The organism is Actinokineospora enzanensis DSM 44649 (assembly GCF_000374445.1).
GTDB lineage: Bacteria > Actinomycetota > Actinomycetes > Mycobacteriales > Pseudonocardiaceae > Actinokineospora > Actinokineospora enzanensis.
The window spans coordinates 57,672-288,357 of the sequence record NZ_KB894404.1 but is presented as its reverse complement, the minus strand read 5'-3'; the positions used below and the strand labels follow the sequence as shown (position 1 = coordinate 288,357).

The following is a 230,686-nucleotide window of genomic DNA, read 5'->3' as shown; positions in this document are numbered from 1 at the left end:
CGGCGAGGGAGGTGCGGAAGCGGTCGGTACCGCCGGTGTCGCGGCGGAGGGTGCCGACGACCAGGGCCGGTTCGCCCGCGTCCTCGGCGGTGTCGGTGATGCCCATGGTCAGCACGGGATGGGCGCTGACCTCCACGAACACCCGGTGTCCCTGACCCAGCAGGGCCCGGATCGCCGGGTCGAAGCCGACGGTCCGGCGGAGGTTGCGGTACCAGTAGCCCGCGTCCAACTCGGCGGACCAGTCGCCGGTCACGGTGGAGAACATGGGGATCCGCGCGGGCATCGGCCGGACGAGCGCGAGCACCGCCGCCAAGTCGTCGCGAAGGCGTTCGACGTGGGCGGAGTGCGACGCGTAGTCCACGGCGACCCGGCGAGTGCGAACCTCCTCGGCGGTGAGGTCGCGCACCAGCGCGTCGAGACCGTCCGGGTCGCCGGAGACGACGACGGACTTCGGACCGTTGACGGCCGCCACTGACAGACCGTCGCCCAGGCGCGGTGTGATCTCGTCGGCGGACATGGCCACCGACAGCATCCCGCCCGCGCCCGCCAGCTTCGCGGCGATCGCCTGGCTGCGCAGCGCCACCACCCGCGCACCGTCCTCAAGCGACAGCGCACCCGCGACAACGGCGGCCGCGATCTCGCCCTGGGAGTGCCCGACCACCGCGTCCGGCCGCACCCCGTGCGCCTCCCACAGCGCGGCCAGGGCGACCATCATCACGAACGACACCGGCTGCACCACGTCGACCCGGTCCAGCGGCGGCGCGCCCTCCGCCTGCCGCAACACATCCAGCGGCGACCAGTCCACAAAGGCCGACAGCGCCGCCGCGCACTCCCCCACTCGCTCCGCGAACACCGGCGACTCCGACAACAGCCGGGCACCCATGCCCGCCCACTGCGAGCCCTGCCCCGGGAAGACGAACACGATCTTGCCGTCGACCTCGGCCACACCTGTGACCACATTCGACGCGGACACACCGTCCGACACCGCGGCCAGCCCGGCCGTCCGGTCCCCGCCGACCACCACCGCGCGATGCTCGAACACCGACCGCGACGAGACCAGGGAGTGCCCGACATCCACCGGGTTCAGCCCGACGTGACCCAGCAGGTTCCCGGCCTGGGCCCGCAACGCCCCCGAAGTCCGCGCGGACAACACCCACGGGACCACTCCATCGGCGACCGGCTCGGCCGAACCACTCACCGGTTCCGGTGCCTCTTCGAGGATCGCGTGCGCGTTCGTGCCGCTGATCCCGAACGACGACACCGCGCACCGGCGCAGACGCTCACCACTCGCCCACGGCACCTGGTCCGCCAACACCGACACCGTCCCAGCGGACCAGTCGACGTGCGCGGACGGCTCCTCGGCGTGCAGGCTGCGCGGCAGCACGCCGTGCCGCAACGCCAGCACCATCTTGATCACACCGGCCACACCGGCCGCCGACTGCGTGTGCCCGATGTTCGACTTCACCGACCCCAGCAGCAACGGCCGCGCCGGATCCCGATCCCGGCCATACGTCGCCTGCAACGCCTGGACCTCGATCGGGTCGCCCAGCGCCGTCCCCGTGCCATGCGCCTCGACCGCGTCGATGTCGTCCGTCGACAGCCCCGCGCCCGCCAACGCGTGCCGGATGACCCGCTGCTGCGACGGCCCGTTCGGCGCGGTGAGCCCGTTGGACGCGCCATCCTGGTTGACCGCCGAACCACGCACCACGGCCAGCACCGGATGCCCGTTGCGCACCGCGTCGGACAACCGTTCCAGCACGAGCACCCCGATGCCCTCGGACAGGGTCATCCCGTCCGCCGAGTCGGAGAAAGCCTTGCAGCGGCCGTCGAACGCAAGCGCCCGCTGCCTGCTGAACGCGATGAACGGCGCCGGGTTGGCCATCACCGTCGCACCGCCCGCGAGCGCCAACGAACTCTCGCCGTTGCGCAGCGACTGGCACGCCAGGTGCAGGGCCACCAGGGACGACGAACACGCCGTGTCCACGGTGACCGCCGGACCCTCCAACCCGAACAGGTACGCCAGTCGTCCGGAAAGGACACTCGGGCTGGTCCCGGTCACGGCGTACCCGGCGGAGGCGTCGTCCAGGCTGACCCCGTACTCCTGGTAGGTCGACCCGATGAACGTGCCGGTCGCGCTGCCGTGCACCGACGCCGGGTCGATCCCGGCCCGCTCGAACGCCTCCCAGGTGGTCTCCAGCAACAGCCGCTGCTGCGGGTCCATCGCCAGCGCCTCACGCGGCGAGATCCCGAAGAACCCCGGATCGAACTCGCCCGCGTCGTGCAGGAACCCGCCCTGGGTCGAGTAGGTCTTGCCCGGCTTGTCCGGATCCGGGTCGTACAGGCCCGCCGCGTCCCAGCCGCGACCGGACGGGAAGTCCGAAATGGCGTCCACGCCGTGGCTCACCAGATCCCAGAACTGCTCGGGCGTGCGCACCCCGCCGGGGAACCGGCAGCCCATCCCCACGATGGCGATCGGCTCGTCGGCCGCCGCCCGCACGGTGTGGGTGGGCGAGTCGTCCGTCCCGAGGATCTCCGCGCGCAGGTAGCGGGCGAGCGCGACGGGGTTCGGGTAGTCGAAGGCGAGCGTGCCCGGCAGGTCGAGACCGGTCGCCGCGACCAGCCGGGTGCGCAGCTCCACCGCGGTCAACGAGTCGAAGCCCGCGTCCCGGAAGGCGCGCCGCGCGGGCACGCCCTCGGCGGACGCGTGCCCCAGCACCACGGCGGCCGTCTCCCGGACCAGGTCGACCAGCACCCGCTCCTGCTCGGCCTCGGCGAGCCCGCGGATCCGGGCGGCGAACCCGGAGGCGGCGCGGTCGTCGGTCCCGGCCGCGGCGAGCTCCCGCACCTCGGGCAGCTCGTCGAACAGCGTGGACGGCCGGGCCGCGGTGAAGATCGGGTGGTACCGGTCCCAGTCCACCTCCACGACGGTCACCGCCACGTCCCGCGCGACCACGGCCCGGCGCAGCTCGGTGATGGCGGTCTCCGGGGCGAGCAGCCGCAGGCCGCGGCGGAGCAGGTTGTCGGACACGGCCTCGTGCGTGCCCATCCCGGCCTCCGCCCACGGACCCCACGCCACCGAGGTGGCGGCGAGGCCGCGGGTGGCGCGGTGCTCGGCGAGCGCGTCCAGGTAGGCGTTCGCGGCGGCGTAGGCACCTTGGCCCGCACCGCCCCAGACACCCGCGATCGAGGAGAACAGGACGAAGAAGTCCAGGTCACGGTCGCCGAGCAGGGCGTCCAGGTGCGCGGCCCCGAGCAGCTTGGCGGCCGCGGTCTTCGTGAACGCGTCCAGCGGCGTCTCCGCGATCGAGGTCAGCTGTCCGACACCGGCCGCGTGCACGACGCCGGTCAGCGGGAACGCGGCCGGGATGTCGGCCAGCACCTCGGCCAGCCGGTCCCGGTCGGCGGCATCGCACGCGACGATCGAGACCCGGGCACCCAGCTCGGCCAGCTCGTCCCGCAGCTCCTCGGCGCCGGGGGCCGCCATTCCGCGCCTGCTGGTCAACACCAGGTGCTGGGCCCCGCTGTGCGCAAGCCAGCGTGCTACTTCGGCGCCGAGCGCTCCGGTACCGCCGGTGACGAGCACGGTGCCCGTCGCGGTGAACGCTTCCGGCGGCGGGAGTTCGTTGACCGAGTAGTGAACGAGCCGCCTGCCGAACGTCCCCGCGGCGCGAACCGCGATCTGATCCTCGCCGCCGGGCGCGGCCAGAACGCTGACCATGCTCCGCAGCGCGGCCGAGTCGGGTTCGGCGGGCAGGTCGATCAACCCACGCCACGGCCGGGGCTGCTCCAACGCCGCGACCCGACCCAGGCCCCACACGGCCGCCTGCATGGGATCGGCGAGCGGGTCAGCCGGTCCCGTGGAGACAGCACCATGGGTCAGAGTCCATAGTGGAGCGTCAACTCGGGCATCCCCCAGCGCCTGTGTCAACACGACACTCAACGCCAGTCCCGTCGGCAGTTCCGCCCCGATCGGGGAGTCCGCCAACGGCAGCAGCGACAAGACGCCTGCGGGGTTGTCGACAGCGGCGAGGCGGGCGGCCAGTTCGGCGCGGTCACCGTCCACGACCACCCGGTGAACCTGCGCGCCATGCTCGCCCAGGGCGGCCAGGACGTCCCCGTCCGCGACCCCCTCGGCCGTGACGACCGCCCAGGTGCCCGCCAACGTCTGTTCGGCGGCCCGGAACGACCGCCAGGTGACCCGGTAGCGGGCCGCGTCCAGCAGCGCCTTCTCGCTCCGCTGCCTGCGCCACGCCGACAAGGCGGGCAGCAAGGCGTAGAGGGCGGCGTGCTGTTCATCCCGCAGCCCGAGCAGCTGCCCCAACTCGCCCGTGTCACCACGGTGGATCGCGCCCCACAGCTCGGCATCCGCCGGATCCGCCGCCACGGTGGGCGTGGTCTCCGGCCAGTACAGCTCGTGCTGGAAGGCATAGGTGGGCAGATCGACCCGGCCGACGACGTCCGGGAAGAACGGCGACCAGTCCACGACAATGCCGCGCACGTGCAGTCGCGCCAACGCCGTCGAGATCGCCCGCTCTTCACCGCGATCGGCCCGCAAGGTCGGCACAGCATCCATATCGGACTCGCCACCGAGCGTGTCCTGGACCGGCGCGCACAACACGCTGTCCGGCCCCAGTTCCAGGAACGTCCCGACACCCCGACCACTCGCGGCGCGCACGCCATCGGCGAACCGGACCGTGCCCCGGACATGCTCCACCCAGTAGTCGGGGGAACAGAGCTGTTCCTCGGTCGCGATCTCCCCGGTCAGGTTGGACACGATCGGCATGGTCGGCGCCGCGAACGTCACGTCCGCCGCGACCCGGCGGAAGTCGTCGAGCATCCCCGCCATCCGGGGCGAGTGGAACGCGTGACTCACCCGCAGCCGCTTGGTCTTGCGCCCCGCCGACGCGAAGTGCCCGGCGATCGCCAGCACCGCGTCCTCGTCACCGGCGACCACCACGGCCTCGGGCCCGTTCACCGCAGCGATGGAGACCTCGGCCTCGCGTCCGACCAGCAGCAGCGCGACCTCGTCCTCGGCCGCCTGCACGGACACCATCGCGCCACCGGCGGGCAGCTCCTGCATCAGCCGGGCCCGCGCGGCCACCAACCTGGCCGCGTCCGACAGCGACAGCACCCCGGCGACGTACGCGGCGGCGATCTCGCCGATCGAATGCCCGATCAGGTAGTCCGGACGCACCCCGCACGACCACACGAACCGGAACAGCGCCACCTCGAACGCGAACAACGCAGGCTGCGCCCAGCCGGTCTGGTCGAGCAACTCCGCGTCACCCTCGAACATGACCTCGCGCAGCGGCCGGTCCAACAGCGGGTCAAGCTCCCGAGCGACCTCGTCCAACGCCTCGGCGAACACGGGGAACCGCGCGTACAGCTCACGCCCCATCCCCGGCCGCTGGCTCCCCTGACCGGAGAACAGGAACGCGAGCCTGCCCGCGCCCCCGACCTCGCCCTCGATCACCCCGACATCCGGCCGATCGGCCGCCAGCGCGGCCAGTGCCCGGGTCAGCTCGTCCCGGTCACCCACCAGCACGGCCCGCTGCTCGAAGCTCGACCGCGTCGCCGCCAGCGCCGCCCCGATGTCCGCCGTGGACGGTCCAGGAGACTCCACAAAGGACAACAACCGAGCGGCCTGGTCCCGCAGGGCCGACCGGGTCCGGCCGGAGATCGGCCACGGGACAAGCCGGTCCGCGCCCGCGGCGGCGGTCCCCGCCTCGGCGACCTCCTCGATGATCACGTGGGCGTTCGTGCCGCTGATGCCGAACGACGACACACCCGCGCGGCGCGGCCGATCGGCGGCAGGCCACTCGGCTCGCTCGGTGAGCAGCGCGACGGCCCCGTCCGCCCAGTCCACATGGGAGGACGGCTGGTCGACGTGCAAGGTGCGCGGCAGCTCGCCATGCCGCATGGCCATGATCATCTTGAGCACGCCCGCGACCCCCGCCGCCGCCTGGGTGTGCCCGATGTTCGACTTGACCGACCCCAACCACAACGGCCGCTCGCGGTCCTGTCCGTAGGTGGCAAGCAGCGCCTGGGCCTCGATCGGGTCGCCCAGCGTGGTGCCGGTGCCGTGCCCCTCTACCGCGTCGACGTCCACAGGGGACAGTCCGGCCGAAGCCAGGGCCTGGCGGATCACCCGCTGCTGGGAAGGCCCGTTCGGCGCGGTCAACCCGTTGGAGGCGCCATCGGAGTTCACCGCCGAGCCACGCACCACCGCCAGCACGGGATGGCCGTTGCGGCGGGCGTCGGAGAGGCGTTCGAGCACCAGCACACCGACGCCCTCGGACCAGCCGACCCCGTCCGCGGCGTCGGCGAACGCCTTGCACCGGCCGTCCGGGGACAGGCCGCGCTGACGGGAGAACTCGATGAGCGAGGTCGGGGTCGACATCACGGTGACGCCGCCCGCCAGCGCCAGCGAGCACTCCCCCGCGCGCAGGGCCTGCATCGCCCAGTGCATCGCGACCAGCGAGGACGAGCACGCGGTGTCGACGGTGACCGCGGGCCCCTCCAGGCCGAGCGTGTAGGCGACCCGGCCGGAGGCGATGCTCGGCGAGGTGCCGCTGCCCTGGAAGCCCTCGAACCGGGCGTCCGCCAGGGTCGCGGCGTAGTCGTTGTACATGACGCCCGCGAACACGCCGGTCCGGCTGCCGCGCAGCGACACCGGGTCGATGCCCGCGCGCTCGATCGCCTCCCAGGACGTCTCCAGCAGGAGTCGCTGCTGGGCGTCGGTGGCCAGGGCCTCACGGGGGCTCATGCCGAAGAACGCCGGGTCGAACTCGCCCGCGTCGTGCAGGAAGCCGCCGTGGCGGGTGTAGGCGGTGCCCAGGTGGTCCGGGTCCGGGTGGTACAGCTCGTCCAGGTTCCAGCCGCGGTTGACCGGGAAGCCGGAGATCGCGTCGGTCTCCTCGCTGACCAGCCGCCACAGGTCTTCCGGCGACCGGACACCGCCCGGGTACCGGCAGCTCATGCCGACGATCACGATCGGGTCGTCGGTGCGCACCCGCGTCGTGGTCACCGCGGCGGCCGCCGGTGAGCCCATCAGCTCGTCGAGCACGTGCCGGGCGAGGGCGGTGACGGTCGGGTAGTCGAAGACGACGGTGGCGGAGATCCGCAGGCCGGTGGTCGTGGTCAGCCGGTGCCGCAGCTCGACGGCCGTGAGCGAGTCGAAGCCGAGCTCCTGGAAGGGCCGGACCGGGTCGACCTCGGCCGGGTCGGTGTGACCGAGCACGGCGGCGACCTGGGCGCGGACCAGATCCAACGCGGCCTCGGCGCGGGCGCGCTCGTCCAGCGCGGTGAGTCGGCGCACCAGGCTCTCCGCGCCCGCACCTGCCGACCGGCGGGTACGGATGAGGTTGCGCAGCACCGGCGGCACGTCACCGCGAGCACGCAGCACCGGCAGGTCGAGCCGGGTGGGCACGAGCACCGGCCGTTCACCGGTGATTGCGGCGTCGAACAGCGCCAAGCCCTGCCGGGCGGACAGCACCGGGGTGCCCAGGCGGGCCAGGCGAGCCAAGTCCTGTTCGGACAGACCGCCGGTCATGCCGTCGGTCGGCTCCCAGGGGCCCCACGCCAGTGAGACGGCGGGCAGGCCCGCGTTGCGGCGTGCGTGGGCCAGCGCGTCGAGGAAGGCGTTCGCGGCGGCGTAGCCGCCCTGGCCCGCCGCGCCCATGGTGCCCGCGAGGGAGGAGAAGAGGACGAACGCGGCGAGGTCAAGGTGCCGGGTGGCCTCGTGCAGGTTCCACACCGCGTCGACCTTGGGCCGCAGCACGGCCGCGACCCGCTCCGGCGTCAGCGACTCGACGACCCCGTCGTCGAGCACCCCGGCCGCGTGCACCACGGCCGTGATCGACCGACCGGCCACCAGTCGCTCGACGGCCGCCCGGTCCGCGAGATCACACGCCTCGACGCCCACCTGGACGCCGAGACCGCGCAGCTCGTCCGCGAGCTCCTCGGCCCCCTCGGCAGCGGCACCGCGACGGCTCACCAGCAACAGGCTCCGCGCGCCCCGGTCGACCAAGTGCCGGGCGAAGACCCGCCCCAGTCCACCGGTGCCGCCGGTGATCAGGACCGTGCCGTCGGGATCCCAGTCGGTCGCCTCGGCGGGACGCGCACGGACCAGCCGTCCGCCGAGCACCTCGCCTGCACGGATGATCACCTGCGGCTCGTCGGCGCCCAGCGCCCTCGGCAGGATCTCCGCACCGGGCTGCCCGGGGTCGAGATCCACCAGCCCGAACCGGCCCGGGTGCTCGGCCTGCGCGCACCGCACCAGACCCCAGACGGCGGCTCCGGCCGGATCCAAATCGTGCGACCCGTGTGCGACGGCCCCCCTGGTCACGAACACCAGCCGGGAGTCGGCGCGCGAGTCGTCCGCGAGCCAGCCCTGGATCACCTCGACCGCCCGCGCCGTCACCGCGTGGGTGGAGCCGACCGCATCCGCACCGGCCCCCGCGACAGCCACCAGCACCACGCCGGGCACCGCATCCGGCCCGGCCGAGCTGGGCGAGCCTGGTTCGGGCCGCGTCGGAAGGGGTGTCGCGGTGGGCAACGGACCGAGGGCGAACGGGTCGTCGCCGAGTATGGCGATCGGCGCGGATGTGTCCGTGCCGTCCCGCAGTGGGGTCCAGTCCAGGGCGAACAAGGAGTCGCGGGCGGCCGTCGAGTGGCTGTCCGGCCGGGCTGCACGCAGCACGAGGGAACCGATGGACGCGACCGGGGCGCCGGTGGTGTCGGTGAGCGCGATGGCCAGCGTGTCGTCGGAGACCGTCGTCAGGCGGACGCGGACGGTGGACGCGCCGGTGGCGTGCAGGGCGACGTCCTGCCAGGAGAACGGCAGGCCGCCCCTGGCCTGGTCGCCGAGATCGGTGAACGCGGCGGCGTGCAGGGTGGCGTCGAGCAGGGCGGGATGGATGCCGAAGCCGCCGCCGTCGGGGACGGCGACCTCCGCGAAGACCTCGCCCGGCCGCCGCCAGGCCGCGCGCAGGCCCTGGAACAGCGGGCCGTAGGCGAACCCGATGTCGGTCAGTCGGTCGTAGAGGCCTGCCAGCTCCACCGGCTCGGCGTCGGTCGGCGGCCAGACCTGGGTGTCGAAGCCCGGCTCGTCCCGGCCGGTGGCCAGGATGCCGCCTGCGTGCTGGATCCACGGCAGCTCCTCGGGCCCGTCCGGGCGGGAGTAGATCGCCAGCGTCCGGCGGTCGGACTCGGCGGCGCCGACCCACACCTGCACCTGGACGCCGCCGCGCTCGGGCAGGACCAACGGGGTGGTCAGCGACAGGTCCTCGACCCGGTCGCAGCCCACCTCGTCGCCCGCGTGGATGGCCAGCTCCAGGAAGGCGGTACCGGGCAGCAGCACCTCGCCCCGCACCACGTGCTCGGCCAGCCAGGGATGCGATCCCACGGACAGATGGCCGGTCAGCAGCAGACCGTCGGAGTTCGCCAGTGAGACAGCGGCGGCCAGCAGCGGATGGCGGGTGGCACCGAGACCGGTCGTGCGAACGCCGCCCTTGGGCCAGAACCGGCGGTGCTGGAACGCGTACGTCGGCAGGTCCACATACCGCGCGCCGGTTCCCGCGAAGTACCCGTCCCAGCGCACCGGAATGCCTCGCACATGCAGACCGGCGACCGCCATAGTGGCGGTCTCGACCTCCGGGCGACCGGGGCGCAGCAACGGCGACACCGCAGCCTCGTCCAGGCAGCCCCGCGTGAGGGCGGACAGGACCCCGTCCGGCCCGAGTTCCAGGAAGGTGCCGACGCCGTGCGCGCCCAGCCACTCGATCCCGTCGGCGAACCGGACGGTCTCGCGGACGTGGTCCACCCAGTAGTCGGCCGAGGTCAGCTGCGCGACCGTGGCCGGTTCGCCGGTCAGGCCGGAGACGATCGGGATCAGCGGCGCCTGGGGCGACAGCCCGGACACCACGACCCGGAACTCGTCCAGCATCGGTTCCATGAGCGGCGAGTGGAACGCGTGCGAGACCTTGAGCCGCTTGACCTTGCGCCCCAACGCCACGAAGTGCTCCGCGACCGCCGTGACCTCGTCGTCCGCGCCCGCGACGACGACCGCGTCCGGGCCGTTGACCGCCGCGATCGAGACCCGTCCCGACAGCACCGGCCGGACCTCGGCCTCGGTGGCCTGGACCGACACCATCCCGCCACCAGCCGGGAGTGCCTGCATCAACCGCCCGCGCGCGACCACCAGCGCCGCCGCGTCGGCCAGCGAGAACACCCCGGCCACGTGCGCGGCCGCGATCTCGCCGATGGAGTGCCCGATCAGGAAGTCGGGCTGCACACCCCACGACTCGACCAACCGGAACAGCGCCACCTCAAGGGCGAACAACGCAGGCTGCGCGTACCCGGTCCGGTCCGACTCCGCGTCCGCGGCGGACAACGCCTGCCGCAGCGACGGGTCGAACTGCGCCAACACCTCGTCATACGCCGAAGCGAACACCGGGAACCTGGCACGCAGACCAAGTCCCATCCCCAGCCGCTGCGAACCCTGGCCCGCGAACAGGAACGCCAGCCTGGTCCGGTCCCGGCTCGTGCCCTGCGACTCGGCGCCGTCCACCAACGCCGCCACCGCGTCGATCCCGCCGGTCACCGCGGCCCGGTGTTCGAACCCGGACCGCGCCGTCGCCAACGAGAACGCCACATCCACCGGCCGCAACCCGGGATCGGCCGCCACGAACGACACCAGCCGGGCCGCCTGCGCCTGCCGAGCCTCCGGCGTCCGCCCGGACACCAGCCACGGCAACACATCCGCGGCGACCGGCTCCGCCGAAGACTCGTCCGGCTCCGGCGCCTGCTCGATGATCACGTGCGCGTTCGTGCCGCTGAGGCCGAACGACGACACCCCGGCGCGCCGGGGCTCCGCCCGTTCCGGCCAGGGCACGTTCTCCGTCGCCAGCCGCACCGCGCCGGTCGACCAGTCCACATGGGACGATGGCAGGTCCACGTGCAGGGTCTTCGGCACGACACCGTGCCGCATGGCCAGCACGACCTTGATGACGCCCGCGAGCCCCGCCGCCGCCTGGGTGTGCCCGATGTTCGACTTGACCGACCCGAGCAGCAGCGGCCGTTCCCGGCCCTGCCCGTAGGTGGCCAGCAGCGCCTGCGCCTCCACCGGGTCGCCCAGCGTGGTGCCGGTCCCGTGCGCCTCGACCACGTCGATCTGTCCCGCCGACAGCCGCGCGCTCAGCAACGCCTGCTCGATGACCCGCTGCTGCGACGGCCCGTTCGGCGCGGTCAACCCGTTGGACGCGCCATCGGAGTTCACGGCGGTGCCGCGCACCACGGCCAGGATCCGGTGCCCGTTGCGCTGCGCGTCCGACAACCGCTCCAGCACGACCACGCCGACGCCTTCGGACCAGCCGGTGCCGTTGGCGGAGTCGGCGAACGACCGGCACCGGCCATCCGCCGCGAGACCGCCCTGGCGGCTGAACTCCACGAACGTCGTCGGACTCGACAACACCGTCACACCGGCGGCCAACGCCAGCGAACACTCCCCCGCGCGCAGGGCGTGCGCGGCCAGGTGCACGGCCACCAGCGACGACGAGCACGCCGTGTCGACGGTGACCGAGGGGCCGACCGTGCCGAAGAAGTAGGCCAACCGTCCGGAAAGGACACTGGTGGCGTTGCCGGTCAGCACGAAGCCCGGCGCGTCGTCCTCCGGCCCGACCTGGTACTCCTGCGGCATACCGCCGACGAACACGCCCGTCCGGGTGCCGCGGACCGCCGCCGGGTCGATCCCGGCGCGCTCGAACGCCTCCCAGGACGCCTCCAGCAGGACCCGCTGCTGGGGGTCGGTCGCCAGCGCCTCGCGCGGGGAGATGCCGAAGAACTCGGCGTCGAACCCGGCCGCGTCGGCCAGGAAGCCGCCGGACATGCCTGCCAGGTCGACGTCGGTGCCGCGCTGCCAGCCGCGGTCCTCGGGCAGCGGGCCGATGCCCTCGCCGCCCGCCGCGAGCAGGTCCCAGAGGTCTTCCGGGCTGCCGACCCCGCCCGGGTACCGGCAGCTCATCCCGACGATCGCGATCGGCTCGCGGGCCGCGGCCTCCAGCTCGTCCACCCGCCTGCGCGAGCGCGCCAGGTCGGCGCTCGCCCGCTTGAGGTAGTCCCGGAGCTGCTGTTCCCTGTCCATTTCGAGTCAACCCATCTGCGAGACTGACGGACACCGACCCCGTGCGATGCGCGCGCCGCCCGCCCCGCGACCGGTCGTCCGGGGTGGACGGATCACCTCGGTGCTCCCGATGGCCGCCTACGGGCCCGTCCGCGCGTGACCCAGTCCGCACACCATGGTGGGAGTCTCGGGCGGAACCGCCCAGGTGATTCCCTAGTGGTTCCCCGGCGGGCACGGGCGGCGATCACTGGGGATTTCCGGGCGGCGGCGGGCGCATGATCACCGCGACCGAGCACGACCGCAGGCCCCGGGAGGGCTTCCCGTGACCATCATGTCGAACGACCGCACGGCCGATCCCACGATCGACGCCACGATCCATCCCCTGTCCGCACCGGTGGGGACCGACGACCACCCCGAGTTGGACGAGCTCGACGAGCGCATCATCGCGCTGGTGCTGCACCGCGCACACCGCGCCCGGCACCACCACCAGGCCCGGCGTGCCGCGGGCCTGCCCGCCGTACGGCACTCGGCGGAGTACGACATGGTGCGGCGGTACTCGGCCCGGCTCGGGCCGCAGGGCGCCCGGATCGCCGCCGCCCTGCTCGCGCTGGCCAGGCCGACCGAACCCGGCTGAGCCCGGTGCCCGACCGGGTCCGGCCGGGTCCCGCCGGGCCCGGTCGCGGGCGAGCCGTCACCAGCCGACGGCGACCTGCAGGTCCTCGTACTCGCGTTCCCTGGACACCTGGCGGATGTCGGCGTCGACCATCATCCGCATCAGCCCGGCGAAGTCCACCGTCGGCGTCCAGCCCAGCTCGGCCTCGGCGCGCCGGGCGTCCGCGCAGAGCGTCTCCACCTCGGCGGGCCGCACCAGGTCGGGGTCCACCACGACGTGGTCGCGCCAGTCCAGGTCCACGTGCTCGAAGGCGATGCGGGCGGCGTCCCGGACCGAGTTCATCCGGCCGGTGCCCACCACGTAGTCGGTGGGGCCGTCCTGTTGCAGCATCAGGTGCATCGCGCGCACGTAGTCGCCCGCGAAGCCCCAGTCCCGCACGGCGTCGAGGTTGCCCAGCGCCAGCTTGTCCTGGTAGCCCAGCTTGATGTTGGCGACCGCCCGGGAGATCTTCCTGGTGACGAACTCCGCGCCGCGGCGCGGGGACTCGTGGTTGAACAGGATGCCGGAGACCGCGTACATGCCGAAGGACTCGCGGTAGTTGCGGGTGATGAAGTGCCCGTAAGCCTTCGCCACACCATACGGACTGCGCGGGTGGAAGATGGTCTTCTCACACTGCGGGCTCTCCGTGACCATGCCGAACATCTCGGAGGAGGAGGCCTGGTAGAAGCGGATCTGGCTGCCGCCGTTGCGCGAGCCGTTGAGGCCGCTGACGATCCGGATGGCCTCCAGCACCCGCAGCACGCCCATCCCGTTGACCTCGGTGACCAGCTCGGGCTGCTGCCAGGACATCGGCACGAACGAGATGGCGCCCAGGTTGTAGACCTCGTCCGGCTGCACCCGGTCGACGGCGGCGACCAGGCTGCCCTGGTCCATCAGGTCGCCGTCCACGAAGTACAGGTCGGACATCAGCCTGCTGATCCGCGACCGCCGCGGGTTCGCCTGCCCCCGCACCAGCCCCCATACCTGGTAGCCCTGCGAGAGCAGCAGTTCGGCCAGGTAGGAGCCGTCCTGCCCGGTGATGCCGGTGATCAAGGCGCGCTTGGACATGTGCTTCCCTTCTCCGCCGGGACCGGGGCCGGTCCGCGGGCACGTACCGCGTGGGTGATCGCGCGGCCGCGGCGGGAACGGCCGGGTCGGTGGCGCGGGCGCGGTCGTCCGGTCGCGCGTCGGTCCGCCATCGTCCGGCCGGGGTACGGACGAACGGTCGCAGCAGGCTCGCGCACTGTCAAAGGGAGCAAACGAAATCTAGGGGATGTCCGAGAACCGGCGACGCGGACGGGTGGGAACTCTAGTGATTCCCGAGTGCCGGGCGCCGTGGACTGGACCCGACGACTCGGGCGAAATGAGGCGACGGTGGTCTGTGCCGACCAAGGGCGTGCCGGGTGTTGATCCGGCTGCTGCGCGTCCACCTGCGGTCACGCCGCAGAACCGTCGCGTTCCTGCTGCTGTTGCAGGTCACGCAGACGGTCGCGGGACTGCTGCAGCCTGCGATCACGGCGGCGATCGTGGACGAGGGCGTGGTCGCGGGCGACACCGGGTTCACCCTGCGCGCGGGCGCCCTCATGCTGGCGGTGTCGGTGGTGCAGATCGGCTGTCACCTCGGCGCGGTGCGCCTGGGCACCCGGACCGCCGCGGCGCTCGGCCGGGACCTGCGCTCGGCGGTGTTCCGGCGGGTGCGGTCGTTCTCCGGGCGTGAGGTCGCGCGGTTCGGCACGCCGTCGTTGCTCACCCGGACGGTGAACGACCCGCAGCACGTCCAGGCGTTCGCCGTGGTGCTGTTGACCGTGGCGGCCGCGGTGCCGATCACCTGCCTGGCCGGGATCGCCCTGGCGCTGCGGCAGGACGTGCCGCTGTCCGGGTTGGTCGTCGGGATCGTCCCGGTCGTCGGCGTGGTGATCGGCCTGATCCTGGCGCGCATGTACCCGCGCTACGACCGGATGCAGAACTGCCTCGACCGGGTCGGCCGGGTGCTGCGCGAGCAGATCACCGGTGTTCGGGTGATCCGCGCGTTCGTGCGCGACGCCCACGAACGGGAGCGGCTGCGCGCGGCCAACACCGAGCTGCTCGGCCTCTCGCTCGCCGTGGGCAGGCTCAACGCCACCATCTACCCGGCCGTGCTGCTGGTGATGAACGTGTTCAGCGTGGCGGTGATCTGGTTCGGCGGCCTGCGGCTGGAAGCCGGGGCGATGCGGTTCGGCGCGGTGATCGCCTTTCTCGGCTACCTCGCGCTGATGCTCATGTCGATCGTGCTGGCGACGTTCGTGCTCCTGGAGGCGCCCCGGGCGGCGGTCTCCGCGCGGCGCATCCGGGAGGTCCTGGACACCGAACCGGGTGTCCCGCCACCGGCGGTCCCCGTCGTCCCCGCTTCCCGCGCGGGCCGCGTCGAGCTGCGCGGCGTGGAGTTCCGCTATCCGGGAGCGGACGAGCCCGTACTGCACGGGATCGATCTCGTCGCCGCGCCGGGCGAGACCGTGGCGGTGATCGGCAGCACCGGCAGCGGCAAGACCACGCTGCTCGACCTCGTCCTCCGGCTTTCCGACGCCACCGCCGGTTCCGTGCTGGTCGACGGTGTCGACGTGCGCGACCACGAACCCGCCGACCTGCGCCGGACCGTCGGTCTCGTGCCGCAGCGGGCGCACCTGTTCTCCGGTACGGTCGCGAGCAACCTGCGCTTCGGCGAGCCCGACGCCACCGACGCCCGGCTGTGGCGGGCGCTGGAGGCCGCCCAGGCGCGCGAGTTCGTCGAGCGGCTGCCCGGCGGGCTGGCCGCCCCGGTCGCCCAGGGCGGCGCCAACCTGTCCGGCGGGCAGCGGCAGCGCCTGTCCATCGCCCGGACCCTGCTGCGCCGACCCGGGATCTACCTGTTCGACGACTGTTTCTCGGCGCTCGACCACGCCACCGACGCCGCGCTGCGACGAGCGCTCGAACCGGAACTGGTCGACGCCACGGTCATCCTGGTGGCCCAACGCGTCGACGCCATTCGGGACGCCGACCGGATCGTGGTGCTCGACAAAGGAAGCATCGTCGGTATCGGCACGCACGACGAGCTGCTGCGGGACAGCGAAACCTACCGGGAGATCGTCCACTCCCAACTCACGCCGCGGGAGGCCGCCGATGTCGGGTGACCGGCACCAGGGACCCGGTCCCGATACCCCGTCCGACGAGACCGCGCCCCCGAGGTCCACTGCGGACACACCCGTGCGGCGCCTGGTGCGGATGTTGGGCCCGTACCGGCACCTGGTCGCCTGCATGGTGGCCATGGGCACGGTGGGCGCGGGGCTGAACCTGCTTGGCCCGTTGTTGCTCGGGCGGGCGACGGACGTGATCTTCGCCGGGGTGGTCGGCCAGGGGCTGCCCGCGGGCGCGTCCCAGGCCGAGGTCGTCACCCGGTTACGTGCCGAGGGCCACGACACGCTCGCCAACGTGGTCACCACGGTGGACCTCGTGCCCGGACAGGGCATCGACTTCGGCCGACTGGGTGGCGTGCTGGCGATCGCGCTCGGGTTGTTCGTGGTGGCCTCGCTGTTCGTGCTCGGCCAGGAGCGGCTGGCGGCGACGATCGTCCGCCGGGTCGTGTTCGATCTGCGCGAGCGGGTGGCCGCGAAGCTCGCCCGGCTGCCGCTGGGCTTCTTCGACCGGCACCCGACCGGCGACCTGCTCAGCCGGGTCACCAACGACGTGGACAACCTCCAGCAGGTGCTCCAGCAGACCCTGAGCCAGCTGCTGACCTCGGTGCTGTCGATCGTCGGCGTGCTCGTGCTGATGTTCGCCATCTCGCCGCTGCTGGCGGTGGTCGTGCTGGTGGGCGTGCCGGTGGCGGGAGCCGTCGCGGCGCGGACCACCCGCCGCGCCCAGCCCGCGTTCGCCCGGCGGTGGGACGCGACGGGCGCGTTGACCGCGCACGTCGACGAGGTCTACACCGGACACTCGCTGGTCCGCGGGTTCGACCGGGGCGAGCAGGTCGAGCGGGCCTTCGACGAGCACAACGCCGAGGTGTTCGCCGCGGGGTCGCGAGCGGAGTACCTGGCCGGGACGATGGAACCCTCGATGGTGTTCGTGGCCGGTCTCAACTACATCGCCGTGGTCGTGGTCGGCGCGCTGCGGGTGGCGAGCGGGTCCATGTCGATCGGCGACGTGCAGGCGTTCATCCAGTACTCCGCCCAGTTCGGCCGCCCGGTCGCGCTGGTGGCCGAGATCGCGGGTCTGTTGCAGTCGGGTCTGGCCTCCGCGCGGCGTGTCTTCGAGGTGCTGGACGCGCCCGAGCAGGAACCGGACCCGGTACGCCCGGCCCGTCCGGCCCGGGTGCGCGGCCGGGTCGAGTTCGACCACGTGTCCTTCCGCTACGACGCCGACACCCCGGTGCTCCAGGACATCCGTCTCACCGTGGAACCCGGCCGGACGGTGGCGATCGTCGGCCCGACCGGCGCGGGCAAGACCACCCTCGGCAACCTCCTGATGCGCTTCCACGAGGTCGACGATGGTCGGATCCTGGTGGACGGCACGGACATCGCCACCATGACCCGCGACGAGCTGCGCGCCGGGATCGGCCCGGTGCCGCAGGACGCCTGGCTGTTCCACGGCACCATCGCCGAGAACATCGCCTACGGTCGGGCGGGCGCGACCCGGGACGAGATCGTCGCCGCCGCGCGCGCCACCCAGGTCGACCACTTCGTGCGCACCCTCCCCGACGGCTACGACACCGTGCTCGACGACCGGGAAACCGGTCTCAGCGCCGGGGAACGCCAGCTGGTCACCGTGGCGCGGGCGTTCCTGGCCGATCCGGCGATCCTCGTGCTGGACGAGGCCACCAGCTCGGTCGACACCCGCACCGAGGCGCTGGTGCGGCGCGCGATGAACTCCCTGCGGGCGGGCCGGACCAGCCTGGTGATCGCGCACCGGCTGAGCACCGTGCGGGACGCGGATCTCATCGTGCACCTGGAGAACGGGCGGATCACCGAGGCGGGCACGCACACCGCGCTGCTCGCCGCGGGCGGCGCGTACGCGCGGCTGCACGGGGCCCGGTTCGGCGCCGACACCACCGATCCGGCCGATACCGATCCGACCGACAGCGCCGACCCCGACCGGGTCCCCGGCCTGGTCACCTGACGAACTCGGGGTCCACCCGGGGCGGCCAGGCGCCCGCGGTCAGCACGCCCATGGTGTAGGCGCGGGAGACCAGCGCCGCACGGTTGGACACCTTGAGCTTCTTCAGCATCGTGCCGACGTGGTACTCCACGCCCTGCCTGCTCAGGTGCAGCTTGATCGCCAGGTTGACCGTGGACATGCCACTGGCCACGCCCTCCAGGATGCGGGCGTTGAGCGGGGTCAGCACCTTGCGCCGGGACGACCGGCCCGCCGCCCCGCCGGGGAACGCCTCCCACTGCAGCATCACCACGATCGCGGTGACCACCACCTGTTCGCGCACCGCGACCGCGGTCAGCTGGGCGGGCAGCAGGCCGTCGTCGGCGTGCACGCCGAGCACCCGCTCCACGACCCGGTCGGAGCGGCCCTCCACGAGCCGGACGAACTGGTGGTGCAGGTGGCCGTGCGCGCCCTGGTGCACGAAGTCGAGCAGCTCGCGCCCCACCGGCGCGTCGCCGCCCGCGCCGAGGTCGCGGCGGAACTGCTCGTTGGCGTCCAGCACGCGGAGTCCCATGTCGACAGTGGCCATGCAGATGCCGGACCGCGCGAAGAGCGACTGGTAGGCATCCGCGTGCTTGCTCACCGCCACCGGGGCCACGTAATCGACCAGCTCCGGCACCGGAGGCGTCAACCAGGGGCGAGACATGCGAACCCGTCCTTCCAGGGGAAGTCTGCCGAGAATTCGTCACATGACAAGATTGAACGTGGCGGCCGGACCCGTGGTCGCCGCACACTTCGTCCCTCGCTGGTGACACTATGAATCCGCGCGGACACTGTCAATCACCGGTCATCCGACCCTAACCAACCTTACGGTTCCCCCGCGCCCGAGGTTCGGTCGAATTACCACGGTTCGGTGACGTGGTTCGGTGACGTGGTTCGGTGCGAAACCCACCGAACGGAGGACTATCCGCTGGTTGACGCCATCGCCGCAGGGCAGGAGGGTGTCCGGGGCACCCCGCACCGAACCCGACGGGGGTCGCCGGAGCGCACCGGGGGTTCGGTCCGAGAACGCACGGGACGGCCATATGGGCGGCAGGCGACAACGCGGCGAATTAATCCGCACATCTGCCGAATACCACGGTAAACGATCGTAGGCCAATTCGGTGGTGTCCGGATCCACCCGAGTCCGGCGAATCGCGGCGGAACGGTCAGTTGTTCCCCGGCTCGGCCGCCGCGGGCACGGTGTGGAACGCCGCCTTCAGTTCCGACCGGCCCGCCAACTTCAGTTTGCGATAACAACTGGTGAGATGTTTTTCCACGGCCCGGCAGCTGATGCCCAGCTTGTCCGCCACGGCCTGGTTGGTCCGGCCGCCGACCACCAGCTGCACCACCCGGAACTCCGCGCGGGTCAGCTCGGACGCGTACGGCACGTCCACCCGCACCCGGCCTGCGCCCTGACGCTCCAGCAGCCACCCCGCGCCGCACGCCTGCGCCAGCCCACGCCCCCGCCGCAGATGCGCCTCCGCGTCCCGGTCACCGCTGCCCGACAGCCGACGCCCCAACGCCATGTGCGCGCGCGACTTCTCCAGCACGTTCTCCGAACCGTCCAGCACGTCCACGGCCTCGCGCAGGAACCGCAGCCCCACCGCGCCCGGGGTCAGCGCCCCGCGCAGCCGCAGCGCCCGACCCACCGCCGCGGGCGCGCCCCAGGTGATCGCCAGGGCGCACTCCTCCTCGGCCAGCTCCCGCGCCGCCGCGATGTTGCCGAGCCGGTGCCGCAGCGACGCGACCGCGGCCCGCCACGGGAACACCGCCGGGTTGACCCACCCCGCGCGTTCCAGTTGCCTGCCGCAGTCGAGGAAGTGCTCCAGCGCCGTGCCCAGATCGTCCCGCCGGGCCGCGCGGATGCCGCGCGCGACCTGGTTCACCGCCATCAGCGGCGGGTAGTCGGTGCGCCCGTCGCACATCGCGCCGACCTGACCGACGAGATCCTCGGCGCAGTTGTCCAGCGGCCCGGTCTCCAGCGCCACCCCGGACACCGACACCGCGTGCAGCCACTGCCCCGCCTCCGGCACGGCCGCCGAGCCGCCTGCGGCGATCGCCTTGCCGACGTGTCCACTCGCGAGCAACGCCATCCCCTGCGCCGCGTGGACGACCGCGGCCGCGACCGGGTCGCTGCCCCGCACCGCCTGTTCCAGCGCGTAGTCCAGCCAGCCCGCCGCGGCCGACGGGCGGTCGGCGAGGGCGAGCGCGCCGACGACCGGCAGCGTGGCGTGCAGGCGTTCCGGGGACGGCCACTCCAGGTCGAGGATCGCGGTGCCGAGCCTGGCCACCTCCGCGCTCGCCCACGTCCCGGTCAGCGCGGCCGCGCGCACCAGCACGGCGAGCAGCTCCCGCCCGCCCGGACTGGCCAGGCAGCGCGTGGTGTCCACGGCGCCCAGCCTGCGCACGGCGTCGGCCAGCCACCGGGAGTCGCCGTCGTCCACGTGCCGGGTCCGCGCCTCCAGCCGCAACGCCAGTTCCCGCTCCACACCGCCGAGACCGTCCGGCTCCCCCAGCTCGGCGGCCACCCGGTGCAGCACCTCGCGCACCGCGAACGGCGGGCTGCCCAACGCCGTGGGCGGCAGCTGGACGATCGCGGCGGCCTGGTCGCGCGGCGCGGCCAGCTGGGACGCCGCCTCCAGCACGTGCCGGACCGACGCGGACGAGTCGGTGGCGCGCTCGATGGCGGCGAGTTCGAGCAGCAGGGCGGCCCGGCTCTCACTGGTGGGCGGGGTGTCCAGCAGGGCACGGCGCAGGTATCGGGCGGCGAGGGCGTGCGCGCCGCGGTCGGCCGCCGCGTCCGCCGCACAGCGCAAGGCGTCCACGGCCCAGGGCTCCTGCTGCGCCGGGACCGCCAGCAGGTGCTCGGCGACCGTCTCGGCCGGGTGCCCGGTGCCGTGCAGCAGCCGCGCGGCGGCCGCGTGCAGCCGCTCCACCTCGTCCGCGGTGATCAGCTCGTCGATCGCCTCGCGCAGCACCGGGTGCGCCAACGCGGGCCGCGGCTCGGGGACCACCAGGCCCTGCCGGGTCAGCGACGACAGCACCTCGACGCGGCCGATCTCGTCCAGCCCGGCGAGCTGCTCGACCAGCCCCGCCTCGGCGGCGTCGCCAAGGAACCCGATCGCGGCCAGGCAGGCGATCGCCTGCGCGGGTTGGCCGCGCAGGCCGCGCACGAGCCGGTCGCGCAGCGCGGGCGGGCGGCAGTCGTGCACCGCGTCGATCCCGTCGTCGGTCGGGCGGTGGCCCTGAGCGGCGAGTTCGGCGAGGACGAACCGCAGCAGCATGGGGTTGCCGCGGGTCACCGCGTGACAGGTGGCCACGAAGGCGTCCGTGCCGGGCTCGCCGAACTGTTCGCGCACGAGCACCGCGACACTCGCGGCCGAGAGCGGTCCCGGGCGCAGCACGTGCGTGGCCAGGCCGGTGAGGTGCCGCACCAGCGCGGTGTCCGCGTCGGCCTCGCCGTCGTGCACGGTGACGACCATCAGCACACCGATCCCCGCCAGCCGGTTGGCCAGGTAGGCCAGGCAGCGCAGGGACTCGTCGTCCACCCATTGCAGACCGTCCAGCACCAGCACCAGCGGCCGCCGCCTGCCGATCACCGTGAACAGGTGCCGCAGCCCGTGCAGCAGCTCCTGCCCGACCGGCGCGGGCGAGTCGGTGTTCGGCGGCCACACCTCGGCGGCGAACAGCGGCCGCACGTGGTCGGCGGCGCCCGCCAGTACCTGGGCGCGCTCGTCCGCGGTCAGGCCCGCGACCACCGCCTCCCACACCTGGCTGACCACCCCGAGCGCGTAGTGCCGCTCCGAGGCGGACACCGCCACGCGCAGCACCCGCGCGCCCGCGCGGACACCCAGGTCGGCCACCGCGGAGGCCAGCGTGGTCTTGCCGATCCCCACCGGACCGCTGATCACGGCCAGCGCGCCGACCCGTGCGGTGATCGCGCGCACCGCGTCCTCGGCGCGCGCCAGTTCCTTCTCGCGATCGAACAACACGGTCTCGGCACTACCTGTCGGTTCCGACGAGCACGCGGACGAGCTCGGCGCGCCCGGACACCCCGAGCTTGCGGTACGCACTGCTGAGGTGAAGCTCGACCGTGCGCCGGGTGACCGACAGCGCGGTCGCGATCTCGGGGTTGGTGAAGCCCGTGGCGGCGAGCTCCACGATCCGCGACTCGGCCACCGACAACCCGGTCGTCGGCCGCGGCGTCGAGCCGGGGAAGCCTACCGAACCCACCCGTGCCGTGGTGCCCACCGGTCCGCGCCGGGCGGGGGAGGCGGCGGTCGCGCGGCGCAGCATCGCCTCGGCGCGTCCCGCCAGCGTCACCGCGCCCATCGAGCGGGCCGCCCGCAACGCACGGTCCAGCAGGCGCACCGCGTCCCCGCTTCCGCTGCCGACACCTCCGCGGGCGCCGTGGCCGAGTTCGACCTTGGCGAGGGCGAGCAGGGACCGGGCGTGCAGCAGGCGGGCGGGCGCGTCGCGCAGCGTCTGCTCGGCGCGGCGCAGCTCGGTGCCGGTGCACTCGCCGAGATCACCGAGCACGGTCCCGGTGGCCAGCAGCGCGGCACCGACCGCGCTGTGCGTCCCCCACTCCTCGGCACGACAGCGGTCCTCGGCGAGCAGCGCCCGCGCCGCCCCGACGTCGCCGACCGCGCCCGAGGCCTCGGCGGCCAACTGCCGCCAGCGCAGCAGTACCGGGTTCGTCCAGCCGCCGCTCACCAGTCTGCGGCCGCATTCCAGCAGCGCGCGCCGCGCCGGATCGGGCTTGCCCAGCGCGAGGAACAGCGCGCCCCGCGCGTAGAGCAGGTGCGACCAGCCGAGCCCGGACTCCGCGGCGGCGGGCAGCGCGGTGGCCAACCGACCCTCGGCCACGTCGACCCGGCCCAGCTCCAGGTCCACCAGCGCCTGGCAGGCCAGCGGGAACGGCATGACGCGCGGATCCCACGAGCCGGGCGGCAGTTCCTCGACCGCGGCGGCCAGGTGGCTGGCGGCGGTGTCCAGCAGCCCTCGGCGCAGCGCGAGCGAGCCGAGCCGCAGCAGGCAGGTGGCCACCACCGCGCGCAGCCCCCGGCGCCGGGCGTCGACCAGCACCGCGTCCACCCCCCGTTCGGCCACCTCGACATCGTCGGTGAGCATCAACGCCGTGCACGCGGCCAGGCGCGGCATGGCCAGCGGCTGCCGGGTCACGGACGGGGCCAGCGCGATGTTCGCCAGCAGCCGGGCGCGTCCCGGGTTCGTCCCGCGCGCGGCCAGCCGCCAGGCCGCCACCCCCGCCGCCACCGGGTCGACCGGTTCGTCGGTGGCCACCGCGGGTTCGATGTGGACGAACTCGCCGGTCGACATCTCCGGCAGGTCCTGCGCTATCTCCGAGACGAGTGCCCGCAGCGCGGTCAACGCGGCGTGCTCGGTCCTGGTGTCCGCGTCGTCGAGACGGCCGCCCAGCGCGGACAGGCGCCCGGCGATCGCCCGCTCGGCCGCCCCGCACGCGCCCCGCGCCAGCAGCAGGTCCGCGGCGCGCAGGCGATGGATCAGCTCGCCGTCGCCGTTGCCCGAGACCACGTGCGCCAGCACCCGGTCGCTGGCCACCGGCCGCTCGCGCACCTCGGCCGCCGCCAGGTCCACCAGCAGTCGCGCGCGGTCGGCCGACGGCACGGGCTCGCCGAGCGCGGAGCCCAGCAGCGCGGCCGCGTCCCGGTCGTTGCCCACGAGCAGCGCACGGCTCGCGGCGCGGTGCAGCACCCGCGGCGCCCAGGGGGACTCGGTCGAGCGGCTGCCCAGCAGGATCCGCCCGAGGATGTCGTCCGGGGCGCCCGCCCGGAAGGCCAGCTCGGCCACCTCCGCGTGCAGGGCGCGCCGCTCGGCCGCGGTCATCCTGGCCAGCACCTGGTGCTCGGTGACGGCGTCCACCAGCCGCAGCCGGTCGCCATCGCCGCGCACGAGCCCGCTCTCCCGCAACCGGTAGACGACGTCGGCGCGGCCGTGGCCGGTGCCGAACAGGGACGTGACCAGCCACCGGTCCAGGTCGCCCCGGCTGATCGCGAGGAACCGCAACACCTCGGCGGCGGTCGGGGACAGGCTGTCCAGCACGGCGTTCACCTGCGCGGCCCGGCAACCCGCGGCCAGCGCGCCGAACTCCGCCGCGTGGTCCTCGCACGGCCGCCCGCCGTCGCGCGCGAACTGGCCGAGCGCGGGCACGAGCACGCCCGGGTTGCCGCCGGTGACGGCCGTGGCGTGGCGGGCGAACTCGGGATCCGCCGCCTGCGCGAACAGTTGCAGGCACAGCTCGCGTACCGCGTCCTCGGACAGCGGACCCGGCCGCATCGTCTCCCCGTCCACGGTCGGCGGCACCTCGTCGACCAGGGCGGGCCGCGACCGGGTGGTGGTGAGCAGCATCAGCACCGGCACGTGGTGCAGGCGCCGCACCAGCATCCGCAGGATCTGCTCCGACTGCGGGTCCAGCCACTGCGCGTCGTCCACCGCGAGCACCAGCGGCGCGCGCCGGGCGGCGGCGACCAACCCCGCGCACAGCCGGACGAAGTCGGCGCGCCGGGCGTACTGGTCGACGTCCACGGGCAGCGCGCCGGACAGCTGGTCGATCACCGCGAACCGCAGCCCGGTCTCCAGCGGCGTCGCGCACGCGCGGGCCACGGCGGCCCCGGCCCGCGCCGCCTCGGCGACCGCCCAGCCGAGCAGCGCGCTGCGCCCCGCGCCGGGCTCGCCGCGCACGGCCACCACGCGGGACCCACCGGCGACCAGCGACCGCACGGCCGACCGCAGCGCGGCGCACTCGCGGTCCCGCCCGACCAACACGGCGGCGCGCCGCGCGTCCCGTGCCACACCACCGCGTCGAGCACCCGACATGCGCGCCACCCCAACCGATCCGGCCCACCGGGACCATCCATCTCGGACCACCTCGAACCTGTCAGATGTCCGGCCGGACATCCGCGTCGGCCACTCGGGACGGCGGCTCGCGCAGCACCGCGGCCAGCTCGCCCCGATCGGCGATGCCGAGTTTCCGGTACGCGTTGGTCAGGTGCACCTCCACCGTCCGCGGCGTCACGAACAGCGCCTTGGCGATCTCCCGGTTGCTGGCCCCGGTCGCGGCCATGGCGGCCACCCGCCGCTCGCCACCGGTCAGCGTGTCCACCCGGGCACCCGTGATCGGCCGCATCCGGCCGCCTGCGGCCAGCAACAGGTCCCGTGCCGCCAGCGCGGCCGGGCGCGCGCCGCACCGGTTCGCCAGGTCCACGGCCGTGCGCAGGTGTTCCCGTGCCTGCCGCACGTCCCCCTTGCGCAGCAAGGCGCCCGCCAGCAGGTGCTCCGCGCGTTGATGGTCGAACCGGGCGCCGGAGTCGCGCAGCACGCGCACGGCTTCCTCCAGCAGCTCCACCGCTTTCGTGTCGGCACTGACCACCGATCGGGCGATCAAGGCGAGCCCGCCTGCGCGTGGCACCGGCCAGCGACCGGCCAGGTGTTCACCGCGTTCGGCCAGCTCACCCGCCTGCGCGGCGCGGTCCGTCGCGGCGAGGATCAACGCGGCCTCCAGCCACCACGGGGTGAACACCGGGTTGGCGATGCCCGCCTCGTCCAGGCTGCGACCACAGCGGTAGAGGTGGTCGAGCGCCTCGTCCGGGCGGTCGAGGTGCTGCGCGGTGGCGGCGCGGGCCATGAGGAAGTGGTGGTACTCCACGGCGAAGCACTCCATGCGCGGCCGCACCAGGCCGTCGAGCAGCTCCTCGGCGCGGCCCGCCTCGCCGCGCCGGGCCAGCGCGGCCGCCAGCGCCACCGTGGGCTGCACCGCGTTCGGGTGCCAGGCCTCCTGCCCGGCGATCTCCAGCGACAGCTGGCTCTCCGCCGCGGCCTCGGCGAACTCGCCCAGGCCGTGCAGGATCAGCGCCCGGGTGCTCAGGGCCAGCACGTTGGTCCACACCGCGGCGCGCCTGCGGCTGTGGTCGAGCAGCCGGTCCAGGGCGGCCAGGGCCGCGGGCGCCGCACCGGCGTGGTCGAGCACGAACGCGGAGGCCAGGATGGTCCAGCCGCCGTGCGCGGCCTCGTCCACCGGCAGCGCCCGGTTCACCCGGCCGACCGCGACCTCCGGCGCCTCGCCGCGCATCACGTCGCCGATCGCCATCATGGCCAGCAGCTGGCGCTCGGCAGGCGTGTCCCCGGCGGGCTCGCGCATGCCGCGGATGCGTTCCTGCACCTGTGGAACGGTGGACTTCTCGTCGAATCCGGTGATCACCAGCGCGGACTCGACCAGCGTGCGCAGCTCCCGGTCGGCGGGGCCGGGGTCCGCGCCGATCTCCGCGGCGAGGGCGTCGAGCGTGTCCGCCAGCAGGGTCACCGCGTGCGGCGAGCGTTGGACGGCGAGGGCGGTCATGCCGAACCGCACGGCCAACGGCGCGCGGGCGCGCGGGTCGGCGGTGCCGTCGAGCGCGGTCCGCAGGTGGACCATGGCCTGCACCGGGTCGGTCTGCGCGAGCTGCTCGGCGAGGCGGGCGTGCAGGGCCGGGTCGTCCGGGGTCTCGGGGAGCAGGGCACGCAGGTAGCGGGCGGCGGCGTCGGGCGCGCCGCGGCCGTTGGCGTCGTGGGCCGCGTCGGACAGCACGGCGCGCATCCAGGGCTCGGCGAGCCGGGGCAGTGGCAGCAGTTGGCGGGCGATCTCCTCCGCCGGGCACCCGGCGTCGCTGAGCAGCCGGGCGGCGGTGGCGCGCAGGCGGGCGAGGTCGTCGTCGGGGAGTTCGCCCAGCAGCGCGACCCGGACCAGCTCGTGCGCGAAGCCGTCCCGGTCGGCCGCCAGGATGTCATTGTCCCGTAACGACTCCAGGGTTGCGCGTACCGTGCGGACGGCCACCCCGGACAGCGCGGCGACCAGGTCGGCGCGGGTGTCGTCGAGCACGCCGACCGCGCGGGCGACCCGGCCCACGTGCGCGGGCTGGGTCCCGACCCAGGACAGCGCGGAGGAGGCGACGACGTCCGAGCCCACCTCGTCGAGCACGGCCAGCGCCCCGTCGTCCGGCCCGAGCCCCTGCCTGCGGACGGTGCCGAGCAGTCGGCTCAGCCGCAACGGGTTGCCGCCGGACAGTTCCACACAGGCCGCGTGGAACCGCTCGGTCGGCTCGCCGTGCAGTGTCGCGGCGATGACCTCGCGGATCTCGGCCCGGCCCAGCGGTTCGAGCCGGATCAGCCTCGCCCAGTCGGCGGCGAGGCTGTCGGCGAGTTCGGGACGCGCGGGCGGACGGGTGGTGGCGACGACGCACAACGGCATGCCCTCGGTGCGGCGCAGCAGGTAACCCAACCAGCGCAGGGAAGGCTCATCGCACCACTGCACGTCATCGACGACGAGCACCAGCGGCGCCTCGGCCATCAGGTTGGCCGCCAACCAGTACAGGCCGTGCACCACCGAGTAGGTGCGCGCCGGGTCCGCGGCCGCGGGCTCGACGACCGGCGCGAACGCGGGCACCGCCCACCGCGCACCACCGGACAGCAGCGGCGATCCGTCCACGTCGGCCGCGGAAAGGCCCAAGGGGACGAACAGCTGCCGCACCACCCCAAATGGACCATCGGCGGCCAGCTCATGACACCGGGCGCGCAAGACGGTGCCAGCAGAACCCGCGTAATTGTCGAAGCAATGGTCCAACAGGGTGGATTTGCCGATACCGGCGACCCCTTCGACCACTACCAACCGACGCGATCCGGTACCCGAATGCGCGATTTCCGCACGCAGCGCGGACAGATCTCCGGTACGCCCGATTATGGGCAGGATGGCGGCTTCCGGCCGCTCGACCAGGGTCACCTGCTCCATCCAGAAGGGCATCTGACCTGGCAGGATATCGTCATGGTGCTAGTCATGGTGCGAACTGGGGGCAGTACGTCGAATGGCGATCGGAACCGCGCGGACGACCGGATCAGCATAACCGACATCATTCTCCGGACGCGCATCGGCAGGCAAGGAGACGCTCCGAGAATTCACGCCCGATTGATGTGTGACGCATCGAACATCAAACTCCTGTATCTGACGTCCGAAGCAGACACTCGCCTTCCCACAGTCCAGGAACACGGTCGTCGAACCAGCCCGGGAACTGGCATTCCGCCAGAACACCGCGGCCGCGCTCGCCGAAATCCGACCGAACCGGCCCGACCCGGAACCACGCCGGACAGCCCGACACCATCACCTGCCTGTCCCACGACGATCGTCGTATCGGGCGGCGACGGGTTTACGTCCCCACCCGGAGACCCGCACCACAGCGCCGCTTGGATCGGTCGCGTAGATCAGTACCGTGTTCGGCGCGCGGCCAACAGATCGTCAAGGACCATCCCCGCGTCCGCCAACGTCAGAGCGAGCTCCGGAACGGCTCGCCTGCCACGTCCATCAGGGTGCTCCCGGCCCGGCCCGCGCAGAGCCAGCCGAGCTCCAGCCGCCACCGCACCTCGCGGTCGGTGGTGACGACCTTCACCTCGAACACCTCGGGCTGGTGCGGCGTCACGGTGTAGGGGAAGTCCGGCACGCCGTGGTTCGGGCGGGCCAGCGGCTCCTCGGCATCGAGATCCACCACGAACGGCCGGACCGACACCGGACCAAGGTGCCCGAGATAGCCGGTGACGCTCCGACGCCTGGACACCACCCTGGCCCGTAGCCCGGTGAGCACGACGGCCCGGTCCGGCACGGCCTCCACGGTGATCCGCATGAAGTGCCCGTGCGCCCGGAAGACCGTCGGGTCCGCGGACACGTACCGCTCCGACTCGGCGAACACCTCGAAGATCCCGGTGATCGGCTTCTCCCCCGACGACTCCGCGCGCTCGGCGTGGTAGTGCACCCCGCCGTGGATGGTCTCCGCCTGCACGATCCCCCGCGCGTCGACCTGTCCGCTCACGTCATTCCGATTCCGGCGAAAGCGCTTCAGCACGATCCTTCCCTCGGCCCCGGGGCAGGCAACGTATCCGCCCGCGCCAGGCATCACCCGATCGGCGGATCGCCGACGCCCCGGCGCGGCGCCTCGCCCACGTTCGACCGACGCCCCTATTCGTCCGTCCAATCGGGACCCCACCCCATACACCACCGCTCCCGCCCCGCCTATAGCCAGCGCGTCGCAATGCGTTGACAATTGAATGGCGACCCCCAATTGGGAACGTGACTGCATTCGGAGCACCCCGCGCTGGTCCACACCGGACCCAGCGGGCCCGCGTCACCCGTTCGGCGGTTTGCCCAGGTAACGGGGACGTCGCTAGCGTGCACGGACAACAAACGGAAATGGTGGTTTTCGGTCGGGGGCGGCAATGGAGGTCGATTTATCCGGGCTCGTCCATGCCCGCGCCAATGGCGTGGCGGCGACCTACAAAGGTGTCGACATCTCCTATCGCGGCCTGCGCGCGCTCATCGACCAGGCCCGGCGGGTGGTGGCCGCCGGAACCGGGGCGGTCGATCTGGTGGTCGGCAAGTCGCCGGAGGCGATCGCGCTGGTGGCGGCGTGTTGGGTCGAGGGCAGGCCATTCCTGTTGCCGCCGTCCGATCTCGGTGCCGAGGCCAGATCGGCCCTGCGCGCCCAGGCAGGCTGCCGACAGGTCGTGCACGCGGACCTCACCATCAAGGACATCCAGACCGGCAAGGACATCCCTCCTGTCAAGGACGTCCAGGATGCGGTCGGGACGCCCGAGCTCGATGGTGTCGGGCCGATGCTCACCACCTCCGGTTCCACCGGCCTGCCCAAGGTCGTCCCCCTGCCCCGGGCGGCGGTCGACCGGTTCACCGAGTGGGCCGCGGCCGCGTTCGGCATCGGCGCAGGCTCGGTCGTCTTCAACCACGCGCCGCTCAACTTCGATCTCTGCCTGCTGGACGTCTGGACCACGCTGCGAGCCGGTGGTCACGTCGTGCTCGCCGAGCCGGACCGGGCGCTCGACGGGCGCGCCCTCGCGCGGGCGTTCACCAGTGCGGACGTCGAGGTCGTGCAGGCCGTGCCGCTCTTCTTCCGGCAGCTCCTGGACGCCACCGATGCCGTCTTCCCGGCTGTCCGCGAACTCGTGCACACCGGTGACGCCATGCCGCCGGGGCTGCTCGCCCGGCTGCCGGAACGGTTCCCCCATGCCCGGATCCGCAACATCTACGGCTGCACCGAGACCAACGACAGCTTCGTCCACGACACCGACCCCACGGCAGGCACCCCCGTCCCCATCGGCCGACCGATCGACGGCGTCCATGCCCGGCTCGACGGCGCCGAACTGCTGGTCAGCACGCCGTTCCAGGCCGAGCGCTACCTCGACGCCGCGCGCGCGGACCGGTGGGTCGAGCAGGACGGGCGGGTCTGGTTCCGCACCGGCGACCTGGTGCGGCAGACCCCCGACGGCGTGTTCCACCTGGACGGTCGGGCCGACTTCCAGGTCAAGGTGCGCGGTGTCCGGACCAACGTGCGGCAGGTCGAGGAAGCGCTGCTGAACCACCCCGACGTGACCGAGGCGATCGTGCTCGCGTTGCCCGACGACGAGGCCGGGTACCGGTTGCACGCGCTGGTGCGCCCGGTGGGCGAGGCCCGGCCCAACAGCCTCACGCTGCGTTCGCACTGCGCCCGGCTGTTGCCGCGCACGGCGGTGCCGAGCGCGGTGGAACTGATCGGCGCGGAGTTCCCGCGCACCTCGACCGGCAAGGTCGATCGGAAGAAGCTCCTGGCGGAAAGGGTCTGACGCGGATGGATGCCGACCGGATCACCGAGATCACCCGGTACGTCGTCGCGGAGTTCGCCCCGGATGTGCGGCCGGACGAACTGGACCCGGACTTCGACCTGCTGGACAGCGGCGTGGTGGACAGCCTCGGCCTGCTGCGCCTGATCGCCTGGCTCGGCGAGCGGCACGACCTGCCGGTCGACGAGCTGGACCTGGACCCCGCCGAGTTCCGGTCGGTCCGGGCCATCGACGCGTTCGTCGAGTCCGCACTCCTGAAAGGGGCCACCCCATGATCGTCCGCAGCCGTGCCGAGGTCGCCTGCGTCGACTGGGGCAACGGCCTCAGCTACCGGTTCCTGCTCCGCCAGGACAACATGGGGTTCACCGTCGCGCACACCACCGTGCGCGCGAACACCAAGTCCCGCCTGCAGTACCGCAGCCACCTGGAGGCCTGCTACTGCATCGCCGGGGTGGGCGAGGTGCAGACCGTGGACGGTAGGGGTTTCCCCTTATCCCCCGGTGTGCTCTACGCGCTCGACGAGCACGACGCGCATTTCCTCATCGCGGGCCCGGACCATGACCTGGAGCTGATCAGCGTGTTCTCCCCGGCGCTGCGCGGCGACGAACGGCACAACCTGGACGCGGACGGCTTCTCGCAGTACGAGTGCGCCCCGTGATCACCTGGACCGACGAGCAACGGGCCCTGCGCGCCGCCGCCGTCGACCTGGGCGCGGCGGCGGGCAAGGACCACCTCGACCGGGACGCCGCCGCCGAGTTCGCCACCGAGGGCTGGGCGTTGATCCGCGAGTCCGGCCTGCTTGGCCTGCCGTTCCCGGCGGAGCACGGCGGGCTGGACGCCGACCTGCTCACCACCATGTACGTCCTGGAAGGACTGGGCGAGAGCTGCCGGGACGGCGGGTTCGCGTTCTCCGTGTCCACGCACATGGTCAGCACCGGGATCCCGTTGCGCCGCTTCGGTTCCGCCGAGCTCAAGCAGCGCTACCTGCCCGGCGTGTGCTCCGGCGGCGCGATCGGCGCGCACGCGATCAGCGAGCCGGACGCGGGTTCGGACATGATGGCCATGCGCACCACGGCCGAGCCGGACGGCGACCACTGGGTGCTCACCGGCTCGAAGTCGTTCGTCAGCAACGGTCCCATCGCCGACACGTTCGTCGTGTACGCGCGCACCGGCAAGCCGGGCAGCCCGTCCGCGATCTCCACGTTCCTGGTCGACCGCGACTCCCCCGGCCTGCGCGTCGGCACGCCGATCGCCAAGATGGGCCTGCGCACGTCCCCGCTTGGCGAGCTGTTCCTGGACGGCGTCCGGGTGCCGAAGGCCAACGTGATCGGCTCGGTCGGCGCCGGGTTCCTGATCCTGGACCACGTCATGAAATGGGAGATCCTGCTCTCCTTCGTGATCAACCTGGGCGAGATGGAGCACCGGCTGCGGCGGTGCCTGGAGTACGCGCGCACGCGCAAGCAGTTCGGGCAGGCGATCGGGTCGTTCCAGGCGGTGTCGACCAAGCTCGTGGACATGCGTGTCGGTGTGGAGACCTCCCGCAAGTGGCTCTACGACACGGCGGAGAAGCTGACCGCGCGGCGGAACGTCACCACCGACATCGCGATCACCAAGCTGGTGGTGAGCGAGGCGAACCTGGCCTCCGCACTGGCCGCGGTGCAGGTGTTCGGCGGCTACGGCTACATGACCGAGTACGGGATCGAGAAGGACGTGCGCAACGCCGTCGCCGGGCCCATCTACTCCGGAACGTCCGAGATCCAACGGCAGCGCGTCGCCGCGATGATGGGACTGTAGATGACAGATCTTGTTGATCTGACAGAGGAAACCGAGTTCCTGGACTACAACTCGCACACCGTCCGCGAGTTCATCGACCGGGCCATGCCCGATGACGCGGAAACCGATATCGACAAGGCGGTGGCGCTGTATTACGCGGTGCGCGACGGTATCCACTACGAGGTCTACGGCAGCCGGATGACCCGCGCCGAGTTCACCGCGAGCGCGATCATCAACCGCGGTCGGGGTTTCTGTGTGCACAAGTCCATCGTGTACGCGGCGGTCGTGCGCGCGGTCGGCATCCCGAGCCGCATCGTCTACGGCGACGTCCGCAACCACCTGGCCTCCGAACGCCTGCGGGAGCTGGTCGGCGGCGACGTGTTCTGCTTCCACAGCCTCACCTCCGTCCACCTGGACGGCCGGTGGGTCAAGGCGACCCCGGTGTTCACCAAGCTGCTCTGCAAGCTCTACAAGATCGCCCCGCTGGACTTCGACGGGCGGTCCGACAGCCTCTACCACCCCTACGACGAGCAGGGCCGCAGGCACATGGAGTTCCTGCGGATGCGCGGCGAGTTCGCCGACTTCCCCTACGACACCGTGGTGTCCGGCATCCGGGCCGCGCACCCCAAGCTGTTCCGCACCGACGACCGGCTGGCCGAGGGTTCGCTGACCACCGAGGCCCGCTAGGAGCACCCGATGGACAAGATCAAGTACGAGCTGACCGAGGCGGACATCCCGCACACCTGGCTGAACCCGGCCGCGGACGTCGGCAACACCGCCCCGATCCTGGACCCGGTCACCCGCGAGCCGGTGAGCGCGGACGCGCTGGCCCGCTCGATGCCGCCCGCGCTGGTCGAGCAGGAGCTGAGCCAGGCGCCGGAGTTCGAGATCCCGGAGCCGGTACGGCAGCTGTACGCGCAGTGGCGGGCCACCCCGCTGTTCAGAGCCCGGCGGCTGGAGAAGGCGCTCGACACGCCCGCGCGCATCTACTACAAGTTCGAGGGCGTGGCACCGACCGGCAGCTTCAAGCCGAACACCGCGATCCCGCAGGCCTACTACAACAAGCTGGCGGGCAAGACGGGCCTGGTCGGCGAGACGGGCGCGGGCCAGTGGGGCAGCGCGGTCGCGCTGGCGGCGTCGCTGTTCGACATGGCCGCCAAGGTGTTCATGGTGCGCGTCAGCTTCGAGCAGAAGCCTTACCGCCGCACGCTCATGGAGACTTATGGCGCAGTGTGCACGGCGAGCCCGAGCACGGAGACAGCGTCCGGGCGCTCGGTCCTGGCCGAGAAACCGGACCACCCGGGCAGCCTGGGCGTGGCGAAGTCGGAGGCGTTGCAGTTCGCGTACGCCCATCCGGAGTACGGCTACACCCGGGGCAGCGGCCTGAACTACGTGTGCGCGCACCAGAGCGTCATCGGCCAGGAGGCGATCAAGCAGCTCGAACTGGCCGACGACCACCCGGACATCGTGGTGGGCGCGGCAGGCGGCGGCAGCAACCTGGCCGGGCTGGCGTTCCCGTTCCTGCGCCGTCACCTCGCGGGCGGCCCACCGGTCCGGCTGATCGCGGTGGAGCCCGCGGCCTGCCCGACGCTGACCCGCGGCCGGATCGCCTACGACCACGCCGACTCGGCGGGCTTGACGCCGCTGTTCCGGATGCACACGCTGGGCCACAAGTTCATCCCGCCCGCCGTGCACGCGGGCGGCCTGCGCGCGCACAACATCGCGCCGGTGATCAGCCGAGCGGTGGAGGACGGGCTGATGGAGGCGGTGGCGGTGCGGCAGAACGACTGTTTCGCGGCCGGGGTGCTGTTCGCCCGCGCCGAGGGCATCGTGCCCGCCCCGGAGTCGACGCACGCCATCCGCGGCGCGATCGACGAGGCCCTGCGCTGCCGGGAGGAGGGCGTCGGCAAAGCGATCCTCCTCGGCCTGTCCGGCCACGGCGACTTCGACCTGGTCGCCTACGAGCGCTACCTCGCCGGGTCGCTGCCCGACGACGCGCTGACCGACCAGGCCCTGCAGGACGGCCTGGCCAGCATCCCCGCACCCGCCCTCGTCTAGGAACCGCCCTCATGAGCCGTGTGAACGTCATCCTGTTCGTCCTGCTGTCCCTGATCTGGGGCAGCAGCTACACCTTCATCAAAGTCGCCGTCGACGGACTCACCCCGGCGCAGCTGGTGCTCGCCCGGGTGTTCCTCGGCGCCGTCGTGCTGCTCACCGTGCTGCGCGTGACCAGGGGCTCGCTCCCCCGCAGCGCGGCCGTCTGGGGGCACACCGCGATCACCGCGATCCTCGGCATGATCGCCCCGTTCCTGCTGCTGGCCTGGGGCGAGCAGCGCACCAGCGCGGCCATGGCCGGGGTGCTGATCGCGGCCACCCCGCTGTTCACCCTGGCCGCGGTGACCGCCGCGCTGCCCGCCGAACGGGCCACCTGGCGCAAGGGCATCGGGTTCCTGGTCGGCTTCATCGGCGTCGTGCTGGTGATCGGCCCGTGGTCGACCTCCGGCGGCTCGCTGGGCGGCCAACTCGCGGTGCTCGGCGCGGCGGCCTGCTACGCGGCGCAGACGGTCTACGTGCGCAAGATGCTGGCGCAGAAGGGCATCCCGCCGCTGGTGTCGGCAACGTCGCAGGTGCTGATGGCCACCCTGCTGCAGCTGATCGTGACCCCCTTCTTCCCCTGGAAGACACCCCATCCGACCTGGGGCATCGGCCTGAGCGTGCTGCTGCTGGGCGTGGTCGGCACGGGGTTGGCGTACCTGGTGTACTTCCGCCTGATCGGCGACATGGGCGCGGCGAACGCGTCGGCGGTGAACTACCTGGTGCCGGTGACGGCGGTGCTGATCAGCCTGGTCACCCTGCAGGAGTCGATCACCTGGAACATGATCGTGGGCACCGTGGTCGTACTCGCGGCCCTGGCGTTCGCCGAGAACCGGGTCAGGCTCGGCAAACCCACGGAGCAGGCCCGTGCCCGGTGACCGCTGGGGATGGCGCGCCGCGCTGGGCGTGCTGGTGATCGACAAGGACCCGGTGGCGGAGTCCGAGTTCTGGACGATGGCGCCACCGGGGGTGTCGATCTGCGCGGCCCGCTTCGAGAGCCCGCGCAAGCCGGGGACCTCGGACTATGGCGAGGATCCTGCCCGGGTGGTGGCGGAGTCGCCGGATGTGGCGCGTGGCCTGGAGTTCCTGGGCGGCATGCGGCTGGACGTGATCTGCGTGTGTTTCACGACCAGCAGCCTGTTCGGGGGCGCGCGGTTCGACGCCCAGTTCGCGGCACAGGCCAGTGCGCGGGCAGGCGGGATACCGGTGGTGACTGCCGCGCAGGCGAGCACGGCGGCGTTGGCGGCTGTGGGGGTTTCGCGGCCGTATGTGGTGGTGCCGCCTTGGTTCAAGGACGAGATCGTGGCTGCCGGGCGGGAGTTCTTCACCTCGGCAGGCCACGAGCCGGTGGACATTCGGCGGTTCGAGTTGGGGCGGGGGTGGCGGGAGATGCGGCCTTGGGAGGTGTGGGACGCGGGGGCGCAGTGGGAGGTTCGGCCCGAGGATGTCTATCGGCAGGTTCGGGGTGGCTTTCCCGAGGACGCCGATGGGGTTCTGTTGGCCGGGAACGGGTTTCGGTGCGCGGAGGCCGTGTCGGCGTTGGAGGCGGATCTCGGGGTGCCGGTCGTGACGTCGAACCAGGCCTGTCTGTGGCATTGCCTGCGTACTGCCGGAACGTCCACTCGGGACGTCGTGGGGCATGGGAGGTTGTTTCTCAGCTGAGGGTGCGCGCGTAGTGGCGGGCGAACTCCGCCGGGGTGTAGGGGCGGCGGCCGACGTATTTCCGGACCGTGTCGGCCACGGGGATGGTGAAGCTGCCGTCCGCCACCTTGGCGAGGGCGTCGGCCAGGAAGGCGCCGTAGTCGTGGGTGAACCCTCGGGCCATCAGCAGTTCGATGAACTCCGCTGATTCCACCGGGATATAGCGGAATGGCGTACCCAGGGCGTCGTGGAAGGCTTGCGCCACGGCGTGGTGGTCGACCGATTCCGGGCCGGTGACCGGAAGCGGGCCGGAGGGGCCGTCGGGGGCCATGGCGGCTACTGCCACCGCGGCTATGTCTCGGGTGTCGACGAAAGGGAACCTGGCTTCGGCTGCCGGGAGGCGGAGTTCGCCGGAATCCAGCATGCCGCGAAAGGAGCCGATGGTGAAGTTGTCCAGGAACCAGGTCGGGCGGATCTTGGCTGCGGTGGGTGGGAGGGCTTGTTCGGCTCGTTTGGTGGGGTCGTCATCCGGGGCGTGGTCGACGTCGATGGTGGAGAGTAGAGCGATCTTGGGGACGTCGGATGCGGCCGCGATGACGTCCGGGGCTCGCTCGGGGGCGCCCGGGTGGTTGAAGGGGATGACCAGGTAGGCGGCGTCGGCGCCGTCGAAGGCTGGTTTCCAGGTGGTCGGGTCGTCCCAGTCGAAGGGGGTGTATTCGCCTGCCGGGGCTGGTCGGCGTCCGGCCGCGCGGACGTGCCAGCCGCGTTCCAGGGACTGGGTGACGACGTGGCGGCCGGTTTTGCCGGTGGCGCCCAGGACTGTGACGGTGTGATCGACCACGTGCGGACGCTAGCAGGGGGTCCAGGATGTGGGCTGGGGGTTGAGGACTGCTCGCCTGCGGCATCGCCCCGGGTCGAGGCCCTACTGTGGACGCATGACGAACTGGGCCGATCCGGAGGATATCCGGTGGATGCTGGCCGATTGTGCGACCTGGGCGATCGTCGGGTTGGCCGACAATCCGGCGCGGGCGGCTCATGGGGTGGCCCGGTTCCTGCAGCGGCACGGCAAACGGATCGTGCCCGTGCATCCGCGTGCGGAGACCGTGTGGGGTGAACCGGGGTATCGAACTCTCGCCGACATTCCCTTCCCAGTGGACTGCGTCGACGTCTTCCGACGTTCCGAGGACGCTGGTCCCGTTGCCGACGAGGCTCTCGCGATCGGCGCGAAGGCCGTGTGGTTCCAACTCGGGGTGCTCGACCCGGCCGCGGGTGAGCGGGTGCGGGCGGCTGGGGTGCGGTTCGTGATGGACCGCTGTCCGGTGATCGAGTGGCCCGCGCACGGGCCGGGGCCTAGGTCCTAGGCCGCTATCGGGAGGTCGATCAGGTCGGCGCCCGCCGCCGAGACACGGACGACGGCGTCGTGCACGCCAAGGGCGGACTCGATGACGATGTAGCCGCGGCGGACCAGGCGGGCCAGGGCCTCGCACTCCCACTGGGGAACGTAACCCGCGGGGGCGCCGTCGGCGGCCCAACGGAAGCCCTCGGGGCCGCCGAGCCAGCCGCGGTGGAACAGGACGGCGTCGTCGGCGACGTCACGCAGGGCGGTCATCTCGTTCTCGGTCATCTCTGGCTCCTCTTCGCTACGTGTGCTCCCCGACGCATACGAGCATCGCCGGTCCGGCGGGCGGATGGGGGGTTTGAACCCGAGGGACCCCTACCCCGCACTCGAAAAGCAACCGAACCCGCAGGCAGGAGGGCCGTCAGCGGAAGATCACCAGTGGGTCGACCACGAGTTCCCGCAGGTCGTCGTCCCACAGCACGACCTTGCCGACGCACTGGGCGGAGGTCACCCTCAGCTCCTTGACCCGCAGGCCGCCCAGCACGCACCGGACCCGCATGCGCGGCCCGTCCCCCGGCTTGCCCTGGCCGTAGGGGGCCAGGAAGACCACGCCGTCGCCGTTGTCCTCGGCGCGGTGCAGCACCGCCGAGATCGACACGTACACGCCGACCATGTCCGACAGCCGCATGTCGCCGCCCCTGGGGCCGCGGGCGAGCAGCTGTTCGCGGGCGGTGTGCCAGGGCACCTGCTGGTTGCGCAGGTCGACGTGGACGATGTTGTGCGCGCGGTCGAGGATGTCCACGACCAGCTTGACCACGGTGATCGGCTCGGCCTCCTGCACGAACTTGGTGACCACCTCCTGCGAGGCCGACGCCTCGCCCTTGGCGTCCACCCCGGGGACCACCACGCCGAGGACGACGCCCTTGCTGCTGGTGATCCGCCGTTCGACCTCGCTGCGCAGTGCCGAGTTGTTGCCCCGGTACATGTCCATGACCGCGTCGTTGTCCAGGTACCAGACCTGGCCGTGCTCGTGGCCGCGGCTCAGCGCGCCCTGGTCGGCGAGCTGGGCGCGGTGGGTGCGCACCAGCACCAGGAGGACCACGACGGCGGCCGCCACCAGGAGTACGACCGCGCCCCACAGCACGAGCCAGGGCCACCACACCGCCCACCACAGTCCGCTGTCACTCACAGCCTCGTATCTCCTTGAACGCGGTGGGCAGGGACGTCGCGGTCGCGTCCACCATGTGGCCGCCGGTGGCGGTGGCGACGCGGTCGAGCTCGGCGGCGCCTGCCGTGCCGAACCGGATGGCATACGTGCGGACGCCGTGGGCCGGGAAGTCCGGGTAGCGGTGCAGGAAGTCGTCGGCGGTCGGGCCCGCGTTGTTGAGGCCGTCGGTCATCAGCACGATCGAGACCACCCGGTCCGGGTTCTCGCGCAGGTGGTCGGCGGCCACCTGGTAGCCGCGCTCCAGCGCCCCCCACACCGCGGTGCCCTCGCCGAAGTCCTCCACCGCGACGAACCGCCGCAGCTCGTCCAGGTCCTCCGGCCTGGTCACCTTGACCGTCTGCTCGCCCGCGACCTGCTGGGCGAACCGCACCACGGTCACCTGCTCGCCGGTGGCGAACCGGGCGAACTTGCCGCTGTCGGTGTCGTCCGCGCCGCTGAGCCCGTCGAACGCCGCCCGCAGCGCCGCGATCGAGGCGCCGCGCATGGAGCCGGAGTAGTCCAGCACGAAGATCACGTCGCGGGGCCGGGACTCGGTCTCGTAGTAGGTCAGCAGCCGGTCGACGACGTCCTGGCGGTCCGGGAAGTACAGGGCGGTGCCGATGGGCACGCGCAGCTGCTCGACCGGGTCGACGTCGGCGGTGACCGGCCTGCGGAACGTGTGTTCCATGATCTTCCGCTGGTTGTCCGGCCGCAGCAGCCACTCCACGACGGCGTCGTAGGCGCGCCGTTTCGCCGGGTCGAGCAGCAGCATCGGGTACTCCGACAGCACCGCCCCGTCCTTCGGGCGGATGATCTCCAGCGGGGTGCGCAGGCCGCCGCGCGCGTTCAGGGACAGCAGCGTGGACTCGTAGTTGACCACCCCGTCGAGCCCGTCCTCATCGTGCCGGTAGGTCTCCAGCACGTCCTGCGCCGTGTCGGCGGCGGCGTGGCCCGCGAACAGGCCGTGCAGCCGGTCACAGGTGACGTCCTCGGGTCGCAGCGGCTTGCCGGTGCCCGCGGCGGCGGTGGCGATGCCGATCAACGCGGTGAGCCCGCTGCCGCTGTGTCGAGGGTCGGCCATGGCGAACCGCAGCTTCCCGGCTGCCGCCAGCTCGGCGACGTCCGCCCAGGACACCTGCCCGTCGGCGGCGCTCGACCGCAGGGTCTGCGCGACGGCCGGTTTCACGCCGATGGCCACCGAGGACACCATCGTGTGCTTGGCCAGCGGCGGCTCGCCGGTGAAACCGGACTTCGCCAGCCTGAGCTGGAAATAGCTGTCGGTGGACAACCAGGCCGCCTGGTGGCGGTCACGACCGAGCGGCACCAGCGCGTTGCTGGCGTCGACCGTGCCCTGGAAGTCCATCCGCAGCCGGACACCGGTGTCCTTGTGCAGGTCGTCCAGCAGCGGGCCCATGTCGGCGAGCTCGGAGCTGGCCAGCACGGACAGCTCCTCCTCCGGCGGGTCCGCCCCGCACCCGGCCAGCACGCTCGCCACCAGCAGGCCGACGACGCCGAGCACCCTCAGCTTCGGCACGGGGACACCGCCTTGATCATGGCCTCCAGCTCGTCCAGGCCGGGCGCGCCCACGGTGGAGTTGATCTGCGGCGGGATCGGGATGTGCTTGTCGTCGAGCAGCCGGTTGAGCGATTCCGCGTCGCCCTGCACGGTGTTGAGCTGGTAGCCCAGTTCGACAGCACGAGTGCGCAGGACCTCGTCGCCTGCGAGCAGGCTGCCGAGTGCCTCGCCCCGGTCGCTCAGCGGGATGAACTCGGGCTCGGCGATCAGCTGGATGTCGGGGTAGAGCAGGACGCGGTCGCGGTCCAGACCCGCGGGGGTGGCGCTGCGCCGGATCTGGTGCTCAAGGTACTGGTGCTCGTAGATCACCACGATCGGCTTCGTCCTGGCCACGTTGGCGTCGGCGAGGTAGGTGCCCGCCAGCGCGTCGTCGGTGCGGCCCTGCCCGTCGAGCAGGTTCTTGATCTCGCCGCCGAGCCGCTCGGCGGCCGGGACGTCGGTGGGCACCCGCTGGGCGCCGCGGGCGTAGGCGACCAGGGTGAGGTAGCTCGACGCGGAGTTCGCCGAACAGAAGTCCGACGTCTGGGCCACGATCACGTTGTCGATCCGGCGACCGCCGTTGTGGTCCTGCACGCTCAGCGTCGACCAGCGCTTCCCCTCGTCGACCAGGTCGAGGAAAGCCGCCATGTCCAGCTTGTAGTACAACGACCCCGGCCCCGCGTCCTGCGGCGTGGCGACCCCGGCGGCCTGCAGTGTCTCGGCGAACTCGCGGAAGGTCGCGAGCACCAGCGGACTGGTGAACACCCGCACCGGGTCGCGCGCCGCCCCGGCCGCCTTCTGTTTGATCTGCTGCGCGGCGGGCGCGCCGGACGGGAACGCGAAGTCCACGCCTGCGAAGTCGCGGGCGAGGATGCTGCGGGAGCCGACATCGGTCACGTGCACCTTGATGTGGTGGCGCAACAGTTCCCGCTTCACGGTGTCGTCGTTGAAGAACGCGCCCTTCGAGCCGGTTATCCCCTCGACCGGCTCGTTTCCCTCGAACGGCACGAGGACGGTGCCGCTGAACAACAGCAGTAATATTCCACCGAGCGCGAATGTCGAGATCGGCAGGAAAACCCACCGGAACAGCCGCCGTTTTCGCACCGGGAGCGGGCCGGGCACCAATCGCAGAAGTGGCTCGGTCGTCACCACGGATAACCCCCATCGGCACAACTCCGACATAGGCGGACCACCGGAAACGCACACGTTAGATCGTCCCGCGCGGAGATGGCGTTACGATGAACGGTCGGTCGCAAAACAACGGATGAACCGTCCCGGTCTCGCGGGGAATTCGTCCACCTATTCGTCCCCCACCCGGCCCACGACGACCGACGGTGTCGTTCGACCGCCCATGTCCCGCCGACTGTCGGTGCCGGGCGTTATGGTGCGCGAGCCCGCCCCCGACCCGAAGCGGAGTGTCATCGTGCGCCACATCGGTACCGCCGCACGGCGGGCACGGCTCGGCCACCGCCATCGGCTGGCGGCCGAGACCAGGGCGGCCGACCCGGTGACGGCGGCGGACGCCGTGGTGGCCCTGCACGGGACGGACCCGACCTCGGTCCACCTCTCCGCCCTGGCCCGCATGACAGGCGGTGACATCTCCGCCATCGGCGACGCCCTCTACACCGACCGCGCGCTCATCCGCCTGCTCGGCATGCGCCGGACCGTGTTCGTCGCGTCCCACTCGAACGCCTCGCTCATCCAGGCCGGGTGTTCACTCGGCGTGGCGGCCCGGGAGCGGCGCAAGCTGGAGAAGATGCTGGACGGCGTCGTCCCCGACCCGCCGACCTGGCTGGCCGAGACGGGCGAGGTGGCCCTGGCCGCACTCCGCGCCCGCGGCGAGACGACCGCCGCCGACCTGGCCACCGACCACCCCCGACTGTCCACCCAGGTCGTCCTGTCCCAGGGCAAGGACTACGAGGGCAGACAGAACATCGCGAGCAGACTGCTGTTCCTGCTCGCCGCCGAGGGACACGTGGTGCGCGCCCGGCCGCGGGGCTCCTGGACGTCCCACCAGTACCGATGGTCGCCCCTGCGGTCGTGGCTCCCGGACGGGCTGGAGGACTGGGACCAGCCGAAGGCCGAGGCCGAACTGGCCCGCCGCTGGCTGCACGCCTTCGGCCCCGCACTGCCGGACGACCTGCAATGGTGGACGGGGTGGACCAAGACCCAGACCCGGCGCGCGCTGTCCGCTGTGGACATCGCGGAGGTCGAACTGGACGAGGGCGTCGGTGTGCTGCTGACCGCCGACGAGGACGAGCCACCAGCCCTGGAACCGTGGGCCGCGCTCCTCCCCGCCCTGGACCCGACCACGATGGGCTGGCAACGCCGCGACTGGTACCTCGGGGCACACGCGACCCGATTGTTCGACAAGTTCGGAAACGCGGGCCCGACACTGTGGTGGAACGGCCAGGTCGTCGGCGGATGGGCCCAGCGAGCCGACGGCGAGATCGTCTGGCGATTCCTGGAGGACGTCGACTCGGCCGCCGAGGCAGCGGTGGCACAGGCAGCCGAGCGGTGGGTATCCGTCCTGGGCGACGTCCGGTTGTCGGCCCGCGCCCGGGGACGGACCGCACTCGAACAAGAACTGATCGCCTGACGACAGCGACATGCCACAAACCGATAAAGCGTTGATATCCGCTCTATCCTGCTCACGTTTCATTCAATACCGGACTTCGTTCGGATGTCCCTTGTCGCGTTCCGCAACCAGCCCGTAGATTGCCGAGCTGTGCCGGTAGAATCAGTGCCACTCGTCCACCGAAACCATGAGTCGTTCCTCCTGGCCAGACTCCCGCCAAGCTCCTGACATGCCTGACTTTCGACCTCAAGGGAGGACGGGCGCACCGCATGGCGGGACGTTCGAAGACGTCCTGACGTAAGACAAAGACGTCCCTACACGTCCGAAGGAGTGGATGTGCACAACGAACGCCTCCGGGACTCGCTGCTCCGCAACGGCCTCGACCTGGACAGGGTCTCCAAGGCCACCGGCGTGGACCCCAAGACTGTCGAGCGGTGGATCACCAAGGGACGTCTCCCCTACCCCAGGCACCGGCACACCATCGCCGCCCTGGTCCGGGAAACGGAGAACTACCTATGGCCGGACGCGGTGGCACCCGAGCGCAAGGCCGAGATCGCCTGCTCCGAGGTGGTCAAGGTCTACCCACACCGCAACACCGTGCCCGTCGAACTGTGGGACCGGGTCATCGGCGACGCGATCGAACACGTAGACCTGCTGATGCACGCGGCATTGTTCCTGGTGGAACGCCCCGAATTCGTCAAGCAGTTGGCCGCCAAGGCCGCGAGCGGCACCCGGGTCCGGCTGCTGTTCGGCGACCCGGCAGGCCCTGAGGTGGCGAGCCGGGGCGAGGAGGAACAACTGGGCGACGGCACCCTCGCGGCCCGCATCCGGAACGCCCTGGCGTTCTACCGACCGCTGATCGGGGTATCCGGGGTGGAGATGCGTTTCCACCGTACGACCCTTTACAACAGCATCTTCCGCTTCGACGACGAGATGATCGTCAACACCCACGTCTACGGCTTCCAGGGCGCGCACGCCCCCAGCCTCCACCTGCGTCGTCTCACCGCTGGCGACCTCTTCGAGACCTACTCCGAGAGCTTCGAGGCCGTCTGGAACCTCTCGACCACCGCCGAGTTCTAGGGAGACCTCTTGGCCCGCACGGACTACCTCAACGACCCGAACGCCCCCCACCCGAACAGCATCGCCATCGCGTGCAGCGCCTACGTCGAAGACGACCAGGAACGCGTCCTCATGATCCGTCGCACCGACAACAACCTGTACTCCATCCCGGGCGGCACCCACGAACTCGGCGAGACCATGACCGAGACGACCGTGCGCGAGGTCAAGGAGGAAACCGGCATCGACATCGAGGTCACCGGCCTGATCGGCATCTACAGCAACCCCCACCACGTCGTCGCCTACACCGACGGCGAGGTCCGCCAGGAGTTCTCGATCTGCTTCCGCGCCACCGCGATCGGCGGGGAGCTCCGCACCAGCAGCGAGAGCAAAGAAGCCCGCTGGCTGACCAAGACCGAGCTCAACGACCTCGACGACGCGATCCACCCCTCGATCCGGCTCCGCCTCGACCACGCGAAAACCCCCTCGGCACCGCCTTTCTTCACCTGAGCGCTTGCCGGGGAAGGCAAGTCTCCCCCCGGCAAGCGCCAAGCGGGTCAGCCTGCGGACATGCCGCCCACGCCCGCGGGTGAGGTGACCGGGAGGACCAGGTCGTCGGGAGCCGAGCGGTCCCCCTGCCCCACCTCCTGCGCCAGATACCCCTCCCCCGGCGCGCTCTCGTCCTGCACGTCGTCGAGGGCGTTGTGCACGGCGTCCTCGTCGATGGACGTCAGCGACACCGAGTGGAAGCCGAACCCGGTCGGCGCGTGTTCCGCCAGTTCCCCGGCGACCTCCACCGAGGAACCCGTGTCGAGTTCGCTGAACGGTTCGATCCCGGTCGGTGTGATGTCGAAGTCGACCAGTCGCAGACCGTTCGCGCTCCAGTCCTGCCATTTCGACAGGAAACTCGTCCAGGCCGTGTTGACCCACAGCCCATAGCCACCCGAACCCGCACGAAACACCCCGGAATAACGGAGCTGACCGCCGACATCGGTGATGTCGAGATCGACCAACCGCAACCCGGACGCGCTCCATTCCTTCCACTTCGTCACAAAGCTGTTCCAGTCGGCCAACGCCCACAGGCCATAGCCACCACTGCCCGCGTTGAACACACCCGAGTAACGGAGCTGGCCGTTGACATTGGTGATGGTGAGGTCGTCGAGGCGCAAGCCCTGGCTGCTCCAGTCCTGCCACTTCGCGACGAAGCTGGACCAGTCGGCGTTCACCCACAGGCCGTAGCCGCCGCTGCCCGCGCGATACACACCCGAGTAGCGGAGTTGGCCGTCGACCTCGGTGATGTCGAGGTCGACCAGCCGCAGGCCCGCGGCGCTCCATTCCTGCCACTTGGCCACGAAGCTGTTCCAGTCGACCAGCGCCCACAGGCCGTAACCGCCGGTCCCGGCGCTGAACACGCCCGAGTAGCGGAACTGGCCGCCCGGTCGGCTGATCTCCAGCTCGTCCAGGCGCAGCCCGCCCGCACTCCAGTCGCGCCACTTCGCCACGAAGTGCGACCAGTCGGCGCCGACCCACAGGCCGTGGCCGCCGGTGCCCGCGGTGAACACGCCGGAGTAGCGCTGGCCCTGCGGGAAGCCCAGATGGTAGGGGGTCTGCGGGCACATCGCCCAGGTGTTCGCCTTCATCAGGCACGGCTCGCCGCCGCCGGTCGCGCAGTTCTCGCAGTTGGTGTTGGGCTTGCCGAAGTAGCCCCAGGAGCCACCGCAGTCGCAGCCGCTGGACGCGTACTCGTCGGGGGCGCCGAAGATGTGGCCGGTCTCGTGGGCGAACACGCGGTCGATGTTGTCCGGGCCCCAGCCGTCGTTGGCGTACTGGATCACCAGGCGCGGGCCGCCGATCGAGGCGTAGCCGAAGTGCCGGACCGGGTACTTGGTGAAGAACGCGACGTAGGCCCAGTCGGTGTTCAGGTCCTGGCGCAGCTTCCCGGCGTAGGCCGCCGCGCCGGACAGGCCCGCGCCGAACCCGAGGGCGGCCAGCGCCGGGTCGCGCCAGACCCCCTCCAGGGCGTCGACCCCGGTGTTCGGGTCGGGCTGGACGGTCAGCGTCACGGTGTGGATGTCGTAGGCCCAGGTGATCCCGTCCGGCGAACTCTGCGCGCCCAACCAGCTCAGGCCGTTCTGCACCTCGGCCACGACCTTGGTGCGCTCGTCCGCGCTGAACGCCAGGTCCCCGGGCCCGGCCACGATCACCACGCCGACCGCGACCCGGCCGGTGAGCCGGGCGGACAACGCGGCCGCGTCGACGTCCGCGGTGCGGACCTCCGCCTCAGGGGCGTCCGGCGGCTCACCATCGCCCCAGTTCACCCCGTCCAACGGCCGGGCCGCCTTCGCCGCCGCGTACTCCTCGGACTCGCGTAACCGGAACGCGGCCAGACCCAGCGCGCCGACCTCGTCCAGCTCCGCGCCGTCCACATCGAAAGCGTCCACCCCGGCGGCGTCCACTTGGTCCGCCGCGACCTCCGCGACCACCACCCGGGGCCCGTACTCGTGCGCGACGCCCTGCCCGGAGTGCGCCGCTCTCGTCATCGCCTGTTCGTTGAGGTTGACATCGCCTGCCATGTGCTCGTCTCCTCGTGCTCCCCGCGCCGCTCGCCCGCAGCACGCAGGACACGATCACCTGACGAGCCCCGCGCCGTCTTGCCCATGTGGACGGCGTCAGGGGCCGAGATTCACCCGATCCCGGTCTAATGCACAGCCGCGAGCACCGGCGCGCGCTCGGCGTCGCGGGCGCGGGCCAGCTGGGTGACCCCGAAGGCGGCGGTGGCCGCGCAGGCGAGCGCGAGTACGACCTGAAGCTGGGTGGCGGCCAGGCTCTCGCCCAGGAACAGCACGCCGATGGCGGTGGCGCTGGCGGGGTTGACCAGGTTGGTCACGGCCAGCGGCGCGCCAAGGCCGTCGCGGTAGGAGCGTTGGGTGACGACGGTGGCGGTGATCGCCAGCGCGACGATGGCCACCATGGCCACGATCGTGTCCGGGCGGAGCAGCACGCCCGCGCCCTCCTGGTCGACGTGCAGGACCACGGTCTGGCACAGCGCCGAGCACACCGAGTAGGCGAGCCCGCCCGCGGTCGCCTCCCACAGCGCGGAGGCCCCTGGCCGGTGCCCGCGCACGATCAGCGCGACCAGCACCGCGCCGCCCGCGACCAGCAGCCAGGTCAACTCGTCGCTGGTCAGGGTGTCCGCGTGGCCCGCGGTGGCGATGATCATCGTGAGCCCGGCCAGCCCGACCACGGTGGCCCCCATGCCGACCAGCTCCTGCGCGGTGACCCGCCGCCGGGCGCTCGCCGCGGCCAGCGGCACCGCGATGACCAGCGTGAGCACCCCGAGCGGCTGGATCAGCGACAGCGGCCCGAACCCGAGCGACCACACGTGCAGCGCGGCCCCCGCCGCGTTGAGGACCTGCGCGACCCACCACACCGGCATCCGCGTCAGCTCGCGCACGGTCCGGTGCCCGTGCCGGGACTGGATGAGGGCGGCGAACGCGTAGATGACCGCGACCGCGACGCACAGCACAATCGAGATGACCAAATCGCTCATGGCGGCGCCCGCGACATCCTCTCGGCGTATCCGACCGACAAGACACCCCCGGCGTCGGCGTGCATCCGACCTTAACCGGTCGCCCAGAGTGATCGGCTCGCTCCTGTCATTCGGCGACGGCGGATCACAGCTGAGCCCCGTCCCCCGTTCAGGCGACCGACCGGCTGTCCTCGACCATGGGTGCCACCGGCCGCCTGCCGCGGGTCACGAGAGCGGTGAGCACACCTGCGAGCAGCCCCCAGAAGGCCGACCCGATCCCCAGCAGCGTCACCCCGGACGCGGTCGCCAGGAACGCGACCACCGCCGACTCCCGCCAGCGCTCCTCCGCGAGCGCCGAGGTGAGCGAGTTGATGACGGTGCCGAGCAGGCCAAGGCCGCCGATCCCGGCGATCAGCGACATCGGCAGCGCCGCGAGCAGGTCGCTCACCGTGCCGCCGAACGCGCCGAGCAACAGAAAGAACACCCCGGACCACACCGCCGCGATGTAGCGCCGGTCCGGGTCCTCATGCGCCTGGCTGCCGGTGCAGATGGCCGCGGTGATGGCCGCGAGGTTGATCCCGTAACAGCCGAACGGCGCGAGCACGAAGTTGGCGGCACCGGTCCACCCGATCAACGGCGACACCGGGACCCGGTACCCGTCGTTGCGCAGCACCGCCACCCCGGCGAGGTTCTGCGACGCCATGGTCACCGCGAACAACGGCAGCCCGGCACCGAGGATCACCTGCCAGGAGAACTCGGGCATGGTGAACACCGGCACCGCGAACGCCAGATCCACCTCGTGCGGCTGGATCGCCCCGGTCACCGCGGCCGCGACGATCCCCACGACCAGGGCCGCGAGGACGGCGTAGCGGGGGAACCACCGGCGGCCCGGCAGGTAGATCGCGAACATGGGGAACACCACGGCGAAACTGCCGTGCATCGCGCTGAACAACCCCATGCCGAACTGCACGAGGATCCCGGCGAGCAGCCCGGCCGCCAACGGCATCGGGATCCGGTCCATGACCCGCGCGAACCAGCCGGTGACCCCACTCAGCGTGATCAACGCCGCGGACACCAGGAACGCCCCGACGGCCTGCGCCATCGTCGCCCCGACCAACCCGGTGACCAACACCGCCGCCCCCGGCGTCGACCAGGCCACCACCACCGGCGTCCGATACCGCAGCGACAACCCGATACACGTCACCCCGATACCCAGCCCCAGCGCGAGCATCCACGACGCCAGCTCGGCGGACGTCGCCCCCGCCGCCTTGGCCGCGGCGAACACGATCGCCACCGAACTGGTCGTACCCGCCAACACCGAGATCAGCCCGGCGACGAACGCCGAGGGCGTCAGCGCCTGCCGCGCGAACTGGACCAGCGACTTCATAGTCCGGGGACTGTACCCACGGGCCCGCCGACCTCGATCATGGATTTCGGCTCGGTCCAGGGTGGGACCGCTGGCCGGAGACCTCCGGGGCTCGGCCGATCACCGTGGTCAGCACGCGGATACCGTGAGTCGAACGAGGGTCGACACCGGTCAGTTCCCGGACCTTGCGGAGCCGATAGTCCAGTGTGCGCGGATGGATGTGCAGGGCCCCGGCGGCGCGAGCACGGTCCAGATCAGCCTGGTAGAAGGCATCCAGTGTGGACAGCAGGTCCGCGCCCCCGACCAGCCTGCCCGCGATGCCGTCCAGCCACCCCGTCAGCTCCGGCAGGTCCGCCACGGCGAGTTCCAACAGCACGTCACCGACCGTCGACAGGTGACCGGGCGTCCGCGCCACCCGGCAGATCCCCCGGGCCAGCGCATACGTCTCCGGCAGGTTCTCCACCGCACCGACAGCCGTCCCCATGGGCACCCGCCCGAGGGTCTCCGTCAGGCCCCGCGTCTCCTGCTCGGCGGGCAACAGCACGACCACCTCACCCGACGCGGCCCGGGTCACCGGCACCCGGTGCTGGTTCCAGACCACCTCCAGCGAGACCGACGAGACCGATGCCACCACGATCACCCGTTGCGCCCCCGCCAACGGGAATCCGAGATCTGCCGCCGGTTCCCCCGCGAGCGCCTGGTCCGCGAACTGCCGGGCCCGCCCTGCCTCGGACAGGAATCGCTGCTGTCCCTGCAGAAAGCCCGAGGTGTACGCGCGTTGGGCGATGGTCGATTGTGTACTCAGCCACCCCAGCAACTGGATGGTCTCGGTGAGGTCACCACCACCAGCGGCCGTCTCGATCTCCCGAAAAGTCGCCGCCGCGTGCACCGCCAACACCCGGGGCAAGACCGAGTGCGGCATGCCCCGGTCACCTCTTTCCCGGCCGATCTCGGTCACCACGGCGAGATCTGCGGCGGTCAACGGCTCGTCGACCTGCGCGAGGTCGGCTGTCCGGCGGCGGATGAACACCGCGAACTCCAGCATCCGCTCCTGGTCCCGGTCCCGCGCGATCGTGGCCGCGTATTCCGGCAGCTCGGCCGAACACGTATCCACCACCAGCCGCCCGTTGGCCGCGGCCGCACGGCGGAATCTGTCGAACAAATCGGTCATGTCCACGCACCGGATAAGGATCTGGCCGCCGCAGTGCTGAGGATGCGCACACCGCGCACCGAAGTCGGCTCCAGGTCGGTGAGTTCGTGGACGCGGCGCAGCCGATAGTCCAACGTGCGCGGGTGCACACCCAACACGGCGGCGGTGCGCAACCGGGACATGTCGTTGCGGTAGAAGGTGTCCACTGTGACCACGAGGTCCGGCCCCGCCGCGAGCCGGGCCGCCACCTCACGCAGCCAGGCATCCACCGGGGCGACCCGCGCGGCCGCGACCTCGGCGAACAGGTCCGCCCGGAAGTGCGCCACCGGCGGTCGGGCGAGGACCGGCGCGGCCCGGCACACCTCACGGGCCTCGGCCACCGCGGCCGTCAACGCGCCGACCTCACCGCGAGCGGCCCCGGCCGCGCACGGCAGGTCGAGCCGGTCGCCGAGGTCGTGCGCCACCTGCATCGCCCGTTCCTCGTCCGCGACCACCGCGACGACCTCGTCCGGAGCGGTCCACGCGACCGGAACCCAGTGCGCCCCCAGCAGATCCGCGATCATCTCCGCGCGCGGCGAGTCCCCGGCCCGCGGCACCCGGACCGCCACGACCACGCACCGCACCGACGGGCGCATGGCCAGCGCGTCGGCCATGTCCACGGCCATCGGGTCGTCCGCGAGCAGTGCCCGCACCAGCATGCCCACCCGGTCCACCGCGGGCAGCGCGTCGGCCAGGCCGTGCAGGTAGCCGGTGGTGTAGGCGACGTGCGAGCGGGCGCCGAGCCGTGGCAGCCAGCGCAGCGCGCTCATCACCGGGTCCACATCGGCGGGTCGCGCGATCTCGTGCACCTCGCGCATCACCAGCGCCGTGTGCAGTTGCAGCACTTGGCGTTGCGCGGCCAACGAGACCGCCTTGCTTCCCCGCTCCCACCCGACCCCGGCGAGGAAATCCAGGTCCGCGCCGGTGAACGGGCGTTCCTCGGGTACCAGCGCGATCGTGCGCTGTCGCAGGTACCGCGCGATGTCCAGCATGCCCGCGCGGACTCCCGGATTGGTCGCCACCCGCCGGAAATCCGGTATCTCGCGTTCGTAGGCCGCGACCGCGAGCGTGCTGTTGACGTCGATTCTCCGGTGCCATTCGGTGAAGAAATCCACCATCTCATCCCCCGTGTCCGTGCTCCCTCCGCCGGGATGGTGGTATGCCGACCATCGTTCGGGTACCGCTGGGCGGACTAGTCCGAACCGCCGAAAGTCCTGTTCGGGTCACCGATTGTGTGTCACAAAAGAAAGCCGAGGCCGGAATTCCCGCTCGCGCGCGGTCATGGGATGACCCGGTCAACTCTGCGCACTCGCCGCGATGGCGGGAATCCCCTACCGGCCGCACGGCGTAGCCGCTTGGCCGTAGCATGATCATGTCCGCGCCGGCAGGCTGTGACCGGCGGGGCGGGAAGGGTGAGAGCGATGGGGCTCACGGGGTCCGGCGGGCTGTCGCCGTCCGGCGTCCTGGCCATCGTGCTGGTCACCGCCCCACTGCTGCTCACCGCGTGCGCCGCCGCCCCGGACGCGGACGCGGACGCGGACCGCGACCTGGTCGCCTGCCTGTCCCCCGCCCAGCTCGGCGACCTGGCCCGGTCGGCCGTCACCCTGCGCGTCGCCCAACCCGATCCGGGGAACCCCACCCATGTGCTCGACAACGGCGCCTCGGTCGACATGTCCACCTGGCGCGAGCGCCACCCCGACGACTTCGACCGCGCCTGCGCCGCGATCCGCCCCACCGACACCTCCCCCGACGACTGGACCACCACGCTCCTGGCCGCGCTGAACGTGCTGGTAGGCGCGGTGATCGGCTACGGCTCGGCCGCGCTGCGCGAGTACGCGGTCCGCGCCCGCAGGCAGGGCCAGGTCCTTCGCACGGCGACGACCCAGTTCGCCGTCGCCGCCCGGCTCTTCGTCGGCGACTCCGGCCGCGGCAACCGGTACCCGTCGGACGCGGCGGTACTGCAACGGCACGCGGAACTGTCCACCGAGCTGCGCCTGGTCGCCCGCCTGCACCCGCACTCCACGGCGAACGACCTGCTCACCCGGCTCGCGGGCCCGTTGGGGCCGCGGGTGTTCACCGACTGGACCCGCGCCGAGACCGACCGCGTCGGCACGGCCCTGGTCGAGCTGGAACGGGATGTGGCCGCGCTCGCCGCCGCCGTGGAACGCCCGTGGGCCCGGCGTGGCGAATTGCGCGCGAACACGGCCGAGGTCGCGTCGTGACCGGTCTCATGCCTCCGGTGCGGAACCCCTACGTGCTGCCCGGACGCGAATTCGATCCCGCGCGCCCGCCCCGGCCGTGGGATCCGGCGGAACGGGACCTCGGCCCCTACCCGTACAGCGATTTCGGCGGCCACGCCGACGGTTTCGACCGGTTCAAGGCCGCGCTGGCAAATGCGGAGAGCCGGTGCGCGGCCGGGTTGGTGGTCGTGGTCGACGGACCGGAGCGGTGCGGGAAATCCACCCTGCTGCATCGATGTGCCGGTTGGTTGCGGGAAAAGCTCGGCGGCGACGAGCGCGTGCACGTGTTCGACTTCTCCGAGAACCCGTACCTTGGCCCGTCCGACGGCTCCGCGCCGCCGACCGTGGACAACCGCCTCGCGCACCTCGCGCAGCTGATCACCGTGCGGCTGCACGAGTTCCAGATGGAGGGCTGGACGCGGGACCTGTCCGACCCCGGCACCGACCTCACCGCCGCCTACGGCCGGTTGGGCACATTGCACCGCACGGACAAGAACCGCCCCTACTTCCTGATCATCCCGCCCGCGCTGCAACCGGATCTGCCGATGCCGGAACTGGAGCGCGTCCGTGCCCAAACCAGCCCCGGGGTGGTCACCTTCCTGGAATACTCGTCGGCCGGACACGGCCCACCGCCACCGGACGGGCGACCGAGACCTCCCGTCCGGGTGAGTTTGCGCTACCTGGAAGCCGATGAGACCGACAAGGTGGTGCACGCTTGGCCGGGGGCGGACGCCGCCAGGCCCGACATCGCCGAGGGTGCCATGACGCAGTTGCAGAGCTCGCCGCTCGTCCGCCAGCTGAGCATGGGCATGTTCCTGGGCACGTTGCAACAGGTCTACGCGAGCCGTACCGACCCGGCCAACCGGTTCCGGGATCGCGACTCCGTCGACTACGTCGAGCTGTTCGAGGCAATGTTCGAGGTGCTGCGCCGACAGAGCGCCACCGGCAGGAGGTGGTGACGATGGTCGCCGGAGCGCAGCCGCCGCCCAACCCGTTCTCGCCCACCGCGATCGCCACCGTGGTGGAGGGCGCCGACCTGGTCACGGTCGAGACCGCCGCGACCGAGACGATCAAGGCCCTGCTGTCCGGTTACCTGGAGTCGGTGCGCGGGCGGTCGTCCGAGTCCGTCGCCCCTGGCCGGGCCCCCGGCCGGGTGGTCGCGGTCGTCGGGGACTACGGCGCGGGAAAGACGCACCTGCTCGCCTACCTGGCGAACCTGGCCTGGGCGCGGCGGGACGCCGACCCGGACAGCGTCACCTGCGTGGAGGTGGACGCGGGCACCACGATCCGCGACCTCTACTCGCGGCTGGTCCAGGCCCTGGGCGCGGACGAGCTGCTGCGCCGCGTCCGCTCGGTGCTGACCGCCCTGGTGGTGGGTCAGCTGGACGGCGCGGGCAAGCTCGGCGAGGACGTGCGCGTGCTGCTGGACAACCCCGACCTCGACCCGCTCGCGGTCGCGGGCGGGCTCGGGTTCGCCGAGGTCGGGCTGCTGGCCGAGATGCAGGACCGGCTGTTCCAGGCGACCAGGCACGCCGAGGTCGCGCACGTGCTGACCCTGCTGCTGCGCCCGGCCTTCCACGACCGGGCCTGGAACTGGCTGCTCGGCGGAGCCCCCGACCCGGCACTGCGCGAGCGCGGCATCACCGGCGAGATCGACGACGAGGACGCGGCCACCCGCGCGTTCGGCACGCTCACCGCCCTCTACGGCCACGCCGGGCAACCGCTGGTGATCGCCGTGGACGAGGCCGACCGCCTGTTCGCCCGGCTCCACCGCGACATCAAGCCCGACCACATCGAACCCGCCGACACCACCCGACCCGACCCGACCGACCCGACCGATCCGCCCCCCGTACCCGCCGCCCGGACTCCCCGGCGGTCGGCGGGCCGCGCGTCCGCAGGCCGCCTGCAGTCGCTGTTGGAGACCGCGGCCAGGTCCGGCGCGCTGCTGGTGCTGGCGGGCGTGGACGAGGCGTTCGACCAGCTCGGCCCGATCCGGCCGCGGATAGCCGAGACCGTGCGGGTGCCGCTGTTCGGGCTGGCCGAGACGGTGCGGTTCGCGCTGCGCTGCCACGAGCGGGTCGGCCGCGCCGGGCTGGCACCGTTCACCGAGGAAGCCCTGGACACCGTGGTGGGCGTGACCGACGGCAACCCGCGCCGGGTCGGCCTGTACTGCAGGCGGCTGTTCGCGCGGGCCACCCAGGACGGCGTCGAGCACGAGATCACCCCCGCCGAGGTGCGCGCGACCGCGCACGAGGTGTTCGGCGTGGACAAGCGCGGCCAGGTCGCGCGGGCGATCCGGCGGGTGCTCAACGACCAGGACTGGCACCACAGCGCCGACTACCACCTCAGCGCCACCCGGGAGACCAGGGTCGACTTCTGGCTGGACGCGGCCCCCGAGGCGGGCTGCGGGCTGGTGCTCACCGAGGCCGTCACCGACAACGACGACGTCGAGCGGCTGGTCGCGCGCGCCGAGGCGATCCGCGCGGCGGCCGCGCGCGAGCGGGTCGAGGTGGAGCTGCTGCTGGTGGTCGGCGAGGCCATCGCGCGCAGCGCCCCGGCGGCCCTGCTCAGCCAGGCGTTCGGCCGCGAACCGCTGACCTACCACCCGTACACCTTCGACGAGGACCTGTTCGGCGTGGTCAAGGCCATGCGGCTGCGGCTGGAACGGCGCCAGGGCGGCGACGTGCTGGCCGAGCTGCGCGAGCAGGTCCGCGCCCTGGGCAGCCTGCCGGAGGCGGTGCGCGACGCCCAGCAGGGCGCGATCTCGTGGATGCAGGACCAGCAGTCACGGATCGAGAACGTGCTGCACCGCCTGCAGACCGGCTTGGACGAGGTCCGCCGGGCGTCGATCCGCGCGGGCCACACCGCCCCCGCGGGCACGGCGCTGCCCGGCGCGGTGCAGCGGCTGTTCGAGGACACGCTGGGCGCGCTGGCCACGTTCGGCGGGGCGCCGCAGGTGGTGGAGCGGGTGTTCGACGACCCGCACACGGTGTCCGAGCCGGAGCGGTTCGGCCCGCTGTGGGCGCTGACCGGCCGGGGCGCGGCCGCGTTGTCCGGTCTGGGCGTGGCGGGGGTGCTGGACAACCTGGTCCGGCAGTTCCGCCAGGCCGTGGACGACTGGTTCCGCCGCCGCTCCCGGGAGCCCGGCAAGCGGCTGCCCGCCGCGGACCGGCACGACCTGGAAGCCCTGTGCGTGCAATACGACCAGGCCTTCGACCGCATCCCGGCGAACGCCCTGGACAGCGTGGTCGACGTCGCGGTGGCCCTGCCGCATGACGAGACCACGCCCGCGGACCGGGACACCTGGGCGGACCGCATGCTCGACCTGCGTCAGAAAGCCGAGTCCCTGGGCGAGAACGTCCGTTATGAGGTACTACGCGCATTCCGCTAGCGCGGGGCCGGACCATGTGCGTGTTCCCATCTGGCCAGATGGGCGTGGTTGCGCGTGTCGGCCTCGGCGCGTGCTGTCGCGGAGACAGGAATATCGGCCAACTCGGCGGCCTCGTCCGCCATGCCGGTCAGCAGTAGTGAACCCGCCTCGGTCGGTTCTGCCGCGCTGGTCAACGCGTCGAGGGCCAGGCTCGCCGCGGAGCGCCAGCGGGCCAGTTCGATCTCGGCGATCGCCGGATCGGCGCCGACGGCCAGCCGGCGGGCCCAGAACCGGGCGACGCCCAGATGCGCGTGGATGCCGTGCAGGACACCGAAAGCCGGACGTGGATCACTCCGCCATGGCGCGTAGAACACGGCCTCTCCCCCGTCCTTGAACAGCGGGAACAGGTCGGCCACGGCCGTGATCGCCACATGCCGCGACTCGTGCGCGAGCGTCAGCGCGAACGCGACACCGCTCGTGGGCCGCACCAGGGCGATCGCGCCGAACGCGGTGGTCAGCGCCGCGCTGACCGGGCCGGATGTGCTGTGCGGCAACGGAACCAGCGTGCGCACCAACGCGGCCACCGTGTCCGCCACCCCCGGGTGATCGTCGAGCACCCACCAACCCGCCCGCAGCACCGACTCCCAGGACTCCGCGGGCAGCACCCCGCCGAGACCATGATCCGGTCCGGACACATCCGACATATCGTCCAACGCCACGGACCACACCGGATCATCCAGCCCGATCCTGGTCACCGGCCGCCAATCGGCACCCGCGACACCGGCCACACCCGCCCTGACCACGATCGTCGTCTGCCCGGGGGACGGCAGCACGAACCGGCCGAGTCCGGGCAACCGCACCTCCGGATCCGCCCGCACCGACACCTCGACGTCCGTCCCGCCCGACACCGCGGCCACAGCGGGCAACACGGCCAGCCGATCCACCCGCGCGGTCACCCAGTCGGGTCCCATCAGCCGACGCACAGTGGCCGACGCCCACGACGACACCTCCGGATACCGCAACACCTCCGTCGCCGACAGCCCCCGCAAGGCCGCCAAGGCATCGGCGGCGGCAGCAGCCCCCGGGTGTGAACGTTCCTCGGCGAGTACCACGATCGCCTTGAGCAGCAACCATGTCCGGCTCACCCGACCGCGCGCGGCGGCCAGCAGGGTCGGCACGTCGGCGGCGCCGCGCCCGATGGCGAGCAGCGCCGACGCGGGCAACCGGTGCGGGCTCACCCGGCAGGCGGCGCGGTGAGCGCGGCGTGCAGCGTCCGTCCACAGTGGTCGATCAGCTGCCGCAGGTCCGGGCAGTACACCGACGGGTTGACGAACCCGTGGCCCGCGCGGTAACGGTGCGGCAGGAAACCTCCGCCGCACTGGCGCAGCACCCCGCACGACAGGCACGTCTCGGCAAGCTCCCGCCCGTAGGCGAACTCCGGCAGCGTCAACACCTCGGTGAAGCTGTGCCGGGACACCGACAGCCCCGTCCGTGCCGCGCCCTGGTAGGTGACGCTGAGCATGTCGGAGCGCTCGATCGCGCCGTCGGTCTGGATCACCACCACGCCGCTGGGCGCCATCCCCAGGCCCTCGATCCGCGACTCGCCGCCCAGCAGCACCCGCAGGACCTGCTCGAACACCCGCACCCGGGTCTCCGGCACCGGCGCAGCGCGCCACCGTTCGTATACCGCGATCAGCCAGTCCGCGTACGGGGTCTCCGCCGCGCCCGGCGCGCGGCCGGGCGGCGGTGCGCTCCAGGTGCCGTGCGGCAGCAGGAAATCCACCGCGGGCGGGCGGTGGGACAGCAGCGCCTCGTAGGTCTCGACCGGGTCGTTGGCCAGGTCGATCGTGCACAGCAGACCGCCGAACAGGTGCCGGTACTCGTCGGCGAGCAGCCCGAGCGCGCGGGCGGTGGCGGCGTGGCTGCCCGTGCCGTCGGCGTGCCTGCGGTGCCGGTCGTGCGCGGCGGCCGTGCCGTCGAGGCTCACGCCGACCCGCACGCCGTGCCTGTCGAACACCTCCAGCATCGAACGGTCGAGCAACGTCCCGTTGGTCTGCACGCGTAACCGCAGCCGGGCGACCGGTTCCACCCGCGCGCGCAGCAGCCGGGCGCAGCGGCCGATCCGCTCGGCGCCGACCAGCAGCGGCTCGCCGCCGTGCAGCACGACCTCGACCTCCGGCAGCCGGTGCTGCCGGGCGTGCTCGGCGATCCGCCCGGCCGCCTGCTCGAACGTCTCGCGGGTCATCACCCGCGGCCGGTCGCGCCAACTCTGGTCGTTCTTGGTGTAGACGTAGCAATAGCGGCAGGCCAGATCGCATCGGCTGTGCAGCTTGAGCACGAATTGCGTGAACGCGACCGTGCGTCCGGCCATTGGCCGACACCGCCTCCCGTTGGACGAACACCGTTTCGCCGGTTCTCGAAGTCCGCCCCAGAAGTCCGAGCCACCGCGCAGCACAACTCTCGCGAGTCCGCGGGCGTTTGTCGAGGACACGTCCCCCGCACGGATTATGTGTTGGGCCAACAGGGTGAGCGTCGCGCGGTCGTCGGTCGCCGCGCGGATACCGCGTCCCCGCCCTGCCCGGGGCCGCTACGATGGCGATCACCGACAGAAGGGTGAGCAGTGTCGATGACCGGACACCCGGGGACCCCGGATCCGTCGCGACCGGAGATCGCCGTGCTGTGCTCGGATCTGCCGGAGATCGCCGCGCTGGCGGATCTGGACCGGCTGCCGAACTCGGCGTTGCTGGACACGGTCAGACAGATCCTTGACGAAGAGGACAGAAAGCCGACACCGAACCAAGAGTACCAATCCGTTATCTAGAATCGAGTGGCCGACGGTCCCGGTACCGCATTTCCGACCGCCTGCCGGATAGGGCGACAAACGTGGCTGCAGGATTCGGTCCGCCCGGGGCGGACGGCGGCGCGGTGCTGGTGGCCTTCCTGGCCCCGACCCGGGGCACCGGCCGCACCCGCCTGGTCGCCAACACGGCCTGCCTGCTCGCCGCCGCGGGTCGCGCGCCGCTGGTGGTCGACCTCGGTTCGGAACCCCCGCCCGCGCACCACTACCTCCGGCGTTTCCGCACCGCGGCCGCGGTGCCGGTGCCCGAGGCCGTCGAGGACGCGCTCCAGGGCGCGGCGAGCCGCCCGACCGCCCGCGACGCCCGCCCGTGGACCGCGCGGATGTCCCGCTACCGGGTACCGTCCGCGGCCGGGGTGGTGGACGTCGTCGGCGACGAGGACTTCGGTCCCGCGGACACCGCGGTCGACCTCGAACACCTCGCCGCGCTCGGGCAGGCGGCCGCCGCCGCGGGCTACGACCACGTGCTGCTCGACCTCCCGCTCGCGGCCGGGCTCGACCTCGCGGCCGTGGCCGACCTGTGCGACGTGGCCGTGCTCAGCTTCCTCACCGACGGCATCGGCCCGGCCGACGAGATCGCCCGCGCGCTCACCGCCGCCCCCGCGCCACCCGCCCTGGTGCTGGTGCCCGCCGGACTGGGCGGTCCGGCGGGCACGGGCGCCGAACCGCTGGTGCGCCGCGCGTTCAGCGACCTGTTCGACGGCGCCGCCCCGGTACAGATCGTCGAGACCCCGTACCGGCCGGAGCAGGGCCGCTTCGGCGCGCTGGCGCTGTTGCTGGACGACTCCGGCCACGACAACGACCTCGTCCGCGCCTACGAGCAGATCTGCACCGCGATGACCGGCGGCGCGATCACCGAGTTCCCGCCGCTGCCGCGGATCGTGCGCGAGCGCTACCTGGTGGCGCTGAAGCTGGCCGAGCCGACCGACACGATCTGGCTCGCCTACGCCCCCGCCGACCGCCTGCGCGCGGACTGGATCGCCGAACAGCTCCGCACCGCCGGGTGCGTGGCGCGCCGGTTGACCGACGTGGGCGTGGATCCCGGCGACCGCACGGTGATCGCCGTGCTCACCCCGGCGCTGGCGGGATCCCCGGCCGACGCGGCGCTGCGTGCGCTGCCCACACACGTGCGGATCGTCGGCGTGCGGTCCGGCGAGGAGCACACGCACCCGGCCGTCACCACCGCGGTCACCCTGCCGATCCAGCCGCCCGGCGCGGGCACCGACGCCCGCCGCGCGCTGTTCGAGGCCGCCTGGGTCTTCGACGGCGACCCGGCCCAGGACACCACCGGGCTGGGCGCGGCTGCCGCGTTCGACAGCGAGCCGCGCGCGGTGGACGCCGGCGACCGACCGCGGCCGAGCAGCCGCTTCGTCGGCCGCGACGACCTGCTGGAACGCGTCCGCGACCTGCTCAGCCCGCTGACCGCCGCGCCGGACCCGGCGGGCCGCACGGTGGTCCTGGTCGGCGCGCCCGGGGTCGGCAAGAGCGAGGCGGTCCGCGCCTACTGCGAACGCTTCGAGTCCGCCTACGACCTGATCTGGTGGATCCCGGCGGGCGACCGGCCTGCGGTGCGCGCCCGGCTGGCCGCGCTGGCCGCGACCCTGCACCTGACCAGCGCCGAGCCCGCCGAGGCGGTGCTCACCCACCTGGCCAGGCGGTCCGCGGGCGCGCCGGACCGCTGGCTGCTGATCTACGACGACGCCACCGAGGAGTCGGTGCGCGACCTGCTGCCCGCGCGCGGCGCGGGCGACGTGATCATCACCGCGGGCGCCTGGCCGGGCCCCGGCGGACCCACCACACCGGACACACCCCCCGGCGACCGGCCAACGACCGAGCGCACAGTGGGAGATCGGGCCACAGGAGACCGGGCAACGGGAAACCGGACACCGGGCGACCGGGCCGCGGTGCGCACCGTGCTGTCGATGGGCCCACTGGCCGAGGACGACGCGGCCGACCTGCTCGGCCACCCGGTCGCGGGCGTGCGCGACCTGGGCGCCGAGGAGGCCCGCGACATCGCCGCCGAGCTGGGCCACCTGCCGGTCGCGCTGACCCTGGCCGCGGCCTGGCTGCGCGCCGCCTGGCGGGGCAACCAGCGCAGCCTGGCACCCGCCGAGTCGGTGCAGCGCGCCGCGAAGGACCTGCGCGCCGGGCTGGCCGCGCCGGAGCTGCGCGGCCGCGACCCGCTGGAGCGGATGGTCCGGCTGACGATCACCACGCTGAGCGGCAGGCACTGGCTGCCCGGCGCGCACGGCGAGTTCGGCGCGCACGTCGGGCGGCTGACCGTGGCGCTCGCCCGGATGTGCGTGTTCCTGGCGCCGGACGGGATCAGCCTGCGGCTGGTGCGCAGCCAGGGTTTCCTGGACGAGCTGGCCGCGTTCGCGGGCCCGGCGGGCGGACCGCTGGCGGCCGACGAGGCCGAGATCGAGCGCGTGCTGTGGGCGGGCGTGCGGTTCGGGCTGTTCGAGATCGACCGGGACGGCGCTGCGGTGCTGCGCGTGCACCGGGTCACCCAACGGGCGCTGCGCGCGGCCACCGAGCCGGAGGAGTTGGCCCGCGCGCGGGCGCACGTGCTGTACGCGCTGGCCCGCTTCGCCGTCACCCGGGTGAGCGACCTGGACGTGCTCACCCCGGAGTCCACCGAGCTGGCGAGGCACCTGGTGCCGTGCGAGGTGGCGGCGGTCGACCTCGGCCACGACGTCGGCCTTGGCGACCCGACCGCACCGAGCTCCCGCGCGTGGGCGGTGCGCCGGTGGCTGGTCGACCAGGTCACGCACCTGTACCTGACGCACAGCCTGGAGATCGCCGCCGAGGCGCTGGCGTTCGCCGACCCGGTGGCCGCCGCGTGGACCCGCGCGTTCGGCGCGCACGACCCGTTGCTGTGCAGGCTCAACGGCGTGCGCGCCGACCTGTGCCGGGAGCTGTCGCGCCGGTTCGAGGCGCTGGAGATCGACCAGGTGCTGCTCGCGCACCACCGGCGCGCGCTGGGCAACACCCACCCGCGCACGCTGAGCACGGCCCGCCGCTTCGGCGGCGACCTGCGCTCGGTCGGCCGCTACGACGAGGCGCTGGCCGAGGACGAGGCCACCTGGCGCGGCTACCGCACCACCTTCGGCCACGACCACCCGGAGACGCTGAAGGTCGCGTTCAACCTGGGCATGTCCCGCTGGCTGGTGGGCCGCACCCAGGAGGCGCTCGACCTGGAGCTGGCGAGCTACCCACGCCGGGTCCGGGTGCTGGGCGAGGCACACAACTTCACCCTGCAGTCCCGCCGGGTGCTCGCGGGCAGGCTCAGCGAGCTGGGCAGGCACCGGGAGGCGCTACGGCACCTCGACGGCGTGCTGCGCACCCTCAGCGAGCACCCGGACGCCCAGGAGGCGCTGCTGGCGCGCCGGTTCAAGCTGTCGGTGGAGCGCCGGATGGGCGCCCGCCGCCCGGAGGCGATCGTGGCCGCGGGCGCGGACCTGCTGCGCCGGGTGCACCGGCACTTCGTCGCCGACAGCGGCCCGGTGTTCGTCGGCCGGATCGCGCACTCGGTCGACCTGTTCGCCGCCGACCTGGCCCCGGAGGCGGTGACGCTGGGCGAGGTCGCCCTGCGCGCGCACACCGAGCTGCCGCAGTTCGGCGACACGCACCCGTTCACCGCGATCACCCGGGTGAACCTGGCGGTGTTCCAGCACGCGGTCGGGCTGCGCGACGAGGCCGTCCACATCGGACAGCTCGGCCACCGGCAGCTGTGCGACGGCCTGGACGAGCTGCACCCGTGGGCGCTGGCCGCGGCGGTGAACCTGGCCGCGCTGCGCACCGGCACCACCGCCGAGGACGGCGCCGCCGCGCGCGCCGCCCGAGACCTCGCGCTGGAGTTCCTCGGCGCGAGCCACCCGACCGCCGCGGCGGCCGAGCACAACGTCCGGCAGTTCGACCGGCCCGTCGGGGAGCGGTGCTGGTCCTGGGTCTGCGTCGAGCTGGGATAAGGAGTCTGCGGTGAGCACTGGAGCGACCTGGACCGGGGATGAGCCGCGGCAGGCCCCGGACCCGGCTGCGGAGGCGGAACCGCCGGAGTGGGAGCTGTGCGGCGAGCTGGTGGCCGCGCGCCTGGTCCAGGTGATCACGCTGATCAGCGGCGGCGTGGCGGACTACCACGCGGACGACTTCGACACCGCGCTGCCGGACGTCCCGGCCGCCGCCGAGGGCCTGGACCGGCTGCGCGCCAACTGCGCGAGCGCCGCCCGGCTGGTGTCGATCTTCGCCGACACCCAGGAGGCCCGGCTGGCCGAGATGGGCACCGGCAGGCTCATCCGGGTGGTGCTGCACGCCGAGCACGGCGCGATCTTCTGCTACCAGATCGTGCCCGGCCAGTACGTGGTCGCCTTCGCCTTCCTCGACGACGCCGCCGCGCACACCGACCCGCTCACCGAGCACGCGGCGGTGAACCGGGTCGACCGCGAGATCACCACCCTGGTGCGCGGTCTGCGCGACCGGCTCGGGCTGCCGGACCAGAATCCGGGCGGCTGGGCCGCGCCGCCCAGCCTGCCGCCCCAGTCCGGCCTGGCCGAGTCGGTCCGGCACGGCGACCTGCACCTGGTCGCCAGGGTCCGGCAGGGCCGGGACACCGAGGGCCACGACTGCTTCGACCTGCCGACCATGCGGCAGTACCTGAAGGTCATCGACGCGGGCAGGCGCCGGGCCTTCTACGCCGAGTTCGCCGAGGCCATGTTCGCCACCGTGGGCCAGGTCGGCCGCCTGGTCCGGGCCACCGTCGCGGGCCACCTGCGCCGCGTCGTGCTCGACGTCGAACAGGGCGCGGTCTACTACTACCGGCTCGGCGTCGGCGACTACCTGACCGGCGTCACGCTCAACCAGAGCGAGGTGTCGGCGGCCGACGCACGACTCGCCCGGCTCGCCGACGAACTACCTTCATGAGTGCTGTCTTCCCGGCCCGACCGGGAATACCCCGTGTCCCGGAGGCAACAGTCGTGAAACCCCCGGCGATATCCTGTACGGAACCGCACCGACTCGGGGAGCCACGGTGGGCACGAGCCGACTACCGCTGATCGCGCTCGCGGTCACCCTGGTGGCCTGGGCGGTCGCGGCGCTGGCGGGCTGGCAGGCACACACCGCGCCCGCCTACCACCTGGCGATCACCGCCCTGCTGGCCGTCGGCCTCTACGGCAGCACGCGCGGCATCGAGCTGTCCGAGCTGCGGGAGAACCTGCGGACGGTGGTGCTGGCCATCACCGTCGGCGTGCTCGCCAAGACGGCGCTGATCTCGGCGGTCATGTACCTGATCCACCCGCGGCCGATCAGCCTGGTGCTGGGCGTCGCGGTCGCCCAGATCGACCCGCTGTCCGTCGGAGCGACGCTGAGCAGGCGGATGTCGGACTCGGCGCGGGCCATCCTGTCCGCCTGGGCCGCCTTCGACGACCCGGTCACGGTGCTGCTGACCGTGTATCTCTCGGCGTTCGCGTTGGGCGGCGAGGCCTCCGACGGCATCGCCGACTTCTGGCAGGGCCTGGCCTTCAACGGCGCGTTCGTCCTGGTTGCAGCCGGGCTGTGGTGGCTCGCCCGCCTCCTGTCGAAGCACATCACCGGCGTGGTCCGGGTGGTGGGCGCGGTGGTGGCGGTGCTGCTGGTGGCCGGGTTCGCGGTCGTGTCGGTGCGATACGGCCTGATGCTGGGCGTGGCGGCGTGCGGCCTGTTCTTCCGTCCATTCCGCACACTGGACTGGGTGGTGGACCGGACCCTGGCCGCCGCCCTGCTCTTGGCGGGCGCGGCGCTGGGTGTGGTCCTGGGTGGCACGGTCACCACCCATTCGTGGCCCGATCTGCTGCGGGGCCTCGCGCTGGGCGGGGCCGCGTTCGCCGCCCAGATGGTCATGGGGGTGGCGCTGTCGCGTCATCTCCCCCGCTACGACCGCTGGTGCCTGGCCCTGGGACAGCAGAACGGCCTGACCGCGATCGTGCTGGCACTGCTGCTGGAACCGGACTTCCCCGGCGCGGTGGCGGTGATCGCGCCCGCGGTCCTGGTGACGAACCTGCTGTTCGCGCTGGGCCGCCGAGTCCTGGACCGCGTTCCCGGCGGCAGCTCGGGCGAGGTGGCCGCAGTGGCCGCGCACATGACGGCCACGATCGCGGTCCCGATCCCCGAGCCCACCGCCGACCCGACCGCCGAACCCGAGCCGCCGCGGCAGACCGGTGCCGTCCACAAACCCTGGTCGGCCGCGCCCGGCTCCGGCTGACCCGTCCGAACGGGACGCCCCACCCCGGCGCGCCGCGTGCCCATCGGGAATGCTGAACCCGTTCGTCTACGACGGGAGGCACACACCGTGGGCTCACTCATCACGATCACCGGCGCGTCCGGGACCATCGGCAGCCGGGTCGCCCGCCTGCTCTCGGCGCAGGGCGTGGCCCAACGCCTCCTCTCGCGCGATCCCTCGACCCTGCCCGACCTGCCCAACGCCAACACCGCGCACGGCGCCGAGTACTCCGACGCGGACGGCATGCGGGCCGCGCTCGCGGGCACCGACACACTCCTCCTGATCTCCGCGCGCGAGTCCGCCGACCGCGTCAACGAACACACCACGGCCATCGACGCCGCCGTCGCGGTCGGCGTGCGCCGGATCGTGTACCTGTCGTTCCTGGGCGCGTCCCCCGACTGCACTTTCACCTTCGGCCGCGACCACTGGCACACCGAGCAGCACCTCAAGCACAGCGACGTCCCGTTCGTGGCCCTGCGCGACAGCATGTACCAGTCGGGCCTGCCCTCCATGGCGGGCACCGAGGGCGTGCTGCGCGGCCCGGCGGGCGACGGCAAGGTCAGCGCCGTGTCGGTGGACGACGTCGCCGCCGTCGCGGCCGCGGTGCTCCGGGACGAGGCGCACGACGGTCAGGTGCTGGACGTGACCGGCCCGGCGGCGATCAGCTTCGCCGAGGCGGCCGAGGAGCTGGCCAGGGTCAGCGGCCGCCCGATCAGCTACCAGGCGGAGACCGAGGCCGAGGCGTACGCGTCCCGCGCGCACTACGGCGCCCCGGAGTTCGAGGTGGCGGGCTGGGTCACCTCGTACCTGGCCATCGCCACCGGCGAGCTGTCGACGGTGTCCGACACCGTGCCCCGGCTGACCGGCCGCCCCGCGCAGAGCTTCGCCGAGTTCCTGGCGGCGAACCCGGACAGCTACGCGGGCCTGCGGGCCTGAGCGATGTCGCTGTTCATCCCGCGCTTCGACAAGTCGGTGGTGGTCCGCGCCGCGGACCTGGAGGAGATCGACAACGGCTCGATCACCATGCGGCTGCTGACCGACAGCAACGCCACCGGCGGCGCCCTGTCCACCCTGCGCGTCACCCTGGACGAGGGCGCCGACGGCGCTAAACCGCACCACCACGCCAACTCGGCGGAGATGTTCTACGTCCTCGACGGCGCCGCCCAACTGCTCTCCGGCGAGGACGTCCTCACCGCCGAACGCGGCGACCTCGTGGTGGTCCCGCCGGGCGCGACGCACGCGTTCGCAGCCGTGCCTGGCTCGACCGCCGACCTCCTGGTGGTGATCACGCCCGGGGTGGAGCGGTTCGAGTACTTCCGCCACCTGCACCGGATCGTGCAGGGCGAGGTACCGCCGGAAAGCCTGCTGGAAGTGCAGGAACGCTACGACACCTACTTCCACCCCAGCCCGTCATGGGAGGCCGCCCGCGCCTGAACCGCGTTTCGATCTCCGCCGGAACGGGCACCTATCCGAACAGGAATGGCCCCGGACCCCGTCGGGAGAAACCATGGCATGGGTACGACGACATCACCGCAGAGCACCGGGCAGCTGGTTCCGAACGACGACCGTGCGCAGCCACTACCGCACCCCGGTCGGCCGCGTTCCGTTGGTGGCCATCGTCATCGGCGTGCTCCTGCTCCTGGTGATCATCGCCTCGCTCTGAGCGGACAGGTTCGTGGCCCGGCGGAATCCCGCCGGGCCACGACCTTTTCCAGGCCACACGCATCGACCTCGCCCGGATCCGTTGCCACGAATCAGGAAGCCGCCTCGCGAGCGAGCCGATCCGCGCGGGACTCCAGGTAACGACGTTCGGTCAGGCTGAGCGTCAACCGGGCCGCCCGCCGGTATTCCGCCACCGCCGCCTCGGAATCCTCCGCCAGCTCCAGGAAATGCGCGCGGACCGCGGCCAGCCGGTGGTGGTCGCGCAGCCGCCTGTCCTCGGCCAAAGTGGACAGTTCAGCCAGCCCGGCACGCGGCCCGGCGACCTTGGCCACGGCGACCGCCCGGTTCAACGAGACCATCGGGTTCGGGGCGATACGAGCAAGAATGTCATAGAACACCAGGATCTGGGCCCAGTCGGTGTCCACGTCGGTCAGCGCCTCCGCGTGGATGGCAGCGATCGCGGACTGCACCTGGTACGGCCCCAGCGACGCGGTCGTCAACGTCTCGGTCACCAACGCGACCCCCTCGGCGATGGCGGCACGGTCCCAGCGAGCGCGATCCTGCTCGGCCAACGGCACCAGCTCACCCTCGGCCGTCACCCGGGTCTCCCGGCGTGCATCGGTCAGCAACATCAGCGCGAGCAGCCCGGTGATCTCCCCATCGGACGGCCGAAGCCGATGCACCGCCCGAGTCAACCGAATGGCCTCCGCGGTGAGATCGGCCCGACGCAGATCGGCGCCCGCGGTGGCGGTGTGCCCCTCGGTGAAGATCAGATACAGCACATGCAACACCGCAGCCAACCGATCCGGCCCCGCGTCCCGGGGAAACGCTGCCCCCCGCAACCGCAACTTCGCCCGACTGATCCGCTGCGCCATCGTCGCCTCGGGCACCAGAAACGCGGCCGCGATCTCGGCCGTCGTCAACCCACCCACCGCACGCAGGGTCAGGGCGATCCGGGAGGCCGCCGTCAGGTCGGGATGGCAGCACAGGAAGAGCAACTCCAGCGTGTCATCACTATCCCCCGGCCGCTGCACATCCGGCGCGGGCGCCAACAACTCCGCCTGCGCGGCGACCACATCCTCCCGCCGCCGCCGCGCGTTCTCCGACCGCCAGTGATCGGTGAGCCGCCGCCCGGCCGCCGTGACCAACCACCCGGTCGGATTGTCCGGCACCCCATCCCGCGGCCAATGCGTGGCAGCGGCGAGCAACGCCTCCTGCACGGCGTCCTCACAGACATCGAAATGCCCATGATGCCGCACAAGCACGCCGAGAACCCGCGGCCCCAACGAACGCAACAGGTCCTCGACGCGCTCGCGCACTCAGATCTCCGAACCGGCGGAGAACATCACCGGCCGCACCTCCACAGCCAGCCCGTCGATGCGGGTGTCCGGAATCAACCTGGCCAGCTCGACAGCGCGTTCCTTGGTCTCGACGTCCACCAGGTAGTAGCCGCCCAGGTACTCCTTGGCCTCCACGAACGGCCCGTCGGTCACCACGGTCTCACCACCGCGCGCCGCCACCGTCACACTCTGCGACACATCCCCCAGCGCCTGGGTGCCGATCATCTCCCCGGACTCCTGGATGGTCCGGATGAACTCCTGGTGCCCGTTCATCACGACCTCCCGCTCCGCCTCGGTCAGCGCGTCGAGCACGGCGTTGTTGATCTGCATCATGAGGACGAACTTCATCCGACTGCTCCACTCACTCCGGTGCACCCCGACGGGATGCTCTCACAGCCATGACGGAGCGATCGAAGGCTCCTCTACACCGGCACCGAAACATTCTGACGCGCCTAGTGGTGCACTAGTCCTCTGTGGTGTTCCGGTACCGGATTCGGCCGTACAGGGAATGGGCCATCGGCGCCAGTGCCCACAGCGCGTAAGCCCAATGCGTCACGAACGCGACCGGTATCGACAGCAGGAACCCCGCCGTCTGCACCGCCGACCCGGCAGTGGTCCGCCGCAACGCCACCAGGTCCGCGTCATCGTCCTCGACCCGGACGGCCTCCCGCGCGATCAGCAGGAACATCCCGCCCGCCAGCACCTGCACGCACGCGTAGAGCGTGAACCTGGCCTCGAACGCCCCGTCCCCCGAGATGATCTCGGTGGCGAACGGCATCACGATCTGGGCGAACAGCCAGGCCGTGTTGCACGCGATCAATCTCGGGGTGACCACGTCGACGCGCAGGAACAGGCGGTGGTGGGCGCGCCAGTAGGCGGCGATGACCAGGAAGCTGATGCCGAAGGCGATGTAGTGGTCGCGGTGCTCGGCCAGCGAGTGCAGGAGCTCGGCGTTGGTCTCCCCGGTGGGGATCGGCAGCTCAAGGGCGAGCAGGGTGATCGCGATGGCCAGGACGGCGTCGGTGAACAGCACCACGCGCTCGGCGGGCAGCTTGGTGCGGGGATCGAGGCGCATGGGCGGCATCATGCCCTGGGTGGGCATGCGGACGGCCGCCCGGCTGGGGGTTCCCGGGCGGCCGTCCTGTCCGTGGCGGTGTTACGCCGTGCGGCTGCGCCGCCCGCGCAGCTCGGTCAGGCGTTCGGTGAGCAGGTCCTCCAGCTCGGAGATCGTCCGCCGCTCCAGGAGCATGTCCCAGTGCGTGCGCGGCGGCTTGATCTTCTTGGGCTCGGGGTCGGAGCCGTCGATCATCTTGGACTCGGTGCCGTGCAGGCGGCACTCCCAGATGCTGGGGATCTCGGCGTCGTCGCTGAACGGCACCTCGAAGTCGTGGCCTTTCGGGCACGCGTAGGAGACCGTACGGCGGGGGGCGAGGTCGTGGTTGCGGTCAGTCTCGTAGCTGACCGCACCTAGCCTGCTACCACGGAGAACACGGTCGGCCATAGCGGTGTCCTTTCACTGGGCCCGCCGGGACGGGCCAGGGTGTCGCTTACCCAGAGCAACGAGTGGATCAAGAACAGGATTCCCGTTCCACCCGTCGCGATCGCTCAGGGTGACATGCTTCACCCGTCAACAACGGCATCCTCCTTAGTGATGCCACGTCATCGGGATTGTGACGCGTCATCGCGGGAACGACGTCGACATCTCACCCACTCGGGGGATGCTATCCGCAGAACGGCCGATCAGGCGAACGCCAGTTGGCCGGGTGCCGCGGCGGTCGCGCCGAGCTCGCCGAGGCGGAAGTGTCGCCTGCAGAGCACCTGATAACGGACCGTAGCCGGTACGGTTGACGGGCCGGCAAGGGAATTGTCACCGTCTGTGGCGACATGGGACTGTTCCGTATCGGCGACCAGCACGGTATCCCCGGCGCGGGTGACCCGGCCGTCCTGCACCCTGGCGTTGAACCGGGCGGGCGCCCCGCACCAGCACAGCACGTCCACCTGCACCGGGAGCAGCTCGTCGGCCAGCTCGACCAGCCGCTGTGATCCTGGGAACAGGGTGCTGCGGAAGTCCGTGGCGATGCCGAAGCAGTAGACGTCCACCTGCGAGTCGTCCACCAACACGGCCAGCTGGTCCACCTGGGCCGGGCTCAGGAACTGGGCCTCGTCGACGATCAGGTAGTCCACGCGGTGCCCGCTGGCCCAGTGCGCGCGCACCAGCTCCCGCGGGTCGGTGTCCGCGTCCAGCTCGATCGCGGCCCGGGTGATGCCGATCCGGCTGGTGATCCGCGGCAGCCCGGAGCGGTCCAGGCGCACCAGCAGCAGCCCCTTGCGGCCCTGCCGGGCGTGGTTGTGGTCGACCTGCAGGGCCAGCGTGGACTTCCCGCAGTCCATCGGCCCGTAGTAGAAGCGCAGCTGCCCGGTCGCGGGCACCGCGCGGCGCTGTCCGGCCGCGGGCACGGCGGCCAGCGCGTCGGTGGGGTCGGTCGACTCGGCGGGGTTCACGGGCCGAAACCCTAGAGCACTCAGAGGATCTTCGGCTCCGGGTTGCCGGCGGCCGCGATCGCGCGGCGGACCGGCACGAAGTACATCAGCGTGAGGCCGACCGCGAAGAAGATCACCAGCGAGATGATCGCGTACCGGTAGGAGCCGGTGGCCCCGGCCATGAACGCGAACAGCGCCGGGCCCATCCACGAGGTGGCGCGCTCGCCCATCTCGTAGACGGAGAAGTACTGGGCCTCCTTGCCCACCGGCACCATGTGGCTGAACAGCGACCGGGACAGCGCGTTCGTGCCGCCGAGCACCAGGCCGATCCCGCCTGCCAGCGCGTAGAACTGGAGCTGCTGACCGGCCTGCACGAAGTACGCCGAGCCGATCACCACCACCCACACCGCCAGGCTGATCATGATCGTCTTCTTGGCGCCGATCCGGCGCGCCACCAGCCCGTGCAGCACGCCGCCGAGGAAGGCGACGAACTGCACGATCAGGATCGTGGTGATCAGCACGTCGGCCTCGAACTTGAGCTCCTCGCGGCCGTACTGGGCGGACACGTTGGCCACCGTGGAGATGCCGTCGGTGTAGATCAGGTAGGTGCCCAGGAACGCCAGCGTCAGCGGGAACGCCCTGGCCTCGCGCAGCGTGGCGCCCAGCTCGCGGAACCCCGCGGAGAGCACCGAGCCGGTGACCGGCTCGGCGTCGGCCCGGCGCGCGGTGACGCTGGGCAGCCTGCGCAGCGGGATCAGGGTGAACCCGGCCCACCACAGCCCGGACAGCAGGTAGGCGATCTGCGCGGCGTTGCCCGCGGTGATGCCGAAGCTGTCCCGGAACAGGTAGACGACCAGCTGGATGGCCAGCGCCAGCCCGGACCCCAGGTAGCCGAACGCCCAGCCGCGCGCGGACAGCCCGTCCCGTTCGTCGGCCGTGGCGATCTCGGTGAGGAAGGCGTAGTAGACCACCACCGACGTGCCGTAGCCGATGTTGCCGAGGATGAACAGCACCACCCCCAGGCCCCAGTTCGAGCCGCTGACCAGCGACATCGCCACGGTCGCCACCGAGCCGCCGAACGCGAAGAAGGCCAGCATCGGCTTCTTGCGGCCGGTGCGGTCCACGATCGCGCCCAGCAGCGGCACGATCAGCACCTGGACCACGGTGGCCACCGACAGCAGGTAGCCCCACAGCGAGCCCGCCGGGAAGTGCAGGCCGAACACGCTGATGTCGCAGTTCGTCAGCTTGTCGGTGTTGCCTGCCGCGTCGGCCGGGCACGGGTTGGGCCCGTTGGTCGCCTTGTCGGCCATCGCGGCGTTGGCGGCCACCTCGGTGAGGTAGAGCGAGCCGAACACGGTGGTGACCGACGTGGGGAACACCGAGTTCGCCCAGTCGTACCAGCACCAGCCTCGCTGTACCCGCTTGCGGGCGGCCGCGTCCGCGGTTCCGGTGCCCTCGTCCACCATGCTCAACTCTGCCTCGCTCAACTCCGCCTGGGCGCGGGCCGGGGGATGTTCCGTGCCGGGTGTGTCGCCGGTCTCGCGCGGACATTACTGGGCCGGACCACCCGACCGGGGGACTCCGGGCCGTAGTCGAGTCCAAACGTTCACTTGGCGGTCGGCGGACCGGGGTCCGGACCGGTGCCGCGGATCCCCACGGCCAGGCCGGTCAGCGTGGACAGGGTGAACCCGCCCTCGGCCGCGGCCACGTCCCGCACCCGGCTCTCCACCACCGACGCGAGCAGGTCCCAGGTCACCCCGGCCGCGGCGGGCCGTTGCGCGCGCAGCAGCGCGGCCACCGCGTCGGCGTCCAGCGCGACCGTGCCGCGCAGCGGGACCACCCGCACATCGGTGAAGTGCCGGGACAGCCAGGCCTGCGCGTGGTCGAGCGGGAACCGGGAGTCGGCCTCCAGCAGCGGCGGCGGGTCGAGCACCCCGCAGTCGCGCGCGGCCGTCGCCCACAGGCCGCGCAGCTCGCGGCGGTCGCCAAGGGCGTTGGCGGCGACCACGACCTTGCCGCCGGGCGCCAGCACGCGGGCGAACTCGGCCAGCGCGGCGTCCACGTCGTCGGCCTCGTGCAGCCGGTGCGCGGCCACCACGGCCGCGGCGCCGCCGGTCCGGATCGGCAGCGCGCGCGGCAGGCCGCGCACCACGATCCGGAACGCCGACAGCGCGCTCACCGCCGTCGAGCCCCCGCCGCCCGCTCTGTTCGCGGCGGCCGCGTTGCCCGGTGTCGTGGTGTTCGGTGGTGCGGCCGAGTCGTCCACGGCCACTATCTCGACGCCTTCGGCGCGCAAGCCCCGGGCGGCCGCGGCGTCGCCGCCCACGACCACCACCCGCCCCGCGGTGCCCGCCAGCTCGCGGGTGATCGCGCCCACCAGGTCGACCGGCTCGCGGAGCGCCTGGCCCGTCGGGTCCTCCCGTGTCTCGGTCACCGGCCAAGGATGCCCCGTGCGGGTGGTCCGGGGGAGTCTCGATCACGTCACGTCCGGGTCGCGGCCCGGGGTCAGGCGGGCTGCCAGAGTCCGCGCTCGGTCAGCACGTCCTTGAGCACCTGGGCGCGGTCGGTCATCAGCCCGTCCACGCCCAGGTCGAGCAGGTCCCGCATGGCCTGCGGCTCGTCGATGGTCCACACGTGCACCTCCGCGCCGCGCCTGCGGGCCGCGGCGACCAGGGCGGCGTCGACCACCCGCAGCGGGCCCTGCCGCACCGGCACCTGCGCCACCAGCGGCCTGCCCGAGGCCGGGGCGAGCAGCGCGGGCAACCGGCGCGCCGCCCAGAAGCCGATCATGGCGCGGGTGCCCATGGAGGTCAGCACGCCCGGCCCGGCCAGCGCGCGGATCCGGGCCAGCCGCGCCTCGGAGAACGAGGCCAGGCACACCCGGTCCCTGGCGCCGGTGCGGCGCAGCACGTCCAGCACCGGCTCGACCGCGTCGGCGGCCTTCACGTCGATGTTGATCCGGGCCTCGGGCAGCTCCTCCAGCAGGTCCTCCAGCCTGCACACCGGCTCCCGGCCAGCGACCCTGGCCCGGCCGACCCGCGACCACGGCTGCGCGGCGATCGCGCCTGCGGCGTCGGTGGTGCGGTCCAGCACGGCGTCGTGGTGCACGACGACCACGCCGTCGGCGGTGGCGTGCACGTCGGTCTCCAGGTAGCGGTAGCCCTCCTCGGCCGCGCGCCGGAACGCCGAGAGCGAGTTCTCCATCCCCGCCAGGTCGCCGTAGTGCCACCCGCGGTGCACGAACGCGCGCGGGTGGGGCCCGTCGAAGAACCCGTGGTGGGTGGGGGTGAGCGGCACTCCTTGAGTGTGCCTCAGCGGCGTGGCGTGGCGGTGCACCCGAGGTGTCCGGATAGCGTCCACGACCATGTCTTCCGGCACTGTCCCTTTGCCTGACACGCCTTCGTTCGACCCGCTGCCCGAGGCCGCCGCCCGCCGACCGCGCCCCTGCGGCTGGTGTGGCACGCAGCTGCCCGCGGAGGACCGCACGGGCAGGCGTCGCCGCTACTGCGCACAGGCGTGCCGACAACGCGCCTACGAGCGCCGGTCGGCCGTGCAGCGCGGGGGCCTGCCCGAGGACGCGGTCGTGCTGTCCACCGCGGAGCTGGCCGACCTGCAGGACCGGCTGTTCCAACTGCGCTGCGCCGCCGAGGACGTGGCCACCGCGCTCGACGACGGGGCCACCCCCGCCGAGCTGGGCATTCTCGCCAGACGGGTGAGCGTCGGCGCGAAAGACCTTGAGCGCCTGCGCTGACCATCACCGGTCCACTACGCTACGTGCACATGTCCCCACGACAACGGGTGATGGGACAGTGGCAGACGGGTGGGCCTCGGCACCGGCGGTGGCCGGTCGCGGGCGTGACCGCGCGGTGGAGGGCGTCAGGTGACACACGGCGAGAGCACGGCCAGCGAGCACACGGGTGACGCGGACGTCCGGGCGGACGGCCCCGGCGACGTCCTCGCCGCGACCGACACCGCGTTCGCGCTGACCGACCACCGCGGCCACATCCGCTGGGTCAACCCGGCGATGGCCGCGCTGCTCGGCCTGACCGTCGAACAGACCACGGACCGCTCGCTGCCCGCCCTGCTGGCCGGTGCCCCGGACGGCCCGCGCGGCACCGACGTGGTGGTGTCCATCCCGCTGCCCGACGGCGCAGGCTACCGGTGGCTGGAGATCCGCTGCACCCATGGCCCGCGCAGGCAGCTGCTCTACCGGGTGATCGACGTCTCCCGCTGGCGCGCCCGCGAGCTGGACTCGGCGGGCCTGGCCGCCCACCAGGACGAGCTCCTGCGCATGGTCGACGAGGACCCGCTCACCGGCCTGCCCAACCGCCGCGCGCTGACCCGCGAGCTGGAACGCCAGCTGGCCAGGGGCGCGCGCGGCGCGTTCCTGCTGCTGGACCTGGACCACTTCAAGGACATCAACGACCTGCACGGCCACCCCACCGGCGACCGCGTCATGTGCACCCTGGCCTCCCTGCTGCGCGACCGCCTGGGCGGCGGCGAGGGCAGGGTCCTGGGCAGACTCTCCGGCGACGAGTTCGCCGCCGTCCTGGCCGACACGGACGAACGCGAGGCGGTGGCGGCGGCCGACCGCCTGCGCAACGCCATCGCGGCCATCCCGATGTCCGGCGTCGCGGGCGCCAGCCGCATCACCATCAGCGTCGGCATCGCGACGTTCGACTCGGGGGCGGGGTGGCAGGAGGTCCTGGCCAACGCCGACATGGCGCTGTACGCGTCGAAGGCGGCCGGTCGTAACCGGGTCACCGTGTACGAGCAGGGCCACTACCAGGACACGGCTTTACGCGTGACCGTGATCGAGCGTGTTCGTGCGGCGTTGAAGCACGGTGGGTTCGTGCTCAACGCGATGCCGATGGTCAAGCTCGGGAGTGGCCGGGTGATCGGCCACGAGCTGCTGCTGCGGCTGGAGGATGGTCGCGAGCCGCACCTGGGGCCGGGAGAGTTCCTGCTGGCCGCCGAGCGCAGCGACCTGGTTTTCGAGATCGACCGGTGGGTGGCGGACAAGGCGATCGAGGCGTTGGTGGCGCACCCTTATCCGGGACTGCGGTTCAACGTCAACGTGTCCGGGCGGACGCTGGAGGACGAGGACTTCGGCGGGTTCGTGCTGGACCGGCTCACCGCCGCAGGCGTCGCGCCAGGGCGGCTGGGTTTCGAGATCACGGAGACGGCGGCGGTGACCAACCTGGACGCCGCGCGGAGTCTTGCCCAGCAGCTCCGGGCCAGTGGCTGCCGGATCACGTTGGACGACTTCGGGTCCGGGTTCGGGTCGTTCGTCCATTTGAAGCAGCTGCCGATCACCGGGTTGAAGATCGACGGCGAGTTCGTGCACGGGATCGACTACGGCAGCCGGGACACCGTGCTGGTCCAGGGCATAGTGGACATCGCCCGCGGGTTGGGGCTGTCGGTGGTGGCCGAGTGGGTTGAGCGGGCTACCCAGGTGGAGGCGTTGTCGCGGTTGGGGGTGCGGGTGGCGCAGGGGTTCCATCTCGGCAAGCCCGAGCCGTTGGCTGACCTACTGGCTCGACCGCATGGGGTGTGGATGCGGCGGCCCACGGTGATGCCGGAACAGGCGGATCCGGCTCCGGCTGCGGTCGCCCGGGACCACTAGACCACGCTTCCGGCACCACCAACAACAGAACACCCCGATCGGCCCGCTGATGACTCAGCGGGCCCGTCGAAGATCCCGATCAGCGCTTGAAAAGCTTCACCAGCTGGGTACCCCGCCGCCGCAGGCCCCACTTCGTCACCCGAAGATAAGCCTCACGCACGATCGACCCGCTCATCTTCGACTCGCCGCGTTCCCGTTCCGTGAACGTGATCGGCACCTCGACGACGGTGAACCCGGCCTCGATCGTCCGCCAGGCCAGGTCGATCTGGAAGCAGTAGCCCTGCGAGGCCACCGTGTGCAGCTTCAGCTTCTCCAGCACCGCCCGCCGGAACGCCCGGAAGCCGCCGGTGATGTCGCGGGGCTTGGCGCCGAGGGCGAGGCGGGCGTACACGTTGCCGCCCCGGGAGATGAACTGCCGGTGCCACGGCCAGTTGACGACCTTGCCGCCGGGCACGTACCGCGAGCCCAGCACCAGGTCGGCGTCGCCCAGGGCGTCCAGCATGCGGGGCAGGTCCTCGGGGGCGTGCGAGCCGTCCGCGTCCATCTCGACCACGACCGCGTAGTCGCGTTCCAGGGCCCAGCCGAAGCCCGCGATGTAGGCGGCGCCCAGGCCTGCCTTCTCGGTGCGGTGCAGCACGTTGACCCGGTCGTCCGAGGCGGCGAGCTTGTCCGCGAGGTCACCGGTGCCGTCGGGGCTGCCGTCGTCGACGACCAGCACGTGTGCCGTCGGGAGCGCGGCGTGCAGCCGCGTCACGATCGGCTCCAGGTTCTCCCGCTCGTTGTAGGTCGGGATCACCACCAGTACCGGTTCGAGCCGCCCCTGGTCCATCCGAATGTTTCCTCTCCCCGTGCTTCGGCGCAGGCATGATCAAGTGTTCAAGCCTGTCACACCTGGTCAGTTCGTGGGTTCCCCCGCACCGGACGGCGCCTCGTCCGCGGCGGTCGGTCGTCTGCCGCGGCGGGCCGTGACCAGTCCGACGACCAGTGCGGCGAGCGCGGCGGCGACCATGACCCACTCGGGCCAGGCACCCAATCGGTCCGCCATGGTAGTCGCCGTGCGCAGCGGCACGCGTTCGACCAGCGCCGCGGGGGTGAACAGGTCGGTGCGCTGGGACACGGTCCCGTCCGGGTGGACGATCGCGGACACCCCGCTGGTGGCCGCGACGACCACGGCGCGGCCGTGTTCGACGGCGCGCACGCGGTCCATCGCCAGCTGCTGGTAGGTCATCTCGCTGCGGCCGAAGGTGGCGTTGTTGGTGGGGATCGCGAGCAGGCTTGCGCCGTTGCGCACCGAGTCGCGCACGACCCCGTCGAAGGCGACCTCGTAGCAGGTGGCCAGCGCGACCCGGGCCTGGCCCATGGCGAACACGGTGGGTTCGGTGCCGGGCACGAACCGGCCCGCGCGGTCCACGGCCGAGCTGAAGATCCGGAAGAAGCCGCGCCACGGCATGGTCTCGCCGAACGGCTGCAGCTGCCGCTTCGTGTACTGGTCGATGGGCCCCTGCACCGGGTCCCAGAGGATCACCGTGTTGCGCGGGTTGTCGTCCTTGTCGATCAGCACCGCGCCCACCGCGATCGGCGCCCCGACGTCCTTGGCGGCCTTGTCGATCAGCTCGTAGGCGTCGCGGTTGCGCAGCGGGTCGATGTCGGAGGCGTTCTCCGGCCAGATCACCAGGTCGGGCTTGGCCACCCGGCCCGCGCGCACGTCCGCGGCCAGCTGTTCGGTGCGCTTGACGTGGTTGTCGAGCACGGCGCGCCGCTGGGCGTTGAAGTCCAGGCCCGCGCGCGGCACGTTGCCCTGCACGGCGGCCACGGTGACCTCGCCCGCCTGCGCGTCGGTGCCGACCAGCGGGTGCGTGGCGAGCCCGGCGGCCAGTGGCAGCACCGCGGCCAGCACGGGGGCGACCAGCAGCCGGGGCGCGCGCTCCCGGGCGGTCAGCCGACGGACCAGCTCGCCGAGGCCGAAGCCGCTGAGGGTGACCGCGAAGGCGACCAGCGGGGTGCCGCCCAGGGCGGCGAGGAACAGGTACGGGCCCTCGGGCTGGCTGAACGCGATCTTGCCCCAGGGGAAGCCGCCGAACGGGAACAGCGCGCGCAGGGTCTCCCCCGCCACCCACAGCAGCGCCGCCCACAGCACCCCGCCGCGCAGCCGGGTGACGATGCCGATGGCCGCGCACGGCACCGCCACCAGCAGCGCCTCCAGCGCGCTGAGCGGCAGCCAGGCGACGGCGCCGACGAAGATGCCGGTCCAGGACAGCAGCGGCGTCATGAACCCGAGTCCGAACAGGAACCCGTAGCCGAGCGCGCCGCGAAACCGGCGGCGGTGCAGCAGCAGGCCGAGCACAGCGAACGCCAGCGGCGCCAGCCACCAGGTGGGGCGCGGCGGCACGCTGAGGAACAGCAGGCCGCCCGCGGCCGCGGCGGCGAGCGACCGCAGCGTCACCGGGAGCCACCGGGCGCGGGCCGGGGCGGGCGAACTGCTCAGTCCCGGCTCCGGGGACACGGCGGGGGCGACCACGCGGTCAGCGTACGGGCAGCGGTCTGAGACCTCTGTGTGGGGAATGTGATCATCCTGTGTGGGTCGTCCGCCCAGGTCAGAGGCAACACTCAAGCTCGACTTGAGCGTGAGGGTGTGCGGTGTCTCAGTCTGAAGTGGAGAGTCAGCGGTGAATCGATCAGGACGGCGCTGCTAGCGTCCGCGAGGTGACCGGACAGCAGTGGCGCGTCGAGTTCGACGCCGAGATCTCCTTCCGCAACGGCGGCTCGCTGAGCGTGCGCGGGTTCCGCCTGGACTCCCCCACGTCCACCCTGGACGAGGCGGCGGTCGGCGAGACGCTGGTGCGCCACCTCGGCCTGCTGATGGTCGGCACGGTCGAGGTGGCCAACGCCCGGATGATCGCCGAGGCGCACAAGGGCTCCCGCGGCGTCGAGACCGCCGAGCGCCCGACCAGGCGGCTGGTGGACCTGAGCCACCCGATTCGCGAAGGCATGATCACCTACCCCGGGGTGCCCGGCCCGGAGCTGTCCGACCACCTGTCCCGCGAGGCCTCCCGGGCGCACTACGGCCCCGGCACCGAGTTCCACATCGGCCGGATCACCATGGTCGCCAACACCGGCACCTACCTGGACAGCCCGTTCCACCGCTACGCCGACGGCACCGACCTGGCGGGCCTGCCCCTGGACCGCCTCGCCGACCTGGACGCCCTCGTCGTCCGCGTGGCGGGCGACGGCCTGCGCGCGATCGACAAGGCGGCCCTGCTGCCCTTCGACGTGACCGGCCGCGCCGTGCTCGTCCACACCGGCTGGGACGCCAACTGGGGCACCGATGCCTACTTCACCGACCACCCCCACCTGACCGCCGACGCCGCCCACTGGCTGGTCGAGAACGGCGCGGCCCTGGTCGGCATCGACAGCCTCAACATCGACTCCACCGACGCCCCCGACCGCCCGGTCCACACCGCCCTGCTCGCCGCGGGCATCCCCGTCGTCGAACACCTGCGCGGCCTGGACCAACTCCCCACCTCCGGCTTCCGCTTCCACGCCGCACCCCCGGCCGTGGTCGACTTCGGCACCTTCCCGGTCCGCGCCTACGCCGTCCTCTGACCCCGGACGCTCCCGCGGTCTCCCGGCTGTCCGGGCCGGTCTCGCGTCTCGCCGATCGAGAGGAACGCCCGGTCAAGATGGTCGGAATCGATCGAGTCGCGCACACACGGTGAGAACGCTCCCGAACGTCGCGTGGGCTCGCTCACGGGCGGGGACCGGGGAGTTGATCGGGTGTCAGGATGCTGGGGTGACCGGTGTGGCCGAGAGCCCTGTCCCCGTCCGTCCCCGATCCTTCGTCCCCCTTGGCGCGACCTGCGTCGCCGTCGGTGTCGCCAACGCGCTGGCCGTGCCGTTCCTGTCGGTGTTCCTCACCGGCGACGTCGGCGTACAGCCGGTGCCGCTGGGCGCGTTCCTGCTCGCCACCCCGGTCGCCGGGGTGGTCGTCAGCACGGTGATCGGGCGGCTGTCGGACACCCGCACCGACCGCCGCCTGCTGTTGCGCGTCGGCGGGGTCGCCGGGGCGATCGGGTACTCGCTCTACGTCTTCCTGCGGGACTACTGGGCCCTGCTCGCCGTCTCCACCACCCTCGTCGCCGTCGCGTCCGCGCTGATCCCGCAGATGTTCGCGTTCGCCCGACACGCGGTGCTGCGGTCCGGGACGACCAAGGGCCCGCTGATCATCAGCGGCCTGCGGACGCTGATCTCCGTGTCCTGGGTCGCCGGACCGCCGCTGGCCGCGCTGCTGGTCGCGGTCAGCGGATTCCGTGGCCTGTTCGGGGCCGTCGCCGTCTGCTACGCGCTCGCCACCGTGCTGACGTTCCGGCTGCCGGACCCCGGGACGGTCGCGCACGACCCGACCAAGCCCCGCGTCCGCCCCGGCCCGTTGCCCCGGCAGGTGTGGTTCGCCGCGCCCGCGTTCGTCCTCATCCAGGGCGCCGGATCGCTCGGCGTGATGACGCTCCCGCTGTTCGTGGCGGCCGACCACGGCGGCGGGCCCGCGGACGCCGGGTTGATCCTCGGGCTGTGCGCGGCGCTGGAGATCCCGCTGATGATCTGGCTCGGCGTGCTGGCCATCAAGGCCGACCAGCACCTGCTCGTGCTCACCGGTGCCGTCGTCGCACTCGGCTACCACACCGCCATGTACCTGACCGGGTCGTTGTGGCAGGTGGCGGCGGCGCAGGTGCTCAACGCGGTGGTCATCGCGTCGGTGGCGGGAGTCGGGATCTCCTACTTCCAGTCACTGGCCCCGGACCGCCCCGGCACCGCGACCACCCTCTACACCAACACCACCGTGGCGGGCTCGATGATCGCGGGCCCCCTCCTGGGCGTCGCGGCCAAGCTCGGCTACCGCGACTCCTACCTGATGAGCCTGGTCATGGCAGGCCTGGGCGCGTTCCTCCTGGCCCTGGCCCGGCCTCGGCGGGTCAGTCCTGTTCGATCAGCAGCCGGCGCATGATCTTGCCGGTGGCGTTGCGGGGTACTCGGGGTACGAAGATCACGTCACGGGGGACGGAGAAGCGTTCCAGGTGGTCGTGGACGAAGTCGCGGACGGCGGTGGCGCCGAGTCGGGCGCCGGGTTCCAGGGCCACATATGCCGCGAACCGCTGGCCGTACTCGCGATCCGGGACGCCCACCACGGCCGCGTCGGCTATTCCGTCCATGGTCAGCAGGAGTTCCTCGACCGGGCGGGGGAACACGTTCTCGCCGCCGGAGACGATCATGTCGTCGTCGCGGCCGGAGATGAACAGGCGGCTGTCGGCGTCGAGGTAGCCGCGGTCGCCGGTGACCATCATGTCGTCGTGCATCTCGTTGTGGGTGCCGTTGGTGTAGCCCTCGAACAGCATGTCGTTGCCGACGCAGATGCGGCCGACCGCGCCGGGGGCGACCGGTTCACCGGCGGCGTCGAGGATGCCGACGCGGGTGCCGACCGGGCAGCGGCCCGCGGTGGTGGGGGCGGCGCGCAGGTCGGCGGGGTCGGCGATGCTGGCCCAGGAGACCTCGGTGGAGCCGTACAGGTTGTAGAGGATGTCGCCGTAGGCGTCCATGAAGGCGGTGACCAGCGGGCCGGGTAACGCCGAGCCGCTGGAGGCGACCACGCGCAGGCTGGTGGTGTCGTAGCGGGCGCGGACGCGTTCGGGCAGGGCCATGATCCGTTGGAGCATCACCGGCACCGCGAACAGCACGGTGCAGCTCAGTTCGGAGATGGCCGCGAGTGTCGCCTCCGCGTCGAAGCGGCGGTGCAGCACGACGCTGGCGTGCAGCGGCATGGCCAGCTGGACGCCTGCCAGGCCCCAGGTGTGGAAGACCGGCGCGGAGACCAGCATCCGCTCCCCCGCGCGCAGCGGGATGCGGGACAGCACCGCCGCCGCGGAGCCCAGGCCGGGTGGGTTGCGGCGGCGGGCGCCCTTCGGCGTGCCGGTGGTGCCCGAGGTCAGGACGATGATCTTGCCGGGGCGATCCGGCGGGCGCACCTGGGTGGCGGGGGCGGCGCCGATCAGGGCGTCGACGGTCAGCTCACCCGGGCCCGCGCTCCAGGTGGAGATCCACGGCAGGGTGGCGGGCAGGTTGTGGAACAGCGGGGCGAACTCGTCGTCGGCCAGCAGCGCTATCGGGCGGTGCGCCTCCACCAGGTCGGCCACCTGGTCGGCGGACAGGCCGGTGTTGAGCAGCAGCACGTCCGCGCCCAGCTTGCCGCAGGCGATGGTCACCTCGACCAGTCCGGCGTGGTTGCGGCACATCACCGCGACCCGCCGCCCGCCGCGCACGCCGTGCTCGGCCAGCGCGTTGGCCAGCCGGGTGGTGCGGTGGTCGATCTCGCCGAAGGTGAGCTTGCCGCGTTCGTCGATGATCGCGACCGCGTCCGGCACGCGGGCGGCCGCGGCACGGTAGCCGCCGACCAGGGTGGCGCCCCAGCGGGCGAGCGCGCTGAGCTGGCGGGCGACCCGGTCGGGTCGGCCGGGGGTGAGCACGCCCGCACGGGCCAGGGTGCGCGCGACGGTGAGCGTGGACTGCCCGCGCGCGGCCTGGTCGAGCCGGGCGGGCGAGACGGTGATGGCGCGGCCGGACAGGTGGTGGTCGACGCGGCCGAGCGCCTTGCGGATCCGCTTGCGCAGCCAGGCGGCGGTGAGCGTGGTGCCCGCGGTCAGGTCCTCGGGCAGCGACACCACGACCTCGACGTGGGTGCGCTCGCGCGCGGCCGGTTCCAGCCGGATGGCGATGTGCCCGCCCGCCCAGTTCGGGCCGACCAGCACCAGGTGTTCGGCGGGTCGGCTGACCAGGACCTCGACCTGGTCGGCGACCGGGTCGCCGCGGCGCGGGCTGAACCGGACCCGGTAGACGGGGCCGCGGCCGGGTCTGGCCGGTCCGCCGACGCGCTCGGCCGAGGCGATCTCGCGGACGAACCTCGGGTACAGCCCGGGGTCGCCGAGAACCTCCCAGACCTTGTCCGGCGCGTGGTCGAGGACCTGCTGCACCTCGACGAGCTCGGTCGGCATGGTCCTCCGTCAGCGGGGCGACCGGGGCGTGGGCCCGGCGACGCGATGACACCTGGGTACATCGGTCTGGCCATCGATCGGTAAGCGACTGTTCCCAGGCTTGTTATCAGCGTTCACCCGACCGACGCAAGTGGCGCTACCACCATTCGGAGTAGCGCCACCCAAGATCACTCACTCGGCGCAACAGTCGACGCACTCTCACCCGATTGGGGTACCACGACAGTGCCAGTCGCACGAGTCACCACGAGTGGCGGGTCGAGCACGTCCGCGGCCGACGGCCCGCGCTCCGGCGCCGACCGGCACACCACCCGTGCCTCGAACTCGACGTCCCGGGACCGGGTACCCACCCTGGTCAGCATCGCCGTCGCCTCCACCACGTCGCCCGCCCGCACCGGCGCCAGGAACGCCACCGACGCGTACCCGGCGAACAGGCCCTCGTCGCCGTCGGTGCGCACGCACAGCTCGGTCGCGACATCGCCGAACAGGCCGAGCGAGAACGCGCCGTCGACCAGCCCGCCGCCGTAGTGGGCGTGTGCGTGCGGGACGTAGCGGCGGTGGGTGACCGACAGACCTTCGACGGGGCTCACGCGGCGGGCTCCTTCCGGACGGTGATGGCGTGGGCGAGATAGCTGGCGACCTCGCCGGGGGTGGTGCCGCGCCCGAACACGCGGTCCACGCCCAGGTCGCCTGCCATCCGCGGATCGAACCGGGGACCGCCCGCGATCAGCAGCGGCCGACGCGCACCCATCGCCTCGCGGAACGCCGCGGACATCTCCCGGGTGTTGAGGATGTGCGCGTCCCGCTGGGTGACGACCTGCGAGACCAGCACCGCGTCGGCCTTCTCCGTGCGCGCGCGTTTGACCAGCTCGGGCACGGTGACCTGGGCACCGAGGTTGACCACGCGCAGCTCGCGGTAGTACTCCAGCCCCTTCTCCCCGGCGAAGCCCTTGATGTTGAGGATGGCGTCGATGCCCACGGTGTGCGCGTCGGTGCCGATGCACGCGCCGACCACGACCAGCTTGCGCCGCAGCAGCCGTTTCACCGCGGTGTTGACCTCGCCGGGCGGCAGCAGCGGGTACTCGCGCTCGACGACGTGCACGTCGGCCATGTCCACGATGTGCGTGACCGAGCCGTAGACGACGAAGAAGGTGAAGTCGGGCCCGATCGCGTGCGAGTGCACGACCATGGCCGGGTCCATGCCCATCTTGGCCGCCAGCAGCAGTGCCGCCCCCTCCGCGCGCGGGCCGTGCGGCACCGGCAGGGTGAACGAGGTCTGCACCATGCCGTCGCCGCTGGTGTCGCCGTACGGGCGGACGTGCCGCGGTTCGGCGGTCATCGGCCTGCCCCCTCGTCGAGAAGGTCGATCGCCGGGTTGCGGTAGTCGTCGGCCTTGGCGACCACGCCGTCGGCACCCTTGCCCCGGTCCGGCGGCCGCTTCATCAGCCCGAACGTGCCGTCGGCGATGGCGGCGAGCAGGCCGTCGTCCACGATCCGGCCGAGCAGGTCGACCGCCTCCCCCAGCACCTGGTGGGCGCGCTTGACGATCAGGCCGTCCGGGGCGGGCCGGAAGTCCTCGGCGAGCCCGCCCGCGGCCGCCAGCACGTAGCGGACGTTGGCCAGGGCCAGGTCGCGGTCGGACAGGAACGGCGTCACCACGGCCTCGGTCATCATCCCGACCAGCAGGATCGACTGGCCGGTGAGCACGCCCGCGAGGTTGAAGAACCCGTCGAGCAGGTAGCCGTTGAACACGTCGCCGGTCATGTGCTTGGTCGGCGGCATCCACTTCAGCGGCGCGTCCGGGAACAGCTCGCGGGCCAGCAGCGCGTGCGCCAGCTCCAGCCGGAACGAGTCCGGCACCCGCGGGTCGATCTCGAACGCGTGGCCCAGGCCCAGCAGCGCGTCCGGCAGCCCGGCCTCGTGCGCGAAGTGTTCGTTGAGCAGCTGGGACACGGTGACGGTGTGCGCGGCGTCGACCGCGTCGGCCGTGGTCAGGTAGTTGTCCTCGCCGGTGTTGATGATGATGCCCGCACGGGCGTGCACCTGACGGGAGAACCGCTGGTCGACGAAGGTGCGGATGGGGTTGATGTCGCGGAACAGGATGCCGTACATGGAGTCGTTCAACATCATGTCCAGCCGTTGCAGGCCGGCCAGCACGGCGATCTCCGGCATGCACAGGCCGGAGGCGTAGTTGGTGACCCGGACGTAGCGGCCGACCTCCCTGGACACCTCGTCCATGGCCGCTCGCATGATCCGGAAGTTCTCCTGGGTGGCATAGGTGCCCGCGAACCCGTGGTGCGTGGCGCCTTCCGGCACGTAGTCCAAAAGGGACTGTCCGGTGGAGCGGATCACCGCGATGATGTCGGCGCCCGCGCGGGCGGCGTTGGCGGCTTGGACCACGTCCTCGTCGATGTCGCCGGTGGCGACGATCAGGTAGATCCACGGCCGCCGCGGCGGGTCGCCGAGCCTGGCCACCAGCTTGTCGCGCTGGGCGCGGTTGCGGTCGACCGTGCGGAGTCCTTTGGCGACGGCGGCGCGGGCGGCCTTGTACGCGCGGGTGCCGTCGGCGCCGGTGGGCACGCGGTACCGGACTTGTCCGGCGGCGGTTGCCTCGGCCAGTTCGGTGAGGCTGGTCAGGTCGTGTTCGCGGAGCGCGTGGAAGACCGGGCCACACACACCGTGTTCGAGGCCGCACTGCTCGGCGACGGTGTCCACGACCCGGTTCACCCACGGCACGTCACCGGCGCGGTGGGTGCTGTCCGCGCCGGTGATACCGGCCAGCCGCAGGGTCGCGCGTTCCAGCGAGGTGGTGGTGTGCGAGCGGGCGATCTCCACCACGGGGGCGGCGGCCGCCGCGGCGAGGCGCCGGGCGGTCGCCACCACCGCCGGGTCCAGGTCCAGCAGCGGCATCGCGGCTCCTCTCTCTCGATCAGCTCCGGTTGTGGATCACGCGTCCGCGCAGGACGGTGCGCAGGCAGGTGGGCAGCGGCGCGTCGGGGTCCAACGGCGGCAGCGCGGGGACGCGGGAGCGCGGGTCGGTCGACCAGCGCTGCACCCGGGAATCCGGCGCGGCCACGACCAGGTCCGTCGCGTCCCAGATCGCGTAGGTGGCGGGGGCACCGGGCACGAGCATCCCGGTGAGACCGTCGTCGACCCCGGCCGCGCGCCAGCCGCCGCGCGTGTGGGCGGTGAACGCGGCGCGCGGCGACAGGCCGGACCCGGGCGTGCGGTGGTGCACGGCGGCGCGCACGGTCGCCCACGGGTCGACGCGGGTGACCGGGGAGTCCGAGCCCAGCGCGAGGATCACGCCCGCGGCGGCGAGCCGGGCGAACGGGTTGAGCGCCACGCCGCGCTCGGGCCCGAGCCGGTCGACGTACATGCCGTCCGGACCGCCCCAGGCCGCGTCGAACAGCGGCTGCACCGAGGCGACCACGCCCCAGCGCCCCAGCCGCCCGGCCTGCTCGCCGGTGACCATCTCCAGGTGTTCGAGCCGGTGCCGGGACCCGGCGAGCGCGGGCAGGCCGGTGACCGCCTCGGCGCGCGCGAAGCCCTCGACGATCTCGGCCACCGCGCCGTCGCCGATCACGTGGAACCCGGCCTGGATGCCCGCCTCGGTGCAGGCGATCAGGTGCTCGGCGATCTGCGCGGCGTCCAGGTAGAGGGCGCCGGAGGTGTCCGCGTCGGCGTAGGGCGCGCACAGGGCGGCGGTCCGGGAGCCCAGGGCGCCGTCCACGAACAGGTCGCCCGCCAAACCGCGCACGCCGTGCTTGGCGGCGAGATCGGCCGAGCCCCGCTCGCCCCAGTACCCGACCACATCGGGCAGGTCGCCGGTGCGGCCCAGCAGTTCGGCGAGATCGTCCGGGCCGGAGATGTCCGGACCGGCGCACTCGTGCACGCAGGCCACGCCCATGGCGGCGGCGTGCCGGAGAAACCCGGTCTGCGCGGCGGCGCGCTGGGCCGGGCTGATCGCGTCCTGGGCGGCGCGCCGGGCCCGGTGGTGGGCGTCGCGGGTCAGCGGGCCCTCGGGGTGGTAGCCGTCGGCGTCGCGCACGCCCGGGGCGCGCTCGACCAGCGCGGTGCTGACCGCGGCGGAGTGCACGTCCACTCGGGACAGGTACACGGCCACGCCCCCGGCGGCGGCGTCGATCTCCGTACGGGCGGGCGGGCGTCGCTCGGGCCAGGCCGTCTCGTCCCAGCCGTGCCCCCACACCAGCGTGTCCCCGGTGGCCCGGACGTGCGCGGTCACCGCGGCCAGGCACTCCGCGAGCGACCGGGTGCCGGTGAGGTCCAGCCCGGTGCGCAACAGCCCGGCCGAGGTGGCGTGCACGTGCGCGTCCACGAACGCGGGCGTCACGAACGCGCCGTCCAGCTCGACGACCTCGGCGCCGGGGTGCAGCGCGCGGCCGACGGAGTCCTGCCCGAGCCAGACCACCGTCCCGTCCTGGACGGCGAGGGCGGTGGCGTCGGGGTCGGCGGGCGAGTGGACCCGGCCGCCGAGCAGCAGTGTGGTGGTCACGGTGACCGAGTCTCGCGGGCGGCGAACAGGGCCCGCACCCCGGGCTCGGCGCGCAGCAGGTCGAGCGCGAACGCCGCGTGCCCGGGGACGTACCCGTTGCCGACCAGCATGCGCACGTCGGCGGCCAGTCCCTCGGCGCCCAGCGCGGCCGCCGAGAACGAGGTGGCCATCGAGAAGAACACGACCGTGCCGCCGTCGGCTGTGGCGAGGATCGCGCCGTGTTCGCAGCCGGGCACGTCCACGCAGACCACGGTGACGTCCACCGGCGCGCCCACGGCCTCGGCCACGGCGACCGGGTCACGAGCGTCGGCGAGCACGACCTGGTCGGCCAGCCCGGCCGCGCGCACGGCGTCGGCCTCGGCTTCCGTGGGCACGAGCGCCACCACGCGATCCGCCCCCGCGCGGCGGGCAGCGGCCAGCGACAACGACCCGGATTTCCCGCCTCCGCCCAACACACACACCGACACCCCCTCCCCCGCCTCGCGCACGACACGGTCGGTGAGCGCGGGCGCTCCGCACACGTCCAGCACGGACAGCGCCAACGCGTCCGGCAGGTCGTCGGGCAGCACGGCAGCGATGGAACGGCCGAACAGGACAGCCGTGCCCGCGCACGGGACCTGCTCGCTCGCGCCGTCCCAGTCGGCAAGGCCGTCGGTGATCCGCAACGGGGTGAGGGTGAGTGAGACGAGGGTGGCGATCCGGTCGCCGGGGCGCAGGCCCAGCGGCGAGTCGGGGCCGACCGCGCGGACGGTGCCCAGCAGCATGCCGCCGGAGCCGGTGACCGGGTTCTGCATCTTCCCGCGCTCGACGACGATCGCCAGCACCGCCGCGCGGACGTCGTCCCCGTGCTCCTCGCACAGCTGCCGGTAGGAGGCGGCGTCCAGGTTGAGCCGCTCGACGTCGACCACGACCTCGTCGGCGTAGGGGCGCGGGTCGGGGTCCAGGCGCCGGGCCTGCTGGGGCAGCACGCCGACCGGGTCGAGCACGCGGTGCAGCCCGTACGGCGAGCCGACCGGGAACCCGCTCATCGCCCCACCCCCTCCAGATTCAGGCCGAAAAATTTACGGCGCAGCGACATTGTGGCAGCATATCTTTACGCCACTCTAGCGGCTAGGAGTACATATGACTGCGATGCCCGAGATGGTCACGTTGGTCGAGAAGTCGGACGCCCACCTGTTCGGCCAGCCCTACGAGTACGCGCGCCGCGAGCTGATCGAGCCCGACTGGCGCCGCTTCCCCGGGTGGGCGCACGTCACCGAGGCGCAGTGGCGGGACGCGCAGTGGCAGCGGGCGAACTGCGTGAAGAACGAGCGCCAGCTGCGCCGCGTCGCCGGTGACCTGCTGACCGAGTCGTTCTACGCCGACCTGGCCGCCGACCAGGCCGAACTGGCCACGATGTCGATGCTGCTGCCACCGCAGATGCTCAACACGATGGCCCCGCACGCCGCGCCCGGCGAGTTCACCGAGGCGTTCCTGGCCGACCCGGTGCGCCGCTACATGCTGCCGGTGCGCTCCGACCGCGACCCGGTCCATCCCAGTCACCCGCACTCGACCAGGGACTCGCTGCACGAGGCCGAGATGTGGGTGGTGGAGGGCCTGACCCACCGCTACCCCACCAAGGTGCTGGCCGAACTGCTGTCCACCTGCCCCCAGTACTGCGGGCACTGCACCAGGATGGACCTGGTCGGCAACTCGACGCCGCAGGTGGACAAGCACAAGCTCGCGCTCAAGCCGGTGGACCGGCAGGACCGGATGATCGACTACCTGCGGCGGACCCCGGGCGTGCGGGACGTGGTCGTCTCCGGCGGCGACGTGGCGAACGTGCCGTGGAAGCAGCTGGAGTCGTTCCTGATGCGGCTGTTGGACATCGAGACCGTCCGCGACATCCGGCTGGCCACCAAGGCGCTCGCGGGCCTGCCGCAGCACTGGTTGCAGCCGTCGGTGGTGGAGGGCCTGGAACGGGTCGCGCACACCGCCTCGCGGCGCGGTGTCAATCTGGCCATCCACACCCACGTCAACCACGCGCAGTCGGTGACCCCGCTGGTGGCCGAGGCCGCCCGGACCGCGCTGGAGGTCGGCGTGCGGGACGTGCGCAACCAGGGCGTGCTGATGCGGGGCGTGAACGCGACCCCGGAGGCGTTGCTGGACCTGTGCTTCGCGTTGCAGGGCGAGGCGAACATCCTCCCCTACTACTTCTACATGTGCGACATGATCCCCAACGCCGAACACTGGCGCGTCGCCGTCTGGGAGGCGCAGGCGCTGCAACACGCGATCATGGGCTACCTGCCCGGCTACGCCACCCCCCGGATCATCTGCGACGTGCCGTACGTGGGCAAACGCTGGGTGCACCAGGTCGCCGAGTACGACCGCGAACTGGGCGTGTCCTACTGGACGAAGAACTACCTGGCCGGCACCGAACGCGCGACCGGCGGCGACCAGGCCGAGATCCTGCAGCGCCGCTACCCGTACTTCGACCCGATCTCCACCCTCCCGGAATCGGGCAGGCGGTACTGGCAGGCGCACCCGGACTACCTCGGCTAACCGACTCCACTGTGGACAGCCGGCGGTGCTAGTGGTGCACCACTAGGCCGAACGGGTGTCCGCTCCCGGGCCGACCGGGACGACACCCGTCGAACGGCCGCCGACATCTGTCGTGGCGCGTTTGTCAGCGGGTTTCCGACACCGACGGCGGTGCGCAAGACTCTGGCCCCCGGCCGCCGCCAGGGCGGCCCGTGACCGAGGAGTTGGGCCGTGCACAACCGCGGAAACCGGGCGTTAGTCGCCGTCCTGGCGGCCGCCACCGCCGTCGGCCTGGTCGTCGGGGCGACCCCGGCGCAGGCCGCACCGGCCAGGACGGACTCGCTGTCCGCAGCACAGAACACCGCAGCACAGAACACCAAGGACATCGCCGACCGGCTGCGCGCGATCCCCGGCCTGACGATCGTGTCCGACACGCAGACCACCGACGGCTACCGGTTCTTCATGCTCACGTTCAGACAAGCGGTCGACCACCACAACCCGCGTGGCGCGACGTTCGAGCAGCGGTTCCAGCTGCTGCACAAGGACACTTCGCGGCCGATGATCCTGCACACCACCGGGTACGACATGCCCGACTACCCGTTCCGGTCGGAGCCGACCCGGTTGGTCGACGGGAACCAGATCTCGGTGGAGCAGAGGTTCTTCACCCCGTCCCGGCCCGATCCGGCCGACTGGGATGACCTGGATATCTGGCAGGCCGCCACCGATCATCACCTGATCGTGCAGGCGCTGAAGCCCATCTATTCGGCCAGGTGGATTTCCACCGGGGCCAGCAAGGGCGGCATGACCTCGGTGTACCACCGCCGCTTCTACCCGCACGACGTGGACGGCGTGGTCGCCTACGTCGCCCCCAACGACGTGATCAACACCGAGGACCGGGCCTACGACAGGTTCTTCCGTACGGTCGGCGACCGCGACTGCCGGACGAAGTTGGAGGACGTGCAGAAGGAGGCTCTCAAGCGGCGCGCGGCCATGGTCGCGAAGTACCAGGCGACGGCCGACGCGAACAAGTGGACCTTCAACACCCTGGGGTCGATCGACCGGGCCTACGAGGAGACGGTTCTCGATACCGAATGGGCTTTCTGGCAGTACTCGTTGCAGTCCGATTGTCCCAGCGTGCCGGTGAAGACCGCGTCCGATGACGAGCTGTACGCCTTCATCGACGCCACCGCCGGGTTCGCCTTCTACGCCGACCAGGGAATCACCAAGTACAACCCGTACTACTACCAGGCGGCGACGCAGCTCGGGTGGCCCGCACCGAAGTTCGAACACCTGCGCGGATTGTTGCGGTACCCCGGGCTCTACCAGGCGAACTCCAACCTGCCGAAGGAACTGCGTCGCCCGCACGACCCCCGACCGATGATCGACGTGGACCGGTGGGTACGAACGCAGTCTTCGCAGATGCTGTTCATCTACGGGAGCAATGACCCGTGGGGAGCCGAGCAGTTCCAACCCAGCTGCCACGACTCATCCGTCTACACGGCTCCCGGAGCCAACCACGGCGCGAATATCGCGGCGCTGAGCCCTGCCGACAAGGATGCGGCCACTGCCGCCGTTCTTCGGTGGGCGAACGTGACCGCGCCTGCTGTCAGCTCGCGCGGCACCGATGGTCTGACCGACCTGGACCGGGCAGAGCCTCGTAACGACCGACGCTACCCGTTGTTGTAATTCGAGGATTGGCGGTGCCGCGCCGGGCGGGCGCGGCACCGCCAACCAGGCGCGGACCGAAGGCAGGCCGTCGAAAACCGACACCTACCGCGAATCTCACGTCACGGCCCGATGCTATTGGCAGCATGGAGATTGCCGTCCGCACCCGCCAGACAAGCGGCAGCGGGCGACTCGGTCCCCAGGAACTCCCCCAGACAGCGCCCGATCTGAGCATGCCCAGCCTTGTTGGGATGAAACGATTCCTGCAACGCGTGACTGGCCCGATCATCGTCACCGAGATCGTTCCAGCGCACGGCCAACCGACTGAACCACTCCTCCTCCGGCTTCTCCCGAGAACAAGCCTCCCGAGTCAACCCGGCCCGCGAGATATCCAGCAACCGAGCCCCGGAGTCCCGAGCAGCCTGCCGCACCCCCGCCGTGATCTTGGGAACGGCCGCCTCCCGAACCCATCGGAGATCCACCTCCCGAAACGGGCACCCGTTGAGATTCCGCAGCTCCGGCCGGATATCAGGACTGATCGGCGCCGCGTAGGACTGCAACACCAACTGATAGTCCGAGTTCTGGTAACCGGCCTTCGACATCACCGACCGGATATCCGCGAGCGCCTTGTCCACCTTGGGCACCATCGCGTCCACCCGCCGCTGCCAGTCGGGCCCCACCGAGTCCGCACAGCCGGGTTTGCCCTGGTCGAACCACGCTTGCACGCAGTCGTCCAGGACATGCGAGAAGCCGGGGTCGTCATTGGCGCCGACCGCCACCAGAATCGCCACCACACGCTTTTTCTGAGCCAGTTCAGCCAGGCGAGCCGTCTGCGAGCCCTCGGTGTACTGCTTCGTGTCGCCCAAGCCGACCTGGGCGGAGTTCGCGCCGGAGCAGGCCAGGTTGATCGTCTCCACGATGCCGCGCAGGCCGGTCTGGTGGATGGACGCGTTCCGCGAACGGTGACACCAGTCGCCGTCGGTGCCGTCCGTGCCGGGTTCGTAGTCGCCTGCCGACTCTCCCGAGACGGTGCTGTCGCCCATCGCCACCAGCACCCTGGGACCGTTCGGCGGGCCCTGGGCGGGCGGCGGCTCCGGCCGGAGCAGCACCAGGGTGGTGCCCACGAGCACCAGCACCAACACCAGGACCGCCGCATGCCACCGGTACCGAGTCATCCACCGCGTCATCGCGAGTGAGTCTAGGCGCTGTCCGGTAAGTCTGGTGCGCGGGATCCGTGATCCGCGTGGTCTCTGGGCGTGCGGGCGGGAAGCCGCACGTACCGGGTTGTACTTGGGCTTTCCGCCCGTGCGGCCGGAGGCCGCGCGGGCGCGGATAGCGCGTGCCGGACTTGCGGGACAGCGCCTAGCGGGTCAGAGTCGACGCAGCAGAGCCTGTTTCGCGGTCGCGAACTCCTCGTCGGTCAGCACACCGTCGCGGTGCAGGTCGCCGAGTTCGCGGAGTCTGCGTAGGACGGTGTCGGGGGATTCACCCGGCGCGGGTGGGGTTTCCGGCTCCGGCCGTGGCACGCTCGGGTGTGGCAGTCGGGCCAGGACGGCCGCCGCGACCAGGGCCGAGTGGGCGATGTCCTTCTTGAACCCCCATAGCCGCAGGCAGTGCAGGTCCTCGGCGGCGGCGGGCGCGGGTGTCGAGTCGGCGGTGCGGAAGCGGAGTTGCGTTGTCGTCCATTCCAGACCGACCAGGTCGGACAGGAGCAGCTCGCGCGGACCGGCGGACTTCTTCACCGTCGACGCCGCCCAGCCCCATTCCAGACGGACGCGTTCGCCGTCGAAAGTGACCGTGCCGTCCTCACCCGTGGTGGACAACGGCACGTCCGGGCCGGGCATGAGGTACTCGGCCGCAGGCTCGACCGGGACACCCGCGACCATCCGCGCGTCCCGCACCCCGGCCGCGAAGGACGTCGCGGTGGCGACCGCCCCGGCATCGACGGCCAGCCGGTACGGATCGGCGGCGGTCGGGAGCGCGCCGCCGGTGGCCTGGACCAGCGGGTCGGCGCCGCGCCGGGGGCGTAGTCGCAGGGTGCCGCCCTTGCGGTCGGACTCGAACACCACGGTCTCGATCGCGGCCAACGGCACCGCCAGATCCCCGAGCGCCTGACGCAGCGGGTGCGCGCCCGAGCCCGGCGTGATCCGCACCGTCTCGAAGTCGAACACCCACGCACCGTCGCGGGTGATCACCTCGGTCATCCCCAGCATCGCGTCCCCCTCGCCGTCCCCTGGACCCACGGTATCGGTCCGGACGGAAGCGGTCAGACCGGGACGACCCGCCCATCGGCGAGCGCCAACCGCCGATCCGCGATGGCATGCACCTCATCGTGGTGGGTGGCCACCAGCACCGCCGCACCGTCCTGCGCGGTCCGCCGCAGCAGCGCCAACACGGCAGCGACACTGCCATGGTCGAGGTGTGCGGTCGGCTCATCGGCCAACAACACCCGAGGCCGCCCCACGATCGCCCGCGCCAGCGCGGCGCGCTGCTGCTGCCCGTAGGAGACCTCGCCGGGGTACCGGTCGGCCAGCCGCGAGATGCCCAGCTCCGCGAACAACTCCGTGACCCGCTCGTGCACGACGTCCCTGCGCCCCGACAACCGCAACGGCAACGCCACGTTCTCGGCCAGCGTCAGCTCCTGCGCCAACCCGAGCGCCTGCGGCAGAACCGCGCAGTCACCCCACTCCGGCGCCCCGGTCATCACCTGCCCACACACCTCGACACTCCCCGAGTCCGGCTTGTCGAACCCGCACAACAGGGCGAACAACGCACTCTTCCCCGACCCGGACCGCCCGGACACGGTGACCACCTCGCCCGGCACCACCTCCAGATCGACCCCCCGCAACACCTCCACCGGCCCATCCGCGTGCGCGAACGCCCGGGTCAGCCCCCGCGCCACCAACACCGCCTCGACCACGGTCGAGCTGTTCACGCGGCCACCCCCTCGATGCCCTCGACCCGCCCCTCGCGCAACCGCACCACCCGCTGCCCCAACGAGACCAGGTCCGGGTCGTGCGAGGCCGCCACCACCGCCACGCCCTCCCCTGCCAGCCGGGTCAGCACATCCAGGACCAGCGCGGCCGAGGCGGCGTCCAGCTGGGAGGTCGGCTCATCGGCCAACACCACCGCCGGGCGGCGGGCCATCGCACACCCGAAGGCAAGTCGTTGCTGTTGGCCGCCGGACAGGGCGCCCACCTTCCAGTCGCCCGTGCCGGGGATGCCCAGCCATTCCAGGATTCCGTCGTCGGCGTCCGGGCGGCCCGCCGACTGGGCGGCGGCGCGCAGGTTCTGGGCGACGGTCAGGTGGCCGATCAGGTTGTCCGGCGGTGCCTGGAACACCATGGCGATCCGGTCCCGGCGCACGGCCCGCCGCGCCCGGTGGGACAGATTGCGGATGTCGCGCCCCTGCCAGGCCACCGCCCCGGCGGTGTGCCGGTCGATCAGGCCCAGGACGCGCAGCAAGGTGGACTTCCCGGAGCCGGAAGGCCCCGCCAGCACGGTGATCCCGTCGGTGGGCACGTCGAACGTCACGTCCTCCACCGCAGGCACCACCCCGGCGGGCGTCCGGTATTCCACGTGCGCGCCGCGCAGTTCATATAGCGGCACGACCTCGTCGAACAAGGGCTCGGCGTCGAACAAGGACTCAGCCACGGATCAGCTCCCCCACTCGGGCGGTGTTCACCGAACGCACCGCCGCCCAGCACACCAGCGCGACCACGAGCGCGGCCACCGAGGTCGTGAGCGACACCAGCGGCACCAGGTCCGGCGCGCCCGCGACCGGCCGCAGCCACGGTGACGGGTCGAGCATCGGCGCCGACACGGCCGCACACACCGCGCCCGCCGCGCTGCCCGCCGCGACCGAGATCCCGGCCAGGGAGCCGAGTTCGGTGAGATGGCTGGCGACCAGTGTGCGTTGTCGCAGCCCCATGCGCGTGGCCAACGCCCCGGCGAGGGCGTTCTGCCTGCGTCGCACCTCCACCGCCAGCACCAGCGCGGCGGCGGCGACCACGGCGAGGACCACACCCAGGGCGGTCACGAAGTCGAAGGTCCAGGTGACCGTCAGGAACGGCAGCCCGTCCAGCGCCTTGGCGCGGGTACGCAGGTGCAGGTGGTAGATGTGCGCCGCGTCCAGCCCGGCGACCAGCCGCTCGCCCGGCAGCGACGACCACGCCTGCCAGACGTCGATCTCCCGCAGGTCCGGCACGGCCGCGCGCGAGACGACCCAGCCGCGGCCGGTGCCGATCAGCGGAAACGTGGCGGTCCGGCCGATCGGGTGGACCTCGCCGACCCGCTGCAGCCGCAGCGACGCGTCCGGGGCGGAGCCGACCCGCAGGGCCGGGACGCCGCCGCCGGTCGGGGCGAGGGCGGCGAGCTGGGCGGCGATGTCGTCCGGGTCGTGGTCGCCCAGCCAGGCCGAGCGGGCGAAGGTGGCCGGGTCGACGACCAGGATCATGCCGTCGTCGGTCTTGAGCACGCCGACGAGCGTGGCCTGCGCGGCGATCTCCGGCGGCAGCCCCTTGCGGCCGACGTCGGTGGGGATCTGGGTGGTCGACTCGGCGCCGATGAACAGGCCGGACTTGGTGTCCAGGGCCGTGCTCTGCGCATCCGCGACCCCCACGCCCACGGTGAGCGTGCCGACCGCGAGCGTGCCGACCAGCAGGATGCCCACCGCGGACCCGGCCGCGGCGGCGAGCCTGCGCAGCGCCAGCTGCACCGACGGCACCCGCCACAGCGAGACCCGGTGCGTGCCGCGCAGCCCCCAGCGGGCCAGCCGCACGGTGACCAGGGCGACGGTGAGCACGACCAGCAGCGGGAACGCCAGCCCGACCGCGTCGGCGGTCTGCGGAAGCGGCTGCCCGAACACGAGCTTGGTGGGCGTGTTGTGCAGGCGCGCCCAGGCCAGGTAGGCGGCACCCGCGGTGAGCAGCTCCCACGGCACCAGCCGCCAGGCCCGGCCCGCGCGGCGCGTGCCACCCGCCTGGAACGTGCGGTGCGCCCGCGACGCGGTCACCACGCCGACCACGACCAACGCCGCCACCAGCACGGCCCCGGCGACGGCGGCGGCCAACGGGACGACGCCGTCGGTCAGCTGGTCCGACGGCGCGTACCAGGAAATCGTGAACCGGGCGGCCACCAGACCGACCACCGCGCCCGACAGCAACGGAGCCGCCAGCTCCAGCACGGCCCGCCAGCCGAGCGCGATCGGACCGGCCCCGCGCGCCCACAGCAGCCGCAGCTCGGCGTGCCTGCGTTGGGCCCACTGCACGGTGACCGCGCCGACGCCCGCCAGCCCGACGAGCAGGCTGATCACGGTCAACGGCAGCACCGCGTCCCGCACGGTGTCGCTCGCGTCGCGGGCCACGTCGACCGGTCGGGCGAAGTAGTTGCCCAGGGTCACCAGCTGCGTCTTGTTCTCGGCGCGCAGCCCGGCCGAGATGCCGTCGAGCACCCGCTGCCCGCGGCCGACCAGGTCGGCGCCCTCGTCGACGGTGGTGGGCAGCCGGTCGACCGGGAACCGCACGGTGACCGCAGCGCTGTTGCGGCCGACGACCGGGCCCATCGAGGTGGCGAACGACTCCAGCGTGGGGAACCAGACCATCGGCCCGGTGGCGCCCTCCGGGGCCAGCGGGTTGGCGACCACCCGCCGTTCCTCGGCGCACCAGTAGGCGGGCGCCGGGTCGGTGACGTCGGCGTAGATCGCGGTGACCGGCGGCAGGGTGCCCTGCAGGCCGCGGTCGCCGAGCTTGATCCCGGCGATATCCGCGAGGCTGCGCGGCACCCACAGCCCGTCCCGGCCGCCGCCCTCCAGCACGGTCAGGTTGTCCATGGCGCCGTCGCGGTAGCCGAACTGCGACCACGGGTGCCGCCCGCCGAAGTCCCACTGCCGCACCCCGGAGTAGACGGCGCCGACCATCGTGGGGAACCCGTTGGCCTGCCCCTTCGCCCGCGCCAGCCGCAGCACGGCCTGCGCGTCGTCGAGGGCGACGCGGTTGCCGTCGGCCACCGGCGGCACGGTCTGCTCGCACAGCCGACCGGCCTGGTACCCGATCGCCGCGCTGCCCGCCGCGTTCGCGTGCAGCACCGCCGCCGCGCCGACGAAGGCGAGCAGCAGCGCGGCGACGAACGCCACCAGCACCGTCATCGGGCTCGACCCGGCCGCGCGGGGGGCGGCTCTCCAGGGGACCTGCATGGCGTCGGAGGCTACCGGCGGGAACGGCCCGGACCTGCGAAAGCTACGGATTCGAGACCCCGGGTTCGATCTTGATCACCGGGCGTGCGCGTCCGGCCACCGAACGCGGCGTCAGAGCGCGGGCGACCGTCCCTCGTACGGGGTGGACAGCACGACCGTGGTGCGGGTGGACACCTTGGCCGCCTCGCGGATCTTGCGCAGCAGCTCCTCCAGGCCGACCGGTGAGGGCACCCGCACCAGCAGCACGTAGGAGTAGTCGCCCGCGACCGAGTAGCAGGCCTCGATCTCCGGGATGTGCTCCAGCCGCTGCGGGTAGTCGTCCGGGGCCGCCGGGTCGATCGGGGCCAGCGAGATGAACGCGGTCAGCGGCAGCCCGATGGCCTCGGAGTCCAGCCGCGCCGAGTAGCCGCGGATGACCTCGCGCTGCTCCAGCCTGCGCACCCGCTGGTGCACCGCGGACACGCTGAGCCCGACCCGCTCGGCCAGCTCGGTGAAGCTGCGCCTGCCGTCGGCGGACAGCTCGCGGACGATGGCCTTGTCGATCGGTTCGAGTTCGCCGGTCATCCGGGCAGCACCACGAGCTCGTGCGGCCGGTTGTTCAGCGACTCCACACCGGAATCGGTGACCACCACGATGTCCTCGATCCGCGCACCCCAGCGCCCCGGCTGGTAGATGCCCGGCTCGACGCTGAACGCCATGCCCGGCTCCAGCACCAGGTCGTTGCCCGCCACGATGTACGGGTGCTCGTGCACGTCGAGCCCGATGCCGTGGCCGGTGCGGTGGATGAAGTACTCGCCGAACCCGGCGGCCGCGATCACCTCGCGCGCGGCCGCGTCCACCGACTCGGCGGTGACGCCCGGCCGCACCGAGGCCACCGACGCCCGCTGCGCCTCGGCCAGCACCGCGTAGGTGGCGGCCACATCGGCGTCGCGCGGCTCGCCGACGGCGTAGGTGCGGGTGCTGTCGGAGTTGTAGCCCGCGTCGGTGATCCCGCCGATGTCGATCACGACCACGTCACCCGCGGAGATCACCCGGTCGGACACGTCGTGGTGCGGGCTTGCCCCGTTCGGCCCGGACCCGACGATCACGAACTCGGTCCGCGCGTGCCCCTCGGCCACGATCGCGGCGGAGATGTCGGCCCCCACCTCGGCCTCGGTCCGCCCCGGCCGCAACCACTCCCCCATCCGCGCGTGCACCCGGTCGATGGCCTCGCCCGCGGCCCGCAACGCGGCCACCTCGGCGGCGTCCTTGCGCATCCGCAGCCCACGCAGCACCGACCCGGCCAACACCTGCTCGACCCCCGGCAGCGCGTCCCGCAGCGGCAGGAGGTGCAACGCGGGCAACACATCCCCGACCGCGATCCGCGCGGGCGCGCCGAGCAACCCGGCCACCAGCCGATACGGATCCTCCCCGTCGACCCACGTCGCCACCCGCACACCCAGCTCGGCCAACGGCACGCCCGCGTACCCGGGCGCCTCCAGCTTCGGCACCACGAGCACGGCCTCCCCGGCGGTGACGACCAACGCGGTCAACCGCTCGAACGAGGACCCACTGCCCCCGATCAGATAGCGCAGGTCCGACCCGGGCGCGATCACCAGGGCCTCGGCCCCGTGCTCGGCAGCGGCCCCCCGTGCCCGCTCCAGGCGCGCCCGCAACAACTCGGCATTCGCGGCAATGGTCGACATGACGGCCAGCCTAACCCCGCCACCCGACAAACCACCCCGCCCGGCACGGGCGAACCACACCGGCTCCCGAAGCGTGCACACCGATTTCTCGATCATCCACAGACATGATCGACTTGGCATCGGGCTGTCCAGGCTTCGCCATGGAGTCGAACGCAGGGTCCCGTTTCGCGTCCACTTAGGATGATCGCCAATCCTCGGGAACAGGCCCATCCGTCTCGATCGAGACGGATTTCGCTATGCCTTGAGAGGGATCGCTGCCCCCGCAGCGCCTGTCCCGCGCAAACGGACAACTGTGCGCCCGGTCGTGCCTGGCCCGAGTGGCGGCTAGCCTGGTGATGCCTCACCGCCGAGGTGCGACGTCCCTGGTCGACGGGCCGAGAGCGCTGGCGATGGGCACCGGCCGAAGGCGGGGCGACAAGGCGAACGAGAGCATCGGCGCGCGTATCCGGCACCTCCGCGGCCGCCACATGACGCAACAGGAGCTGGCGGACGCGGCGGAGGTCAGCGTCGACTTGGTCCGCAAGCTTGAGCAAGGGCAGCGGCACACCGCCTCAGTGCCCTACCTGCACCGGATCGCGCGCGCGTTGGGGACCGATCTCGACGGTCTGCTCGGACAGCCGCAGACCGTGGCGGAAGCCAGCGTCGACACCGTGGGCGCGATCCGAGACGCCCTGACATCAATCGATGACCTTCTCGACGAGGTCGACGACGTCGACACCCCCTCATCCCGCCATTGCTGCGCACTCACGGCGGCTACCGCCATCGCGAGGGCCGGGGAAGTCCCCGCCGACCAGGTCGACGCCCACGTCACCGCACTACTCGAACGCCAACGATTCATAGCGATCCACACCGGACGCACACGCAAGGCATCCGGTCGCAGCGTCCCGCGAGTCGGCCGAACTTCCGATCAACGCCACCGACCGGCACCCACGCGATCCAGCACGTCCTGTCCGTCGACCTGGCACCGGACCTGGTAAGAACCTGAGAAATCCGGCGTTCGGGCACTTTCCGGATATGGCATGCGTTGACCAGGCGCAATCGGTCCCGGGAGGAGCGAACATGGACTTCATCGGAATACTGGTCGGCTACGCCCTCACGGCGTTCATCCTGCTGCTCGTCGCCAGGATGGTGCTGGACTGGGCGGCGATGGCGGGCCGGGGCCCGGCCTGGGTCGGCCGTGCCCGGACCTTCACCCGCGCGACCACCGAACCCGCCATCGCCCCGGTGCGGCGGGTGGTGCCGCCGGTGCGGGCCGGGGGCATCGGGATCGACCTGGCCTTCACGATCGTGTTCGTCGTGGCCTTGGTTCTCCGGTCGATCGCGTTCGCGCTCTGACCGGCGCGGGTTCGGGCGGGAGTGAGTCCCGTACCCGGTGTGCCGGGCTCCGCGCGGTCAGGTGTGGCAGGCTCTCGGCCGTGAGTGGACCTGTGGTGTTGTTGGACTCGGCCAGCCTGTACTTCCGGTCGTTCTTCGCCCTGCCGGAGTCGATGACCTCGCCGGACGGTAAGCCGGTGAACGCCGTGCGTGGGTTTGCCGGGATGATCGCGCAGATCCTCAACGACCGGAAGCCGTCGCGGCTCGTGGCCTGTCTGGACGCGGACTGGCGGCCCGCGTTCCGGGTGGCCGCGATCCCCAGCTACAAGGCGCAGCGGGTGGCCGACCCCAGCGTGAACGCCGAGGAGGTGCCGGACACGCTCACGCCGCAGGTGCCGATCATCCTCGACCTGCTGGACGCCGCCGGGATCGCCACCGCGCAGGCCGCCGGGTACGAGGCCGACGACGTGATCGGCACGCTGGCCCACCGCGAGCAGGACGCCCCGGTCGAGATCGTCACCGGCGACCGCGACCTGTTCCAGTGCGTCCGCGACACCCCCACCCCCGTGCGCGTCGTCTACGTCGGGCGGGGGTGGTCGAAGGCCGAGGTCGTCGGGCCGGAGGAGCTCGCCGCCCGCTACGGGCTGCCCGCCGAGGGGCTCGCGTACGCCGACATGGCCGTGTTGCGCGGCGACCCGTCCGACGGGCTGCCCGGGATCACCGGCATCGGCGAGAAGACCGCCGCCAAGCTGATCACCAAGTTCGGCTCGCTGGCCGCGCTCGTCGAGGCCGCCGACGCAGGCTCCAAGGACGTCCCGCTCAAGGTGCGCGAGGCGTTCACGCACGACGCCGACTACCTGGCCAAGGCACCGCTGGTGGTGCGGGTCGCCACCGATGTGGGTATCGAGGCGACCGGAACGCCGGAGGTGCCGCACGCGGTCGACGTGGACCGCGTGCGGCAGCTGCAGGAGCGGTGGAACCTGGGGTCCGCCGTGGACCGTCTGCTCACCGCGCTCGGCTGACCGTCAGGCGACGTCCAGGGCGACGTCGTCGAGGTCGAAACCGGTCGGCTCGCCGTAGTCCTCCTGGCCGAAGAACGTGAACCGCACGGTCTTGCCCGCCAGCGAGCCCACGTCGTAGCTGCGTCGGACCCAGCCGGGCGCGGCGTCCAGGTTGGAGAGCACCGCGACCCGGGACGTGTCCGCGGTGACGGTCAGCGTGTCCACCGGACCGGCCGAGGTCGGCTCCTCGGTCGTGGTCCGCACCCAGAACGACAGCGTGGAGTACGGGCAGTCGGCCGGGATCGTCGCGGTCTGCTGCAGCGTGTCCCCGAACGGCATGCCCAGGCCCGCGAAGTAGGCACCCCACCTGCCCGCGTGCGGGGTGACCCCGGCGTCGTCGGTGATCAGCAGCGTCCTGCTCTGGTCCCAGCCGTTGCCGATCCCGCGCCCCTCCTCGAAGCCGGGGTTGCGCAGCTTCTGTCCCTTCGACGGGCAGGCCCAGCCCGGCGGTGTGGTGAACATCCGGAAGGTGACCGTGCCGGTGCGCTTGTTCCGGTCCGTGGCGGTCGCGGTCACCGACCTGTCGATCACCGTCGCGGTCGGCTTGCCGGAGATCACCCCGGTGCTCGCGTTCAGCGTCAACCCGGCGGGCAGCGCCGTCGAGGTCCACGTGTACGGGGCGGTCCCGCCGTTCACCGACAGCGGCACGGACATCGGCGTCCCGATCCGGCCCGCCCGCACGCCCGGGTCCGCGACCAGCGGATACCCCGGCCGGTACCCGGTGTTGACGACCAGCATCCGGTTCGGCGAGCCCTGCGCGTCGGAGATCACGTCCTTGGTCGAGTCCAGCAGCAGCCCGGCCGACAGCTGCGCGGGCGTCAGCCCCGGGTCCCGCGCCAGCAGCAGCGCCGCCGCGCCCGACACGTGCGGGGTCGCCATCGAGGTACCGCTGAGGATCTCCCAGTCGGAGTCGTAGCCCGCGCTCGCCGACCAGATGTACTCCCCCGGCGCGAACAGGTCCACACAGGACCCGTAGTTGGAGAACGAGGCCCGCCCGTCGAAGTCGTTGGCGGCCGCCACGGTCAACGCCTCCGGCACGCGCGCGGGCGAGTGGGCGCACGCGTCGCCGCTGTCGTTGCCCGCCGCGACCGACACCACCACGCCGTCGGCGATCGCGCGCCGCACCGCGTCCTCCAGGACCTGGTCCGGCGCGTCGCCGCCGAGGCTCATGTTCGCCACCGCGGGACCGGACACGTGGTTGGCCACGACCCAGTCCAGCCCGGCCGCCACGCTCTCGCTGCTGCCGTACCCGTCGCAGTCCAGCACCTTCACCGCGACCAGCCGCACGCCCTTGGCCACGCCGTACTCGGTGCCGCCGATGGTGCCGGACACGTGCGTGCCGTGCCCGTTGCAGTCCTCGTTCCTGCCGTCACCGCTGGTGTTGGTCCCCCACACCGCGCGGCCGCCGAACTCCTCGTGGGTGACGCGGATACCGGTGTCGACCACATACGCGGTGACGTTGGTGGCCTTGGTGGCGTAGGTGTACTTGTTGTCGATCGGCCCATACCGCTGGTCGATCCGGTCCAGCCCCCAGGAACGCGGGTAGTCCTGCACGTCCGCCTTGCTCACCCGCCGGTTCGCCTGCACATACGCGACCGCGGGATCTGCGGCAAGCCTGCGCGCGGCGCGCGCGTCCAGAGTGGCCGAGAACCCGTGCAGGGCGTGCATGAAGGTCCGGTTGACCCGTCCGGAGTACTTGCCCGCCAACGCTTCCGGGCTGGCGGGCCCGTCCTTGAGCACCACGATGTAGCTGCCGTCGATCGCGCCCACCCCGGCGCCGACCACCTCAGCCGTCGCCGCCGGTGCCATGCCCACGATGGTGCCCGCGACCATCGCGGGCACCACTAACCACGCTCTGCTTCGCCTACCGCGCATCGGATCCCCTCCGCTCGTGTGAACGAGCAGAGACTAGGGACGACAGCCGGTCACCACGCGGATTCCGGCCACGATTACCCCGGATGCCCTGCGCCGCAACGGTCGAGCACTCGAACGGTCGCGCGCGCTGCTCCGTCCCGCACCCGTGATCGGGCCCGATCGGCGCTTGCGGAGACTCAGTACCGTGTGCCCGACCAGGGCTTCACGGGCACGGTGAAGACCGTGTCCGCCCGTTCCGCCGCGCCCGGAACGAGCTCACGCACCCGCCCGATCCCCGCCAGCACGCTCGGCGCCCATCCACCCAGGTACAGCATCCCCAGTACGTCCACGTCCATTGCCAGCTCCGGCGCGTCCCCGGTGCGCACCGCGCCGTCCGCGCCGACCCGGTAGCGACCGGAATTGCCGGGCAGGAACGCGTCCTCGACCTCCACCACGACCGAACCCGCGCCGTAGCACCGCGCCGCCAACGCCGCGGGCACATCCACCAGGCGCACCCACAGGTCGCCGTGTGTCACCGCCTTCGTCACCGCGCGCGGGTCCACCAGCATCGCCGCGACCGGCTCGTCCACCGGCCGGAACAGCGCCCGCACCGTGTCCACCAGGTCGACGCCCAGCACGAACCGCCACAGCGCGGCCGCGACCGCGGGTGTGGCCGCCACCAGGTCCTGGACCTCCAGCACCGACTCGTGCCCATGGCCCGGCCGCGTCACGCGGTAGGCGACGAACCCGTCGTCCCCGCCCGACCCCCGGTGCACCGCGACGGACAGGCCCTCCCCCAGCCGGTACATCACGTCGTAGCTCGTCGGCCACCACTCGGCGGGCCGCGCGATCGTCCCCACCCGGCCGCGCCCCACCCGCGCGTGGATGTCCGACAGCAGCGGGGAGATCTCCAGGGCCGCCGCCAACGGCGCCGAGTCCAGCAGCCGCACCTCGCCCTCGTCGGGCACCTCGGGCCGCAGCGCCACATCCGCGCTCCGCAAGGTCAACGTCGCCGTCCGGGTCGCCTCGCCGTAGCCGAACCGGCCGTAGATCCCCGGCTCCGACGCGCGCAACGCGGCCAGCGGCTCACCGCGCGCGGCGAAGTCCGCCAGCTGCGCGCGCATCAGCTCCCGCAACGTGCCGCGCCGCCGGAAGTCCGTGCGCACCGCGACCCGGGTCACCGCCGCCATCGGCACCCGCCGACCGCCCGGCACCACGAGATCCGACGACCACGCCAACGCTGTGCCCACCATCCGCCCACCGGCGAACGCGCCGAGCGTGCGCCCCTGCTCGAACGAGCCCGCGACCCCCGCCCACACCGCGTCGGTCAACGGCGGGCGATGTATGGCCTGGCCGAACAGCTCGATCGTGGCGCGGTGCTCGGACTCCCGGACCTGGCGTACCTCGATGTCGCTCACCCCGGCGATCATGCCCGCAGACACCGAGGGCGCGCGAACCGAATACGGTGCGCGCGCCCCTGGGCGGTAGTCCGGTGTGCCTGCCGGTACGTCAGTTGTCGGTGGGCGGCGCGACCTCGTACTGGCCGTTGTCGTCGCGGACGGTGATGTGCACCGTCTTGTCCTCGCCGCCGATCTTCACCGTGCAGGTGAACTGCGCGTCCTTCTTGACCTGCTGCCCGGTCGGGCAGGTGACCGACTCGACGTTGTCGATGCTGTACTTGTCGGTCAGGATGCCCTGCACGCCCTTCTGCACCGCGTTGGTGTCGAAGACCTTGTGGTTGAAGAAGCCCGGCGTGATGAAGCCGAGCACCGCCACCGCGCCCGCGACGAGCACGACCACCACCACGGTGATCCAGATCCAGGTGCTGCCGCCCTTCTTCTCCGGCGACCCGGAACCGGGGTAGGCGCCCGGCTGCTGGTACTGCTGCTGCCCGTACTGGGCCTGCTGCTGGCCGGGCTGGCCCCAGTTGCCGTACTCACCGCCCGGGTACTGCTGCGTCGGCTGCGGCTGCTGGCCGTAGCCGGGCTGTCCGTACTGCTGCTGCGCCGGATCGGGCTGCCCGTACTGGGGCTGCTGCTGCGGATAGCCGTACTGTCCGCCCTGGGCGGGGAAACCACCGGAGGGCGTGCCCGTGGGCGGCTGGCCGTACTGGCCACCCTGCGCCGGGTATCCGCCCTGCGCCGGATAACCACCCGGCTCGCCCTGGGCCGGGAACCCGCCCGACGGGGTTCCCGCGGGCGGTCCGTAGGGCTGCTGGCCCCACTGCTGCTGTGGGTCCGGCTGCCCACCGGACGGCCCGTAGGGGCTGCTCATCTCTCGCCTCCGCCGAATCGAGGTAGCGCCGCCATGCACACCTTTGGGCGCGATCAAACCACAGCGGGCGGCCGTGGCCACACCCAACCCGGGTGGCGTGTCCAACCTGTTGGATTCCCACCCGTCAGGGCTCACACCACCCTCACGCGCCCCACCGGCCGGGCGGCGCGCGCCGGTCAGGCGGAGGCCAGCGCCACCACGCCGCGGCGGATCCCCCGGACCGCCTCCGCGGCCGCCTTGCCCACCGGCTCGCCGGGCCCGACCACGTCCCTGATCTGGTCGAGCAGGTCGATCACCTGTCTGCACCAGCGCACGAAGTCGCCTGCCGACAGCTCCTGCCCGGCCGAGTCCGCCGCCGTGATCACCTTCTCCAGCGACTCGCCGCGCACCCACCGGTAGACCGTCCAGGCGAACCCCGCGTCCGGCTGCCGGGTCCGCTCCAGCCGGTGGTGGCGCTCGTCGGACTCCAGCTCCGCCCACAGCCGCGCGGTCGCGGTCAGCGCGTCGCTCACCGCGCCGCCGGGCACCCTGGCCTCCATCGTGCCGTCCCGCCGCGCCTCGTATACCAGCGCCGAGACCACCGCGGCCAGCTCGGCCGGGCCCAGCCCGTCCCACACCCCGTGCCGCAGGCACTCCGCGGCCAACAGGTCGGACTCGCTGTAGAGCCGGGCCAGCCTGCGCCCGTGCTCGGTCACCACCTGCTCGCCCGCCCGCTCCCCGGTGCCCGGCGCCAGGTAGCCGCGCTCGGCCAACAGCGCCCTGATCCGGTCGAAGGCCCGCGCCAGCGAGTGCGTGGTGGCCGCGACCTTGCGCTCCATCGCCTCGGTCTCGGCGACCAGCCGGTGGTGGCGCTCGGCCCAGCGGGCGTGCGCCTCCCGGTCCTGGCAGCCGTGGCACGGGTGCGCGCGCATGGCCCGGCGCAGCGCCGCCAGCTCGGCGTCGTCGTCCGAGCCGGACCGCTTGCGCTGCCGCTCCGGCGGCTCGATGCCGGTGGCCCGCAGCGTGGCGGCCAGGTCCCGGCGGGACTTCGGCGAGCGGATGTCGACCTGCTTGGGCAGCCGCACCCGGCCCAGCGGGGCCACCGGCGCCGGGAAGTCCGACACCGACAGCCGACCCGCCCACCGGTCCTCGGTCACCACCAGCGGCCGCGGCTCGCCCATCGGGTCCAGCCCCGGGTCGATCACCACCGCCAGCCCGGACCGCCGCCCGGCGGGCACCGCGATCACGTCGCCCTTGCGCAGCTGCTCCAGCGAGTGCGCCGCCTCGGCCCGCCGCGCCGCGCTGTTCTGCCGGGACAGCGCCTTCTCCCGCTCCGAGATCCGCTTGCGCATGTCCGCGTACTCGACGAAGTCGCCGAGGTGACAGGTCATCGACTCGGCGTAGCCCGCCAGCGCCTCCCGGTTGCGCTCCAGCCGCCGGGACACCCCGACCACCGAGCGGTCGGCCTGGAACTGGGCGAACGACTGCTCCAGGATCTCCCGCGCCTGCCGCGCGCCGAGCCGGTCGACCAGGTTGACCGCCATGTTGTAGCCCGGCCGGAACGACGACTTCAGCGGGTAGGTGCGGGTCGAGGCCAGGCCTGCGACCTGCTTGGGGTCCACCCCCGGCTGCCACACCACGACGGCGTGGCCCTCCACGTCGATGCCGCGCCGCCCTGCCCGGCCGGTGAGCTGGGTGTACTCCCCCGGCGTCAGCTCGACGTGCGCCTCGCCGTTGTACTTGACCAGCCGCTCCAGCACGACCGTGCGGGCGGGCATGTTGATGCCGAGCGCCAGCGTCTCGGTCGCGAACACCGCCTTCACCAGACCGCGGACGAACAGCTCCTCCACGGTCTCCTTGAACGCGGGCAGCAGCCCGGCGTGGTGCCCGGCGAACCCGCGCTCCAGCGCGTCCCGCCACTCCCAGAAGCCCAGCACGGTCAGGTCGGCGTCGGGCAGGTCGCGGGTCTTGGAGTCGACGATCCGGCGCACCTCGGCGACCTCGTCCTCGGAGTTGAGCCGCAGCCCGGACCGCACGCACTGGGTAACCGCGGCCTGGCAGCCCGCCCGGGAGAACACGAACACGATCGAGGGCAGCAGGCCCGCGCTGTCCAGCCGTTCGACGACCTCCACCCGGCTCGGCGGCCGGAACCGCGGCCCGCGCGAGCGTTCCCGCTCCCGGCCGCCCCGTGCACGCGGGTTGTGCCAGGGCGCGTGCACCCGGCCGACCTCCTCGGTGCGGCGCACCAGCTGCGGGTTGATCCGGGTCTCGCCGTCCTCGCCCTCGCCCGCGAACAGATCCAGCATCCGACCGCCGACCAGCATGTGCTGCCACAGCGGCACCGGCCGGTGCTCGTCCACCACGATCGTGGTGTCGCCGCGCACCTCGACCAGCCACTCGCCGAACTCCTCGGCGTTGCTCACCGTGGCCGAGAGGCTCACCAGGTTCACCCACTCGGGCAGGTGCAGGATCACCTCCTCCCACACCGCGCCGCGGAACCGGTCGGCCAGGTAGTGCACCTCGTCCATCACCACGTAGCCGAGCCCGTCGAGTGCCGAGGACTCGGCGTAGAGCATGTTGCGCAGCACCTCGGTGGTCATCACCACGATCGGCGCGTTGCCGTTGACCGAGCTGTCGCCGGTGAGCAGGCCGACCGACTTCGGCCCGTACCGGGCGGTCAGGTCGGCGAACTTCTGGTTGGACAGCGCCTTGATCGGCGTGGTGTAGAAGCACTTGCGGCCCTCGCCGAGCGCGAGGTGCACGGCGAACTCGCCGACCACGGTCTTGCCCGCGCCGGTCGGCGCGCAGACCAGCACGCCGTGCCCCTCCTCCAGGGCCGCGCAGGCCCGTTCCTGGAACGGGTCGAGCTCGAAGGACAGTTGACCGGTGAACTCCGCCAGCTTGGGACTGGTCGACCGCTTCCGGGAGGCGGAGTAGGCCTCGGCCGGTGTGCGCGACGCGGGAGTTCTGGAGGAGCCTGCGGACACACATCAAGACTTCCACATGACACCGACGTCCGTCCTGCGACATACCAGCCGGGATGATCAGCCGAGCACTGTCAGCGCGCCCGGCACGCAGTCCACCTCGACCGGCAGCGGCCCCAGCCGTTCGCCGTCGGCGTAGGCGACCCAGCCGTTGGCCGGGGTCAACGACACGCTGCGTGCCCGCACGGTGCTCACGAACGGGTGGGCCACGTGGTTGCCGGTGCGCAGCCTGGGCAGGATCCGCAGCAGGTCCAGCCTGCTTGCGCGGCGCACCACGGTCAGGTCGAACAGCCCGTCGGCCGGGTCCGCGTCCGGGCAGACCGGGATGCCGCCGCCGTAGCACCCGGTGTTGCCGATCGCGATCATGGTGGCGTCCAGCTCCAGACGCTCGGTGTCGGTCTCCACCACCAGCTCACGCGACCGCAGCGCCGCGAGCTCGGCGACGATCGCCAGGTCATAGCGCCTGCGACCGTGCGGCCAGCGCATCCGGTTGACCCGCTCGTTGACCGCCGAGTCGAACCCCGCGCACAGGACGCTGCCGAACCAGGGCCCACCCGACAGCCTGCCCAGGTCGATCCGCCTGCGCCGGTCCGCGACGATCGCCGCGGCCACCGCGTCGGCCGCCGCCAGCGGGGTCATCGGCGAGCCGAGCGCCCGCGCCAGGTCGTTGCCCGTGCCCGCGGGCACGATCGCCAACGGCACGTCGTGGTCGGCACAGAACTGCACACCCTGGTGGACGGCACCGTCACCGCCGAGCACCACCAGGAGATCGAGCCCGGTGTCCCGGGCCCGCGTCATCAACGCGCGCGAGTCCTCGACCGTGTGCGCCGAGACCACCCGCAGGTCGTCCACCACCGGCCGGATCCGCGCCGACACCTCGTCCAGCACGCGCGCGGCCGCGCCGTGCCCGGAACCGGGATGAACCGCCAACGCCACCCGCATGCGACCACCGACTCCCCGCTCGGCACGAACCGGTTCCGGACCGGCCCGTGCCGAACAGGGATCAGGTCACGTCGTCGTACCCGCCGCTCTTGCCCTGGTCCGCAGTGCCGGGACCCGACGCGGTACTGGACGCGTTCGTGGTCGCGCTCGGCTGCGGCTCGGTGGGCAAGGTGGACTGGTCGACCGGCTCGGGACGATAGTTCAACGGCGTCGCCTCGTCATCCGAGAGACCCGCCGCCGGGTCGTCCGCGTCCAGCCGCCGGGCCTTGCGCTTGTCGTGCACCCTGGAGACCTGGATCGCGAACTCCACCAGCACCGTCATGGCCACCGCCAGCGCCACCATGGACACCGGGTCGGTGCCCGGCGTGGCGAACGCGGCGAAGACGAAGACGCCGAAGATGATCCCGCGCCGCCACCGGCTCAGGTTCGCGTAGCTGAGCACCCCGACCCGGTTGAGCATCACGATCAGCAGCGGCACCTCGAAGCTGACCCCGAAGACCAGCAGCATGACCAGCACGAACGAGATGTACGAGGTGGCGTTCAGCGCGGTGATGAAGGTGTCGCTGCCGAAGCTGACCAGCACCGCGAGCCCCTGCGGGATCACGAAGAAGGCCAGCACACCACCCAGGACGAACAGGAACGACGCGCAGAACACGAAGATGCCCGCGAACTTGCGCTCCTTGTGGTAAAGCCCCGGCGTGATGAACGCCCACAGCTGGTAGAGCCACAGCGGCGCGCTCACCACCATGCCCGCGCCGACGCCCACCTTGAAGTTGACCATGAAGGCCTCGAACGGCTGGGTCTGCAACAGCTGACACTTGCCGTTCGGTGAGAACCGCACATCCGGGCCGAGCGCGCAGTAGGGTTTCAGCAGGATCTGGCCCAACGACGGGATGGGACCGAGGTCGACCTGGTACCAGACGAAACCGAACACGCTGCCGATCAGGATGAAGAGAATGGCCCAGCCGATCCGGCTGCGCAGGTCGTAGAGATGCTCCCGCAGGGACATGGCGCCCTCGGGATTGTGCCTACGGCTGCGCAGCTTCCGCCTGTCGCGGCGAGGAGACGACCGGCTGGACGAGTCGTTGCTCGCCACCGTGGGGACCGGTCCTCTCAGCCCGCGTTCTTCTGCGCCTGGGTCTGCGACTCGTTGAGCTTGCGCTGCAGGGCGTCGATCTCCTGGCGAATCTGCTCCGGGGTCTGCTCCGGCTTGGCGGCGGGCAACGCCTCGGCGGGCTTGGCGGCGGCGGGCAGCGCCTCCGCGGGCTTCGCGGCGGGCTGTTCCTCATCGGAGCCGTCCGCGCGCATGCCCTTGGTCTCGGCCTTCAGGATGCGCATCGACTGCCCGAGAGACCGCGCCATCGTAGGCATCTTGCGCGCCCCGAACAGCAGCACGACCACCACCGCGATGATCAAGATTTCCCATGGTCCTGGGCTCACTGCCATCCTCCTGTCTGGGCACGCCTCAGGTCGGATGATACCCGACCACGAAGCGCGTTTCGATTGGCGATACCGACGCGTAATGCGGCTCGGCGTGCCCGTAGCAAACCCAGGCTCGCACGCAACGACGACCTGGTCGTGACCAGGACCGCGCGGGTGCGACGCACACTGCGGACCAACAACACCGCAGTCACCACCAAAAGCACCAAACCGACGGTGCACAGAGCGGCGACGATCAGGTACGACACCCTTCCAGCCTAGCGACGGCGCGCGGAATGTCGAGACATCAAGACGCGGAAGGGTGCGACATCGCGGCAAGTGATACATATCACACCGACGCCGGATGTTCCATTGGGTCGGCCATCGGGCTTCCAGCCTGCCAGCAGCCTCGTGTCGATCCACGCATGGACGGCGACCGCGGGTGATCCGACCGCGCAGCGACAAGTGGCGCTTCTGTCCCGTAACCAGGATGAACGCCCCGGAGCACGCAAACACGGCGCACGTAGTGGGCTCATCAGGGGAAGTCAACAACCAAAGAACCATCAACGAAATCGACCGGCGTAGAAACCCCCCAAACATTTGACATCAAAACACGCCCTCGACATTGTTCTACTGTCCACAGCGACAACACGCTAATACGAACACCGATCGAAACCTCTTCCGGAATACCACAGCATGGAATCCGTCCTGCTCGGCGGGTTCCGACTGTCTCATCCTCATCCAGCATGGAGAGATTCATGAAATTGCGAATTCTCGGCGCGCTTGGCGCACTTGTCGCCGGAATCGGCGTCGGCTTCCTGGTGCCTCCCGGCGTGGCATCCGCGGACGCCGTGCCGCAGCAGGTACGTCAGGTGGTAAGCCACCTGGAGGCCAACGGCAGACTCTCGGCTGCCGACCGGGCCACCCTGGCGAGATACCCGGCCTACGCGAGCCGGATCATCGACCCCGAAGCCACCACATACCGCCAGGAAGTCATCCCGGCCGACGGCACCACCAAGGCCATGGTGCTCGGCGGTCCCGGGTGCTGGATCGGAAACCGCTCGATCGACGGGCACTACGCGACCGGCGGCGTCGCGTACACGTACACCTACCGCGTCGACTGGTGTGAGAACTCTTCTGCGGTCACCAGCGTGCACTACCGGAACCACACCATCAGCCTCGGCACCTTCATGGAGCAGGGCTCCGTCGTCGAGGACTGGGTGACTCCCGTTCCGTCGTACAACGTGCAGACCAAGCGGAAGATCGAGGTCAAGAACTGCATCCCCGTCATCGGATGCGTACACACGGAGTACCCATACGCCACGTGGTACCTCACCGCCAACCCTCGGGTCGAGGACTACGCCCTCGCCGGTATCGAGGGCACGTGACGGAACAGATCGCCTAGAATGCTTTCATAGCCATTCATGAGCTGTGAGTTCCTCGGGGGCCGCCGCCGTTGTCCCTCCGAGGAACTCACAGCCGATTCACTGGGGCCCGGTCCATCCGCGCCACCGCCGCCGCGGCCTGCTCACGCAGCGTGGCCGCCAGCTCGGCGGGGTGCTCCACCTCGACGTCCCCACCCAGTCCGAGCAGCAGCCGCACGATCCAGGCCTGGTCGGCGTACCGCATCCGCACCCGGACCAGGCCGCCCGCCAAGTCCTCGACGTCCTCCACCGGGTAGTAGTCCGACACCCAGCGCGCGTCCGGGTGCAGGACCAAGACCGCGGCCGCGTGCTCCGACGTGGCCTGGAACAGCCCGGCCGACGTGTCGGTCGGCTCCGCGTAGGGCGGCGGCGCGGCGGGCTCGGCCAGCACCTCCACCTCGTCGACCCGGTCCAGCCGGAACAACCGCACCGCCTCGGCGCGCCTGCACCAGGCCTCCAGGTACGAGCGGCCGTCCACGAACAGGACCCGCATCGGGTCGACCGTGCGGTCGCTCAGCTCGTCCTTGGCGGGGGTGTAGTAGGTGATCCGCAGCGCCCGGCCCGCGCGCAGCGCCGACTGCACGGTCTCCCGTACCCCGGCGGTCGCCGCGCCCTCGCGCACGCCCATCTCCACCGCGACCCCGGCTGGCCGGGACTGCCCGGCCGCCGCCTCGATCTTGGCCACCGCCCGCCGGATCGCGTCCGCGTCCCCCGCGCCCGGCGTGTCCAACAGCGCGCTCAGGGCGACCAGCAGCGCCGTCGCCTCCGCCCCGGTCAGCCGCAGCGGCCTGCGCATGCCCGCGTCGAAGGCCACCGTGACGGTGTCCTCGTCGAACGAGATGTCGATCAGGTCGCCGGGGCCGTAGCCGGGCAGCCCGCACATCCACAGCAGTTCCAGGTCCTTGCGCAGCTGACCGGCGGGCACCCCGAAGTCGGCCGCCGCCTCGTCGATCCGGATCCCCGGCCGGGCCAGCAGGTAGGGCACCAACGCCAGCAGCCTGGGCAACCGCTCCTGAGCCGCGATCACGACACCCCCTTCGCCACCGCCAGCAGCCGCTCGCGGACCGACTTGGCCAGCACCTCCGGCTCCAGCACCAGCACATCCGCGCCGAACCCGGCGATCCAGCTGGTCGCCGAGTCGAGGTAATGCAGGTCCAGCTCGATGACATCACCAGGGACGCCGTCGACCTCCCGCTGCTCCACCACCCGCGCACGCCTGCGCAACCCGGTACAGCGCCCCGCCGCCACCCACATCCGCGCGGGTGACGCACTGGGCGGCTCACTGTTGGTATCGGCCACGAACGCCATCAGATTCACGTCGTCGGGCCTGCGCACAACCCCAGGCTTACCGACCTTGCGCACGTCCCCCACGATCCGCGACAACCGGAAACACCGAGGCGCGTTCCGATCACGGTCATGACCGACCACGTACCACCGACCGCGCCACGACACCACACCCCACGGCTCCAACGTCCGAGCCCGCAGATCGGTAGGCGACGGACGCCGATAGTCGAAGGTGACAGCCTGCCCCGCCTGTACAGCGGCCAACAACGGCCCGAACGCAGGCTCGGCAGTCCGCACCTTGGACTCGACCACCGTAGGCGCAGCCTGATCCACATCGACACCCGCGGCCCGCAGCTTGATCAACGCCCCATGCGCGGCCCCGGTCAACACCGGCGAGTCCCACAGCCGCACAGCAAGCGCGACAGCAGCGGCCTCGTCCGGCTCCAGATCGATCTCACCCAACTCATAGTCCCGCCGGGCGATCCGGTAGCCATCCACGGTGTCGAACACCGAGTTACGGCCGACCTCCAACGGGATCCCCAGCTCACGAAGCTCGGTCTTGTCCCGCTCGAAGGTCCGAAAAAAGGCATCATCGGAAGGCGCGTCAGCGTACCCAGGCACAATGCCCCGGATCCGCTCCGCACTCAGGTACTGGCGAGTAGACAGCAAGCACAGCACCAGGTTGACAAGTCTCTCGGCGCGTGCAACAGACACCCCGGCACCTTAACGTGCTAGCCAACACAACGGTGACGCGACACCCTCGAACACCCGTGCGAAGTCTTCGACACTTCAGCGGGCAACCCATGAGTCACTTTGCGTAGCAAGCATGGGCTCCGAGGGCACGCCCTTCCCCCTCAACCCAGCCCCCCCAACCCAACCACCCCAACCCAGCCACCCCCAACCTCAACCACCCCGAACTCAGCCACCCCTGACTCGACCACCACGCGGGATCGCGCCGGTCTCTTCCCACCCGATCCCAGGAGGCCCCCAGGGCCGAGTGGGATCGGGTGGGAAGAGACCGGCTAAAGGCGATCCCGCCGCCGAGGCGAAGCCGAGGCCAACAACACAGTGATCGGGTGGGAAGAGACCGGCTGAAGGCGATCCCGCCGCCGAGGCGAAGCCGAGCCAAATTACAACGAAGCGATCAGCCTCTCCACCCGCTCGTCCACAGCACGGAACGGGTCCTTGCACAGCACAGTGCGCTGAGCCTGATCGTTGAGCTTCAAGTGCACCCAGTCGACCGTGAAGTCACGCCCCGCCTGCTGAGCAGCAGCGATGAAGTCACCCCGAAGCTTCGCCCGTGTCGTCTGCGGCGGCGTGTCCTTGGCAGCCTCGATCTCACCATCATCGGTCACCCGAGCCACCAGATCCTTGCGCTGAAGCAGGTCGAAGATGCCCCGACCACGGCGAATGTCATGGTAGGCAAGGTCCAACTGAGCGATCCGCGGACTCGACAGCTCCAGATCATGCTTGGCCCGATAGCGCTCGACCAGCCGGTGCTTGATAGCCCAGTCGACCTCACGATCGATGCGCGAGAGGTCCTGCGCCTCGACCGCGTCCAGCACCCGCCCCCACATCTCGACGACGCGTTCACCGACCGGGTCGGGGGCGCGGCGGGCAACGTGTTCGACGGCCTTGGCGTAGTACTCGCGCTGGATGTCGAGTGCGGAGGCCTCGCGGCCGCCCGCCAGGCGGACCGGTTTGCGGCCGGTCAGGTCGTGGCTGATCTCGCGGATGGCGCGGATGGGGTTGTCCAGGCTGAAGTCCCGGAACTGCACCCCCTCCTCGATCATCTCCAGCACCAGGTTGGCGGTGCCGACCTTGAGCAGCGTCGTCGACTCGGACATGTTCGAGTCGCCGACGATCACGTGCAGCCTGCGGTAGCGCTCGGCGTCGGCGTGCGGCTCGTCCCGGGTGTTGATGATCGGGCGGGAGCGGGTGGTGGCGCTGGAGACGCCCTCCCAGATGTGCTCGGCGCGCTGCGAGAGGCAGTACACCGCGCCGCGCGGGGTCTGCAGGACCTTGCCCGCGCCGCAGATCAGCTGCCTGGTGACCAGGAACGGCAGCAGCACGTCGGCGATCCGGGAGAACTCGCCCGCCCTGGTGACCAGGAAGTTCTCGTGGCAACCGTAGGAGTTGCCCGCCGAGTCGGTGTTGTTCTTGAACAGGAAGATGTCACCGCCGATGCCCTCGTCGGCCAGCCGCCGCTCGGCGTCGACGAGCAGGTCCTCCAGGATCCGCTCCCCCGCCTTGTCGTGGGTGACCAGTTGCACGAGGTCGTCGCATTCCGCGGTCGCGTACTCCGGGTGCGATCCGACGTCCAGGTAGAGGCGTGAACCGTTGCGCAGGAACACGTTCGAGGAACGCCCCCACGAAACCACCCGCCGGAACAGGTACCGCGCGACCTCGTCCGGCGACAGCCGCCGCTGTCCGTGGAACGTACAGGTCACGCCGAACTCGGTCTCGATGCCGAAGATCCGCCGCTGCATCCTCTAAGCGTAGGCGCAAACAGCGGTGCGGACCGTGCGCCGATCGGGGTGGTCCACATTCTGTTATCGAGCACACGGTAACCGATTGTTCACCGGACCCGGCTCGGGCGGCGCGGACCGCCGGTCTCGGGTTGAATCTACGATCATGTTCGGTCACGTCCGCCGCACCGGCCGCCAGGTCGGCAAGCTCGACCTCGCCCTGATGGGCCGTAGCGCCCGCTTGCCGCGCTCCGGCGCGGACGAGGCGCTGAAGTCGCTGTCCAAGTCGGCCAACAAGGGTCTGCTGTGGTTCGGCGTGGCCGCCCTGCTGGCCGCCCGCAAGGGCCGGACCAGGCGCGCGGCGCTGCGCGGGGTCGCCGCCATCGCCTTCGCCAGCAGCTCGGCGAACCTGGTGGGCAAGAACCTGTTCCCGCGCCGACGCCCGGCCGCGGACCTGCTGCCCGAGCACCGGCGGCTGCAGAAGCGGCCGACCAGCTCGTCGTTCCCGTCCGGGCACTCGGCGTCGGCGGCCGCGTTCACCGTGGCGGTGGCGATGGAGCACCCGGGTGCGGCCATCGCTCTGGCCCCGCTGGCCGCGGCGGTGGCGTACTCGCGGACGCACACCGGCGTGCACTGGCCAACCGACATCGCCGCGGGCACCGCGATCGGCGTCGGTGCGGCGTTCGCGACCCGACACTGGTGGCCCAAGACCGGGGATGGGCGCGCGGAGGTGGCGCACGAGACCGAGCTGCCCGCGCTGGACGAGGGCGACGGCCTGCTGGTCCTGGTCAACCCGAACTCGGGCGTGTCGGGCGAGGACCCGGCGGACGACATCAAACGGCAGTGGCCGCGCGCCACGGTCGTCTACCCGGAGCCCGGCCGGGACCTGATCGAACAGCTGTCCGACCAGCTCACCACCTCCCCCGGCGACATCCGCGCGGTCGGCGTGGCGGGCGGCGACGGCACGGTGGCGGCGGTCGCCTCGGTGGCCGCGGAGTTCGAGCTGCCACTGGTGCTGATCCCGGCGGGCACCCTCAACCACTTCGCCCGCGACGTCGGCGTGGACTCCACCGAGGAGTCGGTCTCGGCCGTGCGCGCGGGCTCCGGAGTACGCATCGACCTCGCGGGCGTGCGCATCGACGGCGGCACCGACGACACCGGCCACCGCTGGTTCGTCAACACCGCCAGCCTGGGCGGCTACCCCGAGATGGTCCGCCTCCGCGAACGCCTGGAGGGCCGCGGCTGGCCGAAGTGGCCCGCGGGCGCGGTGGCACTCATCCGCACCCTGCGACACGCGCAGCCGATCCGGGTGGCGCTCAACGGCAAACCGCACCTGGTGTGGATGCTGTTCGTGGGCAACGGCAGCTACGAGCCCAAGGGCCCGGCCCCGACCCGCCGCCCCGACCTCGACTCCGGCCTCCTGGACGTCCGCTACCTGCGCGCCGACATCCCGTACTCCCGCGCCCGCTTCGTCCTCGCCACCCTCACCGGCACTCTCTCCACCAGCCACGTCTACCGCCAACGCGAGGTCTCGGCCCTGGACGTGTGCCTACTGGACGGCGAGAAACGGCGAGTGGCCACCGACGGCGAGGTCGGCCCCCTGGGCACCCACTTCGAGTTCAGCTCGGAACCGGGGGCGTTGTCGATCTACCGGTCGTGACCTCGGGAGACGCCCAGCAAACCGCGTTCGATGGCGATCGTGACCGCTGACGTCCGGTCGGTGGCGCCGAGTTTGCCGAAGACATGCACCAGGTGCGTCTTCACGGTCGCCTCGGAGATCGACAGCGCGCGCCCGATGGCCCGGTTCATCATGCCCTTGGCCACCAGCGCGAGCACCTCCAGCTCCCGCTCGGACGGCGTCTCCACCTCGTCCGCGCGCATCCGCCCCATCAGCCTGGCGGTGATCGCCGGGCCGAGCACCGACTCCCCGCGCGCGACCGCCCGGACCGCGTGGAACAGGTCGGCGCGTGGGGTGTCCTTGAGCAGGTACCCAGCCGCGCCTGCCGCCACCGCGCGGACGATGTCGTGGTCCTCGTCGTAGGTGGTCAGGACGAGTACGCGGACGGTCGGGTGCGCGCGGGTGATCGCGGCGATCGCGGCCACGCCGTCGAGGCGGGGCATGCGCAGGTCCATCAGGACCACGTCCGGCTCGTGCGCGGCGACCAGTGCCAACGCCTCGTGGCCGTCCCCCGCCTCGGCGACCACCCGCAGGTCGGGCTGGCCGTCGAGCAGGCCGCGCAGGCCGTCGCGGACGATCGGGTGGTCGTCGACGACCAGGACGCGGATGCCGCTCACGCGGGCACCGACGCCGCGATCGTGGTGCCCTCGCCCGGCACGGTCTCCACGTCCAGCCGTCCGCCCACGGCGGTGATCCGTTCTCGCATGCCCACCAGTCCCAACCCGTCGACCGGGGTGTCCGGATCGAACCCGGCGCCGTCGTCGTCCACGTCGAGGGTGACCACGTCGCCCAGGTAGGACAGGGTGATCACGGCCCGGGAGGCGCCCGCGTGCCGGGCGACGTTGGTCAGCGCCTCCTGCGCAACCCGAAGCAGTGCCAGTTCGGTGTCCGGGTGCAGGTCCACCGGCGCGCCGGTGATCTCCACCCGGGCCACCGTCGCGTGCAGCCCGGTCCACCGATCGGCCGCCGTGCGCAGTGCCTGCCCGAGTGGCACGCCGTCGAGCAGGTCCGGACGCAACGCCCGCACGGTCCGGCGCAGTTCACCCAGACCTTCCCGCGCGGTGCCCCGGGCGATGTCCACATGTTCACGCGCCCGCGCGGGCGCGGCGTCCAAGGCCTGTTCGGCCGCTTCGAGATGCGTGACGATGCTGGTGAACCCCTGCGCCACGGTGTCGTGCAGCTCTCGCGACAACCGTTGCCGCTCCTCCAGAACACCCGTGCGGCGCGCAGTCTCGGACAGTTCCGCGCGGGTGCGGGCCAGTTCGTCCAACGCGGTCCGCAGTTCCCGGTTCTGCATACGGACCGCGCGCACGACCACCGCGATCACCAGCGCGAGCCCCACCGTGCCGCCCAGGCTCAGCAAACCCGTGTCGCTCAACAGACCCCGGTCGTCCGTCCAGTGCCCGACCCGCCACGACACCACGGCGGTCAGCACGACCATCGGCACCAGACCCCACAGGTCGAGGGTGACGAACGCCAGCGGATAGAACCCGTACAGCAGCACCACGAACACGCCCGCATACCCCGCCAACAACGCGGAGACCACGACGACCCCGGCCCAGTAACCCACCAGCGCCCAACGCCCAGGGGCGCGGCGCGCGAAGAACACCCCGTGCCAGACCGCGAGACCGGCCGCCAGCCCGGCCACGGCCCACCGCTCTCCCGCGGACCGGGTGCCGTCGCAGACCGTGATCACGGTCGGTACCAACACCACGCCCGCGGGCAGCAGGTGCCACAACACCTCCAGGCTCGGCAGGCGGGGCACAGCGTCACCTCGGCTTCCCGGACCCGGCGGTCCGGTCCACCCGGGACGATACCGACGCGGGCAGCGCGCTCGCCCGGCGCAGCAACAGCGCGTGCTGGGCCGCCAGCGTCACGCCGAAACCGAGCCACAGGCCGTTGGGGTTGAACGCCGCGTGGTCGACGAGGTGCTCGGCCACCGCCGACACGACCCGGACCGCGAGCGTCAACAACCACAACGCGAGCGTGACCCGGTTGCCCCGCCGCACCACCCGTCCCGTGTCGTCCCGCCACATCGGCATGGTCGCGCCCCGCCACGCACCCAGCGCCGCCGAGAGCAGCAACCCGCCGACCAGGAACGTGATCCCGGTGGTGGTCGGTGCCGCCGGTCCGGGCGGGGCGATGCCGCGCGCCACCAGCAGCGCGACCCAGATGAACGCCGACGCCCGCACCGGCCGCGTGCTGAACTGCGTGAACAACACCAGAGCCAGCACCGCGACGACCAACAACACGCTCGCCGGAACCCCCGACAACCCCATGACCAGCCATTCCTGTGCGATCCACCATGACAGCACCAAGCCTGTCGCGCGGCGGACCGGATCACATCGACCGGCTCACGCGGGTGGGTCAACCGGTCGATGTATTGCGGTTCCCGGCCGGGCCGGACTCCGCCCACCAGGCGGCGAACAGCGGGTTGGTGTCCAGGAGATGCGCGTAGGAGTCGAGGAGCGCGGCGGGGGCCTGCTCGGCCGCGCCCGCGGCGGCGTTCTCCTCGTGCCACACCAGCACGACCTCCTGACGCAGCGGCGTGCCCACGAGACCGCGGATCACCACGCCGTTGCCCTCCCGCGCCACCGGCTTGGCCAACGTGACCGAGCCGGACTGGACCAGCACCCGGGTCGTGGTCGAGTCCGACAGCTGGTGCTTGATGACCGGGCTGAACCCCGCCGCGGCGCACACCCTGGTGAACGCGAGCTGCTCGGTGCCCTCGGCCACCGGCGGCATCACCCAGCTCTCCCCCGCCAGCTCGGCCAGGTCGATCTCCCCGCGCCCGGCCAGCCGGTGCTCCTCGGACAGTGCCACGAACAGCGGCGCGCGCAGGATCACCCGGCTGATCAGGCCGGACGGGATCGGCGTGCGGAAGCCGGGGTTCTCCTCCAGCACGGCGAAGTCCACCTTGCGGTCGAGCACCTTGCGCACCAGCTCGGCCGGGTGCATGTCGATGTCGATGCTGGTCTCGGCGCCGCCCAGCCGCTCGGCCAGGGCGTCGGCGAACAGCGGGATGGTCGGTCCCGGCGGGCCGCCCACCCGGACCTGGCCGGTCTCCCGGCCCGCCTGGGTGCGGCTGCGGATGCCCGCCATCAGCTCGTCCACCTCGGCGAGCAGCTCCCGCGCCCCGGCCAGCACATAGGTGCCCAGGTCGGTGGGCACGACCCCGGTGCCGGTGCGGGAGAACAGCAGGCCGCCGATGCGCCGTTCCAGCCGCTGGAGCTGGGCGGTGAGGGCGGGTTGGGACACGCCGAGCTGGATGGCGGCCTTGGACAGGCTGCCCGCGTCGGCGACCGCGCGGATGACGCGCAGATGACGTAGTTCCAACTCGCTCACATCAGAGTTATGCCCCGCGCACCGAAGTTATGCAAACCTCCGGGGGCCTGTTGGGGACAACCGCACAATTTCCGTCGGCGGCGTGTGAAAACGGCACACCCTACGTCGACGGCCGCGAACCCGAAGGTCCGCGGCCGTCTGGAAGCCCATTCACCGTATTGAATTGTCGGTCCCTATCAAGGGTCAGCCGTCGGCGCCGTCCGGCGGCGGGGGCAGCTCCACGTCCTCGACCGGCCGGTCGGCGTTCTTGGCGCCCCCCGTCTCGGCGGGCAGCAGCGCGGTGAGCGCGGCGCCCTGGACCCGCCGGAACGCCCGGCGCGGCCGCCCGCGGTCGAGGATCGCCACCTCCAGCCGGTCCTGGGTCAGCGCCGACTCGGTGCCGTTGCCGGTCGAGCTCGTGCCCAGCGCCTTGACCGCCAGCCGCACGGCGTCGGCCAGCGCGAGCCCGTCGGCGAAGCTCTCCTTCAGCGCCGCCGCGATGGGCTCGGTCTGCCCGCCCATCACCAGGTAGCGCGGCTCGTCGACGATCGAGCCGTCGTAGGTGAGCCGGTAGAGCTGGTCCTGCTTGGCGGTGGCACCCACCTCGGCCACGCAGAGCTCCACCTCCAGCGGCTTCACCTGCTCGCCGAAGAACGTGCTCAGCGTCTGCGCGTACACGTTGGCCAGCTGCCGGGCCGACACGTCGCGCCGGTCGTAGGAGTAGCCCCACAGGTCGACGTGCCGGATACCGCCCCGGCGCAGGCTCTCGTACTCGCTGTAGCGGCCCGCCGCGGCGAACCCGATCCGGTCGTGGATCTCGGAGAGCTTGTGCAGCGTCGCCTGCGGGTTCTCCGCGACGAACAGCACGCCGTCGGCGTACTTCAGCGCGACGACGCTGCGGCCCCGGGCGATGCCCTTGCGGGCGTACTCCGAGCGGTCGCGCATCAACTGCTCGGGCGAGGCGTACAACGGCATCGTCACGGGGCGGCTCCTCGGGTCCTGGTGTCCGGCTCGGGTGTGTTCGGGTGGGGTCTCAGCCGCGCGGCCGCTCGGCGCGCTCCGCGACCACGGCGGTGGCGACCGCGGCCGCCTCCTCCTCGGTCGCGCGCGCCGCGCCCTCGGCGGTGATGGTGACGACGCTGGGGAAGATCCGCCGCGCCATGTCCGGACCGCCGGTGGCCGAGTCGTCGTCGGCCGCGTCGTAGAGCGCCTCCACCGCGGCCAGGAACGCCGCGTCGCGGTCGCCGTCGGGCCGGTAGAGCTTCTTCAGCGCGGACTTGGCGAACATCGACCCGGAGCCGATGGCGTGGAACCCGGCGCGCTCCTCGTAGCGGCCGCCGGTGACGTCGAAGGACACGATCCGGCCCGCGCGGGCCGGGTCCTCGGCGTCGATGTCGTAGCCGACGAACAGCGGCACCACGGCCAGCCCGGCCAGCGCCACGTCCAGGTTCCCGCGCACCATGCTGGCCAGCTTGTTCGTCTTGCCGTCCAGCGAGAGCGGCACGCCCTCGATCTTCTCGTAGTGCTCCAGCTCCACCGCGTAGAGCCGGACCAGCTCGACGGCTAGGCCCGCGGTGCCCGCGATGCCCACCGCCGAGTGGTCGTCGGTGACGAACACCTTCTCGATGTCCCGCTGCGCGATCAGGTTGCCCGAGGTGGCCCGCCGGTCACCGGCGATCAGCACGCCGCCGGAGAAGGCGAGCGCGACGATCGTGGTGCCGTGCGGCGCGTCGACCCGCGCCCCCGGGTGCGCCTCGCTCGCGCCCCGGACCCCGGGCAGCAGCTCGGGGGCCTGGGCGCGCAGGAACTCGGTGAACGACGAGGTGCCTGCCGACAGGTAGGCGGCGGGGAGCGAGGTCCCCAGCCGCTGGGACGAGATGTGTTCCATGCCTTCTTTCATCCTGTCGCGGGGGATGGGACCAGGGCGGTTCTACCCGGCCGGCCTATTGGCCGCCCTTCTGCACGTAGGCGCGGACGAAGTCCTCCGCGTTCTCCTCCAGCACGTCATCGATCTCGTCGAGGATCGCGTCGGTGTCGTCGCCGAGCTTCTCCCGCCGCTCCTGGCCCGCCGCGGTGGTGTCCTCGATGCCGTCGTCGCCGTCCCCGCCGCCCTGGCGGGTCGTCTGCTCCTGGGACATGTCGCCTCCCGGTCCTGTGGCCGGCGTGCCTGCCGAACTGCTGCACCTGCCTACTGGGAACACTACCCAGTCGAACCCACGTTCGTCGCGGGCCGCGCCGGGGACAAGATCGGATTCCGGGTCAGCGGCGGGCCACCCCGGTGAGCGCGTCGACCAGCTCCTCGGCCGTGTTCGCGGCGTCCAGCAGCTCTCCGACGTGCGCCTTCGTCCCGCGCAGCGGCTCAAGGGTGGGGATCCGGACCAGCGACTCGCGGCCCAGGTCGAAGATCACCGAGTCCCAGGAGGCGGCCGCGATCGCGTTCGGGTAACGCTCAAGGCAGCGGCCGCGGAAGTAGGCGCGGGTGTCCTGCGGCGGGGTGGTGATGGCCGCGCGCACCTCCTCCTCGCTGACCAGCCGCTGCATCGAGCCGCGCGCGACCAGCCGGTTGTACAGGCCCTTGTCCAGCCGCACGTCCGAGTACTGCAGGTCGACCAGCTGCAGCCGGGGCGAGGACCAGGCCAGCCCGTCGCGGGCCCGGAAGCCCTCCAGCAGCCGCAGCTTGGCGGGCCAGTCCAGCCGGTCGGCGCACTCCATCGGGTCCCGGCGCAGCGCGTCCAGCACCTCGCCCCAGACCCGGTGCACGTCCCGGGAGACCCGGTCCACCTCGACGTCGCCGCGCTCGATATATGCGGCGACCAGCTCGTGGTAGGCGTGCTGGATGTCCAGGCCGGTGAACTTGCGGCCGTTGGACAGCTCGACGGTGGCCTTCAGCGTCGGGTCGTGGCTGAGTACGTGCACCGCCCGCACCGGGTCGGCCAGCTTCAGGTGGTCGAAGCGGGTGCCCGCCTCGATCAGGTCGAGCACCAGCGCGGTGGTGCCGACCTTGAGGTAGGTGCTGGTCTCGGCCAGGTTCGCGTCGCCGATGATGACGTGCAGCCTGCGGTACTTGTCCGCGTCGGCGTGCGGCTCGTCCCTGGTGTTGATGATGCCGCGCTTGAGCGTGGTCTCCAGGCCGACCTCGACCTCGATGTAGTCGGCGCGCTGGGAGAGCTGGAAGCCCGCCTCCTCGCCGGAGGCGCCCAGGCCGACCCGGCCGGAGCCGCAGACCACCTGGCGGGAGGCGAAGAACGGGGTCAGACCGCCGATCACCGAGGTGAACGGGGTGCTGCGGGCCATCAGGTAGTTCTCGTGGGTGCCGTAGCTGGCGCCCTTGCCGTCGACGTTGTTCTTGTACAGCTGCAGCCGGGGCTGGCCGGGCACGGTGGCCGCGCGCAGCGCCGCCTCCTCCATCACCCGCTCCCCCGCCTTGTCCCAGACGACGGCGTCGCGGGCGTTGGTGACCTCGGGCGCGGAGTACTCGGGGTGCGCGTGGTCGACGTAGAGCCGGGCGCCGTTGGTGAGGATGACGTTGGCCGCCCCCAGGTCCTCCACGTCCGGGTCGGCCGGGGCCATGCCCGGCACGCCGAGGTCGAACCCGCGCGCGTCGCGCAGCGGCGACTCCACCTCGTAGTCCCAGCGCGCCCGGCGCGCCCGCGGGATGTCCGCCGCGGCCGCGTAGGCCAGCACGACCTGGGTCGATGTCAACACCGGGTTGGCCGTCGGGTCGCCCGGCACGGCGATGCCGTACTCGACCTCGGTCCCCATGATCCGCCGCATACGCCCAAGCCTACGGGTCCGCACCGACCGGGCGGTCGGGACACGGTGACCGGCACGCGACCGTCCGTGGTGACCTCGATCGCCCCGGCTGCCCGGTGGTCCCGGCGCGACCGGAGTTCGGATGTCGCCGAAGTTCGGGCGCTGTGCAAATCAGCTGTCGCGGCAGGTCAGCTGTCGCTGGAGTTCAGGACTCGCGGCTCAGGGCCGCGGCGGCCTTGGGGGCGACGCGGACCAGGGCGGTGCGGGCCCGGGAGGTGCTGGCCGCCTCCACGGTGACCGCGGTGGCCAGCTCGCCCTCGGCGAGCACCAGCGTGCACTGCGGTTTCGCCGCGCCCGGCGCGCACCAGCTGACCTGGGCGTCCACCCCGGACAGCGCAGACAGCGCGGTCGCCGGAATGCCGTCCTCGACCCGGTTCGGTCCCTGCTTCGGGCACGTCTTGGGGTCGATGCCGGTGGTGGTGTCGACCGCGTCCTCCGCGTGCACCACGTACTGGTCCAGGGTCGCCCCGCTGGCGTAGCGCCACTTCGTCAGCCGGGTGGCGTCGAACCCGGTCTCCAGGTGGAAACCGCAGTGCAGGGCCTGAACGGTGTTCTGCGCGGGCACCCCGACCGCCTGGACCTCCTCCTCGACCAGGTCGGCGGCGGTCATCGAGGCAGACTCGACAATCGAGGCCGGGGTGGCCTGCCTGGCCGTCGTCGTCGTGGTGGTGACCGCCGCGGCCGCCTGCGCGCTCGTCATGGGAACGGTGGTCGTGGCCGTGGGCTCGTCGTAGTAGGTGTACAGATCGTTGTCGCGGTTGGAACACGCGGTGAGCAGGGTCACGGGTAGCACGGCGGCGCAGGCGAGCACGTGGACACGACGCAACGGTCGTCCCCTTCGACAGATCGGCGGGCGGGTGATCAAGCACAGGGCGGGTGATCGAGTACGGCGTGATCGAGTACAGCGGGTGATCAAGTCACGACCGTACCCTGCTCGATCTCTCCCACCACCCGCCCCCTCATCCCCGCCCGGCACCGTCCCCGGCCTGGCAACCACACCGCACCCTGGGCATCGAGCACGTCGCGGCGCAGGCCGCCCGAGCCGACCACACCTGCCGGACGGTGGTGTGGAAACGGGTGGGCCCCGCCGGGATCCGGCGGGGCCCACACGGGACTGTCCACTCGCTGCTGCTTACAGGTACTGGCCGGTGTTGGTGGCCGTGTCGATCGCCCGGCCGGACTCCTGGTTCTTGCCCGTGACCAGTGTCCGGATGTAGACGATGCGCTCGCCCTTCTTGCCCGAGATCCGCGCCCAGTCATCGGGGTTGGTGGTGTTGGGCAGGTCCTCGTTCTCGGCGAACTCGTCCACGATGGCGTCCAGCAGGTGCTGCACGCGCAGCCCCGGCTGGCGGGTGTCCAGCACGGACTTGATGGCCGCCTTCTTCGCCCGGTCCACGATGTTCTGGATCATCGCGCCGGAGTTGAAGTCCCGGAAGTAGAGCACTTCCTTGTCGCCGTTGGCGTAGGTGACCTCCAGGAAGCGGTTGTCCTCGGTCTCCTCGTACATCCGCTCCACGGTGTGCTGGATCATCGCGGCCACGCAGGTCTGCCGGTCGCCGCCGAACTCCGCCAGGTCGTCGGCGTGGATGGGCAGGTTGGCGGTGAGGTACTTGGAGAAGATGTCCTTGGCCGCCTCCGCGTCCGGCCGCTCGATCTTGATCTTCACGTCGAGCCTGCCCGGTCGCAGGATCGCCGGGTCGATCATGTCCTCGCGGTTGGACGCGCCGATCACGATGACGTTCTCCAGGCCCTCCACGCCGTCGATCTCGCTGAGCAGCTGGGGCACGATCGTGGTCTCCACATCGGAGGACACGCCGCTGCCGCGGGTACGGAAGATCGAGTCCATCTCGTCGAAGAACACGATCACCGGGGTGCCCTCGGAGGCCTTCTCCCGCGCCCGCTGGAAGATGAGCCGGATGTGCCGCTCGGTCTCGCCGACGAACTTGTTGAGCAGCTCGGGACCCTTGATGTTGAGGAAGTACGACTTGGCGTCCTTGGGCGCGTGGTCACCGCGGGCCGCCGCGACCTTCTTGGCCAGCGAGTTCGCCACCGCCTTGGCGATCAGCGTCTTGCCGCAGCCGGGCGGGCCGTAGAGCAGCACGCCCTTGGGCGGGCGCAGCTCGTACTCGGCGAACAGGTCCTTGTGCAGGAATGGCAGCTCGACCGCGTCGCGGATCTGCTCGATCTGCCGGAACAGGCCGCCGATGTCGGCGTAGTCGACGTCCGGCACCTCCTCCAGCACCAGGTCCTCGACCTCGGCCTTGGGCACCCGCTCGTAGGCGTACCCGGACTTGGCGTCGACCAGCAGCGAGTCGCCCGGCTTCAGCGGGGACGCGGTGAGCGGGTCGGCCAGCCAGACCACCCGCTCCTCGTCGGCGTGCCCGACGACCAGTGCCCGGCTGGCGACCTCCTCGCCGTCGGCGACGAGCAGCTCGCGCAGTGTGGACACTTCACCGGTGCGCTCGAAGCCGCCGCCCTCGACCACGGTGAGCGCCTCGTTGAGGCGTACCGACTGCCCGCGCCGCAGCGTGCCCGACTCCACCGCCGGGGACACCGAGACCCGCATCCTGCGGCCCGCGGTGAACACGTCGACCGTGCCGTCCTCGTGTCCTTCGAGGAACACGCCGTAGCCGCTGGGCGGTTGGGCAAGGCGGTCGACCTCCTCGCGCAGGGCGAGTAGCTGGCCCCGGGCCTCGCGAAGCGTGTCGACGAGCTTGGCGTTCCGCTCGGTGAGTTGACTCACCCGCTCGGACGCCTCCGCCAGCCGTTGCTCCAGCAGTCGCGAATGCCGTGGCGATTCCGTCAGTTTCCGGCGAAGCAGAGCGACTTCCTCTTCGAGGAAACGGATCTGCGCGGCATCCGACCGGTCGTGGCGTTCCCGCCCGGTCTCCGCGCCTCCGTGCTCACCGTCGGCGTTTTCCGGCCGACTGCCGGGACGATCGTGCTGCATGTCGGCACCTCCTCCCGAACTCGTACCCCTACGGTACCGGCGATCACCGACAAGGACAGAGCATGAACAGCGCGGAACTTCCGTGTCATCCCACATCGACACTCGCTCGGCGGCACCGGATCCGCCATCCCGGTGCCGGCGGGAACCGGCCGGCGGTTACCGTGCGTCGGTGTACTAGGCCGACCGCGCGCACGGCAGACCGGCACGGCGGGGCCACCCTTACCCTCACGAGAACCCGGGAACCATGACCCAGCCTCCTTCCCAGCCGGACCCGTACGGCCAGCCCGGCAACCAGCCCTACCAGGGCGGATACCCCCAGCAGCCGGGTACGTACGGCCAGCCGGGGCAGTACCCGCCCGCACCGGGCCAGTACCCGCAGCCGGGCGCCCAGCCGCAGCCCGGCCAGTACCCGGCCGGTGGTCAGTACGGACAGCCGCAGCCGGGCGCGCCCGGCCAGTACGGTGACCCGAACCAGTTCCCACAATCCGGACCCCTCCCCCAGCAGGGCGGCTATCCGCAGCAACCGCAGCAGCCGTACGGACAGCCGCAGCCCGGTTACCCGCCGCAGCAGGCGTTCGACCCGTACGGCAACCCCATCCCGCCGCCGCGGCCGCGCAACAACAAGCTGCCGCTGCTGCTCGGCGGTGGCGGCCTGGTCGTCATCGGCATCGTGGTGACCCTGGTGCTGGTCCTCTCCGGCGGCACCGGCACGCCCAAGGGCACCGCGGACGCGTTCGTCTCGGCCATGAAGGGCACGGACGTGGACGACTTCACCAAGCTGCTGTGCGACGACAACACCAGCATGCGGCCCAGCCAGAAGGACCTGGAGAAGACCGGCGGCAAGATGCCCACGATGGGCGTCGAGTTCACCGTCGGCGACGTCAAGGAGACCGGCGACACCGCCACCGCCGACATCAACGCCTCGATCGGCGGCCAGCAGGGCACCGCCGTGCTCAAGATGAAGAAGGTCGGCGGCGACTGGTGCGTCAGCGACCTGGACTTCGACTTCCGCTGACCCCTCGGCCCTGTCCGGCGGCCGGGGCGTGCCCAATACCATGGGCACGCCCCACCACCCGTTCGGCGGTTCGCCGGATACCGGGAACGCGAACGCCCTCCCGGCCGTCTACCTCGACCGACACCGCCGCCGAGCCCCCGCGGCAGGCGGCCGGTGAACCAGCGCACAGGAAGCCAGGGATCGCGATGACCTACCCGCCCCAGCCGCCCGGACCAGACCCCAACGGCCCCGGCTACGGCGCCCCGGGGTGGGGTCCACCGCAGCAGCCCCCCGGCTACCCGGCGCAGCCCGGCGGCTACCAGGGCCTGGGCACCTTCGGCGGGGGCGAGCCGCCAAGGCCGCCGCGCAACACCGGCCGGATCGTCGCCATCGCCATCATCGCGGTGCTGGTGCTCGGCGGCGCCGGGGTCGGCGTGTGGGCGCTGACCAGGGACAAGGGCGGCTCGGCCGACACCGGCACGAGCGCGAGCACGGGCAAGACCGGCGGCAGGACGGGCAGCACCGGCGACGACAGCGGCTCGAAGACCGGCGCCGCGAAGGACAGCCCGGACAGCGTCCGGGACGACTACATGGCCGCCTACGAGGCCAACCACTTCGCCGACGTGCTCGACGGCGCCTGCGACGCCTACAAGCAGAAGTACGGCACCGACGCCGCCGAGCTGGAGAAGACGCTGAAGCCCTACGAGGTCAAGGCGAGCGCGGACGGGGACGCGGACGTCAGCGGCTCGACCGCGTCGGCCAGGATCGACCTTGAGCTGACCGAGAACGGGAACACCCAGCGGGTGCCGATCGAGATCAAGATCGTGAAAGAGGACGGGCACTGGAAGTTCTGCGGTGAGCAGCGGGGCTGAGCCGCCAAGCCGTCACCCGACCGGCGTATCCTCCGCGGAGTCCGTCGGCCGCCCACGCCACCGCCCGACCGGCCGGAACGCCGGTGACCATCGAGGAGTCAGGGATACATGACCCAACCACCGAACCAGCCGGGGCCCTACGGACAGGACCCGTACGGACAGCAGCCGTACAACCCGTACGGGCAGCAGCAGCCCGGCCAGGGCCAGTACCCGCAGCAGCCCGACCCCTACGGCCAGCCCCAGCAGCAGGGCTACCCCGGCTACGGCGGCACCCAGCAGTTCGGTCAGGACCCGTACGGCCAGCAGCCCTACGGGCAGCCCGGGTTCGGCGGTGAGCCGCCGAAGAAGAACGTCGGCAAGATCGTCGCCATCGTGGCGATCGTGCTGCTGGTGCTCGGCGGCGGCGGCGCCGCGATCTACTTCCTGACCAAGGACAACAAGACCAACACCGCGAGCCCCGGCGGTACCGGTGGCGGCGGCGGGTCCACCTCCTCGACCTCGTCGCACAAGTCCACGAAGACCACGAGCGAGGACGAGACCACCACCGAGGACGAGACCACCACCGAGACCAGCGAGAGCTCGGGCGGCGGCGGGGGCGCGTCCGGGGGCGGCGGCAGCGACCTGAAGGCCGCGGGCGCCAAGTACGTGGCGGCGGTCAACGCCAAGGACGAGGCGACCGCGAAGGGCCTGATGTGCGAGGCCACCAGCCCCGGGATCATGTACACCAGCGTGGCACCCAACGGCGGCGTGGTGAAGGTGGTCGGCGAGCCGGAGACCTATGACGCGACCAGCGGCAAGGTCGACACCGAGGTGTCGCTGGGCAGCGGCGAGCCGATCCCGTTCCCGATCGTGTTCGAGAAGAAGTCCAAGGGCTGGTGCGTCTCGCTCTGAGGCGTTCGGCGTGCGAAAGGGGCGGCCCGCCGGGCCGCCCCTTTCTCGTTCAGCCCTTGCTCGGCCTGCGTTGCGGACGCGGGGTGACGACGCCGTCGGCGAGCCTGCGGGCGGTGATCAGGAACGCGGTGTGCGCGATCATCCGGTGCTCCGGCCGCACCGCCAGCCCCACCGAGTGCCACGGCCGGATCAGCGTCTCCCAGGCGTGCGGCTCGGTCCAGCACTGCTGCTCGCGCAGCGCCTCCGACACCCGGGACAGCTGGGTGGTGGTGGCGACGTAGACCACCAGCACGCCGCCGGGGATCAGGTTGGTCGCGACCGTGGGCAGCATGTCCCAGGGGGCGAGCATGTCCAGGATGACCCGGTCGACCTCCCCCGTGTGGGTGGCGAGGTCGGCCACAGTGAGTGTCCAGTTGGCCGGGTGCTCGCCGTAGAACTCCACCACGTTGCGCTCGGCGTGCTCGGCGTGGTCGTCGCGGATCTCGTACGAGGTGACCGTGCCGGTGGGGCCGACCGCGCGCAGCAGCGAGCAGGTCAACGCGCCGGAGCCCGCGCCCGCCTCCAGCACCCGGGCGCCGGGGAAGATGTCGCCCTGCATGACGATCTGCGCCGCGTCCTTGGGGTAGATCACCTGGGCGCCGCGCGGCATGGACAGCACGTAGTCGCTCAGCAGCGGCCGCAGCGCCAGGTAGGCGGTGCCCGCAACGGAGCTGACGATGGAGCCCTCGGGCTGCCCGATGATGTCGTCGTGGGCCAGCGCGCCGCGGTGCGTGTGGTACTTCTCGCCGGGCACCAGCACCAGCGTGTAGTGCCTGCCCTTGGGGTCGGTGAGCTGCACCCGGTCCCCCGCCTCGAAGGGCCCGCTGACCTTGCGTACCGACACCCGCTGCCTCGCCTTCCACCTGTGCTGAACCGACAGGAGATGGTCGCAAACGGGGCGGCCGGACCCGCACCCGCCCTGGCTCAGCGGCGGCCGCGGTCCTCGATGGCGGCCCGCAGGTCCTCCCGGCGCAGCACGCCGGACGGCCTGCCCTCGTCGTCGACCACGACGAACTGCCAGGCCGCGGTCTCCCACACCCGCTCGGCGATCTCCTCGCCCGGCTCGGAGGCCAGCAGCACCGACTCCGGCCGGATCGGCTCGGCCGCCTGCTCGGCAGGCGCGAACGGCGACCGCTCGGCCAGCTGCCGGGCCGCGACCTCGTCCAGCAGGCCCGCGGCGACGCCGTCGGCGCGCACCAGCACGACCCCGCGCCCGGCCGCCGCGGCCAGCGCGTCGGCCACCGGGCTCTCCGCGGGCAGCTGCAGCACCGGCCGCACGATGTCGGCCAGGGTGAGGCCCTCCGGCCAGGTCCGGCGCTGCTCGGCGGCCAGCTCGCCGCCCGCCCCGGCGATCACGAACCAGGCGGTCAGCACGCACACGCCCAGCCGCAGCCACCGGTCCGGGCTGGCGTCCGCCAGCCCCCACAGCGACCAGGCGACCAGCAGGGCCGCGACGATCCAGCCGCCGAGGACCGCGGCCCTGGTGCCGATGCCGCGCCTGCCGGTGGCCGCCCAGACGCCCGCGCGCAGCATCCGGCCGCCGTCCAGGGGCAGGCCGGGGAGCAGGTTGAAGATCCCGACGGCGACGTTGGCGAACGCGCATTCCAGCACCAGCAGCCAGACCGGCCCGCCGGACGGGATGAGCAGCAGGCCGATGCCGCAGATGCCCGCCAGGACGATCGAGACCGCCGGTCCGGCCGCCGCCACGACCCCCTCGTGACCCGGGCGTCGCGGTGTGCGGGCGATCTCGGCCAGGCCGCCGAGGAGGAACAGCCGGAGCCTGCGGACGGGGAGTCCGAGGCGGAGGGCCACCACGCAGTGGCCGAGCTCGTGGGCGAGCACGGAGATGCCCAGCAGGATGGCGAACGCCGTGGCCAGCGCGATGGAGCTGACGGTGTCCGCGCCCGGCATCAGATCGCCGACGAGCGGGGCGTAGAAGACGACGACCGCCAACGCGCCGAGCCACCAGGACGGGGCCAGGATCACCGGGACGCCGCTGTATCGGAACAGCAGCAACCCGCCCCCCGGGCCAGGGGCGACCGGGAACGCGGCGCTCGACACCTCGCACAGCCTAACCACACACACGTATGTCCTGAGTGATCCCGGGGCGGACCATGATTCCGCTCTCGGAAAACATTCCCCGCCGCTATTGGCGAGTTGCCCACAAGGGCACGAATCCATCCCCGCATGGTTCGCGCGGGGTATTGACCGACGACTTCCGAAGTGGTCCCGGCCCTGGTGACCGGCGGGAAAGCAATAGCCACTCCGGCGGGTGGCGACGGAAACTCGCGCGGAAACGGCCCCGGCACGAAACTGTCGGTGGTCGACACTAGGGTTCCGGTCATGGTCCCCCCAGGAACCGATGCTCCAGGAACCGACGCCACAGGAACCGAGACAGCGACCACGACAACGCGGGCCACCCGTCGCCGTCCCGCGCTCTCGCCGTCGCGCGCGGGCGACTTCAAGCAATGCCCGCTGCTGTACCGGTTCCGCGCCGTCGACCGGCTGCCCGAGACGCCGACGAAGGCGCAGGTGCGCGGCACGGTGGTGCACGCGGTGCTGGAGCGGCTGTACGGGCTGCCCGCCGCCGACCGGCTGCCGGACACCGCGCACGGGCTGCTCGCGCCCACCTGGGAGGCGCTGTCCGCCGAGCGCCCGGAGCTGCTGGGGATCTTCGCCGAGGGCGAGGAGCCCGCCGAGTGGCTGGCGTCGGCCACCGCGCTGATCGACGGCTACTTCACCCTGGAGGACCCCCGCAGGCTGCAACCACAGGCCTGCGAGCTGCTGGTGGAGACCGAGCTGCCGTCCGGGGTGCTGCTGCGCGGCTACATCGACCGGCTGGACGTGGCGCCGACCGGCGAGATCCGGGTGGTCGACTACAAGACCGGCACCGCCCCGCGCGAGATCGGCGAGGCCAAGGCCCTGTTCCAGATGAAGTTCTACGCACTGGCCGTCTGGCGTCTGCGCGGCGAGGTACCCCGCCAGCTGCGCCTGATGTACCTGGCCGACCGCCAGTCCCTGGCCTACACCCCGGACGAGGCGGAGCTGACCCGCTTCGAGCGCACCCTGGAGGCCATCTGGCAGGCCATCCTGCGCGCGGGGCACTCCGGCGACTTCCGCCCGAACAAGAGCAAGCTGTGCGGCTGGTGCTCCTACCAGGCCCTCTGCCCGGAGTTCGGCGGCACGCCGCCCGCGTACCCGGGCTGGCCGGAACCCGACCCCGGCGAGGAGTCGGCCCTGGACCGGTCCGACTGATGTCGTTCTACGAGCCGCTGGGGGGCGGCCGGTTCCGCTCCACCGAGCACACCGCCGGTCCGTGGACCCCGGGCGACCAACACCTCGGGCCGCCGTCGGCGTTGCTGGTCCGCGCGCTGGAGGCGCTGCCGTCGGACAAGGCGATCACCCGGGTCACGGTGGAGATCCTGGGCCCGGTCCCGGTCGCCGACCTGACGGTCACCGCCGCGGTCGAACGCCCCGGCCGCTCGGTGGAGCTGCTCCGCGCCGAACTGGTGGCGGGCGACCGCGCCGTCGCCCGAGCCGCCGCCTGGCGCATGTCCGTCACCGACACCACCGCCGTCCGCACCGACGACGTGCCACCCCTGGCGCCACCGGCGGAGGCGACGCCCCTGACCAGACCGGAGTACTGGGGACCCGGCTACCTCGACGCGATGGAATGGCGCGCCCTGCGCGGTTCGCTGGCCGACCCGGGTCCGGCCACGGTGTGGGCTCGCCAGCGGGTCCCGCTGGTGGCGGGCGAACAGCCGACCGGCCTGCAACGGCTGGTCACGGTCGCCGACTCGGGCAGCGGCGCCTCGGGCGTCCTGGACATCCGGCACTGGTGGTTCATCAACACCGAGCTGACCGTCCACGTGACCAGGGTCCCCACCGGCGACTGGATCGGTCTGGACGCCCACACGGTGATCGGCGCCAACGGCACCGGCACGGCCATGACCGTGCTGCACGACCGCACCGGCCCGGTCGCCCGCGGCACCCAGTCGCTCCTGGTCCGCCCGCGGTGACTCAGCGGTGGCGGTTCGCTCAGAGGTACTTGTAGACCTCGTCCAGGGTCAGGCCGCGGCCGATCATCAGGACCTGCACCCGGTAGAGCAGCTGCGAGATCTCCTCGGCCAGCTCGGCGTCGGACTGGTACTCGGCGGCGATCCACACCTCGCCCGCCTCCTCCAGGACCTTCTTGCCCTGCGCGTGCACTCCCGCGTCCAGCGCCTGGACCGTGCCCGAGCCCTCCGGTCGGGTCTTGGCGCGATCGGTGAGCTCGGCGAACAGTTCGTCGAAGGTCTTCACGGACCCGATCCTGCCACCCGCGCGCGCACGGGAGAAATCAGCTCGCCCCGACCAGCTCGCGCAGGAGGGCCTCGTCGAGACCGATGAGCGAGTCGCGCAGGACGCGGCGTTCGCCCGGTTCTACCGGGACCTCGCAGGGCACGACCAGCACGGTGCAGCCCGCGGCGACGGCCGAGGCCGTGCCGGTGGGCGAGTCCTCGATGGCCAGGCAGTCGGCCGGGGGGACGCCGAGCAGCCGGGCCGCCTTGAGGTAGGGCTCGGGCAGCGGTTTGTTCCGGCCGTCGACCTCGTCCCCGCAGACCGTGACGTCGAAGAGCTCGCGGCCGATGGTGTCCAACGCGATCTCGGTCAGGGCCCGCTCGGTGGAGGTGACCAGGGCGACCGGCAGCCCGGTGGCGCGGACCGCGCGCAACGCCTCGGGGGCGCCGGGGCGGAAGGTGAGCGAGGTGCGGAACAGCTCGACCATGCGGGCCTCGATCCAGCCCATGGCCTCGGCGATGTCGGCCTCGGTCGGCACCCGGCCGACCCCGCCGAACAGCAGGCCCATGCTGGTCGGCACGTTGCTGCCGACCATGGCGGCGCGGATCTCGGCGGACAGCGGGGCGCCCAGCTTGAGCGAGTACTCGGACAGCGGGATGTCCCACAGCTTCTCCGAGTCCAGCAGGGTGCCGTCCATGTCCCAGAGCACAGCGGCGGGCAGGCCATCCACAGTGGACGGTCCAGGCACGGGCGTTCCTCTCGACGGGGATGTCCGGTTCGACCGGTTCGCCACGCCGCGCCCCGGGTGCCGGGACGGGTGCCCCGGCATGTCCCCAGCCTACGATCTCCGCCCCCGGGGTCCGGGCCGTAGGCTGGCCGGGTGACCGACCCGGACCACCCGCAGATGGCTGACGACCGCGAGCCCACGGCGCAGCAGCAGGATCTCGTCGACCCCGTCATGGTGGCGGCGTTCGAGGGCTGGAACGACGCGGGGGACGCGGCGAGTACCGCGATCGAGCACCTGCAGCTGACCTGGGACGCGAGCCCGCTGCTGGAGATCGATCCGGACGACTACTACGACTTCCAGGTGACCCGCCCGACGGTGCGCATGGTGGACGGTGTCACCCGGCGGGTCGAGTGGCCAACCACCCGGCTCTACCGCTGCCGCCCGCCGGGGTCCAACCGGGACGTCGTGCTGGTGCACGGCATCGAGCCGAACATGCGCTGGCGTCGGTTCTGCGCCGACCTGCTCAAGCACATCGAGGACCTGAACATCACCACCGTGGTCACCCTGGGTGCGCTGCTGGCCGACACCCCGCACACCCGCCCGGTGCCGGTCACCGGCACCGCCTACGACGCCACCTCGGCGGCCCGCTTCGGCCTGGAGCGCTCCCGCTACGAGGGCCCGACCGGCATCGTCGGCGTGCTGCAGGACGCGTGCGTGCGGGCCGGGGTGCCCGCCATCTCGATCTGGGCGGCGGTCCCGCACTACGTCTCCCAGCCGCCGTCGCCGAAGGCCACGCTCGCGCTGCTGCACCGGGTGGAGGAGGTCCTGGACGTGGAGGTGCCGCTGGGCACCCTGCCCGACCAGGCCGAGGAGTGGCAGCAGACGGTCAGCGAGATGGCCGAGGAGGACGAGGACGTGCGCAACTACGTGCGCGCCCTGGAGGAACGCGGCGACGCGGAGAACACCCTCAACGAGACCAGCGGCGACGCCATCGCCGCCGAGTTCGAGCGCTACCTGCGCAGGCGCCGCCCCAACGGTCCCGGCCGGGGCGGCTCGGGGCCGGGCCCGACCGGGGTGTGAAGCAGCGGATCACGCTCGCCGCGCTGTACGCGGGCGGCTTCCTCGGCCCGTTCGCGGGCGGGATCACCACCTCGATGCTGCCCGAGCTTGGCCACGACTTCGGCGTGTCCCCGCAGGCCGCGTCGTACTCGCTGACCGCCTACCTGGTGCCGTTCGCGGCGTTCATGCTGTTCAGCGGCACACTGGGCGCCCGCTGGGGCGCCGCAAGAAGCGTGCGAGTCGCCTACCTGGTGTACGTGGTCGCGTCGGTCGTCTGCGCCCTGGCCGACTCGTACTCACTGTTCCTGGGCGCACGAGCGTTGCAGGGCGCGGCCAACGCGTTCACCACTCCCCTGCTGCTGGCCGCGATCGCCACGATCACCACCCCCGAACGACTCGGCCGCACACTGGGCCTGTTCTCCTCGTTGCAGGCCGCAGGCCAGACCAGCGCGCCACTGCTGGGCGGGGTGGCGGCCGAGGTGAACTGGCGCATCGCGTTCATCGGTGTCGCGGTGGTATCCCTGGCTCTGGCACTGGCCGGGCTCCCCGAGCAGATGCGCGAACGCCAACGGACACAGGCGACACTCCGTTCGGCCTGGCGCCCGTCGGTGGTGCGCGCGGGTTGGCTGGCGCTGGTGGGCTGGGCCTGTCTGGGCGGCATGAACGTACTGCTGGCGCTGCGCGCGGAGGACGTGTTCGGCCTGAGCGCGGCCGAACGCGGGTTGGTACTGACCGGCTTCGGCGTGGTGGGCCTGCTGAGCGCGCGGCCGGTCGGCCAGGGCATCGACCGCATCGGCGCCCGACGAGCGGTACTGATCGGCTCGGTCGCGGGGGCGATACCGATCGCGCTGGTGGGGACGCTGACCTGGTTGCCTGCGGTGATCGTGCTGTGGGCGTCGACGGGGATCGCCGCGCAGCTGGTGCTGGTGGGCGTGAACGCGCTGGTACTGGGGGGCGAGGGGCCGAACCGGGCGGGCGCGGTGTCGGTGGTGCAGTCGCTGCGGTTCACCGGGGCGGCGGTGTCGCCGCTGGCCTTTACGCCGCTTTACCAGGCGGAACCGGTGCTGGGCTTTCTCATCCCGGCCGCGTTGGTGGCCGTGAACGCTCCTGTCCTACTGGCCTTCCCGCGCCGAAAGTCCACCTCGGACTGACCTGCCTGCCCACCGCCACCCCACGCGGGCCGATGTGGATGGCTCGCCTGCCTTGTGGACAACTCGCCGGGGGATCCCCGAAATCCACATTACCCGACCCCACCGACATTCCGGCCGACAAACGATCATGCCTGTGGACAGCCGCGCCGACCCCCTGGACCGCGCCCCGTCAAGCCCTCCGCCGCCCTGTGGACTGTTCGCACGGCATGTGGACAACTTGTCAGGGGATCCCCGGATTTCAACGCTACCAGCGGGAATAGCGGGCTCGCGAGCGCTCTCGATCTTGCCTGTGGATAACCCCGCGCCCACATGGCCCCGCCTCCGTCAAGCAGGGCAGCCGGGCTGTGGATGCCTCCGACCCCTTGTGGACAACCCCCGGGGGGACCCCCGAAGTCAATTCTACCTGGGCAAACCACCATCCCACCACACCCGATGATCTTGCCTGTGGACAACCGGCAAGCCGGATCGGCCAGGCACCGGCGACCGGTTCGGTGACGGCACCCAGGGCACCGTCACCGAACCTCGCTCAGAGCGCGACCCCCAACAGTGCATCGATAGCGGCACGCGCCAACGCAGGAGCGTCCGGATCGGACTCCCCACCAGTGGCAGTGCGGGCAGCCCAAGCGTCGACGGCGGCCAGGGCCGCAGGGGTGTCCAGGTCGTCGGCCAAGTGGTCGCGCAGCGCCGCGACCAACGGGCGAGCGTCGGCGCCGGTCGACGCGTCGACGGCGGTGCGCCACCGGTGTACCCGGGACTCGGCGTCGCGGAGGATGTCGGTGGTCCAGGAGCGGTCGGTGCGGTAGTGGCCGGACAGCAGGCCGAGCCGGATCGCCATCGGGTCGACCTGGTCGGCGCGGAGGCGGGAGACGAACACCAGGTTGCCGCGCGACTTGGACATCTTCTCGCCGTCCAGGGCGATCATCGCCGAGTGCGTGTAGTGCCGGGCGAACGGGTGCTGCCGGGTGAGGGCCTCGGCGTGCGCGGCGCTGAACTCGTGGTGCGGGAAGATCAGGTCGCTGCCGCCGCCCTGGACGTCCAGGGTCATGCCCAGCCGGTTGAGCGCGATCACGCTGCACTCGATGTGCCAGCCGGGCCGCCCCGGGCCCAGCTCACTCTCCCAGCTCGGCTCGCCGGGGCGGGCCGCGCGCCAGAGCAGTGCGTCCAGCGGGTGCCGCTTGCCCGCGCGGTCCGGGTCGCCGCCGCGTTCGGCGAAGAACCGGTTCATGGTGGGCCCGTCGTAGTTGGACTCGGCGCCGAACCGGCCGGTGGCGGTGTGGTCGAAATAGACGTCCGGGAACTCGGTGTCGTCGACCCGGTAGGCGGCGCCGTCGGCGAGCAGCTTGGCGACCGCCTCCACGATCTCCGGGATGGACTCGACCGCACCGACGTAGTCGCGCGGCGGCAGCACCCGCAGCGCGGTCATGTCCTCCCGGAACAGCGCGGTCTCGCGCATGCCGAGCACCACCCAGTCGTCCCGGTCGCGCGCGGCCCGCTCCAGCAGCGGGTCGTCGATGTCGGTGACGTTCTGCACGTAGTGCACCTCGTGCCCGTTGTCCAGCCACTGCCGGTGGACCAGGTCGAAGGCCAGGTAGGTGGCCGCGTGCCCGAGGTGGGTCGCGTCGTACGGGGTGATCCCGCAGACGTACATGGTCGCCGTGGGGCCGGGGGCCGTCGGCCGGATCTCCCCGGCCGCGGTGTCGAACAGCCGCAGCGGCCGCGGGGTGCCCTCCACCCGCGGCACCGGGTGGGATTGCCAGGTCTGCATGGTTCGACAGTAAACGTCCGCACCGGTCAGCCCCGGTCGTGCCACGGGGTGGACCGCGTGGAACAGATCCGCCGGTTGTCACCCGTCCGGCCCAGTTGGGACAAAAGTGTGATGCGCGTTACACCCGATCCACGGTTGCGATCACACTTACAGGTGGGCTACAGGCTACGAAGGGTGGACCAGTGAGCACTCCCGAGAACTCCCCCCAGGACGACACGACCGGCCGCTACCTGGTGCTGCTGGCGGACGACTCGGTCGCCGCGGGCACCCGTGAACTGCATCGCGTCGCGGGCATCCGCGCGACCAGCACCGCGGAGGCGGCGGGCAGCGCCTACCCCGGCGCGCACGGCGCCGACGGCCTGGTGTTCGACCGCCTCGGCGTCGCGGTCGTGGACGCCGACGCCGACCAGGCCGAGGCCCTGGCCCGCGCGGTCGACGAGCCGGGCCCGATCGCCGCCCTGGAGCAGGAACGCCGCGTCTACGCGATCAGCGCCACGATCGAGGCGGACGACGCCGCCGCTCCCCCGGCCGACGAGACCACGTACACCTGGGGCCTGCAGGCCGTCGGCGCCCCGCTGAGCAAGGCGACCGGCGCGGGTATCCGCGTCGCCGTCCTGGACACCGGCTTCGACGCCGAGCACCCGGACTTCGCGGGCCGCACGGTGACCACCAGCTCCTTCGTCCAGGGCGAGGACGCGGCGGACGGACACGGGCACGGCACCCACTGCATCGGCACCGCCACGGGCCCGCGTGAACCGGCGACGCGGCCGGGGTACGGGCTCGCGTACCAGGCGGAGATCTTCGCGGGAAAGGTGCTGAGCAACGAGGGATCGGGCAACGATGGCGGAATCCTGGCCGGGATCGCCTGGGCGGTGTCGAACAACTGCCACGTCGTGTCGATGTCGCTCGGCGCGACTGTGCGGGCGGGGACGCCTTACTCGACTGTCTACGAGTCGGTTGCTGCACGCGCGCTTGCCCAGGGGACATTGATCGTCGCTGCCGCGGGGAATGACTCGAAGCGGCAGAACGGGGTGATCGCGCCGGTCGGGCATCCGGCCAACTGCCCGTCGATCCTGGCCGTGGGAGCGATTGATGTGGCGACCGCGGTGGGGTGGTTCTCGTGCGGGACGGTGGACAAGATCGGAGCGGTCGACGTGGTGGCGCCCGGGGTCGATGTCTATTCGTCCTGGCCTCGGCCGAAGTTGTACAACAAGATCAGTGGGACGAGCATGGCAACGCCGCATGTCGCCGGGATCGCCGCGTTGATCTCACAGGCCACCGGGGCACGTGGGTGGGAGTTGTGGGCTCGGTTGGCGCAGAGTGCCCGGAGGTTGTCGTTGGTTTCCACGGATGTGGGGGCGGGGTTGGTGCTCGCTCCGTGATATCGGTTCTGGTGTCGGTGGCGGAGTCCGCTTCGTTCGTGTCCGTGGTCGCCGGTTTGGCGGAGGCCGGGATGCGGGTGGAGCGGGCTTTGCCGGAGATTCTCACTGTGGTGGGGAGGGTTGACGAGGATCGGTTGGGGTCGTTGAGAAAGGTGGAGGGGGTTGTGGCTGTGGAGCGGGGCGGAGGCGGGTTTCAGGTGCCGCATCCCGGGAGTGGAGTGCAGTGAGTTCCCCCTGACCCGTCAGTCCATCGCTCGGGGTCACCGGTCCGCGGGCTTCTGCTCGGGCAGGTTCCGATGCGCGTCCGCATACACCGCTTCCCGAATCTGCTCGATATTCTCCCGCAACAGATCGGCGATCAGCTCATCGGTCCGGGCATCCGCCAACATCTCCAGCACCACCCGCAAAGTGGCATCCGTGACCGCCCCCACGATCTCGTCATGGAACGGCAACCGCCGGAACACCCCGGCCCGCGGATCGGCCCGGATCTTCTCCAACACCATCTCCCGGATCTCCGCCCGGTTCTCGTCCAAGGCCGCCGCCAGATTCCGCGCGTAGTGCCCGGTGCGCAGAACCGACACCACTTCCTCCAACACCGCGACGGTCAGCGGCTTCTTGATCACGTCGATCAGCACCCCGCCGAACCGGACCATGGCCCGGTACGCCAGCTCCTCCCCCACCGACCGGTCGATCACCCGCCCCAGGCTCAGCTGCACCCCGACCCGCACCGCCCGCAACAGCCGGAACGCGCGGAATCCCAGATGGGCCACCGGGACCAGGCCGACGATGTCGTACCAGTTCACCCACAGGAACCGTCGAGCGAACCCGGACAGGGCCCACCGCCAGACGAACTCCACGGCGAACACCGCGCACAGGCCGCGATCGACCCACACGATCGTCCGGGCCACGTCGGGCGCCGGGTGCCAGAACGCGCGGTAGGTCAGCAGGCCCACGGCGAGCACCGCGAGCAGGAGCATGAACCAGTCGTCCACGCCCACCCGGTGGCGGTGCGGTGCGGGCTCAACCGAGATGACCATGCGTGAAACCTTCCACGGCGTCTGGCCCGTGGCCACTCGCCGGGCCGGTAGCGTCGGTCGGGTGAGCGGATCATCGCGGGTCGAGCGGTCGGCCAAACGGGTGCGGGGCTATCTCGGTCGGACGCTGGTGGTGGACTCGGCCGGGCCGTGGCTGGTCTGGGAGCGGGCCTATCCCACCTACTACTTCGCGGCCGCCGACGTCCGCGTCGATCTTCTCCCGCGCGCCGCCGTGACCACGCCGGACCGGCCCGAGGTCGCGGGGCTGGTCCGGGTCGAATGGGGCGCGGTGGACGAGTGGTTCGAGGAGGACGAACCGGTCTACGTGCACGCGCGCGATCCGTATACGCGGGTCGACATTCTCGGCTCGTCACGGCATGTGGTGGTCGAGTTGGGCGGGGTGCGGCTGGCCGAGTCTCGACAGCCGAGGATTCTGTTCGAGACCGGACTTCCACCACGGTTCTACCTGCCGCTGCACGACATACGGATGGACCTGTTGCGGCCGTCGACCACCACCACGATGTGCCCCTACAAGGGAACGGCAACCTACTGGGACGTCGTGTCGGACGGCGTCGTGCACCGTGACCTGGTGTGGTGCTACCGCGCGCCGCTGCCGGAAAGCCAGAAGGTCGCCGGGCTGGCCTGCTTCTACCACGAGCGGACCACGCTGGTCGTCGACGGCGCCGAACTGTCCACTGAGGACAAATAGGTCCGTGTGCCGTTGACGGACAACCCTGTCGAATTGTGGATGTCCGCCCTGGTGGAGCGGTCGCCCCGGACCCCTCGCCCGGGTAGGATCCGGCCAGTATGTGACTGGCCTCATCGGCGGGCGGCGGGAACTCGACAGAGCCCGCCGCGTCCTGGAAAGCGAGGAAACCGCCCCGATCCGGGTTCGAGGACGTGACCGCATGAGCGCACCGGGGTTCGCCCACGAGGCACTGGTCTACCGCGACGCGGCTGGCTTCGTCGACGGCACCGCCGGGTTCCTGCACGACGGCCTGCGTGCGGGCGAGTCGGTGTTCGCCGTGCTGCCGCCGCCGGGGGCCAAGCTGCTGCGCGAGGCGCTCGGGCCCGCCGCCGAGGACGTGCGGTTCCTGGACGCCGCCGAGCTCGGGCGCAACCCGGCGCGGCTCATCCCGGCCATCCGTGGACAGCTGCGCGAGGCGGGCGAGCGGCCGGTGCGCGGGGTCGGCGAGTCGGCCTGGGCGGGCCGCGGCGGGGACGAGCTGGCCGAGGTCGTACTGCACGAGGCGCTGGTCAACCTGGCGTTCGAGGAGGAGCGCGCGCTGCGGCTGCGCTGCACCGTCGACCATTCCGGCCTGCCCGAGCAGGTGGCGATCACCACCGTCTGCACGCACCCGGTGGTGATCGACGGCGGCCGCCAGGTCAGCGAGACCTTCGACCACGCCTACGCGCACGCCCGGTTCACCGATCCGCTGCCCGCGCCGGAGACGGTGTCGGACATGGTCCACTTCTGCCTGGACGACCTGCCGGAGCTGCGTGACCTGGTCGGGGTGCGAGCGCGGCAGTTCGGGTTGCCGCGTGGTCGGGCGCTGGACCTGACGCTGGCCACCAACGAGATGGTCACGAACAGCATCTGCCACGGCGGTGAGCGCGGGACGCTGCGGCTGTGGACCGATGGCGACGCGCTGGTGTGCGAGGTCAGCGACTCCGGGCACATCCTGGATCCGCTGGTGGGGCGGATCGCGCCGGTGCCGTCGGTGCAGGGCGGGCGCGGGGTGTGGCTGGCGAACCAGCTGTGCGATCTGGTGCGGATCCGGTCCACGCCGACCGCCGGGACCGTGGTGCGCCTGCACGTCCGCCGCTGACCACGTCCTCCGTCCCACGCAGCCTCCGTGGGGCGCGGCCTTCCTTTCGGCGAGCGCCTGCTGCCTTCCGCCGAGCAGGCTGGTCCGACAACGGTCAGGGCGTCAGGGCCTGGATCGCCTTCAACACGCGTTTGTCGGAGATCGAGCCCGGGGTGCCGAGTGTCTGGGCGAAGTAGCTGACCCGCAGTTCCTCGATCATCCACCGCACCGCCCGCGCGGCGTCGCTCTCCCGCGCGCTGGGCCGCAGCTGTTCCAGCGCCTCGTGGTAGCCGTCCTCCAGGTCCTGGACGATGTGCATCCACGTGGTGTCGCGATCGGGACGTTCGGGCAGTTTGTCCAGTCGTCGCTCGATGGCGCGGAGATAGCGTTCCAGGTCGCCCAGTCGGGCCACGCCGGTCGCGGTGGCGAAGCCGGGGAAGATCAGGTGGGTCAGCTGCTCGCGGATGTCGGCGAGCGGTTCGGTGAAGATCGGCCCCTTGGTGCGGGAGACGCGGTTCTGCACGTCGTGCCAGGCCATCACCACCTTGCGGACCCGGTCGAGCACCTCCACCGTGGTCTCGTTGAGGTGCTTGCGGACGTACGCGCTCAGCCGGGTGAACCCCGGCTCGTCCCAGGCCGGGCCGCCCGCCTGGGTGATCAGGTGGTCGGCGGCGGCGTCGACGCAGTCGGCCAGCAGGGCGGGGACGCCGCCGTGCGGGTTGTGCGAGAGAGTGAGTTTGGCCTGGTTGGACAGGGTGCGCACGACGTGTTTGGCCGGTGAGGGCACGTTGAGCAGCACGAGTTTCCTGGTGCCCAGCCACATCGCGGCGCGTTGGTCGGTCTCGGTGTCGAGCATCCGGACGGCGACCGTGGTGCCCTCGTCGACCAGTGCCGGGTAGGCCGTGACGACCAGTCCGTTCTGCTCGGTGCGGGCGACCTTCGGGAGCGTGCCGACGGTCCAGCCGGTCAGGCCGGTGCGTTCCAGGTCGACCGTCGCCTCCGCGAGCGAGGCGCGCAGCCGGGACTTGAGCTGGTCTTTCAGTGCCAGCAGGTCCTTGCCGGTGGCCAGGGTCTTCTCGCCGTCGACGATCTGGAACGTGGTCTTGAGGTGGTCCGGCACCGCGTCCAGCTGCCACGCGTCGCGCGGGATGGTGACGCCGGTCAGGGCACGCAGCTCGCGGCCGACCGCCTCGGGCAGCGACTCCTCGGTCTCGCCCAGCCTGCGGACCACGGCCTTGGCGAAGTCCGGGACCGGGACGAAGTTGCGGCGCAACGGTTTCGGCAGCGAACGGATCAACGCGGTCACGATCTCCTCGCGCTGTCCCGGCACCTGCACCGAGAACCCGTCGCCCGCCAGCTGGTTGAGCACCGCGATCGGTACTCGCGCGGTCACCCCGTCGTCGGCGCGGCCCGGCTCGAACCGGTAGGTCAGCGGCAGCGACAGGCCGTGCTGCTGCAACGTGTCCGGGAAGTCCTCCGCGCGGATGGCGTCGGCGTTCTCGTTGAGCAGCATGGACTTCGAGAAGTTCAGCAGCTCCGGCTGCTCGTGCCGGACCTTCTTCCACCAGGTGTCGAAGTGCCGCCCGGACACCACCTCGGCCGGGACACGCTCGTCGTAGAAGCGGAACAGGGTCTCGTCGTCGACCAGGATGTCGCGGCGCCGCGCCCGGTGCTCCAGGTCCTCGACCTCGCGCAGCAGCGCCCGGTTGTCGCGGAAGAAGTGGTGCCGGGTCTGCCAGTCGCCTTCCACCAACGCGTTGCGGATGAACAGGTCGCGGGACATCCCCGGGTCGATGCGTCCATAGTGGACCTTGCGGTCGACGACGATCGGCAGCCCGTAGAGGGTCACCCGCTCGGTCGCCACCACCGAGCCCTGGCGCGCCTCCCAGTGCGGCTCGCTGTAGACGCGCTTGACCAGGTGCGCGGCCAGCGGCTCCACCCACTCCGGCTCGATCCGCGCGGCCACCCGCGCCCACAGCCGGGTGGTCTCCACCAGCTCGGCGGCCATCACCCAGCGCGGCGGCTTCTTGAACAGGGCCGAGCCGGGGAACACGGCGAACTTGGCGTTGCGGGCGCCGAAGTACTCCTTGCCCGCCGGGTCGCGGAAACCGAGGTGCGACAACAGGCCCGACAGCAGTGCGATGTGGATGTTGCGCGGGTCGGGCCGCACGTCGTTGGGCGTGACGCCCAGCTGCTTGGCCATCTGGCGCAGCTGACCGTGGATGTCCTGCCACTCGCGGATGCGCAGGTAGTTGAGGAACTCGGCCTTGCACTGCCTGCGGAACCGGTTGCCGGACAGCTCCTTCTGCTGTTCCCGCACGTACTCCCAGAGGTTCAGGAAGCTGAGGAAGTCCGAGTCCGGGTCGGCGAACCGGGCGTGCTTCTCCGCCGCCGCCTGCTGTTTCTCCTGCGGCCGTTCGCGCGGGTCCTGGATGGACAGCGCGGCGGCGATGACCATGACCTCGGCGACGCAGCCGTTGTTCTCCGCCTCGATGACCATCCGGGCCAGTCGCGGGTCGACCGGCAGCTGGGCCAGCTTGCGGCCCAGCGGGGTCAGCTGCTTGGCGGGTTCCTTCTCGGCCGGGTCCAGCGCGCCCAGCTCGCGCAGCAGCTGCACACCGTCGGCGATGTGCCGCTTGTCCGGCGGGTCGATGAACGGGAAGTCGGCCATCTCGCCGAGGTCGGCCGCGCTCATCTGCAGGATGACCGAGGCCAGGTTGGTGCGCAGGATCTCCGGGTCGGTGAACTCCGGGCGGGCGAGGAAGTCGTCCTCGCTGTAGAGGCGGACGCAGATGCCGTCGGAGGTACGACCGCAGCGGCCCTTGCGCTGGTTGGCCGAGGCCTGCGACACCGGCTCGATGGGCAGCCGCTGGACCTTCAGGCGGTTGCTGTAGCGGGAGATGCGCGCGGTGCCGGGGTCGACGACGTACTTGATGCCCGGCACGGTCAACGAGGTCTCGGCGACGTTGGTGGCCAGCACCACGCGTCTGCCGGTGTGCTGTTGGAACACGCGGTGCTGCTCGCCGCTGGACAGTCGCGCGTAGAGCGGCAGGATCTCGGTGTTGCGCAGGTTGCGCCCCGCCAGCGCCTCGGCGGTGTCGCGGATCTCGCGCTCGCCGGAGAGGAACACCAGGATGTCGCCCGGCCCCTCCGCGCACAGCTCGTCGACCGCGTCCAGGATGCCCTGGGTCTGGTCGCGGTCCGGGTCGGCGTCCGGGTCCTCCTGGTCGACCAGCGGCCGGTAGCGCACCTCCACCGGGTACGTGCGCCCGGAGACCTCCACGACCGGGGCGCCGCCGAAGTGCCGGGCGAACCGCTCCGGGTCGATGGTGGCCGAGGTGATCACGATCTTCAGGTCCGGCCTGCTCGGCAGCAGCCTGGCCAGGTAGCCGAGCAGGAAGTCGATGTTGAGGCTGCGCTCGTGCGCCTCGTCGATGATGATCGTGTCGTAGGCCGACAGCAGCCGGTCGTGCTGGATCTCGGCGAGCAGGATGCCGTCGGTCATCAGCTTCACCAGCGTGCGGTCACCCACCTGGTCGGTGAACCGGACCTTCCAGCCGACTGTCTCCCCCAGTGGGGTGCCGACCTCCTCGGCGACCCGCTCGGCCACCGTGCGCGCGGCGATCCGGCGCGGCTGGGTGTGCCCGATCAGGCCGCGCACGCCCCGGCCCAGCTCCAGGCAGATCTTGGGCAGCTGGGTGGTCTTGCCCGAGCCGGTCTCGCCCGCGACGATCACCACCTGGTGGTCGCGGATGGCGGCCAGGATGTCGTCGCGGCGTTGGCTGACCGGCAGCTCGTCCGGGTACTTGATCCTGGGCACGGACGACCGGCGCAGCTCCACCCGCCGCCGGGCGGCCGCGACCTCCTCGGCGATCCGCGCGGTGGCGGCCGCCCGCCTGGCCGGGTCCCGGGTCTTGCGCAGTCCGTCGAGCCTGCGCCCCAGCCGCCGCTCGTCCCGCAGCGTCAGCTCGGGCAGGGCGGCACGCAGGTCGGCCGCGGTGGCGGCGGTGTCAGTGCTGCTCATTTGCCCCCCAGCGTAGGCAATGGCCCGGGGCCGCTTCACCTCGGTTTCGCGGCGGGCTCCACACAAACTTCACATTCCGCGCCACAACCGCCCACAGGTTCGCTCCCGCCGCTCCTTACAGTGCACATTCATGGGGAACAAGCGCCGTGTGCTGGTGGTCGAGGACGAGCAGACGATCGCCGAGTCGGTGGCCGCCCGGCTGCGCGCCGAGGGCTTCGAGGTCGACCTGGCCCACGACGGGCCGGGCGGGGTGGCCGCGGCCGAGCGCGGCAGGCCGGACCTGATCGTGCTCGACGTCATGCTGCCCGGCTACGACGGCCTGGAGGTGTGCCGCCGGGTGCAGGCGGCCCGGCCGGTGCCGGTGCTCATGCTCACCGCCCGCGACGACGAGACCGACCTGCTGGTCGGGCTTGGCGTGGGCGCCGACGACTACATGACCAAGCCGTTCTCCCCGCGCGAGCTGGTGGCCAGGGTGCACGCGCTGCTGCGCCGGGTCGAGCGGGCCGCGCAGCCGGAGCCGGACGGGTCGACCATCGCGGTGGGCGACCTGGAGGTGGACCCGGTGCAGCGGCGGGTGCGCCGGGCGGGCACCGAGGCGCACCTGACCCCGATCGAGTTCGACCTGCTCGCCTACCTGGCCGCCCGGCCGCGCGCGGTGCAGCCCAGGGAGCGGCTGCTGGCCGAGATCTGGGGCTGGGGCGAGGCGGCGGGCACCCGTACCGTGGACAGTCACGTCAAGGCGCTGCGCCGCAAGCTGGGCGCGGACCTGATCCGCACCGTCCACGGTGTCGGCTACGCCCTGGAGGTACCCGAGTGAGCACGCCCCGCGAGCGCGCCGTCGCCCTGCTGGAGCTGCTGCCGCGGCCGCTGGACCCGGTCCGGTCGATCAAGCTCAAGATCGGCATCCTGCTGGTGGCCTCCGGCGCGGCCGGGCTGTCCTACTTCTGGGTCATGATCGGCTGGATCCCGCCGACCACCTCGATCACCGCCATCGTCGGCGCGCTGCTGGTCTCCCAGGTGCTCGCGCACGGCATGACCCGACCGCTGCGCGAGATGACCGCCGCCGCCCGGTCCATGGCCCGCGGCGACTACTCGCGCCGGATCCGGGTCAGCGCCCGGGACGAGGTGGGCGAGCTGGGCCGGGCGTTCAACCAGATGAGCGCCGACCTGGACGCCGCCGACCGGCACCGCCGGGAGCTGATCGCGAACGTCTCGCACGAGCTGCGCACCCCGATCGCGGCGCTGCAGGCGGTGCTGGAGAACGTGGTGGACGGGGTCAGCGACGCCGACCCGGCGACCATGCGCACCGCGCTGGCCCAGACCGAGCGGCTGGGCAGGCTGGTGACCGAGCTGTTGGACCTGTCCCGTATCGACGCGGGCGCGCAGGCGCTGGTCCGCGAGCCGGTGGCGGTGGCGCAGCTGTTCACCGAGGTGGTGGCCGAGGCGAAGGTGAACGCGGTGGCGGCCGGGCGCTCCGGGGTGCGGTTCGCCACGACCGTGTCCGACCGGGCGGAGAAGGTGCACGCCGACCGGGAGCGGCTGCACCAGGTGCTGGTCAACCTGCTGGACAACGCCGTGCGGCACGGGCCTGCCGACGGCGAGGTGCGGCTGGTGGCCGACCGCGGCACGGGGGCGACCCTGCTGGAGGTGCGCGACGAGGGACCGGGCATCGCGGCGGCCGAGCGCGACCTGGTGTTCCGCCGGTTCACCCGGGGCGAACGCGCCCGCGGCGGCGGGACCGGCCTGGGGCTGTCGATCGCTCGGTGGGTGACCGAGCTGCACGGCGGCTCGATCGCGGTGGTCGACTCGGCGCGCGGCTGCCGGATCCGACTCACCCTGCCGGACGTCGACCCGACGTGATCATCGCGGGCGCCGCCCGTGACATCCTCGGGCGGTGGAGCCCATGGACGACACCGAGTGGCAGGTCGAGCGGCTGGACCTGGACGCCTACCTGACGCGGATCGGCGTGCGCGGACCGCTGCCGCCGACCGCCGACACACTGCGCGCCCTGTCCCGCGCGCACACCTTCGCCATCCCGTTCGAGAACCTGGACGTCGTGCTCGGCCGCGGCATCGACGTGGACCTGCCCGCGATCCAGGACAAGCTCGTCACGCGGGGCCGCGGCGGCTACTGCTACGAGCACAACCTGCTGATGGGCGCCGCCCTGGACCGTCTCGGCTTCCGGGTGACCCGGGTGCTGGGGCGGCCCGCGCTGAACGCGCCGCGGCCGATCCCGCGCACGCACATGACGCTGCTGGTCGGCGCGGGTGACGAGACGTTCCTGACCGATGTGGGCTTCGGCAACGACGGCCTGCTGGAGCCGGTGCCGCTCACCGCGGGCGTGGTCTCCGAACAGGACGGCTGGGTGTACCGGCTGGCGCACGAGCCGTCCGCCGCGCTGCCGTGGCTGCTGTCCCTGCGCCGGGGCGACGAGTGGTTCCCGTTGTACCGGTTCGCCGAGGAGGCGCACCACCTGGTGGACATCGTGGTCGCGAACTACTTCATCTCGACGCATCGGCGCTCGCCGTTCGTGGGCCGGGTGTTCGTCGGGCACGTGGGCGCGGAGGAACGCCTCAACCTCAACGACCGGGTCCTGACCCGCCGCCGCGGCGACGGCACCGAGGAGATCACCACGGTGTCCGACCAGGACCTGCCCGACCTGCTGACCGCCCGATTCGGACTCCCGCTCGACCCGGCCGAGCTGGCCTCGCTGTCCACTTAGGACGCTCGATGCGCCCGCCGTCCAGGACGGCTACGGTGGCGCCGTGGCGATCGACACCGACACCGTGATCGTGGGCGCAGGCCTGGCGGGCCTCGCCGCGGCCCGCCTGCTGACCGAGGCGGGCCGCGAGGTGCTGGTCCTAGAGGCCGACGAGGCCCCCGGCGGCCGCGTCCGCACCGACCGCGTCGACGGCCTCCTGCTCGACCGCGGCTTCCAGGTCTTCAACGCCGCCTACCCCGCAGCAGGCCTGCTCGACCTGGACACCCTCCGCCTCCGCACCTTCCTCCCCGCCGTGATCGTGAGCGACTCCCAAGGCCCCCACCTCGTCGCCGACCCCCGCCGCCTGCCCACCCGCCTCGCCGAGACCATGTCCGCCCCCATCGGCCCCCTGGGCCGCAAGTTCCTCCTCGGCGCCTACGCCACCGCCCTCGCCGCGGCCCCCGCGTCGACCCTGCGCACCCGCGACGACCGGCCACTCCGCGCCCGCCTCGCGGACTACGGCATCACCGGCCCCATCCTCGAACGCTTCGTCCGCCCGTTCCTCGCGGGCGTGTTCCTGGACTGGGACCTGACGGTGCCCGGCCGCTTCGCCGAGTTCGTCATCCGGAGCCTGGCTCGCGGCCCCATCGGCGTACCCGCGGGAGGCATGCGGGCGATCCCGGACCAGTTGGCGGTGGGACTGCCGGTGAAGTACAGCTACCCCATCCGTGAGATCCAACCTGGTCGCGTCACCGGGGACTTCGGGACCGTCACCGCCCGCTCGGTAATCGTGGCGGTGGGCGGACCTGCGGCGCACGGGTTGTTGGGGGATCGGGTGCCGGTGGTGCGGACTCGGGGGTGTGTGACGCACTACCACCTGGCCGACTTCCCGCCGATTGCCGAGGGTGCACTGGTGGTGGACGCGGAGCGGCGGGGGCCGTTGGTGAACAGTGTGGTATTGACGAACGCCGCGCCGGAGTATGCGCCTGGGGCGGTGTTGGTGTCGTCTACTTCGTTGGGGGTCGAGCATCCTGGGGACGATGCGGTGCTCGCGCACTTGGCGGAGCTGTATCACGTGGACACTGCTCGGTGGCGGCATGTCCGTTCGTACCGGATCGCGGACGCGGTGCCGGTGACGACTGGGCTTCGGGCGGCGGTCGATCTCGGTTCCGGAATCTATGTCTGTGGGGACCATCGGGATACCCCGTCGATCCAGGGAGCCCTGGTGTCGGGGCGACGGGCCGCTCGTGCGGTACTGGCGGCTACGTCGTAGGTGCTGTGGACAGTTATTCATCTCCGCAGCTCAGAGCCGGTAGAATAGAACTCGGGGGGTTCCCTGGGCGGTTATCCACATCCCCGCGAATCATCCACAGGACCGCCCCACCCCCTTGACGCGCCCCGTGTGGACGACTCCGCACATCCCCTGAGCCAACCCCGATAAGATGGAAGCCGGGGGTCCCTGAGAGGTTGTCCACACGTGGTCGAGGCATCCACAGGGCGCGGACTCCGGTTGACGGTGTGACCATCCGGCCGCCTTGGATGCCAGCCCCTGTGGACAATTCCGCGCGCCTGCCGAGCGCACCACGTAAAGTGGAATTCGGGGGTCCCCGGCGGTTATCCACATCCTCTTTGAATCATCCACAGGTCCACACCCATTCCTTGACCCCGGGAGCCGTCCTGCACGGGCAAGCACCCTGTGGACAACCCCGCGCATCTCCGGCTCGTCACCAGTAGAATTGATCTAGGGGGTCCCCGAGAGTTGTCCACAGGGCGGGGATCCATCCACAGGGGCGAGCCGGGGCTTGACGGGCCCGTCACCACCAGGGGCGGTCTTCGTCCTGGGGGCCGTTGGCCGGGATGAGGATCTCGAAGATCGCTCCCCCGCCTTCCGCCGCGAAGGCGTGGATGCTGCCGCCGTGGGCTTCGACGATGCCGCGGGTGATGGCCAGGCCGAGGCCCGCGCCGCCTGCTCGGCGTTGGTCGGCGACCTCGAACTGGACGAAGGGTTCGAAGATCGCCTCCAGGCGGTCCGGGGGGATGCCGGGGCCGTGGTCGCGGATGTTGATCGAGGCCCATTTGCCCAGTGGTTCGCAGTCGACCTCGACGACGTCGCCGCAGGCGGAGAAGCGGATGGCGTTGGCGAGCAGGTTGATGATCACCTGGGCCAGGCGGTCGGCGTCACCGCGCAGGTACAGCGACTCCGGGGAGGTCACGACGACCGGGACGCCTGCTTCGTGGGAGGCGTGGCCGACGGCGTGGACGGCCTGGTCGATGACCTCCGGCAGGGCGACCTTGTCCAGGCGGAGGCGGAGTTCGCCGCGGCCCATGTTGTGCAGGTCCAGCACGTCGGTGCACAGTCGGATCAATCGGTCGGAGTTTCGGGCTGCGATGTCCAGCAGCTTGTCCACCTGCGGGGGCAGTCTGCCGAACTCGCCGGTGCACACCATCTCCAGTGAGCTGCGGACCGACGTCAACGGGGTGCGCATCTCGTGGCTGACCATCGACACGAAGTCGCGGCGGGCCGTCTCCCACTGCGTCGCCTGCACGACCGTGCACTCCAGTTCCACCCACGCGGCCAGGTCGAGCAGCATCGACCGTTCGTCGTCGGTGAGCGTGCGCGGGACGCGGTCGACCACGCACAGGGTGCCGACCAACGCGCCCGACGGTGCGGCAACCGGCTGACCTGCGTAGAAGCGGATGTACGGGTCGCCGACCACGTACGGGTTGTCGGCGAACCGGGGGTCCTCGGTCGCGTCCGGGACCTCCAACAACTGCTGCGCCGCCACCGCGTGCGAGCAGAACGACACGCTGCGGGCCGTCTCGTCGGCGTCCAAGCCCATGCACGACTTGAACCACTGCCGGTCCGCGTCCACCAGGGTGACCAGCGCTATCGGCACGTTCAACAGTCTCTGCGCCAACCGGGTGATCCGGTCGAACCGTTCTTCGCGGGGCGTGTCGAGCAGCCGGAGCGCGCGCACGGCCGCCAGTCGCTGAATCTCGGAGTCCCAACCGGTGGTGGTCACCTGGACAGTATCGGACCCGGCTGACCTGCGGGTTCGCCGTCACCAGGGAGGTGCGCCCGATCGGGTGACCAACCCCGGCGATCTCGAACAGGCGAACGAGTGTTCTAATTCACCCCGGATTCACCAGGCGTCGCGAGAAGGAGTGGATCTTGTCCACAGAGACTGAGAACGTGTCCGCGGAGTCCGAGACCCCGCAGGCACCGATGGTCCCCGAGGCCGGGCAGCCCGAGGTCGCCCAGGAGCAGGCCGCGCCACCCGCCAAGAAGCCGAGGGTGCCGCGCGCTCAGAGCACCGCGAAGAAGACCCGCACGGTCGAGCTGACCCTCACCGTCACCGGCACCGCCGAGGGCGAGTGGCAGGCCGAGCTCACCCAGGCAGGCAAGCGGGTCCTGCAGGGCATCTCGGTGCCCGCGGCGGCCGTGTCCCGCGCGGCGGCCGAACTGCACGAGGACATCTCCAAGGCCATCGAGTCCGTCCTCGACACCGCGCGCGAGCAGCACCGGGCGCGGATGGAGGAACTGGAGGCCGAGCTGTCCAAGGTCAAGGCCGCGCTCGCCGACCTCCAGGAGAGCTGAGCCTCGAAGGGGCCGCCATCCCGCGCCGGGGTGGCGGCCCCTTCGCATGTCCGGGGGGCTGTCGATGATCTTGGCCGGGCACGCGGCGATCGAGTTGTCCACATGCTCGGCCAACCATCCACAGCCACAGCGGCACCCCTTCCAGGCCCCTGACCTGGGGCGATAGGATCGCGCGCAGGCCAGCCCCCGGGCGGGAGGGGCTTATCGCGAGGTCCGTTGATGATCTTGGCGGGGTGGCTTCTCCGCACTTGTTCGTGGTTGCGGGTGAGCTCGGCGGAATGCCAGGGGCGCGAGGGTTGTCCACATCCCACGTCAGCTATCCACAGGCGCGCTTGGGCCTCTTCCAAGCCTTTGACCTGCGGCGATAGAATCGCGGGCGGGCCGGCGCCCAGGCGGGCGGGGTCTATCGCGAGGGGCTGGGGATGATCTTCGTCGGGAGTTTGGCGTGCTGGGTCGGGTGGATGGTGGGGGCGGGTCCGGGGGTTGTTGTCGGGCGCTTTTACCCTGGATGGGGTTTCCGGTGCGACAGGACGGCGGGGGATGACGGCGCTGCAGGATGGTCCGATCGAGGAGTTCGGGTACGGGATCGATCCCGACCGGCTCCGGGAGTGCCTGGCCGTGCTCGCCGAGGTGGACGGGTTGCCGACCGAGCACCCGGACGCGGTGGCGGTGCGGCGGGCGACGGCGCGGATCTACAAGTCGGTGCGGCAGCGGCGGCGGGCGGCGAAGCGGGCGGCGGTGACCGACGCCGACAACGCGGTGACGGCGGCGACGGCGACCGGGGCGCCGAACCGGATCGACGACGAGACGCAGGGGATCCCGTTGGTGTCGGCAGTGCCGGGGGCCACGGCGGGCACGCTGTTGCGGGCGCGGGCCTGCTACACCTGCAAGCAGCGGTACCACGTGGTCGACGCGTTCTACCACCAGCTGTGTCCGCCCTGCGCCGAGTTGAACCGATCCCGCCGGGACGCGCGTGCCGATCTCTCCGGGCGGCGGGCCCTGCTCACCGGCGGGCGGGCCAAGATCGGGATGTACATCGCGTTGCGGCTGCTCCGGGACGGGGCGCACACGACGATCACCACGCGGTTCCCCCGGGATGCCGTGCGCCGGTTCGCGGCCATGCCGGACGCGGGTGACTGGTTGCACCGGTTGCGGGTTGTCGGCATCGATCTGCGGGATCCCGCCCAGGTCGTGCAGCTGGCCGACGAGGTAGCCGCGCAGGGGCCGTTGGACATTCTCATCAACAACGCCGCGCAGACCGTGCGTCGCTCCCCCGGGGCGTACGCGCCGTTGGCCGAGGCGGAGTCGGCGCCGTTGCCGCCCGGGGCGTTGCCCGAGATGCTCACGCTCGGCCAGACCGGTGCCGCGCACCCGGCCGCGTTGGTCGGGGCGGTCGACCACACCCCGCACGAGGTGCACCCGGTGACCGCGCTCGCGTTGACCGCCGGGTCGGCCAGTCCGGAGCGGATCGCGGCGAACACCGCGATCGACGCGGGCGGGCTCGTGCCCGACCTGCATCCGGTGAACAGCTGGACGCAGCGGGTGCACGAGGTGGACGCGATGGAGCTGCTGGAAGTGCAGCTGTGCAACCAGACCGCGCCGTTCATCCTCGTCAGCCGTCTGCGCCCGGCGATGGCCGCGGCCGCCGCGCGCCGCAAGTACGTGGTGAATGTCTCGGCCATGGAGGGACAGTTCAGCCGCGCCTACAAAGGACCCGGCCACCCGCACACGAACATGGCCAAGGCCGCGCTGAACATGTTGACCCGCACCAGCGCCGAGGAGATGCTCACCGACGGCATCCTGATGACCGCCGTGGACACCGGATGGATCACCGACGAGCGTCCACACCCGACCAAGCTCCGCTTGGCGGACGAGGGTTTCCACGCCCCGCTCGACCTCGTCGACGGCGCCGCCCGGGTGTACGACCCGATCGTCCGCGGCGAGTCCGGTGAGGACGTGTACGGCTGCTTCCTGAAGGACTACGCGCCCTCCCCCTGGTGATCGCCCGCAACCTCGCCCGCGGCGACGCGTCTTGTTCGGTGACGGGAACAGCGGGACAGGGGTGGGGAACATGAACGGCAAGACGGTCAGGAGACTGCTGGTGGGCACCATCGGGCTGACGGTGGCGGCGGGGGCGGTCGGCTGCACCAAGGTGCAGGCGGCGGACCAGAAGATCCCCGCCGGGGGGACGACCACGACCGCCGCGCCCGCCGTCGTCACGTCCGCGGGCGAGCAGGGCACGGACGGCACCGACCCGCAGGGCGACTCGGGCACCGCGGGCGTGCGGACCTCGAACCGGACGTCGACCACGACCCACCGGGGCACGACCACCACCAAGGCGACCACCACGACGGCACCGGCGGGGGCGGGCGCCAAGGTGGTCAGCTTCACCGTGGTGCGCAAGCCGTCCTGCCCGGTGCAGGCGTCGCCGGGCGCGCCGTTCTCCTCCCCCGGCTCGCCGGTGGTGATCGCGTGGCAGGTCAGCGGCGCGTCCGGGGCGGCGATCTCGGTGGACAGCCCCGGCATGTACGGGTCGTACGGCTCGGACTACGCCGCCTCCGGCCAGCTGGAGCTGGCGTTCCCGTGCGACACCACGCCGGGCAAGACCACGCACACCTACACCGTGTGGCCGAAGGGCGCGAAGTCGGTGTCGCAGAACCTGACCGTGAGCGCCACCAACAACACGCCGTGACCATCCACAGTGGACTTCAAGTCCGACGCGTGAAACCTCGCGGAACGGGTACCTCCCGGGCGAGGACGAGCGGAAAGGCGGGGGTCACCGTGCGTAAGTACTACCTGGAGGGCTTCCTGGCCGCGGCAGGCGCGGCGGCCAGCGCGGCGGTCGCCGTGCACACGTCGGTGGACCTGCTCACGGTGGTCGCGACGCTGCTCGGCGGGGTGGCGCTGGCCTGCCTCGGCGCCAGCCTGCGGCCGAACCGCCACCCGCGAACCGTCCCTGAGCTGCGACGACGTCCGCAGCCGCGGCGGTTGGGCACCACCCAGGTCTTCGGTTGCAGCCCGAACACGACCGCCGCGGTACCGATCCAGCACCGCATCCGGGTCCGCGTCCCGCACCGGGCACGCACCCATCCGTAACGCCCGCAAGTCAGCCCAGGCCCGTCCAGCGGTCGGCCTCGGCGGCGATGAACGCGGCGGACGCGGCCGGGTCGAGCGCGCATTCGTCGAGTTGGTCGATGGAACGCTGTACGGACTCCACCACCCGCGCGTGCCAGAACGAGATGCCGTGCCGCAGGTGCTCCAGCTGCACGACCGGGGTGGCGGCGCGGAACTCCAGATAGCCGAACGGCCCGTTGGCCAGCGGCGTGTATCCGGCCTGCTCGGGCACGATCCGGATGGTGACGTTGTCGCGGGCGCCCAGTTCCAGCAGCTTGCGCGCCTGCTCGGCCATGTCGGCGGGCGCGACCAGAGGGGTACGGAACGTCGGGTAGTGCAGGAAGGCGAGGAACCTCGTCCGGGTGAGCACGTCCTGCCGCCGGAGCCGGGTGGCGACACAGGCCTCGACGTCGTCCTTGTCCTTCAACACCGCCCGCGCGTACGCGCCGGTCTGCACCAGCCGCGGGAAGAACATCGTCGACCCGACCACGATCCGCGTCGCGGCCTGCTCCTGGTCGAGGAACTCGGTGATCCATTCGTCGTCGGGCAGCACCAGCGCCACGAACCGGTCGTCGGGAGGATCGGTGGTGACGTCATTCGGATCGGCCAGCACGCCTGCGACCGTACCCGCCTGCCGGGAAAGTGGGAGTGCCACTTTCGGGTCGACCTTTCCCGCCTTCCCGGGCCGGGATGAACCGGGACGCCCCACCGGTTCACCCGAGCGGCCTAGTGCGGGAGTTTGACCACCGTGACGAAGAATTCGTCAATTTTCCGGATGATCTCGATGAAGCGGTCGAAGTCCACCGGCTTGGTGACGTAGGCGTTCGCGTGCAGCTGGTAGCTGCGCAGGATGTCCTCCTCCGCCTCCGAGGTCGTCAGCACCACCACCGGGATCAGCCGCAGCTCGGCGTCCGCCTTGATCTCCGCCAGGACCTGCCTGCCGTCGAACCGTGGCAGGTTGAGGTCGAGCAGGATCAGGTCCGGGCGGGGGGCGTCGGCGTACTGGCCCTCGCGGCGGAGGAACTGGACGGCCTGTTCGCCGTCGCGGACCACGTGCAGCTGGTTGCGGATCTTGTAGTGCTCGAACGCCTCCCGGGTCATCAGCACGTCGCCGTCGTCGTCCTCGACCAGCAGGACGTCGATGACCTTGATATCGGGTTCGGTCATGTGCGCTCTTTCTCCGCGTGGGTTTCGGCCAGGGTATCCGCCGGGATGACGGGCAGGGTGAAGCGGAAGCGGGTGCCGCCGCCCTCGGTGGGGTCCAGCCAGATCCGGCCGCCGTGGTAGTCGATGATCTTGCGGCAGAGCGCGAGACCGATGCCGGTGCCCGGGTAGGCGTCCTTGCCGTGCAGCCGTTGGAAGATGACGAAGACGCGTTCGGCGAACTCGGGCTCGATGCCGATCCCGTTGTCGGTCACCGAGAACAGCCAGTCGTCTCCGTCGCGTTCGGACTCCACGCGAACCCGGGGCGGGTCCGTGCCGCGGAACTTGACGGCGTTGCCGATGAGGTTCTGGAACACCGCGGTCAACAGCGGCGCCTCGCCCAGCACGGTCGGCAGCTCGCCCGCCGACACCTCCGCCCCCGCGTCCGCGATCGTGTCGGCGAGGTTCTCCCGGGCCTGCGCCAGCAAGTCCGCGGTCGACACCGGGAGCCGGTCGCGGGCGTGCCTGCCCACCCGGCTGAACGCGAGCAGGTCGTTGATCAGCACCTGCATCCGCTTGGCACCGTCCACCGCGAACCCGATGTACTGGTCCGCGCGCTCGTCCAGTTGCCCTTTGTAGCGGCGCTCCAGGAGCTGGCAGAAGCTGGCGACCTTGCGCAGCGGCTCCTGCAGGTCGTGCGAGGCCACGTACGCGAACTGCTCCAGCTCCGCGTTGGAGCGCTTGAGGTCCTCGGTGCGCGAGTCCAGCTCCGCGTTGATCTGACGTTGTACCGAGACCTCGTCCAGGATGCGCCGACGCATCGAGTCCACGTCGCCCGCCAGCTCGGTGACCTCGCGCGGGCCGGTCACCTTCAGCTCGTGCTGGAAGTCGCCGTCCGCGACCAGCCGCACACCCCGGGCCAACTGGGCGAGCGGGCCCGCCACCGCGGCCCGCAGCACGATGGTGACCAGCACGAACACGATCAGCAGCGCCACCGCGATGCCCACGCACACCACCACCAGCGCGGTCGCGGCGGAGCCGAGGGTCTCCCGGCCGCGGGCGCGGGCAGCGTCGAGCTCGCTCTGCAGCTGGGCCACCGCCTGCCGCACGCCGTCGAAGCGGTGCTTGCCCTCCTCGGTCTGCTCGCCGCCGAGCGCGCCGGAGGCGCGGATCCGCTGGATGTTGGGCTCGGCGTAGTCCGCGCGCCAGCGACCGGCCTCGTTCTCGATGGCGGTGATCCGGTCGAGCAGGTCGGTGCGCGTGACGATGATCTGGCGCAGCCGGGCGATCGCGGCGCGCTGGCGGTCCTGGCCGGAGGCGTAGGGGTCGAGGAACTCCGGCTTGGCGGTGAGCGCGTACCCGCGCAGGCCGGTCTCCTGGTCGACCAGCGCGGTGTCCAGCCGCAACGCCTCCTGCACGGCCGGATCGATGCGGTCGACGATCGTGGCGCGGGCGTCGTTGAGGTTGCTGATGGCCAGCGCGCCCGCCAGCACCGCGCCCGCGAAGACCACGATGAGCACGCCGATGGCCAGCGACAGCCAGCGCCGCAACGGCCACCGGGCGCCGCCCCGGCCGTCACGCGACCAGCGCGGTGCCACCTCCTCAGGCATCCGCGCCCCTCTCCCCCGCCGCGCCGGATTCCCGGGTCAGCAGCATCGCCGCGACGTCGTCGGCGAGGTCGCCGTGGTTGAGGTCGCACACCTCGCGGATCAGGTCGTCGAGCACGGTCGCCCGCCAGTCCGGGTGCGCGCGGGCCAGCGCGGCCACCAGGTCGACCAGCCGGGTCGAGCCGAGCCGCTCGGCGGTGGTGTCCAACCGGCCCTCGATGAGGCCGTCGGTGTAGAGCAGCACGGACCAGCGGTCGCCCAGCTCGATCGTGGCGGCGGGCCAGGAGGCCTTCGTGCGCACCCCGAGCGGCACGCCCACCGGGCCGGACAGCAGCTCCGCGCCGCGCTCGGTCACCAGCACGGGCGGCGGGTGGCCCGCGAGCCGCAGCCGGGCGGTGCGGCGGTCCGGGGAGACCGAGAGCATGCACAGGGTGGCGAACAGGCCGTCGAGGTGGCGTTCGTGCACCAGGATGCGCTGCATGGTGTCCAGTACCTCGTCGACGGGCCGCTGCGCGAGCACCATGGCGCGCCAGGCCACGCGGAGGTGGACGCCGAGCGCGGCCTCATCCGGCCCGTGGCCGCAGACGTCGCCGATGACCGCGTGCACGGTGCCGTCGTCGGCCTGGACCAGGTCGTAGAAGTCGCCGCCGAGCAGCATCCGCTGCCTGCCCGGCTGGTAGGCGAAGTCGTGCCGCAGCAACGGGTCCGACACCAGCGGGGTGGGCAGCAGGCCGCGTTCCAGACGCGCCTTCTCCTTGGCGTGCAGGCGTTCCTCGTGCAGCTGCCGCTGGATCTCCTCGGAGCGGGCGCGTTCCACCGCGTAGCGGATGACCCGGCTCAGCAGGTCGCCGTCGACCTGCCCCTTGACCAGGTAGTCCTGCGCGCCCGCGGCGACCGCGGCCATGCCCTGCTGCTCGTCGGCCAGACCGGTCAGCACGACCACCGCCACGTCGCCCGCCGCCTGCTCCAGCTGCCGCAGCGCCTGCAGGCCGCTGGCGTCGGGCAGGCCGAGGTCGAGCAGCACGCAGTCCTGCCCGGCCAGCAGCGGCTGCGCCTCCCGCACCGAGTGCGCCCTGGTCAGCCGGATCGGCGCGGCGACCTCGGCGAGCAGCTCCTCGACCAGCAGTGCGTCACCGGGGTCGTCCTCCACGAGCAGGACGCGGACCAGCTCCCGCGATGCCATGACAGCATCCATACACACCGGCTCCATGGCACTCGGGACAGGGAAATCAGTCGCCAGATCGTAGCCGTGGTTCGCGCGCCCGGCCGATGGGCGCACCGCGAAAAGTGGATCAGACCACGCCCGGTGGTCGCGGGTCGCCGGATGAGCTGCGGGGAGGGCCCCGCCGGTCGGGTTCCCACGGGTCGGGACGGGCCCGATCACCGCGGACCCGGCACGGCGGTCTCGCGCCGCGGTCCGCTCCGATGTGGAGTCCCGCACCGGTTCCCGCGGGCACGGCCGGTTCGGGGACGGTCCCCGGCCGGGGCGGGATGGGTGGCGTGCGGGACCGAGGAGGGTAAGTCGGCGGGCGGGGTCACGGCCGGGCCTCGTGGCCGAGGGCGCCGTGGGTGCGGCGGTCCTCTTTCATCTCGGCCTCGTGGAGGTGCCGTTTCCCGGCCAGCAGCTCGTCCCGGGCGGCCCGTTCGGCCGCCCGGAACGCGGCGTAGTAGCCGTCGTCGTACTCCTCGACGATCTGGAACGTCCACCGGCCGGGCAGCACGTTGCGCCCGACCAGGTCCCGGCGCAGCCGCGCGGCCAGCTCGGTGTGCCCGGCCCGGTCGAGCCGGTCGACGGCGTCACCGAGAGCGAGGTCCGCGGAACCGGTGAGCTGGTGGAACGAGTACAGGTGGCCGCGCGCGCGTTCCACCGTCTCCAGGGCCTCGCTCAGTCGCCCGACCGCCGCGACGGTGGCGTCGGTGGCGCCCGCCGGTCGGCGGTGCGCGGCGTCGGGGGTGTCGTCTCCTCGGGTCACGAGGGACCTGGTACCCGCGCGCCGCGGTGGGCAACCACCCGATCTACGGGTCGCGTCGGTCGAGCAGGCCGCGGGCGCGCACCAGGGCGGCGCGGGCGTCCACGTCCCGGCCCGCCATCAGGTGCCCGCGGGCCAGGCCGACCGCCTCGGCGGCGGCCAGCACCAGGCAGGTGTCGCCGGTGGCGGCGGTCCGGGCGAGCGCGCCGAGCAGGTCGTCGGCGAGGCCGCGGGCGGCGGTGGGGGTGGGCGGGGTGAGCAGCGCGGCGAGGGCGGTGTCCACCGCGCGGCGGAGGTCGAGCCCGGGGGATGGGGATCCGGGGTAGGGCAGCGCGTCGAGTTGCCGTGTCATCAAGGTCTCCCAGGGGTCCGGCGCTTCGTTGAGCCAGTCGATTGAGATTGCCTCGCAGGGCGGCGGGGGCTGAACTCGGAGCGGCAGGGTCCACTCGACCGGATGAACGGTGCTAGTGCCTCGACCCAGGACGTCGGCCGCGTATCGGCCTGTCCACGTCGTGTCTGGCAAGGCGCCGGAACGGCCTCGTACTGGATGTACTTGGTCGTTTCGGCAACGCCGCCAGGCTCGGCGTGGGCAGGTCGAGACGTGGTCGACGTTCTGGGTCGCGGCGCTAGATCGAACGGCGCTCGAACGAGGTCGCCGGACGGGGCAACGGCAACGCGGGCGCCTCCCGCAACGCGGCGACGGCGTGGTCGAGCGCGACCCGCGCGGCGGCCTCGTCGCCCGCCCGCAACGCGGTGATGGCCCGACGCACCGCGTCCACCGGACGAGTGATCCGACACGTCTCCCCCGCCGCCGCCGTCCACGCCAGCCCGGCCCGCAGCTCGGCGACCGCGGCGGCCCCGACCAGGTCGTCCGCCCGTCCGATCGCCGCGCGCAGCCGCACGCCCAGTCTCACCGGATCCGCCGGGACGGGCTCGCGGACGGGGGCGGTGGGGAGGAGAGTGGGCGCGGCGGTTGTGACCATGGGATACCTCGATCTCAGCAGCGGGTGGCGAACCGGCGACACCGGCTACCCCGATCACCGCGGCGGGAAACCTCAGCGGGGGAAGGAATCTCCCGGACTCCGCCGACCGACGGCGCGGACATCGCCGCGGACCAGTCTTCCACACGCACACAAGTCCGCCTTCGAACTCCTGTTCGAGTATCGTGTGGACATGGGTGCGGGATTCCAGCCATCACTGTTTCAGGCATCACTGTTCCAACCGGCGCTACCGGGCGTCGACGGCGGGTTCGAGGGGATCCACCGGACCGAGCTGGCCCACGGCGCCTGGGTGGACTACCTGCCCGGCTGGCTGCCGGACGCGGACTCGGTGTTCGACACCCTGGTGCGCGAGGTGCCGTGGCAGGCCGAGCGACGGGCGATGTACGACTCGGTGGTGGATGTTCCCCGGTTGCTGCGATTCTACGTGGAGGGGGTCGCGCTGCCCTCGCCGGTGTTGGAAACGGCCCGGGATTCGTTGTCGGGGTATTACTCGCCTACCCGGTTCACCACCGCGGGATTGTGCTGTTACCGGGACGGGCGGGATAGCGTGGCCTGGCATGGCGACATGATCGGGCGCGGGGCTTATGCGGATACTTTGGTGGCGATCGTGTCCTTGGGGGCGGCGCGGGCGTTGATGTTGCGGCCACGTGGGGGTGGTCGGTCGTTGCGGTTCTTGTTGGGACATGGGGATTTGTTGGTGATGGGCGGGTCTTGCCAACGCACTTGGGAGCATGCCGTACCCAAAGCGCGGGGAGTCGGGACTCGGGTGAGTGTGCAGTTCCGGCCGCCCGGGGTTCGATAGGTCTCGACCGCAGGCCGACTCCCCCTCGACACACCCCTTCCCAGCCGCTATCTTGAATCCGGATACATGACTACGCCATACGAGGAGCCACCCGAGAAGCCATGGACGCCGGAAACGTAGGCCGCTTGATGTTCGGCAGGCCCAGCCGCCTGCGCCTGGCCCTCTGGATCCACACCCACGCCGGCCCGAGGTTCTTCCAGTCCGAACCACCCAAGACCGTCATCGCCCAGAGTGCCTGCGGGGTCGAGCTGACCCGCCTGGTGGACCTCGGAATGCTCACCGAGTACCGCGAACCGGCCAACCGCCGGGTCTACTACGAACGCACCCGCAGTCCACTGTGGTCGATCATCATCGCGGCCGCGAAGGTGGTGGACCCGGTCGACAAGTGACCGGGTCCGGACACCATCACGCGGTGGGCTGGGTGCTGTCCGAGTCGTCATCATCCCGGCGCGGGGGGACGCCCTGCTGGTTGTCCTGGCCGCCCGGACCCATGCCGGGGCCGCCGCCGTCGGTGGAACCCGAGCCGGTCCCGCGTTCGCTGATCGAGGCCACCGAGGCGGTGTCGCCCGCGGTGGTGGCGATGATCGTGACCGTGTCGCCCTGGGCGACCGAGGACATCGCGGACTTCACCGTCTGGGAGTCGATCGTGTAGGTCTTGGTGTAGCCGTCGGTGCTCTTGGCCGTGATGGACGTGTCGCTCACCGCGGTGACCTCCCCGGTCTGCATGAGGCGGGTGGCGTAGGCACCGTCGCCGGTGGACACCACGAACTCGCCGTGGAGGGCGTTCTGCAGGCCCGCGCCGCCCATCCCGCCGCCGAAGCCGCCGCGGCCGCCGTCCATCCCGGGGCCGCCCATGCCGCCGCGGCCGCCCTGGGTGTCGGCGGTGGCACCGCTGGCCGCGTAGACCGCGAAACCGCCCGCGGTGGCGACACCGGCCGCGATGGCGGCGGCAGCGGCGGTCTTCTTCCAGGTCCAGCGCTGACGCGGGGGCTTGGGTGCGGCGGGGGCGCCCCAGACGCCCGCCTGGTCGGCGGCGAAGGGGGGCTGCTGGGCGGGGACCTGCTGGGCAGTCGGCTCGGCGGTGGGGTGGTCGCCCTGCGGTGCGCTCGGCTGCTCGGTCATCGGGGTTTCCTCCTGTGTCGTCCGGGGCCCGGTGGCCTCGGCGGTGACACCCAAGATGGCGACCGAGTCTGTGCCTCCCCTGTGCGAACGGTGGGTGGCGGCTATGACTCGTGATCGACGACCCATCATCGACAGGCCCGGCGCGCGCACAGCTGGTACACAGGTCCGGCACAGCGACCGCCCAACCGCGACCGACAGGATCGGGGGCATGTCCGTGAACGCGAGCCCGTCCCGCCCCGAGTTGCGCAGGCCAGACGGCCTGCCCGTCCGCGTGCTCGTCGTGGACGACGAGCCGACCCTGGCCGAGCTGGTCACGCTCGCCCTGCGGTACGAGGGCTGGGAGGTGCGCAGCGCGCTGGACGGCGCATCGGCGGTGCGGGTGGCGCGGGAGTTCAAACCGGACGCCGTGGTGCTCGACGTGATGCTGCCGGACTTCGACGGCCTGGAGGTGCTGCGCAAGCTGCGCGCCGAGGTCGACGCGCTGCCGGTGCTGTTCCTGACCGCCAAGGACTCGGTGGAGGACCGCATCGCCGGGCTCACCGCGGGCGGCGACGACTACGTGACCAAGCCGTTCAGCGTGGAGGAGGTGGTGCTGCGGCTGCGCGCGCTGATGCGCCGCACCGGGGTGACCGAGTCCGGCGCGGGCGCGGCCCTGGTGGTCGGCGACCTGACCCTGGACGAGGACACCCGCGAGGTGTTCCGCGCGGGCGAGCCGGTGACGCTGACCGCCACCGAGTTCGAGCTGCTGCGCTTCCTGATGCGCAACCCGCGCCGAGTGCTGAGCAAGACCCAGATCCTGGACCGGGTCTGGAACTACGACTTCGGCGGCCAGGCCAACATCGTCGAGCTGTACATCTCGTACCTGCGCAAGAAGATCGACGCGGGCCGCGAGCCGATGATCCACACCATGCGGGGCGCGGGCTATGTCCTCAAGCCCACGGGGTAAACAATCGCGTGTGCTGTCTCTGCGCGCGCGGTTGATGACCGAACAGCTGGTGCTGCTCGGTCTGGTCTGCGTGATCATCGGCGTGGTGACCGTGGTCGGCCTGCGCGCGTTCCTGGTCGACCAGCTCGACCGGCAGCTCAGCGACGCGGGCGGTCGCATGGCCGAGTTCGCCAACCGCCCGCCGCCCCCGGTGGACCAGCAGCAGGGGCATGGCGACGACCGCCCCTTCCAGAACGCGGGCACGGTCATCGTGACCATCGACGGCAGCGATGTCACCTCGGCCCAGCGCCTGACCTCCACCGGCGCCCGGGAGAACCTCGACACCGCGCTGTACCCGACCTTCCTCGGTCTGCCGGTGAACGCGGGCGGCCGGTCGCGGGACCTGGGCGAGATGGGCACCTACCGGCTGATGGCCTCCAGGACCAGGTACGGCACGACCGTGATCGCGGGCATGTCCATGGAGACGGTCGACAACACCCTGTGGACCACCGGTCTGGTCCTCGGCGGCGTCTCGCTGATCGGCCTCACGATCGCGGGCGTCACCGGCGTGCTGGTCGTCCGCCGCACCCTGCGCCCGCTGGACCGGATGGCCGCCACCGCCCGTCGCGTCGCGGAACTCCCGCTCGACAAGGGCGAGGTGGCGCTGTCCGTGCGCGTGCCGCAGACCGACACCGACCCGCGGACCGAAGTCGGCCAGGTGGGTTCCGCGCTGAACCGGATGCTCGGCCACATCGGCAACGCCCTGGCCGCCCGGCACGCGAGCGAGACCCGGGTGCGTCAGTTCGTCGCCGACGCCAGCCACGAGCTGCGCACCCCGCTGGCCGCGATCCGCGGCTACGCGGAGCTGGCCCGCCGCCGCGACTCGGAGGTGCCGCCGGACGTCGCGCACGCGCTGTCCAGGGTGGAGTCCGAGGCGAAGCGGATGACGACGCTGGTGGAGGACCTCCTGCTGCTGGCCCGCCTCGACTCGGGCAGGCCGTTGCTGTACGAGACCGTCGACCTGTCCCGGCTGGTGCTCGACACCGTCGGCGACACCAAGGTGGCGGGCCCGGACCACAACTGGCGGCTCGACCTGCCCGAGGAGCCATTGCACGCCATCGGGGATCAGGCCCGGCTCCACCAGGTGCTGGCCAATCTCCTGGCCAATGGTCGGACACACACACCGCCGGGCACCACCATCACCGTCGCATTGCGTTCACTCGGCGATCAGGTCGAACTCTCGGTCGCCGATGACGGCCCGGGTATCCCGACCGAACTGCTGCCCGAGGTATTCGAGCGCTTCGCCCGCGGCGATTCCTCGCGGTCGAGGGCACAGGGCAGCACCGGTCTCGGGTTGGCCATCGTCGCGGCCGTGGTCCAGGCCCACGACGGCGAGGTGGACGTCGCCAGCGAACCCGGAATGACGGTATTCACCGTCCGCCTGCCCGCCGCCCGAAAGTCGGCACAAAGCTAGTGGTGCGACCCAGAACGTCGGCCGTGTATCGGCGGGTCCACGGCGTGGCCGGCGGTGCCGCCGGAACGGCCTCGTACTGGATGTACTTGGTCGTTTCCGGCGGTGCCGTCAGGCACGTCGTGGGCGGGTCGAGACATGGTCGACGTTCTGGGTCGCACCACTAGAACCTCGGGGACCGTCCCGCGACGCTCCCGGTGCCGTGGTGGCGGTGTGGCCGCCAGGTCGGGGACCGTGCCGGGCGGGGATGAGGGGGCGGGTGGCGGGAGAGAATCAAACACAGCCACGGCACAGGGAGTTCACAAGGGTGCCCCAGGCCCGGTCGAGACCGTGAGGTCATGACACTGGCGGTGGAGCGAACTCCCCACGTGACGATCGAACGGGTGTCTACCCGGTCGCGCGCGCGGCACCTTTCCCTGGCGGGCCTGCTCACGGGCACGGCCCTCCTCTATCTCTGGAACCTCGGCGCCTCCGGCTGGGCGAACGCCTACTACTCGGCGGCCGCCCAGGCGTCCGGGCAGAGCTGGTACGCGTGGTTCTTCGCGGCCACCGACAGCGCGGGCGGCATCACCATCGACAAGACGCCCGCGTCGGTGTGGGTCATGGGCCTGTCGGTCCGCCTGTTCGGGCTCGGTTCCTGGAGCGTGCTGGTCCCCCAGGCGCTCGCGGGCGTCGGCTCGGTCTGGCTGCTCTACGCCGCGGTCAAGCGCTGGTCCGGGCACGCCGCCGGGCTGCTCGCCAGCGCGGCGCTGGCGCTCACCCCGGTGGCCGCGCTCATGTTCCGGTTCAACAACCCGGACGCGCTGCTGGTCCTGCTCCTCACCGCCGCCGCCTACGCGACCGTGCGCGCGCTGGAGAAGGCGAGCCCGCGATGGCTCATGCTGGCGGGCGCGCTCGTCGGGTTCGGGTTCCTGACCAAGATGCTCCAGGCTTTCCTGGTACTGCCCGCGTTCGGGCTCGTCTACCTGATCGCCGCACCGACCTCGCTCGGCAAGCGGATCGGGCACCTCGCGGCGGCGTTGGGCGCGTTGGTCGTGGCGGGGGGCTGGTGGGTCGCGGTCGTCGAGCTCATCCCCTCCGGCAGCAGGCCCTACATCGGCGGCTCGCAGAACGACTCCGTGCTGGAGCTGGCCCTGGGCTACAACGGGCTCGGCAGGCTCACCGGTGACGAGGTCGGCAGCGTCGGCGGCGGCGCGGGCTGGGGTACCGCGGGCTGGGCCCGGTTGTTCGGCACCGAGATGGGCAGCGAGATCGCCTGGTTGCTGCCTGCCGCACTGCTGGCGTTCGTCGGTGGGCTCTGGCTGACCCGGCGCGCGCCGCGCACGGACCGGACGCGGGCGTCGTTCCTGCTGTGGGGGCTGTGGCTGGTCGTCACCGGGGCCGTGTTCAGCCTGATGGACGGCATCATCCACCCGTACTACGCGGTCGCCCTGGCCCCGGCCGTCGGCGCGCTGGTCGGGCTCGGCGCGATCACCGCGTGGCGGCGCAGGCACGAGCCCGCGGCCGCCGGGCTGTTGGCGGCCGGGGTGGTCGTGACGGCCGTGGAGGCGTCGATCCTGCTGTCCCGCGAGTCCGACTGGCTGCCCTGGCTGCGCCCGGTCGTGCTGTTCGGCGGACTGGTCGCGGGCGCGCTGCTGGTCCTGCTGCCGATGCTCCCCGAGGGTTTCGGCAAGGCCGCGGCGATCTTCGCGCTGGTGATCTCCCTCGCCGGGCCCGCCGCCTACTCCGTGGCCACGGCGGCGCAGGCGCACTCCGGTGCGTTGCCCTCGGTCGGGCCGTCCGGGCAGACCGGGCCGGGCGGACGCGGCTTCGGCGGTGGACCCGGTGGGATGCCCCAGTTCGGCGGCCAGACCGGTCAGGGCGGCGGACGTGGCGGCATGGGCGGTGGCATGGGTGGCCTGCTGGGCGCGCCGACGCCGAGCGCCGAGGTCTCCGCGCTGCTGGCCGACGACGCCGACTCCTACACCTGGGCCGCCGCCGCGGTCGGCTCCAACAACGCGGCGGGCTACCAGCTCGGCGCGAACGCGCCGGTCCTGGCCGTGGGCGGGTTCAACGGCACCGACCCCGCGCCCACCCTCGCGGAGTTCCAGCAGCTGGTGGCCGACAAGAAGATCCACTGGTTCATCGGCGGAACGCTCATGAGCAGCGACTCCGGCAGCGACGACGCCCGGCAGATCGCCGAGTGGGTGCAGGAGAGCTTCACCGCCAAGACCGTCGGCAGCACGACGCTCTACGACCTCACCGCGGCGGGGCAGTGATCTCGGTGTTCTCGGTGTTCTCCGTACACACAGCCCGCGCACAGGTGGAACACACGGGCCACCCAGCGCCGGACAGGATTGTCAGGGGCATGACAGCGACCCAGTTGCCGCCCCAGACCACGGGCGCACAACAGACCGGCCGCGGCCCGGTGCGGACGTCCGGCCCGGCGCCCGTGCTCGACGTGGTTGTGCCGGTACACAACGAGGAGCGCGACCTGGAGCCGTGCGTGCGCAGGCTGCACGCGCACCTGCGCGAGCACTTCCCCTACCGCTTCCGGATCACCGTGGCCGACAACGCCAGCACCGACGGCACCTGGGCGGTCGCCGAGGGCCTGGCCGCCGAGCTGCCCGGGGTGCGGGCCGTGCGGCTGGCGCTCAAGGGTCGTGGCCGGGCCCTGCACCAGACCTGGCTCGGCTCCGACGCCGAGGTGCTCGCCTACATGGACGTGGACCTGTCCACCGATCTGAACGCATTGTCCCCACTGGTGGCGCCGCTGATCTCCGGGCACTCGGACGTGGCGATCGGCAGCAGGCTGGCGCGCGGCGCGCGGGTGGTGCGCGGGCCGAAGCGGGAGCTCATCTCCCGCGCCTACAACCTCCTGCTGCGCGGCACGCTGGCGGTGCGGTTCTCCGACGCGCAGTGCGGGTTCAAGGCGATCCGTGCGGACGTGGCCCGCGCGCTGCTGCCGCACGTGGCCGACACCGGCTGGTTCTTCGACACCGAGCTGCTGGTGCTGGCCCAGCGGGCGGGCTCGCGCATCCACGAGGTGCCGGTGGACTGGGTGGACGACCCGGACAGCCGGGTGGACATCGTCTCGACCGCGCTGGCCGACCTGCGCGGCATCGCCCGGCTGGCCCGCGGCCTGGCGACGGGTCGGCTGCCGATCGCGCGGCTGCGCGCCCAGCTGGGCCGGGACCCGATCAGCGCCGACCCGCCCGGGGTCCCGAGTGGACTGCTGCGGCAGGTGGTGCGGTTCGCCGCCGTCGGCGTGGTGAGCACGCTCGCGTACCTGCTGCTGTACGTGCTGCTGCGCGGCCAGGTGGGTCCGCAGGGGGCGAACCTGGTGGCGCTGCTGGTGACCGCGGTCGGCAACACGGCCGCTAACCGGCGGCTCACCTTCGGTGTGCGTGGCGCGGAAGGCGCGGCCAAGCACCAGTTCCAGGGCCTGCTGGTGTTCGTGCTCGGCCTCGGGCTCACCAGCGGGTCGCTGGCGCTGCTGCACGGGCTGAGCGACCCGGGCAGGCTGACCGAGGTCGTGGTGCTGGTGGCGGCCAACCTGCTGGCGACCGTGTTGCGGTTCCTGCTGTTGCGCGGCTGGGTGTTCCGCCGCGCCGACGAGCCGGAGCTGGAGGTCACGCAGTGACCACCGCCACAGTGGCCGTACCGCAACTGAAAACCATTACCCGCCAAGCGGTTCGCGTCCGGCCGCGCTGGGAGGTCCCCGGCCTGGTCACGCTGCTGGTCGCGACCGCGGCGCTGTACCTGTGGGATCTCGGCGCCTCCGGCATGGCCAACCAGTTCTACGCCGCCGCCGCGCAGGCGGCCACGCAGAGCTGGAAGGCGTTGTTCTTCGGCTCGCTGGACGCGGGCAACGCGATCACCGTGGACAAGCCGCCCGCCGCGATCTGGCTGATGGGGTTGTCGGGGCGGCTGTTCGGGTTCTCCGCGTGGAGCATGCTGCTGCCGCAGGCGCTCGCGGGCGTCGGCTCGGTGTGGCTGTCGTACGCGGCGGTGCGGCGCTGGTCCGGCCCGGCGGCGGGGTTGCTCGCCGGGGCGGCGTTGGCGCTCACGCCGGTCGCGGCACTGATGTTCAAGTTCAACAATCCTGACGCGCTACTGGTTCTGCTGCTGGTCGCGGGCGCGTACTGCACGGTGCGCGCGACGGAGAAGGCGAACCCGGCATGGCTGGTGCTGGCCGGGACCGCGATCGGGTTCGGGTTCCTGACCAAGATGCTCCAGGCTTTCCTGGTACTGCCCGCGTTCGCGCTGGTATACGCGATCGCCGCGCCGACGGGTCCGCTGCGCCGGGCGCTGCACCTGTTGTGGGCGGCGGTCGCGGTCGTCGTGTCGGCCGGGTGGTACGTGGTGGTCGCGGACCTGTGGCCCGCCTCGGCGCGCCCGTACATCGGCGGCTCGACCGACAACTCGGTGCTGGACCTGGCCTTGGGCTACAACGGGTTGGGCCGGATCCTCGGCGGGGACGGCAACGGCGGTGGCGGCGGACCGATGGGCGGCGGCAATGCCGCGTTCGGCGGTGCCACCGGGCTGTTTCGCATGTTCGGTACCAGCTTCGCTTTGGAGGTCTCCTGGCTGCTTCCCGCCGCCGTGATCGGTCTGGTGTCGGGGCTGTGGTTCACCCGCCGCGCGCCGCGCACCGACCGCACCCGGGCCGCGTTGCTGCTGTGGGGCGGGTGGACCGTGGTGACCGCGCTGGTGTTCAGCTACATGCAGGGCACGATCCATCCCTACTACTCGGTCGCGCTGGCACCGGGAATCGCGGCAGTCGTGGCGATCTCGGCACACGGGCTGTGGCGCGGCCGCGACCATCTGCCTGCCCGGATCGTGTTGGCGGGCATGGTCGTGACCAGCGCCGGGTGGGGTTTCGTCTTGCTGGAACGGCAAAGCGACTGGCAGCCGTGGCTGCGCTGGGTGGTGGCCGCGGCCGGGATCGCGGCGGGCACGGCGATCGCCATGGGGGCACACGGGATCCGCCGGGCGGCACCCTCGGTCGCGGCGGTGGCACTGGTGGCCGCGGTCGCCGCGCCCGCGGCCTACACCGTGGCCACCGCGTCGACCCCGCACAGCGGATCCATCCCGGTCTCCGGTCCGGGCGGGTCCGGCGCGTTCGGCGGCATGGGCGGCGGATTCCCGGGCGGTGACTCGGATGGCGGTGCCGTCGGCGGCACGGCGCCGGGCAGCATGGGTGGCGGACCGGGCGGCGGACAGGTCGGCGCGGAGCTGGTGTCCGCGTTGCGCGCGACCACCGGTCGGTGGGCCGCGGCGAGCACCGGATCACAGGGCGCCGCCGCGCTGCAGCTGGCCAGTGGCAGGCCGGTGATGGCCATCGGCGGCTTCACCGGCAGCGACCCGGCGCCCACGCTCGCCGAGTTCCAGGCGTATGTCGAGTCCGGACAGGTGCGCTACTACATCGGCGGCGGCATGGGCGGACCGGGCGGCCGGGGCGGCGGTCAGATCGCGAGCTGGGTACAGGAGAACTTCGCGGAGGTCACGATCGGCGGCCAGACGGTGTACGACCTGGCCGAACCCGTCGGGTGAGGTCTTTGTACCTGGGACAGCGGCGTCGGGCCCGCGTAGGCTGCCGTCCACTCGGTTCCGACGCCGCTGGGAGGGCTGGCCGTGCACGAGGACGCGAGCCCATCCCGGCGTACCGAAGGTGGTGGCGGCGATCGCTGACCAGACACCGTCGACCGCGCCGAGCGTGTCCGACGCCCAGCTCCCCGCCCCGCAGGCCCGGCCGGGCGGGCCCACCCGGCTCAGCGGGCACGCCGACCTGCGCACCCGCCCGGACTTCGAGGAACTGCTGCTGGTGCTGTGCGGTCGGGCCACCGGGGATGTCCACTTGGACCTCGGCGAGCTGGACTTCATCGACGTGTCCGGTGTGATCACGCTGCTGCGCGCGGCGGGCACGCTGCCCGGCACGAGCGCGCTGGTGCTGCGCAACCCGCCGGAGTCGATGCGGCGCATCCTGGAGCTGCTCGGCCCGGCGGGCGGCGACGCCCGCGTCCGGGTGGAGTGACGGTCACAGTCCGGAAACGGCCCTATGGCGGGAAAGCCGCGACCATTGGCCCGACGCCATATGTCAGAACGACACCTGGCCGGTGGCCTCATCTCCTTGCCGGTCGCCCAACAGCTCGCGTACCCGGGACTCCGACACCTGGGTGAAGTCCCGGTACCACTGGCCCACGGAGGTGAACTCCGCCGGGGCCGTGGGGCAGACCACCTCGTCGGCGATCTCGCACAGCCGCCGCACCACCGCCGCGGGCGCCACCGGCACGGCCAGCACCACCCGCTCGGCACCGAGACCGCGCACGATCCGCACCGCGGCCTCGATCGTGGCGCCGGTGGCCACGCCGTCGTCCACCACGATGGCGGTGCGCCCGGTCAGCTCCCGCGGTGGCCGCCCGCCGCGCAGCCGCCCGGCCCGCGCGGCCACCTCGGCACGCACCCTGGCGACCGTGTCCGCCAGGTCCGACCAGGACAGTCGCAGCATGGCCAGCACGTGCTCCGCGCGCACCTCCACCCCGCCCTCGCCCACCGCGCCCACCGCCAGCTCCGGCGAGTCCGGCGCGCCGACCTTGCCGACCAGCACCACGTCCAACTCGGCGGCCAGCGCGCGGGCGACCTCGGCGGCGACCGGCACCCCGCCGCGCGGCAGACCCAACACCACCGGGCGGACCGGGCGCTGTTGTACCAACCGCGCGGCCAGCACCCGGCCCGCGTCGACCCGGTCGGCATAGCGCACTCCCCCAGTCTGCGCCCTCACCCACACCCGCGCCGAGCCACCGGCTTTGCCCCGTTCGTGTGACGTCCTGCCGGGTCTGTCGGCCCTACTGTGACCGTACGGTCCGATCGTCCCGTCCGAACGTCCCGCCACCGGGCCGGGTTCGGAACGATTTTCCCCACCGCCACCTGCCCGAACGGCGCTCCCGCGGCGAAACGTGAAACTCCTCGCGAGTGACATCACCTGTCCCGGGGTACTTCTCGGACAGGTTCGACAACGACAGGGCAGCCCCATCGCCCACCCCGAGCACGAGGAGAGGACATGGCCATCTCCGGCATCCTGACCGCGTTGATCATCGGTCTGATCATCGGCGCCCTGGGGCGCCTGGTGGTTCCCGGCAGGCAGTCGATCCCGATCTGGCTGACCATCGCGGTCGGTATCGTCGCGGCGTTCCTGGGGACGGCGCTGGCGAACGCGGTCGGCGTCGGGAACACCGCGGGCGTGGACTGGATCGAGATCGTGTTCCAGGTGGCGCTCGCCGCGATCGGCGTGTCGCTGGTGTCCGGCTACTACGGTCGCCGCCACGTGCACCGTTAAAAGGCAGGCCAAGCAGGCAGACGGCGAAGGCCCCGACCCGGGATGGGTCGGGGCCTTCGCCGTACTCGCGGTCGGTCCTCATCGGACGACCACAGTGGACCTCACGGTCGGCGTCTCGGCACCCGGCAGGGCCTCAGTGGATCGGCTCCAGCACCCGGGTCTCCTCCGCCGCCGAGGGCACGTCCTCGTCGCGGCGGCGCAGGAAGCGCGGCGTCCACCAGTTGCGCTCGCCCAGCACCGCCATCAGCGAGGGCAGCACGACCGCGCGGATGATCGTGGCGTCCAGCAGGATCGCGGTCGCCAGGCCGACGCCCATCTGCTTCATGTCGATCGTGCTGAGCGTGCCGAAGATGGAGAACACGCCCACCATCACGATCGCCGCGCTGGTCACCACGCCCGCGGAGGAGGTGATGCCGCGGGCCACCGCGGCCCGGTTGTCCAGGCCACCCTGCCGGGCCTCGCGGATCCGGCTGACGACGAACACGTGGTAGTCCATGGAGAGCCCGAACAGCACCACGAACAGCATCAGCGGCAGCCAGGCGACGATGCCGCCGGTGGAGGTGAACCCGAGCAGCCCCTCCGCCCAGTGGTTCTGGAACACCAGCACCAGCACGCCATAGGCGGCCCCCGCGGAGAGCATGTTCAGCGCGATGGACGACAGCGCGATGATCGGCGCGCGGAACGTCCAGGTCATGATCAGGAACGTCAGCACCAGCACGATGGTGATCACCCAGGGCAGCGAGGTGGTCATCTGGTCGATGAAGTCGTTCTCCCCCGCGGTCTGCCCGCTGACGGCGAACTCCGCCCCCGCCACCGTGCCGATCGTCTGCGGCAGCGCGACCGTGCGCAGCCAGGTCAGCGACGCGTCCGCCTCCGGGCTCGTGGCGGGCACCGGGATGGGCGCGCCGATCAGGAAGACGCGGCCGTCCGGCGACCGGTTCACCTCCGGCTGCCGCTCGTGCGCGAACGCCGGGTCGGCCTTGATCCGGTCTTCCAGCGCGGCCACCGCGGCCTCGGTCTGGGTGACCTTGTCGGCCGGGGCGCGCACACCGATCGCGTGCACCGCGCCGGTGCTCGGGAACGCCTCGGTCATCCGGTCGTAGGACTGCATGATCGGGATGCTGCGCGGCAGGTCCGCGGTGCCCGGGGAGTTCAGGTTCATGCTGAACGCCGGGATGGCCAGGGCGATCAGGGCCAGGCCGGAGACCAGCAGGGTGGCGCCGGGGCGGCGCAGCGAGGGCCGCAGCACGGCCTTCCACACGCGGGGCTCGCCCTGCGAGCGGGCGGTGAGCCGCCACACCAGCGGGACCCGCGGCTTGTCCACCCAGCGGCCGAGCTTGGCCAGCATCGCGGGCAGCACGGTGATGGAGCCGATGACCGCGACCAGCACGACCAGGATGGCGCCGACGGCCATCGAGGAGAAGATCAGGTTGTCGGCGATGAACATGCCCGCCATGGCGACCACGACCGCGATGCCGGAGACCACGATGGCGTGTCCGGAGGTGGCGGCGGCGATCTCCACCGCGTCCAGGTGCGTGCGCCCCTTGGCGCGTTCCTCGCGTTCACGACGCACGTAGAACAGCGAGTAGTCGACGCCGACGGCCATGCCGATCAGCAGGATCATGCTGCTGGTGTTGTCCGATGCGGGCAGCAGCTGCGACACCAGCGAGGACAGGCCGATCGCGCTGCCCACCGCGGAAAGGGCCAGCAGCACCGGGATGCCCGCGGCGATGACGGCGCCGAACGCGACCAGCATGATGATCAGCGTGACCGGCAGGCTGATCAGCTCGGCCTTGCTGAAGTCGTCGCCGAGCGTCGCGGACAGCGCCTTGCTCAGCGACTCCCCGCCGACCTGTTCCACCCGCAGGTCGGGGTGCGCGGCCTGGACCGCGGCGGTGGCGTCGAGCAACGGTTGCAGGCGCTCGTCCGCGGTCTCCGGGTCACCCGCCATGTCGACGCTGACCAGCGTGGCGGTGCCCTTGGGCGAGGGCATCGGCGCGCTGACCTCGCCGACCTCCTTGAGCCCGGACATCCGCTGCCGCACCTCGCCCGCGACGGTCGCGGCCACACCCTGGTCCAGCGCGCCCGCCCGGGCGGTGATCAGGACGTTCTCGGTGGCGGGCCGCTTGAAGCCCGCGTCGTCCACCATCTTCTGGTAGACGGCCATCTCCCCCTTGGCGTCGTCGTCGAAATCGGCCGACTTGGTCCCCACCGCCCCGCCGATACCGATGCACAGCGCCACGAACACGATCCACGCACCGATGGCGCGCCAGGGGTGCTCGGCACTCCACCTGGCGACCCGCACGGTGACCATAGGCCTGGACATTGTTGGCTCTCCCCCGTGAAACGGACTCGTTTGTCGGGGGTGAGCCTGTCAGCGCGGAGTGGACCGGCGAATCGGGATTCGTCCCGGATCTTGTCCCTCGGAGAATCCCCTAGGGGTGTCCGGGGTCACCCTGGTCACCCGTTTCCCGATTGTCGCGGCACCTAGCCGATGTGTTTCGGGAATCGGGCGTGACTATTCCGGATCGGATTCGGACCCGGGTTCCCTTTCGTCGGACCTGCGCTCCACATAGAGCACACCGGCGTCCAGGTCGAACCGGCTGACCAGGGGTTCCTGCCCGGTCCCGGCGTCCTCGGCGCTCTCCTTGCGGAGCTTGGGGCCGGGGAACAGCTCACCGAACGCGGTCATGCCCCCACCGTACGCGCCGGGCCGGGGTACGTCATCCCGGTCGCCTTGATCATCACACAGCCCGATCATCCTATGTTTCTAAGTCATTCTCGATCGGGACCCCGAGCATCGCGATGACCAGCTGGGCATAACGCGCGCCCAGCTCCGCCGGTTCCGGCTTGCCGCCGCTGCGGTACCAGCGCACCACGTCCACGCTCAGCGACATCACCGCGCGAGCGGCGGTGCGGACGTCGGGCACCCGGAACACCCCGGCGCGCACGCCCTCCTCGATCAGCTCGCGCACCACGGCCTCGGTCCGCCGCCGCAGCGACGCCACGGCCGTGTGGTCGGCCTCGGGCAGCGCGGTCAGCTCGTACTGCACCACCCGGGCGACCCGGTGCCGGGTGGCATGCCAGGCCACGAACTCGGCCACCAGCGCGGACATCCGCGCCGCCGGGTCCCCGTGCCCCGCGGCAGCCGTGGCGACCAGGTCCAGCGCGTGCTCGTGCCCACTGCGGCTGATCGCGGCCAGCACCGCCGCCTTGGACGGGAAGTGCACGTACAGCGCGGCCGGGCTCATCCCGGCGGCGGTGGCGATGTCGCGGGTGGTGGTGGCGTGGAACCCGCGCTCGGCGAAGGCGTCCACGGCGGCGGCCATCAGCCTGCGCGCCGCCTCCGGCCGCACCTCGGGGGCCAGCTCCGGCAGCAGCTCCGAGGTCTGCCCGGCCGCCTGCTCATCCGTCAGGTCCGCGGCCGGACCCGGCTGATGGTCGCCGTCGCGGCCGGTCATCCGGGCAGGTCCACCAGCGGGGCCAGGGCGGCCCGGTGCCTGCCGGGCGTGCCGAGCGCGATCTCCGACGCCTTGGCCCGCTTGAGGTACAGGTGCGCCGGGTGCTCCCAGGTCATGCCGATACCGCCGTGCAGCTGCACGCACTCCTCGGCCGCCTGCACCGCGACCGCCGCGCACAGCGACTGCGCCACCGAGACCGACACCGGGACGTCGACACCGGTGGTCAGCGCGTCGGCGGCGGCGCGGGCGGCGGCCCGGGCCAGCACGATCCGCTGCCACAGGTCGGCGAGCCGGTGCTTGAGCGCCTGAAACGAGCCGACCGGGCGGCCGAACTGGTGGCGCTGCCTGAGGTAGTCGACGGTGATGTCCAGGCAGCGTTGCGCGAGCCCGACCTGTTCGGCGGCGAGGATCCCGGCCCCGGCCAGCAGCGCGGCCCGCACGGCGTCGGGGCCCGAGCCCGCGACCTGGGTGCCGGGCGCGCCGGTGAACTCGACATCGGCGAGCGGGCGGGTCTGGTCGAGCGCGAGCACCGGGGTGATCCGCGCCGCGCGGGCGTCCACCAGGTGCAGGGCGCCGTCGGCGGGGACCACGAGGACGTCGGCGGCGGCCGCGTCGGCGACACTACGGACCGTGCCGACCACGCCACCGTCCACTCGCAGCTCGGCCGTGGAGTCCCAAGTGGACAGTGGGACGGCCAGGACGGCGACCGCGCCGCCATCGGACAGCAGGGCCCGCGCGTCATCGTCGTCGGCGAGGTGCCACAGGGCGGCGGAGGCGAGCACCGCGCTGCCCAGGAACGGCACCGGCGCGACGGCCGCGCCCAGTTCCTCGGCGACGACGGCGGTCTCCCGATAGGACGCGCCCTGCCCGCCCAGCTCCTCCGGCAGGTGCAGCGTGGTGGCGCCGAGCTCCGCCAACGCGCGCCAGAGGTCGAGGTCGTGCTCGCCCGCCTCGAACCGGGCGAGCGTGGACTCCGGGGCGGCGCGGTCGGCGAGCAGGTCGCGCACGCTGGCCCGCAGGTCGTCCTCGATGTCGGTGTAGCGCAGGTTCGGGTCGGTCATCGCGGCAGGTCCTTCCAGGGCACGTCCTTGTCCACCCGGGGTTCCACGGGCAGGCCCAGGATCCGCTCGGCGATGATGGTGCGCAGGATCTCCGAGGTGCCGCCCTCGATGGAGTTGCCCTTCGCCCGCAGGTAGCGGTAGCCCGGCTCGCGACCGAGGTAGTCGACCATCTCCGGGCGACGCGCGGTCCAGTCGTCGTAACGCAGCCCGTCCTCGGCCAGCAGCTCCACCTCCAGCGCGGACGCCTGCTGCGCGAGCCGGGCGAAGGCGAGCTTCATCGCCGAACCCTCCGGGCCGGGCGAGCCTGCCGCCAGTTCCTGCCGCAGCCGGAGCCCGGCCAGCCGCAGTGCCTCGGACTCGACCCACAACGCCAGCAGCCGGTCGTGCGCCTCGGCTGTGCGCAGCTCGGGGCGTTCGCGCCAGGTCCGGGCGACCAAGCCGATCATGCCGCCCTCGCGTGGGATCGGCCTGCCGCCGATGGCCACGCGCTCGTTCATCAGGGTGGTGCGCGCGACCCGCCAGCCGTCGCCGATGTCGCCGAGCCGGTCGGTGTCCGGGATCCGCACGTCGGTGAGGAACACCTCGTTGAACTCGGCCTCGCCGGTGAGCTGGCGCAGCGGCCGCACGTCCACGCCGGGCGCGGTCATGTCGCAGACGAAGTAGGTGAGGCCCGCGTGCTTGGGCAGGTCCGGGTCGGTGCGGGCGATCAGGATGGCCCAGCGGGCGTTGTGCGCGCTGGAGGTCCACACCTTCTGCCCGGTGACCACCCAGTCGTCGCCGTCCCGGCGCGCGCGGGTGGCCAGCGCGGCGAGGTCGGATCCCGCGCCCGGCTCGCTGAACAGCTGGCACCACGGCTCCTCGCCGGTCCACAGCGGACGGAGGAACCTGGCCCGCTGCGCGTCGGTGCCGTGCGCCAGGATCGTCGGTGCGGCCATGCCCAGCCCGATGCCGATCCGGCGCGGGTTGTTGTCCGGCGCGCCTGCCGCGGCCAGCAGTTCGTCCACAAGGGACTGTTCGGCGCGGGGCAGGCCCAGGCCGCCGAGGCCGACCGGGAAGTGCACCCAGGCCAGCCCGGCGTCGAACCGGGCGCGCAGGAAGTCCGGGCGCTCGGTGGTGGCCGGGTCGTGCTCGGCCAGCAGGGCCGCGACCCGCTCGCGGAGTTCGCTCACGCCGCCTCCTCCTTCCGGGGCACCAGCAACAGCACCGACTCGGCCACGCAACCCGGCTTGTCCGAGCCCTCGATCTCGACGGTGTAGCCGATCACCACCCGCACACCCTGGGCGACCTCGGTGGCCGCGTGCAGCTGCGCGCCGAGCCGGATCCGGGCGCCGACCCTGACCACGCCGGGGAACCGGACCTTGTTGAGCCCGTAGTTCACACCCATGGCGACTCCCTCGAACCGGTAGATCTCCCGGCCCAGCAAGGGGATCAGCGACAGTGTGAGGTAACCGTGCGCGACCGTGGCGCCGAACGGTCCGCGCGCGGCGCGCTCGGCGTCCAGGTGGATCCACTGGTGGTCGCCGGTGGCGTCGGCGAAGGCCTGGACGCGCTCCTGGGTGATCTCCAACCAGTCGCTGTGGCCGAGGTGCTCACCGACCGCCGCCGCCAACGCGGACGTCCCGTCGAACACACGCATAGCCCGCCCCCTCATTCGCCCGCCTGTGCCCAATCCACCCACCCACCCGCCTGTGCCCAATCCACCCACCCGCCCTAGTCCTGCGGCCCGCCCGCCACATAGATCACCTGACCGGACACGAACCCGGCCTCCTCGCTCGCCAGGAAGGACGCGACAGCGGCCACGTCCTCGGGCTGCCCGATACGGCGCACCGGGATCGCCGCCGCCGCACCGGCCTTGAAGTCCTCGAACGCCATCTTCATCCGGGCGGCGGTGGCGGCGGTCATCTCGGTCTCGATGAAACCGGGCGCGATGGCGTTCGCGGTGACGCCGAACTTGCCCAGCTCGATGGCGACGGTCTTGGTGAAGCCCTGCAGCCCGGCCTTGGCGGTGGCGTAGTTGACCTGTCCGCGGTTGCCCAGCGCGGAGGTGCTGGACAGCGTGACGATGCGGCCGTAGCCCTGCTCGGTCTGGAAGCGCTGCACCGCGCGGGTCATCAGGAACGCGCCGCGCAGGTGCACGCCGATGACCGAGTCCCAGTCGTCGTCGGTCATCTTGAACAGCAGGTTGTCGCGCAGGATGCCCGCGTTGTTCACCAGCACGACCGGCGGCCCCAGCTTCTCGGCGACCGCCGCGACCGCCGCCTCCACCTGTCCGGCGTCGCTCACGTCCGCCCCGACGGCGGCCGCCCGGCCGCCCGCGTCGGTGATCGCGGCGACCGTGTCGGCCCCGGACTCGGCGGTGAGGTCGAGCACCGCGACGGCGAACCCGTCGGCGCCCAGCCGCCGGGCGATCGCCGCGCCGATCCCCCTGGCCGCTCCGGTGACGATGGCGACGCGCTGGGTCATGCCGTTCCTCCCGTGGGCCGAATCCGTTGGGCCGGTTGGCTAAGCAAGCGCTTAGCCGCCGCACCGCCCAGCAAATTACCGAGCGGTTCCCGCCCTGTCCACCGTCGACCCGGGTGATGATGACGGGGTGACTGGCACGCCCCACGACCCCCGGGCCCCGGAGACCGCGCGCTGGCTGCGCACGGTGTTGGCGGGCGACCCTGAGCATCGGCTGACCTCGCTGTGGCGCACCGGCGACCCCCGCGCCCGCGTGCTGGCTGCCGTGCTGATCGCGGGGCCCGCGCTGCTCGGCACGCTGGTCGCGGCGCTGTGGCTGGGCTGGGTCGTCACGCTGGTGGTGGCGGCGCTGACCATCGTCCTGCCCTACATGGCGTGGGCGCACCGCGATCCGGAGCCGCACCACGTCGCGTGGCGGCGGCTGCGCACGCCCGGGGCGTTCATCCCGCTGGCGATCAGCGTGGTGTGCCTGGGTTTCGGTCCGTCGCTATGGGACTACCTGCCCGATCGCGGCAGGGAGATCCCGGCGTGGCACTTCGCCGTGGTGATGGCCGGAATGCTCCTGTTCTTCGGCACGTTCGAGCGCGTGCTGTCCGTGCGCACGCCCGCGGACGTCGGGGCGAGCGAGACCGTCCGGCAGGGCGTGACGCGCGACCTCACCGGCATCGTGGCGCTCCTCGTCCAGTTCCTGCTCTGCCTCGGCCCACGGCTGGGCCTGACGGCCGGGCTGGTCGGGATCTCCGCGCTGGTGCTGGTCGAGTCGCCGTGGCCGCGCTACGCGGTGACGGTGCGGCTAGGCGCGCGCACGGGCGCCCTCCCCCAGCGCCCGGCCCGTTTCCTGGACTGGGCGCGTCGGGAGGGCCTGGTCCGCCCGTCCGACACCGACACCGCCCCGGGCTGAGCCGACCGGTCAGCCCAGGCGCGCGACCGCGTGCATCTCCCAGACGAGGATCTCCGCGCCGTCCGGCCCGGCGGTGACGCGCTGCCCGCCGGACGCGGTCAGCCGGGCGGCGTCGCCCGCGCCGAGCGGGCCGTCCGACTCCAGCGTGACCGAACCCAGGGGCACGAACAGGTGCACGAACGGGGCTTCCGGAAGGGTGACCGACCCACCGGGCGCCAGCCGCGCGGCGTAGAGGGCAGCGTGCTCCTGCCCGATCCGGATCGCCGCCGCGTCCGCGTGCTTGCCCATGCCGGAGGCCACCGGCACCAGCCCGCCCGCGAGCAGCTCGGCGTCGATCTCCAGCTGCTCGTAGCCCGGGGTCCGGCCCGCCTCGTCCGGCACCACCCACATCTGCACGAAGTGCACCGGGTCGGCGTGCCCCGGGCCGCCGGACAGCCGCCACGAGTCGTTCTTCTCGGAGTGCAGGATGCCGGTGCCCGCGCTCATGCGCTGGGCCAGGCCCGGGTAGATGATCCCGTTGTGCCCCTCGGAGTCCTGGTGCACGAGCGCGCCGCGCAGCACCCAGGTGACGATCTCCATGTCCCGGTGCGGGTGCGTCTCGAACCCGGCGCCGGGGGTCACGATGTCGTCGTTGTTGACCAGCAGCAGGCCGAAGTGGGTGTTGTCCGGCCGGAAGTGGTGGCCGAAGGAGAAGGAGTGCTTGGAGTCCAACCAGCCGATGTCGGTCTTGAACCGCTCGTCGGCGCGGCGGATGTCGACGGTGCTGGTGCTGCTCATGGCCGGACCACTCTCCTTGACCGCGAAGTAGTTAATGGATTAACTACCGACACTGTACGACCGCGTAGTTGCTCTGTCAACAATCGGGGCGGTCACTAGGCTGTGCGCGTGACCCCGTGGCTGAATCCCGCGCAGCAGCGTTCCTGGCGTGCCCTGGTGGAGGGCGCGGGCCAGCTGCTCGCGCGCATCGACCGGCACCTGCGCGACACCCACGGCCTGACGCTGGCCGAGTACGAGATCCTCGTCCGGCTCTCCGAGGGCCACCTGCACATGTCCGAGCTGGCCGCGCGGGTCAGCCACTCCCGGGCCAGGGTCACCCAGACCGTCGACCGGCTGGTGCGCGCCGACCTGGTGACGCGCTCCGCCTGCCCGGAGGACCGGCGCGGGGTGCACGCCTCACTGACCGCGCGCGGTCAGGAGGTGCTCGGCGCCGCCGCCCGCGACCACGTGCTGGAGGTACGCAGGCTGGTGGTCGACCTGCTCAGCGCGGACGAGCTGACCGCGCTCGGCTCGGCCATGGCCAAGATCCGCGCCGCCACCGACGAGCCGTGACCGCCTTACCCCGGTCAGACCGTGCGGACCTCGACGCCCTCGGCCTGGAACGCCTTGACCTCCTCGGCCGCGGCACCCGAGTCGGTGATCAGCAGCCGGATGTCGGACACCGGGCAGATCTGGGCGAACGCGTGCCTGCCCAGCTTGGAGCTGTCCGCGATCACCACCACCTTGCGCGCCCGGCGGGCCATCAGCCGGTTGATGCTCGCCTCGCCCTCGTGGTGGGCGTAGGCACCGTGCACCGGGTCGACCGCGTCCACACCGAGGAACACCACGTCCAGGGTGATCTCCTCCAGGATCCGGGTCGCCAGCGGGCCGCTCAGCTCGAACGACTGCGGCCGGGCCACTCCCCCGGTCACCACGATCTTCACGTGCGGGCGCACCGCGAGCTCGTTGGCGATGTTGAGCGCGTTGGTGACCACGGTCAGCACCGGCTCGTCCGCCTGGCTGAAGTCCGGGCGGATGGCCAGCGCGCGGGCGATCTCGGTCGTGGTGGTGCCGCCGTTGAGGCCGACCACGCTGTTGCGCGCCACCAGCGCCGCGGCCGCCTTGCCGATGCGCTCCTTCTCCGAGGCGTGCCGGGCGGTCTTGTAGCGCAGCGGCAGGTCGTAGGCCACGTTGTTGGCGACCGCGCCGCCGCGGGTGCGGGTCAGCAGCTGCTGCTCGGCGAGGTGGTCGAGGTCACGGCGGATGGTGGCCGCGCTCACGTCCAGCTCCACCGCGAGGTCGTCCACATCGACCTTGCCCCGCTGCCCGAGCATGTCCAGCAGCGTGCTGAGCCGCTCGTACCGGTCCACCCGCACCTCCTCCACCGTCCTGTCGCGCGCAGGCGCGGCGTTGCAAAGTATCGCCCCGTCGAGGCACATTCAACGACCGACAGGCTTGGCATCGGCTGACCGATCACGCAGTATTCGGGGCGCGCGCGAGCAGCTTCGCGCGGGTCGAGGGACACACCAGGGGAAGGAAGCGCATGGCAGCGGACCAGCACGTGGTCGCCGTGGACGTCGGAGGTACCTCGATCAAGGCCGCGCTCGTCGACCGGGACCTGCGCGCCGTCGAGGTGCTCCGCGAGCCGACCAGGCGGGTCGGCGAGGTGGCCGACGTTGGCCAGATCGCCGAGCTGGTCAACCGGCTGGCCGAGCAGTGCGCCGCGCGCGGCTGCCGGGTCGTCGGCGCGGGCATCGCGGTGCCGGGGATCGTGGACGACGACCTCGGCCTGGTGCGCGCGGCCGTCAACCTGGGCTGGGTGGACGTGCCGCTGCGCGAGGAGCTGGAGAAGGGCACCGGGGTGCCGCTGCTGGTGCGGCACGACGTGCGCACCGGCGGGCTGGCCGAGTTCACCGTCGGCGCGGGCAAGGGCGCGGCGGACGCGATGTTCATGCCGGTGGGCACCGGCATCGCGGCGGCCGTGCAGGTCGACGGCCGGATGCTCGGCGCGGCCGGGTACGCCGGTGAGATCGGCCACGTCGTCGTCGACCCGGGCGGCGCCGTCTGCGGCTGCGGCACCCAGGGCTGCCTGGAGACGCTGGCCGCGGCGCCCGCGTTCGCCCGCCGCTACGCCGAGCGCACCGGCCGCACGGTGAGCGACGCCGCCGGGGTGGCCGCGCTGCTGGCCACCGACCCGGACGCGCGCGCGGTGTGGCGGGACGCGGTGGACGCGCTGGCCACCGCGCTGCTGCTGGCGGTGACCCTGTTCGGCCCGGCCGTGATCGTGATCGGCGGCGGCGTGGCCGAGGCGGGCGAGGCCCTGGTGGGCCCGGTCCGCGAGGAACTGCTGTCCCGGCTGCGTTTCCAGCGCAGGCCCGAGGTCGTGCGCGCCGCACTGGGCCAGGACGCGGGCCGGGTCGGTGCGGCCCTGTTGGGTTGGCAGGCCGCCGGAGAGCCGGTCCGGTAAGGACCCCGCTCGTGTAGTCCCCCGCCCGCGCCAACATCGCGAACGCCGCCCGAGTCGCCCCGACACCCCCGGGACGACCCCCTACCGGCGGCAGGGGGACCTCCACGGCTTCGGTTCCTGTGTTTTGCGGGACCGCGGCTACGGGACCACCGGCAACAGGTTCGGCTTCCACACCCCGTCGTGCGCCAGCCCCGCCGCGCGCCGCTCCCGCGGGACGATCCCGTAGGTGGTCGTGCGCTGCCGGGCGGGCCGCCCCGCCGCCGCGGCCAGTGCCTCCAGGTCGGCGATCGTCTTGTAGCTGCCGTTGTCGCTGCCCGCCATCCTGCTGATCGTCTCCTCCATCAGCGTGCCGCCCAGGTCGTTGACGCCGCCGCGCAGCACATCCACCACGCCGCCGTCGCCGAGCTTCACCCAGCTGGTCTGGATGTTGGCGATCCGGCCGTGCAGCAGGATCCGGGCCAGCGCGTGCACCGCCCGGTTCTCCAGGTGCGTGGGGCCGGGCCGGGCGATGCCCGCCAGGTAGAGCGGGGCGTTGGTGTGCACGAACGGCAGCAGCACGAACTCGGTGAACCCGCCGGTGTCGGCCTGCAGCGCGGCGATGAGCTTGAGGTGCGCGACCCAGTGCGCGGGCGAGTCGACGTGCCCGTACATCATGGTCGAGGTGGTCGGGATGCCCAGCCGGTGCGCGGTGGTGACGACCTCGACCCAGGTGGCGGTGGGCAGCTTGCCCTTGGTGAGCACCCAGCGCACGTCGTCGTCCAGGATCTCCGCCGCGGTGCCGGGCAGCGAGTCCACACCGGACTCGCGGGCGGCGGTCAGCCAGTCCGCGATGGACAGGTCGGTGCGGCTGGCGCCGTTGACCACCTCCATCGGCGAGAACGCGTGCACGTGCAGGCCGGGCGCGCGCTTCCTGACCTCGGCGGCGATGTCGAAGTAGGCGGTGCCGGGCAGGTCGGGGTGGATGCCGCCCTGCATGCACACCTCGGTGGCACCGACCGACCACGCCTGCTCGGCCCGCGCCCCGACCTGGTCGAGCGAGAGCGTGTAGGCGTCGGCGTCGGTGCGCCGCTGGGCGAACGCGCAGAAGCGGCAGCCGGTGTAGCAGACGTTGGTGAAGTTGATGTTCCGGGTGACCACATAGGTCACCTCGTCCCCCACGGCCTCCGCCCGCAACGCGTCGGCGTACGCGGCCAACGCCTCGATCTCCGGCCCTTGCCCCGCGGACAGCAATGTCAGGGCGTCCGCGTCGGACAGTCCGGCCGGGTCCCGCTCGGCATGCCGCAACGCGGTCGTGAACTCGGGCCGCAGCGCGCCTGCCGCGCCGATCTTCCGTCCACTGTGGACGACCCGGTCGCGCAGCTCGTCCCAGTCCCCGTAGACGGAGTCGAAGTCGTCCCGCCGGTCGCCGGTCCGCCCGTCGGTGTCGATCGTGGCGTGCAGGTCGGTGCGCCCGGAGTCGACCAGCGCCACCTCCGGCTCCTGCCACGGCCGCCCGACCAGCGGCGCGTCCTCGACCGCCAGCCCGGTCTCGGGATCGGCCAGCGCGGCCACGTGCGCGGACAGCCGCGGGTCCAGCCAGGGCTCGCCGCGCTTGAGGTACTCGGGGTAGATCGTCAGCCGCTCCGCCAACCGGAACCCGGCCGCGGCGGTCCGCTCGGCCAACGTCTCGATCTGCGGCCACGGCCGCTCCGGGTTGACATGATCGGGCGTCACCGGCGACACACCACCCCAGTCGTCGATCCCGGCCCGCAACAACAACCCGAACTCGCCCCCGATGAGGTTCGGCGGCGCCTGGATGCGCGCCTTCGGCCCGAGCACGACCCGCGCCACGGCGACGGTCGCGGCAAGCTCCTCGGCCTCCGCGTCCGGCATCCCCCGCATCGCGGTATCCGGCTTCGCCCGGAAGTTCTGCACGATGACTTCCTGTACCCCGCCATACCGCCGCGCCACCTGCCGAATCGCGAACAACGACTCGACCCGGTCGGCCAACGTCTCACCGATCCCGATCAGCACCCCGGTGGTGAACGGCACCGCCGACCGCCCGGCCTCCTCCAACACCCGCAACCGCACCGCGGGCTCCTTGTCCGGCGACCCGAAATGCGGCCCACCCGGCTCGGCCCAGAGCTTGGTGGAGGTGGTCTCCAACATCATGCCCATGGACGGCGCCACCGGCTTCAACCGCTGGAAGTCGGTCCAGCTCAACACCCCCGGGTTGAGGTGCGGCAACAACCCGGTCTCCTCCAACACCCGGACCGCCATCGCCCGCACGTAGGACAGCGTGTCCGGATACCCGGCCGCCTCCAGCCACTCCCGCGCCGCGTCCCACCGATCCTCCGGCCGGTCACCGAGCGTGAACAGCGCCTCCTTGCACCCCATCGCCGCCCCCTGCCGGGCGATCTCGACCACCTCGTCCGGACTGAGAAACGGCGCCGCCAGTCGGCCGGGGACGGTCGCGAAGGTGCAATAGTGACAACGGTCACGACACAACCGCGTCAACGGGATGAACACCTTCCGCGAGTACGTGATCACCCCCGGCCGCCCCGCGTCCACCAGCCCCGCGTCCCGCACCCGCGAAGCCGTGGCGAACAGATCCGCCAGCTGCTCTCCCCGGGCATGCAGGAGAACCTCGGCCTCGGTCCGGTCCAGCACCACCCCATCCCGCGCCCGCCGCAGGACACGCCGCATCGCCGACTCGGTGGGCACGGGCAAGGTCACAGACACCTCCATGGAGCTCCTACGTCCAACCTATCCATGGACAACGACGCTCCACCGACCCCTGGGATTCCGGCCCCACTCCCCGCCTGCCCACAGGGTGGACACAACTCGTGATCCCCGCTGGACCCCAGTTCCCGACACACCACGCACGCAACGACGGAGACCCGGCCGCCTCCACCCACCCGACCCCCGACCTCTGCTCGCCCCGCAGGCGCCGCACCCTGGACACGCCCCCTCCCACCCGGGGGCAACCCGCCCAATACGTGGAACCCTAGGCGATGATCTTCGCTGTCAATATCCCTCAGTCGTGAGCTGTGGATGGATTCGCGGGGTTGTGGACAACCGCCCGGGAACCCCCGATTTCTCATTCTACCGACAGAGACCGACAGTCCCGAGTCGAATTGATCTTGGCTGTGGACAACCCCGTGAGACACACGGCCGTGAGTCAGGGACGAAGTCAGGCACGTGGATGTAGACGAGTCCTCGACCATAGGCTGGAAGCCCGGCACCCAATCGCCTCAGACGTGCTGAATACCAACGGCGCGAACGACCTGTCACTTCACCCGTACAGCACCACAAAGCAGGCCCCGCCCCACCAGGGGGCGGCCCACCAGAAAGGCAACCTAGACGATCACGAACGCTGTCAATATCCCCCGACCGTGGCCTGTGGACGATTCCGCAGCCCTGTGGACAACCCCGGAACCCCCCTCAACCCGGCAACACCCCAACCACAGCCCGCTTCGCCTTCCGCGGCGCCGCCACCACTGCGTCACCCACGCTGTCACTCGTATCCGAGATCCAATCCCCCAAGTCATGCCCAGCCCGGCGCGCGCGCCAGGCCACGGACGGCTTGCCATGTGTGTCGGCGGATGCGATGAGCAACCCACCCATCAGACTCACGTTCTTCACGAAGTGGATCTGCTGTTGCTGCCGCACCGCCGGGTCCTTCTCCTCCCAGAAGCGGTGACCAGCGATCGTGGTCGGCACCAGACTGCCCGCCAGCAGCAGCGAAGCGAGCCGGGGGAAACGACCGAGGGCCAACGCGACACCGGCGCCGATCTTGACCGCGGCGTCGATGCGGACCAGGGCGGCCGGGTCCGTGGGCATCTGGCCGGGCAGCTTGTCGCCGACCTTGGCGCGGAGGCCGTCGACCAGGGGTTTGGCCGCTTCGGCGTGTACGTCCACGGCGCGGAGGGCGTTGATGCCGCCGCTGATGAAGATCGCGGCGAGCATGGGCCGGGCCAGCCTGCGCAGGATCATCGTCGTCGTCCTCTCAGTCGATCCGGTCCTTGGTCTGCGCCACGAGGTCGCGCACGTGCGAGATGTCCCCGCAGGCCGAGTCGACACGCTGGGCGCGGGCGGCGACGAACCGGTCGCCCAACTCCGCGCGCCGGTCGGCGGACACCGCGTCGCGGGCCGGGTCGAGGATCGTGCGCTCCTCCTCGTCCACGTGGTGGTTGATGGCCTTGACCAGCTTCTCCAGCTTGTCGTCCCATCCCTCGGCCTCGGGGTCGCCCAGCTCCATCAGGTCGAGCAGGGCGACATGGCCCTCGGCGTGCTCCTCGGCGCCGTGCTCCACCTCGTGGTCGTCCACCCCGTCGAACCGGCGCAGCGCGGGGTACACCTCGGCCTCCTCGGCCTCGGCGTGCGCGACCAGGATCTCCGCCAGCTCGGCGAGCACCTTCCTGCGGTCGTTCGAGCTGTCGCGCAGCTGCCGGAACAGGTCCTCGAACCGGCGGTGGTCGGTGAGGATCAACTCGATCACGTCTGTGGACAACCAGGGCCTCCCTAGAGCGTTCGTCGCCTTGGGTGTTACCCCTGGCGGGCACCGGTCAACCTCCCCGCGGTCACGGTAGGGCGAGCGCGGAGCGGGCGCGCGCCAGAGCCGTGTCGGACGCGGGCAGCAAGGGCAGCCGGACGGCCGGGGTGGCGATCTCGCCGCGCTCGTGCAGGACGGCCTTGATGACGGCCGGGTTGGGTTCGGCGAACAGCGCCGCGGACAGGGTCGCGAGGTGGTGGCCGCGGCCGGGGCGGGCGATGAGGTCGGCGAAGTCCGACGTGCGCAGGTGGGCGGAGGCGAGGATGCCGCCGTCGGCGCCCAGGGCCAGGAGCGGGGCGAGCATGACGTCGTCGCCCGCCAGGACGCTGAAGTCGGCGGGCTTGGCGGCCATGAAGGCGACGGTGTCCGTGTCGATGGCGACCAGTGAGTTCTTGGTGCCGACGACGCCCGGGACGGACGCCAGCCGGTGGAGGGTCTCGGCAGTGAGGGTGGTGCCGGTGCGGTGCGGCACGTTGTACACGATCAGGGGAACGTGGCAGGCGATCGCCTGGAAGTGGGCGATGACACCTGCCGGGGACGGCCGGGTGAAGGGCGGGACCGGGACGAGGGCCGCCGCGGTGCCTTCGGGGAGGTCCTTGAGGGCTTGGGCGGTGGCGCGGGTGCTGTTGGTGCCCGCGCCGATGAGGAGAGGGGCGTGGTGTTCGGTGGCCGCTTCCTGGCAGATGGCGAGGATGGTGGCGCGTTCTCGGGGGGTGAGGGTGGCCGGTTCCGCGGTGGTGCCCAGGGCCAGCAGGCCGGTGGCGCCCGCGGTGAGGGCGTTGTGGGCGAGGGCTGTCAGGGCCGCGGTGTCGACGTGGTCGTCTTCGGTGAACGGGGTGATAAGGGGGACGAACAGGCCGGTGAGCGTCATAGGGCCAGCTTGGAGCCGATGCGCGTCGTGGACCAGTTCGGATGTCTTCACTGGTTGATTAGCGGACGCACGATTCCGTCACGGCCGGTAGGGCCGGTCGATTTCCACCGGCCCTACCTCGCCGCTGCTACTCCGAGCCTGCTTCGATGTCGCCCTCTACCTGGAGGTATAGGTCACGCAGGGCACTCAGGGTCTCCGGGTCGGGTTCGGCCCACATCTTGCGGTCGGCGGCTTCCAGGAGACGCTGGGTGATGCCGTGCAGGGCCCAGGGATTGGACTCGGAGAGGAACTTCCGGTTTTCCGGGTCCAATGCGTAAGTCTGGGCGAGCTTGTCATACATCCAGTCCGCGACCACGCCGGTGGTGGCGTCATAACCGAAGAGGTAATCGACCGTCGCGGCGAGTTCGAACGCACCCTTGTAGCCATGGCGGCGCATTGCCTCGATCCAGCGAGGATTGACCACGCGGGAACGGAAAACCCGGTTGGTCTCCTCGGCGAGCGAGCGGGTCCGGACGGCGTCCGGGCGGGTGCTGTCACCGATGTACGCGGCCGGGGCCTTGCCGGTGAGGGCGCGGACGGTGGCGACCATGCCCCCGTGGTACTGGAAGTAGTCGTCGGAGTCGGCGATGTCGTGTTCGCGGGTGTCGACGTTCTTGGCGGCGATGTTGATGCGGCGGTACGCCGACTCCATGTCCGCGCGGGCCTCGACGCCGTCCAGGTCCCGGCCGTACGCGTAGCCGCCCCAGACCGCGTAGACCTCGGCGAGGTCGGAGTCGTCGCGCCAGTTGTGGCTGTCGATCAACGGCAGCAGGCCCGCACCGTAGGCGCCGGGTTTCGAGCCGAAGATGCGGGTGGTGGCGTTGCGGGCGTCCTTGGCCGCGTCGGCCTGGACGTGGGCGCGGATGTAGTTGTCCGCCTGCGACTCGTCCAGGTCGGCGACCAGGCGGACGGCGTCGTCGATCAGGTACACCACGTGCGGGAACGCGTCGCGGAAGAAGCCGGAGATGCGGACGGTGACGTCGACCCGGGGGCGACCCAGGTCGGTCAGCGGGATGGCTTCCAGACCGCTGACGCGGCGGGAGGCCTCGTCCCAGACGGGGCGGACGCCGAGGAGGGCGAGGATCTCGGCGATGTCGTCGCCCGCCGTGCGCATGGCGGAGGTGCCCCAGACCGAGAGGCCGACCGAGCGGGGCCACTCGCCGGTGTCCTTGCGGTAGCGGGCGACCAGGGACTCCGCCATGGCCGAGCCGGTCTCCCAGGCCAGCCTGCTGGGCACCGCCTTCGGGTCGACCGAGTAGAAGTTGCGGCCAGTGGGAAGCACGTTCACCAGGCCGCGCAGGGGTGAGCCGCTCGGGCCCGCGGGGACGTAGCCGCCGTCGAGGGCGTGCAGGATGTGCGTGATCTCGTCGGTGGTGCGGGCCAGCCGGGGCACGATCTCGGTGGCGGCGAAGGTCAGCACCTCCGCGACGGCCGGGTTGTCGGCGCCGAGGACCGCGCGGGTGACCGCGACGGCGTCGCCCCATTCGGCGTCTTCCATGGCCTGGACCAGGGACAACGCCACGGCGTCGATCTCGTCGACGCGGGTGCGGGACTCCGAGCCGTCCTCGGCCAGGCCCAGCGCCTCGCGCAGGCCGGGCAGGGCGGCTGCCTGGCCGCCCCACATCTGGCGGGCGCGCAGCATCGAGTTGACCAGGTTGACCCTGGCCGGGCCGACCGGCGCGTCGCCCAGGGTGTGCAGGCCGTCGCGGATCTGCACGTCCTTGATCTCGCACAGCCAGCCGTCGACGTGCAGCAGGAAGTCGTCGAACTCGGCGTCGTGCGGGCGGTCGTCCATGCCAAGGTCGTGGTCGAGCTTGGCGGCCTGGATCAGGGTCCAGATCTGCGCGCGGATGGCGGGCAGCTTGGCCGGGTCCATCGCCGCGATGTTCGAGTGCTCGTCGAGCAGCTGCTCCAGCCGGGCGATGTCGCCGTAGCTCTCCGCGCGGGCCATCGGCGGGACCAGGTGGTCGACCAGGGTGGCGTGCGCGCGGCGCTTGGCCTGGGTGCCCTCGCCCGGGTCGTTCACCAGGAACGGGTAGATCAGCGGCAGGTCGCCGAGCGCGGCGTCCGGGCCGCAGGCGGCGGACAGGCCGAGGTTCTTGCCGGGCAGCCATTCCAGGTTGCCGTGCTTGCCGAGGTGGACCGCGGCGTGCGCGCCGAACGTCTCGGCGACCCAGCGGTACGCGGCGAGGTAGTGGTGGCTGGGCGGCAGGTCCGGATCGTGGTAGATGGCGACCGGGTTCTCGCCGAACCCGCGCGGCGGCTGGACCATCAGCACCACGTTGCCCGCCTGGAGCGCGGCGATGACGATCTCGCCGTCGGGGTCGGTCGAGCGGTCCACGAAAAGCTCGCCGGGCGCCGGGCCCCAGTGCTCCTCCATGGACTCCCGCAGCTCGGCGGGCAGCGTCTCGTAGAAGGCGCGGTAGCGCGCGGCGGAGATGCGCACGGGGTTGCCGGTGAGCTGTTCCTCGGTCAGCCAGTCCGGGTCCTGCCCGCCCGCGGCGATGAGCGCGTGGATCAGCGCGTCGCCGTCGCCCGCGGCCAGTCCGGGCAGGGCGTCCTCGGGACCGAGGTCGTAGCCCGCGTCGCGCAGCGCGTTCAGCAGCCGGATCGCGCTGACCGGCGAGTCGAGGCCGACCGCGTTGCCGATGCGCGAGTGCTTGGTCGGGTAGGCCGAAAGCACCAGCGCCACCTTGCGTTCGGCGGGTGGCGTGTGGCGCAGCCGGGCGTGCTTGACCGCGATGCCCGCGACCCGCGCGGCGCGTTCCGGGTCCGGCACGTACACCGACAGGCCGTCGCGGTCCTGTTCCTTGAACGAGAACGGGACGGTGATCAGCCTGCCGTCGAACTCGGGCACCGCCACCTGGGTCGCGGTGTCCAAAGGCGACAGACCGTCGTCGCTGGCCGCCCAGGTGGCGCGGTCGGAGGTCAGGCAGAGGCCCTGGAGGATCGGGATATCCAGGTCGGCGAGCGCGCCGACGTCCCAGGCCTCGTCGTCGCCCCCGGCACTCGCGGCGGCGGGCAGCGTGCCGCCCGCGGCCAGCACGGTCACCACCAGGGCGTCCAACGTGCCCAGGACCGCGAGCAGGTCCGCGGGCGCGGTGCGCAACGACGCGCAGTACACCGGCACGGCCACGCCGCCCGCGTCCTCGACCGCGTCGGCGAGGGTGGCCACGAACGCGGTGTTCCCGGCAAGGTGGTGGGCGCGGTAATAGAGAACGCCGACCCTCGGCCCCTCGGTGTTGCGTGCGACACGTTCGAAGTGTCCCCACGGCGCCAGCTCCACCGGCGGGGCGAACCCGGTCCCGGTCAGCAGCAACGTGTCCGACAGGAAGTGAACAAGCTCACGCAGGTTGTCCGGACCACCGAAGGCGAGATACCGGTGCGCCTCGGCGACCACGCCGCCCGGCGCGGTCGAGCACTCCATCAGCTCCGCGTCCGGCGCCTGTTCCCCGCCCAGCACCACGACCGGGCGTGGACCGGCCAGCAGCGAGTCCAGCCCCTCCTCCCAGGCCCGCCGACCACCGAGCAACCGCACCACCACGACGTCCACGCCGTCGAGCAGTCCGGGCAGGTCATCGAGGTGCAGCCGGGCCGGGTTGGCCAACCGGTAGTCCGCGCCGCTCGCGCGCGCGGAGAGCAGGTCGGTGTCCGAGGTCGACAAGAGCAGGATCATGCGAGCCCTCCTGGGGTCCGCGCCCCTGGTCGTGGGTGGCGATGGCCGGAGTGTCCTGGCTCCCGGATCGGTGCTCGCCCCGGCCTTCCCGCTCGCGCGGTGGCCGTGCGTTGGGGTCCGCTCCCCGGTGACAGTGGCGGGACCGCGCCGGACTCACACCGGCTTCCTCCGCTGCCATCGCTGTGTCCCGCTCACCTTATATTCGGACGGTGGCCTTCTCCCAGCCCTCGCCGTCAACCGGACCGGCGGACCACTCGGACGGCCGCGCGCCCGTCCCGGCGGACCGACGCGCGGGCGGTGACGCGTGTCCGGGCGCGCTGGACACGCACCAGGCCGCGGACGGCGGGCTGGCGCGGGTGCGCGTGCCGGGCGGGCGGCTGCGCGCCGACCAGCTGCACGCGCTGGCCGACCTGGCCGACGAGTTCGGCGACGGCGCGCTGGAGCTGACCTCGCGGGCCAACGTGCAGCTGCGCGGCCTGGCCCCGGGCGTCGAGGCCGAGCTGGCCGACCGGCTGGCGGCCGCCGGGCTGCTGCCGTCGCGCCCGCACGAGAAGGTGCGCAACATCATCGCCTCGCCGCTCGGCCGGGCGGACCTGGTGGCCGGGCTGGACGCGGCCCTGTGTGCCGCGCCGGAGCTGGCCGCGCTGCCGGGCCGGTTCCTGTTCGCGGTGGACGACGGCAGCGGGGACGTGGCGTGGCTGGGCGCGGACGTGACCGCCGTCCCCCTGGCGGATCCGCGCCCAGCCGACGCCGCTGTCCGGACTGACTCCGCTGTCGGGACCGCTACCGCGGTCCCGACCGGAGCCGGGTTATCACCCTCCTCTGTGTCTTCGGGTCGGCCGGAAAGCCGTTGTCACCACGAGAAACCGGGACCACGCGATACGGACGCGGCGAACATCACACCACCGCCCAGCGCACGCTCGCGGAGCCCGCGCGATCCCGCGGTACCCCTCGATCTCCCCGGTGCGGCGACCCCACTGGATCCCGATGTGTCTTCGTTGCTCAATTCAACCCCCGTGAACGGCGCGGTCCCCGACCACGCGAGCGACCCGACCATGCCGGGTCACGCCGCCGAGGCGACCGCGCACCTGTCATCCCCCGCGCGCCACACGAACGACCCACTCCCCGGATCGGACGCGGCGCGCCCGGCCGACCACCGTCGCGACCACGTGGTCCCCCAGCGCGGTCGGGTGGCCGACCCGACCGGTCCCCCGCGGGAGAATCCCCGGAAATCCCCGATCCCACAAGCGATTTCGCCCGGGATCCCGGTGGGCATCCCCGGGACGGTCTCGACGGTAGTACGACCTACGCCCAGTCTATCCGGGTCGAGCGACAGTCCGGTGGCCGAGCGTCGAGGTGTGGACAGTTCGTCCGCACCACACCACTCCGGACAGTGCGGACCCCGCTACGCCGTGCTGCTGGCGGGGATCGATCACGGCATCCGACTCGCCCACTGTGATCTCGTGTCCGGCCTGCTGGCCTGCGCGCGGGCGTTTCTCGAACTGCGGGAAGACGAGTGGCGGATGGTCGAGCTGGGACCACGCGCGGCCGCGGTCGCGGCACGGGTCGGCACCACCGGCGAACGGCTCGTGCCAGGACGGGCACGAGCCGCCGGGTCGCCCGGACCGGTGGTGTTCGCTGACGGCGTACCCGGGTATGGCGCGACGGTGCCCCTCGGGCGGCTCACCGCGGCCCAGGCCCGCACGCTCGGTGACGTGATCGTGACCCCGTGGCGCGGGATCGTGGTGCGCGGGGACGGCGCCGGACTCGCCGCGGCGGGGCTGCTCACCGACCCGGGCGCGCCCGGGATCGGTGTGACGGCCTGCGCGGGCAAACCCGGATGTGCCAAGGCATTGGCGGATGTCCGTTCGCTCGCCTTGACCGTCCGGACACCGGGGCGGGCGGTGCACTGGTCCGGCTGCGGCCGCCGGTGCGGGCGTCCCGCCGGAGACGTGCTGGACGTGGTGGCCACCGAGGACGGCTACCTCGTCGACGGCCGGGCGGTGCCCGGCGAACGGGTGGCCACCGCGGTCGCCCTGGGCAGGCAGGAGCGAGGGTGACCGACTACATCCGGGACGGCGCGGAGATCTACCGCCGTTCGTTCGCCACCATCCGGGCGGAGGCCGACCTGGCCTGCCTGCCCGCGGACGTGGCGCGCGTGGTGGTGCGCATGATCCACGCCTGCGGGATGGTGGACTTGGTCGCCGATGTGGCGCACTCCCCCGACGTGGTCGCCGCGGCCCGGTCGGCGCTGCTGGCGGGCGCGCCGGTGCTGTGCGACGCGCACATGGTCGCCTCCGGCATCACCCGGCGCAGGCTGCCCGCCGACAACGAGATCGTCTGCACGCTGAGCCACCCCGAGGTACCCGGGCTGGCCGAACGCCTGGGGACCACGCGCAGCGCGGCGGCCCTGGAACTGTGGCGGGATCGGCTCGCGGGCTCGGTCGTGGCCATCGGCAACGCCCCGACGGCGCTGTTCGCCTTACTGGAGATGATCGACGCGGGCGCGCCCCGACCCGCCGCGATCCTGGGCCTGCCGGTCGGGTTCATCGGCGCCGCCGAGTCCAAGGACGCGCTGGCCGCGCACCCGGCGGACATCCCCTACCTGGTGGTGCGGGGCAGGCGCGGCGGCAGCGCGATGGCCGTCGCCGCGGTGAACGCGATCGCGAGCGAGGCGGAATGAGCGGCACCCTCTACGGCGTCGGCCTCGGTCCCGGCGACCCCGACCTGGTGACGGTCAAGGCGGCCCGGCTGATCGGCGCGGCGGACGTGATCGCCTACCACAGCGCCCGGCACGGCCGGTCGATCGCGCGCGGCGTCGCGGCGCCCTACCTGCGCGCGGGGCAGATCGAGGAACAGCTGATCTACCCGCTGACCGTGGAGACCACCGACCACCCCGGCGGCTACGCGGGCGCCATGGCCGAGTTCTACGAGCAGAGCGCGGCGCGGCTGGCCGCGCACCTGGACGCGGGCCGGGACGTGGTGGTGCTGGCCGAGGGTGACCCGCTCTTCTACGGCTCCTATATGCACATGCACAAGCGCCTGTGCGACCGGTACCCGACGGAGGTCGTGCCGGGCGTGACGTCGGTGAGCGCGGCGGCAGCGGTGCTGGGCAGGCCGTTGGTGGAGGGCGAGGAGGTCCTGACGGTCCTGCCGGGGACCCTCCCGGCCGAGGATCTCGCAGAACACCTGGCGCGTACCGACTCCGCGGCGGTGCTCAAGCTGGGCCGCACGTTCGGCAAGGTCCGCGACGCGTTCGAGGCGGCGGGCAAGCTCGACCGTGCCCTCTACGTCGAACGGGCGACCTGGTCGGCGGGGCGGGCGCTGCCATTGTCCGAAGTGGACCCCGCGACGGTGCCGTACTTCTCGCTCGCGCTGCTGCCCAGCCCGGTGAACGACGGCGTGGCCGCGAGCGCCCCGGCGGCGAGCGAGACCGGGTCGGTGGGCGAGGTCGTGGTGGTCGGCACCGGGCCCGCCGGGCGGCCGTGGCTGACGCCGGAGGCACAGGAGGCGTTGGCGGTGGCCGACGACCTGGTCGGGTACAAGACGTACCTGGACCGGGTGCCGGTGAACCCGCGGCAGCAGCGGCACGCCTCGGACAACCAGGTGGAGGCCGAGCGGGCAGCGTTCGCACTGGACCTGGCCAAGCGCGGCCGCCGGGTCGCGGTGGTCTCCTCGGGCGACCCGGGCGTGTTCGCCATGGCGGCGGCCGTGCTGGAGGTGGCCGCCGATCCACTGTGGACCGACGTGCCGGTGCGGGTGCTGCCCGGCCTGACCGCGGCGCAGGCGGTGGCAAGCCGGGTAGGCGCGCCGCTCGGGCACGACTTCTGCGTCATCTCGCTGTCGGACCGGCTGAAGCCCTGGTCGGTGATCACCGACCGGCTGGCCGCGGTGGCCGCCGCCGACCTGGTGATCGCGATCTACAACCCGGCCTCGAAGACCCGCACCTGGCAGCTGGGCGAGGCCAGGGACCTGCTGCTGCGGCACCGCTCGGCGGACACACCGGTGGTGATCGGGCGGGACGTGGGCGGCCCGGCGGAGACCGTGCGCGTGGTGCGCCTGGCCGAGCTGGACCCGACCACAGTGGACATGCGGTGCCTGCTGTTGGTCGGTTCGTCGCAGACTCGTGTGGTGGAGCGTGGGAACGGGCAACGCGTCGTGTTCACGCCGAGGCACTACCCGCGGACCTGAGCCGCCGTCGAGTCGATCACCTGGGCCGACCACCCTGCGGAACGGTCGTGGGGTGGTTAGCATCACGATCGACTCGATCGGGGACCCTTGGCGCACAAGGGATGTACGTCCCCGAACGAGATTCCTCGATCGAGTGGACGACACGGAAGTAGGTCACGGTGAGTCATCGGTGTCGCGTCGCCATCCTGGCCGCGCTGCTGCTCACGTCCGCGTGTGCCAAGGACGCCTCGACCCCGTCCGACGCGGGCACCACGACCACGGTGCCCGCCGCCACGACCACGGCGGCGGGCTCATCCGAGATCCCGCCGACCAAGTCGACCTGTGCCCCGGGCTCGACCACGCCGAGTACGGAACTCACCCCGGCCGCGACCGCGGGGACGGCCGCCGCCGACACGCTGACCGCGACCCAGGCGTTCCTCGCCGGACTGGACGCCACCCAGAAGAGCACGGTCCTGGCCGAGCGCACAGCGGCGAACCTGGCGCAGTGGTCCAACCTGCCCGACCAGCTGTTCAAGCGGGCGGGCCTGCGCATGGACACGCTGAGCACGGCGCAGAAGACGCTGGTGAAGAAGGTCCTCGAATCGGCGCTGAGCTCCTCCGGCTACGCCCAGGTCACCCAGATCAGCGCGGCGGACGGGGTGCTCGCGGCCGCGGGCGGCATGAACCTGGACTTCGGCGCCGACCACTACTGGATCCGCGTGCTGGGCACCCCGGCCGCCACCGGGAAGTGGACCATCCAGTACGGCGGCCACCACCTGGCGCTCAACATCACCCTGTCGGGCAAGGACATGACCCTCGCCCCCACGCTGTGGGGCGCCCAGCCCGCCTCCTACACGGCGGGCGGCACCCCGTCCGAGCCGTTGTGCGGGGAGACGGTGCAGGCGTTCGCGCTGATCGACGCGCTGGACGCGACGCAGCAGAAGGCCGCCATCCTGACCACCCCGGTCAAGGAGATCGTGCTGGGCGCGGGCCAGGACGGCAAGACGCTGGCCCAGGAGGGGGTGAAGGCGTCCACCTTCACCTCCGCCCAGAAGCAGAAGCTGCTCGACCTGATCGACGAGTGGATCACCCCACTGAACGGCGGCGCGGCGGCCGCCAAGCTGGCCGAGGCCCAGCGCAACCTCGACGACACCACCTTCGCCTGGTACGGCGCCACCACGATCGGCCAGCCGGTCTACTACCGGGTCCAGGGGCCGACCTTCACCATCGAGTTCGCCCACCAGCAGGGCCAGGGCGCCAACGCGGGCGGCATCACCCACATCCACTCGATCTACCGCGAGCCGGAGAACGACTACGGCTCGCAGCTGGGCACGTGATCCTCGACCTGCTGTGCGCGGTTCTCCTGCACCCTACCGACGAGCTCGTCCACCAGGCGTACCTGACCCGGTCGCCCACGGGCCTGACCGTCGAACTCGACCTCACCCCCGGCGTCCTGGTGGCCCCGGCCTTCGCCCACCTGCTGGACACCGACGGGGACGGCACCCTCAGCCCCGCCGAGGCCGGGACGCACGCGGCCGCCGTCCTGTCGACCCTTGTCGCCGATGCCGACGACCAGGCCGTGCACCTGACCCTGACCAAGCACGACTACCCGCCCCTCGACCTGCTCAGCGCGGGCGGCGGCACGGTGACCCTGGAGTTCTCGGGCGCTGTTCCCGGTGGCGCGCACGAACTCCGCTTCGAGGATCGGTACGACCCGGGCCCGGCCAGCGTGATCCAGATGAGTGTCCTGACCACCCGGGACACGCATGCCCCAGCGTCGATCACCCATGCCGACAACGGGCGGACCATCACGCTCGGCCTGGACGACGCTGCGGCGACCCAGGTCGGCGGCGCGGCCATGGCCGAGGCTTCCGGTTCGGCCATGCTGGACGCTCTTCGCAGACCGCTGACGTCCCCGCTCGCGTTCCTCCTGCTGATCGGCGCGTGCGCCCTGCTCGGTGCCCTGCACGCGTTGACCCCGGGCCACGGCAAGACCCTGCTCGCCGCCTACCTGGTCGGCGACCAGGGCACTCCCCGGCAGGCGGTCGTGCTGGGCCTGGTGATCACCTGCACGCACACCGCCGCCGTACTGCTGTTGGGCGGCGCCATCCTGGTGATCGGCGGCAGTACGCTCCCGCACATCGCCGTCCCGATCCTGACGGTGGTGAGCGGGGGCGTCGTCCTGGTCCTCGGCCTGCGCTTGGTCCGCTCCCGCCTACCCCGCGCCCAGCAGGCGAACCACGGTCATGGCCACGGGCACGGGCACGGGCACGGGCACGGGCACGGGATATCGCATACCCATCCGGCGCCGGATCAGCCCGGTGCCGTGACCGTGGCGCACAAGCCGAGCCTGCGCGCCACGGCGGCCCTGGGCGTCTCCGCAGGCATGATCCCCTGTCCCGAGGCCCTCAGCGTCCTCCTGCTCGCCATCGGCCTGAACCGCACCGCCCTGGGCCTGCTGATGATCACCGCGTTCAGCCTCGGCCTGGCGGCGGTCCTCATCGGTCTGGGGCTGCTCCTGGTCTCCGGCGCCCCACTGCTCACCCGCGCAACCACCCACCGTCCACAATGGATGACCAGGCACCTGTCGCTGTTGTCCGCCCTGGTGGTCACCATCCTCGGCGCCCTTCTCGCCACCAGCGGCCTCGGCGACCTGCTGACCTGATCACCGCCGCAGCTCGACCAGCGCGGCCAGCTCGTCATCGGAAAGCTCGGAAAGCCTGCCGCCGCCCAACACCGCATCGGCCATCCCCCGCTTGACCTTCAACAGCTCCCCCACCCGCTCCTCCACGGTGCCCTCGGCGATCACCCGGTGCACCTGCACGGCCCGCGTCTGCCCGATCCGGTAGGCGCGATCGGTGGCCTGGTCCTCGACAGCCGGGTTCCACCACCGGTCGTAATGCACCACATGGTCGGCCCGGACGAGGTTCAACCCGACCCCCGCCGCCCGCAACGACAGCAGGAACACCGAGAACTCGCCGTCCCCGAACCGACGAACCAGCTCGTCCCGCCCGGAAACCGACGTGCCCCCGTGCAGAAAGCCGGTGGCGATGCCCCGTTCCCGGAGGTGCCGCTCCAGCAGCCGCCCCATGGCCACGTACTGCGTGAACACGAGTGCGGCGCCGCCCTCGGCGAGGATGGTGCCGAGCAGCTCGTCCAGCAGCGCCAGCTTCCCGGACCGGCCCGCCAGCCGGGTGTTCCGCTCCCCCAGGTACTGCGCGGGGTGGTTGCAGACCTGTTTGAGCGAGGTCAGCAGCCTGAGGACGTGTCCTCGCCTGGCCATGCCCGAGCTGGCCTGGATCTGGCTCAGGGACTCGCGAACCACGGCCGTGTACAGCCCGGCCTGTTCCCGGGTGAGCGCCACGGCGTGATCGGTCTCGGTCTTCGCGGGCAGCTCGGGCGCGATCCCCGGGTCGGACTTCTTTCGCCGCAGGACGAACGGCCGGATCACCCGGGCCAGCCGGTCGGCGAGCTTCGGATCCTTCTCGATCGGCAGGATCCAGCGCGCGCGAAACGCGTCGGCAGTGCCCAGCAGCCCTGGAGTGGTCCAGTCGAGCACGGCCCAGAGGTCTGTCAGCGCGTTCTCGACCGGGGTGCCGGTCAGCGCGACCCTGGCGCGTGACGGGATCGTGCGCAATGCCTTGGCGGTCGCCGATCCCGCGTTCTTCACATGCTGGGCCTCGTCGGCGACGACCAGGTCCCAGGCGCCCACCGCGAGCCGGGCCGCGTCCCGGCGCATGGTCCCGTAGGTGGTCAGGAGGAACCCGGAGTCGGGCAGTGACCGCTCACGCCCGTGATACCGGCCCACCCGGACCCCGGGAGCGAACCGCTCGATCTCCCGCGCCCAGTTGCCCAGCAACGACGCCGGGCACACCACCAGCGTCGTCCCGCCGCGCAGGAGGTGCAGCGCGATCACCGTGATCGTCTTGCCCAGGCCCATGTCGTCGGCCAGGCACGCACCCAGTCCCAGCTCGGTCATCCGGGCCAGCCACCGCAGGCCGCGCACCTGGTATTCGCGCAAGGTCGCGGTGAGTCCGACAGGCTGGGGGATCCTTTCCGCGCCTGCCGGATCGGCGATGTCGGCGTGCAGCGCGGCCAGCCGCCCCTGGGGCACGACCCGCACCTCAGCGCCGTCGACGGTCGTGTGCCCGTCCAGGGCGGCGCCGAGCGCCTCGGCCACCGTCAACGGCTGAAGGACTCGGGGCATCAGGGCCCGATCGACCACGACCCACCGGTTACGCAGCCGGACCACCGTGCGGTGTGCCTCGGCCAGGACGTCGACCTCGGCCTTGGTCAGGGCGACGCCGTCGAGCATGAGTTCCGACTCGGCGGACAGCAGGCCACGCGACTCGATCCGCCCCAGCACGACCTGGCTGTCGAGCGAACCCAGCAGATCACGCGGCCAGTGCACGTCCACGCCGAGACGGGTCGCGTTCGCGATGAGGTCGGCGACCTCGTCCTCGGACAGCCCTAGCCGGTCGGGAATCTCCTGGTCCAGCAGTCGGTACAGCGGCGGCCACCGGCGCGCGGCCCGGCGCAGGGCGGTGCGCAGGCTCGCCCGGCTGTGGTCGTCGCCGCGTTCCCAGAGGTCACCCGCGTCGAGCACCACGGACGAGTCGATCGAGTCGTGCGCCTGCGGCACGCAGGTGCCGTCGGGCTCCACCCGCAGCGACAGCCGCAGGCCGACCACGTGGAGGCCGTGGCGCGGGATCGGCCCGGCGATCGCCTCGACGAACGCGCGGACCGCCTTCTCGGCGGGCGCGCCGGTGTTGTCGGCGTCGACCGGCATGCGGGTGGCTAGCTCGGTCAGCCGGTCGACGTCCTCCGGGCCGAGCGTGCCCTGGGCGATCCGCCGCAGCGCGACCACCACGACCGCGCCCCAGAACGCGGCCGTCGGGTGGCCGCGCGGGTCGCGGCGGGCCCGGGTGAGCACGGGCACGGCCTCGGGCAGCGGCAGCCGCACAGTGGCCACGGTGCGGTCGGGCAGCACCAGGTCGCCGAGTTCGACGCCGTCGGGCAGCTCGTCGCCGTGGAAGGCGACCGTGTCGGTTTCCACGGTCGCCGCGCACCGGACGAGCTGGGAGATCATCGCCGGAGCCACTCCAGCACGGCCTCGACGGTGTCGACGGCGTCCAGGTCCGGCGTGGCGGGCCTGCGCACGACCACCACCGGGACACCCAGCCGCTCGGCGGCGTCGAGCTTGGCGACGGTGAGCGGGCCGCCGCTGTCCTTGGTGACCAGGACGTCGATCCGGTGCTCGCGCAGCAGCGCCAGCTCACCGTCCACTGTGTACGGTCCACGGTCGAGCAGGACTTCGGCGCGCGCGGGCAGCGGCGAGTCCGGCTGGTCGACGCAGCGGATCAGGTACCAGTGCGAGGAGTCGGCGAAGGCGGGCAGGCCCTGTCGACCGGTGGTCAGGAAGACCCGCTCTCCCAAGGATTCCGCGACCGCGCGGGCATTGTGGAGGTCGTCGACCCAGTGCCAGCCTGGTCGCGAGGGCCAGCCCGGTCGCCGCAGCATGATCAGCGGGACGTCGGCCGCGCGGGTGGCAGCTGCGGCGGCCGCGCTGATCCGCTCGGCGAACGGGTGCGTGGCGTCCACGACGGCCGTGACCCCATTGTCGGACAACCATTCCGCGAGCCGCTCCGGCCCGCCGAACCCGCCGACCCGCACCTCGCCGACCGGCAGCCGGGGATCGCGCACGCGCCCGGCCAGCGACGAGACCACGGTGACCTCGGGCAGCTCGTGCAGCGTGGCGGCGAGGGCCCGTGCCTCGGCCGTGCCGCCCAGCACCAGCACCTTGGTCACGGACGTTCCCGGGCGGCCGAGTACAGGTGGCTGTCGCAGAACCCGCCCGGGTCGAGTACCCGCCCCACGATGATCACGGCCGTCCGCCGGATGCCCGCGTCCCGCACCCGGTCGGCGATATCGGCGAGCGTGCCGCGCAGGATCACCTCGTCGACCCGGGAGGCGTAGGCGACCACGGCGACCGGGCAGGTGGGGCCGTAGTTGGGCAGCAGCTCGGCGACGACCTCGTCCACGCGGTGCACGGCCAGGTGCAGCACCATGGTGGCCCCGGACTTCCCGAGCGTGCCCAGGTCCTCCCCGGGCGGCATGGGCGTCGCACGCGCGGACGTCCGGGTCAGCACGACCGTCTGACCGACGGCGGGCACCGTCAGCTCCTGCCGCAACGACGCGGCCGCCGCCGCGAACGCAGGCACCCCCGGCGTGACGTCGTACGGGATCCCCGCCGCGTCAAGGCGCCGCATCTGCTCGGCCATCGCGCTGAACACCGACGGGTCCCCGGAGTGCAGCCGCGCCACGTCGGACCCGGCCTCGTGCGCGGCCACCATCTCGGCGACGATCTCGTCCAGCGTCAGGTTCGCGGTGTCCACCTTCCGCACGCCGTCCGGGCACACGGCCAGCAGCTCCTCGGGCACGAGCGCCCCCGCGTACAGGCAGACCGGCGCGGCGGCGATGATGTCCCGTCCCCGCACGGTGATCAGGTCGGCGGCCCCCGGTCCGGCCCCCACGAAGTGCACCGTCACGCACCCACCCCGATTCGCTCGTTCCTGATCGCGACCCACTGGGTCACCGGCAGCGCCGGGCGCCACGCGGTGAACCCGCCGATCGGCGCCGCCCGCCCGACCTCCAGCCTGGTCAGGCTGCCGCCGACGGCCGCCTGCCACCGAACCACCAGCGCCTCGGACTCCAACGTCACCGCGTTCACCACGATCCGCCCCCCTGGCCGCAACGCCGACCAGCACGCCGGGAGCACACCCTCGGCGGTCACCCCGCCGCCGACGAAGACCGCGTCCGGCTGCTCAAGATCGGCCAACGCCGCCGGAGCGGCCCCACGGACCACCTGCAACCCCGGAACCCCCAACGCCCGCGCGTTCCGCACCACCCGATCGGCCCGCTCGTCCCTCGACTCGATGGCGACAGCCCGACAGGCCGGATGCGTCCGAGACCACTCGATGCCGACACTCCCCGAGCCCGCGCCCACATCCCACAGCAGCTCCCCCGGTTCCGGCGCCAACGCCGACACGGTCACCGCCCGGATCTCCCGCTTGGTGATCTGCCCGTCGTGCTCGTACACGTCATCCGGCAACCCGGGCACCCTCGGCAGCCGACGCGCCCCCGGATCCGCCACACACTCCACCGCCACGACATTCAGCGCCGCGATATCCAGCGCCGCGACCCCGTCGAGATCACCGGTGACCCGCTCCCCCGGCCCACCAAGCTCCTCCAACACGGTGACCACGCTGGACCCGAACCCCCGCGCCCTGAGCAGCTCCACCACGGCCGACGGCGTCGTCCCGTTCTCGCTGAGTACGAGTACCCGCCGTCCCGGGTGCAGCACCGCGTGCAACCGCTCCACCGGCCGCCCGACGGCACTGACCACCTCGACGTCGTCCGCCGCCCACCCCAACCTCGCACAGGCAAGCGACACCGACGACGGGTGCGGCAACACCCGCACCGGCCCGAACCGGCTCAGGGTGGTGCCGATGCCATGGAACATCGGGTCCCCACTGGCGAGCACACAGACCTCCCGGCCCGCGTACTCCGCCAACATCCCAGGGATCGCGGGCACCAGCGGCGACGGCCACGCGACCCGCTCCCCCGGCACCTCGTCCGGCAACAGCCCCAACTGCCGCCCCGCCCCGACGACGACCTCGGCCCCGAGGACCACCGCCCGCGCGGGCGGGGCCAACCCGGCCCAGCCGTCCGCCCCGATCCCGACCACCGTGACGCCGATCTCACCCTCCCCGCTCACACCCGCTCCGACGGCGACACCCGACCGTCCACCCGGACACCGCCGGACACCGTATCCGACCCTGACCAGCCCCGACCCCCGACGCGGCCACGCGCGACGATGCCCACTGAGCAAACCTCATTCCCGCGCCCACCGACCCGCACATCCGGCACAGCCCGGACAACACGCTCCGGACCGGTTGGCCGCTTGCCAGGTGGACGACGGCCCCGAGATGACCGCCCAGGGTTGGTTGATCGCTCGTCCGGTAGGTGACTCGCCCCAGAGGTGGTTGGCCGCTTGCCAGGTGGGTGATTGTTCCGAGGTGGTCGCTCCAGGGGTCGGGATGGTTGTTGCGTCGGGTGGAGATTCGGGACACGTGGCTTGGCTCGGGGCGGGCTGGTCTGCGACGATGCGTGGCGACCACAGCAGGGTGTGCGAGGAAACCGGTGCGAGTCCGGTGCGGTCCCGCCACTGTGACCGGGGAGCGCCAGTCCCCCTGTGTGCCACCGGGGCGGTTCGGCCCGGGAAGGCCGGGACCGGCGTGCGGATCCGGGAGCCAGGACACTCCGCCCTGCCGACGACCGACCCGGGCGCGGACCCGGAGTGAGGATCATGGCGTGTCGCAGCCTGCCCAGCCCGGCTATCCGTTCTCCGCTGTCGTCGGCCATGCCGATCTGCGGTTGTCGTTGCTGCTCAACGCCGTGCACCCGGGGATCGGCGGGGTGCTGGTGCGGGGCGAGAAGGGCACCGCGAAGTCGACCGTGGTGCGGGCGCTGGCGGCGTTGCTGCCCCCGGTCGAGGTGGTGTCGGGGTGCCGGTTCTCCTGCGACCCGACCGCGCCGGACCCACGGTGCCCCGACGGTCCGCACGCCGCCGTCGTCGCCGATCACCGGGCGGCGCGGTTGGTCGAGTTGCCGGTGGGTGCGACCGAGGACCGGCTGATCGGCTCGCTGGACCTGGAGCGGGCGCTCAGCGAGGGCGTGCGCGCCTACCAGCCCGGCCTGCTCGCGGCGGCGCACCGCGGCGTGTTGTACGTGGACGAGGTCAACCTGCTGCACGACCACCTGGTGGACCTGCTGCTGGACGCGGCCGCGATGGGCCGCGCGCACGTCGAGCGGGAGGGCGTGTCGGTATCGCACGCGGCGTCGTTCCTGCTGGTCGGCACGATGAACCCGGAGGAGGGCGAGCTGCGGCCGCAGCTGCTCGACCGGTTCGGGCTGACCGTGGAGGTGCGCGCCGCCCGGGACATCGACACCCGCACCGAGGTGATCCGGCGCAGGCTGGCGTTCGAGACCGACCCGGCCGGGTTCGCCGCCGAGTGGACGGCCGCCGACGCGGAGCTGGCCGAACGGATCGTGGCCGCCCGCGCGGCGCTGCCGGGGGTAGCGCTGCCCGACGCCGAGCTGCGCCGGATCGCGTCGGTGTGTGCCTCCTTCGACGTGGACGGCATGCGCGCGGACCTGGTGGTGGCCCGCACCGCCGTGGCGCACGCGGCCTGGCGGGGTGCGGCGGCGGTCGCGGAGGCGGACATCGCCGTGGCGGCCCGGCTGGCGCTGCCGCACCGTAGGCGCCGCGACCCGTTCGACGAGCCCGGCCTGGACCAGGAACAGCTCGACCAGGCCCTGCGCGACGCGGCGGCCGATGCCGACCAGGAACCTCCCACCCCGGACGACGACCCGACCCCGGACGGCCCCGGTGGCGGTGGGAGCCCCGCCGACGGGGACGACAACGGCGGCCAGACACCGAACGGCAGGCACACCGAGGCGCCGCGCGGCGGCGACCACACTCAGGCCCCGACGCGCCCCGACGAGGCGTTCCGCGCCCGGGTCCTGGAGATCGCCGGTGTCGGCGAGGGCGCGCCGGGCAGGCGTTCCCGGTCGCGAGCGGGCGCAGGCCGGGCCCTGCGCGCGTCGACCACCCAGGGTTCGGGCATCCACCTCGTCGGCACCGTCACCGCGGCTGCCCCGTTCCAGCACGACCGGGGCCGCGACGGGACGGCGCTGATCGTGCGCCCGGGTGACGTGCGCCGGGCCGTACGCGAGGGCCGCGAGTCCAACCTGGTGCTGTTCGCCGTGGACGCCTCCGGCTCGATGGCCGCGCGCAAGCGCATGGCCGCGGTCACCGGCGCCGTGCTGTCCCTGCTCCGCGACGCCTACCAGCGCCGCGACAAGGTCGGCTTGATCACTTTCCGCGGCGGCGCGGCCGAGCTGGCCCTGCCGCCGACCTCCTCCGTCGAGGCCGCCGTGGCCCGCCTGCGCGACCTGCGCACCGGCGGCCGCACCCCGCTCGCCGACGGCCTGCTGCGCGCCCGCAAGATCCTCGCGGTGGAACGCCTGCGCGACCCACGCAGGCGCGCCCTGCTCGTGGTGGTCACCGACGGCCGCGCGACCGTCGCCGCCACCGGCCGCACCGGCGACCCGGTCACCGACGCCCTGCGCGCGGCTTCGGTGCTCGCCGCCGAGGGCGTGGCGAGCATCGTGGTCGACTGCGAGTCCGGCCCGGTACGCCTCGGCCTGGCAGGCCGCCTGGCCGTGGCGCTCGGCGCCACCGGCCTGCGCTTGGAGGACCTCTCGGCGGACACCGTCGCGGGCGTCGTCCGCGCGGCCCGTGCCGCCTAGGGCATTCCATGCCGCACACACCGGACCAACCCGGAACCCACCGGACACGATCGACCAAGGACCGACGACAAGCCCTACCCAGGTCGGACAAACCCGGACGCGACTCTCGGCAAGTGCGGCCCGCACCCGGAAAGCCTGGCGGTCCACGTGGCTCGCCTTACCCTGGCCCCCTTGTATCGCACGCATCAGACCGGCTTCCCGCACGGCGGGAAGCGGCGCCCCCGCGAGCACCTGTCGCGCTCCAGGCTTCGACACCGCGCGTCGGGATCGGGACAGCGGACCGAGCGACCGATCGACGAGGAGAAGTCGAGCATCGACGGATGTCAGCGTCCGGCTGGTCACGCTCGTCGCGGTCGACGCCGAGACAAGCCGCACCCATCGGCGGGCATGCCTCATCGTGGCGTAGCGGGGTGATCGGACGAGATGCGTCCGCCCGGGTTCCGGCCGGGGACCCGGTGACACCGAAGGGGAACGCGGTCGAGCTCCTCGACCATGATCAAACGGCGAAGGTGACCACAGGACTCGCCAACGCACGTGCGCCTCGGCATGGACACTCGACCAATCTTGTCCATATAGGACAGTCGTGGCGGGTTCTAGGATCCGGGTAGTCATGGCTGCTCCTGGAAAGTTCCGAAGTCGTTTGGGGACAACGTCATCGTCGTGGATCCGTCGGGACTCGGCATCGGAGCCAGGTCCGATCTTTCGGGTACGACCTGGCTCCGATGCCACCCACCCGACTCCTACCGTGCTCCGATCTCGAAAGTAGGGAAACCGCCATGCCGCAGGGGAAGCCGAGCGTTGTCCCGCAGGACGGGCTCACCACCCGGCAGCGCCGGAACCGGCCGCTGGTCGTGGTGCACACCGGGGAGATGAAGGGAAAGTCGACCGCCGCGTTCGGGCTAGCGTTGCGCGGGTGGAACCAGGGGTGGTCGATCGGGGTGTTCCAGTTCGTCAAGTCCGCGAAGTGGCGGGTCGGCGAGGAGAACGCGTTCCTGGCGCTGGGACGGCTGCACGAGCAGACCGGCGAGGGCGGTCCGGTCGAGTGGCACAAGATGGGCGCGGGCTGGTCGTGGACGCGCAAGGCGGGCTCCGAGGAGGACCACGCCGAGGCAGCGCGCGAGGGATGGGCGGAGATCTCGCGGCGGCTGGCCGAGCAGCGGCACGACCTGTACGTGCTGGACGAGTTCACCTATCCGCTCAAGTGGGGCTGGGTCGACGTGGACGAGGTGGTGCGGGTGCTGGGTGAGCGGCCGGGGCACCAGCACGTGGTGATCACCGGGCGGGACGCGCCGCCCGCGCTGGTCGAGGCGGCCGACCTGGTGGCGAACATGACCAAGGTGAAGCACCCGATGGACGCCGGGCACAAGGGGCAGAAGGGGATCGAGTGGTAGCCCGCCTGGTCGTCGCCGCCCCCGGGTCGGGCAGCGGGAAGACCACGGTGGCCACCGGTCTGATGGCGGCGCTGCGCCGGACGGGTCACGTGGTGGCGCCGTTCAAGGTCGGCCCGGACTACATCGACCCGGGCTACCACACCCTCGCCGCGAGCAGGCCGGGCCGGAACCTGGACCCGGTCCTGGTCGGCGAGCACCGGATAGCCCCGCTGTTCCGGCACGGGTCCGCGGGCGCGGACGTCGCCGTGGTCGAGGGCGTGATGGGCCTGTTCGACGGCCGCATCGGCCACCACGTCGATGTCGGCGGTTACGGCTCCACGGCGCACGTCGCGGGGTTGCTGGACGCGCCGGTCCTGTTGGTGGTGGACGCGCGCGGGCAGAGCACGAGCCTTGCCGCGCTACTGCACGGATTCCGTTCGTACCGCCCGGGAGTACGGATAGCGGGCGTGGTTCTGAACCAGGTCGGTTCAGACCGGCACGAAGAAGTACTACGCGAGGCGTGCGGAGACGTCGGGCTACCTGTCCTGGGAGCAGTGCGGCGCGCGAGCGAGGTGGACGTGCCGTCCCGGCACCTGGGTTTGGTACCCGCCGCGGAACATGGGGATCCCGCGGTGCGCGCGGTAGCCGCCATGGCCGACCTTGTGGCGAACTCCGTGGACCTGGCGGAGGTCTTGCGTATCGCGCGATCCGCGAGCACCTTCGACGGACCCGCGTGGTCATCCTCGGACGAGGTGGCACCGGTGGAGAACGCACCGGTGATCGCGGTGGCCGGTGGTGCGGCGTTCACGTTCGGCTACACCGAACACGTCGAACTGCTGCGGGCAACGGGGGCCGACGTCGCGGTCGTGGATCCGCTGCGGGACGAACATCTCCCGCACGGAACGGCGGGCCTGGTCTTGCCGGGTGGGTTCCCGGAAGCGCACGCGGAAGCGTTGTCCGCGAACAGGTCCCTGTGCGCGGACGTGGCAGCGCTGGCGGACACGGGCACACCCGTACACGCCGAGTGCGGCGGCCTGCTCTACCTAGCTCGTGAACTGGACGGCCATCCCATGTGCGGTGTCATCCAGGCCGACGCCACCATGTCCCCCCGGCTCGTGCTGGGTTACCGGGACGCGGTAGCCACGACGGATTCCGTGCTGTGGCAGGTAGGCACGCGCGTCGCAGGACACGAGTTCCACCGCACGCGAACGGTGCCTGCGCACGGCGAGACCCCCGCGTGGGCCTGGCGTGGCCACGATGCCATCTCGCACCGAGAAGGCTTTGTCCACAGCGGCCTGCACGCGTCCTATCTGCACACGCACCCAGCCGGAAACCCCACCGCGATCCACCGATTCGTCACAGCTGCCCGCGACCACGCGCGCCCTCACCAGCCCGGGTGACCCGGTCCCCCTCACGCGCCCGAGGACAGCCCCCGCCCATCCCAGGGGGCCTGCCCCGGATACAGCCTACCGAATTCGAGACGTTGTCAAGAGGGGCGGAGATGATCTGTGGAGCGATTCCGGGGGTTGTGGACAACTCGCCGGGGATCCCCGGATTTCTACATTACCGCCGGTAGGCGCGGTGGCGCGCGGAGCCATCCACAGGAGCTGGAGCGCCGGACTCGTCAAGCGTCGCTGCGTACCTGTGGACCGCTCCAGGCATTGTGGATAACCCACGGGGGATCCCCGGATCTCTACGTTACCGCAGGTAGATGACATCGTGCGCGAAGTTGTCCACAGGAGCTGCGGAGTGCAGGCCCGTCAAGCGTCGCCGTGCATCTGTGGACTGTTCGGCGGATTGTGGATAGCTCGTGGGGGATCCCCGGATTTCTACGTTACCGCTGGTGGGCGAGGTCGTGCGCGGAGTTGTCCACAGGAGCCGTGGAGCGTGGGCTCGTCACGTGGTGGTGTGCGCGTGGAGATCCTTCAACGGGGTTGTGGGCAACTCGGTCAAGCAGAACGGAAACCGCGTGATCGTCAGGCGATCCACCACCACCCTGCCCCGAGATCTATCACCGGATGGATCGCGCCGTCGAAGTCGAAGGTCGTCGAGGGATCGACTTTCCCCGGTATGTACGCGTAGCCGCAGGTCTCGTCAGCCGTCGTCCGCACGGGCACCAGCCACACGCGATCGTCGCCATGGCGGCCGATCGGTTCCAGGCAGCCGTACTCGGACAGCTCCTGGAACTCGGGCGGGAGCGAGACACCCGCGCACTTGTAGTCGTCGGCTGCCTCAAGGTGATGCTCCTCCTGCCACAGCGCGAGGTTGTTGAAGGTGTCGCTGTGCAGGTCGAAGTAGGTCACCGCGTACGTGTGCGGCCAGTTCGGCAGCAAGGCGCCGGTAGTGAGCAGCGCGGACAACACCGCGAGGTACACGATCCCCCGCCACCGCGCGCGGCGCCACACCTGCAAGCCTGCCGCGATGGTGGCCGCCACAACGCTGAACCAGACGATGGTTCGCCACGCCGTCCAACCCCACAACAGAACCTGGAAGTAGTGGACGACGAACAGCGTCGCCCAGGCCGCGAACAGTCCCACCAGTGGCCATAGCACGCGCGGTGGACGTGGCGTGGTGGTCGGCAGGTCGAGCGGCATCATTGGCACCACCACCAGCCGTCGCCGAGGGCGATCGTGGGCTTGATGGGGATGCCGTAGCCGTCGAGTGTCAGTCCCGGTTCGGGTTCCCCGACCAGGTGGACGTATCCGACCGCGCCGTCCGGGATGAACGCGCCGCGCGCGAGTAGGTATGCGTGCTCGTGGTTGTTGGTGCCGACCTCCGCGAGGCTCCCCTGCATGGACAGATGCGCGTACGCCAACGGCAACTGCGGACCGTAGTAGCCGGAGGGGGCGGTGCTCAACCACTCGCGGTCCTGGGTCAACTGTCCTACCGTCAAGAACTCACCGCGGTGGATGTAGTAGTAGGTGACGGCGTTGACGTGCCACCAGTTGACCGAGGCGACAATGGCGGCGAGCGCGGTGGTGATGACGGCCAACTCGGCGAGGCCGAGCCACCTTGCCCAGCGCCATACCCACGGCAGGACGGCGACGGTCGCCGCGAACGGGATCAGCCACGCGCCGTAGATCACCGGGATGGCCAGGATCCACAGGTAGGACAGGATCTCCATCTGGAAGTACTGGACGGCGACCAGCACCGACCACGTCCCGGCCAGGCTGAGTGTCAGCGGCCACCACTGGGGGCGGTCAGGACAATCGGTGACCGAAGGATCGAGTTGATCCAGTTCGACACGCAAGCAAGGCCTCCTCGGGCAGTCGGCGCCGATCGCCGTCACCTCAATAGACGCTGTCCGGAATTCCGTCGTTGCCGCTATTGCGTGGAGGTGTGGTGAACCGCGTGGAGGTCTGGTGAACGTGCCGTGGAAAGGTGCGCACAAAACTCGGCCCCGCGTTCCACCAAAGGAAACGCGGGGCCTTGTGAGCCTGGGTCAGAGAGTGCGGCCGCGGGTGAGTCCACGGTGCAACAGCGCCGCGAACGCCACGCCGATACCCGCGTAGAGCACTGCCGAGGTGCCCAGCGAGGCGGTCCGGAACTCCCACAGCACGGACGGCGGGAAGCCCGTCGGGACCTCGTTGATCGCGGGTAGCAGGGCGGCCGCGACGCCCACCACGACCAGGTATCCCGCGCCGCCAGCCAGTGTGGACCACCAGCCGCCCCACCGGCGGGACAGCGCGCGGGCGGCCACGACCGCCAGCACCAGCGCGACCAGCGAGATGGCGATCATGCCGAAGAACAGCCCGGTGCGTTCCCCGATGGTCGCCCCGTTGCCCACCGCGGGCGGGTTCGCGGGGTACTTCAGGAACGGCACCAGAACCACGCCCACGTAGGCCAGTCCGGCCACGGTCACCGCGCTCGCGCGCGGAGAGAGAGACCCGAGCCGGCCATAGGCGAACGCGAACGCGAGGCTGAACAGACCGCCCAGGCCGAGGCCATAGGCGACGGCGCCGATGCCCAGACCACCGGTGGCCTGGAACGCCCGGGAGACCGGTTCCTCCTCGGCGGGTTCCTCCGCCGCCGTGCCGTGGTCGTGCGCCTGGCCCGCGTCGCCGTGCGAGTGCTCGTGCGCACCGCCGGACTCCTCGATGCTGATGGCCGCGTCCACGGACGGCTCGCCGAACGCGGAGGCGAAACCGAACGCCAGCAGTCCGCCCACGAGCCCGGCGAGGAGACCCCACACGAGCAGTGAGCGGACCGTGAGCGTGTTCTGCTGTTCAGTTGTCACCGTGTCGGTCAGTGGCACGGGAAGCCCAGCAGGTGCCGCGCGTCGTGGACGAGCTCGTGCACCGTGGTGCCATCGAACACGGCCAACGCGCCCTGCTCGGCGCCGACGAAGTACAGCGCGATAAGGGAGAGAATCCCGGTGAAGATCGCGTACGGCAGGATCTGCCGCACCGGGATGCGCACGGGGATGGGGGTGGGGACGGCGACGGTGTGCGTCGTCATGATCGCCTCCTGGAGGGCTTCACGCGGCCCGGTCGGTGGAGCGTGCGACGGCGAAGGGTCTGACTCCGGAAGTCCCTCCCGGGCGTTCACCCGGGGTGGCCTCCCGTCACAGTGGCGCGGCCGTGCCGGAGTCCCACCGGCTTCCTTCTACCATCTTGGTCGATTGAGGAACGTAGGTCAGCGCGCGCGACGGTGTCAACGCGGCCGAATGGGCAGGTGGGAAATGTCATCCGGCAGGTCGGACGGGTCCGGACGGAGCAGGCGGTCGTGAGAGTCGTGCTGATCTGCCACGGGGCCACGGCGGCGACGCGCACGGCGGCCTTCCCGGCGGACGAGCCGCTGACCGAGGCGGCGCTGCGGGACGCCGCGGCGGGGCCCGACCTGGGTCGGGTCGACCGGGCACTGCGCGGCCCGATGCTGCGGTGCGCCCAGACGGCGGCCGCGCTGGGGCTGGCCGCCGACCCGGACGAACGGTTGCGGGACAACGACTACGGCCGGTGGCGGGGCCGCACGCTGGACGAGGTGGCCACCGCCGAGCCGGACGCGGTCACCCGCTGGCTGACCGACCCCGGGTCGGCCCCGCACGGCGGGGAGTCGGTGGTGGAGCTGGTGGAGCGGGTGGGGCGCTGGCTGGACGAGCGGCCCGCGGACGTCGGGCACACGGTGGCGGTCACCGCGCCCGCGGTGGTCAAGGCGGCGCTGGTGCACGCGCTGGCGGCCGGTCCGGCCAGCTTCTGGCGGATCGACGTGGGTCCGCTGGCGCGCGCGGTTCTGCGTGGCGGACCGGGTCGCTGGACGCTCAGGTGGATTGTCGACGGTTCGGCCTGACGTCCATTTTTCGGGCAAACGCGTGCGCATTCCCGCCGAATTGCGCACACCGAATCGTCTGCGCCATTTGGGCCGAACAGCCCATCAGATCCGCGCGTTGTCGATCACGCTCGGCCACCGGGATCCGGGTCCGGCGAGCGCTCCCGGCGCGAAGGGACCAGTCCGTCGCCCACACCAGGTCAACATTCGCCGACGCTGCGTCACCGGCAGCCATAAGGTCACCGGGTAGCCGGGTAGCGCGCGAGCGGGCAACGCCGTGGGTCATTTCGGGGACATGCGCCCGGCGGTCTTGCGCCGCGCGCGAATGTCGTGGACGCTCGACGCACCGATCACGTCCGATGATTTCCCCGACGCGAACTGTCGCGACGCGGCACGCGGGCGAACGTGGACGATGGCATTCCCGGCGGCGGTGCACGGGTCGGGCGCGCACGAGGCGGAGAAAGCGGTGACGCCGTGCTTCAGGCGGGTGCGGACCAGCCGGGCGGTCCGGGCAGGACTGCGGGCGGCCCCACCGATATCGACGCGTCCGGGATCGATCCGGACGGCCCGGCGGCCGAGCGGCCGGACGAACCCCGCGCGAGCGCCGACCGGCGTCGGGTCAACCTGTTCCACGGCCTGGTCGACCAGGCCGCCGCGGCCGAGGTCTCGCAGGACCGGATGCGCCACCTGTTGGACGCGGTGCTGTCGGTGGCGAGCGACCTATCGCTGCCTGACGTGTTGCGCCGCATCGTGGACGCGGGCTGTGAGCTGGCGGGCGCCCGCTACGGCGCCCTGGGCGTGCTCGACCACGACGGACAGCTCAGCGCCCTCACGCACACCGGCATCGACGAGCCGATCACGCGCGCCATCGGCGAGCTGCCGGTGGGCAAGGGCGTGCTGGGCATGGTGGTGGAACAGCCCCGGCCGGTGCGGGTGCCCGATCTGAGCGCGCACGCGGCCGCGGCCGGGTTCCCCGAGCACCACCCGGAGATGCGGTCGTTCCTCGGCGTGCCGATCCGGGTCCGCGGCGAGGTGTTCGGCAACCTGTACCTGACCGAGAAGATCGGTGGACGGGCGTTCACACAGGAGGACGAGGACGTGGTGGTCGCGCTCGCCGCGGCCGCTGGGATGTCCATCGAGAACGCCCGCAACTTCGACCGCGCCAGCAGGCGGGAGAGCTGGCTGCGGGCCACCACCGAGGTCACCGCCGTGCTGCGGACCAGCGTGTGCGACGTGGAGGGGCTCGACCTGCTGGCCCGCCGGGCCAGGGAGACCGCGGCCGGGGTGCTGGCGTTCGTCGCGGTGCCCGCGGGCGCCGACAACCTGCTGATCCGCGCCGCCGACGGGCTGCTGGCCGACGAGCTGGTGGACGAGCGGATGTCCGCGGGCGACAGCATCACCGGCGACGTGTTCAGCACCGGCCGGGCCCGGGTGCTCGGCGAGGTGGCCAAGGCGACGCTGCTCCGCTCCGCGACCACCTTCCAGCAGCTGCCGCGGGCGATCAGCGGCCTGGGACCCGCGCTGTTCGTGCCGCTGAGCACCGGATCGCGGCCGTCCGGGGTGCTGATGGTGGCCCGCGAGCACGGCGCCGACCGGTTCGACGACGAAGACCTGCGGATGATCACCGACTTCGCCACGCACGCCGCGCTGGCCATCGAGTTCGCCTACGCCCAGCAGGACCGGCAGCGGCTGGCGCTCTACGAGGAGCGCGACCGGATCGCCCGCGACCTGCACGACCTGGTCATCCAGCGGCTGTTCGCGATCGGGCTGGGCCTGCAGGGCCTCAAGCGGGCGCCGGACATCCCGGATGCGGCCGAGCGGCTGACCGGGTTCGTCGCCGAGATCGACCAGACCATCCGGGAGATCCGGCGCAGCATCTTCTCCCTGCAGCAGCCGGTGAACGGCCCCTACAGCCTGCGCGGCGAGATCCTGCGGGCGATCTCCGACGCGACCGCCGCCCTGGGGTACGAGCCGACCGTACGGCTGGAGGGTCCGCTGGACTCGGTGGTGCCCGCGGACGTCGCGCTGGACCTGATGGCCACGCTGCGCGAGGCACTGTCCAACGTGGTCCGGCACGCGGGCGCGGGCGGGGTGGCGCTAACCGTGGCCGTGGACCGGCACGCCACCCGGCTGCGGCTGCGCGTACAGGACGACGGCCGGGGCCTGCCCACGGACATCGCCCACCGCGGCGGGCTGGCGAACATGGTGCAACGCGCGCGCCGCTGGGACGGCGACTGCGCGATCGGTTCCCCCGCCGGGGGCGGGACCAGGGTCGACTGGGACGTGCCGCTGCGCGCGCACGCCGAGTCGTGACGCGAGGCCAGGAGGCACGTGGATGAGCATTTCCGTGTTCGTGCTCGACGACCACGAGGTCGTCCGCCGCGGGCTGCGGCAGTTACTGGAGGTCGAACCGGACATCGACGTGGTGGGCGAGGCGGCCACCGCGGCGCAGGCACTGGCCAGGATCCCCGCGGTGCGGCCGCGGGTGGCCATCCTGGACGTGCGGCTGCCGGACGGCGAGGGCGTGTCGGTGTGCCGGGACGTGCGCTCCTCGGTGATGCCGCCGCCCGCGTGCCTGATGCTCACCTCGTTCTCCGATGACGAGGCCCTCTTCGGCGCGATCATGGCCGGGGCCGCGGGCTACATGCTCAAGCAGGTCAGCGGCGACGACCTGGTCTCCGCGGTGCGCACCCTGGCGGCGGGCGGCTCGCTGCTGGACGCGGGCGTCACCGCCACCGTGCTGGACCGGCTGCGCGCGGGCCGCGCCGAGGACCCCCGCTACGCGACGCTGAGCCCGCAGGAGCGCAAGATCCTGGACCTGATCGCCGAGGGCATGACCAACCGGCAGATCGCGGGCGCGCTGTTCCTGGCGGAGAAGACGGTGAAGAACTACGTCTCCACCCTGCTGCACAAGCTCGGCTTCGACCGGCGCACCGAGGCCGCCGTGTACGCCACCCGCCTGCACAACGCCCAACGCGGCACCGGGACTCCCTGAGGCCCGCGGCGGTCCCGCGTCCCCTGACCGGGTGCGGCGTGTCGGCGGCGCGTCGAGCCGGGCGGGGGTAACGTCCGCGCCGTCTCGCGCTATACCGCATGAGGGAATCGGACACGACAGCGGGGTCCCCGCCGGGTGTCCGCGGCAGCGGAAGGGGGCCTCGGGTTTGCCGAACACCCTCGTGCCGTTGCCTGCTCCGCCGCCTGCCGGGCACATCCCCGAGGTCTGCCTGGTCGCGGGCGACGCGGCCGCCGCCACGAAGCTGGCTCCACTGGCCGCGGCGTTGCGTGGCAGGCGTGCGGTCCGGCCGCTCGTGCTGGTCTGCGGCGTCGACGCCCCCGCGGCCACGGCCGTGCTCTCCGGGTTCGACCTACCCACCGACGTGCTGGTGGAGCTGACCCGCGACGGACAACCGATCACCCGCACCGCCGCGCGGCTGCTCACCGGGCTCGACCACGCCTTCGCCGAACGGCCGCCGGACGCGGTGGTCGTCCAGGGCGACTCGGCGACCGCGTTCGGTGCCGCGATGGCCGCGTTCTGGCGGCGGGTCCCGGTGGTGCACCTGGACGCGGGCATCCGCTCCTACGACCTGACCGCCCCGTTCCCCCAGGAGGGGCACCGCAGGCTGATCGCCCAGGTGAGCTCGCTGCACCTGGCCGCGACCCCGGACGCGACGGCGAACCTGGCCGCCGAGGGGCACCGCGGGCCGAAGGTCGTCACCGTGGGCAGCACCGCGGTCGACGCCGGGTTCGCCGCGCTCGACCGATTCGACCGGCACCGGGACGACCGGGTGCGGATGGTGACGGACGCCGTGGTCGCGGGCGACGCGCGGCTGGCGCTGGTGTTGCTGGACGGGGCCGCCTGGACCGACCCGGCCGCCGCCAGCCAGCTGCTGCACGGTCTCGCCGACCTGGTGCTGACCTGCCTGGATCTGGAGATCGTGCTGCCGGTGGCGCGCGGCCCGCTGCGGCACCGGGCCTACGACATGCTGGGCAGGTTGGTCCGGGTGACGATCACCGACCCGCTGACCGCGCCCGAGCTGGTCTGCCTGCTGTCGGTGGCGGCGGCCGCGGTCACCGACTCGGCGACGCTCGCCGAGCAGGCGCCCAGCTTCGGCGTGCCGACCCTGGTGGTCGGCGGCGAGCCGGGCACCTGGGGCGAGCCGCGGCAGCCGCTGCACCCGTGGACGGCGGGTCCGGACCGGGCGGTGGTCAGCCGGATCGCGGAGAAGCTGGTACTCACCCGGGCCGCGCGGCTCACGGTCCCGCACCCGGCCAACCCGTTCGGCGACGGGTGCGCCGCCGACCGCTGCGAGCGGGCCATCCAATGGCTGCTGGGATTGCGCGACCGCCCCGAGGAGTTCAGCCCCGCGTCCTTGACCGGTTGATCCATACCACGCATCCTGTGCAGACCTCGCGCGACCGGGGAACGCCCCCACCGCTTCGCCACCTGCGACACCGGGGGTGCCACCCGTGCACGACGACGTTGCCGACGCCAGACCCGAGACAGCCCGGGAAAGCGGGCGGTGGACGGCGGCGCTCGCGCTGGCCACGGCCGCGACCTTCGTCGGCTGGTACGGGCCGTTGCAGGTGCTGTTGGCCAAGCAGGCCGACCTGATCTCGCCGCTGTCCAAGGAATCCGTGCTGGCGTTGGTGGCGGCGGTCGGCGCGGCGTGCTCGCTGGTGGCCAACCCGTTGTGGGGCGCGCTGTCGGACCGCACCGGCGGCAAGTGGGGCCGCCGCCGACCATGGGTGCTCGGCGGCGCGGTCGGTGGCGCGGTGGGGCTGTTGTTGTTATCCACGGCGGGTTCCGTGGCAGGCATGGTCGTCGGCTGGTCGCTCACCCAGATCGCGTTGAACGCCCCGTTCGCGGCGCTGAGCGCGGCGATCCCGGACGAGGTCCCCGAACACCGGCGTGGCACGGTCGGCGGCTGGTTCGGGCTGGCGCAGACGGCCGGGATCATGGCGGGCACCGGGCTCGCGCTGACCGGCGGCACCGTCCACGGCGGATATCTCGCGTGCGCGGCGTTCGTGGCGCTGGGTGCGCTGCCGTTCGCGTTGCTGCCAGTGGAGAGTCGCCCACTGCCGCGCACGAGCAAGCGGCTCTGGATAGACCCGCGCCGGTACCCGGACTTCGCCTGGGCTTGGGTGACCCGGTTCCTGATGAACCTGGGCAACGCGCTCGCGTTACTGTATTTGCTCTACTACCTGCAGGACCAGGTGCGCGTCGCCGACCCGGGGGGCGGCGTATTCACACTTACCGTCGTATACGCCGTCGCGATGCTCGCGACCGTGCTGCTGGGCGGGATATGGTCGGACCGGCTGGGCAGGCGGCGGGTGTTCGTGTGTGCTGCGGGCCTGGTCATGGCGGTCGCGTCCGGTCTACTGGTGGCGTGGCCGACCTGGCCGGGCGCGATCACCGCGGCGGCCGTGCTCGGCATCGGGTTCGGCATCTACACCTCGGTCGACTTCGCGCTTATCACCCAGGTATTGCCCAAAGCGGCAGACCGGGGCAAAGATCTCGGGATGGTCAATATCGCGAACACGCTGCCGCAGGTGCTCGCACCCGCGGTGGCCGCGCCGATCGTGGCGCACCTGGGCGGATACCCGGTGCTGTACTCGATCGCCGCCGCGGTGGGACTGCTGGGCGCGGTGCTGGTGTTCCGCGTCCGGTCCGTTCGCTGACAACCGGGATTTCACCGATAACAGAGATGGGGCACCGATGCCGTTCCCCGGATTACCGGACGATTTCTTATGGGGCGTCGCGTCCGCCGCCTACCAGGTGGAGGGCGCGGCCGACGAGGACGGTAAGGCGCCGTCGGTGTGGGACACGTTCTGCGCCGAACCGGGCCGGATCCGGGACGGCCACACGGGTCTCGTCGCGACGGACCACTACCACCGCTACCGGGAGGACGTCGCGCTGCTGCGCGACCTGGGCGTGGGTGCCTACCGGTTCTCGGTGTCGTGGCCGCGGGTGCTGCCGGGCAGGGTGGTCAACCCGGCGGGAATGGACTTCTACGACCGGTTGGTGGACGAACTGTGTGCGGCGGGCATCGCGCCCGCGGTGACGCTGTTCCACTGGGACACACCGCAGTCGGTCGAGGACGTGGGTGGCTGGCTGTCCCGGGACACCGCGTACCGGTTCGCCGACTACGCGGCGGTCGTGGGTGAGCGGCTCGGCGACCGGGTGCGGCTCTGGATGCCGGTGAACGAGCCCGTGGTGGTCACCATGTTCGGCTACGCGATGGGCATGCACGCGCCGGGCAAGGCGTTCGGGTTGGGGGCGCTGCCGATCGCGCACCACCTGCTGCTCGGGCACGGGCTGGCCGTGCGGGCGTTGCGCGCGGCGGGGTGCACCGGCATCGGGACCGCGAGCAACCACGCCCCGGTGTGGGCGGCGTCGGATTCCGCGGCGGACGTCGAGGCGGCCCAGACCTACGACGTCCTGGTGAACTGGCTGTTCGCCGATCCCGTGCTGCGCGGGCGCTACCCGGTGCCCGAGCTGGCGGCGGCGATGCCCGGCCCGGTGGCCGAGGACCTGGCCGTGATCTCCGAGCCGCTGGACTTCTTCGGCATCAACTACTACATGCCGACGTTGGTCGGCGCGCGCACCGGCGACCGGACCGGGACCGTCGACGGCGCCGCGCTGCCGCCGGGGCTGCCGTTCGAGCCGCGACCGATCACCGGCTACCCGCGCACCGACTTCGACTGGCCGGTGGTGCCCGACGGTCTGCGCGAGACGGTGGCGATGTTCACCGACCGCTACGGCAAGGACCTGCCGCCGCTCTACATCACCGAGAGCGGATGCTCCTACCACGACCCGGACCCGGTCGACGGCCGCGTGCCCGACCAGGCGCGGATCGACTACCACGACTCGCACCTGCGCGCGCTGGCCACGGCGGTCGCCGACGGCGCGGACGTGCGCGGCTACTTCGCCTGGTCGGCGACGGACAACTTCGAGTGGGCGGCCGGGTACCGCGAACGCTTCGGGCTGGTCCATGTGGACTACGCGACGCAGACCCGCACCCCCAAGGACTCCTACCACTGGTACCGGGAGGTCGTCCGCCGCGATCCCGGGGCGCTGGTGGTGCGCCCCAGGACGTCGACCGTGTCCCGCGACGCACCGGACGGCACCGTCGCGACCGAGTACGTCTACAGCGACACCGCGGGCCAGGCCGTGGACCCGCTGATACCCGGCTGACGTTCCGAGCCGCGCCGCTGGGCGCTGTCCGGTAAGTCTGGTGCGCGGGATCCGTGATCCGCGTGGTCTCTGGGCGTGCGGGCGGGAAGCCGCACGTACCGGGTTGTACTTGGGTTTTCCGCCCGTGCGGCCGGAGGCCGCGCGGGCGCGGATAGCGCGTGCCGGACTTGCCGGACAGCGCCTAGCGCGTCACGAGACCGGCGGGCGCGGGCACCCGTGCGGGCATGCGCACCACCTGTGCCGCGTACGTCAGGCCCGCGCCGAAGCCGATCAGCAGCGCCAGCCCGCCCGGCTCGGCCAGCCCCTCGGCGAGCAGCCGGTCCAGCGCCATCGGGATCGAGGCGGCCGAGGTGTTGCCGGACTCCACCACGTCCTGGGCCACCACCGCGTTCGGCGCGTCGATCTTGCGCGCGAGCGCGTCGATGATCCGCAGGTTGGCCTGGTGCGGCACGATCGCGGCCAGGTCGGCCGGGCGCACGCCCGCGCGCTCGCAGGCCAGCAGGGCGATCGGGTGGATCTCGGTGGTCGCCCAGCGGAACACCGACTGGCCCTGCATGCGCATCCGGCCGCCGACCGGGATCTCGATCAGCTCGGCGGACTCGGCGGCGCCGTCGCTGCCCCAGACGATCGGGCCGATGCCCGGCTCGTCGGACGCCTCCACCACGGCCGCGCCCGCGCCGTCGCCGAAGATGATCGAGGTGCCCAGGTCGGCCGGGTCCACCCACTCGGTCATCTTCTCCGTGCCCACCACCAGTACCCGGCGCGCCGAGCCCGCGCGCACCAGGTCGGCGGCCACCGCCATCGCGTAGCAGAAGCCCGCGCAGGCGGCGTTGAGGTCGAAGGCGGCCGCGTCCGGCGCGCCGAGCGCCTTGGCGACCGCGGCGGCGCGCACCGGCACCGGGGACTGCGCGCTGCAGGTCGCGACGATCACCAGGTCGATCTCCCGCGGGCCGTACCCGGCCTGGGTGAGCGCGCGGGTACCCGCGGTCACCGCCATTGCCTCCATGGCCTCGGTGCGGGCGAACCGCCGGGACACGATGCCGGTGCGCTCCCGGATCCACTCGCCGGTGCGCCCGAACCGCGCGGCGATCTCCGCGCTGCCCACGGCTGTCTGCGGCCGGTACGAGCCGAGCCCGACCAGCCGCGCGCCGCCGACCCCCGGGCCTTGGCGCAATGCGATGACTGTCACCGCCACACCATGGAGAATTACCATCGGGTAACGCTCGCCCTGTGATGAACTTCTCACCGAAAGTGTTATACGACAGTCACTTTTGACCGTCAGCTCACCCGTCGGTAGCACCGGCCGGTAACCTTTGCCGTTGTCCCGCAGGGCACCCTGGTGTATTCGCGCCGTCAACCCGACAGTCCGCCGGATATCGCGGTGTAGGCCGCGAGCGTCCGATCGTCGAACAACACGAACCGCACGAGCTCGACGCCAGGAGCCCCCGGCAGGGCCTCGGAGATCGTACCCACGGCGATGCGCGCGGCCGAGTCGACCGGCCACCCGTGGATACCGGCGGAGATGGCCGGGAATGCCACGGTCCGCGCGCCGAGGTCCGCGGCCGCCCGCAGCCGCCTGCACTCGGCCAGGATCTCCGGCCCGCCCTTGCGGTGGATCGCCCCGTCGACCCCGCCACCGCCGAGCAGCGACGAGTTGGCCGCGTTCACCACGACGTCGACGTCCTGCTCGGTGAGGTCGCCCCGCACCAGCTCGATCCGTGCCATGCCCGGATGGTGCCCCGCGCGCGACCGGGTGTCCACCGGATTGCCCGCCACTGTGGACTGTCCGGCCGCGCCTGCGTCCACTGTGGACAGTTCGAGCTCCGGGGCGTGCCTGCCGACCGCGCGCGGCAGGCCCGTATGCTGACCTGGCCCGCGACTCGACGGGGAGGCGGGATCGCCGCACCGGCACGTGCTGAGGGAGGCGTCGGGGGATGCAGACGGCGGTGCGCGCGGTCGCGATGACCGGGCGGGGGCGGGTGCGCGAGGGCAACGAGGACGCGGTGTTGGTGTTCGGCTGGTTCACCCAGTCGTCCGAGCCCGCAGTGGTGGACCTGCGCGCGCAACCGTCCCGGACCGTCCTGTGCGCGGTCGCCGACGGCATGGGCGGCCACGCCGCGGGCGAGGTCGCCAGCGCGACCGCCCTGGTCACCGCCGCCGACCGCTACCTGGCCTGGACCACCCCCGGCGAGACCGCCGCGGGCCTGGTGGACATCAACGCCGAGCTCTACGACCTGGCCAACCGCGGCGTCGAGACCTCCGGCATGGGCACCACCATCGCGGGCGTCCTGGTCGCCGCCGACCACGCCGTCTGCTTCAACATCGGCGACAGCCGCGTCTACGACATCACCCGCGGCACCCTCACCCAGCTCACCGTGGACGACGCCGTGACCGGCGGCCTCACCCAGGCCCTCGGCGATCCCCCCGACCCCGGCCCGGTCCCGCACGTCCTCGAACTCCCGCTGTCGACCCCGACGCGGCTGTTCCTGTGCACGGACGGCATCAGCTCGGTGCTGGACCCGGGCACGCTGCACAACCTGTGCCGCATCCCCGACCCGGTCGCACTGGTCGACACGCTCCGCACCACGGTCTACGGCCTGGGCGCCCCCGACAACCTCACCGCCGTGGTGCTGGACATCCCCTGAGCGCCGCTTGTCAAGCGCTGCGGTCGACCTGTGGACAACTCCGTGGGGGACCCCCGAAGTCAATTCTACCCGGCAAGACCGACAGTGCCCGGCCGTAATGATCATGCCTGTGGACAACCCCGGTGGGTTCCGATCCTCGGCGCTCGCCGGGGTTCGGCTGTGCGGGATTGACCGAGCAGTGCCGCATGTACGGCTCGCGCGGGCGGGTGCTCACATCGCCCGGATCGGCGGTCTTTCCCAGGGCGCGACCGCGTGCACGGCGGCGGCGAAGGTGATGAGGTCGTCCTCGTGGTGCGGCCGTGCGACCGCCTGCACGCCCACCGGGCATCCCTCGTGGTCCAGACCTGCCGGGATCGTGGCGGCCGGGTGGCCGCTGACGTTGAATGCCCAGGTCAGGGTGGTGTTGATCCGCTCCCCCGGGCCCTCGTGCCGGTGTGGTGGACCGGGCGTGGTCGGCGTCAGCACCAGGTCGACCGTCTCGAACACGGACGCCAGCCGGTGATCGTTCTCCGCGTGGCGAGCAGGTTCGTTCGCGCGCAGCGCGTACCAGGCGGGTGCGGGGTCGAGTAATCGCACGTCCATGTCGACGAACCGGACCGCTCCGCTGTCGAGCACTCGGTGCACGCATTGCCAGGCAATCCGGGCCTGTTCGTCGTCGGTCTCGGCGTACCCCAGGTCGGAGGACCACGCGACCGACAATCGCCGTGACTTCGTCGCCCGGCCCGACACGACCTGGAGGTACGCCGCCGCGTCCGCGACGTCGAACACCAGTGGTCCGGGCGCCGTCCGACCGGTGGTCTTGATCCCCAGCACACCGCACCACGCGGCGGGGATCCGCACGGAACCGGCGCCGTCGACCCCGGTCGCGACCGGCACCACCCCCGTGGCCACCGCGACCCCGGACCCCGCCGACGACCCTCCCGGCGTCCGGTCACCCCGCCACGGATTGCGCGTGGGCCCGCCATCGGCCTGCCCCCAGGTCCGCCACGGCGTTCCCGGTCCCGGCACGGTGGTCGTACCGAGCGGAACACAGCCCGCCGCCAGCAATCTGTGCACCTGTACCGACCGCGACCGCTCGGAGTGCTTCACCCCGATCGGCACGCCCGCGAACGGAAGCGACTCGCCCGCATTGATCCGACGATCCACCTCGACCGCTCGGAGCAGTGCGCGCTCCCGATCGACGCTCCGGAACGCCGACACCTCGTCCTCCACGGCCGCGAGCCGCTCGAACCCCTCGGCGACGACGTCGGCCGCCCGTCGCCTGCCCTGGTTCACGGCCGCCGCGATCTCCAGCGCGGTCTCGACAGCGCACCTCCACTCAGCCGAAGTGCCCCAGCATCACCGGTGCGGGCACCTGGTCGATCTTCGGAGCTCCTGGATACCACCGGAACCGGTCGGTCGGCGCCCCGCCACCGTCCACGATCAACTCCAGCGCGGCGGATCCGATCCCCTTGCCATCGACGTTGCGGGAGTTCCCGGCCCGGCTGTCGTCCGGGCCGTGCTCGCTGGCGGTCGAGTCCGCGATCGGCACCCGCCACTGGGTCGGGTCCTGCGGGTCGACGGTCGGTGTTCCCGCGACGAACATGACATGCCCGGTGTCCTGCGCGCCGGGGCCGAGAGCGTAGGTGACGACATCGCCGGGGACAAGGTCCGGCACGTGCGCGACCCGGGTCCAGTGGCCACTGGTCTGACCCGGGGTCAGTTTGGCCAACATGCTCGCCCAGTCGACCGCGTAGGGACCGTGCTCGACCGTCCCGGTGGGGAGTTGGCACGAGGTACTGAAGTCCGTCTTCCGCGCCGCGTTGGCCGATTGGACGAGATCCCCGTAGGCGTTGCAGGAGGCAATCCGGAGCAGGACGTTGCCCCAGCCGGAGCAATCCACGATGTAGGTGCCTGCGGTCCGGTCGAGAGAGGTCGTGTGCTGGTAGTCGGATTTCTGGTAGGTCGACAGCTCGTGCTGGATCTCCGCCCAGACGGCCGCACTGCCTTGCGTCGTCTGTACACGCAACCTGGGCGCGAACGATTGCGGGGTGGCGGGCGTGGTCGTCGCGGCGGCGCCTGTGGTGAGGCAGCCGATCTGCTCGTTCTCTCCGGTTGTGGTCGGGGTCGTGGTGGTCGGCACGGCCGCTGACTCGTTCCGCGCCTTGTCGGAACACCCGGCGACCACCGCCAGGACGAGCGCCACGACCCCGAACCGCCACCCACGATTGCCCATGCCCGCACGATAAGCAGGCCGCGCGACCGGAACCCGCTCCCGATCACCACGCCTAACCGTGTGGGTGACGGCTGGGCGAAATCGATCGCGGCGCCCACGCTCTCGATCTTGCCCAGCACACCACCTTGCCGCGCTACCGCACAGGCAACGCGCGCGAAGCCGGGCTGAATCCGTTGGCCCCCCACGTCCCCCACCACATAGCCCGCCGCTCCCAGGGGGATCCCCCAGGGCCCATTCTACCGGGTGGGGGTGTCAAAGGATCTTGGTCGACCGGCGTTCGAGGGGTGCCTGTGGATAACTTCTGTCGCCTGAACGGGGGAAGTTCAGGGCAAGGGGCCCGAGAGTCCACAAAGGACAAGAGCCGTCGGGAGCGGGAATCTGCCGAGACCCATCCACGAACGAGTGAAGAAGCGGGCGGTGGTCGGAAACGCGTGCCACACTGCGTTCGGGTGCCTGCGAAGTCGGCGGATGGGTTCCGGCCCGGATGTCGGCGACGAGTGATGATGGCCTGCCTCTCCCGGGGCAGGCCATCGTCATGTCCGGGGTCAGGCGAAGTGGGCGGCGACCATGTCCTCGGTGACCTCCGCCAGGGTCGCGGGCCGCCAGTGCGGGGTGCGGTCCTTGTCGATCACCTGGGCGCGGATGCCCTCCACCAGGTCGTGGCCGCGCAGGCAGGCGACCGAGACGCGCAGGTCCTGGGCCAGCACCGCCGCAAGCGGCAGCAGGCGGGCGCGGCGGAGGGCGGCAAGGGTGACCTTGAGGGCGGTCGGCGAGCGGGTGCCGATCTCGGCGACCACCGTGTCCTGGCCCGCCTCGGTGAGCCGTTCCAGGATCTCCTCGACGGTGTCGGCGGCGAAGCACTTGTCGATCCACGGCGCGTCGGCCGCCAGGCGGGACGGTGGTGGGGTCTCGGTGTGTCGGGCCAGGGCGTCCTCGATCGGCAGCACCAGCAGGTCCTCGATCAGCAAAGGCAGCCGGTCGGCGCGCACGAAGTGGTCGGCGAGTCCACAGTGGATGGCGTCGGCGCCGGAGACGGGGGCGCCGGTGAGGGCGGCGTGGGTGCCCAGTTCGCCGGGGGCGCGGGCGAGCAGGTAGGTGCCGCCGACGTCGGGGGCCAGGCCGATGCCGACCTCCGGCATGGCCAGCCGGGTGCGTTCGGTGACCACGCGGACCGAGCCGTGCGCGGACACGCCGACGCCGCCGCCCATGACGATGCCATCCATGAGCGCGATGTACGGCTTGGGGTACGTGGCGATCCGGGCGTTGAGGCGGTACTCGTCGGCCCAGAAGGCGGGGGCGGTCCGGCCGCCCGCGCGGGCGTCGTCGTGGATGGCCCGGATGTCGCCGCCTGCGCACAGGCCGCGCTCCCCCGCGCCGTCGATCAGCACCGCGCGTACGTCGTCGTCCTCGGCCCAGGCGGCCAGGGCCGCGGCCATGTCGGTGATCATGGCGTGGGTCAGCGCGTTGATCGCGCGCGGGCGGTCCAGGGTGATCCGACCCAGCCCGTCCGCCACGCGGATCCGTACGTCGGACATGCACACTCCTCGGGGCGAGACTGTGGTACCCGTCACAAGTGACGGTGTCGAGCGCCGTCGGACGGCTTCGACCGACAAGTGAGGATGCCGCACCGGACCGGCCGCGGCGCGGAAGGGAAGAGGTGGGGCATGTCACTGCGGGATCGGGTCGACGCGGTCGTGCGCGAGCTGGTGGACAGCGGTGCCGAGCCGGGGCTGCAGGTCGCGGTCTACGCGGGCGGGGAGCTGGTGGCGGACGTGTCCGCGGGCGTCGCGGACCCGGCGACCGGGCGCGCCGTCACGGCCGACACGCCGTTCTACGCCTACTCCGTGGGCAAGGCGCTGACCACGACGGTCGTGCACCGGCTCGCCGAGCGCGGCGCGTTCGACCACGACACGCCGGTGGCCGAGCTGTGGCCGGAGTTCGCCCAGGGCGGCAAGCGGGACGTGACCATCCGGCACGTGCTCACGCACACCGCGGGCGTGCCCGGCCTGCCCGCGGATGTCACGCCGGAGGAGGTCTGCGACTGGGAGCGGATCACCGCGCGGGTCGCGGCGCTGGAGCCGTGGTGGGAGCCGGGGACCAAGACCGCGTACCACGCCTACACGTTCGGCTTCATCCTCGGCGAGGTCGTCCGCCGGGCCACCGGCGCGCCGATCTCGGTCGCGTTGCGCGAGCTGGTCGGCGAACCGCTGGGGGTGGCCGACGAGCTGTGGTTCGGCATGCCAGACGACCAGCTGTCCCGGGTGGCCGTGCTGGCGGACGACCCGGCGACGGCCGGGTTCGAGA

187 protein-coding genes and 2 riboswitches (2 of these 189 only partly in view) are annotated in these 230,686 nt (G+C 72.0%); of the genes, 81 read left to right on the top strand and 106 right to left on the bottom strand.

Going from position 1 to position 230,686, the window contains the following annotated elements:
• A protein-coding gene (locus C503_RS0103970; RefSeq protein WP_018680910.1) for a type I polyketide synthase crosses the window boundary here: on the bottom strand, positions 1-12,142 show its beginning. The gene continues 15,431 nt to the left of window position 1, outside the view; 12,142 of the gene's 27,573 nt are visible here — the first part of the coding sequence; its start codon is at positions 12,140-12,142; its stop codon lies off the left edge, out of view.
• Positions 12,143-12,443: 301 nt separating this feature from the next.
• Between C503_RS0103970 and C503_RS37790 the strand changes: the two genes are divergently transcribed.
• Positions 12,444-12,755, top strand: a complete 312-nt coding sequence (locus C503_RS37790; protein WP_018680909.1) for a hypothetical protein — start codon at positions 12,444-12,446, stop codon at positions 12,753-12,755.
• 57 nt (positions 12,756-12,812) lie between these two features.
• Here the strand turns inward: C503_RS37790 and C503_RS0103960 are convergent, their stop codons facing one another.
• On the bottom strand, positions 12,813-13,841 hold the full coding sequence (locus C503_RS0103960; protein ID WP_018680908.1) for a GDP-mannose 4,6-dehydratase: 1,029 nt from the start codon (positions 13,839-13,841) through the stop codon (positions 12,813-12,815).
• 335 nt (positions 13,842-14,176) lie between these two features.
• Here C503_RS0103960 and C503_RS0103955 point away from each other — a divergent pair, with 335 nt between their 5' ends.
• Complete coding sequence (locus C503_RS0103955) at positions 14,177-15,919, top strand: ABC transporter ATP-binding protein (protein WP_018680907.1); 1,743 nt, start codon at positions 14,177-14,179, stop codon at positions 15,917-15,919.
• A gap of 73 nt (positions 15,920-15,992) precedes the next feature.
• Entirely contained in the window at positions 15,993-17,900 is a 1,908-nt protein-coding gene (locus C503_RS0103950; protein WP_018680906.1) for an ABC transporter transmembrane domain-containing protein, read from the top strand.
• On the opposite strand, the gene C503_RS0103945 is transcribed toward C503_RS0103950, so the two are convergent.
• From C503_RS0103945 to C503_RS0103925, 5 genes are all read right to left on the bottom strand, one after another.
• The gene (locus C503_RS0103945) at positions 17,893-18,582 is read right to left on the bottom strand and encodes a helix-turn-helix transcriptional regulator (RefSeq protein WP_156892944.1); all 690 of its coding nucleotides are present in this window, start codon (positions 18,580-18,582) and stop codon (positions 17,893-17,895) included. The genes C503_RS0103950 and C503_RS0103945 overlap by 8 nt on opposite strands.
• 502 nt (positions 18,583-19,084) lie before the next feature.
• Positions 19,085-21,910 (bottom strand): helix-turn-helix transcriptional regulator, encoded by a 2,826-nt coding sequence (locus C503_RS37785; protein WP_018680904.1) that lies wholly within the window; start codon positions 21,908-21,910, stop codon positions 19,085-19,087.
• Positions 21,911-21,920: 10 nt separating this feature from the next.
• A complete protein-coding gene (locus C503_RS0103935) occupies positions 21,921-24,776 on the bottom strand; it encodes a BREX system ATP-binding domain-containing protein (protein ID WP_169514490.1) in 2,856 nt (951 codons plus the stop codon).
• 61 nt (positions 24,777-24,837) lie between these two features.
• Positions 24,838-27,732: an ATP-binding protein gene (locus C503_RS37780; RefSeq protein WP_084476746.1), complete on the bottom strand. Its 2,895-nt coding sequence runs from the start codon at positions 27,730-27,732 to the stop codon at positions 24,838-24,840.
• A gap of 517 nt (positions 27,733-28,249) precedes the next feature.
• Positions 28,250-28,789, bottom strand: coding sequence for a hypothetical protein (locus C503_RS0103925; protein ID WP_026315960.1), 540 nt, complete (start codon positions 28,787-28,789; stop codon positions 28,250-28,252).
• Between the two features lie 403 nt (positions 28,790-29,192).
• On the opposite strand from C503_RS0103925, the gene C503_RS0103920 reads away from it, so the two are divergent.
• Genes C503_RS0103920 through C503_RS0103885 form a run of 8 tightly spaced genes read left to right on the top strand, consistent with a single transcriptional unit; the run spans position 29,193 to position 36,116 of the window.
• Positions 29,193-30,590: an AMP-binding protein gene (locus C503_RS0103920; RefSeq protein WP_018680901.1), complete on the top strand. Its 1,398-nt coding sequence runs from the start codon at positions 29,193-29,195 to the stop codon at positions 30,588-30,590.
• Positions 30,591-30,595: 5 nt separating this feature from the next.
• The gene (locus C503_RS0103915; protein ID WP_018680900.1) at positions 30,596-30,862 is read left to right on the top strand and encodes a phosphopantetheine-binding protein; all 267 of its coding nucleotides are present in this window, start codon (positions 30,596-30,598) and stop codon (positions 30,860-30,862) included.
• Entirely contained in the window at positions 30,859-31,245 is a 387-nt protein-coding gene (locus C503_RS0103910; protein ID WP_018680899.1) for an ectoine synthase, read from the top strand. Before C503_RS0103915 ends, C503_RS0103910 begins: the two co-directional genes overlap by 4 nt.
• Positions 31,242-32,381 carry an acyl-CoA dehydrogenase family protein gene (locus C503_RS0103905; RefSeq protein WP_026315958.1) on the top strand — a complete coding sequence of 380 codons (1,140 nt, stop codon included), beginning with the start codon at positions 31,242-31,244 and terminating at the stop codon, positions 32,379-32,381. Before C503_RS0103910 ends, C503_RS0103905 begins: the two co-directional genes overlap by 4 nt.
• A complete protein-coding gene (locus C503_RS0103900) occupies positions 32,382-33,047 on the top strand; it encodes a transglutaminase-like domain-containing protein (RefSeq protein ID WP_018680897.1) in 666 nt (221 codons plus the stop codon). It abuts the gene before it with no gap.
• 9 nt (positions 33,048-33,056) lie between these two features.
• Positions 33,057-34,418 (top strand): TrpB-like pyridoxal phosphate-dependent enzyme, encoded by a 1,362-nt coding sequence (locus tag C503_RS0103895; protein WP_018680896.1) that lies wholly within the window; start codon positions 33,057-33,059, stop codon positions 34,416-34,418.
• 11 nt (positions 34,419-34,429) lie between these two features.
• Positions 34,430-35,332, top strand: a complete 903-nt coding sequence (locus C503_RS0103890; protein ID WP_018680895.1) for a DMT family transporter — start codon at positions 34,430-34,432, stop codon at positions 35,330-35,332.
• On the top strand, positions 35,322-36,116 hold the full coding sequence (locus tag C503_RS0103885) for a maleate cis-trans isomerase family protein (RefSeq protein ID WP_018680894.1): 795 nt from the start codon (positions 35,322-35,324) through the stop codon (positions 36,114-36,116). The genes C503_RS0103890 and C503_RS0103885 overlap by 11 nt, the downstream gene beginning before the upstream one ends.
• On the opposite strand, the gene C503_RS37775 is transcribed toward C503_RS0103885, so the two are convergent.
• Positions 36,109-36,936, bottom strand: coding sequence for an NAD(P)H-binding protein (locus C503_RS37775; RefSeq protein ID WP_018680893.1), 828 nt, complete (start codon positions 36,934-36,936; stop codon positions 36,109-36,111). The two genes, C503_RS0103885 and C503_RS37775, sit on opposite strands and share 8 nt — an antisense overlap.
• A 94-nt stretch (positions 36,937-37,030) precedes the next feature.
• On the opposite strand from C503_RS37775, the gene C503_RS0103875 reads away from it, so the two are divergent.
• Complete coding sequence (locus C503_RS0103875; protein ID WP_018680892.1) at positions 37,031-37,456, top strand: CoA-binding protein; 426 nt, start codon at positions 37,031-37,033, stop codon at positions 37,454-37,456.
• Here the strand turns inward: C503_RS0103875 and C503_RS0103870 are convergent.
• The 4 genes from C503_RS0103870 to C503_RS37770 all read right to left on the bottom strand — a co-directional run bounded on the left by C503_RS0103870 (position 37,453) and on the right by C503_RS37770 (position 41,344).
• Positions 37,453-37,719, bottom strand: a complete 267-nt coding sequence (locus C503_RS0103870; RefSeq protein ID WP_018680891.1) for a hypothetical protein — start codon at positions 37,717-37,719, stop codon at positions 37,453-37,455. The two genes, C503_RS0103875 and C503_RS0103870, sit on opposite strands and share 4 nt — an antisense overlap.
• 136 nt (positions 37,720-37,855) lie before the next feature.
• Positions 37,856-38,623, bottom strand: coding sequence for a hypothetical protein (locus C503_RS0103865; RefSeq protein ID WP_018680890.1), 768 nt, complete (start codon positions 38,621-38,623; stop codon positions 37,856-37,858).
• Positions 38,616-40,175: a VWA domain-containing protein gene (locus tag C503_RS0103860; RefSeq protein WP_018680889.1), complete on the bottom strand. Its 1,560-nt coding sequence runs from the start codon at positions 40,173-40,175 to the stop codon at positions 38,616-38,618. Before C503_RS0103860 ends, C503_RS0103865 begins: the two co-directional genes overlap by 8 nt.
• On the bottom strand, positions 40,163-41,344 hold the full coding sequence (locus C503_RS37770) for a hypothetical protein (protein ID WP_018680888.1): 1,182 nt from the start codon (positions 41,342-41,344) through the stop codon (positions 40,163-40,165). The genes C503_RS0103860 and C503_RS37770 overlap by 13 nt, the downstream gene beginning before the upstream one ends.
• Positions 41,345-41,576: 232 nt before the next feature.
• Here C503_RS37770 and C503_RS0103850 point away from each other — a divergent pair, with 232 nt between their 5' ends.
• The 3 genes from C503_RS0103850 (at position 41,577) to C503_RS0103840 (ending at position 44,339) form a co-directional block, all read left to right on the top strand.
• Complete coding sequence (locus C503_RS0103850; RefSeq protein ID WP_018680887.1) at positions 41,577-42,794, top strand: winged helix DNA-binding domain-containing protein; 1,218 nt, start codon at positions 41,577-41,579, stop codon at positions 42,792-42,794.
• Between the two features lie 315 nt (positions 42,795-43,109).
• Positions 43,110-43,853: a DUF5919 domain-containing protein gene (locus C503_RS0103845; protein ID WP_018680886.1), complete on the top strand. Its 744-nt coding sequence runs from the start codon at positions 43,110-43,112 to the stop codon at positions 43,851-43,853.
• Positions 43,854-43,862: 9 nt separating this feature from the next.
• Complete coding sequence (locus C503_RS0103840) at positions 43,863-44,339, top strand: NUDIX hydrolase (RefSeq protein WP_018680885.1); 477 nt, start codon at positions 43,863-43,865, stop codon at positions 44,337-44,339.
• 47 nt (positions 44,340-44,386) lie between these two features.
• Here the strand turns inward: C503_RS0103840 and C503_RS46640 are convergent, their stop codons facing one another.
• From C503_RS46640 to C503_RS0103815, 5 genes are all read right to left on the bottom strand, one after another.
• The gene (locus tag C503_RS46640) at positions 44,387-46,402 is read right to left on the bottom strand and encodes a zinc metalloprotease (protein WP_018680884.1); all 2,016 of its coding nucleotides are present in this window, start codon (positions 46,400-46,402) and stop codon (positions 44,387-44,389) included.
• 125 nt (positions 46,403-46,527) lie between these two features.
• The gene (locus tag C503_RS37760; protein ID WP_018680883.1) at positions 46,528-47,379 is read right to left on the bottom strand and encodes a DMT family protein; all 852 of its coding nucleotides are present in this window, start codon (positions 47,377-47,379) and stop codon (positions 46,528-46,530) included.
• A 148-nt stretch (positions 47,380-47,527) separates the two neighbouring features.
• Positions 47,528-48,745 (bottom strand): benzoate/H(+) symporter BenE family transporter, encoded by a 1,218-nt coding sequence (locus C503_RS0103825; RefSeq protein WP_018680882.1) that lies wholly within the window; start codon positions 48,743-48,745, stop codon positions 47,528-47,530.
• A gap of 37 nt (positions 48,746-48,782) precedes the next feature.
• Complete coding sequence (locus C503_RS47210) at positions 48,783-49,895, bottom strand: PucR family transcriptional regulator (RefSeq protein WP_018680881.1); 1,113 nt, start codon at positions 49,893-49,895, stop codon at positions 48,783-48,785.
• Positions 49,892-51,028: a helix-turn-helix domain-containing protein gene (locus C503_RS0103815; RefSeq protein WP_156892943.1), complete on the bottom strand. Its 1,137-nt coding sequence runs from the start codon at positions 51,026-51,028 to the stop codon at positions 49,892-49,894. The genes C503_RS47210 and C503_RS0103815 overlap by 4 nt, the downstream gene beginning before the upstream one ends.
• Before the next feature lie 306 nt (positions 51,029-51,334).
• Between C503_RS0103815 and C503_RS0103810 the strand changes: the two genes are divergently transcribed.
• The 3 genes from C503_RS0103810 to C503_RS47205 are packed head-to-tail and all read left to right on the top strand — an operon-like array spanning position 51,335 to position 55,544.
• Positions 51,335-52,135 (top strand): hypothetical protein, encoded by an 801-nt coding sequence (locus tag C503_RS0103810; protein WP_018680879.1) that lies wholly within the window; start codon positions 51,335-51,337, stop codon positions 52,133-52,135.
• A 17-nt stretch (positions 52,136-52,152) separates the two neighbouring features.
• Complete coding sequence (locus tag C503_RS0103805; protein WP_156892942.1) at positions 52,153-53,112, top strand: P-loop NTPase family protein; 960 nt, start codon at positions 52,153-52,155, stop codon at positions 53,110-53,112.
• A 2-nt stretch (positions 53,113-53,114) separates the two neighbouring features.
• Complete coding sequence (locus C503_RS47205) at positions 53,115-55,544, top strand: AAA family ATPase (protein WP_033400167.1); 2,430 nt, start codon at positions 53,115-53,117, stop codon at positions 55,542-55,544.
• Here C503_RS47205 and C503_RS42990 read toward each other — a convergent pair.
• Both C503_RS42990 and C503_RS0103790 read right to left on the bottom strand, forming a co-directional pair.
• On the bottom strand, positions 55,541-56,761 hold the full coding sequence (locus C503_RS42990; protein ID WP_018680876.1) for an HEXXH motif domain-containing protein: 1,221 nt from the start codon (positions 56,759-56,761) through the stop codon (positions 55,541-55,543). The genes C503_RS47205 and C503_RS42990 overlap by 4 nt on opposite strands.
• A complete protein-coding gene (locus tag C503_RS0103790) occupies positions 56,758-57,894 on the bottom strand; it encodes an FxsB family cyclophane-forming radical SAM/SPASM peptide maturase (protein WP_018680875.1) in 1,137 nt (378 codons plus the stop codon). Before C503_RS0103790 ends, C503_RS42990 begins: the two co-directional genes overlap by 4 nt.
• A 255-nt stretch (positions 57,895-58,149) precedes the next feature.
• Here C503_RS0103790 and C503_RS0103785 point away from each other — a divergent pair, with 255 nt between their 5' ends.
• The 6 genes from C503_RS0103785 (at position 58,150) to C503_RS0103760 (ending at position 66,067) form a co-directional block, all read left to right on the top strand.
• Positions 58,150-58,344 carry a hypothetical protein gene (locus C503_RS0103785; protein ID WP_018680874.1) on the top strand — a complete coding sequence of 65 codons (195 nt, stop codon included), beginning with the start codon at positions 58,150-58,152 and terminating at the stop codon, positions 58,342-58,344.
• 62 nt (positions 58,345-58,406) lie between these two features.
• A complete protein-coding gene (fxsT, locus tag C503_RS0103780; RefSeq protein WP_026315955.1) occupies positions 58,407-62,351 on the top strand; it encodes an FxSxx-COOH system tetratricopeptide repeat protein in 3,945 nt (1,314 codons plus the stop codon).
• A gap of 10 nt (positions 62,352-62,361) precedes the next feature.
• Complete coding sequence (locus C503_RS0103775) at positions 62,362-63,300, top strand: hypothetical protein (protein WP_018680872.1); 939 nt, start codon at positions 62,362-62,364, stop codon at positions 63,298-63,300.
• Positions 63,301-63,406: 106 nt separating this feature from the next.
• Positions 63,407-64,615, top strand: a complete 1,209-nt coding sequence (locus tag C503_RS37745; protein ID WP_018680871.1) for a cation:proton antiporter domain-containing protein — start codon at positions 63,407-63,409, stop codon at positions 64,613-64,615.
• An 87-nt stretch (positions 64,616-64,702) separates the two neighbouring features.
• Complete coding sequence (locus C503_RS0103765) at positions 64,703-65,569, top strand: SDR family oxidoreductase (RefSeq protein WP_018680870.1); 867 nt, start codon at positions 64,703-64,705, stop codon at positions 65,567-65,569.
• A 3-nt stretch (positions 65,570-65,572) separates the two neighbouring features.
• Positions 65,573-66,067 carry a cupin domain-containing protein gene (locus C503_RS0103760; protein ID WP_018680869.1) on the top strand — a complete coding sequence of 165 codons (495 nt, stop codon included), beginning with the start codon at positions 65,573-65,575 and terminating at the stop codon, positions 66,065-66,067.
• Positions 66,068-66,387: 320 nt separating this feature from the next.
• Here the strand turns inward: C503_RS0103760 and C503_RS0103750 are convergent, their stop codons facing one another.
• From C503_RS0103750 to C503_RS0103715, 8 genes are all read right to left on the bottom strand, one after another.
• On the bottom strand, positions 66,388-67,614 hold the full coding sequence (locus C503_RS0103750; protein WP_018680867.1) for an RNA polymerase sigma factor: 1,227 nt from the start codon (positions 67,612-67,614) through the stop codon (positions 66,388-66,390).
• Entirely contained in the window at positions 67,615-67,983 is a 369-nt protein-coding gene (locus tag C503_RS0103745; protein WP_018680866.1) for a YciI family protein, read from the bottom strand.
• A 115-nt stretch (positions 67,984-68,098) separates the two neighbouring features.
• On the bottom strand, positions 68,099-68,710 hold the full coding sequence (locus C503_RS0103740) for a TMEM175 family protein (protein ID WP_018680865.1): 612 nt from the start codon (positions 68,708-68,710) through the stop codon (positions 68,099-68,101).
• An 81-nt stretch (positions 68,711-68,791) separates the two neighbouring features.
• Positions 68,792-69,136 (bottom strand): RNA polymerase-binding protein RbpA, encoded by a 345-nt coding sequence (locus C503_RS0103735; RefSeq protein WP_018680864.1) that lies wholly within the window; start codon positions 69,134-69,136, stop codon positions 68,792-68,794.
• Positions 69,137-69,375: 239 nt separating this feature from the next.
• On the bottom strand, positions 69,376-70,137 hold the full coding sequence (locus tag C503_RS0103730; protein ID WP_018680863.1) for a thymidine kinase: 762 nt from the start codon (positions 70,135-70,137) through the stop codon (positions 69,376-69,378).
• A 20-nt stretch (positions 70,138-70,157) separates the two neighbouring features.
• Positions 70,158-71,582: an MFS transporter gene (locus C503_RS0103725; RefSeq protein ID WP_018680862.1), complete on the bottom strand. Its 1,425-nt coding sequence runs from the start codon at positions 71,580-71,582 to the stop codon at positions 70,158-70,160.
• 140 nt (positions 71,583-71,722) lie between these two features.
• A complete protein-coding gene (locus tag C503_RS47200) occupies positions 71,723-72,550 on the bottom strand; it encodes a class I SAM-dependent methyltransferase (RefSeq protein WP_018680861.1) in 828 nt (275 codons plus the stop codon).
• Positions 72,551-72,621: 71 nt separating this feature from the next.
• A complete protein-coding gene (locus C503_RS0103715) occupies positions 72,622-73,413 on the bottom strand; it encodes a glycerophosphodiester phosphodiesterase family protein (protein ID WP_018680860.1) in 792 nt (263 codons plus the stop codon).
• Between the two features lie 67 nt (positions 73,414-73,480).
• Here C503_RS0103715 and C503_RS0103710 point away from each other — a divergent pair, with 67 nt between their 5' ends.
• A complete protein-coding gene (locus tag C503_RS0103710; RefSeq protein WP_051114736.1) occupies positions 73,481-73,867 on the top strand; it encodes a hypothetical protein in 387 nt (128 codons plus the stop codon).
• Positions 73,868-73,996: 129 nt separating this feature from the next.
• Entirely contained in the window at positions 73,997-75,742 is a 1,746-nt protein-coding gene (locus C503_RS0103705) for a putative bifunctional diguanylate cyclase/phosphodiesterase (protein ID WP_018680858.1), read from the top strand.
• A gap of 79 nt (positions 75,743-75,821) precedes the next feature.
• On the opposite strand, the gene C503_RS0103700 is transcribed toward C503_RS0103705, so the two are convergent.
• Together C503_RS0103700 and lnt are read right to left on the bottom strand one after the other, a co-directional pair.
• Complete coding sequence (locus tag C503_RS0103700) at positions 75,822-76,571, bottom strand: polyprenol monophosphomannose synthase (protein ID WP_018680857.1); 750 nt, start codon at positions 76,569-76,571, stop codon at positions 75,822-75,824.
• Positions 76,572-76,637: 66 nt separating this feature from the next.
• On the bottom strand, positions 76,638-78,260 hold the full coding sequence (lnt, locus tag C503_RS0103695; protein ID WP_018680856.1) for an apolipoprotein N-acyltransferase: 1,623 nt from the start codon (positions 78,258-78,260) through the stop codon (positions 76,638-76,640).
• 185 nt (positions 78,261-78,445) lie between these two features.
• Between lnt and C503_RS0103690 the strand changes: the two genes are divergently transcribed.
• Together C503_RS0103690 and C503_RS37740 are read left to right on the top strand one after the other, a co-directional pair.
• On the top strand, positions 78,446-79,345 hold the full coding sequence (locus tag C503_RS0103690; protein WP_018680855.1) for a cyclase family protein: 900 nt from the start codon (positions 78,446-78,448) through the stop codon (positions 79,343-79,345).
• 196 nt (positions 79,346-79,541) lie between these two features.
• Entirely contained in the window at positions 79,542-80,741 is a 1,200-nt protein-coding gene (locus C503_RS37740) for a sugar efflux transporter (protein WP_063710758.1), read from the top strand.
• Here the strand turns inward: C503_RS37740 and C503_RS0103680 are convergent.
• The 6 genes from C503_RS0103680 to kdd form a co-directional block, all read right to left on the bottom strand.
• Positions 80,710-82,779: an AMP-binding protein gene (locus C503_RS0103680; protein ID WP_018680853.1), complete on the bottom strand. Its 2,070-nt coding sequence runs from the start codon at positions 82,777-82,779 to the stop codon at positions 80,710-80,712. The genes C503_RS37740 and C503_RS0103680 overlap by 32 nt on opposite strands.
• A 167-nt stretch (positions 82,780-82,946) precedes the next feature.
• Positions 82,947-83,366 (bottom strand): 3-aminobutyryl-CoA ammonia lyase, encoded by a 420-nt coding sequence (gene kal, locus C503_RS0103675; protein WP_018680852.1) that lies wholly within the window; start codon positions 83,364-83,366, stop codon positions 82,947-82,949.
• Positions 83,363-84,115 carry a lysine 5,6-aminomutase subunit beta gene (kamE, locus tag C503_RS0103670; RefSeq protein ID WP_018680851.1) on the bottom strand — a complete coding sequence of 251 codons (753 nt, stop codon included), beginning with the start codon at positions 84,113-84,115 and terminating at the stop codon, positions 83,363-83,365. Before kamE ends, kal begins: the two co-directional genes overlap by 4 nt.
• Positions 84,112-85,686 carry a lysine 5,6-aminomutase subunit alpha gene (gene kamD / locus C503_RS0103665; RefSeq protein ID WP_018680850.1) on the bottom strand — a complete coding sequence of 525 codons (1,575 nt, stop codon included), beginning with the start codon at positions 85,684-85,686 and terminating at the stop codon, positions 84,112-84,114. Before kamD ends, kamE begins: the two co-directional genes overlap by 4 nt.
• A 19-nt stretch (positions 85,687-85,705) precedes the next feature.
• Entirely contained in the window at positions 85,706-87,292 is a 1,587-nt protein-coding gene (locus C503_RS0103660; protein ID WP_018680849.1) for an amidohydrolase, read from the bottom strand.
• Entirely contained in the window at positions 87,289-88,320 is a 1,032-nt protein-coding gene (gene kdd / locus C503_RS0103655; RefSeq protein ID WP_018680848.1) for an L-erythro-3,5-diaminohexanoate dehydrogenase, read from the bottom strand. The genes C503_RS0103660 and kdd overlap by 4 nt, the downstream gene beginning before the upstream one ends.
• Before the next feature lie 94 nt (positions 88,321-88,414).
• On the opposite strand from kdd, the gene C503_RS0103650 reads away from it, so the two are divergent.
• On the top strand, positions 88,415-89,833 hold the full coding sequence (locus C503_RS0103650) for a KamA family radical SAM protein (protein WP_018680847.1): 1,419 nt from the start codon (positions 88,415-88,417) through the stop codon (positions 89,831-89,833).
• Positions 89,834-90,043: 210 nt separating this feature from the next.
• Positions 90,044-91,498: a S28 family serine protease gene (locus tag C503_RS0103645; protein ID WP_018680846.1), complete on the top strand. Its 1,455-nt coding sequence runs from the start codon at positions 90,044-90,046 to the stop codon at positions 91,496-91,498.
• 101 nt (positions 91,499-91,599) lie between these two features.
• On the opposite strand, the gene C503_RS0103640 is transcribed toward C503_RS0103645, so the two are convergent.
• From C503_RS0103640 to C503_RS0103610, 7 genes are all read right to left on the bottom strand, one after another.
• The gene (locus C503_RS0103640; protein ID WP_018680845.1) at positions 91,600-92,664 is read right to left on the bottom strand and encodes a GDSL-type esterase/lipase family protein; all 1,065 of its coding nucleotides are present in this window, start codon (positions 92,662-92,664) and stop codon (positions 91,600-91,602) included.
• A gap of 183 nt (positions 92,665-92,847) precedes the next feature.
• Entirely contained in the window at positions 92,848-93,690 is an 843-nt protein-coding gene (locus tag C503_RS0103635) for a DUF4429 domain-containing protein (protein WP_018680844.1), read from the bottom strand.
• Between the two features lie 53 nt (positions 93,691-93,743).
• Positions 93,744-94,412, bottom strand: coding sequence for an ABC transporter ATP-binding protein (locus C503_RS0103630; protein WP_018680843.1), 669 nt, complete (start codon positions 94,410-94,412; stop codon positions 93,744-93,746).
• Complete coding sequence (locus C503_RS0103625; RefSeq protein WP_018680842.1) at positions 94,409-95,131, bottom strand: ABC transporter ATP-binding protein; 723 nt, start codon at positions 95,129-95,131, stop codon at positions 94,409-94,411. The genes C503_RS0103630 and C503_RS0103625 overlap by 4 nt, the downstream gene beginning before the upstream one ends.
• The gene (locus tag C503_RS0103620) at positions 95,124-97,670 is read right to left on the bottom strand and encodes a hypothetical protein (RefSeq protein WP_026315948.1); all 2,547 of its coding nucleotides are present in this window, start codon (positions 97,668-97,670) and stop codon (positions 95,124-95,126) included. The genes C503_RS0103625 and C503_RS0103620 overlap by 8 nt, the downstream gene beginning before the upstream one ends.
• A gap of 111 nt (positions 97,671-97,781) precedes the next feature.
• Complete coding sequence (locus tag C503_RS0103615; RefSeq protein ID WP_018680840.1) at positions 97,782-98,234, bottom strand: Lrp/AsnC family transcriptional regulator; 453 nt, start codon at positions 98,232-98,234, stop codon at positions 97,782-97,784.
• Positions 98,231-99,355 (bottom strand): M24 family metallopeptidase, encoded by a 1,125-nt coding sequence (locus tag C503_RS0103610; RefSeq protein ID WP_018680839.1) that lies wholly within the window; start codon positions 99,353-99,355, stop codon positions 98,231-98,233. The genes C503_RS0103615 and C503_RS0103610 overlap by 4 nt, the downstream gene beginning before the upstream one ends.
• A 335-nt stretch (positions 99,356-99,690) precedes the next feature.
• Here C503_RS0103610 and C503_RS47635 point away from each other — a divergent pair, with 335 nt between their 5' ends.
• The 3 genes from C503_RS47635 (at position 99,691) to C503_RS0103595 (ending at position 101,691) form a co-directional block, all read left to right on the top strand.
• Positions 99,691-100,332 carry a helix-turn-helix domain-containing protein gene (locus C503_RS47635; RefSeq protein WP_245572393.1) on the top strand — a complete coding sequence of 214 codons (642 nt, stop codon included), beginning with the start codon at positions 99,691-99,693 and terminating at the stop codon, positions 100,330-100,332.
• Between the two features lie 82 nt (positions 100,333-100,414).
• Positions 100,415-100,690 carry a YggT family protein gene (locus C503_RS0103600; protein WP_018680837.1) on the top strand — a complete coding sequence of 92 codons (276 nt, stop codon included), beginning with the start codon at positions 100,415-100,417 and terminating at the stop codon, positions 100,688-100,690.
• Positions 100,691-100,770: 80 nt separating this feature from the next.
• Entirely contained in the window at positions 100,771-101,691 is a 921-nt protein-coding gene (locus C503_RS0103595; RefSeq protein WP_026315947.1) for a 5'-3' exonuclease, read from the top strand.
• A 3-nt stretch (positions 101,692-101,694) separates the two neighbouring features.
• Here C503_RS0103595 and C503_RS46630 read toward each other — a convergent pair whose 3' ends face one another.
• From C503_RS46630 to tatA, 7 genes are all read right to left on the bottom strand, one after another.
• Positions 101,695-103,563 carry a S8 family serine peptidase gene (locus tag C503_RS46630; RefSeq protein WP_018680835.1) on the bottom strand — a complete coding sequence of 623 codons (1,869 nt, stop codon included), beginning with the start codon at positions 103,561-103,563 and terminating at the stop codon, positions 101,695-101,697.
• A 218-nt stretch (positions 103,564-103,781) separates the two neighbouring features.
• Positions 103,782-105,002 (bottom strand): GNAT family N-acetyltransferase, encoded by a 1,221-nt coding sequence (locus C503_RS0103585; RefSeq protein WP_026315946.1) that lies wholly within the window; start codon positions 105,000-105,002, stop codon positions 103,782-103,784.
• A 91-nt stretch (positions 105,003-105,093) separates the two neighbouring features.
• Positions 105,094-105,858 (bottom strand): DUF4333 domain-containing protein, encoded by a 765-nt coding sequence (locus C503_RS0103580; protein WP_018680833.1) that lies wholly within the window; start codon positions 105,856-105,858, stop codon positions 105,094-105,096.
• 176 nt (positions 105,859-106,034) lie between these two features.
• Positions 106,035-108,824: a DEAD/DEAH box helicase gene (locus C503_RS0103575; protein ID WP_018680832.1), complete on the bottom strand. Its 2,790-nt coding sequence runs from the start codon at positions 108,822-108,824 to the stop codon at positions 106,035-106,037.
• Between the two features lie 57 nt (positions 108,825-108,881).
• Complete coding sequence (locus tag C503_RS0103570) at positions 108,882-109,763, bottom strand: diacylglycerol/lipid kinase family protein (RefSeq protein ID WP_018680831.1); 882 nt, start codon at positions 109,761-109,763, stop codon at positions 108,882-108,884.
• A gap of 61 nt (positions 109,764-109,824) precedes the next feature.
• On the bottom strand, positions 109,825-110,772 hold the full coding sequence (gene tatC / locus C503_RS0103565; RefSeq protein ID WP_018680830.1) for a twin-arginine translocase subunit TatC: 948 nt from the start codon (positions 110,770-110,772) through the stop codon (positions 109,825-109,827).
• Between the two features lie 104 nt (positions 110,773-110,876).
• Positions 110,877-111,209, bottom strand: a complete 333-nt coding sequence (gene tatA, locus C503_RS37730; protein WP_033400166.1) for a Sec-independent protein translocase subunit TatA — start codon at positions 111,207-111,209, stop codon at positions 110,877-110,879.
• Between the two features lie 731 nt (positions 111,210-111,940).
• Between tatA and C503_RS0103555 the strand changes: the two genes are divergently transcribed.
• Positions 111,941-112,570, top strand: coding sequence for a hypothetical protein (locus tag C503_RS0103555; RefSeq protein ID WP_018680828.1), 630 nt, complete (start codon positions 111,941-111,943; stop codon positions 112,568-112,570).
• Between the two features lie 85 nt (positions 112,571-112,655).
• Here C503_RS0103555 and C503_RS0103550 read toward each other — a convergent pair whose 3' ends face one another.
• From C503_RS0103550 to pafA, 3 genes are all read right to left on the bottom strand, one after another.
• Positions 112,656-113,633 carry a helix-turn-helix transcriptional regulator gene (locus tag C503_RS0103550; RefSeq protein ID WP_018680827.1) on the bottom strand — a complete coding sequence of 326 codons (978 nt, stop codon included), beginning with the start codon at positions 113,631-113,633 and terminating at the stop codon, positions 112,656-112,658.
• On the bottom strand, positions 113,630-114,604 hold the full coding sequence (locus tag C503_RS0103545; protein ID WP_018680826.1) for a helix-turn-helix transcriptional regulator: 975 nt from the start codon (positions 114,602-114,604) through the stop codon (positions 113,630-113,632). Before C503_RS0103545 ends, C503_RS0103550 begins: the two co-directional genes overlap by 4 nt.
• Before the next feature lie 416 nt (positions 114,605-115,020).
• A complete protein-coding gene (gene pafA / locus C503_RS0103540; RefSeq protein ID WP_018680825.1) occupies positions 115,021-116,379 on the bottom strand; it encodes a Pup--protein ligase in 1,359 nt (452 codons plus the stop codon).
• A gap of 145 nt (positions 116,380-116,524) precedes the next feature.
• On the opposite strand from pafA, the gene C503_RS0103535 reads away from it, so the two are divergent.
• Complete coding sequence (locus tag C503_RS0103535; RefSeq protein ID WP_018680824.1) at positions 116,525-118,018, top strand: bifunctional phosphatase PAP2/diacylglycerol kinase family protein; 1,494 nt, start codon at positions 116,525-116,527, stop codon at positions 118,016-118,018.
• Here the strand turns inward: C503_RS0103535 and C503_RS0103530 are convergent.
• The 10 genes from C503_RS0103530 to arc form a co-directional block, all read right to left on the bottom strand.
• Entirely contained in the window at positions 118,006-118,653 is a 648-nt protein-coding gene (locus C503_RS0103530) for a response regulator (protein WP_018680823.1), read from the bottom strand. The genes C503_RS0103535 and C503_RS0103530 overlap by 13 nt on opposite strands.
• A complete protein-coding gene (locus C503_RS37725; RefSeq protein ID WP_018680822.1) occupies positions 118,650-119,801 on the bottom strand; it encodes a sensor histidine kinase in 1,152 nt (383 codons plus the stop codon). The genes C503_RS0103530 and C503_RS37725 overlap by 4 nt, the downstream gene beginning before the upstream one ends.
• Positions 119,802-119,805: 4 nt before the next feature.
• Positions 119,806-120,315 carry a hypothetical protein gene (locus C503_RS0103520; protein ID WP_018680821.1) on the bottom strand — a complete coding sequence of 170 codons (510 nt, stop codon included), beginning with the start codon at positions 120,313-120,315 and terminating at the stop codon, positions 119,806-119,808.
• A gap of 88 nt (positions 120,316-120,403) precedes the next feature.
• A complete protein-coding gene (locus tag C503_RS37720) occupies positions 120,404-121,381 on the bottom strand; it encodes a LysR family transcriptional regulator (protein ID WP_018680820.1) in 978 nt (325 codons plus the stop codon).
• Positions 121,382-121,564: 183 nt separating this feature from the next.
• The gene (gene prcA, locus C503_RS0103510) at positions 121,565-122,341 is read right to left on the bottom strand and encodes a proteasome subunit alpha (RefSeq protein ID WP_018680819.1); all 777 of its coding nucleotides are present in this window, start codon (positions 122,339-122,341) and stop codon (positions 121,565-121,567) included.
• Between the two features lie 52 nt (positions 122,342-122,393).
• The gene (gene prcB, locus C503_RS0103505) at positions 122,394-123,248 is read right to left on the bottom strand and encodes a proteasome subunit beta (RefSeq protein WP_018680818.1); all 855 of its coding nucleotides are present in this window, start codon (positions 123,246-123,248) and stop codon (positions 122,394-122,396) included.
• Between the two features lie 55 nt (positions 123,249-123,303).
• Entirely contained in the window at positions 123,304-123,498 is a 195-nt protein-coding gene (locus tag C503_RS0103500) for a ubiquitin-like protein Pup (RefSeq protein WP_018680817.1), read from the bottom strand.
• A 121-nt stretch (positions 123,499-123,619) separates the two neighbouring features.
• On the bottom strand, positions 123,620-125,134 hold the full coding sequence (gene dop / locus C503_RS0103495; RefSeq protein ID WP_018680816.1) for a depupylase/deamidase Dop: 1,515 nt from the start codon (positions 125,132-125,134) through the stop codon (positions 123,620-123,622).
• Between the two features lie 184 nt (positions 125,135-125,318).
• Positions 125,319-125,999: a hypothetical protein gene (locus tag C503_RS0103490; RefSeq protein WP_156892939.1), complete on the bottom strand. Its 681-nt coding sequence runs from the start codon at positions 125,997-125,999 to the stop codon at positions 125,319-125,321.
• Positions 126,000-126,305: 306 nt separating this feature from the next.
• Positions 126,306-128,123, bottom strand: a complete 1,818-nt coding sequence (gene arc, locus C503_RS0103485) for a proteasome ATPase (RefSeq protein WP_018680814.1) — start codon at positions 128,121-128,123, stop codon at positions 126,306-126,308.
• 244 nt (positions 128,124-128,367) lie between these two features.
• Here arc and C503_RS42980 point away from each other — a divergent pair, with 244 nt between their 5' ends.
• From C503_RS42980 to C503_RS47195, 3 genes are all read left to right on the top strand, one after another.
• A complete protein-coding gene (locus C503_RS42980) occupies positions 128,368-129,138 on the top strand; it encodes an Rv0361 family membrane protein (RefSeq protein WP_018680813.1) in 771 nt (256 codons plus the stop codon).
• Positions 129,139-129,323: 185 nt separating this feature from the next.
• On the top strand, positions 129,324-129,989 hold the full coding sequence (locus tag C503_RS0103475; RefSeq protein WP_018680812.1) for a hypothetical protein: 666 nt from the start codon (positions 129,324-129,326) through the stop codon (positions 129,987-129,989).
• A 108-nt stretch (positions 129,990-130,097) separates the two neighbouring features.
• Positions 130,098-130,880 carry a flagellar basal body-associated FliL family protein gene (locus tag C503_RS47195; RefSeq protein ID WP_018680811.1) on the top strand — a complete coding sequence of 261 codons (783 nt, stop codon included), beginning with the start codon at positions 130,098-130,100 and terminating at the stop codon, positions 130,878-130,880.
• Between the two features lie 49 nt (positions 130,881-130,929).
• On the opposite strand, the gene C503_RS0103465 is transcribed toward C503_RS47195, so the two are convergent.
• Together C503_RS0103465 and C503_RS0103460 are read right to left on the bottom strand one after the other, a co-directional pair.
• Complete coding sequence (locus C503_RS0103465; RefSeq protein ID WP_018680810.1) at positions 130,930-131,763, bottom strand: tRNA (adenine-N1)-methyltransferase; 834 nt, start codon at positions 131,761-131,763, stop codon at positions 130,930-130,932.
• A gap of 80 nt (positions 131,764-131,843) precedes the next feature.
• Complete coding sequence (locus tag C503_RS0103460; protein WP_018680809.1) at positions 131,844-132,980, bottom strand: site-2 protease family protein; 1,137 nt, start codon at positions 132,978-132,980, stop codon at positions 131,844-131,846.
• 282 nt (positions 132,981-133,262) lie between these two features.
• On the opposite strand from C503_RS0103460, the gene C503_RS0103455 reads away from it, so the two are divergent.
• Both C503_RS0103455 and C503_RS0103450 read left to right on the top strand, forming a co-directional pair.
• Entirely contained in the window at positions 133,263-134,174 is a 912-nt protein-coding gene (locus C503_RS0103455) for a RecB family exonuclease (RefSeq protein WP_018680808.1), read from the top strand.
• Entirely contained in the window at positions 134,174-134,938 is a 765-nt protein-coding gene (locus C503_RS0103450; protein ID WP_018680807.1) for a thioesterase family protein, read from the top strand. The genes C503_RS0103455 and C503_RS0103450 overlap by 1 nt, the downstream gene beginning before the upstream one ends.
• A 19-nt stretch (positions 134,939-134,957) precedes the next feature.
• Here C503_RS0103450 and C503_RS0103445 read toward each other — a convergent pair whose 3' ends face one another.
• Both C503_RS0103445 and C503_RS0103440 read right to left on the bottom strand, forming a co-directional pair.
• Positions 134,958-135,221: a phosphoribosyl-ATP diphosphatase gene (locus C503_RS0103445; protein WP_018680806.1), complete on the bottom strand. Its 264-nt coding sequence runs from the start codon at positions 135,219-135,221 to the stop codon at positions 134,958-134,960.
• A 37-nt stretch (positions 135,222-135,258) separates the two neighbouring features.
• Entirely contained in the window at positions 135,259-135,897 is a 639-nt protein-coding gene (locus C503_RS0103440; RefSeq protein ID WP_245572404.1) for an HAD family hydrolase, read from the bottom strand.
• A 207-nt stretch (positions 135,898-136,104) separates the two neighbouring features.
• On the opposite strand from C503_RS0103440, the gene C503_RS0103435 reads away from it, so the two are divergent.
• Both C503_RS0103435 and C503_RS0103430 read left to right on the top strand, forming a co-directional pair.
• Positions 136,105-137,007 (top strand): PAC2 family protein, encoded by a 903-nt coding sequence (locus C503_RS0103435; RefSeq protein WP_033400198.1) that lies wholly within the window; start codon positions 136,105-136,107, stop codon positions 137,005-137,007.
• Entirely contained in the window at positions 137,004-138,137 is a 1,134-nt protein-coding gene (locus tag C503_RS0103430; RefSeq protein WP_018680803.1) for an MFS transporter, read from the top strand. The genes C503_RS0103435 and C503_RS0103430 overlap by 4 nt, the downstream gene beginning before the upstream one ends.
• Positions 138,138-138,663: 526 nt before the next feature.
• Here C503_RS0103430 and mshC read toward each other — a convergent pair.
• Entirely contained in the window at positions 138,664-139,902 is a 1,239-nt protein-coding gene (gene mshC, locus C503_RS0103425) for a cysteine--1-D-myo-inosityl 2-amino-2-deoxy-alpha-D-glucopyranoside ligase (RefSeq protein WP_018680802.1), read from the bottom strand.
• A gap of 182 nt (positions 139,903-140,084) precedes the next feature.
• On the opposite strand from mshC, the gene C503_RS0103420 reads away from it, so the two are divergent.
• Complete coding sequence (locus tag C503_RS0103420; protein ID WP_018680801.1) at positions 140,085-141,284, top strand: S8 family serine peptidase; 1,200 nt, start codon at positions 140,085-140,087, stop codon at positions 141,282-141,284.
• 260 nt (positions 141,285-141,544) lie between these two features.
• Here C503_RS0103420 and C503_RS0103410 read toward each other — a convergent pair whose 3' ends face one another.
• Positions 141,545-142,321 carry a hypothetical protein gene (locus tag C503_RS0103410; protein ID WP_018680799.1) on the bottom strand — a complete coding sequence of 259 codons (777 nt, stop codon included), beginning with the start codon at positions 142,319-142,321 and terminating at the stop codon, positions 141,545-141,547.
• A 100-nt stretch (positions 142,322-142,421) separates the two neighbouring features.
• Here C503_RS0103410 and C503_RS0103405 point away from each other — a divergent pair, with 100 nt between their 5' ends.
• Together C503_RS0103405 and C503_RS0103400 are read left to right on the top strand one after the other, a co-directional pair.
• Entirely contained in the window at positions 142,422-143,027 is a 606-nt protein-coding gene (locus tag C503_RS0103405) for a DUF427 domain-containing protein (RefSeq protein WP_018680798.1), read from the top strand.
• Between the two features lie 199 nt (positions 143,028-143,226).
• Positions 143,227-144,147: a sensor histidine kinase gene (locus tag C503_RS0103400; protein WP_018680797.1), complete on the top strand. Its 921-nt coding sequence runs from the start codon at positions 143,227-143,229 to the stop codon at positions 144,145-144,147.
• A gap of 94 nt (positions 144,148-144,241) precedes the next feature.
• Here C503_RS0103400 and hrpA read toward each other — a convergent pair whose 3' ends face one another.
• Complete coding sequence (gene hrpA, locus C503_RS0103395; protein ID WP_018680796.1) at positions 144,242-148,150, bottom strand: ATP-dependent RNA helicase HrpA; 3,909 nt, start codon at positions 148,148-148,150, stop codon at positions 144,242-144,244.
• A 130-nt stretch (positions 148,151-148,280) separates the two neighbouring features.
• Between hrpA and C503_RS0103390 the strand changes: the two genes are divergently transcribed.
• From C503_RS0103390 to C503_RS0103375, 4 genes are read left to right on the top strand one after another with little or no spacing between them, the layout of a single operon-like run.
• Entirely contained in the window at positions 148,281-148,967 is a 687-nt protein-coding gene (locus C503_RS0103390) for a response regulator transcription factor (protein ID WP_018680795.1), read from the top strand.
• On the top strand, positions 148,964-150,010 hold the full coding sequence (locus tag C503_RS0103385) for a HAMP domain-containing sensor histidine kinase (RefSeq protein ID WP_018680794.1): 1,047 nt from the start codon (positions 148,964-148,966) through the stop codon (positions 150,008-150,010). Before C503_RS0103390 ends, C503_RS0103385 begins: the two co-directional genes overlap by 4 nt.
• A gap of 43 nt (positions 150,011-150,053) precedes the next feature.
• Positions 150,054-150,872: an arylamine N-acetyltransferase family protein gene (locus C503_RS0103380; protein WP_018680793.1), complete on the top strand. Its 819-nt coding sequence runs from the start codon at positions 150,054-150,056 to the stop codon at positions 150,870-150,872.
• Between the two features lie 43 nt (positions 150,873-150,915).
• The gene (locus C503_RS0103375; protein ID WP_018680792.1) at positions 150,916-152,124 is read left to right on the top strand and encodes an FAD-dependent oxidoreductase; all 1,209 of its coding nucleotides are present in this window, start codon (positions 150,916-150,918) and stop codon (positions 152,122-152,124) included.
• 541 nt (positions 152,125-152,665) lie between these two features.
• Here the strand turns inward: C503_RS0103375 and C503_RS0103370 are convergent.
• Positions 152,666-153,874: a GAF domain-containing sensor histidine kinase gene (locus C503_RS0103370; protein ID WP_018680791.1), complete on the bottom strand. Its 1,209-nt coding sequence runs from the start codon at positions 153,872-153,874 to the stop codon at positions 152,666-152,668.
• Positions 153,875-154,023: 149 nt separating this feature from the next.
• Here C503_RS0103370 and C503_RS0103365 point away from each other — a divergent pair, with 149 nt between their 5' ends.
• The 4 genes from C503_RS0103365 to C503_RS0103350 all read left to right on the top strand — a co-directional run bounded on the left by C503_RS0103365 (position 154,024) and on the right by C503_RS0103350 (position 157,545).
• Positions 154,024-154,449, top strand: coding sequence for a DUF6319 family protein (locus C503_RS0103365; RefSeq protein WP_342663368.1), 426 nt, complete (start codon positions 154,024-154,026; stop codon positions 154,447-154,449).
• Between the two features lie 540 nt (positions 154,450-154,989).
• Positions 154,990-156,450, top strand: coding sequence for an SDR family NAD(P)-dependent oxidoreductase (locus C503_RS0103360; RefSeq protein ID WP_018680789.1), 1,461 nt, complete (start codon positions 154,990-154,992; stop codon positions 156,448-156,450).
• Positions 156,451-156,520: 70 nt separating this feature from the next.
• The gene (locus C503_RS0103355) at positions 156,521-157,141 is read left to right on the top strand and encodes a hypothetical protein (protein WP_018680788.1); all 621 of its coding nucleotides are present in this window, start codon (positions 156,521-156,523) and stop codon (positions 157,139-157,141) included.
• 89 nt (positions 157,142-157,230) lie between these two features.
• Positions 157,231-157,545 carry a hypothetical protein gene (locus C503_RS0103350; protein ID WP_018680787.1) on the top strand — a complete coding sequence of 105 codons (315 nt, stop codon included), beginning with the start codon at positions 157,231-157,233 and terminating at the stop codon, positions 157,543-157,545.
• A 10-nt stretch (positions 157,546-157,555) separates the two neighbouring features.
• Here C503_RS0103350 and C503_RS42970 read toward each other — a convergent pair whose 3' ends face one another.
• The 7 genes from C503_RS42970 to C503_RS0103315 form a co-directional block, all read right to left on the bottom strand.
• Positions 157,556-158,176 carry a DUF5753 domain-containing protein gene (locus C503_RS42970; protein ID WP_018680786.1) on the bottom strand — a complete coding sequence of 207 codons (621 nt, stop codon included), beginning with the start codon at positions 158,174-158,176 and terminating at the stop codon, positions 157,556-157,558.
• A 113-nt stretch (positions 158,177-158,289) separates the two neighbouring features.
• Positions 158,290-158,730: a response regulator gene (locus C503_RS0103340; RefSeq protein ID WP_018680785.1), complete on the bottom strand. Its 441-nt coding sequence runs from the start codon at positions 158,728-158,730 to the stop codon at positions 158,290-158,292.
• Positions 158,727-160,316: a sensor histidine kinase gene (locus tag C503_RS0103335; RefSeq protein ID WP_018680784.1), complete on the bottom strand. Its 1,590-nt coding sequence runs from the start codon at positions 160,314-160,316 to the stop codon at positions 158,727-158,729. The genes C503_RS0103340 and C503_RS0103335 overlap by 4 nt, the downstream gene beginning before the upstream one ends.
• A complete protein-coding gene (locus tag C503_RS0103330; protein WP_018680783.1) occupies positions 160,309-161,496 on the bottom strand; it encodes a PP2C family protein-serine/threonine phosphatase in 1,188 nt (395 codons plus the stop codon). The genes C503_RS0103335 and C503_RS0103330 overlap by 8 nt, the downstream gene beginning before the upstream one ends.
• A gap of 352 nt (positions 161,497-161,848) precedes the next feature.
• A complete protein-coding gene (locus tag C503_RS0103325) occupies positions 161,849-162,286 on the bottom strand; it encodes a hypothetical protein (RefSeq protein WP_018680782.1) in 438 nt (145 codons plus the stop codon).
• A 43-nt stretch (positions 162,287-162,329) separates the two neighbouring features.
• Positions 162,330-162,635 carry a hypothetical protein gene (locus C503_RS0103320; RefSeq protein WP_018680781.1) on the bottom strand — a complete coding sequence of 102 codons (306 nt, stop codon included), beginning with the start codon at positions 162,633-162,635 and terminating at the stop codon, positions 162,330-162,332.
• A gap of 274 nt (positions 162,636-162,909) precedes the next feature.
• Entirely contained in the window at positions 162,910-163,266 is a 357-nt protein-coding gene (locus C503_RS0103315) for a hypothetical protein (RefSeq protein WP_018680780.1), read from the bottom strand.
• Between the two features lie 190 nt (positions 163,267-163,456).
• Here C503_RS0103315 and C503_RS0103310 point away from each other — a divergent pair, with 190 nt between their 5' ends.
• Positions 163,457-164,086, top strand: a complete 630-nt coding sequence (locus C503_RS0103310; RefSeq protein WP_026315939.1) for an alpha-ketoglutarate-dependent dioxygenase AlkB — start codon at positions 163,457-163,459, stop codon at positions 164,084-164,086.
• Positions 164,087-164,187: 101 nt separating this feature from the next.
• Entirely contained in the window at positions 164,188-164,475 is a 288-nt protein-coding gene (locus tag C503_RS0103305) for a hypothetical protein (protein ID WP_018680778.1), read from the top strand.
• A 16-nt stretch (positions 164,476-164,491) separates the two neighbouring features.
• Here C503_RS0103305 and C503_RS37700 read toward each other — a convergent pair whose 3' ends face one another.
• The gene (locus tag C503_RS37700) at positions 164,492-165,208 is read right to left on the bottom strand and encodes a hypothetical protein (protein WP_018680777.1); all 717 of its coding nucleotides are present in this window, start codon (positions 165,206-165,208) and stop codon (positions 164,492-164,494) included.
• Between the two features lie 208 nt (positions 165,209-165,416).
• Here C503_RS37700 and C503_RS0103295 point away from each other — a divergent pair, with 208 nt between their 5' ends.
• From C503_RS0103295 to C503_RS46625, 6 genes are all read left to right on the top strand, one after another.
• The gene (locus C503_RS0103295) at positions 165,417-166,154 is read left to right on the top strand and encodes a response regulator transcription factor (protein WP_018680776.1); all 738 of its coding nucleotides are present in this window, start codon (positions 165,417-165,419) and stop codon (positions 166,152-166,154) included.
• 10 nt (positions 166,155-166,164) lie between these two features.
• Entirely contained in the window at positions 166,165-167,607 is a 1,443-nt protein-coding gene (locus C503_RS0103290) for a HAMP domain-containing histidine kinase (RefSeq protein ID WP_018680775.1), read from the top strand.
• Positions 167,608-167,942: 335 nt separating this feature from the next.
• Positions 167,943-169,862 (top strand): glycosyltransferase family 39 protein, encoded by a 1,920-nt coding sequence (locus tag C503_RS0103285; protein WP_051114735.1) that lies wholly within the window; start codon positions 167,943-167,945, stop codon positions 169,860-169,862.
• Between the two features lie 89 nt (positions 169,863-169,951).
• On the top strand, positions 169,952-171,226 hold the full coding sequence (locus C503_RS0103280) for a bifunctional glycosyltransferase family 2/GtrA family protein (protein WP_018680773.1): 1,275 nt from the start codon (positions 169,952-169,954) through the stop codon (positions 171,224-171,226).
• Entirely contained in the window at positions 171,223-173,139 is a 1,917-nt protein-coding gene (locus tag C503_RS0103275; RefSeq protein WP_018680772.1) for an ArnT family glycosyltransferase, read from the top strand. The genes C503_RS0103280 and C503_RS0103275 overlap by 4 nt, the downstream gene beginning before the upstream one ends.
• 121 nt (positions 173,140-173,260) lie before the next feature.
• Entirely contained in the window at positions 173,261-173,620 is a 360-nt protein-coding gene (locus C503_RS46625; protein WP_169514488.1) for an STAS domain-containing protein, read from the top strand.
• A 63-nt stretch (positions 173,621-173,683) separates the two neighbouring features.
• Here the strand turns inward: C503_RS46625 and C503_RS0103265 are convergent, their stop codons facing one another.
• On the bottom strand, positions 173,684-174,346 hold the full coding sequence (locus C503_RS0103265) for a phosphoribosyltransferase (RefSeq protein WP_018680770.1): 663 nt from the start codon (positions 174,344-174,346) through the stop codon (positions 173,684-173,686).
• Between the two features lie 300 nt (positions 174,347-174,646).
• Here C503_RS0103265 and C503_RS0103260 point away from each other — a divergent pair, with 300 nt between their 5' ends.
• The gene (locus C503_RS0103260; RefSeq protein ID WP_018680769.1) at positions 174,647-174,922 is read left to right on the top strand and encodes a GlsB/YeaQ/YmgE family stress response membrane protein; all 276 of its coding nucleotides are present in this window, start codon (positions 174,647-174,649) and stop codon (positions 174,920-174,922) included.
• Positions 174,923-175,055: 133 nt separating this feature from the next.
• Here the strand turns inward: C503_RS0103260 and C503_RS0103255 are convergent, their stop codons facing one another.
• The 7 genes from C503_RS0103255 to fabG form a co-directional block, all read right to left on the bottom strand.
• Positions 175,056-177,248 (bottom strand): MMPL family transporter, encoded by a 2,193-nt coding sequence (locus C503_RS0103255; RefSeq protein ID WP_026315936.1) that lies wholly within the window; start codon positions 177,246-177,248, stop codon positions 175,056-175,058.
• Positions 177,249-177,440: 192 nt separating this feature from the next.
• Positions 177,441-177,614 carry a hypothetical protein gene (locus C503_RS45635; protein ID WP_018680767.1) on the bottom strand — a complete coding sequence of 58 codons (174 nt, stop codon included), beginning with the start codon at positions 177,612-177,614 and terminating at the stop codon, positions 177,441-177,443.
• A 70-nt stretch (positions 177,615-177,684) separates the two neighbouring features.
• A complete protein-coding gene (locus C503_RS0103245; protein ID WP_245572401.1) occupies positions 177,685-178,251 on the bottom strand; it encodes a TetR/AcrR family transcriptional regulator in 567 nt (188 codons plus the stop codon).
• A gap of 128 nt (positions 178,252-178,379) precedes the next feature.
• Entirely contained in the window at positions 178,380-179,444 is a 1,065-nt protein-coding gene (locus tag C503_RS0103240) for an acyl-CoA dehydrogenase family protein (RefSeq protein ID WP_018680765.1), read from the bottom strand.
• Positions 179,441-180,613, bottom strand: coding sequence for an acyl-CoA dehydrogenase family protein (locus C503_RS0103235; protein ID WP_018680764.1), 1,173 nt, complete (start codon positions 180,611-180,613; stop codon positions 179,441-179,443). The genes C503_RS0103240 and C503_RS0103235 overlap by 4 nt, the downstream gene beginning before the upstream one ends.
• Positions 180,610-181,080: a MaoC family dehydratase gene (locus C503_RS0103230; protein WP_018680763.1), complete on the bottom strand. Its 471-nt coding sequence runs from the start codon at positions 181,078-181,080 to the stop codon at positions 180,610-180,612. Before C503_RS0103230 ends, C503_RS0103235 begins: the two co-directional genes overlap by 4 nt.
• A gap of 74 nt (positions 181,081-181,154) precedes the next feature.
• Positions 181,155-181,907 carry a 3-oxoacyl-ACP reductase FabG gene (fabG, locus tag C503_RS0103225; RefSeq protein ID WP_018680762.1) on the bottom strand — a complete coding sequence of 251 codons (753 nt, stop codon included), beginning with the start codon at positions 181,905-181,907 and terminating at the stop codon, positions 181,155-181,157.
• A 127-nt stretch (positions 181,908-182,034) separates the two neighbouring features.
• Here fabG and C503_RS0103220 point away from each other — a divergent pair, with 127 nt between their 5' ends.
• Positions 182,035-182,805, top strand: a complete 771-nt coding sequence (locus tag C503_RS0103220; protein ID WP_018680761.1) for a hypothetical protein — start codon at positions 182,035-182,037, stop codon at positions 182,803-182,805.
• Positions 182,806-182,814: 9 nt separating this feature from the next.
• Here C503_RS0103220 and C503_RS0103215 read toward each other — a convergent pair whose 3' ends face one another.
• Complete coding sequence (locus tag C503_RS0103215) at positions 182,815-183,582, bottom strand: pirin family protein (RefSeq protein ID WP_018680760.1); 768 nt, start codon at positions 183,580-183,582, stop codon at positions 182,815-182,817.
• 108 nt (positions 183,583-183,690) lie between these two features.
• Here C503_RS0103215 and C503_RS0103210 point away from each other — a divergent pair, with 108 nt between their 5' ends.
• The gene (locus C503_RS0103210) at positions 183,691-184,134 is read left to right on the top strand and encodes a MarR family winged helix-turn-helix transcriptional regulator (RefSeq protein WP_211222303.1); all 444 of its coding nucleotides are present in this window, start codon (positions 183,691-183,693) and stop codon (positions 184,132-184,134) included.
• Positions 184,135-184,148: 14 nt separating this feature from the next.
• Here the strand turns inward: C503_RS0103210 and C503_RS0103205 are convergent, their stop codons facing one another.
• Complete coding sequence (locus tag C503_RS0103205) at positions 184,149-184,931, bottom strand: DeoR/GlpR family DNA-binding transcription regulator (RefSeq protein ID WP_026315934.1); 783 nt, start codon at positions 184,929-184,931, stop codon at positions 184,149-184,151.
• Between the two features lie 173 nt (positions 184,932-185,104).
• Between C503_RS0103205 and C503_RS0103200 the strand changes: the two genes are divergently transcribed.
• Entirely contained in the window at positions 185,105-186,028 is a 924-nt protein-coding gene (locus C503_RS0103200) for an ROK family protein (RefSeq protein ID WP_018680757.1), read from the top strand.
• A 138-nt stretch (positions 186,029-186,166) separates the two neighbouring features.
• On the opposite strand, the gene C503_RS0103195 is transcribed toward C503_RS0103200, so the two are convergent.
• The 5 genes from C503_RS0103195 to cobN form a co-directional block, all read right to left on the bottom strand.
• Positions 186,167-188,713 carry a bifunctional FO biosynthesis protein CofGH gene (locus tag C503_RS0103195; RefSeq protein WP_026315933.1) on the bottom strand — a complete coding sequence of 849 codons (2,547 nt, stop codon included), beginning with the start codon at positions 188,711-188,713 and terminating at the stop codon, positions 186,167-186,169.
• 738 nt (positions 188,714-189,451) lie between these two features.
• Entirely contained in the window at positions 189,452-190,003 is a 552-nt protein-coding gene (locus tag C503_RS37690; protein ID WP_018680755.1) for a DoxX family protein, read from the bottom strand.
• A 13-nt stretch (positions 190,004-190,016) separates the two neighbouring features.
• On the bottom strand, positions 190,017-190,520 hold the full coding sequence (locus C503_RS0103185) for a hemerythrin domain-containing protein (RefSeq protein ID WP_026315932.1): 504 nt from the start codon (positions 190,518-190,520) through the stop codon (positions 190,017-190,019).
• 70 nt (positions 190,521-190,590) lie between these two features.
• Positions 190,591-191,433: a dihydrodipicolinate synthase family protein gene (locus C503_RS0103180; protein WP_018680753.1), complete on the bottom strand. Its 843-nt coding sequence runs from the start codon at positions 191,431-191,433 to the stop codon at positions 190,591-190,593.
• 127 nt (positions 191,434-191,560) lie between these two features.
• Positions 191,561-195,148, bottom strand: a complete 3,588-nt coding sequence (cobN, locus tag C503_RS0103175) for a cobaltochelatase subunit CobN (protein ID WP_018680752.1) — start codon at positions 195,146-195,148, stop codon at positions 191,561-191,563.
• A gap of 49 nt (positions 195,149-195,197) precedes the next feature.
• Positions 195,198-195,316, bottom strand: a riboswitch (cobalamin riboswitch).
• A gap of 41 nt (positions 195,317-195,357) precedes the next feature.
• Between cobN and C503_RS48810 the strand changes: the two genes are divergently transcribed.
• The 5 genes from C503_RS48810 (at position 195,358) to C503_RS42960 (ending at position 201,983) form a co-directional block, all read left to right on the top strand.
• Positions 195,358-197,208 (top strand): hypothetical protein, encoded by a 1,851-nt coding sequence (locus C503_RS48810; RefSeq protein ID WP_018680751.1) that lies wholly within the window; start codon positions 195,358-195,360, stop codon positions 197,206-197,208.
• The gene (locus tag C503_RS0103160; protein WP_018680750.1) at positions 197,205-197,831 is read left to right on the top strand and encodes a precorrin-8X methylmutase; all 627 of its coding nucleotides are present in this window, start codon (positions 197,205-197,207) and stop codon (positions 197,829-197,831) included. Before C503_RS48810 ends, C503_RS0103160 begins: the two co-directional genes overlap by 4 nt.
• A complete protein-coding gene (cobJ, locus tag C503_RS0103155; protein WP_018680749.1) occupies positions 197,828-199,339 on the top strand; it encodes a precorrin-3B C(17)-methyltransferase in 1,512 nt (503 codons plus the stop codon). Before C503_RS0103160 ends, cobJ begins: the two co-directional genes overlap by 4 nt.
• 158 nt (positions 199,340-199,497) lie before the next feature.
• Complete coding sequence (locus C503_RS0103150) at positions 199,498-200,655, top strand: DUF3500 domain-containing protein (protein WP_018680748.1); 1,158 nt, start codon at positions 199,498-199,500, stop codon at positions 200,653-200,655.
• Positions 200,652-201,983: a HoxN/HupN/NixA family nickel/cobalt transporter gene (locus C503_RS42960; protein ID WP_018680747.1), complete on the top strand. Its 1,332-nt coding sequence runs from the start codon at positions 200,652-200,654 to the stop codon at positions 201,981-201,983. Before C503_RS0103150 ends, C503_RS42960 begins: the two co-directional genes overlap by 4 nt.
• On the opposite strand, the gene C503_RS0103140 is transcribed toward C503_RS42960, so the two are convergent.
• From C503_RS0103140 to cbiE, 4 genes are read right to left on the bottom strand one after another with little or no spacing between them, the layout of a single operon-like run.
• Positions 201,984-204,407, bottom strand: coding sequence for a DEAD/DEAH box helicase (locus C503_RS0103140; RefSeq protein ID WP_018680746.1), 2,424 nt, complete (start codon positions 204,405-204,407; stop codon positions 201,984-201,986). It abuts the gene before it with no gap.
• Positions 204,404-205,126 carry a cobalt-precorrin-6A reductase gene (locus tag C503_RS0103135; RefSeq protein WP_018680745.1) on the bottom strand — a complete coding sequence of 241 codons (723 nt, stop codon included), beginning with the start codon at positions 205,124-205,126 and terminating at the stop codon, positions 204,404-204,406. The genes C503_RS0103140 and C503_RS0103135 overlap by 4 nt, the downstream gene beginning before the upstream one ends.
• Positions 205,123-205,866 (bottom strand): precorrin-4 C(11)-methyltransferase, encoded by a 744-nt coding sequence (cobM, locus tag C503_RS0103130; RefSeq protein ID WP_018680744.1) that lies wholly within the window; start codon positions 205,864-205,866, stop codon positions 205,123-205,125. The genes C503_RS0103135 and cobM overlap by 4 nt, the downstream gene beginning before the upstream one ends.
• Positions 205,863-207,095, bottom strand: coding sequence for a precorrin-6y C5,15-methyltransferase (decarboxylating) subunit CbiE (gene cbiE / locus C503_RS0103125; RefSeq protein WP_018680743.1), 1,233 nt, complete (start codon positions 207,093-207,095; stop codon positions 205,863-205,865). Before cbiE ends, cobM begins: the two co-directional genes overlap by 4 nt.
• A gap of 416 nt (positions 207,096-207,511) precedes the next feature.
• Positions 207,512-207,640, top strand: a riboswitch (cobalamin riboswitch).
• A 51-nt stretch (positions 207,641-207,691) separates the two neighbouring features.
• Here cbiE and C503_RS0103120 point away from each other — a divergent pair.
• From C503_RS0103120 to C503_RS0103110, 3 genes are all read left to right on the top strand, one after another.
• On the top strand, positions 207,692-209,692 hold the full coding sequence (locus C503_RS0103120) for a putative cobaltochelatase (RefSeq protein WP_018680742.1): 2,001 nt from the start codon (positions 207,692-207,694) through the stop codon (positions 209,690-209,692).
• Between the two features lie 776 nt (positions 209,693-210,468).
• Complete coding sequence (gene cobO, locus C503_RS0103115) at positions 210,469-211,083, top strand: cob(I)yrinic acid a,c-diamide adenosyltransferase (RefSeq protein WP_018680741.1); 615 nt, start codon at positions 210,469-210,471, stop codon at positions 211,081-211,083.
• On the top strand, positions 211,077-212,462 hold the full coding sequence (locus C503_RS0103110; protein ID WP_018680740.1) for a cobyrinic acid a,c-diamide synthase CobB: 1,386 nt from the start codon (positions 211,077-211,079) through the stop codon (positions 212,460-212,462). The genes cobO and C503_RS0103110 overlap by 7 nt, the downstream gene beginning before the upstream one ends.
• A 576-nt stretch (positions 212,463-213,038) precedes the next feature.
• On the opposite strand, the gene C503_RS0103105 is transcribed toward C503_RS0103110, so the two are convergent.
• From C503_RS0103105 to C503_RS0103090, 4 genes are all read right to left on the bottom strand, one after another.
• Positions 213,039-213,656, bottom strand: coding sequence for a hypothetical protein (locus C503_RS0103105; RefSeq protein ID WP_018680739.1), 618 nt, complete (start codon positions 213,654-213,656; stop codon positions 213,039-213,041).
• Complete coding sequence (locus tag C503_RS0103100; RefSeq protein ID WP_018680738.1) at positions 213,656-214,312, bottom strand: hypothetical protein; 657 nt, start codon at positions 214,310-214,312, stop codon at positions 213,656-213,658. Before C503_RS0103100 ends, C503_RS0103105 begins: the two co-directional genes overlap by 1 nt.
• Positions 214,313-214,504: 192 nt before the next feature.
• Positions 214,505-215,299 (bottom strand): CbtA family protein, encoded by a 795-nt coding sequence (locus C503_RS0103095; RefSeq protein WP_033400186.1) that lies wholly within the window; start codon positions 215,297-215,299, stop codon positions 214,505-214,507.
• 8 nt (positions 215,300-215,307) lie between these two features.
• Positions 215,308-215,520 (bottom strand): CbtB domain-containing protein, encoded by a 213-nt coding sequence (locus C503_RS0103090; protein ID WP_018680736.1) that lies wholly within the window; start codon positions 215,518-215,520, stop codon positions 215,308-215,310.
• Between the two features lie 267 nt (positions 215,521-215,787).
• Here C503_RS0103090 and C503_RS0103085 point away from each other — a divergent pair, with 267 nt between their 5' ends.
• The 6 genes from C503_RS0103085 (at position 215,788) to C503_RS0103060 (ending at position 223,522) form a co-directional block, all read left to right on the top strand.
• A complete protein-coding gene (locus C503_RS0103085; RefSeq protein WP_033400185.1) occupies positions 215,788-216,348 on the top strand; it encodes a histidine phosphatase family protein in 561 nt (186 codons plus the stop codon).
• A 453-nt stretch (positions 216,349-216,801) separates the two neighbouring features.
• Entirely contained in the window at positions 216,802-218,640 is a 1,839-nt protein-coding gene (locus C503_RS0103080) for a sensor histidine kinase (RefSeq protein ID WP_018680734.1), read from the top strand.
• 22 nt (positions 218,641-218,662) lie between these two features.
• The gene (locus C503_RS0103075) at positions 218,663-219,322 is read left to right on the top strand and encodes a response regulator (RefSeq protein WP_018680733.1); all 660 of its coding nucleotides are present in this window, start codon (positions 218,663-218,665) and stop codon (positions 219,320-219,322) included.
• Positions 219,323-219,488: 166 nt separating this feature from the next.
• Positions 219,489-220,709, top strand: a complete 1,221-nt coding sequence (locus C503_RS0103070; RefSeq protein WP_018680732.1) for a UDP-N-acetylglucosamine 2-epimerase — start codon at positions 219,489-219,491, stop codon at positions 220,707-220,709.
• Between the two features lie 85 nt (positions 220,710-220,794).
• Positions 220,795-222,006 (top strand): MFS transporter, encoded by a 1,212-nt coding sequence (locus C503_RS0103065; RefSeq protein WP_018680731.1) that lies wholly within the window; start codon positions 220,795-220,797, stop codon positions 222,004-222,006.
• A gap of 37 nt (positions 222,007-222,043) precedes the next feature.
• Entirely contained in the window at positions 222,044-223,522 is a 1,479-nt protein-coding gene (locus tag C503_RS0103060) for a GH1 family beta-glucosidase (protein ID WP_018680730.1), read from the top strand.
• A gap of 181 nt (positions 223,523-223,703) precedes the next feature.
• Here C503_RS0103060 and C503_RS0103055 read toward each other — a convergent pair whose 3' ends face one another.
• Both C503_RS0103055 and C503_RS0103050 read right to left on the bottom strand, forming a co-directional pair.
• Complete coding sequence (locus tag C503_RS0103055; RefSeq protein ID WP_018680729.1) at positions 223,704-224,717, bottom strand: beta-ketoacyl-ACP synthase III; 1,014 nt, start codon at positions 224,715-224,717, stop codon at positions 223,704-223,706.
• A gap of 158 nt (positions 224,718-224,875) precedes the next feature.
• Positions 224,876-225,247, bottom strand: a complete 372-nt coding sequence (locus C503_RS0103050) for a macro domain-containing protein (protein WP_026315925.1) — start codon at positions 225,245-225,247, stop codon at positions 224,876-224,878.
• A gap of 209 nt (positions 225,248-225,456) precedes the next feature.
• Here C503_RS0103050 and C503_RS37670 point away from each other — a divergent pair, with 209 nt between their 5' ends.
• Positions 225,457-226,167 (top strand): PP2C family protein-serine/threonine phosphatase, encoded by a 711-nt coding sequence (locus tag C503_RS37670; protein ID WP_018680727.1) that lies wholly within the window; start codon positions 225,457-225,459, stop codon positions 226,165-226,167.
• A gap of 210 nt (positions 226,168-226,377) precedes the next feature.
• On the opposite strand, the gene C503_RS47625 is transcribed toward C503_RS37670, so the two are convergent.
• The 3 genes from C503_RS47625 to C503_RS0103030 form a co-directional block, all read right to left on the bottom strand.
• Complete coding sequence (locus tag C503_RS47625; protein ID WP_018680726.1) at positions 226,378-227,442, bottom strand: amidase; 1,065 nt, start codon at positions 227,440-227,442, stop codon at positions 226,378-226,380.
• Positions 227,443-227,485: 43 nt separating this feature from the next.
• Positions 227,486-228,382 (bottom strand): hypothetical protein, encoded by an 897-nt coding sequence (locus tag C503_RS0103035; RefSeq protein WP_018680725.1) that lies wholly within the window; start codon positions 228,380-228,382, stop codon positions 227,486-227,488.
• 545 nt (positions 228,383-228,927) lie between these two features.
• Positions 228,928-229,917: an enoyl-CoA hydratase/isomerase family protein gene (locus C503_RS0103030; RefSeq protein ID WP_018680724.1), complete on the bottom strand. Its 990-nt coding sequence runs from the start codon at positions 229,915-229,917 to the stop codon at positions 228,928-228,930.
• A gap of 129 nt (positions 229,918-230,046) precedes the next feature.
• Here C503_RS0103030 and C503_RS0103025 point away from each other — a divergent pair, with 129 nt between their 5' ends.
• On the top strand, positions 230,047-230,686 hold the 5' portion of the coding sequence (locus C503_RS0103025) for a serine hydrolase domain-containing protein (protein ID WP_018680723.1). Its footprint extends 449 nt past the window's final position; only the first 640 of its 1,089 coding nucleotides appear in the window; the start codon lies at positions 230,047-230,049; the stop codon falls past the right edge of the window.

Bases quoted from the DNA above. Each gene is read 5' to 3' on its own strand.
- C503_RS0103960 (WP_018680908.1), bottom strand. From the start codon at position 13,841: ATGTCCAAGCGCGCCTTGATCACCGGCATCACCGGGCAGGACGGCTCC.
- C503_RS0103945 (WP_156892944.1), bottom strand. From the start codon at position 18,582: ATGTCTCGCCCCTGGTTGACGCCTCCGGTGCCGGAGCTGGTCGATTAC.
- C503_RS0103935 (WP_169514490.1), bottom strand. From the start codon at position 24,776: ATGTCGGGTGCTCGACGCGGTGGTGTGGCACGGGACGCGCGGCGCGCC.
- C503_RS37780 (WP_084476746.1), bottom strand. From the start codon at position 27,732: ATGCCCTTCTGGATGGAGCAGGTGACCCTGGTCGAGCGGCCGGAAGCC.
- C503_RS0103920 (WP_018680901.1), top strand. From the start codon at position 29,193: ATGGAGGTCGATTTATCCGGGCTCGTCCATGCCCGCGCCAATGGCGTG.
- C503_RS0103915 (WP_018680900.1), top strand. From the start codon at position 30,596: ATGGATGCCGACCGGATCACCGAGATCACCCGGTACGTCGTCGCGGAG.
- C503_RS0103910 (WP_018680899.1), top strand. From the start codon at position 30,859: ATGATCGTCCGCAGCCGTGCCGAGGTCGCCTGCGTCGACTGGGGCAAC.
- C503_RS0103900 (WP_018680897.1), top strand. From the start codon at position 32,382: ATGACAGATCTTGTTGATCTGACAGAGGAAACCGAGTTCCTGGACTAC.
- C503_RS0103895 (WP_018680896.1), top strand. From the start codon at position 33,057: ATGGACAAGATCAAGTACGAGCTGACCGAGGCGGACATCCCGCACACC.
- C503_RS0103890 (WP_018680895.1), top strand. From the start codon at position 34,430: ATGAGCCGTGTGAACGTCATCCTGTTCGTCCTGCTGTCCCTGATCTGG.
- C503_RS0103875 (WP_018680892.1), top strand. From the start codon at position 37,031: ATGACGAACTGGGCCGATCCGGAGGATATCCGGTGGATGCTGGCCGAT.
- C503_RS0103870 (WP_018680891.1), bottom strand. From the start codon at position 37,719: ATGACCGAGAACGAGATGACCGCCCTGCGTGACGTCGCCGACGACGCC.
- C503_RS0103850 (WP_018680887.1), top strand. From the start codon at position 41,577: ATGGTGCGCGAGCCCGCCCCCGACCCGAAGCGGAGTGTCATCGTGCGC.
- C503_RS46640 (WP_018680884.1), bottom strand. From the start codon at position 46,402: ATGGCAGGCGATGTCAACCTCAACGAACAGGCGATGACGAGAGCGGCG.
- C503_RS37760 (WP_018680883.1), bottom strand. From the start codon at position 47,379: ATGAGCGATTTGGTCATCTCGATTGTGCTGTGCGTCGCGGTCGCGGTC.
- C503_RS0103825 (WP_018680882.1), bottom strand. From the start codon at position 48,745: ATGAAGTCGCTGGTCCAGTTCGCGCGGCAGGCGCTGACGCCCTCGGCG.
- C503_RS47210 (WP_018680881.1), bottom strand. From the start codon at position 49,895: ATGACCGATTTGTTCGACAGATTCCGCCGTGCGGCCGCGGCCAACGGG.
- C503_RS0103810 (WP_018680879.1), top strand. From the start codon at position 51,335: ATGGGGCTCACGGGGTCCGGCGGGCTGTCGCCGTCCGGCGTCCTGGCC.
- C503_RS47205 (WP_033400167.1), top strand. From the start codon at position 53,115: ATGGTCGCCGGAGCGCAGCCGCCGCCCAACCCGTTCTCGCCCACCGCG.
- C503_RS0103790 (WP_018680875.1), bottom strand. From the start codon at position 57,894: ATGGCCGGACGCACGGTCGCGTTCACGCAATTCGTGCTCAAGCTGCAC.
- C503_RS0103785 (WP_018680874.1), top strand. From the start codon at position 58,150: ATGACCGGACACCCGGGGACCCCGGATCCGTCGCGACCGGAGATCGCC.
- C503_RS0103760 (WP_018680869.1), top strand. From the start codon at position 65,573: ATGTCGCTGTTCATCCCGCGCTTCGACAAGTCGGTGGTGGTCCGCGCC.
- C503_RS0103745 (WP_018680866.1), bottom strand. From the start codon at position 67,983: ATGAAGTTCGTCCTCATGATGCAGATCAACAACGCCGTGCTCGACGCG.
- C503_RS0103740 (WP_018680865.1), bottom strand. From the start codon at position 68,710: ATGCGCCTCGATCCCCGCACCAAGCTGCCCGCCGAGCGCGTGGTGCTG.
- C503_RS0103735 (WP_018680864.1), bottom strand. From the start codon at position 69,136: ATGGCCGACCGTGTTCTCCGTGGTAGCAGGCTAGGTGCGGTCAGCTAC.
- C503_RS0103725 (WP_018680862.1), bottom strand. From the start codon at position 71,582: ATGGTGGACGAGGGCACCGGAACCGCGGACGCGGCCGCCCGCAAGCGG.
- C503_RS0103710 (WP_051114736.1), top strand. From the start codon at position 73,481: ATGTCTTCCGGCACTGTCCCTTTGCCTGACACGCCTTCGTTCGACCCG.
- C503_RS0103700 (WP_018680857.1), bottom strand. From the start codon at position 76,571: ATGGACCAGGGGCGGCTCGAACCGGTACTGGTGGTGATCCCGACCTAC.
- C503_RS0103680 (WP_018680853.1), bottom strand. From the start codon at position 82,779: ATGCCGACCGAGCTCGTCGAGGTGCAGCAGGTCCTCGACCACGCGCCG.
- kamE (WP_018680851.1), bottom strand. From the start codon at position 84,115: ATGACCGCCGAACCGCGGCACGTCCGCCCGTACGGCGACACCAGCGGC.
- kamD (WP_018680850.1), bottom strand. From the start codon at position 85,686: ATGCCGCTGCTGGACCTGGACCCGGCGGTGGTGGCGACCGCCCGGCGC.
- kdd (WP_018680848.1), bottom strand. From the start codon at position 88,320: ATGAGCGGGTTCCCGGTCGGCTCGCCGTACGGGCTGCACCGCGTGCTC.
- C503_RS0103650 (WP_018680847.1), top strand. From the start codon at position 88,415: ATGACTGCGATGCCCGAGATGGTCACGTTGGTCGAGAAGTCGGACGCC.
- C503_RS0103640 (WP_018680845.1), bottom strand. From the start codon at position 92,664: ATGACGCGGTGGATGACTCGGTACCGGTGGCATGCGGCGGTCCTGGTG.
- C503_RS0103635 (WP_018680844.1), bottom strand. From the start codon at position 93,690: ATGCTGGGGATGACCGAGGTGATCACCCGCGACGGTGCGTGGGTGTTC.
- C503_RS0103620 (WP_026315948.1), bottom strand. From the start codon at position 97,670: ATGCAGGTCCCCTGGAGAGCCGCCCCCCGCGCGGCCGGGTCGAGCCCG.
- C503_RS0103615 (WP_018680840.1), bottom strand. From the start codon at position 98,234: ATGACCGGCGAACTCGAACCGATCGACAAGGCCATCGTCCGCGAGCTG.
- C503_RS0103610 (WP_018680839.1), bottom strand. From the start codon at position 99,355: ATGTCGACCATTGCCGCGAATGCCGAGTTGTTGCGGGCGCGCCTGGAG.
- C503_RS47635 (WP_245572393.1), top strand. From the start codon at position 99,691: ATGCCTCACCGCCGAGGTGCGACGTCCCTGGTCGACGGGCCGAGAGCG.
- C503_RS0103600 (WP_018680837.1), top strand. From the start codon at position 100,415: ATGGACTTCATCGGAATACTGGTCGGCTACGCCCTCACGGCGTTCATC.
- C503_RS46630 (WP_018680835.1), bottom strand. From the start codon at position 103,563: ATGGTCGCGGGCACCATCGTGGGCATGGCACCGGCGGCGACGGCTGAG.
- C503_RS0103580 (WP_018680833.1), bottom strand. From the start codon at position 105,858: ATGAGCAGCCCCTACGGGCCGTCCGGTGGGCAGCCGGACCCACAGCAG.
- C503_RS0103570 (WP_018680831.1), bottom strand. From the start codon at position 109,763: ATGCGGGTGGCGTTGGCGGTTCATCCCGGTTCCGGGCACGGCGCGGCC.
- tatC (WP_018680830.1), bottom strand. From the start codon at position 110,772: ATGTCCCTGCGGGAGCATCTCTACGACCTGCGCAGCCGGATCGGCTGG.
- tatA (WP_033400166.1), bottom strand. From the start codon at position 111,209: ATGGCAGTGAGCCCAGGACCATGGGAAATCTTGATCATCGCGGTGGTG.
- C503_RS0103555 (WP_018680828.1), top strand. From the start codon at position 111,941: ATGAAATTGCGAATTCTCGGCGCGCTTGGCGCACTTGTCGCCGGAATC.
- pafA (WP_018680825.1), bottom strand. From the start codon at position 116,379: ATGCAGCGGCGGATCTTCGGCATCGAGACCGAGTTCGGCGTGACCTGT.
- C503_RS0103535 (WP_018680824.1), top strand. From the start codon at position 116,525: ATGTTCGGTCACGTCCGCCGCACCGGCCGCCAGGTCGGCAAGCTCGAC.
- C503_RS0103520 (WP_018680821.1), bottom strand. From the start codon at position 120,315: ATGGGGTTGTCGGGGGTTCCGGCGAGCGTGTTGTTGGTCGTCGCGGTG.
- prcB (WP_018680818.1), bottom strand. From the start codon at position 123,248: ATGGAACACATCTCGTCCCAGCGGCTGGGGACCTCGCTCCCCGCCGCC.
- C503_RS0103500 (WP_018680817.1), bottom strand. From the start codon at position 123,498: ATGTCCCAGGAGCAGACGACCCGCCAGGGCGGCGGGGACGGCGACGAC.
- dop (WP_018680816.1), bottom strand. From the start codon at position 125,134: ATGCGGCGGATCATGGGGACCGAGGTCGAGTACGGCATCGCCGTGCCG.
- arc (WP_018680814.1), bottom strand. From the start codon at position 128,123: ATGCAGCACGATCGTCCCGGCAGTCGGCCGGAAAACGCCGACGGTGAG.
- C503_RS42980 (WP_018680813.1), top strand. From the start codon at position 128,368: ATGACCCAGCCTCCTTCCCAGCCGGACCCGTACGGCCAGCCCGGCAAC.
- C503_RS0103475 (WP_018680812.1), top strand. From the start codon at position 129,324: ATGACCTACCCGCCCCAGCCGCCCGGACCAGACCCCAACGGCCCCGGC.
- C503_RS47195 (WP_018680811.1), top strand. From the start codon at position 130,098: ATGACCCAACCACCGAACCAGCCGGGGCCCTACGGACAGGACCCGTAC.
- C503_RS0103455 (WP_018680808.1), top strand. From the start codon at position 133,263: ATGGTCCCCCCAGGAACCGATGCTCCAGGAACCGACGCCACAGGAACC.
- C503_RS0103450 (WP_018680807.1), top strand. From the start codon at position 134,174: ATGTCGTTCTACGAGCCGCTGGGGGGCGGCCGGTTCCGCTCCACCGAG.
- C503_RS0103440 (WP_245572404.1), bottom strand. From the start codon at position 135,897: ATGGACGGCACCCTGCTGGACTCGGAGAAGCTGTGGGACATCCCGCTG.
- C503_RS0103435 (WP_033400198.1), top strand. From the start codon at position 136,105: ATGGCTGACGACCGCGAGCCCACGGCGCAGCAGCAGGATCTCGTCGAC.
- mshC (WP_018680802.1), bottom strand. From the start codon at position 139,902: ATGCAGACCTGGCAATCCCACCCGGTGCCGCGGGTGGAGGGCACCCCG.
- C503_RS0103410 (WP_018680799.1), bottom strand. From the start codon at position 142,321: ATGGTCATCTCGGTTGAGCCCGCACCGCACCGCCACCGGGTGGGCGTG.
- C503_RS0103400 (WP_018680797.1), top strand. From the start codon at position 143,227: ATGAGCGCACCGGGGTTCGCCCACGAGGCACTGGTCTACCGCGACGCG.
- hrpA (WP_018680796.1), bottom strand. From the start codon at position 148,150: ATGAGCAGCACTGACACCGCCGCCACCGCGGCCGACCTGCGTGCCGCC.
- C503_RS0103390 (WP_018680795.1), top strand. From the start codon at position 148,281: ATGGGGAACAAGCGCCGTGTGCTGGTGGTCGAGGACGAGCAGACGATC.
- C503_RS0103380 (WP_018680793.1), top strand. From the start codon at position 150,054: ATGGACGACACCGAGTGGCAGGTCGAGCGGCTGGACCTGGACGCCTAC.
- C503_RS0103360 (WP_018680789.1), top strand. From the start codon at position 154,990: ATGACGGCGCTGCAGGATGGTCCGATCGAGGAGTTCGGGTACGGGATC.
- C503_RS0103355 (WP_018680788.1), top strand. From the start codon at position 156,521: ATGAACGGCAAGACGGTCAGGAGACTGCTGGTGGGCACCATCGGGCTG.
- C503_RS0103340 (WP_018680785.1), bottom strand. From the start codon at position 158,730: ATGACCGAACCCGATATCAAGGTCATCGACGTCCTGCTGGTCGAGGAC.
- C503_RS0103335 (WP_018680784.1), bottom strand. From the start codon at position 160,316: ATGCCTGAGGAGGTGGCACCGCGCTGGTCGCGTGACGGCCGGGGCGGC.
- C503_RS0103330 (WP_018680783.1), bottom strand. From the start codon at position 161,496: ATGGCATCGCGGGAGCTGGTCCGCGTCCTGCTCGTGGAGGACGACCCC.
- C503_RS0103320 (WP_018680781.1), bottom strand. From the start codon at position 162,635: ATGACACGGCAACTCGACGCGCTGCCCTACCCCGGATCCCCATCCCCC.
- C503_RS0103315 (WP_018680780.1), bottom strand. From the start codon at position 163,266: ATGGTCACAACCGCCGCGCCCACTCTCCTCCCCACCGCCCCCGTCCGC.
- C503_RS0103310 (WP_026315939.1), top strand. From the start codon at position 163,457: ATGGGTGCGGGATTCCAGCCATCACTGTTTCAGGCATCACTGTTCCAA.
- C503_RS0103305 (WP_018680778.1), top strand. From the start codon at position 164,188: ATGGACGCCGGAAACGTAGGCCGCTTGATGTTCGGCAGGCCCAGCCGC.
- C503_RS37700 (WP_018680777.1), bottom strand. From the start codon at position 165,208: ATGACCGAGCAGCCGAGCGCACCGCAGGGCGACCACCCCACCGCCGAG.
- C503_RS0103295 (WP_018680776.1), top strand. From the start codon at position 165,417: ATGTCCGTGAACGCGAGCCCGTCCCGCCCCGAGTTGCGCAGGCCAGAC.
- C503_RS0103285 (WP_051114735.1), top strand. From the start codon at position 167,943: ATGACACTGGCGGTGGAGCGAACTCCCCACGTGACGATCGAACGGGTG.
- C503_RS0103280 (WP_018680773.1), top strand. From the start codon at position 169,952: ATGACAGCGACCCAGTTGCCGCCCCAGACCACGGGCGCACAACAGACC.
- C503_RS0103260 (WP_018680769.1), top strand. From the start codon at position 174,647: ATGGCCATCTCCGGCATCCTGACCGCGTTGATCATCGGTCTGATCATC.
- C503_RS0103255 (WP_026315936.1), bottom strand. From the start codon at position 177,248: ATGTCCAGGCCTATGGTCACCGTGCGGGTCGCCAGGTGGAGTGCCGAG.
- C503_RS45635 (WP_018680767.1), bottom strand. From the start codon at position 177,614: ATGACCGCGTTCGGTGAGCTGTTCCCCGGCCCCAAGCTCCGCAAGGAG.
- C503_RS0103245 (WP_245572401.1), bottom strand. From the start codon at position 178,251: ATGGCCGCCGCCGTGGACGCCTTCGCCGAGCGCGGGTTCCACGCCACC.
- C503_RS0103240 (WP_018680765.1), bottom strand. From the start codon at position 179,444: ATGACCGACCCGAACCTGCGCTACACCGACATCGAGGACGACCTGCGG.
- C503_RS0103230 (WP_018680763.1), bottom strand. From the start codon at position 181,080: ATGCGTGTGTTCGACGGGACGTCCGCGTTGGCGGCGGCGGTCGGTGAG.
- fabG (WP_018680762.1), bottom strand. From the start codon at position 181,907: ATGACCCAGCGCGTCGCCATCGTCACCGGAGCGGCCAGGGGGATCGGC.
- C503_RS0103215 (WP_018680760.1), bottom strand. From the start codon at position 183,582: ATGAGCAGCACCAGCACCGTCGACATCCGCCGCGCCGACGAGCGGTTC.
- C503_RS0103200 (WP_018680757.1), top strand. From the start codon at position 185,105: ATGGCAGCGGACCAGCACGTGGTCGCCGTGGACGTCGGAGGTACCTCG.
- C503_RS0103195 (WP_026315933.1), bottom strand. From the start codon at position 188,713: ATGCGGCGTGTCCTGCGGCGGGCGCGGGATGGGGTGGTGCTGGACCGG.
- C503_RS37690 (WP_018680755.1), bottom strand. From the start codon at position 190,003: ATGATCCTGCGCAGGCTGGCCCGGCCCATGCTCGCCGCGATCTTCATC.
- C503_RS0103180 (WP_018680753.1), bottom strand. From the start codon at position 191,433: ATGACGCTCACCGGCCTGTTCGTCCCCCTTATCACCCCGTTCACCGAA.
- cobN (WP_018680752.1), bottom strand. From the start codon at position 195,148: ATGATCCTGCTCTTGTCGACCTCGGACACCGACCTGCTCTCCGCGCGC.
- cobJ (WP_018680749.1), top strand. From the start codon at position 197,828: ATGAGCGGCACCCTCTACGGCGTCGGCCTCGGTCCCGGCGACCCCGAC.
- C503_RS0103140 (WP_018680746.1), bottom strand. From the start codon at position 204,407: ATGATCTCCCAGCTCGTCCGGTGCGCGGCGACCGTGGAAACCGACACG.
- cobO (WP_018680741.1), top strand. From the start codon at position 210,469: ATGCCGCAGGGGAAGCCGAGCGTTGTCCCGCAGGACGGGCTCACCACC.
- C503_RS0103105 (WP_018680739.1), bottom strand. From the start codon at position 213,656: ATGCCGCTCGACCTGCCGACCACCACGCCACGTCCACCGCGCGTGCTA.
- C503_RS0103090 (WP_018680736.1), bottom strand. From the start codon at position 215,520: ATGACGACGCACACCGTCGCCGTCCCCACCCCCATCCCCGTGCGCATC.
- C503_RS0103075 (WP_018680733.1), top strand. From the start codon at position 218,663: ATGAGCATTTCCGTGTTCGTGCTCGACGACCACGAGGTCGTCCGCCGC.
- C503_RS0103060 (WP_018680730.1), top strand. From the start codon at position 222,044: ATGCCGTTCCCCGGATTACCGGACGATTTCTTATGGGGCGTCGCGTCC.
- C503_RS0103050 (WP_026315925.1), bottom strand. From the start codon at position 225,247: ATGGCACGGATCGAGCTGGTGCGGGGCGACCTCACCGAGCAGGACGTC.
- C503_RS37670 (WP_018680727.1), top strand. From the start codon at position 225,457: ATGCAGACGGCGGTGCGCGCGGTCGCGATGACCGGGCGGGGGCGGGTG.
- C503_RS0103035 (WP_018680725.1), bottom strand. From the start codon at position 228,382: ATGGGCAATCGTGGGTGGCGGTTCGGGGTCGTGGCGCTCGTCCTGGCG.
- C503_RS0103030 (WP_018680724.1), bottom strand. From the start codon at position 229,917: ATGTCCGACGTACGGATCCGCGTGGCGGACGGGCTGGGTCGGATCACC.